Genomic DNA, 192,306 nt, shown 5'->3' with positions numbered 1-192,306 from the left:
GGTGCATTGTCACACGCCGGACGCCGCTCGTTCGAACAGCCGCCGCTGGCCCTGCGCCTGTAGGACGCTTGTCACCGAGACCAGCCCTTCGCCGATGGCTCTTCCCAAACCAACGGGAACCGCGTTCCCGATCTGCTTGTATCTCTGAGCCACACCCCCCGCAAACGCGTAGTCAGGCGGAAACTGCTGGATCGTGGCATACTCCTGGACACTTGAGGGCGGGTCTCGTCCGGGTGGCAGAGGGAAGTGCTCTTCTGGATCGGGCTGGTCGGCAAAGTCGGACTGGGCTTATCCCACGGCAGCCGCCTGTAGAAGCCTACCTTGCCGCCGTCTGCCTCCCACGCACCGCCCATCACTCTCTCGGTGAACTCACGGCCGTACTGGGGATGATCCCGGAACCATCGCCAGTTTTTGCCAGCAGGGACGAGGGCCATAATCCGCTGCCGGTCGGGCGTGTACGACAGAAACTCCGGCGACCCGACGTTGATGTCCCGAATCGCCTGCGCCCAGGTCTGCCAATTCCCTCTGTGAGTCGGCACTACCAAGTGTGAAAGTTCAGCAGTCGTGAACTCCCTGTCACGGCTGCGGACGACCAACACTCTCAGCCTGTTCTGCGGCACCCGTAGTCTGCAGCGTCAACCAGACCGAAGGTGATTTGATAGCCGAGGAACCCTGCTCCTCTTCCGGAGCGAGCGGTGGGTAGTCGGGCCTGCGCTCGCTCAGCGGCCGATGCTTGATTGGGGCAGAGAGGATCCCCCTTACGTTCTCCATCACAAAGAACCGCGGCTGCGCGGCGTCGACGACGGCAGCGAAGTTGGCGAAGAGGCTTCCCTTGGGTCACCTATGGAACCTCGCCGCCCGGCGGTGCTGAAGCTCTGGCACGGCGGCCCACCGGCCACGAGAGCTGCCTCGCCCCTCGCAAGGCCAGCTGCTTCCATGATCTCTTGAGGCGAATACGCAGTTATGTCTTCAAGAATCGGGAATGCTCGGCACGAGAAGTGCTGCCGGTTACCATCCAGCGTCCGCCTGGCCCATTTGTCGATTTCGACCGCGACGCGGGTCTGAAAGCCCGCCTGCTCCAACCCGAGATCGAGACCTCCGGCGCCGGTGAAGAGGGATATCGTGGGAAGCGGCTCAGATGAGTACATAAGCTAGCACGTATGTTCTGTCAGGATGTTGCAAGTCTCCCTTACTTCGGGGAATTGTTCAACGGGCCAACGATTGGGTCCAGCCCGGCGCGACCGATCCGTGCCAAACGCCCGTCGGAGTTGACGCGAACCATACTCCAAAGTTCGCGGAGGTATTCAGGAGGACGCCGTGGTGTCGTTGTGGGACTTGCGAATCGGCGACATGTTGGAGCTTGCGTCGGGGGTCTTCGCGTCGGTCGAGATGCCGACCGAGGACGGGGGAATGGATCCTCGTTCGATACGTGCACGGCGGTTCGAGGCTGGAGTTGGTCGGGCAGACCGACCTTGCGGCCGCCTTCGAAGTCACGGCTGTGCTTTCAGACACGCGCTCCTGACCCACCCCTCCCGTTCCCCATCGGCTGTTGCGGCTGCTATAGTTCGCGGCACACAAAACAACGGGAGCCACACCCCCATGCGTTACACCTACGAGCCCGAAGTCGAAGCCTTCCGCGAGGAGGTGCGCCAGTTCATCAAGGAGAATCTGCCGCCGGAAGAGGTACGGCTGGCGCGCGGTTATGAGGGCGGTTTCAAGACTTACCAGGAAGAGTACGACTACACGATGGGCTTCCAGAAGAAGCTCTCGGAGAAGGGCTGGCTGGCGATGGCCTGGCCAAAGGAGTACGGCGGCGGCGGGGCGAGCCACATGCGCCAGCTCGTCTACAACGAGGAGATGGCCTACAACCAGGCGCCGGCCGGCAACATGGGCATCGCCTGGGTCGGGCCGAGCCTGATGCTCTACGGCACCGATGAGCAGAAGACGAAGTTCATCCCCCGGATCACGGGCGCCGATGACTGGTGGTGCACGCTCTATTCGGAGCCGGGCGCCGGTTCCGACCTGGCGGCCCTCCAGACCCGGGCGACGCGCGACGGCGACGAGTACGTGGTCAACGGCCAGAAGATCTGGACCTCCGGCGGCCACCTTTCGGACTGGGGCTGGCTGGCCGCGCGGACGGACCCGGACGCGCCGAAGCACAAGGGCATCACGATGTTCATGGTCAACATGAAGTCGCCCGGGGTGACGGTGCGGCCGCTGATCAACATGAGCGACCGGCACGGCTTCAACGAGGTGTTCTTCGAAGATGTCCGCGTGCCGGCCAACCAGGTCGTCGGCGAGGTGAACCGGGGCTGGTATCACATGGCGGTGGCGCTCGACTTCGAACGGTCGGGCATCCAGTCGTACGCCGGCGGGCGCCGCAGCGTCGAACGGCTCACGCGGCTGGCGAAGGAACACCCGGAGCTGGTCGAACGGCGGCCATCGGTCCGTTACGAACTGGCGGACCGCGCGGTCGATATCGCGGTGGGTACGAACCTGGCGTACCGGGTGGCGACGATGCAGGCTCGGGGGCTGGTGCCGAACCACGAGGCGAGTGCTTCGAAGCTGTTCGGGAGCGAAATGGGCCAGCGGATCTCGCTCACGGGCATGCACCTGCTCGGGACGCTCGGGCAGCTCAAGGACGGGACGAAGCACCAGATCATCGACCAGGCGACGGCCTACACGAGCTCCGTCAGCGGGACGGTGGCGGCGGGCACGAGCGAGATCCAGCGGGGGATCATCGCCACGCGAGGCCTGGGCCTGCCGAGGGGGTAGGGGATAGGCGATAGGCGATAGGCGATAGGCGATAGGCGTTAGGCGAGAGGGTGTTCGCCTAACGCCCAACGCCTACTCTGGGGTAACCTTCGGGGATGAGTGACCGAATCTCCTGGTTCCCAATAGCCGACCGCGAGACCTGCGCGCCCGAGACGCGGGCGTTGTTCGACCTGCTCGAAGAGAAGCTGGGGTTCGTGCCAAACGTGTTCCGGGCGTTCGCCTGGCGCGAAGAGCGGATGACGAAGTGGCGGGCGCACTTCGATGACCTGATGACGCCTTCGGAGGGGCTGACGAAGGTCGACCGGGAGATGATCTCGGTGGTGGTTTCGATGCAGAACCAGTGCCTGTACTGCCTGACGAGCCATGGGTTCGCGCTGCGGGCGCTGCTGAAGGACCCGGTGAAGGGCGACCGGATCGTGCTGGACTACCGGCGGGCGGGGCTGAGCGAGAAGCAGATGGCCATGCTGGACTTCGCGGTGAAGCTGACGCTGGACCCGGTGACGGTCGCCGAAGAGGACATCGACGAGCTGCGGGCAGTGGGCTTCAGCGACGAGGACGCCTGGGACATCGTGGAGGTGACGGCCATGTTCAACTTCACGAACCGGCTGATGAGCGGGACGGGCGTCATGCCGAACGCGGAGTACCACGGGATGGCGCGGTAGGCATCTTCGGAGGCGGCGCGCGCCGGGGAGCGGGACCGCCAGGCTTAGAGGATGGACTCGAGGTAGGCGGCCACGCCGTCTTCATCGGCGGCGAGGGTTTGGGTGCGGGCGGCGGCCCGGGCTTCGGGGGTGCCATCGGCCATGGCGATCGATGCGCCGGCGACCTCGAACATGGGGATGTCGACCTCGCTGTCACCGATGGCGGCAGCCTCGGATGGATCGATCCCGAGGTGGGCGCAGAGAGCCCGGAGGCCGCTGCCCTTGTCGACGCCGGGGGCGGTGATCGTGATGAGGGCATCGCCGTTGAAGGCGACGGCAGGATAGAGGCTGACGCGGCCGGCCCAGGCCTGGAGCTCGGGCATGTGGTGGTCGCCGGGGGCGGCTTCGGCGAGGACGGAGAGCGCGTTCTGGAGGTGTTCGCCTTCGAAGCGCGTCACCGGCTTGAGCCACTCCGGGGCCATCGCCGCCCAGGGCGGGAGCTCGTTGGCGCGGCGGTAGGCACGCTCGGGAGTCGAGAGCGTGGCGGTCCAGCCCGCGCGGTCACAGAGGGCGGCGAGGAAGAGGGCGAAGTCGCCATCGAGCGGGCGCTGTTCGACGACGACGCCATCGGCCGTGCGGACATCGGCGCCAGCGGAGGCGATGGCGGCGACGGCGATGCCGACAGCCTGGAAGGGGCGGATGGCGGCCTGGTACCAGCGGGCGGTTGCGGGAGCGAGGACAATGCCGGCCTCGTGGGCCGCTTTGAGGGCGGCGGCGGTGCGGGTGGAGACGCTGCCCTGGGAGTTCAGGAGGGTGCCGTCGAGGTCGATCACGATGAGCTTGGGCCTCAACCCCAGGCTCCCTGGCCGGCCGGGGAGTTCCAGGTCTCGGTGATCTTGCCGCCCTCCACCTTGAAGATCTCGATGCCGGAGAGGGTTTGCTCTCTGCCATCCTGTTCGAAGGAGAACTGGTAGGCGCTGGCGTAGAGGTTGCCTTCAGCGAGGGCGGCGATGTACTCGAAGCGCGGGTTACGGACGCTCGCGAGGAAGCCGGCGATGCGGGCCGTGTTCTCGGCGAGAGACATCACGACTCGTTGGCCGTGCTCGTGGCGAATGCACGGGTCGGCGATGAAGCGGGCGGCGGCCTCGGGGTTGGCGGCGTGGTAGACCACGTCGGTGTACTCCTGGATGAAGGCGTGGAGGTCCATCGGCGGAATGGTAGCGGATGGCGCCGGAACGGGGTGCGGCGCTTGTGGCGCGCATCCCGCGTGAGGCCCCTGCGCAAGCGCACTTCCCGACGCTGCAAAGCGAGTTCACGCGACCCCGGAGTGCCGCTCCCACCAGTCCGCAAGTTCCACACGGTTCGTCGTCCGGGTCTTCTGGCGGGCGCTCTTCAGGTATCCCTTGACGGTTGATTCAGCCAGGCCAGTCGCGGCGGCTATCTCCCTGCTCGTCTTGCCCTGGACAAGCAAGAGAACGACGCCGCGCTCCCTCGGGCTGAGCTGATCCAGTCCCTGTTGCACTTCGCTCACCTCCGCGCTCTCCCCACCGAACGGCGGGTATGCTCGGTATACCACGCCGGGGTAAGTCGTGCCATGGCGAACCTTCGGGGGGAGGGCCCCGGCAGGAGACGCCGTGAAGCCGGTGCCGCAGGGTTCGAAACGGGCTAGACTCGCCGCCACATACACGGCTTTTGGAGACTGGCGATGAAGGTTGGCATTTCGTTTGGGGGGCAAGAGTGGGAGCGCGGGGCGGCGTTCGTGCAGGAGGCGGAGAAGCTCGGGGTAGATTCGGTCTGGACCGCGGAAACATGGGGATTCGATGCGGCCACGCCGATCGGCTACCTGGCGGCGAAGACGGAGAAGATCCGGCTCGGAACTGGCATCCTCCAACTCGGCTCGCGTTCTCCGGCGATGCTGGCGATGACGGCAATGACGCTGAACTCCATGTCGAAAGGCCGTTTCACCCTGGGCCTGGGAGCGAGCGGGCCGCAGGTGGTGGAGGGATGGCATGGGGTGCCGTTCGCGCGCACGCTGCCGCGCATCCGGGACGCGGTGAACATCGTTCGCATGGCTTCGCGGGGGGAACGGGTCGCCTACAAAGGCGAGTACTACGAGCTGCCACGGCCGGGCGGCGAAGGGAAGGCGCTGAAGACATCGGCGCCGCCGATGCAGTTCCCCATCTACCTGGCGACGCTCAGCCCGAAGTCGCTGGAGCTGACCGGGGAGATCGCCGACGGATGGATCGGGACTTCGTTCATGCCCGAACACGCTGACGTGTTCTTCGACCACATGCGTCGTGGCGCGGAAAAGGCGGGACGGACGCTGGCCGACCTGGACATCCAGGCTGCGGCGGGGGTGGTCGCCTTCGGCGACGACGTGGAGAAGCTGGTCGCGCCGCGGCGCCCGGGGCTGGCATTCACACTGGGCGCGATGGGTTCGCGCCAGCACAACTTCTACAACGCCGCCTACCGGCGTGCCGGTTACGCCGACGAGGCCGTGGCGGTCCAGAAGCTCTGGCTCGACGGCAAGCGCGAGGAGGCGGCGGCGCTGGTACCGGACGAGATGGTGCTCCAGACGAACCTCATCGGGACGGAGGCGATGGTGCGCGAACGGGTGCGCCAGCACCGGGCGGCGGGGGTAAACACGCTGCGCGTGCAGCCGGAGGGGGCGACGCTGGAACAGCGGTTGGAGAACCTCGGCCGGATCGTGAAGATCGTGAACGAGGAGTCGTAGGAAAGCGCTTGAGAAGCCCAGAGGAGAACGCATGACGACGGTACTGATCAATGGGAGGGCAGCGGCGTTGCCAGCCGGGGCGCCGGGTGAGGGGCCGTGGGCTCCGGTCGGGCAGCTTCCGCAACTTACCGGCTGGGAACTGAAACCGGAGGGGGCATGCCTGGGTGACCTTTGCGTGCCGCTGCCAGCTGGTGACAGATTCGTCAGGGATGGCTGGTTCAGCCTCGCCGCGCTCGCGGAATACCTCTCACAGCCGGTGGCGCACGATCCGGAAACCCAAACGTGGTGCATCGGTGAGGCTGTTCGAGACCGAACGAGCGCCTTGGACCCTGCAGAAGCGCCGGACTTCCGGCTGACTGACTACCTGGGCATGGAGCACCAGCTCACGGACTACCGGGGGAGGAAGGTCTTCCTTGTTTCGTGGGCGTCCTGGTGAGGATGCCGGCATGACCTGCCCGTGTGGCAGGCGCTCCAGACGGAACTCTCCGGCACGAACTTCCAGGTTGTCTCGGTCGCCTTCGAGAGCCGCGGCATCGAGGCGGCGCTGCCGTACATCGAGGCAGCGAAGCCGACGTACCCGTGCCTGATCGACCGCGAGCACGCGGTCGCCGCGCTGTACGGCATGCTGAACGTCCCGATGGCGGTGTGGATCGACGAGGATGGCCAGATCGTCCGGCCGCCGGAACCGGCAGGTTCGAGCGATGCATTCCGAAGGATGGACCGGGCGACGGGGCGGATGGCCGCTGAGGATGTAACGGAGCTCCGGGCGACGAAGGCGGCCTACCTGGATGGTCTGCGCGAATGGGCCCACATCGGCAGCCGCTCCTCGTGGGCACTCAGCCCGGAGGAGGTACGCCGCCGGACGGCCGGCCCGACGGCGGAGCAGGCCCTCGCTCGTGCGCACTTCCAGCTGGGCGAGTACCTGTGGGAGCACGGCGCTCCAATCCGGGCACGAGCGCACTTCGACGAGGCGATCGTCCTCCACCCCGAGAACTGGGCGTACCGCCGGCAGGCCTGGGACCTGGAGGAACAGGGAAAGTCGATGGGCCCCGAGTTCTGGAAAGCGGTCGAAGCGCTTGGGGAACGGCGCTATTACCCGGAAATCCAGACGCCGTAGGCATCGACCTTCGGGGCCTCAAATCTCACACCTCCAGGCGAGGGCGCTACGCCCCGGTCGCGCCCGTGAGGAAGTGCCTGGGGACATCGCGGAACATGAGGTCGATGGTCTCCTGGGGGACGCCCTGGGCGACCAGCGCCGGGGCCGCGACGGTGGTGCAGAAGAGGTACCGAGTCGGGCCTGAGGCTGATGGACGTTCGGCGCCCCTGACGACCGGGGCGGGGGCGTAGTCGTGACCGAGCATGAGCTTGTGCGCCCAGCCGCGGTCGATGAGGACTTTCAGGGTGGTGTTGCGTTGTTCCCAGTTGGGGCGGCCGGGAGCTCCCGGGTAGCGGTCCATCGAGAGGTAGGCGCCGGTGCGGAGGAGTTCCTCGAGGTAGTCAGCGTCGGTGCTATCGGCAGAGTGGCCGATGGCGATGCGGTCCATAGGCGCACCTTCTTCGAGGAAGACTTCGACCTGCCGGCGGCCGACCTCTTCGGGCGCCCACTGGTGGGTCGAGATTGGGCAGCCGGTCCTCCTGCAGGCACGCGCAGCCCCGCGAAGAATGCGCTCGGCTTCGGGCGTGACGCCGCCCATATCGCTGGCGACTTTTATGCAACCAGCCTTGATCGTGGTCTCGCCGATGCCCACTTCGATCTCGCGGACGAAGATGTCCGCGATCTCATCGATGTCGCGCATCCAGAAGGAGCGGGGGACATCGCGCCAGATACCGGTGGCGACGATGACGTTGACGCCGGAAGCGGCGGAGACATCGCGGATGAATTCGACATCGCGGCCGAGGTCCGGCGTTGTGAGGTCGATCAGCGAATCGATACCCCCGGCCTTCGCTTCGGAGAGCTCCTTGATCGATTGGAGACGGGTCGCCGTCATGTCGTAGCGCCAGGGGTAGTGGGCGATGTCTTCGCCCATGCCGACGAGGACATGTTCGTGGCTGAGAGTGGCGCCGAGATTGGCTGCGTCGATGGGTCCGAGGGCGGTTTCGATGGTTGGCATGGCTCTCCTCCGGGGGAGGAGCATTGTGGGACGAATCGCTGCCGGGCGTCGAGCGGGCAACGGCCGTCCTGGCCGAGCACGCAACTGAGCAGGCGCTAGTTGCAGAGACAAATACCGGGGATCGGCGCGGCGGGTAAGGCCGATTTCGGCCGGCCCTCAGGGGTTCCCCGAGGGTGGGGATGCAACGAAATTACGAACCTATTGGCAGAAAGGGCCCCTGCCGGAACGGGAAAGGCCAGGGAGCTGTATCGGGTAAGTTTGACCGTGAAAGTGAATCTACGAGAGAAGCTCATCGGAGGTTTCGCAGTCGTCGTCCTCCTCCTCGTCGCGGTGGCGGCCGTGAGCCTGATCCGGCTCAACGAGGCGATCAACCGGACGGACGACATGTACGCAAGGAACGTCGGGATCCAGCAGGTGCTCCTCTCCAACCGGTTCTTCATCTCGTTCGCGAGAGACCTGCGCACCGCCGTGATCACCCAGGACGCTGCGGCGCGGACCAAGGCGATTGACCAGGCGAGGAGCTGGAGGAGGGCACCAAGGCGTTCGCCGCCTACGGTGCCGTCCTCACGAGCGAGGCCGAGAAGCAGGCGTTCGCGGAACTCAAGCAGCGGGTCGACCAGACCACGGCCCTCGGGGCATCGACCTTTGGGGCCGGTGACGTGCAGGGCGGCTGGGCGCTGGAAGTTGGGCACATGCCGCTAGTCGTGGAACAGAACACGATGCTCGACAAGGCCGGGCAGCAGCAGTCGGACCTGGCGCTGGCCGCACGCGATGCCTCGGCGAGTGCGGGAGCAACAGCGCAGAAACTGGTCATCGCCCTTACGGTGGTTGCCGCGATCCTCGGGCTGGGCATCGCCCTGTTCATGGCGAACTCGATTTCTTCGGGCGTGAACGGTGTGGCGAAGCGGCTGAAGAACATCCAGGAGAAGGACTTCCCGAGCCTGGGCCGCGCACTGGCTGCTGTGGCGGGTGGCGACCTGACGGTTTCCGTGACGGCCTCGACCGAGCGTGTCGGCCGGTACGGTGGCGACGAAGTTGGAGAGGCGAGCCGGGCGATCGACGGGCTGATCGACGGCTTCGAAACGACCACGGGAAGCTACAACAAGATGCGGGCCGAACTCGCTGAACTAATCGGGAGCGTGAAGACGAACGCGAGCAGCATCCTCAACGCGAGCGACCAGCTGCGGGAAGCCTCGGACCAGATGGCTGGAGCGACCGGCCAGATCGCATCGGCGATCAACGAGGTCACGCGGTCGGCGGTCTCGCTTTCGGGGATCTCCCAGGAGTCCGCGCGAGAAGTCGAGCGGGTCTCCGCCGGGTCCCAGGGAGTGGCGACGGCAGCGCGCTCCAACGCCGATTCGGCGCTGGCCTCGAAGGCGGAAGCGACGGAGATGAACGAACGCATCCTCGCGGTCGCGGCGGCTTCGGAAGAGGTTGCGCGATCGGCGGAAGACAGCCGCGGGGCCGCGGTCGCGGGCCAGCAGGCAGTCGGGCAGGCCGTTGCCTCGATGGAAGCGATCGCCGGCGCGGTGGAACGGGCTTCGCGGACGGTTGACCTCCTCGGCGAGTACGGCCAGCAGATCGGCGACATCGTGAAGGTGATCGACGACATCGCGAGCCAGACCAACTTGCTCGCCCTCAATGCGGCGATTGAAGCTGCCCGGGCGGGCGAACAGGGCCGTGGCTTCGCTGTTGTCGCCGAGAACGTCCGATCTCTCGCTGAGCGATCTTCTGGTTCGACGAGGGAGATCGCGGACCTCATCGCTCGCGTGCAGCAGGGGACGCGCGAAGCGGTGGACGCGATGGCGAGCGGGGTGAAGGACGTCGGCGAAGGGCGGGAGATCACGTTTGAAGCCGGAAAGGCACTGGATTCGATCATCGTCTCGGTGCAGCAGTCGGCGGTGCAGATGCAGCGGATCGCGGGCGACGTCCAGGACCTTGCCTCGGGGGCGCAGCGCATCGTCGCGGCTTCGGAGGAGATGGCGGGCCTGGCGGAAGAATCGGCGCGGGGCGCCGGCGAGATGGCACAGGGGACATCACGCGTGACGGACGCGATCATCCAGGTCTCGGCGACATCGGAGGAGACATCGGCTTCGGCGGAGCAAGTCTCGGCTTCGACGGAGGAGCTTTCGGCGCAATCCGAGGAGTTCGCGGCCACGGCCGGGCAGATGCGCGACCTCGCGGAAGCGCTGAACCAGGCGGCGAGCCGATTCCGGACCGCCTGAGCGAAGCCGGACGCAGAACGAAGGCGCGCGGTTCCCCCGAGCCGCGCGCCTTTGTTGTCCCGGGAGTGGGACGGCGGCTCAGCCGGTCGAGATTGCCGCGACGCCTGCGAGCGCGAGCGCCGAGCCGGTGATTCGCATCGCGGTAAACCGTTCCTGGGTGAACAGGCGTGAAAGGACGAGGGTTTGGACTGAGTAGAGCGACGCGAGGACGGAGGCGACGGCAAGGTTCCCTCGGTTACTCGCCAGGGCGTATGCGCCGTTCGCGGTGACATCGATAAGGCCGACGGCGGCGAGCTTCGGCAGATCCCGGCCGGGCCAGACGAGTGACGAGGTAAGGAGCCCGGAGGCTCCAACGAAGACGGTCCCGCCGAAGCGCGCGGCCGCGATGACGACGATCGCGTCGCCGTCGGTTTGCGTCCCGCGGTCAACGAGGATGAAGAACACACCGAAGCCGATGGCGGCACCCAGGCCGAAGAGCACCGGCCGCAGATGGTGGCTGGAAGTGAAGCGGGCTCCTTCCGGGGGAGCGAGACGAGCACGGTCCCGGCGAGGGCGAGGGCGATGCCTGCATCCTGGAGGCCGGAGGGAGCATGACCAGTGGCGAAGGCGAAGGCGACGGGTACGACGGCGCCGCATGCCGAGAGCGGGGCGACGACGGCGGACTCGCCGGTCGCGAGGCCCTGGTAGAGGGCCATCCCTCCGAAGCTGGTGAAGACGCCGGCGGCGAGCCCCCAGGCGATGGCTTCGGCGCGGACTTCGGGGCGAACGATGGCGGCGACGAGGAGGGAGGGCGAGCAGGCTGGACGACTGGGAGACGAGGCCGACGGTGAAAGCGGGGTACTTCCGGGTGAACCGCCCGCCGAGGAAGTCGGACGTGCCCCATGAAAACGCGGCGCCGAGCCCGAGGAGGATGCCCATCGGGTTGTCAGGCTACGGGAGTGGCGAGGTAGGGTCAGGCGGGGCCGGGAGTCTCCCAGTGGCGGGGGAGGCCCATCCGGTCGTAGAGGTATCCCCAGGTGGATGGATGGTTCGTGCCCACTTTGACGAAGCGATCGACCCGATGCGGCGAGAGCGAGACTGCTCCGCGGGCGGCTTCACTCGTTTCGGCAGCGAAGATGCAACGGCTGGTTGCGCGTTCGGGATCCCAGTACGACCGGAGCCAGAGGGCGCAAGCAACTCCCTCGGCGTGGGGCGCGTTCGCGTGGAGCACATCCGCGCTGCTCGAGCCCTGTGGGAAGGTCCGTTCCGCGAGGAACAGCGACCAGCCATCCGGAGCGCTGTCTATCCCCGGTCCGCTGGAGGCACCAGGCACCTCCTCGACTTCGCGGACCTCGTCGTAGTCGAGGCGGCAGAGCCGCTGCTGGATGCCGAGTTCGAGCGCATCTGGCCCTCGGTAAACGCAGAAGCCAAAGCTGGACCTGCCGAACGAACGGACCCAGTCGTATCGAGGTTCGTTCCACGCCATGGCGAGGAAGTGGACCATCCCGAACTCCGGATCTTCAACCTCGGATGTCTCCTGGTACGTGCGCGAGACTACGAAGAGCGGCATTCGGACCTTCCTCCTTTCCTAGTCCTCGGCGGAGCTGGGATCGATGGGTTCGAGGACGGCTTCGAGATCCGCTTCACGAATCCGAATCGACTTCATCCCGGCCAGCCGGGAGGCGGGAAGCTTACCAGAGCGAATCCATGCGCGAATAGTCTGCACGTGGACACCCAGATACTCAGCGGCCTCGTCGGTGCTGAAGAGCCTGCCCGAGGCGGGGCGGGCTCCGCGAGACCCCGATGAAAGCTCAGAGATGTACTGCTCGACGTCCTGAGGGGTGACGCCTAGCTCTCCGAACACTCGAGCGGGCAGGTCCTTGCCCCAATGCATGAAGGTCAGGAGGGTTTCGCGTTGGCCGGGGGAAACTTCCGAACTCCGGAAGAGGTCCCACCCCAACTTCCCGAGGGCGATGGACTCCTCTGAGGCCAGAGGGTACTCCGGCCCTCCATCTCCGCGGGGGTGGGTACGGAGAAGGATGTCCTCGAGGACGTCGACATCGAGGGTAATGGGACCGAAGCGGAAGAAGCCGAACTGGCTGCACGCCTTGAGGAAAGCGACAAACGCGATGTCGGGAGTGAGAGCGGCGAAGTCGAGCGCTTCCGTGAGCTGACGCTCGATGCGTTTCGCTTCGACCCGCCAGGGCGCGCTGCCCTTGATGGCGGCGGCGGCGGCGTCTTCTGAGGCCATGCCCAGAGTGTGCGCCTATCATGAGGACAACGCAACACGCATGATTCCGCAGTTGATCCTCTTGACATCGGGGAATTTCACCGCGTAGAAAGGGCGCCAACCAGGGGTTTGCCACGTTTTCTGCGCAGCAAACCGAGAAAGGAAATCCCGGCATGACAACGGCAACAGCGATGGACCAGGACAAGGCGGCGGCGTTCGGCGGGCGGATGATGGAGATGATCTCGAGCGGGACGCTGATGATGATGACGAGCGTGGGCCACGAGGTTGGCCTTTTCGAGACGATGGCCGGCATGCGCCCGGCCACGAGCCAGGAGATCGCGACGGCCGCGGGCCTGAACGAGCGGTACGTGCGCGAGTGGCTGGGAGCGATGACGACGGGGCGCATCGTCGACTACGACCCGGTGGGCGCGCGGTTCTCGCTGCCGGCTGAGCACGCTGCGTCGCTCACGACAGCTGCTGGACCGGTGAACATGGGCCTGTGGGCGTGGTCATTCATCGGGTTTGGCGAGACCCTGGACAGCCTGGCCGAGTGCTTCCGGAGCGGCGGCGGCATCCCTTACTCGAAGTTCACGAAGTTCCCCATGGTAATGGCGGCAATCAGCGCGGCGAACTACGACGCGTCACTCATTTCCACCACGCTGCCCCTGGTGCCCGGACTGGTCGAGCGTCTGAAGGCCGGGATTGATGTGGCAGACGTCGGCTGTGGCAGCGGACATGCGATCAACCTGATGGCGAAGCAGTTCCCGAACAGCCGTTTCACCGGCTTCGACTTCTCGGAAGTGAGCGTCAACGCCGCCCGGGAAGAGGCCCAGGGGCTGCGGTTGAAGAACGCGCGGTTCGAGGTCAAGGATGTGGCGACGCTTTCCGGGCCGCCGGCCTACGACTTCATCACCGCGTTCGATGCGATCCACGACCAGGCGCACCCGCGGAAGGTGCTCAGGGGTATCGCCGATTCGCTTCGCCCTGGCGGGACCTTCCTCTGCGTGGATATCGCCGGTTCGAGCAACCTGCACGAGAACATGGACAACCCGATGGCGCCGATGATGTATTCGGCATCGACGATGCACTGCATGACTGTCTCGCTCGCCCTCGGCGGCGAAGGTCTCGGGAACATGTGGGGCGAGCAGAAGGCCCACGAGCTCTTCCGCGAGGCAGGCTTCACGAACATCGAGACGAAGCGGATCGACAGCGACCCGAGCAACAACTACTACATCTGCCGCAAGTAGCCACAGGGTATCGGACGAGGCAAAGAAAGGAACGAAAAACACCATGGCAACGACCTATATCGGGTACTGGCGGCCGGCGGCCGACTCTCCGGTGAACGAGGCACGGCGCAAGACCGGGGCCAATCCCCCGGAGCTGGACAAGAAGCGCCGCGAACTCCCAGCAAGCCTCCCGCCGACGTGCAAGATCCTGGACTCCTGGTTTGTCCTGGGACCGCCCCAGCGCGCTGGTGGTAGAGGCGGAGAGCATCGCCGACATCGGCCACATCACCACCTACTACGCCGGCTGGCTCGAGTTCGATTGGCACCCATGCATGGCGATGCCTCGAGACTAGCGGCAGCGGCGGCCAGCGGCAGCCCGCTCGAATTCGACCAGCACCCCCTGCGGGTCGTATCTCGGCGCCGGCAGCGGCGGGGCAGTTGCGAAGGCAGATGTTGGCGCCTTCGCGCTGCCTGGCCGCCTTGCACCCACGACTCAAGCATTCCTGGAACAGCGGAGGTAGAGCATGAGTGCACCAGCAAGTGACCGCGCGATGGCGCTCCAATCCCTGCAAGCAGCGGCTGTTGGCGGATTGGTCACCGGACTGTGCATCCGGCTGGGCGGGCGCCTCGGCCTGTACCAAGCGATGGCGCAACGGGGCCCGATGACCGCAGCCGACGTCGCGGCCGCGGCCGGGCTCAGCGAAGCGCTTCGTCCTGGAGTGGCTGCGCCAGCAGGCTTCCGCCGGTGTCCTTGTTTACAGCGAAGACGGCCGGTTCGAACTCGACGAGCCGGCGCGCGGAATGTTCCACGATACCAACAGCCCCTCCTTCGTCGCCGGGATCTGGGACGACCCACGAAGGTTCGTTGAAATGTTCGAGAGCGCCGAAAGACGCGTTCCGGACCGGCATCGGCAAGTCGTTCGGTGAGATCCAGCGCCACCCGGACCGAACAGGTGGCAATGCGTAGACCGCTTCAAGTGTGGGCAAGGAACGCGCTCGTCCAGCAGGCACTGCCGCAGCTCCCCGGCGTCGTGGAGAAACTCAGGGACGGTGGTGCTGCTTGCGATATCGGCTCCGGTGCGGGGCGGCGCCGCTGGCGATCGCTGCGGCGTTCCCGCGCAGCCGCGTGGTCGGCTACGACACCTGGGACGCCGTGCTGGAGCTGGCGGAGGAATCTCGCGCGGAGGCCGGGCTCACCAACGTGTCATTCGACAACCCGGAACGGACTCCGCTCCCGGAGACGCCGGAGTTCGACCTGGTGATCACCGCCGACATGCTCCATGACCTGCCGCGGCCAGACCTGATGGCCGCGTCGGTCAGGAAGCTGATCAAGCCGGGGGATGCTGGTTCATCATCGATCCGGACCCGCGCACCGACCTTCGACGAGGACCGCCGCCAGCCACAGGCGGCTAACCAGTATGGGTTCTCGTTGGCCCTCTGCCTGCAGTCGGGTACCGCGACCCCGGACGGGTGGGGACTCGGCCTGAGGGGCCTGCCGGAACCGGCGATGCGGGAGCTGGTGATGAATGCCGGGTTCAGCGAGTTCGAGCGGGTCCAGGGAATCAGCCACCCGATGAACGCCTACTACGTGGCGCGGCCGTGAAGCTGGCCGTGCCCCTAACGGGTAGGTACGACGGGGCTGGCGACATGGCTCCGTGGCCAAGAACGACCGGGTGACTATTCCTCTTCGTCGAGCTCGAGGGGGATCGTCTCGTTCAGGACCTGCTCGTCGTCGTCGTGGGCGCCGTTGGCGTTGGCGCTGACGTCGGTCACATCGCGTCCTCGACCGGGTCGGACATGGTGAAGGCTGCGATGCTGGCGACCTGGTCGCCTTCGTTGACTTTCATGACGGTGACGCCCTGGGTGTTGCGGCCGATGAGGCTGATCGAATCGACGCGGGTGCGGACGACGATGCCGTCGCGGGTAACAAGCATCAGGTCTGGCCGGGCTCGACCACGCGGCAGGCGGCGACGTTGCCGGTGCGGTCGGTGATGTTGAGCGTCTTCACGCCCTGGCCGCCGCGGCCCTGGACCGGGTATTCGCTGAGGCGCGTGCGCTTGCCGAAGCCTTTTTCGGAGATGATGAGGAGCTGTTCGCCATCGTCGAGGGTCTCGACGCCGACGACGTAGCCGCCTTTAGCGAGCTTCATGCCGCGGACGCCGCCGCTGGTTCGGCTGGCCTGGCGGAGGTCATCGATCTTGAACACGATTGCCTGACCTTCGCTGGAGACGAGGATGACCTGGGTGCTTTCGGCGGCCATGCGAGCGGCGATGAGCTGGTCGGTTGGTTCGAGGTCCATGGCGATCTTGCCGTTGCGGCGGACCTCTTCGAACTCCTTGAGGAGGGTCTTCTTGATTTCGCCTTCGCGGGTGGCGAGGAGGATGAAGTCGCGGCTGTAGTCCTTGACGACGAGGATGGCGGTGACGCGGTCGCCGTTCTCGATTTCGATGAGGTTGACGATGGGGAGGCCCTTGGCCTGCTTTTTCGTATCCGGAACGTCGTAGCCGCGGAGGTGGTAGACCTTGCCCTTGTCGGTGAAGAAGAGGAGGTTGTCGTGCGTGTCGCAGACGACGAGCTTCATGACGGCGTCTTCTTCGCGGGTGGGGGCGCCCTTGGCGCCACGGCCCCCGCGGCGCTGCTGGCGGAACTCTTCGAGGGGCATGCGCTTGATGTAGTTGCGGATGCTGAGGGTGATGACGCTGTCCTGGTGGGCGATCAGGTCTTCTTCGCGGAAGTCTTCGGGATCGGCTTCGACGATTTCGGTGCGGCGGGCGTCGCCGTACTTCTTCTTGAGGTCGATGATGTCGTCGCGGACGACGAAGTCGATCTTGCGAGGTTGGCGAGAAGGTCTTCGAGTTCGGCGATCTTCTTGATCAGCTCTTCGTACTCGCTGAGGAGGGCGTTCCGTTCGAGGGCGGCGAGGCGGCGGAGCTGCATATCGAGGATTGCGCGGGCCTGCAGCTCAGTGAAATCGAAGGGGTTGGCGCGTGCGAGTTCGCGGGCGGCGGCCGGGGCGTTCGCGGGGAGCCGTTCGGCGAGCACGGTGCCGGTACCCTGGAGGAGTTCGAGGGCGTTGTTGGCGGATTCTGAGGCGCGGATCGTGATGATCACGGCGTCGAGCAATTCGATGGCTTTGAGGAGGCCCTGGAGGATGTGTTCGCGTTCGCGGGCCTTCGCCAGCTGGTGTTCGGCGCGCCGGCGGATGACTTCGCGGCGGTGGTTGATGAAGAGTTCGAGGGCGCGTTTGAGGCCGAGCCGGCGGGGTGCGCCATCGACGATCGCCATCATGTTCATGGAGAAGCTGGAGCGCATCGCGGTGTGCTTGAAGAGCAGGTTCTTGACCTGGGCGACGGAGCCTTCCTTCTTCAGTTCGATGACGATGCGCATGCCGGTGCGGTCGGACTCATCGCGCAGGTCGGCGATGCCTTCGATCTTCTTGTCGCGCACGAGGTCGGCGATTTTTTCGACGAGGAGGGCCTTGTTCACCTGGTAGGGCAGTTCGGTGACGATGATGGCGGTTCGGCCGCGAGTCGATTCCTCGATGGTGGTGCGGGCGTGCATGACGACGCGGCCGTGGCCTTCGCCGTAGGCCATGCGGACCTGGGAGCTGTCCTTGCCGACGAGGGCGATGCCGTGAGTCGGGAAATCGGGGCCTTTGACGATCTGGAGGAGGTCGTCGAGGGTCGATTCCGGCTTATCTATAAGGAGGGCGATGGCGTCGGCGAGTTCGTTGAAGTTGTGGGGTGGGATGTTGGTGGCCATGCCGACGGCGATGCCGCTGGAGCCGTTGAGGAGCAGGTTGGGGACGCGGGCGGGGAGGACGCTCGGCTGCTCGTGGCGGCCGTCGTAGTTGGGTTCGAAGTCGACGGTGTCCTGGTCGATATCGGCGAGGAGTTCTTCGGCGATGGTGGAGAGGCGCGACTCGGTGTAGCGCATGGCGGCGGGGGGGTCGCCATCGACGGAGCCGAAGTTGCCCTGGCCATCGATGAGGGGGTAGCGGAGGGAGAATTCCTGGGCCATGCGGACGAGCGTGTCGTAGACGGCCTGGTCGCCATGGGGGTGGTACTTGCCCATGACCTCGCCGACGGTCGCGGCGGACTTCTTATAGGCGGTGGTGGCGCGCGAGCCGCCTTCGAACATGCCCCAGAGGATGCGGCGCTGGACGGGTTTGAGGCCGTCGCGCACATCGGGGAGGGCGCGCGAGACGATGACGCTCATGGCGTAATCGAGGTAGCTCGTGCGCATCTCGTTTTCTATCTGGACGGGGCGGACGTTCGAGGTGGGCTCGATGGTCAACGGGCTGCTCCGAATCTGGGGCGGGGGAAACCGCTAGTCAAAGTATACCGTTTTGGGGGGCTAAGGGCCAAAGACCGGTGTAAAAGGAAAGGCGGGCGATCGCAGCGGGCCACGCGGATGTGCTATACATGGCATAACCCCCCCGGAGCGGGAGGTTGTGGAGGCGAGCGATGCACCAAGATCTCAGCCCGCAGGAGCGGCGAGTAGTAGCTGCAGTGGCCGAGGGCAAGACGAACAAGCAGATCGCGCTGGAACTCGGGTTCGCTGAGCCAACCGTGAAGAACTACGTGGCGAACGCGATGCATAAGGCCGACGTTGACAACCGAACTTTGCTTGCGCTGTGGTGGCGGCAGCATGAGCAGGCCGCGAACGGGTAGGGCCGATCGATTGAAGGCGATGGGATAGATTCGAAGAGACGAAGTGCCTTTCTTACTACCGTTCATTATCTTGCCGGACGTGGGTAGAAAGGAGAATCGCAATGTTGACAACCAAGTGGAGGCTGGGCCTTGCAATTAGCCTTCTGCTCGCCCCGGCCGCGGCAATCATCCAGGGTGATCGAGCGACCGCTGTGGAGCAGAATGGTACCTATGTGGTCATCTCCCCAAGATCGTCAAGCGCCTGGATTACTAGCCCAGGTAGATTTCACGACGGCGTGAGTTGCTCTGACTGGGAGAAATATGACTCCCCGCAGTTCGATGACGGGACATGCATCAAGGCCGGCCTTATTAGCGGCGATTGGGCGATGGATATCAACGGGTCAGATAATAACTCGGTCTGGATCGACATAAATCCGGCCGGAATCGACGGACAAGGGGCTGGCGGATACTACCGGGTAATCGCCGGGCCTACAGGTACTTGGGATAGTAACTGTACAAACGGTGGGTTTCAGACATTCTACGTTCAGACGAAGACGTCTCAGGGACAGTGGGAACTGAACGCCGAGATCACTCTTGGGCACATCGATACGCTACAGTACTCTGAGACTTCTACTGTGATATCTGAGACAAATGGGCGAGATAACGCAGTAATTGGCTACGTAGCTCCCACAGAAGCCGGCTGCTGGGGAGAACATGTGCACATACAGGTGTACAACTACGAAGATTATGCCCGAGTGTTCGACTGGGATGGACCAAGTAATGCTGCAGACACATCCCTGAGTGGACCCTGCAGTCGCAGCGGAGGAAACTCCAGTGATTGCAATACAGATGTCGCCGCCAATGAAGGTGTGGGATACTTAGGTGGCACCAATACAAGCACGACGGAACTGAACAATCCGTATTTCCCCGACTTTTAGGCAGGTGATTGGGATGAAGATCTACTTGTGGCTCGCCACTATGGCCTGGATGATTCTCCTTTCTGCGAGCTGTGTAAACGAAACCTCTTCCAAAGGTTCTCCGGCCACGTTGAGCCCTGACGACAAGAAGGCCACCGCTGCTGCGACCGAGGCTCCGACTGTTCTGCCGGCTCTCACGAGTTGCCCAACATTGCGGGCAGTGTGCGACTTTTCCCTGGGTTTCGCTCAATCCTTGCAGGCCGGGGAATTGAGTCCTCGTCCGGGATGCCGTGCCGACCACTGTGACTTGTCCGGCCAACGGCACCGCACGGCCTCAGACGGGCGTGTGCTCACTCCATCCGCAGGAAACAATCACCGCTTACGCCGTCGGTGAGAAGTCCTCGCGCTATGAAGATCTCGCTGGCTTCCAGGAGTTCTTGTCAACGTTCGTCGCCTCCGGCACACAACGGACAGCGGCGGCCCGGGCGATTGGGTGCCCCGTGGTGGGTAGCGCCAACGGCGACTGCGGGTCCTTCGCCGCAGCGACGCTCGAGCTCATGGAAGGTGGCAAGCTCGTTGATGTTTTGATCATAGGCATTCTGTTCGACGCCACATCGGGCCCACATCTCGCAGCGGCCGGCCGTTGGACGCCAGCCGACAGCCCCGCGCCCCTTGGCGGCGGGACGGTCAACTTCAACTTCATGGGCGATGGTCATCCTTCTCGGTTCGAGTTTGTGCCCTGGACTCCGTGAACCGAATGGGCTTTCACGCCACTTTTGCGCGGCGTCAAGGGCCTTCGTGCATACCGACGAGGAAAGGGTTGGCCAGGGCCAACCCTTTCGTAGCGTGGAACCCGGCTTCGCGATGGATATCAACAACGGTTGGGTGTCCAGGTCCCAGTACTCGTTTGGCGACCTATCCGTCCAGCCAGGTGGAAGAGGGGAAGGCTTCACCTTTCTTTGCGAAAACTCGAACGATTGTGCGGTCAATACAACGGCGTGGTACGGTGCTTATATAGGAGGCGCGATGGGCTACCAGGCAACGTCCGGATACTTCAATGGAGCGGCTCACTGATGCGCCGCGGACGCCAGGTTGGCGCCGTTACCGCCATCGTTGCCGTGCTGGCAGTCTCCGTCGTCCTCGGCCTGCCCAGCGACGACCGGCAGGGCGGCAGCGCCCCAGCGCTGACCTCCCCGCAGGACGTGATGGCGGAATCCGGCGGCGTCGCCCTCGCCATATCAGGTGCGGAGTTCAGCGGGACGGCGACGTTCATCGAGCTGGCAGCACGCGTCGCAGGCGCAGCCCCGGACAGGGTGACTCGGGTTAGCATCCCGGCCATGGGGTTCGTGTCCGGGAACATGGCGCCGGCCGACCTCACCGCAAGCATCATGCTCATCGCCAATGGCCCCGCGACCATCCAGCGACTGCGTCCCGTGAGCGCTGTTGGCCCCGTCAAGATGGTCGTCTCCTTCGTCGATGTGGATGACGGCCGGGGGACACGCCGAATCTCGGGTGACTGGGTGCTCGAACTCAAGCCGCCCGCCGACCTGACCAAAGCGCTGCGTGTTGAGACGCTCTCGCCCGGCGCCGCGGCCGCCGCCCAGGGCATCACCGTCCGGCCGCTCAGGGCCACGCGCTCCACAACCGAAACGCTGGTGACCGTGGCCCTGGAAGGCCCTCCGGGGATCGAGCAACTCGCGCTCCCATCACTGGTCGGCGCCAGCGTCAATGGGGGCCCCGTGTTCGGCCCACGGATAGCCGGCGGCCCGGGCGAACCGTTGACATTCTCCTTCCCGCCGACCGATTTTGCTGCACCCCTTGAGATCCAGTTCACGGAGTTCATCGCCTCGCCCGCGGCTGGCGGCGGCGCCGCGCGCTGGGTCGAGATCCGCCTCGACTCTCTGCTCGCTCGCCAAGGGGTCACCGGAAAGGGCGGCGAGCAGGCTGCGGTAGACGCGAGCGATATGGTTAGGGCATCGGACGACGAGCCGTTGATCGTTACCGGCATTGGATTCCCGAGCCCATCGGTGAAACTGATCGCGTTCACCCTGGCCGGGTACTTCCCGGGTGCGGATGGCGCGACCCTCACCATCGCTGACGGTTCGAAGCTCCCGCCGTCCGGCTCCGGTTCCCAGACAGGCAGCTCTCCGACGGGCGACATCGGCCAGGGAGCGAGTTCCTTCGTGACTTTCCGGTTCACCGACTTCGCCCAACTGCTCGGCACCGTGCGGCTGACGTTCGCTGAGCCAGGGTCGATACTCCACGACCGATGGAAGGTCGGCTTCACTCCGTAAGGTCTGTTCGACAATCGCAGATCGGCAATCGACAATCGCGGGATGCCGCAATCCGAGATCGCTAGTTCACAATCGGGCTTCTCGCCGCCCATCGAGCCGATGCTCGCGAAGCTCACGCCAGAGATCCCCGATGGGCCGGGGTGGCTGTATGAGCCGAAGTGGGACGGGTTCCGCTGCATCGTCTTCTTCGATGGCGAGGGCGCGCCCTACCTGCAGTCGCGGGACCTGAAGCCGCTGGGACGATACTTCCCGGAGCTGGTCGAAGGGCTCCGGGCAGGTCTGCCGGGGCCAGCAGTGCTCGATGGCGAAGTCGTCATCATGGGTGCGAAGGGGCTGGAGTTCGAGACGCTGCAGTTGCGGCTGCACCCGGCTGAATCGCGGGTGAAGATGCTTTCGCAGCAGACGCCGGCGGCGTTCGTGGCCTTCGACATGCTTTCGGAGGGCGGCGATGACCTGATGAAGACGCCGTTCGGAGAGCGGCGGGCGCGTTTGGAGCGCGCCTTCGAACGGGCGAAGCCGCCGGCCTACCTGACGCCGTGCACCGATAGCGCAGAGACCGCGCGCGACTGGTTCGAACGGTTCGAGGGCGCCGGGTTCGATGGGGTGATCGCGAAGCGGACGAGCGATGCGTACCAGCCGGGCAAGCGTGTAATGGCGAAGATCAAGCACCTGCGGACGGCGGACTGCGTGGTCGGCGGGTTCCGCTGGAACAAGGGCGAAGAGGGCAAATCGGTCGGGTCGCTGCTGCTCGGGCTGTACGGCGAGGACGGAGTGTTCCACCACGTCGGGCACACGAGCAGCTTCAACGCGCAAGAGAAGCGGGACCTGGTGGCGTTTCTCGCGCCGTACCTGACGGACGACGAGGGCGAGAGCTTCGGGACGGGCCGGACGCCGGGCGCGCCGAGCCGCTGGACGAGCGGGAAGGACGTGAGCTGGATGCGTATCCGGCCGGAGCTGGTGTGCGAGGTGAGTTTCGACTACCTGCAGGGTCGGCGGTTCCGCCATGCGGCGACGTTCAAGCGGTGGCGGCACGACAAGCCGCCGGAGGATTGCCGGTTCGACCAGTTCGAGGCGGCGGTACCGTACGAGTTGATGCGGGTGTTCGAAGAGGATTGACCGCGGATGCGGGGATCGCGGATAGTGGCGGCAACAAACCGGGAGGGTGTCTGACAGATGAGTGCGACGACTGTTTCCACGGCATCCACGCGCCTCCCGCACGGCTTCCGCTAGCTTCGCTTTCCGCGTCCGCACCATCGGAACCAGCCGCCTGATCGAGGCGGCTTTCCTGTGTCCCTTTGCGGAAGGATGCGCTTTCCCGATGGAGTCCCGCTTGTCCCAACCTGAATCTGAGGCGCGGTTCGCCAGCCGCGAAACCGATGCCGCCGACATGCGCGCGATCCAGGAGTTCCTGGATGAGGCGCTGGTCAGTGAGGTCCTCAACGTCATCAAGAGCGGGAAGGAGGCGACGGTGTACCGGTGCCGGGCAGACCCGTCGCTGGGGGTGGAGTTCGCGGCGGCGAAGGTCTACCACTCCGCCAATCACCGCTCGTTCCAGCGCTCCGCGGTCTATGAAGAGGGCCGCCAGTTCGGTCCCGGCCAGGTGCAGCGTGCGATAAAGAACCGCTCGGAGTTCGGCCGGGAGGCGCAGCTCGCGTTCTGGGTCGAGCACGAGTTCGAGGTGCTGAGCGCGCTGCATTACGCGGGCGCCGATGTGCCTGCGCCGTTCGCCTGCACGGAGAAAGCGATCCTCATGGAGTTCGTGGGCGACGAGGACGGTGACTCTCCACAATTGCAGTACGCGAGGTTCGCGGACGGCGAGGCGGAGAAGGTGCTCGAACGCATCCTGTGGAACATCGAGCTGATGGTCCGGGAGAACGTGGTGCATGGCGACCTTTCGGCGTTCAACATGCTCTACCACGAAGGGCAGGTGCGGATCATCGACTTCCCGCAGGCGGTCGACCCGCGCAAGAACAGCAGCGCGAGGGACCTGCTCCAGCGGGACATCTCCAATGTGGTGGAGTTCTTCCAGCGGCGGCGGGCGGGGCTGGAGAGAGAGTCCGAACGGATGGCGAGGAATCTGTGGAACCTCTGGAAATACGGGGAGGTGTAGGCGATGCCGTTCCCCGAGGGCTGAAGATCACACCTGCGCTAGGAAGGTGAGGACGCGCTGGATCAGCAGGCCTGATGCCGCCGGGTCGTAGGCTTTGAGACTGGAATCGGTGAAGAGGTGCTGGTCGCCGGGGTAGAGGAAGAGCTCGGCGTTGGCGGCGGAGGCGACGAGCTCGCGCGCGGCATCGATGTCGCCGCCTTCCTCGACGAAGAATGGGTCAGCTTCCATGGCGTGGATTTGGACGGGGACGCCCGCGGGCCATTCGCCGAACTCCGCGACGGGGATGCAAGCGTGGAAGAAGAGTGCGCCTCGCGCACCGGGCCGCGTTTGGGCCAGTTTCTGGGCCGGCATGACGCCCATCGAAAAGCCTGCGTAGACGACGCTCGCCGGGAACGCCTCGGCGGCGCGGGTGCCGCGTTCGAGGATTTCGCCGAATCCGACCTCGCGAGCGAAAGCCATGCCATCTTCGATGGAGGGAAAGGTGCGGCCTTCAAAGAGGTCCGGAGTGTGGACGGTGTGTCCGGCCCGGCGGAGTTCGTCAGCGAACGCCGCGACGCCCGGCGTGAGGCCCTGGACGTGGTGGAAGAGGATGATTTCGGCCATGGGGGACTCCGGGGAGTTGAGGTGTGAGGTGTGAGGTGTGAGGTGTGAGGTGTGAGGTCGAGAGTGTGACGGTATGGGCCGAGACGACCAAGTGCAGTTGGCACACGTGTAGACTCGGATCTCAGTCCTTATGGTCGGATCTTCGCGATGATGTACATCCTCTTCTACGACTACGGCGAGAACGCGCTCGAACGGAGGGCGCCGTATCGCGACGAGCACCTGGGGCTGCTCCAGGAAAGCCTGAAGGATGGCTATCTGGTGATGGCCGGGGCGTACACTGACCCGCTCGACGGCGCAGCGGTTGTCTTTCGGACGCGGGAGGCGGCGGAGGCGTTCGTGACGGTGGACCCGTACGTCAGCAGTGGGCTGGTGACGGGTTGGCGGATCAGGGAGTGGAACGTGGTGGTGGGCGGCTGAGGGAACAGGCCGGGGTAGAGACGGGGCGCTCGTTGGAGCCTCGATCGCAAGCAGCCGGCTATCCTCCCTTACGGTTCGGAGGACGGCGCCTTGAGCCAAGACCGGGGCCTCACACCAGAGGTGGCCCCTGTTCGAACAATGTGTAGAGGATGGCTCCTGCGACCGCCGAATCGGTCGTCAACACGCGCGTGCTCCCGTGATGGGACCAGACATCGGCGGACTGGGCGGCGAGGCCCGCGTCTCGTAGGGCACGGGTTGCCCAGGCCTTGAGGTCGGCCAGCACCTTTTCCTCCGGGGGTTCGGCGCCGACCACGACGTGCACATGGTTGCTGCGGACGTTGAGGGCCAGGAGATCCCACTGGCGAAGGCCGCACGTCCGCCTGATCGAAGTGTCCACGGCCCGCCGTTTCGCCGCGTTGTCGAGCACGGACGGCGCGTTCTTCATGACGGCGCGACGGCGTCGAAGTAGACCGTCGTCTCGCTCGATGCGGGGTTCTCCGAAGTCGCGGTGCTCGCGATCAACCGAGCCTCGGGGATCGCCGTGGAGCCAGGTGCCGTACGTACGGAAGGTGAGGAAGTACACGGGCTCGACCACGCGCGAAAGTCTACAGGGTGTCTCACAGCCCTCGGCGCTTCGCTGGAGGGGAGGGGGGCCGGTCGCTTGCGCTCGCGGTTCCTGGCTCGGGTGGCTGGGGCTTCAGGGCGTTTCGCCTTTTCCTGGGCGGCGGTAGCGGCTGCCCTGGGCACCGTCGGCGCCGGCGCGTTTGGCGCGGGCTTTGCTGGGCTGGACGCGCATTGGTTCGCCTTCGGCCTTGGGGTAGTGCGGCGGATAGGGGGCGTCACCGAGGCCTTCGGCTTCGTGTTTCTCGATGAGCTGGAGAAGTGGCTCCAGTGAATGCGCCCTGGCGTCGATGTTCGCGCCGGGGTCGCCGATTTCGGCGTAGCGCTTCGGTACGGTCTCGATAGTGAAGTCGGCGAGCTCCACGCGCGGCACTTCGTCCCATTCGAGCGGGCAGCTGACCTGGGCGTTTGGCGTGGGGCGGACGGAGTAGGCGGAGGCGACGGTTCGGTCGCGGGCATTCTGGTTGTAATCGATGAACACACCGTGGCGCTCTTCCTTCCACCAGGCGGTGGTGGCGAGGGAGGGCACCCGCCGCTCAACCTCCCGGCCGAAGGCGAGAGCGCAGCGGCGGACCTCGGTGAACGTCCACTTCGGTTCGATGCGGATGTTGATGTGGATGCCGCGGCTGCCGCTGGTCTTCGGGTAGCCCGTGTATCCCAACTCTTCGAGCACATCTTTGCAGTGCATGGCGAGCGTCCGGACATCGTGGAAGGTCGCTTCTGGCGTGGGGTCGAGGTCGATACGCCACTCATCCGGGTGGTCGACATCGTCCGCACGGACGTGCCATGGATTCAGGTCGAGGCAGCCCAGATTGATGACCCAGGCGAGGTCGGCAACGTCGTCGATGACACACAGGTCAGCGGAGCGTCCGCTGGGGAAAGTCACGTGGGCGGTCTCGATGCCGGGTGGGAGGTTCGCAGGGGCGCGCTTCTGAAAGAACGGCGCTTCTCCGGCGCCGTTGACGAAGCGCTTGAGGACCATCGGCCGATTGCGGACGCCGACGAGGGCACCTTCGGCGACGGCGAGGAAGTAGTTCACGATATCGAGCTTGGTGTACCCGGCCGCAGGGAAGAACACCTTGCCGGGGTTGGTGACCTGGACTTCGCGTCCGAGAAGTTCCAGCACGACGGGTTTTTCCGGCATGCAGGAATTGTATACCGCGGGTGGGGGCACCGGACGGCGCGGTGGAGGGAACGGCCGGTGGGTGGCCCGATGTTCCGGAGCCTGGCCGAGGACCTGCTAGGCGACGCCGGCCGGGTAGGTGGTCTTCAGTTTCGCAGTGAGGTCGAAGTAGTCCTGGAACGTCTGGTTAAAGCGGTAGAAGGCGTCGCGCCTGTTGTAGTCCTTGCCGAGGGCGAACTCGGTATCGGAGCGGAGGTCGAGCGAGTTGAGCGTGTACTCGTGTGTGGCGAGGCCGTTCGCCCTGATGTCGTCGAGCATCGCGCGCCAGGCATCGGGCGACTGGACGAGGTAGAAGTCGAGCTCGTCCATGCGGGCGGCATCGACTTCCTTGACGTGGGCGAGTTCGAACGCTTCGAAATCGAGTTCGAAGTAGCGGTCGCCAACCTGGATGCCCATCTGGGTATCGCAGGTGCCAAGACGCTTGAAGCTATCGGACTTGTTTAGAAGGTCGGCGGCTTGCTTGAACCACTCGACAGAAGGGAAATCGGGCATGGTGGTCACTCCGGGGCAATTGGTGGTGATGCGCCGCAGTCTACCCGAAGTCACTAGCGGATTGCCACGAAAAGGGGTTTTACGAGAAGCAGGATGGTCCGGGAGTGAACGAGAGCGTCGCCTGGAGGCCTGCGTTGTCGATGGCGATGGCGCGGTAGTCGGTGCCGTTCTTTCCATTGTTGGCGATGGTCCCGCGCCAGGCGTTGCCGCCGGCATTGACCATGAAGACGGTTCGCGGCGTCCCATCGCTGTCGTTGTAGCGCACTTCGACTGAAACGACAGAACCATCGTCGCTGGCGGTGACGCTCCAGGAACTGGTGCCGGTCCCACACGTACCCGTGGCGCTGCTGATCACCGGCGCGGTGCCGGTGCGCTCGGTGGTCACCGTCACGGTGAAGGAATTGCTGCCCCAGACGACGAGGACGGTCCCGGAGTAGCTGCCCGGTTGGGCCGGGACCAGGGCGTTGTTCACCGAGACGGTGACCGAAGCCGAAGCGTTCGGCCCGATTGTGCCGGCGCCGGAGACCGTCAGCCAGGCGGCTCCGAAGCCCGTCTTCGTGGCCGAGAATGTCGCGGAGCAGGGCGTTTCGTTCACCACCTGGAAGGAACCCGTACCACCCGGGGCGACGGAGACCGAGGTGGCACCTGGAACGAGAAGCGGCACGCAGACGGTGGCCGTTGGCGTGACGGTAGGGACGGTTGTGGGTGTCGCCGATGGCGAGGGCGTGAAGGTCGGAGTGCCGGGACCCGGGGTGGGGGCCGGAGTGTTCGTCCGGGTCGGCGTGGCGGTGGGGACTGTGGTGCCCTGGCCGGCGACCGTGCCCGTGGGGGATGGCGTGGCAGAGGACGGCGTCTCCGTAGCGGACGGCGCGGGCGTGGGTGTGACCGGGCCGGCAGAAGGGCTCTCAGTGGGCTGTCCCGGGGTTTCGGACGGGACGAACAATGCCTGTTGTGACCCATGATCGTCCTTGAGCAGGGCGAGCGGGCTTTGCGGGATGACGAGAAGGGCGACGAGGACGGCGGCGCTCGCCGCAAGCGCCGAAACGAGGAGCTTCGTCCTTCCTCCGAGCCCGGCGTCTGCCGGCCAGCCGTCGGCGGGCCCTGCGGGGCGCAGGCGGTCGTTCGGGCGGGACGTCCCGCCACCGGCCCCGGCGGGGGCGAGCGAGCCGGGCCACTGCTGCATGAGGCCCTCAAGGATGTGGGCCTTCGCGCCGGCGGGCGCGCCGATCGCGCCGAATGCGGCGAACGCGGCGAGAGGAGCCAGCTTCTTTTTGCGTTCTTCGCAGCCGGGGCACAGCGCCACGTGCCGTTCGACGACCTTGCGAGTCTCGGGCGACATGCCCTGGATGTCCGCCTTCTTAAGGACGGAATCCAGCTCGCCACAGTATTGACGGCCGTCTTTGAACATCACGAAGGCTCCAATCGATTCTTCGACGGCCTTCTTCAGACGGTTGAGCATCACGTATCCGTTGTTCTTGGTGACACCCATGACGTCTGCGATCTCACCGCTATCGAGCCCCTGGCGCAGGTGCAGGTCGAGCAGTGAGAGTTGCTTGGGGTCCAACCCGGCGGAGGCTTCCCAGACAAGCGAAGCGACCGCGCTCGCCTGGGCGGCTTCTTCGGGGTCGGAGAAGCGGTCGGTATCGACGACGTCGAATCCGACTTCTTCGCCATCCTCGCCTTCGAAGGTGAGGGGCCGGGTGCGGGAGTTCTTCTCGATCCGGTTGAGGGCGGTGTTGCGCGCGATGGTGAAGATCCAGCTTTTGAAGCTGGTGCCCTTCTGGAGACCACCGAGCGCGTTCATCGCCTTGAGGAACGAGTCCTGGGCAACGTCCGCGGCTTCGTCGCGATTCCGCATCATGCGGGCGACGAAGTCATAGACCGGGTCGAAGTAGCGGGAGTAGAGCTCGGCGAAGGCATGCTGATCCCCACCTTGAGCGAGCTCAATGAGGCTGGAATCGGCGAGCTGTTCCATGCCACTCCTCTACCGCGAACGCGGCGCCAGGCGGGGAAACCCCGAGCCTGCCCGCAGGCCGTCGAGCCGCGGGCTTCGACGGTTAGACCGAACAGGTGGGGAAATCTTACACAGGGGACGATTCACACCCTCGTGCGGCCCCCCCCCCCCCCCCGGCCCGGGGACCGCCCGCCCCCCCCCCCCCCCGGGCCCCCCCCCCCGGCCCCGGCGGGAGCGCGCCCCCCCCCCCCGACCCGCCACACCAAGCGGGGGCGCTCGCGGCCGGTGCCGGCATCTGCCACGATGCGCCTGTGACGGGACCGGCAATACTCGAAATAGGCGACGTCCGGCTGACGGCACTGCCAGACGGCGCTGCGGACATCCCTACGTGGCCTTCGCCAGAACCGACGGCGGGTGCAGCCCCGATCGACTGGGCCGCGTATCACCGCGCGTTCCCAGAGGGGTTCCACGGGGAAGCACACCTCTGGCGAATCCATAACAACTGCTACTGCCTTGACACCGTCGGCTTGCGCATCCTTGTGGACTGCGGAGTGGGGGTGGGGCCGTACCCCCGGTACGGCAACCTTCGTGGCGAGTTACCGGTCGCCATGGGACTCGCGGGGATTGATGCGGGGAGCTTCGACATCGTGTTTCTCACGCACGCCCACCCGGACCACGCCGGCTGGACGTTCGACGAGGAGTTGCAGCGGCCGCGTTTCGGCAACGCGCGCTACCTCCTCCACCGGCGGGACTGGGAACACTTCGGCGGCAGGGAGACCGTACCGCCGTACTTCCGGCGGTTCATCCAGCCGCTCCAAGAGGCGGGCGTGCTGGAGCTCATCGACGGCGAGACGGAGTTCGCGCCAGGGATCACGGCCATGGAGACGCCGGGGCATACGCCGGGGCACATGAGCCTGCTGGTCCAATCGCGCGGACAGGGCCTGGTGATCGCCGGGGACGTGCTGAACAGCCCGATGTTCGTCACGGAGCCGGAACTTCCGTTTGGCTCCGATGCCGACATCGCGCGAGGGGTAGCGACCCGGGTCGCGCTGGTGGACCGCATCGAAGCCGAAGGCTGGCGGGTGGCAGCCGAGCACTTCCCGGCACCGGGTTGGGGCAAGGTGGTGCGGGTGGAAGGGCGCAGGTGGTTCCGGGCGCTGTAGGGCGGAGGGTCCGGCCATAGGAAACGTGCGCTGGCGCGCAGGCGCGGAGTGTCCATCGAGCCCGGGCGTGCCGCTACCGCTTGAGGCTGGGGATTGGGCCGGAGGCACGGCCGAGTTCCGCGGCGCCTTCGGCGGCGAGGGCAAACCAGTCGTTGGGGCGGCCGGGGAGGTCCATCCTGCGGAGGAGTTGTTTGGTCGCGGCGATGCCGGCGGGCGGGAGCTCGGCCAGTTCCTCGGAGAGGGCACGGGCGGTGGTGAGGACGAGGTCGTCGTGCACGACGTCGTGGGCGATGCCCAGGCGGAGCAGTTCATCGCCGACGATGCGGTGCCCGAGGAGCATGATCCGGCGGGCGAGAGCATCGCCGTAGCGCATGCTGAGCCAGGCGAGGTTCATCGGGGCCGGGCGACCCTGACGCACTTCGCCGACCTGGAGGAAGGCGCCTTCGCCGGCGACGATGAAGTCGGCGGAGAGGGCGAGGGCGGAGCCGGCGTTGATGGCGTATCCCTCGAGGGCGCAGACGACGGCCTTGTCGGTGGCATAGATGCGCTCGTGGACGCCGCGCCAGGTGGCCTGGAACGCGGGCAGCCAATCGGGGCGCGGGTCGGCGTTGAACTCCTTGAGGTCGAGGCCCGAGGAGAAAACGCCGGAAGCCCCGCGAAGGAGGATGACGCGGACCTCTCCATCGGCCGAACAGGTTTCGATTGCGTCCTGGAGTGCACGCGCGAGGGGCCCGGTGATGGCGTTCTTGCGTTCGGGGCGGTTGAGGATGATCTCGGCGACATGTCCGGAGCGTTCGACGAGTACCTGTTCAGTTGCCATCGGCGTAACCTCTCCAGTTGGCGGGAACGGCGGCCGCGGCGGAACGTTCGTCCCGGAGCGAGCCTGCCAGAAGAACCCGAGGGAGTGAACCCCCAATGCACCTGATCCTAACGGACGCGGCACCGATTCACTGGGCTTTCGGTGGTGCGGCGATCAGCGCGATCACGCTGGCGCTGCTGTACATCGGCAACCGGCGGCTCGGCGTTTCGACCGGCTTCGAGAATATCTGCTCGCTCGTCGTGCATACGTCGTACTTCACGCGCGAGAGCCTGGTCTCCTCGCACAGCTGGCGGTTGCCGCTGCTGACGGGGCTGTTGCTCGGCGGGGTGCTCTCGGCGCTGCTCGCGGGCGGGTGGGAAACCACGTGGGCGCTGGGCATGTTCGATGCCGAGTTCGGCTGGGGGAACGGCGGGAAACTCGCGTGGATGTTCGGGGGAGGATTGCTCATCGGCTTCGGCACGCGGCTGGCGGGCGGCTGCACGAGCGGTCACGGCATTTTCGGGATGTCGAACCTGGAGCTGCCGAGCGTCATTTCGACGGTGAGCTTCATGGCCGCCGGGGTGGTCACGACGAACCTCATCTACCGGGTGATCCTGTGAAGACCTCGCCGATCATGATGCTGTTCTACCTGGGGCTGGGGACGGTCTTCGGCCTGGTGCTTTCGCGGTCCGGGGCGGCGGACTACAACTACATCCAGGGCATGTTCCTGCTGGAAGAGTTCCAGCTCTACGGGATCATCGGGACGGCGGTGGCGGTGACTGCGCCGGGGTTGTACCTGCTGAAGCGGTACGGGAAGACGGTGACGGGAGCGCCGATCCAGTTCGAACGAAAGCCCGGCCACCGGGGGAACGTCTTCGGGGGTTTGTTGTTCGGAGCGGGCTGGTCGATCACGGGGATGTGCCCGGGGCCGATCCTGGTGAACATCGGCGAAGGGAAGCTCTACGCGATCGCGGCGCTCGCCGGGACGCTCGTGGGCGCCGGCGCGTTCGGTGTGCTGTACCCGAAGCTGCAGGGCATCCTCAGGCTGCCGCCTCTCCAGGTGGGCACGGGCGAAGGATAGGCGTCCCTGCGTAACGGCGGGAGAGACCAGATCGGCTACGATGGTACGAAAGCAACAGATCCGAGGGCGAAAGCGTGGCGAAGACGAAGCCAACCAGTAAGAAAGCGGCGGCTCCCGGGTTCAAAGGGGCGGGCGGGCCTCCGCCGATGAAGGGCGCACCGAAATCCGGCGGACCTGTGCCGCAGAAGATCTCGAAGCCGAAGGCAAAGTAGCTAGGCCTTCGCGGACTCTTTGAGTTCGCGCATTTCGCGGCGCATTTCGCGGTCACGGTTGAAGCGCTCGGTGCAATCGCGGGCAGTGGCCATGGCGCCAGTGGCCTTGCCATCGGCGCCGAGGACGATGGAAAAGCCGAGATCGACGTAGATCGTCTCGCCGGCCTTGTTGTTGGCGCGGGTGGTGAGGGCCTGGCCCTCGTATTTCGTCTTGCCGGCTTCGAGGGCGCGGTCGTAGCCGGTCCAATGGGCACTGCGAAACTGCTCGGGAACGATGATGTCGAGTCTCTGGCCGATTGCCTCGGCGGGGGCGAAACCGAAGACTCGCTGAGCCGCGGGGTTCCAGACCGTTATCAGGCCATCGATCCCGGCGAAGATGACAGCGTCGGGTGATTGTTCGAGCAGCACGGCCGCGGTAGTGGGGTCCATAGGTTTCGCCTCCTGCAGGAGGCAGTGTACGCAAAATCCATCTGGTCCATCCCATATGACCCTGCAGCCCGAAGTCGATAGAATGAGCGAATCGACACTATCGATCCTGCAGATCCGCGGCCGCACGCTGCCGCGCGAGGCTTCGTTTTCGCGAGGGAGGGGAAGCGCGGCCCGTGAGAGACGTCCATCACCTGCTCACCCCGGCTGACGGCCGGCCCTTCGGCTACAAGGGCGGAGACCTCGATGTGCCCCAGGCGGTGGAGGTCTTCAAGGCGGCGCTCCTGGATGTGGCGGACCTGGTGCCGGGGCGGATGGCGCTGCTCCAGCAGACGGCACTGGCGCTGCTATCGCGGCGGCACCAGCTCCTCATCTCGCGGGCCGGGACGGGCAAGTCGCTCTACGGCGACACGGTGTTCAGCCACTTCGAGGGGGTCACGTTCAAGGCGCAGTTCACCCAGGGGACGCGCGTAGAGACGATCCTCGGTGGGTTGGACCTGAAGCTTTTCCACGAAGGGAAGCTCTGGCACGACACCTCGCATTCGCTGGTGACGGCGGACTTCGCCTACCTCGACGAGTTCATGAATGCCAATGACCTGGTGCTGGAGGCACTGCTCGGGATCCTGAACGAGCGGCGGTTCACGCAAGGCGAGCAGCAGGAAACGGCGAAGCTGCACACGGCGCTGGCGATGACGAACCACCTCAAGTACTCGGCGATTTCGGAACCGATCCTGGACCGGTTCATGTTCAAGGCATCGATCGACCCGCACGGGGACACGCTGAACGATATCCGGATCGACCTGGCGTACGCGCGCCACCATGGCCATCCGGCGCCGCCAGAACACCCGATACCGCTGCACGTGCTGCGGGAGCTCTCGGATATCGTGCAGGGAGAGCATCCTTCACGGGGGATCGACTCATCGCACGACATCCTGTTCTTGAAGAACGAGCTCATCGAGACGTTCATGCGGCTGCACGATTCGCGAGTCCGTTCGCAGGCGTTGAGCGGCAGCGGGCATCACCCGGCCGATTCGTACGTGAGCCCGCGGACGAAAGCTGCCTGCCGGGACGTGCTGAACGCATCGGCGATGCTGCACCACCGGGGCCACGTCACGAAAGACGACCTCTACGCGCTGCGCTATGTGCTGACGACCATCCCCGGGAACGACCGCTCGATCCCGGATTCATCGCAGGACACGTTCACCGAGGCGATCCACACGACGCTGGCATCGTTCACTGAGAGCGACCTGGAGACCGTGAACGAGTTGACGACGATCGCGCAGACGTTCGGGTGGTTCGCCCACGGGACACCACTGGAATCGCAGCCGGCGCACGGCCGAATCGCCCGCCTGTTCCTCTCGCTCATCGGGAAGGGGAGCTGGCACGACGTGAGTTATGACACGTTCGTAGAGGCATTGCGGAGCCGTGAGATCACGAACGGGCGGGTGAATGAGCTTCGGGAGGAGATCCTCGAAGAGATCCTGGAGCACAGCGGCAGTGGTTGAGATAGCGGCGCCGGCGACACCCGGGACACTGAAGGCCGAACTGGAAGGGCTGTACCGGTCGTGGCGGATGCTGGATGTGCTCAACGAGACGATAGCGACGATGCCGCCGGAGTGGCTGCGGATCCTGGAGATCGCGCGGAACATCATGCTGCGGCGGCCGTTGCCGGGGTTGGAAGTGCCCGACGAGATCGCGCGGCTGGTGACGCCGGCCGAGCCGATCTTCACGACGCAGGTGCGAGTCGAACGGAAGAAGCGGGTGGTTTACCCCGTGACCGGAGACGTGGAAATCCAGCCGCTGCGGAACATGACGGACTTCGCGCAGGTGACTCTGCCGGACATGATGTTGCGGTCGATCGGGCAGGAACTGTTCGACTTCCGGCTGATTAGCGGCGGGATTAACGGGCTGTACAACATCGACACCGGGCCGGCCGAACAGGAGTACGACGACATCATCGAGGTGAGCGTGCCGACGGGCGGGATGTCGCGGAAGAAGCGGCAGAAGGTGTATGCGCTGCTCGATGTCTCGAATTCGATGCGCGACGCGAACAAGGAGACGTTCGCGAAAGCGCTGCTCCTGCTTGCGTATCTCCTCATCGCCATCGAAGAAGGAGCGGAGGTGTACCTGAGGACGTTCGGGAACACGGTCCACCAGCGGAGCGACTGCACGACGAAAGAGCGCTTCGGGGAGCTGGCAGGACGCATCTTAAGGGTGACTCCGGACGGTTCGACGGACATCAAGGTGGCACTGGATACGGCGGTGGGCGACATCCGGGCGCTGGACAGCTACAACACGCTGGCACACCTGGGCGAGGCGCCCCCGACGGAGATCCTGCTGATCTCGGACTGCGAATCGTACGAAGTGCCGTACCTGCCGAAGGGCATCCGGCTGCATACGGTGCACCTGAAGGGCGGACGGATGATGAAGGCGTACCGGGAGGGATTCGAGCGAATCCGGGCGGAAAGCAAGACGTTCACGGAGATCGACACGACGAACCTGGCATTACCGGATTCGACGCGCGACCGGTGGCTGTTGGAACAAGACGGGCGCTCGTTGGAGCGGGAACTGGCGCTGCGTGCCTTCGAACGGGGGACGAACCCCGAGGAAGAGCGACGACAGGGGCTGGTGCAGGCTTATTCGCGCATGAACGAGGCGAAGAGCCGCCGGACAAAGGGTGCGCAGAAGGTGAACTCGATGGCGGCGAAGCCAGTACTGGGACTGGCAGAGCTGTTCCGGCGGATCGGGGCGGCCATCAGAAGGGTCTTCTTACGGCCGCCATCGGAGTCATGGGATGACGCCGAAGACGAGGCGCCGGCGAGCCCGATGGGCCTGCGGTTCCGCGAGCGGCGATAGCCCGGGCGGCTACGCGGGCTTTCTGGCGCGGAGGGCATAGAGCTGGGGCAGGTTGGGCTGGCCTTCCGGTACGTAGAAGCGGCGGCCGGGGCCCTCGACGGAGTCCACCATCCTCGGGGTGCCGTTCGAGTACGGGTACTCGCGGAGAGTTTCGAGAACGAGACCGGCGTCGATCAGCGCCGTGACGACATCGCCGATACCCCAGAGAAATTCGCTCGAAGGGATCGGATTGACGAAGTCGGTGACTCCTTCTTCGTAGCCCCAGGGGACGAGGCCATCCCCGGAGAAGGCGACGTAGTCGCCGATCCCCTCGCCATCGGACTGGGGCTCGCCGTGGCTGAAGTAGGGCCAGTCGCGTTCGCCCTTTTCGTTGTACATGAGCCCAACGGGATGGAACTCGACGAGGCCGATCGCCCCTCCCGGGGCGAGGACACCGGCGACGCCCTCGGCCCAGCCGCGGATATCAGAAAGCCAGATGAGCGCACCGTAGCTGACGAAGACGCGATCGAATTGGTCGCCCCGGGCGATGGCTTCGTCGAACCAGTCGTACACGTCGCTGCGGACGAATTCGGCCGGGATACGGGAATCGGCGGAGAGCCTGCGGGCGTAGTCGATTGCTTCATCGCTGATATCAACGCCGGTGACGATGGCGCCGAGCGCGGCGAGGGAAAGGGAATCGGGCCCGGCATTGCACTGGAGGTGGACGACGCGCTTGCCGACGATATCGCCGAGCATCTCGAGGTCTTCGGGGAAGAGTGTCGAGCCGCCTTCGCGCAGGAACTTCGCCTGGTCGCCTTTGTGGCTGTTGTGGGCGGCGGTGGCGAGATTCCAGGAGAGGCGGTTCGTTTCGTGGATGTCCTTGCGCATCGATCCAGTGAAGCAGGCGGTGGGGCGGGAGCCAAGGCGAAGATCCGCGGGGGCCGGCCTACACGGCGGCGACCCGGCCTACGGGCGGCCCGCTGACCCTTCGGGACTGCGGAGGCCCACCCGTTCGAAGTTGTCGATGAGCAGTTCGGGGATGGGGCTGCGAGCAGAACCGCGGGAGTTGATGGCTCGCGACATTGTGACTGTGCGGACCCGGTAGCCGAGGCCGCCATAGAGTCCGCGGACGTACTCATGGTCCGAGTTGGAGAGCATTGCGGCGACGCCGCGGGCAGTGAGCGACTCGAAGGCATCGCGCAGGCGGAGCTGGTCGGCGCGGCCGAAATCGGCGCGTGTGTAGCCGGTGAAGTTCGCCGTTGCCGTGAGGGGGTGGTAGGGCGGGTCGAGGTAGACGAAGTCGCCGGGGCGGGCGGAGGTGCAGGTCTCGGCGAAATCTTCGGAGCGGAGTTCGGCGTGCTGGAGTGCCCGGGAGCAGGCCAGGAGGAGGTTCTCATCGAGGATGCGGGGGTTCTTGTAGCGGCCGTGAGGGACGTTGAAACCGCCGCTCGAGTTGACCCGGAAGAGACCGTTGTAGCACGTCTTGTTCAGGAAGATGAAGCGCGCGGCGCGTTCGAGTGGAGTGGCACCCGGGTTGGAACGGGCCTCGTAGTAGAAGTCACGGCGGGCGACGGGATCCCGCGCGTAGTAGGCCGACGAGAGGAGTGCGAGAGCCGAGGAGAGCGAGCCGGGCTGGTCGCGGAGGACAGTGAATGTCTCGATGAGTTCGTGATTCGCGTCGTTGAGGAGAGAGGAGAGGCCGGGGCGGGCTTCGGCGAAGGCGAAGAAGACGGCCGCGGCGCCAGCGAAAGGCTCGACGTAGCGAGAGAGACCGGGAGGCGCGGCGGCGAGGATCGCGGGGGCGAGTTTCGCCTTGCCGCCTGCCCACTTCAGGAACGGCCGTGCCATTGCACGAATTGTGGAGGACTGCATCCTCCTGCGCGAGAAGGTGGGGGCGGACTTCCCATGCTCGCACAGATGTTCTAAGCTCCGGCAGTGCCCGGTCCGTCAGCACCTGTCGTCGAGCCAACGTCTTCGCCTGCGCTGAACGCTGCGCGCAAGGTGCTGCGCGACGTGTTCGGGTACGGGGAGTTCCGGCCCGGGCAGGCCGAGGTGATCTCGGCGGTCCTGGCGAAGCGGGACACGCTGGCCGTGATGCCGACGGGTGGCGGCAAGAGCGTGTGCTACCAGGTGCCGGCGCTCCTGAGGACGGATGGCCTGACGCTGGTGGTTTCGCCATTGCTGGCGTTGATGAAGGACCAGGTGGACGCGATGCGGGCCATGGGAGTGCCCGCCGCCGCGATCAACTCGACGGTTGCCATCGAGGAGCAACGGGAGGTGCTGGCGGCGGCCGGGAGCGGGGAGCTTCGCCTGCTTTATGTGGCGCCAGAACGATTCGGAGCGGCGGGATTCATGGCGGCGCTGCGCAGCCTGCCAGTGGCGCTGCTGGCGATCGACGAGGCGCACTGCATCTCGCAGTGGGGCCACGACTTCCGCCCGAGCTACCGGGAGCTGGGCGCGGTTCGGGACCGGATCGGTTCGCCGCCGGTCGTGGCGCTGACAGCGACGGCGGACCCACGGGTGCGGGACGACATCGTGCAGCGGCTGGGCCTGCACGATCCGGCGATCCACGTCGCCGGGTTCGACCGGCCGAACCTGCGGTTCGAGGTGGTGAAGGTCTCTTCGTTGAAGGAGAAGTTCGAGGGTATTTCGGCCCAGCTCCGGGCGTTGAAGGACGAATCGGCAATCGTCTACTGCGGCACACGGAAGCGGGTGGAAGAAGTCACCGACTCGCTGCAGCGGGCGGGGATCCGGTGCGCGCGTTACCACGCAGGGATGCAGGACGAAGACCGCAAGCGCATCCAGGACGCATTCGCCCGGGACACGCTGCGCGTGATCGTGGCGACGAATGCGTTTGGTATGGGGATCGACAAGCCGGACGTGCGGGCAGTGATCCACCACGACATGCCGGATTCGCTGGAGTCGTATTACCAGGAGGCGGGCCGCGCGGGGCGCGACGGTGGGGCCGCAACCTGCACGCTTTACTACGCGACGCGCGACCGGGGGCTCCGGGAGTTCTTCATCGAAATGGCCCACCCGGAGGCCTCACGCGTGGTGGAGGTGTACCAGCAGCTGGTTTCGTTCGGCGGGAACCGGGTCCACGTGCGCGAGGTGATGCGGGAGAACGACGAGCCGGGCATCAATGCGGCGGTCCAGTCGCTGGTCGAATCGGGGCTCGTGGGGCGCGCGGGCTACTCGGTGTGGGCGACCCGGCTCGACGGCGAAGCGGACATCGACACAGCCGGGCTGGAAGCGCACCGGGAGCACTCGTTCCAGAAGCTCGACGCTATGGAAAACTACGCGCGTTCGCGGACATGCCTGCGAGCGCGGATACTCGAGTACTTCGGCGACGCGACCCACGAGCTGGCATGCGGGAACTGCGGGCCGTGCATCTCGGGCGGCGAAACCCACGAGGAAGCGACGACAGGCGCCGAAGACTCGCTCTTCCGGGACTTGCGGGAGACGCGAAAAGCGATCGCGGACCGGGATGGGGTGCCCCCATTCGTGGTCTTCAGCGACGCGACGCTGCGGGATATGGCGAAGAAGCGGCCGCGCAACCGCATGGAGATGCTCTCGGTGAGCGGCGTCGGGCAGGTGAAGTTCGAGCGCTATGGCGAGGCGTTTCTCTCGGTGATGCGGGCGGCCACGGCGCCACTGCCGGAACGGAAGACCCTGTACTCCAGGGCGACGAAGGCGGCCGACGGCTCGAAACTGACACCATCACTGCGGGAGACCCTGTCGCTTTACGAAGACGGCATCCGCGACGTGCGGACGATGGCGCGGGCGCGGGCACTTTCGCCTTCGACGATTGCGAACCACCTGGGGCAGCTGCTCATGTACGGAGCAATCCCGGACCTGGACGGGATGGTGGACGAGGAGAAGGTGGCGCTGGTGCGGACGGCAGCGAAGGGGCAGCCGATCACCTCGATTGGCGCGCTGAAGCAGCAACTGGGCGAACAGGTGACCTATGAGGACCTGCACCTGATCCGCGCGTGGCTGGCGCGGAAGTAGGGTTCAGGCGTCAGGCGTCAGGCGTCAGGAGAGGTAGCAGCTCTTCGAGCGAGTCGATTTCGTGGTGTGGGACGGGTGCCCCGGGCGGGGTGGGCCTGCCGCGACGGAGGACTGCGGTCATACCGAGGGCGAGGGCCGGGGCGATGTCGTTTTCGTAGGAGTCACCGACGTGGGCGGTTTCGTGGGGCTCGACGCCGAGTGCTCTGAGGGCGGTCCGGAACGGGATCGGGTGTGGCTTGCGCCATCCCAGTTCCCATGACGAGACGATGACATCGAAGACATCTGGCAGGCCGAGATGCTGCACCTGGGCAGCGAGGATGTGGGCAGGCTTCGGGTTGTTGGTGACTGCGCCGATCTTCAGGCCGGAGGCTTTGAGTGCTTCGAGCGCGGGGGCCGCATCGGAAAAGGCGAAGATGCCCATTACCGTGAACGGGACGGCGTTGATTTCGTCGAGGATGAGGCTGGCATCGCTCCGATCGCAGGAGTGCCCGTACGAGGCGAGGACACGTTCGAGGCACGGGTACCAGGACGGCTCACTGTGGTCTGTAGTCGGAGGATTGAGCGTCGCGCGGACGTCGGCGACCAGCCGGAGGACAAAGTCCGCCGGATCGAACGAGAAACCCAGGCGGTCGAAGTGCGGCTTAAGCGCGCCAGCCTGGATGGCGGTTATCGGATCCCAGTTGTGGTCCGACGGCAGCATGGTCCAGAGCGTGCCATCGAGGTCGAACAGCACAGCACGGATGGCCACGGCTAACGCTCAATCCAGCCCGAAGAGGGCGTCGAGGCCGAGGACGAGGCGGTCGAGCTTCATGACTTCGCGGGTGGCGGCGATGACGCCGGGCATGAAGGAATCGCGGCCGGTGGTGTCGTGGCGGATGGTGAGTGTCTGGCCGAGGCCACCGAAGAGGACTTCCTGGTGGGCGACGAGGCCGGGGAGACGGACGGAGTGGATGGCGACCCCCCCGTATTCCGCGCCGCGGGCACCGGGCAGCGGCTCCTTCTCAGACTCGGGGTGGATGAAGTCGCGGTCGCGGGCGGCGCGCATCAGCTCGGCGGTGGTCTTGGCGGTGCCGCTGGGTGAATCGACCTTCTTGTCGTGATGGAGCTCGATGATCTCGGCGTTATCGAAGAAGCGTGCCGCCTGGCGGGCGAAGTGCATCATGAGGACGGCGCCAATGGCGAAGTTCGCGGCGACGACGGCGCCGGTCTTGCGAGCGGCGGATTCGGATTCGAGCCATGCCATGAAGGCTGCGCTCAGCCCGGTGGTGCCGATGACCATGCGCACGCCGCGGGGGATGCAGGCTTCGGCGAGTGCGGGCGTCCAGGCCGCGTTGGTGAAATCGATGACGACATCTGGCTTGAGCTGGTCGCAGGCCGCGGCGGCGTCCTTGAAGAGCGGGATGCCCTGGAGGACGCCGGGCTCGGCGAGCCCGTCGACGTAGCCGATGGGTGACATGCCCGGCTCGGCGAGAACTGCCGCGGCAACCTCGCGACCCATGCGGCCGGAACCAGATACGAGGACGCGGGTATCAGTCATAGGCGTGGATTGTACGCGCTGCGCACGCTGCCCTGGATCGCGGGTGCGCACGAAGCCGACCGGAGACATGCCCGGGGTAGCGCGGACGGCAGCGGCGACCTCCCGGGCCATGCGGCCGGAGCCTGCGACGAGCACTCGAATCTCCGTCATGGTGTTACGAGTGTACGTTGCCGCGTTCAGCCTTCGATGGTTACGGTGCCGGCGGCACCATCGACGGTGACGATGGCGCCCTCGGGGATCCTGCGGGTGGCGTCGCGGGTGCCCACGACGGCCGGGATGCCGTATTCACGGGCCTCGATGGCGGCGTGGGAGAGAACTCCACCGGAATCCGTGACGACGGCGGAGACAACGGCAAAGTAGGGAGTCCAGGGCGGCGACGTCGTGATACAGACAAGAACGTCGCCATCCTGCAGGTCTTCTGCTTCCCCGAGAGACCGGACGACACGCGCCGGACCGCGAGCGAGTCCCTTGCTGGCGGCGATGCCGGTGACAACAGCCTGGCTCGGTGCGGCGACGCGGACGGCGCCAAAGATCCGCTTCAGCATGGGATCCAGGGCGCCGAGCATCTCCCATGGGACGGGGACGCCGAGCAAGAGGGGCGGATCGAGTGCGAGGTCTTCCTGCCATTGAGCGCGGCGGCCGGAGACGCGAGAGCGCATATCCTCGCCAGCGGCGGCGCGCTCGAGTTCGTCGGGATTAAGGAAGAAAACATCGTCCGGGACGGCGACAACGCCGAGGGCGACGAGCTTTCCGCCGAGGGCGAGCAGGGGACGGCGGAAGGAGCCAAGCAACTTGAGCTGCCAGCGCGCGCGGTGCTCGATGACGGGGACGTAGTCGCGGCTGAGGGCGAGGGCGGCTTCGAATTCGGGGATGTCTTCGGGGGCGAGCCTGGCGCGGACGGTCGCAACCGCATCCTCGGCGCTGGTGGAAGCGTCCCGTTCGGGGGAGTTGAGGGTGGCAGCGACGAGACGGAGGAGTGGGACGGGATCTTCGTTCCAGGCGGGGAGATGGATCTCGCTCCAGAGGGCGATTTCGTCGGTATGGTCGCTGAGGAAGCTCCTGAGGGCACCCGCCCATGGCTCGGCGGTGGAGGCGAGGGCAGCCTCGAAGCGGGACTCGGCGAGGAGCGCGGGGACCCCGGCGGAATCCCGGGCGGCATCGGCGAGCTGGCGGACGCCGCGGCCGAGCGAAGCCGTTTCCGAGTCACCGCCGTGGAGGATGGTGGCACTGAGGAGCGGACCTTCATCGCCGAGGCGGGATTCGAGGAGATTGGCCAGGCGCTCGGCATCGGGTGAGAGTTCTACGGCTGCGACGATGGTGTTGGCCATCGCCGGGACGGCCTGCGCCAACTGGTCGGCGAAGAGAGTGACGAGTTCGAGCGCGGTGAGGGCGGCGTAGTCCGGGGCGAGGATTGCCTCGTAGGCGCGTTCGACGGCAGGGAGGTAGAGCGTGCGCCAATTCTCGGCCGCCTGGCCGTGCGGCAGTGGCGGCGGGGCAGTCCGCGGGACTGAGAGCGGCGAGAAGTAGACGAACCCGTGGATGGTCCTGGGTTCGAGCCGGTTGGCCAGGCCGGAGAAGCGACCCCAGAAAGCGGCATTGAGGGGCGGCAGGGCACGGGGAGCGTGAAGCGGATCGCGGAACCAGAGCCGCTGAGCGTCGGCTGGATCATCGAATGCGAAGATGGACGAGTCGGACATGTGAGCACCCCCGAGGCGCGGGGATGCTCACACTTTTGTTAACAAACGACAAGTCCAACGGGAGACGCCGCAAACGAAACGGTCCTCGGCCAGCGTAGCGGCGGCTGTCAGTCGTTCCAGTCGTGCTTCTGGATCTGGCTGCGTTCGCGGCGGACCATCATCTGGGCGAAATCCTCGTTGGTCTTGTCGACGAGTTCCTGCATGCCATCGCTGCCGAGCTTCATCCTGGCGGTGCGCCAGCGCTTGAGCATCGCGCGGTCTTTGTCGGGCAAGCCGGCTTCATCGGCCATGCGGTTCACGAGGACGGTCAGGGCCTCGGCGATTTCGTCGTCGGTAAATCGGACGTCCATTACTTCTTCACCGTCTCGTACCAGCCCTTGCTCTTCACGCGGCGAAGGAACTTCGCATCGAGGTGGGCGTTGATGGCCTTGTTGAGGTCGTCGGTTAGTTTGGCGAGAGCGGGCGAGCCCTCGGGGCGGTCGCTGCGCCAGCGTCGAATGGCTTCCTTTCCATCGTCGGAAAGATCGGCATTGTCCACGGCCACGGCGCTGACGAGCATCATCAGCGACCAGGCCTCTGGCTCCTCCAGCATCACAATCATTTGTCACTCACCTGTAAAAATCGGGGCTCTCTTCTCTAAGAACGCTCGAACCCCTTCCGCGCGATCTTTGGTTGTCTGCAAGAGCAAGGTCAAATCGGTCTCGAAACGGAGGGCCTGATCGATGGGTTGAGGGAGGCCCCGCCAGATGGCTTCCTTGCCGAGGCGGGTTGCGATTGGGCCGCGGGAAGCGATGGTCGCGGCGACACGGCGGCCTTCGGCGAGAGACTGGCCGGCGGGCACCAACGAGCTCACCAGGCCCGCCGCGAGGAGCGCATCCGCGCTGAGTGCCTCCCGGCCAAGGAAGAGGGCCAGCGCGGTGCCTTCATCGGCGAGGGTGCACGCGCGGGCACTGGAAGCGAGTGGACCGCGCAGGGAAGCGCTTTCCGAACAGACGCGGATGTCTGCGGCGAGCGCTATCTCGGCGAGGCCACCCGCAAGGGCACCTTCGAAGGCGAAAACGACCGGGAGTTCGAAGAGCAGGAGGGACCGCAGGCACGCGGCCGAGAGAGCGGCGTCCGGCGGGGCGCCAGCGGCATCGATCAACACGGCGCGGGCGGTGGCGGCAGCGAGGATGGACTCGATCCGCGCGGGCAGCCACTCATCGAGTGGGCCTGGCGGGAGGAGAGAGAGTTCGGCGACTGCTGCGGTCATCTGGAGAGAAGCCTAGCGCTCCGGGCCTCGCCCGGGTACTCCCGGGGAAGCGACAAGCAACCTGTGGATTGCCTGTGGCGGCCCCGCACTCCACAATTCGCGGGTTATGGCGAACTTGAGCATCCCAGCCCCCGTCGAGACCGAGAAGGCCGCTTTCCTGCACGACCGCAGCAACCGCCCGGCAGCGCCGGCGAGGCCGCGTAGCGACCTGCTGAAGCACTGGGCCGGCACGATCACCGGCATCGCCCTGGCGATCGGGTTCACCGCGTTGTTGTTCTCCGTTCGGGACAGCTGGGAGAACCACCGCGAGTGGCTCGTGACAGTCATCCCCATCCTCGTGATTGGCGCGATCGCCGCCGGGCACCTGCTGGCACGAAAGCAAGGCGAGCCTCTTGCGGCAGGCATCGGGTTCCTGCTGCTGGCGGCGATTTTCGCCGCGGCCGACATCATGGTGGACCGCGAGGCGGAGCCCAGCGCGACCACCCAGGATGTGCTCTCAGTACTCGGAGGCGTCTGCCTTGGGCTGGCCGCACTCTCGCTCGTGGTTGCGCTCTTCTGGGTGGAACTGCGGAACCCGACGAAGGCACCAGAGCCCGAGTTGTAAATCGAAAAACCGCATCGCGCCGGAGGCCACTATGAGCGCACCCGCAGTCCCCGTGACCATGGACGACATCACGCCTGAGTGGCTCACGGCCGCGCTGAGGGCCGGGGGCAAGGCCGGCGACTGCACGGTAACGGCGATCGAGAAGGTAACGATCGGCCAGGGCGTCGGGATCCTGGGCGAACTGGCGCGGCTGACGCCGGCCTACAGCACCGGCGGATCGACTGCGCCAAAGACCCTGATCGCCAAGATCCCGACAGCCGACCCGGGAGGACGCGGCATCGCGGAGATGCTGGGGTTCTACGAAAAGGAAGTGCGGTTCTACGACGAAGTCGGCGACCGGATCGGGGTCCGGACGGCGCACAGTTACTTCACGGGCCGGGACCCCGAGAACGTCCGGTACGTGATCCTGATGGAGGACCTGGGCGGGCTCCAACTGGGGGACCAGGTGGCGGGGGCGAGCGCGGAGGAGTGCCTGGTGCTGATGCACCAGATGGCGAAGCTCCATGCGCGGTGGTGGGGCTCGCCGGACCTCGAGACGCTGGAGTGGCTGCCGTACGGCAACGCCCCGATGCTCAAGCTGTCGGCGCTTGCGTACGCACAGTCGCTCGAACCGGCAGTGGAGAAGTTCGGCGACCGGATGACCGGCGCCCAGATCGAGATGGCGGGGAAGTTCCTGCCGCGCATGAACCCCATCCAGGACAACTTCGCCGCGGCGCCGGTGACGCTCTGCCACGGCGACCTGCGCCTCGACAACGTGTTCTGGGGAAGCCCGGACAACTCGAGCCCGGTAACGCTGGTGGACTGGCAGATCGCGATCAAGGCGCGGGGTCCATACGACATCGGGTACTTCATGAGCCAGAGCGTTGACCCGGCGATCCGGGCGGCGAACGAAGAATCGCTGGTGCGGGAGTACCACCGCGCGCTCGCTGCGAACGGTGTGCAGGACTACACGTTTGACCGGTGCTGGGACGACTACCGGATAGCGACGATGTACTGCCTGGCGTACCCCCTGATCTCCGCCGGGAGCATCGACGTGGCGAACGAGCGCGGCGCGGCCCTGGTGTCGAAGATGCTGTACCGCTCGTTGAGCGCGATCACGGACCTGAAAGCGTACGAGGTCCTGGACCGGTTCGAGGCGGCGCCGTTGCCCGAACCGCCCGGGGCGTGACTACCCCCCGCCCCGGGCACTCTCCCAGGCCTGCCGACCGCCGCCGGGGCCTCGCAGGCGTGACCGTGGGGTAGACTCTGGGCGATGGACCTGGTGTTGCTCGATATCGATTCGCGCGGCGTGGCGACGATCACGTTGAACCGGCCGGAGCGGCTCAACGCGATCAACATGGAGATGCGCGACCTGTTGTGGCAGCACCTGGGCGCGTGCCGGGATATCCCCGAAGTGCAGGTGATCGTGTTCAAGGGCGAAGGGCGGTGTTTCAGCGCCGGGGCCGACATCTCGGAGTTTGGGACGGCCCCTTCGGTGATGGCCGCGCGGCAAGCCCGGCATGAACGGGATGTCTGGGATGCGCTGTTGCACCACCGGTGCACGACGGTTGCGGCGATGCACGGGTACTGCTTCGGAGCGGGCCTCGAACTCCCCCTTCTCTGTGACGTGCGAATCGCGGCCGACGGAGCGACGTTCGCGGTGCCGGAAGTATCGCTCGGGTACATCCCAAGTGCGGGGGCGACGCAGACACTGCCTCGACGGGTCCCGCCGGGAGTGGCCGCGGCGATGATCCTCACGGGCGAACCGATTGATGCGCCGGCGGGCCTGCGCTGGGGGCTCGTGGATTTGGTGGCCGCGCTCGGGGGCTCGATTCGGCGGTGGAGAACGTCGTCAAGCAGGCGTTGGCGGGCGGCAGCGCCGCGATCCAGGCGCGCAGGCAGCGGATGATCGCCGGGCCGGGCGGGGCAGCAGCCGCTTCGATGACACTGGGCCGGTGAGCTTCGACCGGGGCTCCGCGACAACCCGCCCGCCGGTAGCGCTGGGATGCTTCCTGGCCGCGGCCGTAGCGGTGGCAATCGCCGGTGTCCTCACGTTCGTCGTGGTCTTCCTGGATTCGGGCGCCAACACGGGTAGACTGACACTCGAGCCGGCCGAAGCGTACGACGTGGGTTACGTCGAATATCTGAGCGACGACAACATCTTCCTCGTGCGGCTACGGAACGGGGAGTTCGTGGCCCTGGCGGACATGGATGCGGCCAACCGGGACGCGCAATCGCGGCGGTGCCGGGTGGCGCTGGTGGCGATCAACGAGGCTGCCACGGCCATCTCCGCGGAAACGCTCAGGAGCCGCCTGAGCGCCGGCGCCGAAGGTTCGACCTCGGTGTTCCGCGAGGCGTGTTTCGGGGCGGTTTACGATCTCGCCGGGACACGACTGGACGCGGACGGGAGGAACCTCGACCGGCACCCGGTTGGAGTGAATTCTGCCGGGCGAGTGTTAGTGGACACGAGCAAGCGGGACTGCAGCGAACGGACGGGGACGGTTTCATCCGTCGCGGTTAGCTGCTCGCCGTAAGGCGCCGGCACCGTCCGCGGCCTGCGATGGCTACTGCGGCGGCCAGAGCGGACCGAGAAGCCGCTCGAGGGAAGGGGCGACCGCCCATTCGTCCGCGAGGGCACGATACCGGGCGTAGGCGTCACGCCGGCGGGAGGCGGCAGCCGTGGTGGCGACCGCGCGAATCATGAGGTTGCGGGCGGTGGCTTCGGGCGAGACAAACTCCAGCACGTCGGCCTGGTAGCCCAGGGACTCGAGGGCGGCGGCGCGGAGGGAATCGGTGATGACATCCGCCAGCCGATGCTGGAGGAGACCCTTCGCCAATGCGGGCTGCCAATGCGCGGAAGCGGGGAGGGCGCCGGCCTTGGCGCCCGCAGCGATCTGGTCGGAGAGTTCCTGGTGGCAGCAGGGAACGAGGACAATCGCTTTCGCGCCCAGCCGGACCCCGGCCGCGAGAGCTTCGTCGGTGGCCGTATCACAGGCGTGGAGACTGAGGAGGAGGTCGACGGGACCGGCAGGCGAGGCTGCGTACTGCTCGATGGAGGCGGCCTCGAAGGACGCGTTGGCGAACCCGACACGACTGGCGATGCCCTGGACGGTCGCGATCACCTCCGGGGAACTATCGACGCCGGTGAGGCGCACCGGGAGACGATTGAGCTCGGCCCAGAGACAAAGGGCGAGGCTAAGGTAGGCCTTGCCGCAACCTGCATCGACGACGTGGACTTCGCCGGGCCGATCCCAAACCGGGAGGTGGCGGAGAAGTTCAATGTAGTGCTGGACCTGGCGGTGCTTGGCCGCAGCTTCGCCGAGGAGTTGCCCGTTCTTGCCGTACAGGCCGGTTTCGATGAAGAGGTCGCGGACGCGCTCGTTGTTCGAGGAGAGGGGATGGCGGCGGACGCGGTCGTGGCCCGGGGGCTCGGCCGCCGCCGGCGTGGCCGGTGCGGGCAGCGAGGGGCGAGCACGCGTGACCAGCCAGCGGCCATCACGGGTGCGGCGGGCGTGCCAGTCGTATTCGCTGGTGAGGACGTCCAGGTTGCAGGGACCTGCTTCCAGGGCCTCTTCGAGACGGCCGGGCCACTGTTCCGGCGTGACGGTGGCGGTGGACTCACGCGCACCCTCGCGGGTGACGACCTTCACGGCGGGTCCGCGGGAGAGGCGAATCGGTTGGGCGACAAGCCTGTCCCAGGGCACGTACTTCGCGGCCTGGCGCGATGGGGTGACGACGCACTTGCGCCAGGAACCGTCGGCGGCGCCTTCGAAGAGGAGCTTCAGGACGGGATCGAGCTGGGACCGGAGGTTCTGCGAGGCTGCCACCGATCCATTGTTGGCGAGCGGGAGGCGGGGGTCTATCGGCCGGGAGAGCGGTAGTGCAGGGCTCCCCGTTTGCAAACGAAAGCCCGGCCGTTTCGGGGCCGGGCTTCGAGAGTGAATGCCGGAGCGACGTTACCAGCCGCGGGTGGCGAGGAGTTCCTTTTCGGGGAGGGAAGCGACGCTGATGCCGGGCATGGCCTTGCCGAGGCCGGTGCTGACGCGGGCGATGACCTCGGCGTCGTTGAAGTGGGTGGTTGCTTCGACGATCGCCCTGGCGACGAGCGGAGGGTTTTCGGACTTGAAGATGCCCGAGCCGACGAAAACGCCATCGGCGCCGAGACGCATCATGAGGGCGGCATCAGCCGGAGTAGCGACGCCGCCGGCCGCGAAGTTCACGACCGGAAGGCGGCCTTCGCGCTTGACCTGGAGGACGAGTTCGAGCGGGGCGCCGAGTTCTTTCGCCGTGGTGTAGATCTCGTCGTCGGCCATGTTGCGGATGCGGCGGATCTCGTCCTGGACGGTGCGCATGTGGCGGACCGCTTCGACGATATCGCCGGTGCCGGCTTCGCCCTTGGTGCGGATCATGGCGGCGCCTTCGCCGATGCGGCGGAGTGCTTCCCCGAGGTTGCGGCAACCGCAGACGAACGGGACTTTGTACTGGTGCTTGTCGATGTGGTGGGTTTCATCGGCAGGGGTGAGGACTTCCGACTCGTCGATGTAGTCGATGCCAAGGGACTGGAGGACATCGGCTTCGACGAAGTGGCCGATGCGGGCTTTCGCCATGACCGGGATGGTCACGGCATCGATGATGCCGAGGATCATCTCCGGGTCGCTCATGCGGGCGACTCCGCCGTCCTTGCGGATGTCGGAGGGGACGCGCTCGAGGGCCATGACGGCACAGGCGCCGGCCTCTTCGGCGATGCGGGCGTGTTCTGGTGTGACGACGTCCATGATGACGCCGCCTTTGAGCATTTGGGCAAGGCCGACCTTGACCGCCCAGGTACCGGTTTGAGACATGGGGGACGAACTCCTTGTCGCGCGCTTTGGGCGGCAGACTAATCGGTGAGTGGTTGGAGTTTATGTCCGGAACGCGCGAGGGAATAGGGCCACTTCGGCGGTTCGAAGGCGCATGGGCGAGGTGCCAGCTTCAGAAAGGGCGACGGCAGGCGTGTTTACCGGGGGAGCGGGATTCACGCGCCGTTCATCGGGCGGCCACACGACGTTTACACGGGGGAGCGACGCTCGAAGTGACCCCCAGAAGGAGGAACCGACCAGATGTTGACCGAGTACATCGCAAGCATCCTGCTCGCCGAACGGCGGGCGGAGATACTCCAGCTCCAGCTGGCGGCCGAAGCAGAGCGCCTGAACGGCCGCCAGGGATGGCTTTCGCGGCTCACGCGGAGGCCGGATTCGACTCAGGCGAGACGCGCGCGCAGCGCGGCATCGGCGGCGGGCCATTCGCTCTCGATGATGGAGTAGGTGGCGGTATCACGGACTGCGCCATCGGAGGCGGCGCGGTTGGCCCGGATGACGCCATCGAGCCTGCCTCCGATGCGCTCGATGGCTGCCCGGGAACGAACATTGCGGCGATCCGTGTTGAGGCGGACGACACGGACGCCCCAGGACGCAAAGGCGTGGCGGAGCATTAGCCACTTCGCCTCGGTGTTCACCGGGGTGCGCTGGACGGAAGCGGCGAGCCACGTCCAGCCGATCTCAACCCCATCGGGGACGCCTTCGCCCCGGTAGTGGGGACTGGAGGGCGGCCAGCCGAGGAACTCGAAGTTCGCGAAGCGAGTAGAACCCACCACCCGGCCGGTGGCGCGGTGGACCGTGGCGAAGGGCACAGCGGCGGAGCGCGCGGCGAGTTCAAGGGCGGCGGATACGTACTCGCAGGTCGCGTCCTCGCCCTCGGGCACGAAGGTCCACTGGTAGTTCGACCGGTCTTCGGAAGAGGCGGCAACGAGCGCATCGACGTGGGCCATCGAGAGCGGTTCGAGGCGGACGTGTTCGCCCTCGAGGGTGACGGGCTGGACGGGCTGGAGGGTGGCGAGTGCGGTCATGAGCCGCAGGGTAGACGTGCAAGTGGCCCTTTCGAGAGGGCCACTTCGGGCACGGACGACCGGACCACCTCGCCGGGAAGCACGCGGACAGGCCCCAGCGGCGACGAGGCCTAGAAGATGGGGTTGACGATGACGGCCTGTTCTCGGCTGGGTCCGACGGAGATCAGGTCGACGGGGCATTCGAGGAGTTCTTCCACGCGCTTGATGAAGGCACGGGCCTGGGGGGGAAGGTCATCGAAGGTGCGGACTTCGGTCGTCGGCGTCATCCAGCCGGGGAGCTCTTCGTAAATCGGCTTGATCCGTTCGAGGGTGGACTCGCGCGACGGGAACGAACTGATGATCTTCCCGTCGAGTTCGTAACCTGTGCAGATCTTGATGGTGGGCATGTTGTCCAGCACATCGAGGCGGGTGAGGGCGAGCGCGGAGAGGCCGTTGAAGCGGACGCTGTAGCGAGCCGCGACGGCATCGAGCCAGCCGATGCGCCGAGGGCGGCCAGTCGTGGTGCCGTATTCGCCGCGGCCGAACTCCTTGCCGTGGTCGCGCAGGGTGGCGGCGACATCGTCGAAGAGTTCGGTGGGGAAGGGGCCATTGCCGACGCGAGTGCAGTAGCTCTTGAAGACGCCGACGACGCGCTGGATATCGGTTGGGCCGATGCCGACGCCGATGGCTGCGCCGCCGCTGGAGCTGCTGGGGACGCTGGAGGTCACGTAGGGGTACGTCCCGTGGTCGAGGTCGAGGAGGGAGCCCTGGGCGCCTTCGAGGAGGACGTACTCGCCGCGCCGGTGAGCATCGAAGACGACGCCCTGGACATCGGCGATGTAGGGCGAGAGCCGCAGGCCGTAGTCGTGGTAGGCCTGGTAGCAGGAGTCGAAATCGATGGGCTCGCCGCCGTAGACGCCGGTGATGACGCGATTGGCGTAGTCGAGCGAGTTCTTCATCCGGGGGATGAGGTCTTCGGGACGAAGGAGGTCGGCGACGCGGATGCCGCGGCGTGCCACCTTATCGACGAAGCAGGGGCCGATGCCCTTACCGGTGGTACCGATGGCGGTGGCGCCGCGGGAAGCCTCATCGAGCTTGTCCAGTGCGATGTGCCAGGGCATGACGAGTTGGGCCCGGTCGCTGAGGACGAGCTTGCTGGTATCGATGCCCTTGGCCTGGAGGCCCTCGATTTCACCGAGGAGGACGCCGGGATCGACGGCCACACCGTTGCCAATGACGCAGGTTTTCTCCGGGTAGAAGATACCGGCGGGCACGAGGTTCAGTTTGAACTCGCCGCGCTCATTGACGATGGTGTGGCCGGCGTTGTTTCCGGCGCTGTAGCGGGCAACGACTTTGGCTTTGCGGGCGAGGAGATCGACGATGCGGCCTTTGCCTTCGTCGCCCCATTGCCCGCCGACGACGACGACGATAGGCATGGCAGACACACTCCGGGCCCCTTGCCGGGGCCCGTTGATTGAGTTTACGTATAACTGGCGCTGACTGCGAGCGTTTCGGCGAGCAATCCGCAGTTTTGCAGTTAGCGAGAACCCCTGAGGCGCGGGTCGAGTACGTCCCGCAGGGCATCGCCAAGCATGTTGAAGCTGTAGACGGCGAGGAAGATCGCCAGCCCGGGGAAGACCGCCAGGTGCGGGTGGCGGGTGAGTTGCTCGCGCGCCTCGTTGAGCATGCGGCCCCAGCTGGGAGTTGGGGGCTGGACGCCGTAGCCGAGGAAGGAGAGCGACGATTCCGTGAGGATGGCGCCGCCAACCTGGATGGAGGCGGAGACGAGGACGACGGCAAACACGTTGGGGAAGATGTGCTTGACCATGATCCGGAAGTCGGTTGCGCCAACGACACGGGCTGCTTCGACGTAGACGTTCTGCTTCGCCGAGATAGCGGACCCGCGGATGACGCGGGACGAACCGAGCGAGACCAGCACACCGAGGGCCACGGCTATCCGGAAGACGACTTCACCCGATGGGTTCAGGTGCAAGATGTCTGAGATGAACTGTGGTGGGAACTGGGTGAGCGTGGTTACCACGAGGATGATGAAGATGAGACCGGGGAGGGCGATTCCCACGTCGACGACGCGCTGGGCGATGATATCGAACCAGCCTCCGAAATAGCCGGAGGCGGTGCCGATGACTGAGGCGAGCGAGGCGCTGACGAAGACGACGAGGAAGCCGATGACCATCGAGGTGCGGGCACCGTAGATGATGCGGCTGTAGACATCGCGTCCGAACTGGTCGGTGCCGAACCAGTGTTCGGCCGAAGGGCCCTGGAGACGTTCCAGGATTGGCGGCGGACTGGGGTTCGGGTCGTGTGTCGCGAAGAGCGCCGGGGCGATCGCCATCAGGAGGAACATGATGACGATGAACCCGCCGAAGGCACCGAGTGGTTTCTTGGTGATGAATCGCCAGAGGCCGGCGCGAATGCGTTCATGGAACGGTTTTTCGCGGCGAAGGGCGTACTGTTCGAGGACGAGGGCGTCAGTGCTGCTGGCCATTAGCTGTACCTGATCCGTGGGTCGAGGACCGAGTAGATGAGGTCGACGCCGAGGTTGGCGAAGACGACTACAAGGGCAACGATGACGTTAATCGCCTGGATGACCGGGTAGTCCAGCTGGTTGACCGAGGCGACGTAGTAGCGGCCCATCCCGGGGATGGAGTAGACGGTCTCGATGATGACGGTGCCACCAACGAGGATGGGCAGCTGGAGGCCGACGACGGTGACCACCGGGATGAGTGCGTTCCGCATGACGTGGCGGGTGATGATCACGCGCTCGCGGAGGCCCTTCGACCAGGCGGTGCGGACGTAATCCTGGCGGAGCACTTCGAGCATGGTGGAGCGGGTGAAGCGCATCACGCCTCCGGAGAGGCCGGCGCCGAGGATGATTGCCGGCATGGCAAGCATCCTGATGTTGCCTATCGGGTCGGCCGTGAACGCGATGTAGTTCTTCGGTGGGACACCCCAGGTGAAGTACTTGCCGGCCATGGTGATGAGCATGAGCCCGACCCAGAAACCGGGGACGGCAAGCAGGGAGATGGCAAGACTCCGGCAGACGTAGTCGATGATGGTGTCCTGGCGAATGGCCGAGATGATGCCAATGGGGAGGGCGATTGTCAGTGAACAGATGATGGCGAGGATGCTCAATTCGAGCGTTACCGGCAGGCGATTCTGGAGTTCGCTGACGACTGTGCGGTTGCTGATGATGGACTTGCCGAAATCGAAGGTGGCGAGGTCTCCAAGCCACCTGACGTACTGGACGGCGATGTTTCCATCGAGGCTGTACTCCTTGAGGAGGGCCTCCTTGGTCTCGCGGTCGCCGGCGCCGAAGTCGCCCAGGATCTGGTCAATGACGTCACCCGGGACGGCGCGGACCATGACAAAGACGACGAAAGTCACGCCGAGGAGCGTCGGGATCATCAGGAGGAGGCGGCGCGCGATATAGCGTTGCATGAAAGGCTCCCGAGTTTCGTTTGGACGCAAACCCGGGGGCGCGGATGCGCCCCCGGGTTTGTTATGAGCGCCTGGGCTGGAGGCTTAGCCCTTCCAGCGGAATGGGACGGTCTCGGCGTAGCCGCCGTAGGCCTTCGTGACGAATTCGGTGGCGTTGCGGATGTTGGCCTGGCTGGCGGTCCAGCCGGTGCCGGCGCCGGCGACGTTCGGGATGTAGAACATCTTCTCGGCGTTGAGCTTCTGGGCCTGGACGAAGAGGGCCTTGCGCTTCTCTTCGTTGACTTCGGAAGCCGCATCCTGGGCGATCTTGAGCATGGCCGGGTCGTTGATCCGGCTGTGGTTGGTCGGGTTGTCGGTGAAGAAGCGGGTGAGGTACGAACCAGCTTCGGGGAAGGGGGTCTCATAGCCGAAGGCGATGCCCTTGAAGTTCCCGAGGAAGGTCTGGGTGATGTACTTGGAGCTGTAGTCCTGGACGTCGGTGGTGGACTTGACTCCGACCGCGGTCTGGTAGGCGATCATTGCTTCGGCGATGTCGTTGAAGAGCTTGCCGTAGCGGTTCGCGGTGTACTGGAAGGTGGTCTCGAGGCCGCTCGGGAAGCCGGCGGCGCTGAGGAGGGCCTTGGCCTCGGTCGGGTTGTACTTGAAGTACTTCCCGGCATCGCCCATCTCGGGGCCGGTCGGGTCGACCCACCAGGCGGTTTCGCCAGCTGGGATGAGGTTGTGCCACTTGGTCTCGACCTTGAGACCGGCGTCGCGGAGCTTCTTGACGTTGTAGCCGAGTTCCATCAGGGCATCGCGGTCGTAGGACATGGAAATGGCCTGGCGGACGCGCGGGTCCTTGGCGAAGCCAGAGGCGATCGCCTCGGGATCGAAGAAGGTGAAGCTGAGCGTTGGGCCAGTTCGGGCTTCGATGCGAGCGTTGGGCAACTGCTTGATGAGCGACGGGAGGTCGTCGGCATTGACGTCCGAAGAGTCGGTGTTACCGGCAAGGAACTGGGCGAGGCGGTTGGCGTATTCCGGGATGATCGAGGTCTCGACCTGATCAAAGAACGGGGCGCCGGCGGTGCCGCCGTTGTGCCAGGCGGGGTTGCGGTCGCGGAGCCACTTCACGGATGGTTCGTACTTGTTCCACACCCACGGGCCGCTGCCGATCATCATCTTGGCAGGATCGAACCCGCCGGAAGTCGCGAAGGCTTCCTTGGGCATGATGTAGAAGATGTTGGAGTCGGCGAGGACATCGAGGAACACGGCGGACGGCTTGGACATGGTGAAGACCATGGTGGAGGCGTCCGGGAATTCGACCTTATCGACGGGCATTGCGGCCGAAGGCTTGTTGGTCGAGGTCGCGGAGTTGGCGCGCTCCCAGCTGACCTTGAGGTCTTCGGTGGTCATCGCGCGGCCGTTGACCGGTGCGAGGTTGTGGAACTTAACGTTCGGCTTGAGCTTGACGGTCCACTTCATGCCGTCCGGGGATGCTTCCGCGGACTGGGCGGCATCGGGCGTGGGACGGACGGAGCCGTAGGCGATGCCGGGGCCGGCCTTGTACATATAGAGCCGGCTGTAGTGAGCGGCCGCAGCGCCCTTGGTGAGGAAGCTGATGTTGCCGTAGGGATCGAGGGTTGGCGGGTCGCCGGCGGCGTCGATCTTGTAGACGCCACCCTTTTTGGCGCCGGCGAGCGGGTCGACGGGAGTCGCAGTCGCCTGGGCGCCCGCGGTCGGGGTGGCGAGGCTATCGCCACCGTCATCGTCGTCGTCACCGCAACCCACGAGCGCGAGAGCGCTCGCACCGGCGCCAGTTGCGAGAGCGCCGCCGAGGAAGCGGCGGCGGCTCTTCCGCTCGCGCCAGTAGTTATCCCAATAATTATCAGCCATGAATTCCCCCTGCTTTCTTGTGTGCTACGGACTGTACGTCGCAGCACGGCGATAGGATTGGCCTATCTTCGCTATACGCAGGTATAGCCTTAAGCACATGTCTACCTGCCGTACGGGGCAGTGTCAACCGTTTCGGTGTGGTGAACGACCGGCGGAAGGGGGACGTTCACGACACGTCATCAACGGTCCGGCGCTGGCTGGTTGGCCAGCCAGGAGCCCGAGAAAGGCGGATGGAGCCTCGACACGGATTCGAACCGTGGACCTAGCGATTACGAATCGCTCGCTCTACCAACTGAGCTATCGAGGCCTGCGGAGATGCATGGTAGCGCCCGCGGTGCTCTCAGTGAACTGGGGCAGGGGAGGGGAAGCGGGGGCGCCATGGGGCCCGGGGCAGGAGATTCCCGCCCGGTGCCGCTCTCAGGCGGCGCGACGCTGTTCCTGGGTGCGCATGCGATCGCGGAGGTCGGTGGCGGAGCGAAGGGCTTCGCGGGCGGCCCGCTTGCGGCGCTGCTTGCTGAGCGACCTGCGGCCGATGCGGTTGCCGGCTTCGGCGACGAGGGCGAGAGCGAGCATGACGACGAGGGTGATCGACCAATCGGCGACACCCTTGTAGCCCGCGAAGGCGACGGCGCCCGCGAGTACGACGAAGAGGTTGCGGACGCCCCAGAGCCAGAACATTGCCATGTATTCGTTATCGGCAGTGGGTGGGGCGGAGGACAGCGGGCGACCGGGAGAAGAGGCGAGGAAGTTCACGGACGACAGCCGATGAAGGTTCAGGCCGAGGCGACGGCTGATCTCAAGCTTTCGTAGTGCGCGATCAGCGCGTGGACGGCAGGGACGAGTTCTTCCGGGACCTGAAGCGTGGAGTAACCACGTTCCCAGCCGGCCTTCAGCTCGGCGAGTTCGTCGGCGGCGTTTTGGCTGTCGTAATGACGTGCCAAGGCCGCGATCCGGTGTTCGTCCCAGCCATCGGGCATTCGTTGCTTGGTCATCACCGGTTTTTGCGCCGTCGCCTAATTGCCCGAATTGCTGGCGGGCGTGGCGGATATGCTGTCACTACAAAGTACGAATTTGGCGCGGAATCCACAACTACGATGATCTTGAGCCATCGCCCTGCCGCCGTTTGCCCCACAACAATTAGCGATCCGCTTTCGGCGGCGGTGCGTTCATGAACCCCCGTCATGACCTCCCAGACTTCATGCTCCGTGACGCCGTGATCGAGGACATGAGGCTCGCCGGTTTCCGGATTCAGATAGAAACGCAGATTCACGCGGGAGACCTGGCGGCAGCGTGGGCGCCGGCGATTTTGCCGAAGACGGCGCCACGGATGACGGAACTGGCGCCGGGGTAGTTGTAGTAGAAGATTTCGCCCATGGGCTCGCCGGCGGCGTAGAGGCCCTCCATCACCTGGCCGCGCGTATCGATGACGCGGGCGGAGGTATCGCAGCGGATGCCCCCGAAGGTGAAGGTGATGCCGCCGGTGACGGGGATTGCGAGGTAGGGTGGAGAATCGAGCGGGAGGGCCCAGTTGCTCTTCGGGGGAGTGATGCCGAGGGTGCGCTTGCCATCGAGACGGTCGAGGTCGTACTCGCCGGGCTGGATGGCTGCGTTGAAGTTGGCGACGGTATCCATGAGGTTCTCGGCGGGCAGTTCCATGCCGTCGGCGAGTTCTTTAAGGGTGTTCGCTTCGACCGGCGGGCCGACGGGGCGCCAGGCGCGGGCGAACTCCTCGCGCTGGTAGGCCTTCTGGTCGAAGAGGCACCATGCCTCGCCGCCTGCCTGTTCGACGATGAACTTGGAGAACTTCACGTAGGTGTGGTCGCGGAAGTCTTCGCCCTCATCGAGGAAGCGACGGCCCTGGCGGTCGACGAAGATGCCCATCTGGTAGTTGTAGAGGGCGGTGACGCCGCACTCGATTTTCGGGGAGCGGGCATCGAGGACGGCGGAGTGATAGTCGCCCCACTGGCCGGCCGGCTGGGCGCCGGCATCGATGGCCATGCGCAGGCCCTCGCCGGTGTTGTAGCGGCTGCCGCGCAAGATGAGCGAGTCCGCGAAGCGGCCGAGATAGCGGACGCGCATCTCGACGTTGGCCTGGAAGCCGCCGCAGGCGAGGACGACACCGCCGCTGGCGTAGATATCGGTGATGCCTTCGGGGCCGCGTGCGCGGACGCCGGCGACGGAGCCATCGGTGCGGACGATGAGGTCGATGGCGCCGGTAAGGTAGGCGACTGCTCCACCGAGACCTTCGAGGCGACGGTAGAGGAGGTCGACAAGGCCCTGGCCGCCGGAGCTGGGGCTGCGGCGGTAGCCGGCGGTGTGGGGGTAGCCCTTTTCCCATTCGAGGCCCATGCCGGTGAGCCATTCGGCGGTCTGGCGGGCGTTTTCGCAGAGGGTGCGGATGAGGTCCGGGTTGGCGCGGCCGCGAGAGATACGCATGAGGTCTTCGAACATGTCGTCGACCGAGTAATCGCGCGGGCCGAATTCATCGGCTTCGTGGGGGAAGCGCATCTGGGCATCGGCGAAGCGGGTGTTGCCGCCGCGGCCCTCGATGGGGGCCTTTTCGATGAGGATGGTTTCGGCGCCCGACTGGCGCGCGGAGATGGCTGTGGAGAGGCCGGCTATCCCGCCGCCAACGACGAGGACGCCGGTTTCGTAGGTAGCGGCGGCGCCGCCGGAACCAGATGGAATTGGCATGAGCGAATTAAGCAACGAGTGCTGAGCAACGAGCAATGACGTGTCGTTCGAGCGCGGAGGCTACTTCGGCTTGGGTTCCCAGAGGCCGCAGGTTGTCTCGGTGTCGTCGAGGAAGGGGCCGACGCACTCGCGGCCATCGCGGACGATGTGGCGGCAGATGTTGATGAGGCCCTGGCCGAGGCGGTGGCTGCCCATGGTCATCTGGAGGTAGGCGCACTTCGCGGCGAACCGGGTGGGCACGTATTCATCCTGGAGGTGCATGCAGGGAAGAAGTTCACCACAGAGCGACTCTTCGTGGAACCGGGAGCGAAATCCCCGCCGCTGCCGCGGGCCGGGGACGCAGGGTCCGCTCCCTGGCGGTCGCCGTTCCGGGTGGGTGGGGTCAGCCGCCGTAGCTGACGGCGAGTCCGGCGCGGGCGTCGGACTGGATGCCGTACTGGGGGATGGGGTAGCGGAGCCCGTTGGCGGCGAGCCGCGCCATCCCTGCGATGGCGCGCGGGAGGTACTTCGGGGGGATGGCCATGAGGAGTTCGTCATCGAGGACGCCGCCGTAGCGGCGTTCGGCGAAGCAGGGGATCGAAAGGCTCGGCTCTCCGGTAGCAAGGGCGCGGCCCCAGGAATCGGCGCAGGAAGACTCGCCGACGACGCTCCAATCGAACTTCTTGTAGCCGGACCACTGGAGGCCGTTGATGAGGATGATCATCTGGCCGGGGGTGGCGTAGATGAGGCAGATGTCGGGCGGGTTGAGGCGGCCGGAGGTGAGCGGCGAGACAGCCATGGCCTGGTACTTGCCGAAGGGGACGGTATCCATCGCGGCCTGGTGCTGTGCGGAGTCTTCGATAGTTTCGAACCAGACACCGGCCATGTTCTTACCGGAGAGCCAGCGGTCATCGCGTGGGCTGAGGCCGATGACGGTGCTGCACTGGGCGCCCACCAGGTCCGCGGCGGTGATGCCGACCGTCCAGCCGAGGCGAGCGGCCTGGGCCACGATCTGGTCGGTGGTGTGGATATCCTTTGGGCGGCGGAGCCTGGGGACGGCTGCCATTTCCTCGACGGTTGCGAACATCTTCATGCCGATGGGCGTGGTCTTGAGGCGGAGGAGGCCGTTGAGGTCGTCGACGAGTTTGGGCCAGTCGTAGGACTGGGGGTCTTCGAGCGCGATGTCGTCGCTGGAGATAACAGACACGTTGGGCCTCCGGGAGGGCGATGGCAGGATGGTACGCCTTTCGCAGGTGGCCGGGAGGAAGTGGTGGCGCCGGGCGGGGCAGGCGTGGGAGACTGCCGAACCACTTTCGCAATGGAGCCGCGCCATGCCAGAGATCACTCACCGCACCATCCAAACCAACGGGATCAACATGCACATCGCTGAAGCGGGAAGCGGCCCGCTGGTGGTGCTGTGCCACGGCTGGCCGGAATCGTGGTACTCGTGGAGACACCAGCTGGGGGCGCTGGCCGAGGCGGGGTATCACGCGGTGGCGCCGGACCAGCGGGGCTATGGGAAGACGGACAAACCAGCAGCTATCGACCAGTACACGCAGCTTCACCTGGTGGGCGATATCGTGGGGCTGCTGGACGCGCTGGGCGAAGAGACGGCGGTCATCGTCGGGCACGACTGGGGCGCGCCGGTGGCGTGGAACTCCGCGCTTCTGCGCCCGGACCGGTTCCCGGCCGTCGTCGGGATGAGCGTGCCCTATGGCCCTCGCGGCGACTTCAAGCCGACCGATGGGCTGAAGATGGTTTTCGGCGAGAACTTCTTCTACATCCTCTACTTCCAGGAACCGGGGGTTGCAGAGGCCGAACTGGAAGCAGACGTAACCGCCACGATCCGCAAGCTGTATTTCTCGGCCTCCGGGGACCTGGTCCGCACAGAAGAGATGGCAGCGCCGCGGCCGGCAGCGACGACGAAATTCATGGACGGTATGGTCGACCCGGAGGAACTACCGGCGTGGCTGAAGCAGCGGGACCTTGAGTACTTCGTGGGCGAGTTCGAGGCGGATGGATTCCGGGGCGGGCTGAACTGGTACCGGAACATTGACCGGAACTGGAACCTGATGGGGGCGTGGCGGAACGCGAAAGTGACGGTGCCCGCGCTGTTCATCACGGGGGAGAAGGACCCGGTGAGGGGGTTTGCGCCGGAAGCGACGATCCGGCAGAACGTGCCGAACCTGAAGGACCTTGTGCTGGTGCCGGGGGCGGGGCACTGGGTGCAGCAAGAGCGGCCGGACGAGGTGAACGCGGCACTGATCGGGTTCCTTAAGGGTCTGTGACGCCGTGAGTTGCTCCGAGATGCCGTTGGGGTTCGACGGCCGCGTAGGCTAGTGGCATGGCGCGCGCGGTTGTGCTGCTTGGGCCGGCCGGGAGCGGCAAATCGACCGTTGGTACGGAGCTGGGCCGCCTCGGCCTGGCGTGGCGAGACTGGGAACCGCGGCTCCTGGAAGCCTGGGGCGACCGGCAGCAGTTCCTCGCGAACAAGGAAGCAGCGCTTGCCGGACTCCACGCCGAAATACGGACATTCATCGATTCGGCGGAATCGGCGGCGGTCCTCGAGTCGACCGGGCTTTCGGACCGGGAGTTCCTCGACGAACTCCAGCGGGAGCAACCGGGCACCCTCTTTGTGAGGCTCGACGTCTCCGAGGTCGAGGCGCTCAGGCGCGCCGCGGGACGCCCGCAGGGCGGCCACCTCGCCGACGACCTCGAGGCGAACCGGGCAGTCTGGCGCGCCTTCGCGACACATGTGGCGCCAAACCGGCGGGTGGACCTGGTCATCGACACGGAGAGCGTCGGGCCGGCGGAAGCCGCGCTGACGATCCTTGGCCGACTTCGCGAACCTGTATGAGCCGCGGGGAGCCGCATCGACATCCAGCGGTGCGCGCTCGAAAATCCCCTCGTGGCTGACGCGCCCCTGATCACCTCGGAGGAATTCGACACCCTGGAAGCGGAGTGGGCCGCGCTCTGGGCGACGGTGGGCGACGCGACGCCGTTTCAGCACCCGGCCTGGTACCGGGTGTGGCTTCGCCACTTTGGGAGTGGGACTTCGCCGGTGTTCCTGTCGATCAGGCGGGGGGAGCACCTTGTCGGCGTTGCGGCGCTGGATATGGACCGGGAGGAAGCGCGACAGCTCGGAGACCACAATGTCCAGGACTATGCCGGTCCGCTGGCTCTCGGCGGCGAAGAGGCAGCGGTGGCGGCCGGGGTGCTGGAATGGCTTCGGGAGGACCTCACGCCGGGAGCGGTGTTCTGGGGGCTGGCGAAGGACTCGCCGATGCGCGACGCACTGGCGGAGGCGGCCGAGGCGGGAGGTTGGGAATCAAGTGAAAGCCACGAAGCCGTCTGCCCGGGAGTGGACCTGCCGGGGGACTTCGAAGCGTTTGTTGGGGGACTTTCGAAGCATGACCGGCACGAGCTGCGGCGGAAGATGCGGAATTTCGAAGCCGCGGGCGCTGTCGAGTTCACGAGCCTGGCGGAGGCGAGCGCGGTTGCCGGCGAGATGGACACGCTGTTCCGGCTGATGCGGGCGAGCCGCGGCGACAAGGACGAGTTCCTGACGCCGGTAATGGAGGCGTTCTTCCGGGACCTGGCCACGACCTTCGCGGAACTCGGGATGTTGCGGCTGGCGAAGCTGACGCTGGATGGTGTGACGGTGGCGATGACGCTCTCGTTCGAGCACGCCGGCACCACGTTCCTTTACAACAGCGGATACGACCCGGAGTTTTCGCGGCTGGCCGTAGGGCTGGTGAGCAAGGCCTCGGCAATACGCGAAAGCATCGAGCGGGGAGGGAAGCGATTCGACTTCCTGCGTGGGGACGAGGAGTACAAGCGGCGGCTGGGTGGAGTCGACCGGGAAGTTGTGACGATGCGCTTGCGCGCGGGGTGAGGCCGTCCCGGCCCCTTCTCCCGCGAGTCTGTTGGGGGGCGCGCGACCCTCATCCCCCGGCCCCTTCTGCCAGGCTTGGGTGAAGGGGAGTTGGGGCGCGATGGGAAGCTTTCCGGGGTTGGGGTGCGCACGCGGGCCATGGCTGGCCCGCCTCGGGAGTAATGGGGGGCGCGCGACCCTCATCCCCCGGCCCCTTCTCCCAGGCCTGGGAGAAGGGGAGTTGGGGGGCGATGGGGAAGCTTTCGGGGTTGGGGGCGCACGGGCCATGACTGGCCCGCCTCGGGAGTGATGGAGTTCGTTGGGCCAGGGCTGGCCCGCCTCGGGGAAGGGGTAACGTGGGGGTTGGGTGGCTGGTTACTGGCGCCAGACGCGGGATGGCTTGCCCTGCATCATCTCGCGGAGTGACCAGACTTCGACGCGCCAGGGTTCGAGGCGGAGTGCTCCGAACGCGGGGTCGGTGGGGCCGCCCTGCCAGAACAGGGCAGGGTCGTAGCCGATCGGCGGCGGAGCGTTCTTAACGAGGTCCCAGACGCGGGAGCGGGTCTCCTGGTCATCGGCCCAGCTGGCTTTGCACTCGGCATAGACCTGTTCGTGTTCCTGATCCCAGTAGCTGAGGGAGACGAAGGGGTTGCGCTTGATGTGCCTGGCCTTGAAGGAATCCCGGCCGGTGGCGATCCAGCCGGTGGCGCCGTCCCAGACCGGGTGGAGGATGCGGGAGCGTGGACGGCCCTTGCCATCGACGGTGGTGACGCTGCACCAGACGACGCGACCGGTGATGCGATGGAAATCGGGGGCCAGTTCTTGCCAGGAAACGTCCATGGTCTTTCCTCGGGGCGATGGGGTGCGCGGACTCTACCAAAGGCGCGTGCAACCTGCCGGGCGGGCGAGGGACTATCGCAAGAGGCCGCGGAGGCGTTCATCGAGTTCGCGGAGGGGGCGGCCTTTGCCGAAACGTTCGAGGGCGGCGCGACGCCCGCTCGTGTTGAGCTTCAGGACGCCGTCATCGTGTTTCTTGAGCAGGCTGCCGAGTGCCTTCGTCACCGCTTCGGGGCCCTCGGCCTTGATGCAGCCGGGCATGGGGTGGGTCCAGATGACGTAACGGCCGCGGGAGAGGGCCTCGGCGGCCATGAACGACTGGCCGTCGTGGCTGGTGAGGCGGACGACGACGGTTGTCTCTCGATAGAGGGCTTCCATGTCATCGACCCAGGCGCGGGCTTCGAGGTTCCGGGGCAGGGGAGCCGGCAGCGTTTCCGGCGGCGAGGGGATGAGGACGAAACGGGCGGCGGGAAACTCGAGGGGCAGGCGCAGCATGGTTTCGATGTCGAACACTTCGCGGTCGAAGGCATCGACGGGATAGTAAAGGAGGACGGAGAAGGTTTCCGGGAGCGGCGGCGCGGGAGCGGTTTCGATGGGGATGGGGAGGGGGACGTACTCGCTGACGACGCCGATGGTGCGCAATTCATCGACCAGCCAGGGGGCGTCGCACCAGTGGATGGGGCGTTCGGCGACGCGGAGCGAGATGTTGTGGCGGCGATGCTCATCGACGGCTATCTGGACATCGGTGCCGACCCAGTGGATGACGACCGGGCGGCGGCGCAGGCGGAGGAGGCGGTCCTGGGGGGATGCGCGGTCGATGCGGGAGCCGATGAGGTAGACGATATCGGCGCGGGCGGCGGCCTTCGCGACACGCGCCCAACCGGCAGCGCTGCGGCCGGGGTGGGGAAGGAACTCGGCTCGCCAGCCGAGACCGGCAAGGGCATCCGCGAGGAGAGCACCGAAGTAGGGGAGCCCGAGGATGAGGATGCGGCCGCGGCGCTCGTCCTCGGGAGTCACTCTGGGCCGGCCTGGGAGAGGCGGGCGCGAGGGGCGAGCATGGTGGCGCCGGGGGCGACATCGCGGTCGACGAGGGCGTGGGCGCCGATCGTTGCCGCTTCGCCGATGGTGACCCCGTGGAGGACCGTGGCGCCGATTCCGAGGTAGGCGCCGGCGCCGATGCGCACCGGGCCCTCCTGGCGCGGGCGCCGGTCTCGAAGCGGGCCCGGCCCGACATCCATGTGGGTGACGAGGTTGCAGCGCATGGAGAGTGTGGCGCCGGATTCGATGGTGACATCGCCGGCGAGGTCGATGAGGACATCGGTGCCGAGGTGGACGCGGTCGCCGATGGAGAGCCGCGAGAAGTCGCTGCCGGCGTTGACGATGTGGATGGGGCCGTGGATTGAAACGTCCTTGCCGACGGAGGCGCCGAACTCGCGGAGGATCTCGACGTGGGCGTTTGGGGTGAGGCGGAGTTCCATGGCGATCCCTTCGATGCCGTCGCGGAGGTAGCGTGCCCGGCGGCGGGAGCGCCCGACGAAGGCGAATGCGCGCCGCAGGGGGCGGGCGGCTGGAGCGATGGTTTTGCGGAAGGTAACAATTACCGGCACGGACACTCCCGGTTCACATCGGCTGTAAACTGTCAGTAAACAGTTGGAGAGGTTGGCGGGCAACAGCGCGCGCGCACCTTGCCTGCATAAGAAGGCACTCCTACGCTGCAAGCAATGGGGGCCTTCGAGCCCCACGAGTGAGGCACCATGAAACGAGCGATTCTTCTCGGGTTCGGCGCCATTGCCGTTGCCGCGGCGGCAGTGCCGGCCCTGGTCTCGGCGGCCGACTTCCCGCCTCCGCCACCGACGACGTACTACGGCAAGGTGCCGACAGGCATCGGCCCTGGCGATACGGTGATTGCGATTGTGCTCGACGGTTCTTCCGCGACGGTCTGTGGCGACGGCGTAACCGCCAACGACACGAGCGGGATTGTCTACGTCGTCGATGTCGTGGCAGACGCCCAGAAGGCAGGCTGCGGCAAGGCTGGCCGGACGGTCCAGTTCTACTTCGTCGGCCCGAAGCGACTTTCGACCGACACCGCAAACTGGAGCGGACCGGGGCCGGCGCAGAAGGACCTGACGGGGCTCGGTGCGGCCCTGACGCCGAAGAACCGGGCGCCTGCGGTGGCAAAGGACGGCCTCAACTAGGGGTCTGCCTCCCCGGCGCAGTTCGTTTAGCCACCGCGCGAACCGGGCGTGAGCCCACAGTTCAACTTCCTGACGAGCACCCACGGGTGCTCGTTTTGGCGTGCGGCGGCCGGGGCGAGGCGCACTGTGGCGACGTTCACGAAACCTTCACCATCGGGGGGTTGACTTCGCCGGCAAAGTGAACGACTATTCATTCAGTGAATGGTCATTCATTCACTCAGGAGGACAAGACCATGTACGAAGAACTGCTCAGGGCACGGCAGTCGGACCTCGCGCTGGCGACGCGCACGATCGAACGGCGGATCGAGTGGGAGCAGCTCCTGCGGATCGACCGGCTTGAGCGTGCGCTCAAGGTAGCCCGGGGTAGACTCCACCTCCAGCCGACGTTTTCGGTAGGGGCGAAGTAGAAGCATGGCCCGGGTATCCGACGCGCATCTTGAGGCTCGCCGCCAGAGCATCCTGGCGGCGGCCACAAAGGTCTTTTCGCAGAAGGGAATCGCTTCCGCGACGATGGCCGAGATCGCTTCGGTTGCGGGCTGTTCACCTGGAGCCATCTACCGCTATTTCGAGAACAAAGAGCAGCTCGCCCAGGGCTGCATGAACGAATCGGCCGAGGCGATCAAGCACGCCTGGGAGAACCCGGGCGCGCTGGAACTCTCCTTCGACGAACTCGCGGGCATCACGTTCGCCGCGATCAATACAGCGGAAGAAGCGATCGACACGCAGATGTTCCTTGAGCAGATGCTCATCGCGGTCCGCGATGGCGACCTCGCCGCGGCAGAGGAGTACCGGGAGCACCAGGAGCAGGTGCGAAGCGGCATTGCCTATCTCTTGCAACGACAGTATGGCGAGGACGTGGCCGGGTTCGACCCAGAGCAGCTAGGAGAGGCGCTCCTGGCGTTCTACTGGGGGGCGCGACTGCTGAAGCTGATGTACCCGGGATCGGACCCGATTGGGCAGTTCAACCAACTTCAGCAACTCATGAAGCGGGCGCTTGGCCCCACGCCTACGGGCTGAAGCCCGAGGTCCATCGACAGCGGCGGCCCTCGCGCAAGACAATCGGCGGCATGGAACTGTACGACGCCATGCGCACGGCCTTTGCCGCGCGCGAATTCACGCCTGACCCGGTAACGGACGAAGTCCTCACGCGGATCCTCGAGAACGCGCGGTTCGCGCCGAGCGGCGGAAACCGGCAGGGCGGCCACGTCATCGTGGTGCGGGAGCAGAGCACGAAGGACGCGCTCTCGGAGCTCGCGAGGCCGGCGGCACAGCGGTATGCCGCGCAGACGGCGGCGGGCGAGAACCCATGGAACACGTTTGTGCCGAGCCAGGTGACGGCCGAGACCATCGCGGCGACGGCGATCCCCCCGGGGTTAACCGAGCCGGTGCGGAGAGCGCCTGTGGTGCTCGTTGTTTGCGTGGACCTGCGCGTGGTCGCCTCGATCGACCAGCACCTGCCGCGGGTGGGGATCGCGAGCGGGGCCTCGATCTACCCACTTGCCTGGAACATCCTCCTGGCGGCGCGGAACGAGGGCCTCGGGGGCGTGCTGACGACCATGCCAATCGCCGAAGAGGCGCGCGTGAAGGCGCTGCTCCACCTGCCAGACTACATGGCGGTCTGTGCCGTCATACCGATCGGAAAGCCGGTGAAGCAGCTGCGAAAGCTGAAGCGCAGGCCCGTCTCCGCGTTCGCTCACCGGGAGCGATGGGATGGGGAAGCATTCGGCGGCTAACGCAGACCAGACTGTGCGAGCCGTACACTTGAGCGCACCACACGGCTGGAGATACCACGAATGTTGCTCACTACCACCACGACTGTTGAAGGGCGCCCGGTGCGCGAATATCTCGGGATTGTCACTGGCGAAAGCATCCTGGGCGCGAACATCGGCCGGGATATCGGGGCGGCGTTCCGGAATATCACGGGCGGGCGCGTTTCCGGGTATGAGAAAGAGCTGCGCAACGCCCGCGACATCGCGATGCAGGAGCTGACGAGCGCGGCCGAGGCGCTGGGAGCGGAAGCGGTGATCGCGATCGATATCGATTACGAGACGGTCGGCGGGCAGATGCTGATGGTGACTGCTTCCGGGACCGCGGTGAAGTTCGGGTAGGCGAGGCCTTCCCGGTAGTTAGCGCGTGCTGTTGCGTTCGCGCCACCAACCGGAGGCGAAGCCGGCGCCGTAGCTGGCATGCATGGTGGCCATCGCGGCGAAGGTGAGGACCGGGTTGGCGCCGTTCCTGGAGGCTGCGCGGGCGGCCATGACCGAGCCGCCGGCGAGGTAGACGCCGGCGAACAGCCAAAGGAGGCGGCGGGCGCGCTTCGAGAACCTGCCGAGCAGCCATAGCCCGGGGCCGCCGAGGACCATGCCGGTTGGAGCGAAGTGGCGGGGCTGAAGCGGGCGGCCGCGCTGGAAGAGAGTGCCCTTGGCGGCGCCGTACTCCCAGTACTGTTTCGCGAGGGCCTTGAAGGTGCGGCGGGGATAGTACGAGCTGCGGATGGCCGGGGTGAGCCAGATCTTGCCGCCGGCATCGATGAGCCGCTGGTTGTAGCTGTCTTCATCGGCGCCATCGACGGTTTCATCGAACTGGCCGACGACATCCCAGACCTTGCGGTGATAGCAGCCGAAGGGGACGGTATCGACTTCGCCTTCTTCTTCGGCGTAGCGGAACTTCGCGTTGCCGACGCCGAAAGGGGAGGACATCGCGGCGGCGATGGCGAGGCCGGCAACGCCTTCGCCGATGGTTTCGATGGGGCCGCCGACACATGCGGCGCCGGTGCGGCGGAGGGCATCGACGGATTCGCGGACGAAATCGGCGCGGACCTTGCTGTGTGCGCCGATGATGATCCAGCAATCGCCGCGGGAGGCAGCCATGCCCTCGTTCAGCCCGGCGACGGTGATACGGCGGGGATTATCGACGAGTTCGAGGCGGGCGAAGCGGGAGGGGTACTCGCGGACGAGTTCGCGGGTGCGGTCGGTGCTGCCGCCATCGGAGACGAGGACTTCGATGCCATCGGCGCCATAGTCCTGGGCTGCGAGCGAATCGAGGAGGGCGGTGATGTAGTGCTCTTCGTTGAGGCAGGGGATGACAATCGAGACCAGCGGGCGGGCGGGGAGCTCGAGTGGGGAAGCATCGAGGCGGCCGTGCGCGGCCGGAGGAGTCGTCATCGCTCCACCCTAGGCAGGGGCGGCTATGCGGTCAACGCGAGAGACGGATGGCGAGGGCCTCGATGCGCCCGGCGATGGTGACGGCGTTGTGCTGGCGTTCGACCCAGGCGCGGCTTTCGGCGCCGATGCGGGCAGCCTCCGCGGGGTCTTCGAGGAGGCGGGTGACGGCGGCAGCGATGGCCTCGCCAGTGAGCGCCTGCACGAACGGCGGGGGCTCCTCGTAGGCCTCCGGGTAGGTGAACCAGGCGACGACAGGGCGGGCGCAGGCGAGCGACTCGAGTTCGACCATGCCGACGGCGCCCTGGTAAACCTGGCCGACGATGACGCGGTGGCGGGCCATAAGGGAGGGGAGCTTGGCCCGCGGCTGGTGCATGAGGAGGAGGACGTTGGGGAGGGACTCGGCTTCGGCAGTCCCGGAGCCGCCGGCGACGGCGGTGACGCGGGCCTCCGGACGGGCGCCGGCGAGGATGCGGCAGGCGGCAAGGATGTTGGACACGCCCTTGTTTTCCGCGAGGGCGCAGGCGACGAGGACATCCTCGGCATCCGGCGGCAGCGGGCACGGGTGGAACTGTTCGATGTCGATCGGGTTGGGGAGGAACTCGGCATCGGGACGGATGCGCATGAGCGCTTCGCGAAGGTCCGGGGTTGAGTAGTAGACGTGGCGGGCACGCTTCAGGGCGAGGCGGATGAGCGGGGCCCAGACGCGGCGGTCGACATCGCGGACGTCGTCTCCGTGGCAGTGGAGGACATAGGGCACTCGGGCGAGGAGGCCGACGATGCCGAGGTAGGCATAGTGGATATGGACGGCGTCGTAGTTGCCCCGGCGGAGGCGCCAGGCGAGCCGCATCCAGTCGACGAATCGGAGCGGGGAGACGGCGAGCTTGCCGAGCGGCGGGAGGCCGGCGCCGTGGAGCTTCGGGTAGAGCAGATCAACGTGGTGGCCGCGCTTGCGGAGGGCGACTGCCAGCTCGCTGGCGACGGAGGCGATGTCGTTGACCTGGACGAACCGCATCAGGCGGCCGCGACCGCTGCGGGGATCGGTTCCCCATCGACTATCGCGCGCGCGACGGCCTCCACCCGGTCGACGACGGGGTCGAGGCCGTGGTGGCGCGCGACCCAATCGCGGCCGCGGGCGCCGAGCAGATCGCGCATCTCGGGCTGGTCGACGAGGTTCTTGATCGCGCTGGCGACCTCGACTCCATCGACGGCGGTGACATAGGGCGGGACTTCGCTGTAGGCGTGGAGTTCGTTGAACCAGGTGATGACGGGGCGGCCGCAGGCCATGGCTTCGAGTTCGGCCATACCGGCGCTGCCGAGGCGGACCTGGCCGACGGCGACGCCGTGCTGATTGATGAGGCCGGGGAGCTTCCAGCGCGGCTGGTGGGCGACGACGGTGACGTTGGGGAGCGCCTGGAAGGCGGCGGTGTACTCGCCGCCGCCGATGGCGGTGATGCGGATATCGGGGCGTTCTTCGGCGAGCTGGCGGCAGGCGGCGAGCAAGCGGCCGGCGCCCTTCACCTCAGTGAGGCCGCAGCAGATCAGCACGCCCGGCCGTTCGCGCGCGGGGACGATTGGGCGGAAGTGGGTTGTGTCTATCGGGTTCGGGAGGAACTCACCGTCGTCACGGACGCGGGCGACGTAGGACTCCAGGTCGGGCGTGGAGTAGAAGACGTGGCGGGCGTCGCGCAGGGCTTTGCGGATAATCGGCCGGGTGACAGGGGTGGCGCCGCGGAGGTCCGTCCCGTGGCAGTGGAGGATGTAGGGGAAGCCGCCGAGCGAACCGATGTTGCCAAGGTAGGCGTAATGGATGTGGACGAGTTCGAAGTTGCCGGCGCGGATCCGGCGGATGAGGTCCATCCAATCGAGGGCGCGGACGGGAGCGGTGATCGGCTTAACCTGGGGGTGGAGGGACGCACCAACGAGGCGCGGATGGAAGAGCGTCACCTCGTGGCCGCGCGCGCGCAGGCCGGCCCCGATTTCGGAGGCGACGGAGGCGATGTCGTTGATCTCAGCGATGCGCATGGGCGAAGCCGGCAGGACCCGGCTCACTTGCTGGTGCGCGCCGGGCTCAGCCACTCAAGAGTGTAAATCGCAACGAGTCCAAAGACGATCGTGACGGCGAGAGCGACGGCGATGCGGCCGAGGAGGGAGCCGGCAAGGCCGCCGGAGAAGCTGTAGGAGGCATCGACGTGGCTCTCGGCACTCTGGACGGCGACCTGCGCGTTCGCGAGCCGGATGTAGGACTCTTCCTTCACCTGGCGGAGGCCGCGGGCGGTATCGAGGAGCCGCAACTGCTCGGCATTGAGCTGGGATTCGGCAATCGTGGTGGCGCTTTTCGAGAAGGAGGCAGTGGCGGCGGCGAGGGCCGCGCGCTTCAGGGTGAGGGCGGCCTGCGCATCGGCGGCGGCGACCGGCTGCCCGAGGAGGGAGGAGGCGGCTGCGGCGAGTGCGGCGGGAGAGGCACCGGCGGCCGCGGCGAGGGTCGCATCGACCTGCGCGAGTTCGACCTGGAGGCGGGCGAGTGCCTCGTTCGAAGCGGTGGACGGGGTGGAGTTGCCGCGGGTTTCGAGGTAGGCATCAACGGCGATGCTGGCGGGGACGGAGGCCTTCAGGGCGCTGTATGCCTTGAGGTACTCGGCCTGGTTATCCTCCGCGACCTTCGCGCGGCGCTCGAGGAACTTCTGACGGTAGAGGCCTTCCTCGTTTACGTATTCGGACTGGAACACATCGACGAAGGCCTGGCGGTACTTCTCGGCACTGGCCTTATCCGGATCGGTGATGGAGACGGTGAGGATGCCGCGGGAGATGCCGTCGGCGACGCTGATGGGGCTGAGGCTGATGGCGAAGCGGCCAAAATCGAAGTCCTGGTCGCCGATGGCGTCTTTCACCTTCTGGCGGAAACGATCGTCGCTGGTCATTTCCTGGGCCTCGAAGATGCGGAGGCCGCGATCCCCCCCGGCGACGAGGTCATGGACGGTGGTATCGAGTGTGAGGGAGGCGACGGCATTGGAATCGCCCGTGGCGCGGCCCACGAAGAGGGCGGCGAGGATGCCGAGGATGGCGAAGGGGATGAACAACCAGGCCCGTCGCCGGACCAGGTTGAGATCGCGTTCCAGTCCGCTGGTTCCGGGAGGCATCGGGCCGTATGGTATGGGCGTGGCCGAGGGTGGTCAATGCTTGTGAAACACGTCACGAGAGGGAGCCGGTGATCGAGTTCGGCGTCATCGTCTTCGTACAGCTCGCGCTCCTGGTCGCTGTTGTCATCCTGAAGGGAACCGAAACTCCTCATCCCGTGCGTTGTCCTGGGGTTGCCGTTCGAGTACGCATCGACGCAGGCACTGGACACGCTGGGCGAGAGCGGGACGGGCGGGATCATCCGCACCCTCCTGAACCCGGGGAAGGCCGCGATGATCGCCACGATTGTAGTCGCGGCGGTCCGCGCGCGGCACAACCCGCGGGCGCTGTTCCCGGATTCCGCCATCGTGCTGCCGCTGACCGCATTGCTACTGGTGGTGGTCATCGGGGTCGCGTGGTCTGACTCGGGACTGACGAACGCGGTGATGATCATGCCGATGTACGTGGCATTCGTATTCGTCGCGCCTTCGTTAATCGAGGACCGGCAGGACCTGGAACGGATCGTGATCGCGTTCCTGGTGGCCGCTTCAGTCCTCTCGGTGGTGGCGATCGCCCAGCGCGTCATCGGGGTGTTCCAGTGGCGGGCGATCCTGATCCAGTCGGACGACTACAGCTACCGTTCGAACGCGTTCTTCGCGGACCCGAACAACCTGGCGCGATTCCTGGCGATCTCGATGGCGCTGGCGGCGGGGATGATCCTGGTGACGGGGCCGCGACGGCTGACGGTGCACCTGGCCGCGCCGATGCTGGCCGTTTCGACGCTTGCGATCGTGGTGACTGCTTCGCGGTCGGGGTGGCTGGGGATGTTGCTGGCTTCGTTCCTCGTCGTGGTGATGGCGCCGATCCGCCCGTACACGAAGTTGCGGTTGACGTCCGTGGCCTTCGGTGGGCTGGGATTCGTCCTGATCCTCCTATTCATGCAGGGCGGCACCAACGCGGAGCGAGTGAAGTCGCTCGGCGCGGGAGTGGAGCTCGTCGGCCAGCGCGAATTCCTGATCAAGGGCGGCTGGGAGATGTGGAAGGACAACCCACTCTTCGGGGTCGGCTCGGGAAACTACCAGCACACGCTGGTCACGAGCTACCTGTGGACACTCCCGTGGTGGGCACAGACGACCCTTTCGCATACATCGCTGATCAGCGTGCTGGCGGAGCTCGGGATCGTGGGCGTTTCGATCATCGGGCTGTTCGTGGCGCGGATCGTGGTGGCGTGCAAGTCGGCCTACCGGCTGTCGACGGGGCGCTATTCACGGCTGATGGCGGTGTGGTGCGCCGCCGCGATGATCGAGATCCTGTTCCAGAGCCAGTCCGAAGGGCGGCTGCTGGAGGAGCCATTCCTGTACCTGATCCTGGCGATCGTGGTCTCGCTCGAGCTTGGGGCGGGCACGCGCGGTGTGGACCCGGTAGTCGAGCCCGAGGCTGCCGTGGCCGCCCCTGGCGAGGACGCGCTCCCGCCGAACCGGGCGGCTTCGCCCGCCGTGCCGTGAGGTGTCCTTCGGCCGCGCACGCACCCGGGAAGCCGGGTAGGATCGGGCGGTGATAACGGTTCTGGCCGGAGGGGTTGGCGCATCCCGCTTCCTCCAGGGACTCCAGCAGGTCGTCGACCCCGCCGCGATCAGCGTGATTTCGAACACGGGCGACGACGTGGAGATGTTCGGGCTGCACATCTCGCCGGATACGGACATCGTCCTCTACGCGCTCGCCGGGGCGGTGAACCCGGAGACGGGATGGGGGCTCACGGGGGACACGTTCGCGGTTGTCGACCAGTTGCAGCGGTTCGGCTACGAGCGCTGGTTCAACCTCGGCGACCGGGACCTGGCGATGGCTATCCACCGGACACGGTTGTTGCGGACAGGTGTGCCGATGCACGAGGTGGTTGCCGGACTGGCGCGGGACTGGGGGCTGACCTGCACGGTGCTGCCGATGACGAACGAACCGGTGCAGACGATGATCACCGGCCCGGATGGAGAGCTCGCCTTCCAGGAGTACATGGTGAAGCTCCGGACGGAGCTGGATGTCCGCTCGATCCGGTTCGCGGGCATCGAAGCAGCGAAGCCGGGGCCGGGGGTTATCGAGTCGCTGGCGGACGCCGAGATGGTCATCCTCGCGCCGAGCAACCCGTTCGTCAGCATCGGCCCGATCCTGGGAGTCCCGGGGGTGCGCGCGGCCCTCGAGACGACGAAGGCGGTGCGCGTGGCAATCAGCCCGATCATCGCGGGGCAGGTGGTAAAGGGGCCGGCGGCGAAGATGATGACGACGCTGGGTTACGAGGTCTCGGCGCTCGGCGTGGCGAAGATCTATGACGGGCTGGTCGACCTGTTCGTGCTGGACCAGCAGGACCGGGACCTGGCGCCGAAAGTTGAGGCGTTGGGCATGCGGACGCTGGTGACGGACACGATGATGACGAGCATGGAGCGCAAAGCGGAGCTGGCGCGCGAGGTTGTGGCGGCGGCGCGAGGCGCCCGGTGAACCGGGTCCCGGTACTCATCCCGGTGAACCGGCTGAGCAAGGCGAAGGGCCGGCTGGCCGGGCTGCTTACGCCCGAGGAACGGAAGACGCTCGCGTTGATCACGCTGGAGTCGGTGTTGCACGCGGCCGGACCGGGCGCCATCGTCCTGACACCGGACGGCGAGGTGGCCCTGCGCGTGCGGGGGCGGGCGCGGGTGCTGGATGAAGACCCGCAGAGACAGGGGTTAAACGCACAGCTGGAGGCCGCGGTCGCGGCGCTGGTGGCGGACGGGACGGCACGGGAAGCGCTCCTGGTGCTCCACGCGGACCTGCCACTTGCAAGCGCGGAAGCGCTGGAGACGCTGGTCGACGAGGGATCGGCGAACACGGCGGTGCTCGTGGAAAGCCTGGACGGCGGGACCAACGCGATGCTCCTGCGGCCGCCGGGACGGTTCCCGCTGTCCTACGGGCCGGGGTCGTTCGCCCTGCACCGGGATGCGGCGAAGGCGGCGGGGATGGCGGTGGTGATGAACACCAACCGCGAGCTGCGGCTGGACCTGGACACGCCGAACGACCTGCGGGAGTTGCTGCGGGCGCCGCGAGGCCGCCAGGGCGCCGCGGGCGTTTATCTGCTTTCCATCGGGATCGAAGCCCGGCTCGAGCCGCTCGCATGAGACGGGCCGCGGGCCTGCTCCTCCTGGCAACGGCGATCGCCGGTCTTTCGGCGTGCGGCCAGGCGGAGGAGCCGGTGCCGGAGCGGCCTTCACCGACAGCCGGCGCCAGCGGCAGCCGCGCCGCCGGGGCGCGGACCGTGGTCGACATGACGGGGCGGAGCATCCAGGTGGGGGAGACGGTGCGGACGGTTGCGGCATTGAGCCCGGCGGCGGCGGACTTTGCCGTAGCCCTGGGACTGCAGGTTGTGGGGCGACCGACGGATACGCCCGAAGCCTCAGCGCCGGGAGCGAAGGCGACGGGGCCGACGATTTCGCCGGACTTCAACGCCATCGCAGCCCTGGCTCCGGACCTGGTGCTGGCAGACGCGGCCTTTCATGCCGGGCGGACACGCGACTTCGACCGGTTCACGTACCCGGTGTTCGTGCTGAAGGCGAACAGCTACACGGAGGTGCTGGCGGCCCTGACGGCGCTCGGAGGGGCGACCGGGAGGGATGAGGCGGCGGCGGCCGCCCGCGAGGCCCTATCCAGGCGCGTGGAGCGGGTTGTCGCGGCGGCCCGGGTGAAGGCGGCGGGGAAGCCGGCCCCGAAGGTCCTCATCGTGACTGGTGGCGGGCGCGACATCTTCGCGGGCGGTGCGGGGAGCTACCTGGGCGACCTGGTGCGGCTCCTCGGCGGAGTGAACGTACTCGCCGCGGCAGCGGAGGGCGGGCCGGTGGCCGGATTCGGCGTAGTCGATGTGGCGCAGGCGGCCGGGCTCAACCCGGAGGTGGTGCTGGCGCTTTCGTCGGGACAGGGAGGGCTGGCCAGCCAGGTGACTGCAGAACCCGGCCTGGGCGAACTCGGCAGCGGTGAAGGCGGGGCGGGTGTTCGAAGTGGACACGGTCCTGTACCTGCGTGCGCCGGGCCCGCGGGTGGCCGAAGCGCTGGAGGGGTTGCTGCCGCTCCTCTGGCCGGACTGACGGGCAGCCCGCGAAGTGCGGCGGTCTCGGACAGCCAGGATTGGGCGGACGGAGCGACGATGGCCGGACGGGGGCGCGCTCATGGGGCTGGGGGAAGGATGGCCGGGTTTCTCATGCCACATAAATTACTGGCCAGAACCTTGACGAAACGGGTAGAGTGGCTCCGCTAGCACACCGGGAACAAACCGGGCGGTCCGGTCGTCGTGGTTCCCAGGGGAGGATGTCAAGGTGCGGATAACGACTGATAACCGGCGGAAGCCGGGACGACTGGCGGCGTTGCTGATGGTGACGTTGCTGGCGGCGATGGTGGCCATCGGGTACCGGGTGCAGACGGCTGAGGCCATCGGCTGCACTTTCAAGTTCGCACGCGGACGGCGCCGAGGGCGCCGACTACACTTCGACGGAAGGGGACGGCGGGCTTTCCTGGATCGTGGTTCTCAAGACCTGATGCGCTGCGAGCGGCGGGGCTGACGAACGGGTTAACCCCGGCTCGGCGACCATGGGGACTCCTTCGACATCCATCCCGTGACGTTCCGTTTACGGCGCTGGAGACGAGGTCACTCCCATCGTCCCTTGAACCATGAGACTTGTCGCCGAGGGCTCCCAGACATTTCAGTCACGACCTTCGCTCCGGCGCGGCGACTGTCCGGGATCGCCGACGTTCCACGTCCTTGACGATCCTCGACGACGACGGGCCGCCGACGTACTCGTTTAGTCAAGTTCGAGTTTCGGTCGGCGAGGCCGCCGGGAGCGCTCAACGGTCACGGTCAACCGGTCGGGAGATATCCGGGCACCCTGTTCACCGGTCAGTACTCGACCAGCGGTGGAAGCGCCGCAGGCGGCGGCGACGACTACAGCGCCCCTACCACGCTCAGCTTCACCCGACGGACGCGAAACTGCGTGGACATTCATCGACCAGATCGCCAACGAACTGACCAAGAGCCATCCCGCTCGTTCAACGTGATCCTCAGCGATGCTTCGAACGGCGGTTCGGTCGGCCCCGCATCTACGGTTACGATCGCCGACAACGACGGGCCGGGGACGGTGCATTTCTCGTCCACGACGTACACGGCGAATGAAACCGGAGGAACGGCATCGTTCGCGGTCACGCGCATCAACGGGAGTGCCGGCACTCGCTCTGCGACGTGTTCGACGGTTGACCTTGCCTCGGCGACGCCGGGCCTGGACTACACGGCGACGCCCGTCACGAGCTCCCTGAACTGGGCGGACGGCGACACGTCGACGCAGTACTGCCAGGTTGCGATCCTCCCCGACGGCGTCCCCGAGGGGCTCGAGACGTTCGGGTTGAGTCTGACGGGGGATGTCTCATCGCCGACATCGGCTACCGTCACCATCATTGACGACGACGGGACCGGCACGCTCCAGTTCTCGGCGACGACCTACACAGGCGCGGAGAGCGGCGGCGCGATCACGGTGGTGGTGACGCGGACCGGCGGGACTTCGGGCACGGTGACCGTCGACATCTCGACGAGTTCTTCCGGCAGCACCGCCGGCGCCGACGTGGATTATGTAGCTGATTCGGGCCTGCTGACGTTCGTCAACGGGGACAGCAGCGAGACCTGGACGATCATGCCGATCGACGACGCGATCGTGGAGGGGACCGAACACTTCCACGTCGTCCTGAGCAACCCCTCGGGAGGGGCGGTGCTGGGCTCGCCGTCCACGGCGCAGGTCAACATCACGGACAACGAATCGCCGCTGCCTTCGATCACCGACATCACGCCGGCATCAGGCACGATCCTCGGCGGGACGGTGGTGACGATTTACGGGGTGAACTTCACGGGGGCGACTTCGGTGACGTTCGGCGGCTACGCCTGCACCTCGCTGATCGTGCTGACGGCGAACACGATTACGTGCGTGACCCCCGCTCACGTGGCCGGGACCGTGGACGTCGTGGTGACCACGCCTGCCGGTTCCAACAGCACCACGGGGACGGCGAACGACTACACCTATACGGGCGGACCGACGATCACCTCCCTGAGCCCGGACACGGGCCTGGCAAACGGGACCACGGTGGTGACCATCACCGGGACCGGCTTCACCGCCAGCGGCACGGTGGTACGCTTCGACGGCATCGTCGCGATCCATTCGTTCGTGGATTCGGAGATGCTGGTGGCGGTGGCGCCGGCGCACAGCGCGGGCGTCGTCGACGTGAGCGTGACGACACCGGGCGGGACGAGCCCCAACACGATCGCCGATGACTTCACCTACACGGGCGCTTCGGTCCCCGTGGTCACGCTGCTCTCGCCGGCGAGCGGGCCGATTGGGACGACCGTGACGATCGCCGGCTCGGGCCTGACCGGGGCGACGCTGGTGACGTTCGGCGGGGTCGCCGCGACGTTCACCGTAAATAGCGACGCACAGATCACGGCGAGCGTGCCTTCGGCCACGCCGATCGGGACGGTGGACGTGCGGGTGTCTACCCCATCGGGCACAAGCGCGAACACGGCGGCGGACAACTTCAACAACACTTCATCGGCGACGACGGTGACCTACACGCTGTTCTTCCGGTTCACGCTGATCGTGTGGACGGGGCAGAACAACATCGGGGCGCTGGCGGCGCTGAAAGGCCTGGAGAACCCGGACAACCCGAACACGAACAACGTCCTCGCCTTCATCGGCGCGATCTGGCGATTCGACGCGGCGACGCAGACGTTCAAGGCCTACTTCCCCGGCTCGGACGGGGTGCCCGGAGCGAACGACTTTACGACGCTGCAGAGCGGGGTCGGGTACTTCATCGCGCTCTTGAACCCGGGCACCGTGACCTGGACGACGCTGGGCGCACAGTAGCGAACTCCCCTTGCGCCGCCTGTCCCCTGGGTCCCGGGGCGGGCGGTGCGGCCGTTTCAGGCCGGGGAGACCGGACAGCGGCCACACATGCCGCGGCTGCAGTAGTCGGCATGCAGGAGCAGCCCGCCCTGCAGCCGCGCGGCGCTGGTGAACGGCCGGGACGAGCCAGCCGCCAGCCAGCCTTCGAGGCGTCTCAGGCGGCCGTACGTCCCGGGCGAGGCGAGCCGGACGAGGAGCGCTTCGCAGCCTGCCTCCGGCCATGAACCCGAGGCGAGGGCGACAGGCAGGACGGCGTTCACGAGACATTCCAGTGCGAGCGCCCGGCCCACGCCGGGAACCTGCAGCGACCGGGGAGTGGCCTCGACGCCCAGGGTCAGCGGGAATCCGGGGGCGGCGCCTTCGGGCCACAACTTCGCAAGCAGGGCGCCGGCCGCTTCCAGCCGGCGCGCGGGGGAGGCCATCGGCCGCAGCCCGGCCCGGATCAGCCCGAACTCCGGCGCGCCGCCCTCCAGGCAGACGGTGAAGGCGAGCGGGCGAGACTGGGCGCCGGCGACGGCTTCCAGCAGGTGCGCGAGCGGCACAGCGCGGGCGAGGGCGGCGAAGGCAGCGCGGTTGGCAGTCCCGCCGAAGGTCTCGAGGAGCAACCCGTAGAGCGCCTGACCGGGGCCGAAGGCCGCGACCGCCGGGGCAGTCCGCGCGGCCTTGATCCGCAGGCGCCGCAGGCCGAGCCGGTCCAGCGCGGCACCGGGGAGGTAACCCGAGCGGCAGGCGAGGGCGCAGGGCGGCGTGAATGGCGGTGGGAACCCCGGCGGCTGCGCGGGAAACACGAGGACGGGGATCAGGCGCCCGGACTGGTGGTGTGTCAGCGGCGCGGTGAGGTCGTTGGCGGCGACGGCATGGAGGACGACCCCGGCGTAGGCAGGGTCCTTTTCGTGGCCGTGCACCCGCCAGCCGCTGGCGCGCAGGTGGATCTCGACATCGCCGCGGAGGAGGTCTCCGCCGGCATCAAGGATGGCGCCCCGGAAATCCGGCCCCGGGCCCGGCCCCGGCACCCCGGGAAAGACCACGCGCAAGACCCGCCCGTCCTCGAGGCGCAGGGGGCCGGCCAGCCCGGCGGCCCAACGACCCGCGAGGGCAGCCTCGGAGGCCGGCGCCGGTGCGCCCGCGCGGGCAGCCGCCGTCATTCTTCATCGCCGCCGGAGGCGTCGTAGGGGCTCTTCCGTTCGGCCAGGAGCGAAAGCATCTTCGCGCTCGCGCCTCGGGGGAGGTAGCGGCCCGTCTCCCACTCCGAGACCGTTTGCTGGCGGACACCCAGCTCATCGGCCATGTCCGACTGGGTGAGGCCGAGTTCCGAGCGCAGGGCCGCGATCCGCTCCGCCGTCCATGCCTCTCGCCGCCTGCGCGCCATCGTGATGGCATTCTACACGGTAACGTGTAGTGCCGTCGCCGGCGGTGACTAAGCGGGGGCTGTACCGGGCGAAGGCCTCAGCGATGCTTTTCGAGCTTGCCACGGAGGCGGGCGAGGCGGTGTTCGAGAGCCTCGATCGAGAGTTCGCCGCCGTCCGGGCCGGGCCGGACCAGCCCGCGCCGGGCGAGGGTGAGGGCTTCATCGGTGAGGACGTAGGCACGCGGGTGGTCGCCGAGGCGGTGCTCAGCCAGCTTGGCCAGTTCGACGTAGGGGAGGACACGGCGGCCCCGGGGCTCATCGATGAGGGACTGCCAGTGAGCGGCGGCCGCTTCCCATTCGCCGGTGCGGGTGTGGCAGCGGGCAGCGCGCTCGAGCGACTCGAGGCGTTCGGCACGGCCAGGGACGGTCGAGAGAGCCGTCTCGTAGTGGCGGGCCGCAGCGGCGTGCTCTCCGGCATATTCGGCGGCGCGGGCCGCCTGGAGAGGATGACTTGCGCCGTCATCGCAGACCGCGGCGAGATGGGCGGCGAGGGCGACGAGCGAGAGGATGTCCCAGGCGTTGTGGCGGAGCACGGGGCGAATGTGGGTCGGGTCGCCGCTGCGCTGGAAGCGGAAGTACCGCTCCGGGACCTCTGCGGATGGACAGTCATCCTCACGTTCGAATCCGAGCAGTTCGCGTTCGACCATGGGCAGGCGGTGGGATTCGATGACGCCTTTGAAGAGCCGCCGGTTGGGATGGAGCAGGTCCAGGTGGGGGAGCGCGCGGAGGGTGGGCCGCTGGCGCGAGAGGATGTAGCGGGATTCGAGCGCGGGGACATCGAACGACTTGCCGTTGTAACTCACCAGGGCGCGCGCGCCGGCGAGCTCACGCGAGATGCCGCCGAGGAGGCCGTTTTCGTACTGGGGGCCGGGAAGGAGGAACTGGCGGAGGTGAAGCGCGGCACCTTCGAAGCGGGCGGCCCCGGCAAGGAAGACCATCGTCCCGGCCCCGCCGAGGCCGGTGGTCTCGGTATCGACATAGAGGAAGTCGCGGGGTTCTGTTTCGCCGAGGCGGGGGTCGCGGACCTGGCCGGCGAGCCGCGCGGGATCGATCGCGAGGGCACGGTGGAGAGGGATGCGACCATGACAGTGGCCCGCTTCGTAGACGCTTTCGACGACATAGCCAGGGCCGTCGCCGGATTCGAACCAGCGGCCACCAAGGGTTGAGAGGTCGAGAAGCTCGGTGACGCTCTCGCGGCGCAGCGCGGGCTCGGCGCGCAACGGCTGGTTGAGGGCGGCGCGGAGCCGGTCACGCGGGGCGGGGGCGCGGGCCGGAGAAGCGAACATTTGTGCGAACTGTAGGGGGAGAAGAGGAAAGAGGAAAGAGGAAAGAGGAAAGAGGAAAGAGGAACTTTGATCACCGGTGCGGCGTCTGGGCGTTGTGTGCCGATGGCTTGCCGTTGGGTTGAGCGTGGCGGTGGCGGTCGCGCTGGCGGGGTGTGGCCCGGGGCCGGAACCAGAGCCCGGGGACGGTCGCGGCTCCGCTGCGGTGATTCGCGAAGCGACACCACCACCGCCGTTGAGCACCGGGGAGAGCCCTGCGCCGGCGGGGGTGGGGGCCGCCCTCCGGGCAGACCTGGCCGCACGCCGAGGAGTCGACCCGGCGGCAATCTCCAGCGTCGAGTTCGCCGAACAGACCTGGCCGAATGGCTGCCTGGGGCTGCAGCAGGCGGGCGAAGTGTGCAGCCAGGCGATGGTGCCCGGCTGGCTGGCGACGCTGACGACCGCGGATGGGCGGCAGTTTCGCTACCGGGGCACGGGCGAGCGATTCGTCCCTGAGCCCTGACTCAGCGGGAACGGCCGCGAAGGGCCAGCCCCGTGAGGGTGAAGGTGAGCGCCGCGATGCCCGCGATCGCGGCTGCACCCTTCGCCAGTGCGGCGGGTTCCCATCCGGCAGTGATGAGCGAGCGCTGGCCTTCGATCAGGTAGGTAACCGGATTCGCCCGCGCGATCACTTCGAGCCAGGTGGCGAAGACTTCGATCGGCGCGAAAGTGGGCGCCAGGAAGAGCAGCGGGAAGAAGATGAGGAATCCCGCCTGGGCGGCCTGGGGGCTGCCAGTCTTGAGGGCGATGGCGACGCCGATGCCGGAGTAGGCGAGGGCGAAGGCAGCGGTCCCGACGAGGAGGACGAGCATCCCCACGGGGCCTGTTTCGAACCCGGAACCGACGGCGAGGGCCATGGCGATAATCAGGATGGAGAGGCCAAATGCCTTGACGGCATCGGCGAGCATGCGGCCGAGGACGATGGCGAAGCGGGGAGTCGAAGTGAGCATGAGCTTTTCGAAGTAGCCGGACTGGATGTCCTGGGTGAGTGCCAGGCCGGCGCCGCCGGCGATGCCGGCTGCGCCCTGGAGCAGGGCGACGGGCAGCTGGAAGCCCTTGTAGTCATCGACGCCGAAGGCTTCGCGCGCAACTCCGCCAACTGCGCCGACGGTGACGGCGTAGAAGAAGAGCGGGATGAAGGCGTTTCCGAGGTCGTTCGCGGGCTGTCGGCGCGCTTCGCGGAGGGCACGGGCCATCAGGAGCCAGGTGGTGGTGATGAAGCGGGTCACGCCGCACCTCCGGCGACGGCCGCCACTTCGACACGCTTGTCGACTTCGAGGTGGTGGCCGGTTGCGCGCAGGAAGACATCGTCGAGGGTGGCCTGGGCGAGCCGGAGTTCGCTGACGGTGAGCCCGGCATCGTTGAGGGCGAGGACGATGCCGGCGACGGCCGAGGCTCCGTTGCGGAGGTAGGCGACGACCTCCCTCCCGGCGAGTGCGGTGGAGTCGATCCCGGGGAGCTGGCGGATGCGAGAGTCGGCCCGTTGGGCGTCATCGTCGCTGGCGAACAAGACGGTGATGGCGTCGGTGCCGATAGATGACTTCAGTTCGGCGGGCGACCCCTTCGCGACGATCCTGCCGCGATCCATGATGGCGATGTCGTGGCAGAGGCGGTCGGCTTCCTCCAGGTACTGGGTGGTAAGGAAGAAGGTGACGCCGTCGCGGTTAAGCTCCTCGACGTAGCGCCAGACCTGGTCGCGCGTGACGGGGTCGAGGCCGGTGGTTGGTTCATCGAGAAAGATGATTCGGGGCTCATGGACGAGGGCGCAGGCGAGGTCCAGTCGCCGTTTCATGCCGCCGGAGTAGCCCTTCACGGGGCGGTCGGCGGCATCGGTGAGGCTGACGATTTCAAGAAGGTGGTCGACGCGGCGGCGGGTCTCGCCAGACGAGATGCCGAAGAGGCGGGACTGGAGGGAGAGTTGCTCGCGGCCGGTCTGGAGGTCATCCAGGCCGACTTCCTGGAGGGCGACGCCGACGAGCTTGCGGACGCGGTCGGGGTCGGCGAGGACATCGATGCCGCCGACGCGGGCGGTGCCGGCGGTCGGCCTCAGGAGGGTGGTGAGCATGCGGACGGTGGTGGTCTTCCCGGAGCCGTTCTGGCCGAGGAAGCCGAAGACCTGTCCCTCGGGGATGTCGAGGTCGATGCCATCGACGGCGCGGATATCGGGCGAGAAGTGCTTGACGAGACCGTTTGCGGCAACGGCGGACATGGACGCTCCAGGGCGCGAAGAGGCGCGGGGAAGAGAGTATGGGGGCATGGGCGGGCCTGGCGACAGGCAGCGGGGAGGTGCGGACGCGGGACTGCTGTCAGCATCGTGTCAGTAAAACCGCAATTTCGCGCGGTGGGCGAAGAGCCATTGCCCGGGAGTGGGGGATAGGCGGATGATGGGCGCAATTGGAAACTGATGTGGGAATGGCGGCGTGGCGGGGTGTGGCGGCACAGCGTCCCGCGCATTTCCGCAAGCCGATCACGTGGGCGGAATTGGCTGCCAAAGGGTGAGTTGCGCGGCCCAAGGTGAGCGATTTCACGGCAACGTTACAAGATCCGGGATAACCTTTAGAGCAGATGTGCGTTTTACGTACCATCATGAGTTGATCAACTTGCGTATCATCCCGCGCATGGCAACACCCGGGCAGGGGGACGTCATTGGCAAGAAGCCAGTTATCCGTCCATATGCACGGGCCAGAATGGCGGAACGCAACGTCTCGCAAGAGGCAGTTGAATGGGTGCTGGAAGCATTACTCGATCCGACGCCCAGCCAGTAAGAAGGGATCTCTAGCCGAGATTCTCGAAGGCGACTACCAAGGGCGCGTCTTGAAACTCTGGGTGAAGAGGGATTCCAACCCGCCGTTTATCAAGACAGTGGCCTGGAAAGACGAGTAAGGGGCGACCTGTGGCAAATCCAAGCGACAGTATTCAGTACGACTCCGAGGCCGACGTGCTCTACGTTCGGCTTGCGCCCGGCGGAGCCGTGGCTCGGACGGTGGAACTCGACGTTGCTCGCCTCATCGACTATTCAGCGGATGGCGCCGTCGTGGGGCTAGAGTTCTTGGATGCCAGCGACGGAATCGATCTCACTGACGTTACTTTTGCCCACCGCGCGGAGCAACTGATCGGGGAGTCTGGATTAGACCTTCCCGTGTTCGCCTGATCCGCGGTCGCGTTTAGCACGCCTTTCCTCTTGCCACTTGGGCTCTTCCGCATCTACTCCTGCCTGGGGACGCGAAGCAAGCGTCCGTCAGCATCGTGTCAGTAAAACCGCAATTTCGCGCGATGGGCGAAGCGCCATTGCCCGGGAGTGGGGGATGGGCGGATGATGGGCGCAATTGGAAACTGACGTGGGAATGGCGGCGTGGCGGACGTTCCTGACCGCCCATGCGCGGGTAACCGCCCTGCTCGAAGACGAGCTGCAACGCGAGCGGGAGCTCCCGCTGACGTGGTACGACGTGTTGCTCCACCTCCGGGAGGCTCCGGAGCGGCGATTGAGGATGACGGAGCTGGCTGCGGCAGTGCTCCTGAGCAAGAGCGGGCTGACACGGCTGGTGGACCGGATGTACGCGGCCGGGCTGGTGAACCGATCGCCGGACGGCGATGACCGGCGGGGGAGGTGGGTGATGCTGACACCGCAAGGGAAGAAGCGCCTGCGGGAAGCGGGGCCGGTACACGTCAGGGGCATCAACCGGCACTTCATCGATTACCTCACGCCTGAAGCGGCGCAGGGGATGACTGAAGCACTGGCGAGGATCGTGGAGGCAGCGGAGAGCGAGCGGTAGCGTCTGCGCGAGGGCCGGGCCGGGCTGCTCGCGTGCCCATCGCGGGCAGCTTCGTTGAGGACACCGGGCGCGCGCTCAGTCGCGGGCGTAACCGGCTTCGCGGAGGCGGCGCCAGACTTCGCCGCTGGCGGAGTAGCGCTCCATGAGGAAGGGATAGACCTGCCGGATGTTGAAGAGGACTTCCATGCAGAGCTGCGAGAGGTAGCGGTCGAGGACGGCCGGTTGTTCATCCGGTTCGACGAGGTCGAGGAGGAGGCCGGCTTCGTAGCCTCCGGCGGCCGCCGGCATGCCGGCGACGGGCATGGTCACGAGGCCCTTCTCTTCGAGGCCGGCGATGGCGGCGCGAAGGCGGCTTCGAAACCCGGGGATGACGCGGACGCCGTCTTCGGCCAGGTAGGCAGCCGCGTCGCCCGTCTCCTGCATGGCGGCAATGACGGCGGTGACGTGGTCGACGCGGAAGGTGTCGCTGCCGGCAGCCTTCGAAGGCGGAAGCCCGACCGAGAGCACGCCGAGGAGTGTTACTTCGAGCAGATCGAGGTCTTCCGGGTTGTACACCATCGGTTCGCTGATCCTCCCGGCCGGGCGTGCCCCAGCGCTTCTTCCAAGCTTGAGAGAGCGGCAGTGCTGTCGCAACCGGCGAAGGGCGGCGGGGTCTCCAGGCCGGAAGCGGCGAGAACCGGGATCGGCCACAATAGCCGCCAACCTGGCGAGGGAGGCCGCGACTTGGCCGACATTCGACATCACACGATCGAGACAAACGGGATCAGGATGCACGTGGCGGAGGCGGGAAGTGGGCCGGCGGTAGTGTTCTGCCACGGCTGGCCGGAGCTCTGGTATTCGTGGCGGCACCAGGTGCATGCGCTGGCGGACGCGGGATTCCGGGCGATCGCCCCGGATATGCGCGGGTACGGTGGGACCGATGCGCCTGCGGACCCGGCGGAGTACACGATGAAGACGCTCTGCGCCGACATGGCGGGACTGCTGGATGCGCTGGGGATCGAGCAGGCCGCCTTCGTCGGGCACGACTGGGGCGGCGCGGTCATCTGGCAAATGGGTTTGCGCTACCCGGAGCGGGTGACGGCGCTCGTGGGGCTGAACACGCCGTATGGGCCACCTTCGAACGCGCGCCCGACCGAGTCGCTCCGGGACTTCCACGGACAAACCGACCGGACGTTCTACATGCGCTACTTCCTCGCGCCCGGCGTCGCGGAAGCGGAGCTCGAAGCCGACGTGGCGACGACCTTCAAGAAGATCTTCCTCCCCTACACGCGGGCGGCGGACTTCACGACGTTCATGACGGTGGGCGGGGACGGGAGCGGCGTTGTTGCGAGGATCACGAACACGGACACGTTCCTCACCGATGAAGAGCTGGCGGAGTACGTGAAGGAGTACTCGCGGACGGGGTTCCGCGGCGGGTTGAACTGGTACCGGGCAGCGGACAGGAACGCGGATGAGGCGGGCGCACCAAAGGGGCCGCAGCTGAACATCAGGTCGATGATGGTGACCGCCGGGAAGGACACGATCCTGAAGCCGGAGATGGCGGCGGCGATGCCGATGCTCATCCCCGGGATCCGGATGGAGCACATCGAGGATTGCGCGCACTGGACACAACAGGAGCGGCCGGCAGAGGTCAACGCACTGTTGCTGGACTTCCTGGGGTAGGGCGCTCGTCCCGGCTCACCAGGTGGGTTTGCCGGGGGAGGGCTCGCCGAGGTCAACCTGCATGTAGGTGGTGTTGAGCCACTGGCCGAACTTGTAGCCGGCATTCTTCATCTCGCCCATCACTTCGAAGCCGTATTTCGCGTGGAGGCGGATGCTGGCGGTGTTGGTTGAGGTGATGGAGGCGATGACGAGGCGGACACCGAGCTCCCGCAGGAGGGCAAGGAGGGCGCCGAGGAGCAGGTCGCCGACACCCTGGCCGCGGAACCGTTCATCGATGTAGATGGTGTCTTCGCGGGTGAAGCGCCAGCCGGTCTTCTGGCTGACGAGGGTGACGTAGGCGAAGCCGACGACCTCTCCCAGGTGTTCGGCAACGAGGACGGGGTTCATCGCATCGTGGTGGGAGAACCATTCACGGCGCTGGTCCAGGGTCCATGGTTCGGTGTCCCAGGTGGCGGTGCCGTGGAGGACTTCGGGGCCATGGATGCGGTTGATGGCTTCGAGATCGGCCCCAGTTGCGGGCCGGACGCTGAGTTCGAGTTGGGCCATGGGCGCACTTTGACTGAGACCGGTTTCGGGCGTGTTACAGCGGCCGCGGAGGGAATCCTTCCGGGGAAGGAAGCGCGGCCGTAGCATTGGGCTTCGCATGCGAGAAAAAGTCATCATGGTGGCCGCCCTGGCGGCGGGGCTGGCGGCGGGCGCGGGCACCTACGCCCTGTTTCATTCGAAGTCGGTCGCCGGGGGACTGGCGGTGATCACCGCCTACCTCGTCTGGGGAGAACTGGGCGACCTCTTCCGGTCGGGCGCGGTGGAAGCGCCGCGTGCCGGGGGAGCGGTGGAACAGCCGCTGCTGGCGAACCCGAAGGTACGGCGGCGGTTGATCAGCCTGCTGGCGCTGGCTGGGGCGACAGTGCTCATCCTGCTCGAGTTCGTGACAGGCGACCTGGACGTGGAGGACGTGCGCGAATGGATCCGCGACCTCGGCGCGTGGGGGCCGATCCTGCTGATCACGGTGCTGGCGGTGGCGATGGTGATCGCGCCGATCCCGAACCCGCCGTTCATGATCGCGGCGGGGATCGCGTGGGGTACGGTGCTCGGGGTGGTGTACTCGGTGATCGGCCAGCTCATCGGTTCGATGATCATTTTCTGGGTTTCGCGGAAATTCGGGCGGCGGTTCATCCCGAGGCTGATCGGGCATGAGGGCGCGGACCGGGTAGACCGCCTGGCGCTGCAGATGGGGCCGCAGCTGGTTTTCTGGTGGCGGATGATGCCGATCTCGTTCGACTTCGCAGCGTATGCGGCGGGGCTGACGAAGATGGGGTTCAAGCAGTTCATCACGCTGGTAGCGCTCGGCTCGATCGTCCCGACGACGGTTGTCGTGGGTTTCGGGGACTCGTTCGGAAAGAGCCTGGGGGCGTTGCTGGTGACCGGTGGACTGATCGTGCTGGCGATGGGCGTGCTCGGTTTCATGTTCTACCGGCAGTTCAAAGACGAGATAGGGCCCCCGCGCGAGGCACTGCGGAAGCTGCTAGGCGGGGAAGAGTAGGGCCTCGGTCAAGTGCCGGGAGCCGGGCTTGCCACGGATGGTGCGAGGTTTCGGCCCGGCGGGCGGATCAATCGAGGGAAGCGAGCCAGGCGATGAGCAGGCTGTTGAATTCGCCGGGGCGCTCCTGGTGAAGCCAGTGGCCGGTGCCTTCCCAGCCGATTGCCTTCGACTTCGGGTGCTGGAACTGGGCGCGCTCCCAGGCGGCCATGCTTGCGGGGTCGTTCCTGCCGGCGCGGAAGGCGAGGGCCGGGGCGGCGACGCGGCGAAGGTACGTCTCCGAGCGGGGTTTTTCGCCGAACTGATCCGGGGGAAGGATGAGGCCCTCGAGCGCGGCTGCCATGACTTCTTGATCGAAGGCGGCGATGCGGCGGGCATGGAGCGGAGGGAGGTGGGCAGGGGTCGCGGGGCCGTAGAAGGCGGCACTGGCGAACTGGAGGGCCACGTCGTGGCCGCCGGGGCCGCGGAAGGCCTGGGTCATCTGGGGGAGGGTGACGGCGGTTTCACTTTCGAAGCCGTAGGCGGAATCGACCGGGACGACGGCCCGGACGACCTCCGGGTGTTCGACGGCGAGGGCGACGACAGTGGCTCCGCCCATGGAATGCCCGATGGCGACGACGGGGCCGCATCCAAGCTGGCCGATGAGGCCGGCAAGGTCGGCAGCGTACTGGCGGGGGGTGTAGCCGCCTGCGGGGACGGAAGAGCGGCCGTGGCCACGGAGGTCGGGCGTGATGCAGCGGTAACCGGCGGCCTTGAGTGCCGGGATCTGCCAGGCCCAGTCGGAGCCATCGCAGCTCCAGCCGTGGACCATGAGGACCGGGCTGCCTTCGCCCTCGTCGGTGTAGAACATCCGGGCGTCGTTCACCTGGGCGAAGGGCATGGCGGGGACTCCAGTGGTTGGTGAGGGGACTGTACGCCGGGGACGGCGGAATTTACAGGCGCGGGGTATACTCGCGGCCATGACACAACCTGGCATCGCCGACCTCATGGACCAGTGGAAACTGATGAGCGACCAGTTCTTGAAGAGCTGGGGCGAGAGCTACGAAGCCTATTCGGGCTCGGAGCAGGGACAGACGCTCGCCGGCGAGATGGAAAAGAACTACGTCGCGGCGCGGGCGACGATGGCGAAGGCGGCCCGCGACGCATATGGACCTATCGTCGAGGCGGTGGGAGCGGTCCCGCTGACGGAGTTCCAGCGACTGGCGGACCAGGTGCACACGGTCCTTTTGCGGCTGGACAAGATTGACGATGCGCTGGCGGCTTTGCTCGGTGCGCAGGCGCCAGCGCCGGTGCGGGCTCCCGCCGCCGCCGCGAAGAAGAAGGCTGTCAAGAAGAAGTAGGTGTTGCCCGGAGGCTGGCGCCGCGTCATCCCGGGTGTGCGCGAGATGGCGAGAGTCTGCCGGGGAAGTTGCGGGTCTGCGCGGCACGCGAGGCATGACTGCCTCGCCTCGGGGTTGTTGTTGCTCCGGGGTTGGTCGGCGTGATCCTTGAGCCATGGGAGAGGTCTGCCGGGGATGTTCCGGGCCTGCGCGGCACGCGAGGCATGACTGCCTCGCCTCGGGGGTTGTGGCTCCGGGGTTGGTTGGCGTGGATCGTTGAGCATTGGAAGGGTCTGCCGGGGAAGTTCCGGTCTGCGCGGCACGCGAGGCATGACTGCCTCGCCTCGGGTGGTTGCTTCGGCGTTGGTCGGCCTGATCCTTGAGCGACGGGAGAGGTTTGCCGGGGATGTTCCGGGTCTGCGCGGCACGCGAGGCATGACTGCCTCGCCTCGGGGGGTCGTTGCTTCGGGGTTGGTTGGCGTGATCCTTGAGCCATGGGAGAGGTCTGCCGGGGATGTTCCGGGTCTGCGCGGCACGCGAGGCATGACTGCCTCGCCTCGGGGGCTGTCGTTGCTTCGGGGTTAGTCGTCGTGGTCCTTGAGCCACTGGAGGAGCGCGGGCCAGACCTGTTGCTGGGCGCGGCGGCCGGCGATGACGGAGATGTGGCCGCCTTCGAGCTCGAGGAACTGCTTGTCGGTGCTGCCGACGGAGTCGATGAGGGCACGGGCGCTGCCGGGCGGGACGATGTCATCACGCGAGGCGCCGACGGCGAGGATCGGCATGGTGATGTCGCGGAGGTTCACGGTTTCGCCGAGGACGCGGAATTTGCCCTGGAAGAGCTCGTTGCCCTGGTAGAAGTGGCGGACCCAGCCGCGGAAGAACTGCTTGGGCAGGGGGAGCCATTCGCTGGCCCAGCGGTTCATGGCCTTGTAGCCAACGAGCCAGCCTGGGTTGGAGACGTTCTGGAGGAGGGACTGCGCCTGGGAGACGTCTCCCATGGGGTTCAGCATTTTGAAGCCGGAGCGGATGAACTCGGCAGGCATCATGTCGAAGGTTTCGAGGATGGCATCGACATCGAACTTGTCGTCATCGGTCATGCGGGGGAATTCGCCGATGGTGAAGTCGATCGGGCCGACCATGCCGAGGAAGTTCTTGACGGGCAGTCCCGGCTGGGCGGCGATAGCGGAGGTAGTCATGGGGACGCCCATGCAGTATCCGAAGGCGGTCACGCCTTCCGCGCCGGAGTGGCGCACGGCCTGGCGTATAAGCGACGGGATCATGTCGCCGATGACGTCGTCCATGCCCATGTCGCGGTCCTCGGGACCGAAGATGCCCCAGTCGCAGAGGTAGAAGGGGATGCCCTGCTCGTAAAGGAACTCAGCGAACGACTCGCCGGGGCGAAGGTCGAAAATGTAGGGGCGGCTGATGCCGAGGTAAGGGAAGAGGACGAGGGGTGTCTTGAAGCGGCCCCCGTCTTTGGGGGGGTAGTAATAGAGCTTTGCCTTGCCACGGAAGCCAACGACGGTGCGGCGGGAGAGGGCAACCGGCGCAGGAGCGCCGAAGGCATCGCGGAGGCCCTGGGCAAGCTTGAGGAGTTCCTGGTCGGATTCGAAAGCCGGCGCCTGGGTCATCAGCGGGATACCTCCGGGTTTGGCGGGGAGTGTAGCACCGGAAGCGGGCAGAGCGGGGGTTCGTTCAGGCGGCACGTTCCCAGACGGCGGGCCAACGGTCGCTGCCTTTGATCGCCTCGATTATCGCGCCGCGTTCGAGTTCGGCGGCGGTCGCGAGGGCGACATCCAGGTCGCGCCGAGCTTCGGAGGTCAGGCGAGCCTTGAGTGGCGCGAGGGCATCGCGCTCGATCAAGCCGCGGACGGTCTGGGGCCAAACGAAGAAGGCGAAACCTTCGGGCGCGCCGAAGCTGCCGCGATGCTTGCCCAGCCAGACGTACCGCTCCTGGATGTTCGCGACCGGCTCGACCATGTCGGCGAACTGGCGCTCCTGGTCGTTACTGCGCGTGTCGACGAGGAGCCGTTCGGGGAAGAGGGTGAAACCGATAGTGATGAGGTCGGCCGTATTGAGGAGCTTGTTGAGCGCCTCGATGTCGATGTCGATGCCGTTCTCGTTCCGCATGGCGGTGCTCCTTCCCTGGGAGATTGCAACGAGGGGGCAGGCCGCGCGGCCTGCCCCCTCGGAGTTGTCGTTACGCCGATCGGGCTGGCGCCCGAGAGGGTACGGGCCTCGATCCTAGTACATCGGAGGCGCGCCGGCGGGCATGCCCGCGGCGGCTTCCGGCTTCTCGGTGACGAGGCAGTTGGTGGTGAGGACCATGGCCGCGATGGAGACGGCGTTTTCGATGGCGGAGCGGGTGACCTTTGCCGGGTCGATGATGCCCTTGGCAACCATGTCGCCGAACTCACCCTTCTGCGCGTCGTAGCCCTGGCCCTTGCCGAGCTTCTTGACCTCTTCGACGATCACCGAGCCGTCCTTGCCGGCGTTGATGGCGATGCGGCGGAGAGGCTCTTCGAGGGCTCGGCGAAGGATGCGGACGCCGGTGGCCTCGTCGCCTTCGAGCTTGACCTTATCGAGCGCCGGGAGGGCGTTGATGAGGGCGACACCGCCGCCGGGGACGATGCCTTCTTCGACAGCGGCGCGGGTGGCGCTGAGGGCGTCTTCCACGCGGTGCTTCTTTTCCTTGAGCTCGACTTCGGTGGCGGCGCCGACCTTGATGACGGCGACGGAACCGGCGAGCTTGCCGAGGCGCTCCTGGGCCTTTTCACGGTCCCAGTCGCTCTTGGAGTCTTCGAGGATGGCGCGGATCTGGGAGATCCGGGCGTCGAGCTCCTTCTTCTTGCCCTTGCCTTCGATGATGGTCGTCTCTTCCTTGGTGGAAGCGACGCGGCGGGCGCGACCGAGGTCGCCGACTTCGACGCTATCGAGGGTGCGGCCGATCTCCTCGGAGATGACGGTGGCACCGGTGAGGGTGGCGAGGTCGCCGAGGTTGTCCTTCTGGCGGTCGCCGAAGCCCGGGGCCTTCACGGCGAGGATGTTGATGGTGCCGCGGAGCTTGTTGACGGCGAGGGTGGCGAGGGCTTCGCCTTCGAGGTCGCCGCAGATGATGACGACGTTCTTCGAAACCTGGAGGATCTTCTCGAGGACCGGGAGGATCTCCTGGACGGAGGAGAGCTTCTTGTCGGTGATGAGGATGAGCGGGTCCTCGACGACAGCTTCCATGCGGTCCGGGTTGGTAACGAAGTAGGGGCTGATGTAGCCGCGGTCGAAGGCCATACCGTCGACGTATTCGACTTCGGTCTGGATGCCCTTGGACTCTTCGACGGTGATGACGCCGTCCTTGCCGACCTTCTCCATGCACTCGCCGATGAGCTGGCCGATGGAGGGGTCGTTGTTGGCGGAGATGGTGGCGACCTGGGCCATCTGGTTACGCTCGGTGACCTTGATGCTGCCCTTCTTGATGGCTTCGACGAGGGCGGCGGCGCCGGCTTCGAGGCCACGCTTGAGGCCCATCGGGTTCGCGCCGGCGGCGACGTTCTTGAGGCCTTCCTGGACGATTGCCTGGCCGAGGACGGTGGCGGTGGTGGTGCCGTCGCCAGCGATGTCGTTGGTCTTGGAGGCGATCTCCTTGGCCAGCTGGGCGCCGATGTTCTCGAAGGGGTCCTCGAGTTCGATGTCCTTGGCGATGGTCACACCGTCGTTGGTGATGGTGGGGGCGCCGAACTTCTTATCGAGAACGACGTTGCGGCCCTTGGGGCCGAGGGTGATCTTCACGGCGTCGGCGAGGGCATCGATGCCCCGCTTGAGCGAGTGCCGTGCTTCTTCGTCGAAGAGCAACTGCTTTGCCATTGAGTACCTCTATGAGGGGATTTGCGGTGGTGCGAGGGAGATATTAGCACTCCCTGTCAATGAGTGCTAATCGGTTTTCGCGCCCGGGCGGGAGAGCGCGCGGCAGCGGGGCCGGGAGTGCGCTCGCGAACGGGCCGGAGTTGCCGAAAACCATGGAATGAGGGTTGGGATCGTGCCGGGCGCCGCCGGCCTCGTGGCAGCGGCCGCCATCGCCCTGGGTGGCGCGGGCGGCGGCCCGTTTCCGCGGGTGGCGATGTTCGCGGGAGGAGGGAGCGCTGCTGTGGCGATCGCGGGGGCGGCCGCCTGGCATGCGGTGGGGCCGAAGCGGGCGGCCGGTGGTTCGCCGGTGACGTTCGCCCGGGCGCTGCCCGACTGGCGAGACGGGCGGCGAGCGGCCCTCGAGGGGCTGGTGGCGGAGTTCGTGGGAAGGTCGGCGACAGAACACGCCGTGCGATGCGCCGCGCTTGCAGCGATGGTGGCCGAGCAGCTCGGCTTCCGGCCCGAGGAGACTGCTGATGCCACGCTGGCGGCGGTGCTCCACGTACTGCCGGCGGCCTTTCCCGAGCACGAAGACGGGGAAGGCGCGGGATGCGACTTCAGCGGCGGCGCGATTGCGACCGCACGAGCGCTCCTCGAACGGAGCGCCCCGGCGGACGTGGCACAGGGCGCCGCGGAGGTCCGAGAGCGTTGGGACGGGAAAGGGCGCCCGGCAAGTCTCTCGCGAGAGGAGATCTCGGCGCTGGGGCGGGTGACGGCGACGGTTTGTGCCTTCGACCACGCCTCTGCAGCCGGGCTGGCGGCGGGATTGGACGCAATCCGGGCAGGGAGCGGGGAAGCCTTCGACCCGGTGGTGGCGGCGGAGCTGATCCACCTGTTCCGGGAGCCATGGCAGCTCCAGGTGGCGGCCTGATGGAGCGCCACGACCCTGTTGCACCGTCGCTCGCAGACGAAATTGTGAAGGACGAAAGAAACCGGGGCGCAACTCCCGTGTTACCAATTCGACCCGATAAAGGCAGGCGGATGTCGCCAGGAAATCCCACGTACCTTCGCCTGCCACTGTCGCTGGTCAGCGGGCTACTCCTGTTGCCCGCGATCCTGGTCCCGCTGGTGCTGGGCCAAATGTTCCCCCAGGGACCCGGATGGTTCGCGGCGGAAGCGGGCGTGGCGGCGGCGCTGGGCTTCGCGGTCGTCGCCGTCGTCCATCGGCGCGTAGGGCTACCACTCGAACGGATCGCCTCGACGCTGCGGACGGCCTCGGACGGGGCATTCGAAGGCGCGGCGCCACAATCGTCGATCCGCGAGGTGGACGAGATCGCCTCGGCGTTCAACCAGATGTCGGGCGCCATCCAGGAATCCACAGACAGCCTCGTCCACCGGGCGTTCCACGACCCGCTCACGGGGCTGCCGAACCGGGCGCTCTTCCTTTCCGGGTTCACGCGCGCGCTCAACCTGCCGCAGCGCGACAACCGGGTGGCGGTGCTGTTCCTCGATGTCGACCGCTTCAAGTACCTGAACGACACGCTGGGGCACGGAGTGGGCGACCAGCTGCTCTCGGTGTTCAGCCAGCGGCTGGTGGGGGCGGCGGAGGGCCAGCTGGTCGCGCGCCTCGGCGGCGACGAATTCACGGTGTTGGTCCAATCGACGAACGCCCAGGCGACGGCTCTGCGGATCTCCGAGCGCATCCTCCACTCTTTGTTGCGGCCGTTCTCGCTTTCGGGACACGAGATGTTCGTCTCGTCCAGCATCGGCATCGCGGTCAGCACACAGGCCGACCGGACGAGCACCGACCTGTTGCGAAAGGCGGACATCGCGCTGTACCGGGCGAAGGCCGAAGGGCGCGCGCGGCACGTCCTGTTCACGCCGGAGCTGGACGCGATCCCCGCGGAGCAGTTCGACCTGGACAACGCGCTTCGCCGGTCGGTGGAGCGCCAGGAACTGTTGTTGCACTACCAGCCGATCGTGGACCTGCGCTCGGGGGATATCGTGGGGATGGAGGCGCTGCTGCGCTGGGACCACCCGCACCGCGGCATCCTCTCGCCGGCCACGTTCATTTCGATTGCCGAAGAGACCGGAGAGATCGTGCGGATCGGGCAGTGGGTGATCGAAGAGGCCTGCCGGAAGACGATCGAGTTCCAGCGGGCGCGACCGCACTTCCCGTTGACCGTCTGCGTGAACATCTCGGCGGCGGAGTTCCGCCAGCGAGACCTTCCGAGGCGGATAGCGAAAGTCCTGGAGACGACCGGGCTGCCGGCGAAGCAGCTCCACCTCGAGCTGACGGAGAGCGTCCTCATCCAGGACATCCCCTCGGCGCTGGAGATGCTGGGTGAATTGCGCGAGTTGGGCGTCGGCCTGGCGATCGACGACTTCGGGACGGGTTACTCGTCGCTGAGCTACCTGCAGCGCTTCCCGGTGCACACCTTGAAGGTCGACCAGTCGTTCATCGCGCGGCTGGGTGTGGATGCGACGAGCGGGCCGGTGCTCCGGGCGATCGTCGAGATGGGCAACGCGCTGCGGATGAACGTGGTGGCGGAAGGCATCGAGAACGCCTGGCAGTGGGACTTCCTGTACGGGATCGGGTGCAAGCAAGGCCAGGGGCACCTGTTCAAAGAGGCCGTGGACGGTGCGGAGTTCGCGCGGCTGGTGGCGGCGCACGGGCCGCTGGTGCAGCGGCGGAAGCCGATCCTGCCGCGGGCGATCTAGGAGTCCCGGGACGGGGGCGCTCAAGTTCCCGTTAACTTCCTGGCGTTCATGGCGTTATTGATTGGCAATGGCTATGCACGCTATAGTCGCCGGCATGTTTCGATGGAGGGACGCCCAATGAGTAGCTTCTGCCTCGGCGCCTTCATCCGCGCCATGCGCCAGGCCGTGCCAAACGCCCGCACCGCGCCCCCCGTCTGACGAGTATCGCAAGCCGATAACCAGCCGTGGGCCAGACCGAACGCCCACGGTTTCTTGTTTCCCTTCGAATACCAGGAACCCGCCGGCTCTCCCCGTTTCACAAGGAGTCCATGCATGACGGCGGAAACGCTCGATCCATCCCGGTTCCAGGGGGTGACCATCACGGTCGACCCCGCGGCACGCGCCCTCGAAGTCGACGACGTAAGCAAAGTGTTCCGGCAGGGGCCCGGCATCATCAGCCGGCTGCGCGGGAAGACCGCGGAACGGAAGCGCGTGGTGGCGGTCGACCATGTCTCGCTCACGGTGGACCGGGGCGAGATCTTCGGTGTGCTCGGGCCCAACGGCACGGGCAAGAGCACGCTCATCCGGCTGATGTCGACGTTGCTGATGCCGGACTCGGGTCGAGTCCGCATCTTCGGGCTCGATGTCGAGCGGGACGAGTTCAAGGTGAAGCGGCTGATCAACCGCGTCTCGGTGGAAGCGTCGTTCTTCAAGAAGCTGTCACCGATGGAGAACCTGATGTATGGGGCGCGGCTGTACTCGGTGGATGCGGACTTCGCGCGCTCGAAGGCGATCGAAATCCTGACGCGGCTCGGCGTCGAAGAGCGCTCGTTCAGTTCGCCGATGGAAGACATGTCGCGCGGGATGCAGCAGAAGGTGGCGATCGCGCGGGCGTTCCTGACGGCGCCGGTGCTGCTCCTGCTGGACGAACCCACAACCGGCCTGGACCCCCATTCGAAGCGGGAAGTGCAGGCAGCCGTACTCGAAATCCGGGACAAGCACGACGCGACCGTGATGCTCACCACCCACGACATGCAGGAAGCAGACGAACTCTGCGACCGGATAGCGATTGTGGACAAGGGGCGGATCGTCGCCCTGGACACCCCGCAGGCACTGAAAGAACAGGTCCGCCAGCCCGGCGAGGCCCTGCCGTCGCTGGAGGACGTATTCCTCCGGTTGACCGGGAAGAAGCTGGAAGACGCGGACAAGGAGGCAGAGACGAAATGAGCCTGGCATACCACGAACTGAAGGCGAGCTACGCGTTCGTCGAACGGAACATCAACCTCGTGAAGCGGTACTGGGGGTGGGAGGTGGTGTGGATGCTGTACACCATCGCGAACAGCCTCGCGGTGGTGCTCATCGCCAAGGGAACGAACAGCGCGATCGGGACGGAGGCACTGGCCGATGCGCAGATCGACGCGTTCATCCTCTTCCTGGCGATCGGCGCGCTGGTCTGGCACTACCTTGCAGTCGTGTTCCAGACGGTAAGCGAGATGATCAGCTGGGAGCGGTGGGAAGGGACGATCGAGTACACGTTCATGGCGCCGGTCCGGCGGGGTACACACATGGTGGGGACGGCGCTGTTTTCACTGGTGTACGGGCTGCTGCACACGGCTGTCGTGCTGGTGGTCATCGTCCTGGTTTTCGACCTGGACATGGGGAACGCGAACTATGTCTCGGCGACGGCGGTGCTCGTGGCGGGGAGCCTGAGCCTCGTCGGGATCGGGATCATGGGTGCGGTGCTCCCGCTGCTCTACCCGGAACGCGGGGCGGAGATGACGCATGTGATCCAGGCGGCACTGGTGCTTATTTCGGGCATCTACATCAAGGCGGGCGACATGCCGGAACCGCTGGCAACGATGTCCATCTTCAGCCCGGCTCGCTACGTCATCGAAGGGATCCGGAGCGCGTTGATCGACGGCAAGGGGTTCGGCGACCTCTGGCTGACGATCGTAGGGCTCATCGCCAGCGGGTTCGTGATGATCCCTGCGGGCGTCTGGGTGTTCAGCCTGGGTGAGCGTTATGCCAAGCGGACGGGGAGGTTGAAGCGGAGCGGGTGAACGCGCTGGCATTCGCCAGGCGAGACGGCGACGCGCACCTCGCGCCGCCCTATCCAGGCGCGTCGACCGCTGCGAGACACCCGCGAATGGAGCCGGCGGTGTTGGCCCAATCCTCCGCTTCGTCCTTCCCCTGCCCACTACCCCTCCGTCCACGCCTCCAGCAGTCCCCGGTAGTCGTTCTTCGGGCTGTTGAGGAGGGGCGAGACGGGGCGGTAGACCAGGAGGTCATCCGGCGGGGGGACGAGGAACTTCTTCAGGTGAGCCGGCTCATTTTCGGCAGGGTTCAGCCAGGCGTCAGCGGCGTCTTCGGAGAGGATGACCGGCATCCTGTCATGGATGGGCTGCATGACTTCGTTCGCGCGGGTGGTGACGATCGTGAAGGTGCGCTGCCGCACGCCTGGCTGGGGATACCAGGACTCATAGAGGCCGGCGAACCAGAGGAGCCCCATGTTGGGGCGGTGAAACCAGAGTGGCCGGCGGGCCTCTTTCGGCCCGGTCCACTCGAAGAACCCATCGGCGGGCACGATGCAGCGGCGCTCCCGGAAGGCATCGCGGAAGGCGGGCCTGGTATCGATCCCTTCGGCACGGGCGTTGATGAGCCCGGTGACTTTCTTGCCGACGGGTGTCCAGTGGTTGATGAGCCCCCACTTCGCGAGGACGAGCTCACGGTCTTCGAGGCGCTGCCGGACGATGGGGTGTTCATCGGTTGGGGCAATGTTGAAGCGGGGCTCGTATCCGGGATTGAGGGAACCGCGAGGGAGGCCCATCTCGTCTTCGAGGCCGGCGCGTTCGCCACGCGTGAGGGTGAAGCGGCCGCACATGGCTTCAGGGTAGCGCAGGGGCGAGCCCCGCGGCGCCTTTTCCTCCGGGCGGGCGCCGGGAGCGCCGGGGCTGTTGCCCCTGCTTCCCGGCCACCGGTGGACGGCGTGTACGCCTACTGGGAGTCGGTGTAGTTCGCGTCTCGCGAGGCCCGGAATGCCTCCCAGCCCTGTTCGCGGAGGACCTTGAGGTGGGGGTCCGGTTCCTCGGCGGTTGTGCCCAGGATGCCGGCGATGGTGGGGTCGGCGCGGTAGGCAAGGGCCTGGTGGAATCCGGCGAGTTCGTAGACGCGGTTCACCAGGAGCTTATTCGAGCGGACAGTCTTCTGGGGGAGGGCAGCCATCTTACGGGCCATGTCCTCGGCGGTGGACAGGAGTTCATCGGCCGGGACAACGCGGTTGACGATGCCGAGGCGGAGGGCATCCTGGGCGCTGATGCGTTCGCCCAGCATCAGGATCTCCTTGGCCTGCTTGATGCCGGTAAGGAACGGCGTGACCAGGATGGGCGGGCCGAAGCTGTGGCGAATCTGGAGTTCGCCGAAGACGGCATCCTCGCTGGCCACGGTCATGTCGCACATGCCGGCGAGTTCGTGGCCCTGGCCGACGGCGTAGCCGCGGACTGCGGCGATGACCGGCTTCTGCATCTCCCAGATCTTGAGGTTGATCTGCATGCCGGAGGGCGTCGGGTCTTTGTCCGGGGGCGGAGTCGACTGGATATCGCCGCCGGCGGAGAAAGCGCGGCCGTTGCTGGTGAGGATGACGGCCTTAACGTCGTCATCCTTTTCGGCCTCGCCCAGGGCCCACCAGAGGCGACGCTGGATGGACCAGTTGATGGCGTTCAAGACGACCGGGCGGTTCAGCGTGATGACGGCGAAGGTTTCGCGCTTTTCGTAGAGGACGTCATCGGGCGACGGCGGCGGGATCTCGATTTGCTGTGGTGATGTCATGGGAAGAGCCTACCCCCGGGGGGCGGGATTGAACCACAAAGCGCCTTCAGCGAAGACGCGGGTCTGGACTCGGGCCGCGCGTAAGGGCACCGCGCCTACGCAGACCGAGGGCCGCTGCTCCTCGTGGCCGTGTTTCCGTGGTGAGGTTGAACCTACACTGGCGAGGTGGGTGTCACGCGCGAACAATTCATCGAGGCGTTCCGCAGCAGCGGCCACGAACTGTGGCTGGTCGGGGGAGCGCTTCGCGACCGCTTGCTGGGGCTAGACTCGAAAGACCTGGACTACAGCACCGACGCCGACCCGGACGCGATCGAGGCGATAGCCGGGGCGCTCGGTGCGCCGGTGACCACCGTAGGGAAACGGTTCGGGACGATTGGCGCGCTCGTGGGCGGGGAGTGGAGCGAAATCACGGCGTTCCGCGGAGACACCTACCGGGACGGTTCCCGCTGGCCGGACGTGACCTTCGGTTCGAGCATCGAGGAGGACCTCGCGCGGCGGGACTTCACGATCAACGCGTTTGCGGAGGACGCGTTCACGGGACGAAAGCTCGACCTGTACGGCGGCGAAGCCGACCTGCGGGCGGGAATCATCCGGGCCGTGGGCGAACCGGAGCGGCGGTTCCGGGAGGACCCGCTTCGCATCCTGCGAGGCATCCGTTTCGCAAGCCAGCTGGGGTTCGCGATCGAGCCGGACACGTTGGCGGGGATGGAAGCGACCGCGGGGCTGATCGCGACGCTTTCCCAGGAACGGGTCACGACGGAGCTGGACAAGTTGCTGCGCGGGAAGGCGCCGCGAGACGGGCTCGAATCGCTGCGGGCGACCGGCGCGCTTGCGTTTGCGCTGCCGGAGCTCGTCCCGATGATCGGCTGTGAACAGAACCGCTTCCACCGGTTCGACGTCTGGGGTCACACAGTGGCGACGGTGGATGCGATCGCGACGACGCCGGAGACACTGCGGGTGCGGCGCTGGGCGGCGCTGCTGCACGACCTTGGGAAGCCAGCCGTGCGCCACGTGAAGGCGAATGGCGAGTGGGGCTTCTACCGGCACGAGACCGCCGGGGCGGAACTGGCGGGTACCTTGTTGGAGCGACTGAGGATGGCTCGCCAGGACCTCCATACGATCACGCTGCTGGTGCGCCGGCACATGGACCGGCCCGACCCGGGCGAATCCCGGTCGGTGCGGCGGTACATGGCAAAATCGCCGGGGCGCTGGCGCGACTTGCTCGCTCTGAAGCGCGCGGATAACGCGAGCCACACGTACGACGACGCGGAGTACCACGACCTGCTGGAATCTGCCTGTGAGCGGATCGAGAGCGAAGAGGCGGACCGGTTGAAGGCGGAGAGCCCGCTCACTGGAGACGACCTGGTTGCCATGTTCGACCGGGAGCCGGGGCCGTGGATCCGGGTGGTGAAGGAACGGCTTAGCGCGATGGTGCTCGACGGCGAACTGGCGCCCGGCGACAGACCGGCGGCGGAGCGGGTGGCGCGCAAGCTGATGGGCCGCTAAGGCCGGCCCGGCTCAGACACCGAGGACGCGCTCAAGAAGAAGTGCGGCGGCGCGCTTGGCGGGGCTCGCCGGTTCCACCTGGGGGCCGACGCAGCCGGGGCAGCCGGTCTCACACTCGCACACCTTCACCAGCGCCAGGCAGGCCTCGAGCAGCCGGTCGTGCACCTCGAAGAGCTTCTCGGCGAGACCGACCCCGCCGGGCACCATGTCGTACAGGTAGACGGTCGGGAGTTCGGTGCTTGGCGCGCGCACCTGGACGTTTGCGCCGATGTCGCGCGCATCGCAGAGGCAGAAGATGGCGGCGAGATTGCGGGCGAGTTCGCCGATGCCGGAGAGGCCGCTGGCGATCTGCTCGCGGTCGAGGCCGTTGGTTGCCTTTTCATCGAAGGTGAGCCAGTAGCTGGTGGTGTGGACGTTCGCCTCGGGGATGGCGATCTTGCCCCAGCCGACGTTCTCGTGGGTGTTGAGCTTGATCTTTTTGAAGATCGTGGCGAGGAAGGTGATGGCGACTTCGCCCATGTCGTGGCGACCGGCGGCAGCGCCCTCGCTGTGGAAGGAATCGAGCACTTTGAGTTCGACTGCCAGCTGGGCATCGGTGTAGTAGTCGACGGCGACCGGGGTGACGAAAGCCTTCTTGTCGTCCCAATCCAGGTATTCGACCTGGTACTGCTGGCCGCGATGGATGTAGATGGCATCTTCGTGGATGAGGAGGGGGGCGCTGGGGCGGTCGCACTCACCGATGACGCGGGGATGTGGCCCCTGTTCGATGATGACGAAGTTGTCGGTGCTGGCGGTGCGGAGGCTGACCTGTTCGGCCGGATACGCCTCGCTCATCCAGTGGTAGCGGTTGTTCGCCTTCTGGATGACGCCGTCCTCAGCCAGGATATCGAGCAGTTCATCGGTATTCGCGCCGAAGACCTCGCCGACCGTGAAGGGAAGCTCGAAGGCTGCGCACTTCACGTGGCTGGCCATGACGAAGAGGTTGTCGGGATCGATGAGGCCGCGTTCGACGGCGCCTTCGAAGACGAAATCCGGGTGGGTGGCGACGAACTGGTCGAGCGGGTTGGAGGAGGCGACGAGGACGGAGAGGGCTGCTTCGCGGCTGCGGCCGGCGCGGCCGAACTGTTGCCAGAGACTGGCGAGCGAGCCGGGGTAACCGGTGACGACACTCGCGCCGAGCCCGCCGATATCGATGCCGAGTTCGAGCGCGTTGGTTGCGACGACGCCGCGGACGGTGCCATCGCGGAGGCCTTTTTCGACTGCGCGGCGCTCGTTCGGGAGGTAGCCGCCGCGATAGCCGGTGACACGCTCCGGGTCGCCGGGCTTGTTCCGCAGGCTGTCGCGGAGGTAAGTCAGGAGCAGTTCGACGCGGGTGCGGCTGGGGGCGAAGACGATGGTCTGGATACCGGAGCGGATGAGCTCGGCGCTGATATCGCGGGCGGCTTTGAGCGAGGATTGGCGGATGCCGAGCTCCCGGTTCACGACCGGGGGGTTGTGGATGACGACGACACGTTCGCCGGAGGGCGCGCCGTTGTCGTCGATCAGTTCGACATCGTCGCCGACGAGAGCCGCGGCGAGCTCGCCGGGGTTGGCAATGGTGGCCGAACAGAGGATGAACGTGGGGTCGGCGCCGTAGAACTGGCAGATGCGGCGCAGGCGGCGGAGGACGTTCGCCAGGTGGCTGCCGAAGACGCCGCGGTAGCTGTGGACCTCATCGATGACGACGTACTGGAGACTCTCGAAGAGCTGCATCCACTTGGTGTGGTGGGGAAGGATGGCGGCGTGCAGCATGTCCGGGTTGGTGAGGACGATGTGGCCCGCCTGGCGGACGGCGCGGCGGGCATCGGCGGGGGTGTCGCCGTCGTAGGTGAAGGTGCGGATATCGGCCTGGAGGTCGGTGACGAGGCCGTGCAACTCATCGAGCTGGTCCTGGGCGAGGGCCTTCGTGGGGAAGAGGTAGAGGGCGCGGGTGGTTGGGTCCTTCAGGATCGCCGAGAGGACAGGCGCGTTGTAACAGAGCGTCTTGCCGCTGGCGGTGGGAGTGACGACGACGGTGTTCTTCCCGGCGAGGGCGTTGCCGATAGCGGCTGCCTGGTGGACGAAGGGCCGCTCGATTCCGCGCTTGCGAAGCACGGCCGTCAGCCGCTCATCAGCGCCTTCGGGCCACTCGCCGAAGCGAGCCGGGCGCTCATCGATGCGGCGGACGTGCGTCTCGGTTGGCTTTGCCCGGAGGGTTGCGACGACTTTCTCGGCGATGACAACCGGCGGGATTGGCCGAACTGCAGGGACGGGGTAGGCGGGGGGCGGCTTCACCATTGTCGATCCTGCCCTCACCACTCCCCGGAAGGGGAGGGGTATTCGCACAGATGTTCGCATGAGTATGGGGCGCGGCAACCCGCCGGGCAACAGGACAAGCAGGCGCGCACCGGGAGGCCGCGTCCGAGGCGAGTGCGGAAGCACGCGCTTGTGTTTCGACCACCCCGGACGGCCAGGAGGTCGGCTGGCGGCGGTGAGCCGTGCCGGGGGCGACGTGAGCGCGCCCTTCCGGACGCGCCTCGGATGTGCGCGCCTTGCGGCCCGAGGCTCGAGGTGGGCGGGCTGGTGTCGGCAGGAGGTCGGCTGGCGGTGAGCCGCCCGCCCTTCGGGCGCCGGCGCGCCTCTGGACGGAGCCTGGAGTGCCGACATGAGCGCGCCCTTCCGGTCGCGCCTCGGATGTGCGCGCCTTGCTACTTGGCCCGGAAGCTCACGCGGACACTGTGGCGGTGCCGACAGGAGCGCGCCCTTCCGGTCGCGCCTCGGATGTGGGGTTTTAAAGGTTGGGTAGCCACGGGTGCTCCGGGTGCAAGGTCGCGATGGAGTGTCGCAGCCATGCGCGCCGGTCGCTGTCCAGCAACGGCACCAGCGCCTCGAAGTCGGAGACATCGTGCGGGCGCGCCCAGAGCTTCGGGTGGCCGAAGTAGGCCGTGGCCTTGTAGAACGCGATGGCCTCCGGGGCGAGCGCGGGAAGCCCCCAGGAGGATTCGCGGACGCAGACGGCGACGGGGAGGGCGATGCGCGGATCGCGAGAGAAGACCCATTCCGCGCCCGCGCCCGGGTTGACGATGAATTCGAAATCGCGGCCGTCCTTCGCCTGGGTGTACGGCGGTGTCACCCACTGCCTGACCAGGGCGGCGTTCTCTGCGCCCGGTTCGCGAGCGTGGAGATGCGCCGGGAGGACAAGCGGCCTGCCGGTCCACGGCTCGATGGCCTGTGGCTCGTCCTCATCGTGGGCGATGAGGTTCCACTCGGCCAGGTGTTCGAGGAGTGCGCGCTGGTCTGATTCGAATACGGCGATGTCGAGATCAGCGTGTTCGCGCGTGACGCGGCCAAGCCAGGAGTCGACCGCCCAGCCGCCGCAAAGCGCCCAGGCGTGGGAGCAGGTGGACATGACGGCGGCGACGCGCGCCACCGGTTCGGGAACATTCAGAGACGAAGACAAGAACGGATTCTCCAACAGGATGCATGCAGACGTGTCACGGTGGTCGCCGTGAATTTGCGGGTTGATGCGCGCTGCGGGGGAGCCGGCCTCTTCGGCCCGTGATGGCTACCGATGTGGAGCCATCCGGTCAGGCGGAGCGGGAGAGACTCACCCGGAGGGCGCGGAGAGAAGAAAGGAAGGACATGAGCGGCCTCCGGTGGGGACGCATCGGGCGCGTCCCGGCGGGGCAACGGTACGGAGCAAGCGGCAGACCGTCAACGAAGGCGGGCCGGGCAAGGGACTACTCGCCGCGGCTGGTGTCGCCGTCCTGGAGGGCGTCGCGCGAGCCGAGTTGGGCACCCATGAGGCGCATCTCGCGGCCGAGGCGGGTGGTCTTCTCGGCGATGCCTGCCATGTAGGTGCGGGCGGGTGTGACCTTCACCCAGAGCCGCCGGCGGGGGACGTAGAAGGTCAGGGTGAGGCCGACCATCGCCATGCCCACGGCCAGCCAGATGAACGTATCGCCGGGGTCGCGGCGGACGCTAACGCCGGAAGCCTCGACCTGGCCGCGGAAGGTGTAGGTGTAGCCGCCGGCGGTCTTGACCGGGCGGTCCTTGCCCAGGATCACGTTGTCCCCAGAGATTCCAGCGATGTAGAGGTAGGGGGTGCCATCGGGAGTGGTTGGCATCTGGACGGTGGCGCCGGCGGGGGTGGTGGCCCCGGGCATGTCGAAGACCTGGATTGCCGGGATGGAGGTGGCCGAAGCGAGGGTGATGCGGTTCGAGCCGGCGACAACGGATTCGCCGGGCGCGATCCGCACCGGGTCCAGTTCGGGGCCGACGATGAGGAGGGACATGCGCCCATCGAGGACGCGCCAGGCGATTTCGTAGGCTGGACCGGTGGTCGCGCCGGGCGCCGAGGGGAAGACGAGGGTGGCGGTGGCGTAGTCATCGGCGCGGGAGTCGGTTTCGCCGGGATCGGTGCCCATCTGGGGGATCATGCCGCGGAAGAGTTCGCGGCCCTGGGCGTCAGTGACGACAAACGAGGGCACGGCGGTGGTTTCGCTGTTGAAGTCGAGGTTGGTATCGAGGACGACGCGGCCATCGGCATTGGTGATGCGGAAGTGGGCGATGTCGTTGAACCAGGCGGCCTGGTGGACCTTGTAGCCGAAGGCGTGGCAGGGGTCGTTCACGCTGGTCTTGCAGGCCTTCACTTCGTCGCCACGGCGGACCTCGATGAGGCTGTGGTAGTCGATGACGTTGTCCTCCGCATCGAGACCGCGGTAGGCATCGTTCACCTTGATGAAGAGCTGGTTGGGTCCGGGCCTATCGAAGACGGCCGCTTCGGGGGAGCCTTCCGCGAACACGAAGGTGCGGTCGAAGCCGGCCATGGTGGTGAGGAGTGCACCGACGAGGAGCATGAGCAGCGCGAGGTGGCTGAGGAAGGTGCCGTAATGACTCCAGCCGAAGCGGTCGGCGAAGAGGTAGGCCGTGCCGTCTCGCTCCTCGGCGCGAATTACCTTGTAGCGACGCTTGCGGAGCATGGCCTCGACCGCATCGGCGCCGCCCTCGTGGGTGAACGCGGCCCGGTGGTGGGCACGTTCGAAGTAACCCTCGGCGACGCGTACCTGTGGGCGCTGGACGCTGCGCCAGGTCGGCCGGAAACGGCTCACGGTGCAGACGGTGACGGCGACGATGATGAGCAGCCAGAGGCCGTTGAACCAGGCTGAATGGAAGACATCGAAGAGCTGCAGGCCATCCATCGGGCCAGTCAGCGGTCCGTAGGTGTCGCGCCTGAGCTCCATCCAGGCGGAACGGGCGGCGAGATTGCCGCGCATCGGCCCGGGGACCTGGGGGATGACAGTGCCGACGAGACCAGCCACGAGTGCGAGCCCAACGAGGAAGAGGGCGAACTTCACATTCGTCAGGAGTTGCCAGGCGGTGCGAAGCGGGTCCAGGCCTGAGGGGCTGAGTTCCGAGTTCCGCGTGCCGACTCCCGAGGGGGTGGCCGTCACGGGAGTCTCGCCTCGAGTTCGGCGAACTGGGTTTCGGTGAGGCGGCCGAAGTAGACCTGTTCGATGACCCCGCCGGGGGAGACGAGGAAACTGATAGGCATACCGCGGCCGACGCCATATGCGGCGGAAACTTCGCCAGACGTATCGAGGGCAACGGTATAGGTGACGCCAAACTCGTCGACGAATTCGGCGGCGGCGGCGCGCTGTTCCTGCTGGTTCACGCCGATGATGACGAGGCCGTCCTGGGAATGGTGTTCGTGGAAGGACTGGAGGTCGGGCGTCTCATCGCGGCAGGGGCCGCACCAGCTGGCCCAGAAGTTGAGGAGGACGAAGCTGCCGCGGTAGTCGACCAGGGTGACGGCCTCTTCGCCGAGGCGCGGGAGGCGGAAGTTGGGGGCGGCGCGGCCTTCGCGGGCGGCGGGCGACTTTGTGGTGGGGTTGAGCCCGTCTTCGAGTTCGATGATGCCGAAGCCGCTGCCCGCTCCCATAGCGGAGGAACTGCCGCCGGAATCGCGGAATTCGAAGTACCAGATGGCGGCGGCGACGGCGACGACGATTGCAGCGGCGAGGCCGAGGGTGGAGCCGGGCCCGGAGTACTCGCGCCGCCGCTGTGGGCGTTCATCGGGGTGGGAATCGATCATGGTGGAGCGCCGGATCGAGGGTACCAGAGGGCCGGGAAAGAGGAGGGGGGGGGGGGGGGGTCCCCGGACCCCCCCCTCCCCCCCCGCGGCCCCCGGTCGCGGGCCCCCCCCCGGCGGGGCCGTGGGGGGGGCTCCGGCGGCCCCCCCCCGGCGGTCCGCCCCCCCCTCCCTCCCCCCCCGGCGGGCCCCGCCCCCCCCCCCCCCCCCCCGGGGCCCCGGGGGCGGGCGGCGGCCCGGCCCCCGGGGGGGGCCGGGGCCGGGGGCGGGGGGGGGAGGCCGGGGCTCCCCGTGCCCCCCGGGGGGGGGGGGGGGCGGGCCCCCGGGGGGGGCCCCCCCCCCCCGCCCGCCCCCCGGAAGCTCTCCCCGGGGGGCTTTCCCCGGCGCCCCCCTCCCCCCCGTTCCCTCGCGCGGTGCGGGGGGGCCGCGGCGCGGCCCCCGGGCGGGCGGGCCGGGGGGGGGGCCGCGGCGGGGGGGAGCGGCCGGGGGCGCCCGGGGGCGGGCCCCGGCCCGGCCCCCGGGGGCCCGCTGGAGGGCGCCCGCCGGGCCGGGTGCGGCCGCCGCCGCCTGTTGTTTTCGGGCGGTTGGTTGCCGTCTTTTTGGGCCCGGGGGGCGGGGGCCGGGGGGGCGGGGGGGCCCTTTGGGGGGCCAGGGACGAGGGCCCCCCCCCCCACCCCGGCCAGCAACCCCCGGGGGGCCCCCCCCGGGCCGGCCCCCCCCCCCCCCCCCCCCCCCCCCCCCCCCCCCCCCCGCCCCCCCCCCCCCCCCCCCCCCCCCACCGCGGCCCCCCCCCCGCCCCCCCCCCCCCCCCCCCCCCCCCCCCCCGGGGGGGGGGCCCCCCCCCCCCCCCCCCCCCGGGGCCCCCCCCGCCCCCCCCCCCCGGGCGTCCCCCCCCGGGCCCGGCCCCCCCCCCCCCCCCCCCCCCCCCCCCCCCCCCCCCGGCGGCCACACCGCCCCCCCCCCGCCCCCCCCCCCCCCACCCCCCCCCCCCCCTTCCCTTCCGGGGCTGGCCCCCCCGCCTCCCCCCGCCCCCCCCGGCGGCTGGGGGCCGGCCCCCTTTTTTTTTCCCCGCCCCCCGGGACCCTTCGGTCGTACCGTCACCCGGCTGCGCGGACGGAAGCGCCCGCGCGGATATGATCGGGTCCATGATCCACCTCCGTCTCGTCGCCCCGGTTGAACGGTCGGACGCGACGATTGCGTACCTCGAAGGGACGCCTTCAGTGATCAACCTGGTGCGGTTGCCCGGCGCCGCGCAGAAGCCCAGCGGAGACCTGATCCTGTGTGATGTCGCCCGCGAGGATGCGACCCGGGTGTTGACGGAGCTGCGATCGTTGCGGCTTCACCACGAGGGCACGATCGCGGTCGAGTACGTGGACACGGCGATCTCGGATGCGGCGCGCGAGGCGGAGCGGGCGGCCCCGGGGGCAGTCGGGGATGCGGTCATCTGGGAGACGGTGCGGGCGCGGACTTTCGAGGAAGCCGACCTCTCATTCACGTTCGTGGCGTTCATGGCGCTGGCGACCCTGATCGCGGCGATGGGCATCCTGACAGACTCCATCGTATTGATCATCGGGGCGATGATCGTGGGGCCGGAGTTCGGGCCGCTGGCCGGGATCTCGGTGGCGGCGGTGGAGCGGCGCTGGACGCTGGTGCGGCGGTCGGCACAGGCGCTGGCCGTCGGGTTTCCGGTTGGGATCACTGCGGCGTTCGTGCTGACGCTGATCCTTGATGCCACGGGAGTCGCGCCGGAGGCTATCCCGAACTCGCGCCAGGCGACTTTGTTCATTTCGCACCCTGACTGGTATTCGTTGCTGGTGGCGCTGGCTGCGGGCGCGGCGGGGACGCTGAGTTTGACGACGATCAAGTCCGGGGCGCTGATCGGCGTGCTGGTCTCGGTGACGACGATCCCGGCGGCCGCGTGGCGGCCGCGTACGGCGACTGGGGTGAATGGCGGGGCGCGCAGCTGCAGCTTGTCGTGAACCTGGCGGCGATCCTGGCGGCGGGGATCCTGACGCTGATCGGACAGCGGTGGGCCTACGGGCGCCGGACGGCCCGGCGGGGCTGATGCGGGGGCGCTACACTGCCGATGTTCTATCCATGAGCGAGAGGGATGAGGGCGGCACGGCGACCAGCCCGCTTCTGACGACGAACGCACCCTCCTTAGCCCCGGACGGGGCGATGTACGGGGTCCGCGTCTTCGGCTGCCCGGTCTACTTCGGGATCGACATCCTGATTTGCGCGCTTGTACTGGCTTTCGCGCTCGTCCCTGCCTCAGGCGCGGGCGGCATGGACCCGGACGGCCTGGCTGTGTGGGCTGCGCTGTGGGCGGGCGGAACGCTCGTTGGCATTACGTTTCACGAACTCGCGCATGCCTTCTGGGTGGTGGTTTTCCGGCTTGGATTACGCCACATCTTCGTGGGTGTGCAGGGCGGCCACACGGCACTGCTTCGGCCGGATCCGCCGTGGTTCCAGAACTTCATCGTCAGCGTCTCGGGCCCGCTCGCGAACCTCGCGATTTGCGGTGCGTGCTGGTGGTGGGAGCCGCTCGCGCCCGACGCTGGGTGGCAGGCAAACACCATCCACCTCCTGTTCTGGCCGAATCTTTCGCTCGGCGTCTTCAATTTGCTGCCCTACTTCAATATGGACGGCGGACATGCGCTGCGAGCGCTTCTCCTGCCATTTTCGAAGGATCGCCGCAAGACTGCTGCGAACGCGCGCCTCGTTGGCGCGGTGCTGTTCGCAGCAGCCTTCGGCGTCTTTGGCGTGTTGGACCTGATCCACGGCGGCTGGACCGGATTCATCTTCATCGGGATAGGACTCTGGCGCGCGGTGACGGTATGGCAGAGCAGCGGCGGCAGTGAAGAGTTCGCCACGCTCTCGATGTATCCCGTTTCCGAGGCTATGGGACCGGGCATTCGCGTCCGGCCTGAGCACTCGGCGCGGGCGCTTCTCGAAGCTCACATCAAGAAGCGGTACGGCGAGCCTCCGACCGACTTCGTGCAGCGGCCTTACGTGGTGATGGACGACCGGGGCAAGGTCCACGGGGTACTTACGGAGGCGATGATCAGCGAGATTGCGGGCGAAGCCTGGGACTGGGCGCATCTGACGGTCGCACAGGTGATGACACCCGTCGACAAAGTCCCGGTGGTCACTCCGGAGACCTCAACCACAACCGCCCTGGTACTGGCAGCCCAGAGCGAATGCGATTGCGTGTTGGTCATCGAAGACGGTGAGCTGGTGGGCTGCGTGACCTATGCGCACCTGGACGAACTGGTGCGAAGCCACGCGGCCTAGCGGTCTAACTCGGCCCAGATCCGCTCCACGACCTGTTCGCGGCTCAACGCCGCATCCACCACCAGCCAGCGGGCCGGGTCGGCGGCGGCCTGGGCGAGGTAGCCTTCGCGGACCTTCCGGTGGAAATCGATGCCTTCCAAACCGGTGCGGATGGCCTCGGTCTCTCCCAGCTTTCGTTTCAGGCCCGCCTCGGGGGCGATATCCAGATAGACGACGAGGTCCGGTTCGAGGCCTCCGGTCGCGATCGTGTTGGCTGCGCGGACGGACGCATCGTCCAACCCGCGGGCATGCACCTGGTAGGCGAAGGTACTGGGGGCGAAGCGGTCGCAGATAACGGTTTCGCCGCGCGCGAGGGCGGGGCGGATGACTTCCTCCACGAGCTGGGCACGGGCAACGAGGAAGGCGAAGAGTTCGGCCCATGGCGTGAGCTTCTCGTGGAGCAGGCCGCGGACGAGTTCGCCGGCCCTGGTGCCGCCGGGTTCACGCGTATGGACGACCGCCACGCCCGCCGAACGGAGCCGTCCGGCAACGGCCGCTGAAGCGGTCGACTTGCCGGAACCTTCGCCGCCTTCGAAGACGATGAATCTCGCACCCATGCAAGCGACAGGTTAAACGTAGAGACGCAGCGGCGCTGCAGGCTCGACGGGGGCTATCCGGGGCGGCGCTACCGGCCGGGGAGGATCTTCACTCTGCGCTGCGGTTCCTTGCCGGAGCTGGTGCTATCGAGGTTGTAGCGCGTGGCGAGCTGGTGCTGGACGCGACGGACGTAGCTGTTGGCGGGCGGGAGTTCGACCGGGCGGCCTTCATCCAGGACTTTCGCGATGGCGTCCTCGGTTTCGCGGAAGACGTCGACCATCGGGTCGCGACGGGGTGCGCGAGCGCCGCCGATTTCGCCGCTATCGGGCCTGAACTGGTGGAGGACCTGTTCGAGGTGGAAGGCGCTGTTGCTCTTGATGACGTACATCGGGATGTTGCGCTCTTCGGCATCGCGCAGGGCGGCGGGCTTGGAGCGGTAGTAACTGCGCATCGTCAGCACGGCATCGGCCGCGGCGACATCGTCGACGATCTCGATGGGCAGGCCACTGCTGCGGATGGCGGCCTCCAGGCGGCTGCGGGGGATACCGAAGGGGTAGATATGGATGGCGCGGTGGTTTTCGGTGCGAGCGGGCGCCGGAGCCGGCGCTTCGCGTTCTTCGAACATTGGGGCATCGCGATGGTCGCGGATGTGGCCGCCGCTGCGGCGGCGGGGCGGCTCGCCCCACATGGTCCGCTCGGGGCGGGCGCCACCGGAGAGCAGGCCGGCTGATGCACGGGCTTCTTCGCGCTGGGGTTCATCGACGATCTCGACGCGGCCGGCCGGCGCTGAGCTGACGCGTTTCCGGGTTAGCGAGGTAGCCGCGAAGCATGGCATCGACGGTATCGGCGACGTTCTTGTGCAGCGCGACGCGCTTCCAGCTCTCGATCTCGATGACGACATCGAAAGTCGGCGGGGCCTTGCGCTCGAGGATGGACTTCTGGGTGCCCCGGCGGCGGGCTTCCTCATCGCCGAGGGTGACCGACTGGATCCCGCCGATGAGGTCGGCGAGGGTGGGGTTGAGCATGAGGTTTTCGAGCGAGGTGCCGTGAGCGGTGCCGACGAGCTGGACGCCGCGCTCGGCGATGGTGCGGGCGGCCTGGGCCTCGAGTTCGGTGCCGATTTCATCGATGACGATGACTTCGGGCATGTGGTTTTCGACGGCTTCGATCATGACGGCGTGCTGCGGCGAGTGGGGTGGCGACCTGCATGCGGCGGGAGCCGCCGATGGCGGGGTGTGGGACGTCGCCGTCGCCGCCGATTTCGTTGGAGGTATCGACGATGATGACGCGCTTGTTCGCGTCATCGGCGAGGACGCGGGCGACTTCGCGGAGCATGGTTGTCTTGCCGACGCCGGGCTTGCCCAGGAAGAGGATGCTCTTGCCCCCGAGGACGAGGTCTTCGATGACGCGGATGGTGCCGTAGACGGCGCGGCCGACGCGGCAGGTGAGGCCCACGATCTTGCCTCGCCGGTTGCGGATGCAGCTGATGCGGTGGAGGGTGCGCTCGATGCCGGCGCGGTTGTCATCGCCGAAGTCACCGATGTGCTCGATGACGAACTGGAGGTCCTCTTCCGTCACTTCTTCGTGGCTGAGCACGACTTCGCGGCCGGGGTAGCGCGCCTCGGGCAAACGGCCGAGATCCATAACGACCTCGAGCAGGTCGGTCCGGCGTTCGGGCGGGCGCAGAGCTTCGACGATGCGCGGTGGGAGAGCATCGAGCAGGAGGTCGAGGTCGTCGGTGACGATCTGTTCGTTCGGGAGGACGGCCGAGGCGGCGGGCGGTGTGGCTGAGGTTGCGAGCTGTGTCACGGCTTCTATTGCGGCAGCGCCATGGGTTCGACGGTAACCGCTACGACCTCCTTCAAGGTATTCATTAGTGCGAGCCTTCGCGCGCACATGAGGCGGACGCCCATGGCGGTGTAGCCACGGGCGATGGCCGCTGATTCGACGGGGAACTGGTGTTCGGCGACGACAAGCGTCCCGTGGCGGGGAGAGCGAAGCTCCACGAGGTCGAGGGCTGCCTGGACGACTGCGTCATCCGGGTCATCGATGAGGATGTGGTTTTCGCGTTCGCCGGCGCCGACCCATGCGGAGAAGCCGGCAGGCCCATCGAGCACGTAGCCGTGCGTGCATTCGAAGGAATCGAGGACGGCGCGCCAGTCCTGCTGGGTCGGGGCTTCGTGGCGGCGCACCATTTCCGGGACGGCCCGGCAGTAGAGCCGGAAGATGCCGTGACGGTCGGCCCGAGTAGCCTGGCGGAACGGGGTTTCCGAACGGACGGCGGTGGGTTGGACGGCGTACAGATGCTCGAGCCGGTAGGCGAAGAAGCCACCCTTGCGGAGCGCATCGGCGTGGGGCGAGCCTTCGGCGTAACGGAGGAAGACGGTGCGGCTTCCGCGCTGGGCGACCTGGGCGGCGACGCCTTCGCAGAGGGCGACGACGGTCTCGTCATCCTTGGGGCGGACGATTCGCAGGGAAACGACTTCCCATCCGGCGCCGCCCGAAAGCTCGCGGGCGACGCAGACACCGCGGTAGCCCAGCCCGCGGCGGACGCCGAGGACTGATGTGCGCGGCACGTGGGGCAGGTGGGTGAGACCGGTGGCGGCGAGGCCGCTGCTCACGAGGAGGTTTTCGCCTCCGCGCGTAGCGATGACCTCGGTGTTGAGGCGACCGAGCTGGGGCCAGAGGGTGGCCGCATCGATGGGGCTGAGCGGCTCGGCGCGGAGGTCGCTCATGGAGTCACCACCGCTGGCGCACCAATCGTGAGGAAGAGTTCGTGGAGGCGGGAATCGCCGGTGAGTTCCGGGTGGAACGAGGTGGCGAGGAGATTGCCCTGACGAGCGGCGACGATGGTGCCGTCTTCCAGGACACAGATGGCCCGCGCGGGCGGGAAGACGCGCTCGATGAGCGGGGCGCGGATAAAGACGGCGCGGAAAGGCGGACCGCTCAAGCCTTCCACGGTGAGGTCAGCTTCGAAGCTATCGACCTGACGGCCGAAGGCGTTCCGCCTGACCTGGATGTTCATGGTCTCGATGCCGGGACGATCGAGGTTGTCGACCTGGCCGGCGAGGAGGATGGCGCCGGCGCAGGTGCCCCAGACGGGGCGGCCGCTGGCGCAGAAATCGCGCAGCGGTTGCTGGAAGCCGTTGCTGAGGATCAGGCGGGCGATGGTGGTGCTTTCGCCGCCGGGGATGATCAGGGCATCGAGGGCATCGAGCTGTGCCGGCTTGCGGATTTCGCGCACGGTGTGGCCCATCCGCTCGAGCATCTCGCGGTGTTCACGGAAATCTCCCTGGAGGGCGAGCACGCCAACGGTCATGGGCCGCTGGCCGTTCGATGAAGTTGTCATTCTGAGGCTTGGCCCGGGCGCAGGGCGAAGGAAGTCCCCGAGGACTGCGGAGTGGAGCGAACCGTCTTGCAACGACCCGGTTGTAACAGTGGCGGGCCACCCTGTGCGATGTGATCCCAGTGTAGCGCATCGACCGGGGGCTGGAGTGGGCCAGTCGTTAACCTTCTGCGCCGCCGAAGGGGGCCAGTTCTGGCAATGTGCTACCATGTAGCACATGCGAAGGATCGGCATCCGCGAACTGCGCCAGAACGCGAGCCAGTACATCCGCCTGGTGAAGGCGGGCGAGACCATCGAAGTGACGGAGCGAGATGTGCCGGTGGCGCTGCTGACGCCGCTGCCGAAGGGTGGCGAGAAGAAGTCCCGGAGAGACGAACTCATCGAACAGGGACTGCTGGTGCCGGCCACGAAGGATTGGCGAGACTTCAACCCTCTCCCGCCTGTCCCCGGCGAGAAGCTGCCCTCGCAGATCCTTCAGGAGATGCGCGACGAGGAGCGATGGTAGCGACGTACTACGTAGACTCCTCCGCAATCGTGAAGCTAGCGGTTCCAGAAGCGGAGACCAAGGCACTTCGTTCCGCTCTCGGCGCCCAACGCAGTCAGCCGGCATCGAGCGAGATCGCGCTTGTTGAGGTCCGGAGAGCTGTGGCCCGGAGGGCGGGAGGCGCGACTGACGCGGTTGACGAATTGCTCGCCGGATTCGATCTCGTCCCGCTCGCGGGCCCCATCCTCGAAGCGGCGTCGCGTCTGGGTCCGCCGGAACTCCGCACCCTGGACGCCATCCACATCGCGTCCGCGCTCGTGCTTGGCTCGGCTTGCGACGGCATCATCACGTACGACGCGCGGATGGCCGAGGCGGCGCGGGCAGCCGGGATCGCCGTCTTCGCGCCGGGAGCGGAAGGCTAGATAACCGGCGCTGTCTTCACGCGGCCCGAGGTGATCACGAAAGGGTCGGCCGGGGATTGTCCGGCGTGACGGCGTCAGAGTTGCGAAATCACGGGGAGGAGCGCGGAGAGCAAGACACCCACCTGGAGGCCGCGAGTCATCGGGCCGGAGATGGCCGCTTCGCTGTGCACCAGGTAGTGGTTACGGCGGCCCTGGCGCTCTCGCGAGAGGTAGCCGGAGCCTTCGAGGTCGGCGATGATGCGCTTCACGGCGCGTTCGCTGATGCCAACTTTGACGGCAAGGTCGCGCAGACGGATGTCGGGCTCTTCGGTGACGCACAACAGGACGTTGGCGTGATTTGTCAGGAAGTTCCACTCTGCCATCTTGGCGACGAGACTACCTGTTTCAGGGCAGGACTGCCAGTGTTTTCGGCCGCGGCGGGTAAGGCGAGCTAACGTTCGACGTGGAAGTCGCCGAGGCTCGGGTCGACGGCGAGCGACTCACGTTCGATGCGTTCGACGACGGCCTCAGCGGGCCCGCGTTTGCAGGCGACGACAAACTGCTTGAGCAGGGTTTTCTCTCCCTGGACGATGGCCTCGCAGGCGCCATCGGGCAGCTGGCGGCAGCTGCCGACGAGCGAGAGCGAGCTTGCCACGTTGCGCAGCCAAAGCCGGAAGCCCACACCCTGGACCTTGCCGTGGATGACGATCCGATGACGTTCCGGGATGTAGACATCCAGCTTCGCCATGATGAAGGTATCGGCAGGCCTCAGCTCGGGGTGAAGTGGCGGTCCGGGTGACAGTGCCACCCGGACCTTGACGCGAGCCGGCGATCAGGCGAGCAGTTCGGCCGGAGTGAGGCCGAAGTTCTTGAGGACATCGGCCGCGTAGGTGATGTGGCCGGAGTTGACCGACGGGTCGCCGTGGACGAGGTGGAGGCAGGCCTCGGCCATGTGCTCGACGGGGGTGGCCATGTCCTTGTTCGATTCGTTGACGAGCTTGTGGTGGAGGACGCCGGGGGTGGCAACGAGGCCGGGTGAGATGACGTTCACGCCGATCTTGTCGTTGCTGGCTTCGGCGGCGAGGCCGGTGGTGAAGCGCTCGAGGGCGGCCTTGCACATGCCATAGACCGTGCCGCCGCGGCCAGGGGCGTTGACCTTCGGATGGAGCGCCGCATGTGAGGAGATGTTGAGGATCCAGCCCGACTTCCGCTCGCGCATCTTGGGGAGGACGAGCTGGGCGAGGTGGAAAGGCCCGAAGACCTGGACTTCGAACATCAGCTTCATCCTGCGCTCGGGGAAGTCATCGACGGGGATGAAGTAGGTGATGGCGGCGTTGTTCACGAGGATGTCGACCGGGCCGTAGGCGGCTTCGGTGGCCCTGATCAGTTCGACGCGCTCTTCTTCGTTGGAAAGGTCGCACTTGACGGCGAGGGCTTCGCCACCGGCATCGCGGATGCGCTTGACGACGCCGTTAATGCTACCGGGGAGCATGTGGTCGCCTTCATCCACGGTGCGGGCGGAAACGACGACTTTCGCGCCCTCCTGGGCGTAGCGATAGGCGATAGCTTCGCCGATGCCGCGCGAGGCGCCGGTAATGACTGCAACCTTTCCGGCGAGGACGCCGTTCTTATTCATAGATGCTGCCATGTGAGTTCTCCTGATGATGAAATACGCTCGCCAATCTTGGGAGCAGAGGCCCCGATTGTCACGAAGAGGAGCCGTGTTCGGGCCGCAAGCGCTAAGCTCGACGGCGGGCCGGGGAGCCGCGAGTGCCCGGCGGCGAAAGGACGGTTCGATGCTGCGCAGAGCCCTGGTGATAGCCTTCCTTTGCGCCGCCCTTGGCGGACTCACCGCCTGCGGCGGCGACGACGACGGTTCGCTCTCCGGATCGGACTTCGCCTCGGAGCCTCGTGACCCGGCGAAGAACGTGCCCGCAGACCAGATTGGCAAGGTCAACGTCATCCCGGCGGGTTCGGACTGGTACGTGGGCGAGAACAACTTCGTGTTCGGGCTGACGAACATCAAGGATGAACCGCAGGGCGGGGCGCGGGCCATCGCCACGTTCTACGACCTGCGGGACCCGGCCAACGCGAAGCCCGTGTTCACGGCTGAGGCAGTCCAGAGCGCGCCGGGCGTGGGGAAGCAAGTGCAGCATGCGCATTCGGGCGGCGAGATCCACCTTCACGGCGGCCAGGATGAGAACCGGGTTGGGTACTACGTGACTACGAACTTCACGTATGCGGGCCAGTGGGGCATCGCTGTGGAGGCCGAGTTGAAAGACGGGACAAAGGGCGTGGATAGCATCGGCTTCACGGTGTACGCGAAGCCGAATATGGCAGCCACCGGCCAACCCGCGCCGAAGAGCGACAACCTGACGAAGTACGACGTGAAGGAGATCGGGGAGATCGATTCGGGTTCGCCGCCGAACGACATGCACGAGGTGAAGATCAAGGATGCTATCGCGGCGGGCCGGCCGCTGGTGGTGGTGTTTTCGACACCCGCCTTCTGCACATCGCGGTTCTGCGGGCCGGTGAACGAAGAGGTCGAGGTATTGCGGGAGCGCTACAAGGACCGGGTGGACTTCGTCCACATCGAGATCTGGCGGGACTTCAACAAGCAGCTGATGAACCCGACGGTGAAGGAGTGGTTGCTCTGGCCGGACGGGTCGCTGCGGGAGCCGATTGTCTACCTGGTGGACAAAAAGGGCGTGATCTACGACCGGTGGGAAGGCCCGGTGGCGGCAAACATCATGGAGGAGAGCGTGAAAGCCGTGGCCGGTGGCGCGACGAGGTAAGGACCTGGCAGGTGAGGCGCCGCGCGTGGGCGTGTAGCATCCGCCGCATGCAATACGACTTCGACACCGTCCACGAGCGCCGGGGGACGGACAGTTCCAAGTGGGCCCGTTTCCCGGCGGACGTGATCCCGATGCCAGTGGCGGACATGGACTTCCTATCGCCCGAGCCGGTGCGGCGGGCGCTGAGGGAGCGGGTGGAGCAGGGCTTCTACGGGTATGGGCGGGCGAACGAGGAGTTCCTGGAGGTATTCACGGGGCGGCTGCGGCGGCGTTACGGCTGGGACGTCTCGAAGGACGCCCTGATGACGCTGCCGGGAGTGATCCCGGGGTTCAATATGGGCCTCCGGGCGGTGACAAAGCCGGGCGATAGCATGGTCGTCCAGTTGCCCTCGTACGGGCCGATCCTGAATTCGTGGAAGCACCATGGAATCGTCCGGCACGATGCGATGCTCGTGCGGGAGCCTTCCGGGCGCTATGAGATCGACTGGCCCAGCTTCGAGGCTGCCTTCGACGGGACGACACGGGCGTTTGTGCTTTGCAACCCGCACAACCCGGTGGGGAGGGTCTTTTCGCCGGAGGAATTGCGGCGGATGGCCGAGATCTGCCTTGCCCACGACGCGTGGATCATCTCGGACGAGATCCATTGCGACCTCGTCCTCGATGGGAACCGTCACACGCCTGTTGCGAGCCTCTCGCCCGAGATCGCAGCACGGACGATCACGCTGATGGCGCCGAGCAAGACGTTCAACCTCGCCGGCCTGAAGTCGGCGGTGGCAATCATCCCGGACGCGGACCTGCGGGCGAAGTTCGAGGCAGCAAAGGGCGGGCTGGTGGGCGCTGTGAATGTCCTCGGCTCTGCGGCGATGACTGCCGCCTACCGCGACTGCGACGGCTGGCTGGAGGCGCTGACGGGCTACCTGACGGAGAACCGGGACTACCTGACGGGATTCGTCGGCGAGCGGATGCCGGGCGTTACCGTGTATCCGGCCGAGGCGACGTACCTGGCCTGGCTGGATTGCAACGCGCTGGGGCTCCCGGGAAATGACGCGTTCGGCTGGTTCCTGGACCACGCCCGGGTGGGGCTGGGCGAGGGCTCGAACTTCGGGCCGCCAGGCGAGGGGTTCGTGCGGTTGAACTTCGGATGCCCCCGAACCCTGCTGCGAGAGGGCCTCGAGCGGATGGCCACGGCACTGGCGGCGAGATAGCACTGGCCGAGGGCCGGCTACTCAGGCTTCGCCGGGGTCGGGGCCAGGGGAGGGCGCCGGCGGCCGCTCCCGGTTGAGGGTCTCGGGCATCAGGACGAGCATGAGGCCGGCGCCGATCGCGCCGATCACGCCCATTGTCACCGATGCTGCGGCGAGGGAGGCGAGCCCGGTGGCGGCGGCGACGACGAGCGGTCCGCCGGCGGTCCCGAGGTCGCCGCAGACGCGCCACGCACCGAGGAACTGGGCGCGCCCGATCTCCGGGGAGAAGTCGGCGCCGAGAGTCATGACGATGCCGCTACCGAGGCCGTTGCCGAAACCGATGAGCAGGCCGACGACGACCAGGGAAGCGAACCCGGAGGAAAGGGGGATGAGGAACATGCCGGCCGCCATAATCGAGAGGCAGGGGAGGGCGACGGCCTTGCGGCCCCAACGGTCCATGACGCTCCCGGCGGGGTAGAAGAGGAGCATTTCCATTGCCATAGAGATGCCGAAGACCAGGCTGATGGTGCTGCTATCGAGACCGAGGTGGTCTCCCCAGAGGGGGAGGACGCCCTGGCGGGAGGCACGGAGCGCCCCGATGGCGGTGACGCCGACGCCGGCAGTCATGAAGACGCCGGCGTTCTCGCGGACGACTTTCGTGAACTGGACGTGTTCGTGCTCGGGAGCGGGGAGAGCACTTTCGCCGCGCATGAGGACGAGGAGCAACCCGGCGGCGAGCACGGCGCTGACGAGGTGGACGACGTAGGCGCCTTCGAGACCGGCGACGACGGCTGCGGCCGCCCCGAGGAACGGTCCGAAGAAGTTCCCTGCGCGGTTGATGCCGCCGAGGGTGCTCAACGCCCGCCCGCGCAGATGGACGGGCATGACATCGGTGACGTAGCTCAGGCGGGCGAGAAGCCAGACCGACCAGCCGCAGCCCATGAGGAAGGTGAACACGGCGAACGGCCAGATGCCGGGAGCGAAGGCGGACCCGGCGAGGGCGACGATGACGAGCCCGGTGCCCGCGATCATGGCGCGCTGTTCGCCGAAGCGGGCGACGAGCCAGCCGGCGGGGATATCGAAGGCGAGGACGCCGATCCCGCGAAGAGCGACGATGAAACCGGCGAGAGCGACGGATGCGCCTTCATCGCGCGCGGCGAGGGCGACGATGGGGATGACGGCGCCCTGGCCAACGGCGAAGAGGAAGGTCGGGACATAGACCGACAGGCCAAGAGAGCGCAGGGTGGCGCCGTTCGGTTCCGGGGAGGACATGGAAGAGCATCGTACGACGGGCGGGGACGGCGAGCGAAAGGCGGCCGAGACGCGTCTGTTAGGTTCGGCCGCTGTACGATTTGGCCATGCTCGTAGTTCAAAAATACGGCGGCACGTCGGTCGCCGATGCCGACCGGATCCGCCATGTGGCGGGGCGTGTCCTCAAGCGAATCAAGCAGGGCGACCAGGTCATCGTCGTTGTATCGGCGATGGGCAACTCGACCGACGACCTGATCGACCTCGCCCTGCAGGTGGCACCGGACCCGGATCCACGAGAGCTCGACATGCTGCTTTCCACGGGGGAACAGGTCTCGGTCGCGCTGGTGGCGATGGCGCTGAAGACGATGGGCCAGGAAGCGGTGGGCCTCACGGGGCAGCAGGCCGGAATCATCGCCCAGGGGCGGCACTACCAGGGGCGGATTTCGCGGGTCGAAGCGGACCGGGTGAGGGCAGAGCTCGATGCCGGGCGCGTCCCCGTCGTCGCCGGGTACTGGGGCGTGAACGAGGACCAGGAAATCCTGACGCTTGGCCGTGGCGCGAGCGATACAACCGCGGTAGCGCTGGCGGTCGCGCTCGGGGCGGACCGGTGCGAGAACTGCAAGGACGTGGAGGGCGTGTATACGGCCGACCCTCGCATTGTGCCGACCGCGCGGAAGCTGAAGGACATCACCTACGAAGAGATGCTGGAGCTCGCGACGCAGGGTTCGACGGTGATGCACAACCGCGCCGTGGAGCTTGCATCGGTGTACAACCTGCCCATCCTCGTAACCTCGAGCATGGTCGACGCCCCCGGGACGATGATTCGCCAGGAGTCTGAATTGGAAGAACGCAACCGCGTGCGCGGAATCGCACACGATACCGATGTCGCCAAGGTCACAGTGCGGCGAGTGCCAGACAAGCCGGGGATCGCGACGAACATTTTCGAGCCGCTGGCGGAAGCGGGCATCAGCGTCGACACGATCGTCCAGAACTCGAGCGAAGGGAACCTGACCGACCTGACGTTCACGCTGTCGCGCGGGGACCTGCGCAAAGCCGAGGCGCTGATGCCGGTGATCTGCGAGAAGGTTGGCGCGCCCGAATACACGACCGATGGCAACCTGGGCAAGGTCAGCATCGTCGGGGTAGGTATCCAGACAGCGCACGGCTATGCCGCGAAGATGTTCCGCGCGCTCTTTGACGCGGGCATCAACATCGAGCTGATTTCCACCAGCGAGATCCGGTTGACCTGCATCATCGATTCGGCGAGGGTGCCGGACGCGGTGCGGGCACTGCACGCCGCATTCGAGCTGGAAACAGCAGAGTAGCGCCGGCCGGTCGCAAGAGGGCGAACCAGGTCTTAGCCGGCGGTCGCGAAGGCGGGGACCGCGACGTTCACGCCGATTTCGAACGAGTCGTTGGCCTCGGCGGCCATCCAGCTCGGGACGACTGCCACGAACTCGGGAATGCCGGGGACCGAGAGGACGAGCCGGGCATGGGCCCCTTCGAAGCGGCGGCGGACGACGGTCGCCGGGACGCCAAGTCCCTTCACTCCGATCCACTCTGGCCGGATGAGGACCTCGCACCCGCCGCGAAGTGGCATCGACAATCGCACCGTACCGAGCGGCGTTTCCGCCGTGTCGCCATTCGCGACACCGGGGAAGAACTGCGCATCGGCGGCGTAGGTGGCGGACTCCTTCGAACTCGGGCGCATGTAGAGGTCCAGGGGCGTGGCCGTTTCGATCACGCGGCCGGCATCCATGACGGCGATGCGGTCGGCGGCGGCCATGGCGTCGGTGCGGTCGTGGGTGACGAGGACGGCAGTCATGCCCTCGGCGCGGAGGATGGTCACCAATTCTTCGCGCATCGCCAGGCGGAGAGCGGCATCGAGGTTCGAAAAGGGCTCATCGAGGAGGAGGATGCGGGGGTGAGGCGCGAGTGAGCGAAGGACGGCGACGCGCTGTTGCTGGCCGCCGGAGAGCTGGTGGGGGTAACGCCCGCCGAGGCCTTCGAGTTCGCCACGCCGGAGGAGTTCGGTGACGCGGGCAGCGGAACCGCGCGGCAAGCCGTAGGCGATGTTGGCGGCGACGGTGCGATTCGGGAAGAGCGCGTAATCCTGGAAGACCAGGCCAACGGAGCGCTTGTGAGCGGGGACGCTGACCGAGGTGCTCTCGACCACGCGGCCACCGATCCGGATCTCGCCGGCTGCGACGCGTTCAAAGCCGGCGATAGCGCGGAGGAGCGTGGTCTTCCCGCTGCCGCTGCGGCCGAGGATGGCGACGATTTCGCCGGCCGCGACCTGGAGGTGGGCGCCGTTGACCGCCTTCAGGCTGCCGAAGCGGACTTCGACACCGGCGCAATCGAGCGGCTCAGGATTCGAGAGCTCCAATATCACCCTTCCATGCCAGGAGGCCGACCGGGATAGCGGCTACCGCGATCAGCGCGAGCGCCGGCAGTGCCGCACCAGCGTAAAGCGCATCGGTGCTTCGGCTCCAGACGAGGCCCGGGAGCGTTTGATAGCCGGGCGGGCTGAGGATGAGCGTGGCGGGGAGTTCTTTCATGATCGTGAGAAAGACGAGGGCGAAGGCGGCGGCGAGACCGGGCCGCGCGAGCGGCGCGGTGACCGTAGCGATGGCCATCAACGGGCCTTTGCCGAGGGAGGCGGCGGCATCCTCCAGGTTGGCAGGCTGGCGGACGAGGGTGCCGCGCAGGGCAGAGAGCGCGTTCGGGACGAAGAGGATCACGTAGGCAAGCAGGAGCATCCAGACGGTCTGGTAGAGGCCGGTGGCGTAGCGGATGCCGAAGAAGACGAGCGCAAGGGCGACGACGAGACCGGGGAGGGCATGGGTGACGTAGGCGGCCTGTTCGGCCGCCCGGGCGAGGAGCCCGCCGTAACGGGCGGAGAGGATGGCGACGGGGAACGCGAGGGCGACGGTGATGGCCGCGCCGGCGAGGGCCATTTCGACCGAATGGCGAACTGCCGGGGCGAGCGCCGGGAAGTCGGCGTTGGCCCGCAAGCCGTTGATGAGCCAGTAGATGAGCACTCCGACCGGCAGGACGAGGGCGAGGCTGACGGCGATCGAGAGAAACGCGAGTGCGAGGACTCCCCAGCGGCCGAGGGGGACGAGGCGCACCGCCGCCTGCCGCCGTTTGCGCCCACGTGCTAGCCAGGAGCGCACGCCGAGTTCTGAGGTGAGGATGAGAAGCGTGACGAGCCCGAGAATGGCACCGAGGACGGCGGCGCCGGTGCGATCGAACGAGGACTGGTACTCGATGAAGATGTCGCGGGTGAAGGTGGAGTAGTTGAGCAAGGAGACGGCGCCGAAGTCGCTGAGGGTGTAGAGCACCGAGAGGAGAATGCCGGCGGCGAGGGCGGGGACGAGCCCGGGCAGGGTGATCGCGAAGAAGGTGCGCAGGGGCGATACGCCGAGTGAGCGCGAGGCCTCTTCTTCCGCGGTATCGGCGGAGGCGAGGGCGGCGCGTACGACCAGGTAGACGTAGGGATAACCGGCGCAGGTGAGCGTGAAGGCGGCGCCCCAGAAGCCGTAGACCTCGGGGAGACGGTCGACACCGAGGGGTTCGAGCCAGCCCTGGAGCATACCCTTCGGCCCGAGGAAGGCGACGACGGCGAGGGCCGTGATATACGAAGGGATGGCGAGGGGGACGGTGAGCAGGACGGACCAGACGCGGCGGGCGGGGATATCGGCGCGCGTCGTCAGCCAGGCGGCGGGGACGGCGACCGCGACACAGAGCAGGGCCACGACCGCTGCGAGCCAGAGGCTCCGCTGGAGGAGTTGGGGCACGGAAGTGTGGAACGCGCGCGACCAGGGCGACCATCCGTCCTCGGTGGATCGGAGGGCAAGGTAGAAGACCGGGATGAACGTGAGGGCCACGGCGAGGAGCCCCGGGAGCCAGAGGGCCGCCGGGGCTTTGCGAGCGGGCCGGAGCGCGGCCCAGTTCATGGTTACTTGAGGACGCCGGTGGAGCGCAGCAATGCAAGCGTCCCGGCGAGGTCGTCGAGGTCGCTCAGGTCGATAGCCGGGGGTTTGAGCTCGGCAAGGGGCTTAATCCGCGGGTCCGTTGCGATGCCGTTGGCGAGCGGGTATTCGAACGTCTCCTGGGCGAAGAACTCCTGGGCGTGCTTCTGGAGCAGATACTCGACGAACTTCTCGGCGCCGCTCTTGTTCGGGGCCGACTTCAGGACGGCGGCGCCGGCGACGTTGACGAGTGCGCCCGGGTCGCCGGCGGCGAGGTAGTGGTTCTTCGCGTTGATTTCGCCCTGGTCCTTGATGAGGCCCCAGAGGTAGTAGTGATTGACGACGCCGAGCGAGATTTCGCCGCTGGCAACGGCACTGACGATGGCGTTGTTGTTGGCGTAGGTCTTTGCATCATTCTTCGCCATGGCTTCGAGCCAGGCCTTCGCCGCGTCTTCGCCATCGACCTTGCGGACGGCGGTGATGAACGCCTGGAACGAAGCGTTCGCAGGCGCCCAGCCCACTTTCCCCTTCCACTTCGCGCTGGTCAGGTCTTTGTAGGAGGCCGGGAGGTCTGAGGCGCTGACAAGGCCGGGGTTGTAGACGACGACGCGGGAACGCCCGCTGATCCCGACCCAGGAGCCATCGCTCGCCCGGTACTGTTCGGGGACGAGGCCGGTGATCGAACCGGGGAGGGTGGCGAGGAGGCCAGCCTCGCGGACCGCACCGAGGGCCCCGCCATCCTGGGAGAAGAAGACGTCGGCCGGGGACTTGCCACCTTCTTCGAGGAGGAGGGCAGCGGCGGCATCGGTGCCGGCGTATTTCACGTTGACCTTGATCCCGGTCTCCTCGGTGAAGTCCTCGATGATTGGGGCGACGAGCGCCTCGCTGCGGCCCGAATAGACGGTGATGGAGCCGCCGTCATCGTCATCGCCGCCACATGCGGCGGCCATTACCGCGAGGGCCGCGGCAGCGGTGGTAAGGGAGAGGATTCGCAGGCGGTGCATGGGCACTCCGGTCATTCGTAGATGCATTGCCCTAGTATTAGGCATACCTAACTTTCAAACAATACGTGGGTAATATCCCATGCGAATGGCGTCGAAAATGTGACATTAGTTACGGCGCTCCCGAGGCAGCCGACTCGAGGCGGACGCGGGCCCACTCCGCCTCCGGGTCATCGGCGCCGAGGCGGGCGGCCGCGGAACGCCGGGAGCTGATACCCGCTTCGACGAGGGAGCGTTCATCGGACACCTGGCGGGAGCGGTCGATGGGCAGGATTGGACCCCACTGCATGACCGGGCGGAGGCCTTCGGCGTCGAGCCCGCCGAAGCGCGCGAGAAGGTCGAGCATCATGGTGGCGCGGCGCTCATAGACGGCGGTGCGGATGCGCTGCTTGCGGAGAACTTTCCGCGCGATGGGGTCCAATTCGGTATTGAGCGCGACACCCGAGAGTCCCTGCGGGTTGTGGCCGAAGGCCGTCCTCGGGGACTCGCCGAGGTCGTGCATCGCCCGGTAGACCAGGTCGATGTAGTCGCGGTGGAGGGCGACGCCGCCGCCCTGGAGCAGGTCGAGGAGGTAGGCACGGGCGCTTTCGGGGACTTCCCAGACGGCGCCGGGTTCGACGGCGATGTCCTGGGAGCCCTGCACGCCTTCGAGGACGGCGATGGGGTTTCCGGAGAGTTCGAGGATCTGGCTGAGCTGGCTGAAGGCACGGTTCAGCTCGCGGTTCGGCTCGATCAGCGATGGAACGTCGCTCGAACCCCAGTGCTGCTTCGGCTCGCGCACGTTCGGAAAGAGGATGAAAGGGATGAAGCCGTAGGGGTTCGGCTCGCTGGCGACGAGGTCGTTCTCGCGCCAGAGGTCGAAGGTGGCCGCCGTCCAGTGTTCGGTGACCAGGGAATCGGGCGAGCCGAAGCGGTACCGGGAGGCGACGGCGGTCAGGCGCGCGGGGTCATCGGGTTCGCGCCAGGCGAAGATGCCCTGCACGTCGGGAGCGGTGACGCGGACGTTGCCGGCCTCGGCATCCCACGTGACCTTGTAGCAGGCGTCGCCGAGGACGGCGCAATCGAGCTCGGTTTCGTAGTCGAGCTGGGCGAGGCCATTGAGTGCGGCGGCTTCGCGGAGAGCGCGTTCGGCACTGGCGGCGCGGGCGCGGCCTTCGGGCGTTTCGCCGCCTTCGACCTGGATGGAGGAGCCGTTGAGGAGGTAGCTGGTGACCTTATCGACGAAGGCTTTGGCGTAGTTGAAGGTGAGTCGGCGTTCGCCGCGGCGGGCTCGGCCGGGCCACTGGCGGCCCTCATAGAAGGCGAGATTCTCGCGGTAGCGGGAGAGGCGGTCATGGTCGAGATGCTGGAGCTGGAGCGGGAGGGGTGATTCGGGAAGCGCGAAAGCAGGGGGCACGGGTGGTCGCCTCGGGAGTGGGAGTGCGAACCACGGTTGGGGCGGGGTGGGAGAGGGCAAAGGGGCTGTTGGCAGCGGGGGGGCCGTTGGCCCGGGGAGTCGGGGGGCGCATAGGTCCCTCACCCCCGGCCCCTCTCCCAGGCTTGGGAGAGGGGAGTGGTGTGGTGGCAGGAGGCGGTGTGGTTGGGGTGCCCACGCGGGGGTGTGTGGCGAGGCGGCTATGCGTCGCGTGGTAGGCGGATGCGGTGGCGGGCGAGCGGGTGGTGGTGGCAGCCTGGCGTTCGGGGGGGGCGCCCGGCAGGCGTTGGCGAGGCAGTTTTGTCCCGCGTGGTAGGCGGATGCGGTGGCGGGCGAGCGGGTGGTGGTGGCAGCCTGGCGTTCCGGGTTGGGGTGCGCACGCGGGCCATGGCTGGCCCGCCTCAGGGAGGGGGTTTGGTTCAGGTGATGGCGCCACGGGCGGCGTAGGCGCTGATTTCGTCTTCGGAGAGGCCGAGGACTTCGCGGAGGACTTGCTCGGTGTGTTCGCCGAGGCAGGGGGCGGCGGTATAGGCCGGCGGGGTTTCGCTGAAGAGGGTGACAGGGCCGTCGTAGGGGGTTGGGCCCATCGCGGTGTGGTTGAGGACCTTGAAGAAGTCGCGGTGGGCGAGCTGGGCGTCGGTGTAGAGCTCGGACGGGCGGAGGACGGCGGCGGTGGGGACGCCGGAGCGCTTCAGGAGGGCGGTCAGGTCGTCGCGGTCGAAGCCGGCGCACCAGGCTTCGAGGGCGGCGTCGATCTCGCGGTCGTGGGCGAGGCGCGCTTCGAGCTGGTCGAACCTGGCATCGGCGAAGGCGGCGAGCGGGGCGACGGCAAGGAGGTGCTGCCACTGCTGCGCCGTTTCGCAGGCGATGGCGACGTAACGCTCAACCCCCTGGCAGCGATAGACGCCGTGGGGGCTGGCGTAGAGCGATTCGTGGCCGGCGGGAGGAGCGAGGCGACCGTTCACGGTGTAATCGAGGACGGCCGGTTCGATGAAGTGGATGGCGGCTTCTACCTGGGCGAGGTCGATGTGCTGGCCCTCGCCGGTCAGGTTGCGGTGGCGGATGGCGGCGGCGATGGCAGCGACGCCGTAGCGGGGCGCGACGAAATCGGTGTAGGCGCCCCAGGGGCCGTGGGGGATGCGGTCCGGCCAGCCGGTGATGCCGTAGATGCCGGCGAGGGCGGCGCCCTGGCCGCCGTAGCCGCCGTAGGAACGTTGCGGGCCGGTCTGTCCGCGGAGACAGGTGCTGAACATCACGAGTTCCGGGCGGTCCTTCGAGACCTCTTCGTAGCTGAGGCCGAGGCGGGCGATGGCGCCGGCCGTGAAGCTTTCCGTTACGACATCCGCCCAGGCGACGAGCTTCCGGGCGAGTTCGAGGCCGGCCTCACTCTGGAGGTTGAGGTTGATACCGAGCTTCGAACTGTTGAAGTTCGCCATGAACTGGGCGTGGTCGAGCCCGGGGACGTTGTCCTTGAACGGCGGGATGGTGCGGAGCAGGTCCGGGCGGCTGAACGACTCGATATGGACGACGGTCGCACCATGGTCGGCGAGCGCCTTCGAGACGATGGGGCCGACGCCGATCCAGGCGAAATCGGCGACTTTGAGCCCTTCGAATGCGCGGCGCCGGGCGACGTTCGGCGGAGGCGGCACCTGCGGCCGGGGGGCGAAGGAAGCGAGGATATCCTGGTGTTCGCCGAGACGCGGCGGGCGCTGGGGCGGCGCCATGGGCGTGCCGGAGAGGCGGACCGGGATACCGGGCTGGGTGCGGCCTTCGACGCTGACCCAGTAGTCGCGGGACTTCAGCTGGGGATCGGAGAGGAGGCCATCGATGCGCAGGATCGGCGCCAGGAGGAGGCCGGCATCGGTGCCCATCTGCATGAGTTCGTGTTGCGTGTGGAGCTTGAAACAGGCGCGGACAGCTTCGAGCGCGAGCTTCGCATCTTCGAGTGTGAGCGTCCCGGCCATGAGATCGGCGGCCCAGGTGGACCAGTTGCGCCCGCGCAGCTCGGCCGGGACGAGACCATCAGCTTCAGCCCACTGGAGGACGGAATGGAGCGGCGTCTTGCCGACGCGCCCGCCGACGAGCTGGACGGTGACGTATCCATCGGCGCACTCCCACTGGCGGGGGAGGGCGATGCCCGGCAGCGGCGAGGGGAGCGGGACGAGCCGGTTCGGCCCGCTGACGGGTGGGTCGTTTCCAGTATTGGGGGGATAGCCAGTGGCGCTCATCAGGGTCCAGACCATTGCGGCCTGCATGGAGACGTCGAGGTGCTGCCCGCGCCCGGAGCGTTCACGTTCGTTGAGGGCGACGAGGCAGTCGGCGGCAGCCTGGGCGCCACCGTGGAAGGATGCCTGCGGGTATCCGACGGGCACGGGTGGCCGATCAGCATCTCCCTGGAGGCCAACGAGGGCGCCGGCAGCTTCGATCGTCAGATCGGTAGCGGGACTGAGGGCATCCGGGCCGGCCTGGCCGTAGGGCGTGACGGAGGCATAGATGACGCGCGGGTTGACGGCGGCGAGTTGTACGTACCCGAGCCCGAGGCCAGCCATGTAACCGGGGTCGAAGCTCTCGATGACGAAGTCGGCCTGCTGGAGGAGGGGATCGAGTTTGCGGCGGTCCTCCGCGTCTTCGATGTCAATGACGACGCTCTTCTTGCCGTTAGCGACGGAGGCCCAATAGAGCGAGGTTTCGGGGCCGAGCGGCTTCGCTTCATCGAACGGGGGGAAGAAGCGCGCCGGCGCGCCGCCGGGCGGTTCGACCTTGATGACGGTGGCCCCGAGTTCGGCCAGCATCCTCCCCGCGAGTTCGGCGCGGGGTGTGGCGAAATCGACGGCGAGGAGACCCGCGAGAGGGCCGGCGGCTTCGGGCATCGCAGGAGTGGACTATACGGGCTCGCCTCAGTCGGTGCCGGGCGCGAAGCGGGTCTTCTCACGGTGTCGCTCCAATCCACCCGCGACCGGAAACGCGATGCCGGCGCTACTGACGCCTGGCGGTGTAGCTGACGACGTCGAGCGGACAGCCCATGATGTTGCTGAACCAGACCTCCAACGATTCATTCGAGATCGTCGTCTGTGAAGCGTTCAGAGTCCCGAAGTCCTCATAGACATACGGCGGGATCTCCCCGGCGTCCCAGGCAGGTGGCAGCGGGCCTCGTGTCAGGCGGTTCTCCACGAGGATTCCACTCAGCCAGTAGTTAACGAGTGTCTTCTGCAGATCGGAGTCGAACTGCTCTGCCACCTCCGGGGCCAGCCCGATGACAGCCTCTTCGTTGCTGCACGTCCCGCCGGACGGGAGTTTCACGGTGTGGGCCGCGATCCCCCATCGCTGCACTTGCCAGGTCCTCTTGGAGAAATCGACCAGGATCTCGATCGGGCGGTCTTCACTTGTCGTGCCGACGAAGAGGGCGGCCCCTTCGACACCCGCGGCATCGTAGAGGTGGACGCGCGGCGATTCGGGGTCTTCCGGGTCGGCCTGGACGAGGCGTGCCGGTGACTTGGTGAAGTCGAGCGCATAGGTGAGCCTGTCGGTCTGGTCGGCGAGGGCACTGATGGTGGCGGTGAGCTTGGTCCTGAGGATCCCCTCTTCCATGCGCTGGCGGGCGCCAGCGTAGCCGTCGGGCAGCGACTCCAGGACCCCGTCTTCCGGTTCGAACCCGTCCCGCGTCAGCTGGACGGTGACGTAGGTCGTGTCCTTCTTGTCGCCGGGACGAGGCTCGGCCGCTTCCTCGAGGGTGAAGACGTTGCGCGTACCGTCGGCCGCCTTTACCACGAGGCGGAGGCCATAGTCCTTGAAGTCCGGCGAGGCGCCAAGCTTGTACTCGCTGGCGATGGTCTTGAGGGTGGCGTTGGGGATGGCAAGACGGATCGCCTGCATGTGCGGTTGACCGCGGTAGGCGTAGGAGAGGGAAACCGGGCCGGCCTCGGGCTTGTGGGGCGCAAACGGGAGGTCGCCCAGGCTGCCCGTCCAGGGGCCTTTTCTGGGCTGGTTCAGGCTGAGCTGCCCGACAGCGGCCCACTCGCTGTCCTGGCGACGGTCGTAGCTGCTGTGGAAGAGTTCGTGGAGGTTGGGCTTCGTTTCACCGACGTACTGCATGTCCCAGGCAAGCAGGCGGCTGCCGGAAGACGGGTAGGCGTCGCGATCCTCGGGCTTGAGGGTGCCTTCAACGATTGCCAGCGCCTGGATTGGCGGGATCGCCGTGCTGGTGAGGACGCCGCAATCGCCGGCGGGGCAGTATCCCTGGGTGCCGGCGCTGATGGCACGCACATCTTTGAGCATGTACCAGTCGGTGTTGATGGCGGCGATCGTGAGAGTGATGTCGATGATCTTCGAGATCATCTCGGCCTTTTCCATCTTGAGTTCGAAGACCGATTCTTCTCCGTCGGTCAGCAGCGAGTGGAAGTCGGGGCTCTTACTTTCGGCCCAGGCGAGGGCGAGGGGGGCGGCGATCCCGGCCCCGATCTCGTCTCCGAAGACCTCGAACTCGGCCCAGGCCTGACCGTCGCCCTCTTCCGCATAGAGACCGCCGAGGTAGTCAACGAGGGTGTCGGTGCCGCCGGTGGCGTAGAGGCCGGCAGTGACCGCGAAGCCCGCTGGAGTGACCGTGCCCACCAGCAAGCCGACCGCGGCAGCCGCTACCTCCCATTTCTCAATCCAGTCGTCCACGCTCTCCTTCCAGGAGCGAAGCGTGTCGATCCACGAGGTGCTTTCTATCGCCCAGGTGGAATAGACCCGGAGGTAGCGGATGACGTTGACGCTGCCGGCGACGAAGGGTTTCGAAGCCTCGGTGATGGCGGTCTCCATCTCCGGGTGCGATTCGCTGCCGGCGCCTGTAATCACGGCATCGGTGAAGTAGAGCTCGCCGTAAGGACGGAGGACCCGCAGATCGAACGCCGGGAGCGCCTGCGTGCGGACGAGCCAGCGGGTGAAATCGACGCCCCATGGCGCCCATGCGTAGAGCGCGGATTCGAGGGCCTGCTCGACGGTCGTGCCGGTGGAGTCGAAGAGCATCTCATCGAGCGGGTAGCCTTCGCCGACCCAGCGTTTCCATGCGAGCACCCATTCGGCGCGGAGTTGCGCGAGCCTATCGATGCCCGCGACGTAGAGCTGGAAGCCGGTCAGCCCGGTGCCTGGGAGCGACGCCGTGAACGGGCCGCCCGCGAGCATCGCGCCAGAACCGAGCATCGCGATTCGGGCGCCGCCGAGGAGCCGGAGGGCGTTTTCGAGATCGATTGCGAAGTCGGATGGTGAGCGGGACTGGACCAGGAGCGAGGCGTACCCCTCGGGGTGGTCTGCGAGCACTGTTTCAGCCTGGGGGAGCCAGGCTTCGACCTCCCGCTGCCAGGCGGCGCGATCGGTCCAGTAGAGCGTTTCGAGGCGGACGGCCTCGTTCTTGGTGGCAGCGCCGGCGAACCCCGCCTTCGGCGTGGCGACCGCGACCACCCACGGCGCCGGGATGTCCCGGACTTCCAGGCGGCGGCCGGGCTTACCGTTCGGCAGGGAGACGACCGCGGACGGGATCTCGATCCATGCCCCGAACTGCGATTGGGCGACGACGGTCTCGCCCGCGGCACCGGCCGCCGGGAGGTCGACCTTGACGGCATCCTTGATGGTGATGCCGGCGACCGACTCGAACCGCCAGGCGATGCCGCCGCGATCCCAGGCCGGGCTCGCGTCCGCAACCTGGATGCGTTTGAGGTCGACCCCGGCGCCGAAGACGACCGGGCCGCCCGGGACATCCGCGACAGCGCCGGCCGGATGTTCGAGGCGAAGATGCGGCCGGGTCGCGCCCTCACCCGGGGCCTCGTCGAGGACGATGATGCTGCTCTCCTGGACGTTGCCGGGCTTGCCGTCATCGGCGGCCTTCTCGCCACCGCCACGGAGAACGATCATCGCGGCGAGACCAATGCCGAGTGTCGCGACGACGGCCGTCCCCGCGACGCCCAGCGCTCGGCGTCCCAGGGGCCGTTTGCGCCGGGGCGGAGCGTTCTGCGCAGGCGCGGAAACGGCGACCTGAGGGGGTGGCGGCGCGAACTCCAACGACGCCTTGCCCGAGGGCCTGGCCGCAAGCCTTGCAGAACTTCGCGCCGGCCCCGATTTGGGCGCCGCACGAGGCGCATACGACAGCCTGACCGCATGCGCGGCAGAACTTCGCATCGCTGCCCAGGAACGCGCCGCAACTCCCGCAGACGGTTTGCGTTTCCAAGCCTCAGAAACCTCCAGCAGCGGGCCGTATCGCCCACGATCATCCGCCGGAGGGGTGCAGTGGAGGATGACCGTGGGGCCATCAATCGCTGTTCGAAAGGCGGAATCTTCGCCTGCGCGAGTCGTGGGCGCGAAGACGCCGGCTGCGATGCAGCCGGCGTCCGCTGTGGGTGAACTGGGCGGGGACGGTTAGGAAGCGAGGCTGCGATGGTTGGCGGCGGCATAGTCGCGGCGGGCCTGGCGGCGCCGGGCGCCCTTCCCGGCCCGGATGAGAAGGCCGTCGACGCTGGCAGCCAGCGACCGGCGGCGTACGAGGCCGAGGCGCTGGGCCTCGGCGACGAGGTACATCGCCCGGTGCTCGCGTTCGAAGTAATCCAGACGTTCGCGGGCGAGGTAGGTGTATTCCATGGTGGTCGGCTCCTTTCGTTCCGTTACTGCTATTCGAAGTTAGCCGGTAGCAACGTTACCTGTCAATACCAATTGCTGGTTACGCTTATGGAACCACTTGTGGTATCGTGAAGCGGTGATGGACCCGGCCGACCGCGATCTTTTCCTGCAATTCCTGTGGACCCGTGACGAGACCGACGCTATCGACACTCCCGGCAAGCTGAAGGATTGGCTGACCGGCCTGGGCATGCTCGACGGGGACGAGGCGGTAACCGAAGACGATGTCCGGCTGGCACGGCATTCGCGGGCGGCGGCCCGTGCGATGTGCGTCGCCAACAGCGGCTACCCCCTGGACCCTCGCACCCATCTCGGCCATCGAAGAACTCAACGCGCGAGCCCCACTGAAGGTAACGGCCGGGCCGGCGGGCGGGCTCCAGGTCGAGCCCGGGGGGTCCGGTGTGCCGCGGGCCCTCGCCCGGTTCCTGGCCATCGCCTACCGGGCGACGGTGGAAGGCGAGTTCGGCCGCTTCAAGGCGTGCCAGGGGTGCGGCTGGGCTTACTACGACGAATCGAAGAACGGTTCGAAGAAGTGGTGCGCGATGGGCTTGTGCGGGACTCGGGCGAAGATGAAGGCGTATCGCGAACGGAAGAAAGCGGGCGCGTAGGGACCGCCCGGGCGGGTAGCCCTGGCGCCGAGACGAGAGAGCAGGGCAACAAGTGACGCGCTACTCGCCGCCCGGCCCGAGGTGGCGGAGGAAGAACCTTTCGAATTCTTCGCGTTCGTGAGCCGGGATGCCGACGTGACCGCCGGGGTTGATGTGCATGGTCTTTTCTTTGGCGCCGAAGGCGTCAAAGAGTGCGAGCCCGGCCTCGACGTTTACCAGCTCATCGTGGCGCTGGAAGACGAAGAGCAGCGGGATCGTGATGCTGGCTGCTTGCCGGGCGAATTCGTCCGCTCCCTGGCGCAGGCCGTTGAGGCCGAGGACGGCACACTGCACCCGCGGCTCGGCGGCGAGAAATGGCACACCTATGGACGTGCCCATGGAGACGCCCCAATAGCCGACCGGCCCCTCGCCCACTCCCGGGATTGCACGGACGGCGTCGAGGGTGGCCTGCCATTCCGGCACGGCCTGCAGGGTACGTTTCATCATCTGGCGGGCGGCCTCCGGATCGAAACCCTGCGTGCGCGACCCGATGCGCGCCTGGAGGTTCGTGCGGGCGGCGGCCGCCGCTTCCGGCGTCGTCCTTTCGCCGTGCGCCGGCGCATCGATGGCGACTACCGCCCAGCGCTGATGCCGGGCGTAGGACCGAGCTCGGGCCAGCAGGGTATCGACCCGCTTGTGCTGCGTGCCGCCATGGCCCATGAGGACCACGGGACGTGGGCCGGCCGCACCTTCAGGCGTCCAGACGATGCCCGGTACGCGTTCGCCGGCGACCTCCAGCGCGAACGCGCGCTCGGTGACTCCCATTTCCGTGACTTCGGAAGTGAACTGCATTTCATGCCCCTGATGGTTTGTTTGGGGCATTGTTGTCATGCGGGACACTCGGATCCACCGGGCGGTGCGAGTTTGGTGGCCGCGGGGGTTCCGGGTTGGGGTACGCACGCGGGCCATGGCTGGCCCGCCTCGGGGTGGGGGCAGCGGGCGGGTTTGGTGGCCGCGGGGGGTTCCGGGTTGGGGTGCGCACGCGGGCCATGACTGGCCCGCCTCGGGGTGGGGCGCGTTCGGGTTTGGTGGCCGCGGGGGGTTCGGGTTGGGGGCGCACGCGGGCCATGACTGGCCCGCCTCGGGGAGGAGGCAGCGGGCGGGTTTGGTGGCCGCGGGGGGTTCCGGTTGGGGTGCGCACGCGGGCCATGACTGGCCCGCCTCGGGGTGGGGGCAGCGGGCGAGTTTGGTGGCCGCGGGGCGTTCCGGGTTGGGGTGCGCGGGCGGGCCATGACTGGCCCGCCCGCATTGGGCGCCCTTTCAGTGCCGGAAGTGGCGGGTGCCGGTGAGGACCATGGTTACGCCGTACTGGTTGCAGCAGTCGATGCCATCCTGGTCGCGGAGGGAGCCGCCGGGATGGACGATGACCTTGATCCCGGCCTGGCAGGCCTTCTCGATGGAGTCGCCCCAGGCGAAGGGGAAGAAGGCATCGCTGGCCAGGACTGCGCCAGCGACTTCATCGCCAGCTTTTTCCATGGCGATCTCCACGCTCTTCACACGGTTTGGCTGGCCGCTGCCCATGCCGAGAAGGCGGCCGTCCCTGGCGACGGTGATGGCGTTGCTCTTCACATGCTTCACACAGCGCCAGGCGAACTTCAGGTCTTCGAGTTCCTGCGGCGTGGGCTGGCGTTCAGTGACGACCTTGAACTCGATCTCCTCCGGGGTGCGGTCGTCGGCGTCCTGGACGAGCCAGCCCCCGCCGACCTGGCGGTACGACTTGCCGCCGGGTGCGTGAGGCTGGGCTTCGAGGATGCGGAGGTCCTTCGACTTGCCTTTGAGGACGGTGAGCCCTTCGGGAGTGTAACCGGGGGCGACGACGATTTCGTAGAACATGCGCGTCTCGCCGTCGTTCGGGCTGCGGAACTCGCGCAGTTCGCGGGCGAGTGCTTCATCGACGACGCGGTTGAAGGCGACGATGCCGCCGTAGGCGCTGGTCGCGTCGGCGCGGACGGCGAGGCGGTAGGCTTCCAGCAGGTCACCGCGAGTGGCAACGCCGCAAGGGTTCGTGTGCTTGACGATGACGCAGCTCGGGCCGGTGAAGTCGTTCACGCAGTTCCAGGCGGCGTCGGCATCGAGGTAGTTGTTGTAGGACATCTCTTTGCCGTGGTGCTGGACGGCGGTAGCAATGCCGCCGCGGCCGTGCTCGCGGAGGGACTGGTCGGTGTAGAAGGCAGCCGACTGATGGGGGTTTTCGCCGTAGCGGAGCTCCTGGGCGAGCTTCATGGGCAGCGTCTGTGTCTCCGGCGTTTCACCCGGGTGGGCCTGTCCGTGGAGCCACTCGGAGACGGCGGAATCGTAGGCGGCGGTGTGGGCGAACGCCTTGTAGGCCAGGTGGAGGCGCGCCTCCTTCGAGACGCCGCCGTCGTCCTTGAGGTGGTTGAGGATTGGCCCGTAGTCGCCGGGGCTGACGACGACGATGACGTCATTGTGGTTCTTGGCGGCGGCGCGAAGCATCGTCGGGCCGCCGATATCGATGTTCTCGATGCCCTCTTCGAAGCTGACACCGCCGGGTTTGGTGACGGTGGCGACGAACGGGTAGAGGTTGCAGCAGACGAGGTCGATGCCGCCGATGTTGTGTGCGGCGAGGGCAGCCATGTGGGCGGGCAGGTCGCGCCGGGCGAGGATGCCTCCATGGACGACGGGGTGGAGGGTCTTGACGCGGCCGTCGAGCATTTCGGGGAAGCCGGTGATGTCCTCGACTTTGCGGACGGGGATACCGGCCTTTTCGAGGGCGGCAAAGGTGCCTCCGGTGGAGACGATCTCCCAGCCGAGGGCAACGAGGCCGCGGGCGAAGTCTTCGATTCCGGTCTTGTCGTAAACGCCGAGGAGTGCGCGCATGGGTCCACCTCCAGTGGGAGCGACGGGGGAGGAGCGAGGGGCAACGAATGCCATCGCACATCCCGGGGAAAGAGAAAGGCCCCGTGCGCAGGGTATGCGACGAGACCTTCGGCCCAGGCGAGCGACCATGCGATAGACCGGGTTCCCTCGCGGTGCTCCGCGAACTCGCCAGTTGCCCGGAGAGTGGATGGTAGCACCGATAAAGAGGAAAGAGGAAAGAGGAAAGAGGAAAGAGGAAGGGAAAGAGGAAAGAGAAAAGAGCGGGGAGAGGCAGGGAAGCCCTGCGCTCTCCGGCGCATCTCATCGGGGCCGGCTCAGGCGGCGATCTTGAAGCGGGCGACTGCCTGATCGAGGCCCTCGGCGACGACCTTCACCTGGCTCGCAGTCGCCGCCAGCTCTTGCGACTGGGCGGAGAGCTGTTCGGTGGAGGCGGAGACTTCTTCGGCAGAAGCCGAGGTCTCCTCGCTGGTCGCCGACACCTGGAGGATGGCTTCAGTCACGCGGCTGGTGCCGGTCGCCATGGAGCTGGCGGCCTCGGCCGATTCGCCCGCGGACCGGGAGATCTGGCCGGCGCTGTTGACGATCCGCGTGGCGGCGCCCGAGAGCTCCTGGACGTCTTTCGCGATCTGTTGCATCTGGACGGCGGACTCGCGGACCGAGGCGATGATGGAATCGAGAGCCCGGCCAGCTTCGGCGGTCACTTCGGTGCCCGCTTCGACATCGCGGACGCCGACGGCCATGACATCGACTGCTTCGCGGGTGGCGGATTGGACCTTGGCGATGAGGTCGGCGATTTCCTTTGTCGAGCCGCTGGACCGTTCGGCCAGCGAGCGGACGTTTTCGGCGACGACGGCGAAGCCGCGGCCCTGTTCGCCGGCACGGGCGGCTTCGATGGCGGCGTTGAGCGCGAGGAGGTTCGTCTGGGCGGCAATCTCGTCGATGGTCTTCACGATGTCGCCGATCTGTTGACCGAACTCTCCCAGCTGGCCGACGGTTTCAGCGGCGCGGACGACAGCCGCGGCGATCGCTTCCATAGAGGTCATGGCACGAGCGACGGCTTCCTGTCCGCTCTGGGCGGCGCTCCGGGACTGTTCGGCAGAGGCGGCGACCATCTCCGAGGAACTCGAAACATACTGGATGCTTTCCTGCATGCGGTTGGCTTCCAGGCTGCTTTCGCCGGCCGAATCCGCGTTGGCGCGGGCGGCGGAGGCGAGCTGGACGGAGCCAGCGGCAACCTGTTCGACTTCCCGGGCGGACTCCTGTGAGAGGCCGGAGAGGTTGACTGCGGAACGGGTGACGTCGGTGATGGCTTCGGCGATCTGGCTTGTGGCGGCCGCCATCTGATCCGACGACTCCTTCAACGAGTCCGATGAATCGAGGAGTGAGCCGGCGCCAGTGCGAACATCGCTGACGATGCGCGAGAGGCTCAAGCGGGCTTCGTTATAGGTGGCGATGGTAGCGGCGAGCTTGTCGAGCACGACATTGATGGTCGCGCCGGCGCGGCCGACTTCATCCTGGGATGGGCGAGGGATCCTTGGGGTGGTGGGCTGAACTTCGAATGTGAGATCGCCTGCCGCGAAGGCACTCATCCCCTGGGAAAGATCGGTGATGCAGTTCTGCTCGATGGACTGGAGGCGGTCGACGACTCCGGCGACGGCATTGCGGATAGCCTGGCTGATCACGAAGGCGAGTCCCAACCCGACGAGGGCGGCGACGACCCCGAGAATGGCCGAGTTGCGGATTGCGGAACTGGCCGAGGACGCGGAATCATCCTGTACCTGGGCGGCGAGGCCCTGGCTGAGCACGGTGGCTTCGTTGAGGAGGTCCACCACTGCCTGTGCCGTCTTGTCGCCCGAGGGCTTGCCGTTCGCGCCGTTCTCGTTGAGATCGATCCCTTCGGCAGTGCGTCCGGCGACGATGTAGGCGAAGACTTCCTTGCGGATTTCGAGGAGCACATCGGTCGCCGCAAGCGCTTCTTCGATGACCGAGCGAATCTCGGGGTCGGCCTGGGTCGCGGCGTAGTCTGCGAGCGTGGCCCGCGCCTGGGTCTGATGGACTTCGGCCTCGGCGACGACTTCGGCGGCTTCCCCGGGGTCTTCAGCGAGCAGCGCGTCCATCGTGCTGATGTTGCTCATCAGGAACGCCTGCTTCGCTTCATCGAGGGTCATCTGGCCCTTGAATTGAACGTTGTACAGGTCGCTGGTGGCGCCGGCGGCGGAGCTGGCCGAGCGGAGGGCGAAGATGGTGGCGATGGCCATCAGGGCGATGGCAAGAGAGAAGCTGCCCAGCAGCTTGACGCGGATAGGAAGATTGCTGAACCAGGTCATCGAGTCACGATCCCGACCCGTGCGGCACCCCTGAGTGTTGGGGAACGGGCTATGTAGAACGAGTATCGAGGCTCTATGCGGCGTCCATCATCGGGGTAACACCGGACGGAGACGTCCGATTTCCCTCAGTGCGGGCGCGTGGGTCGCTGGCTAGCCGGGAGCGGCGACCTTCGCGGCGAACCTGGAAGGCCCGCGGCCGTGTGGTAAGCTGACCCAATGGACGCGTTCATCGTTCAGGACCGGGGCCTCACCTACCGGATTGAGCAGGTTGAGGAGGGCGGCTATTTCGGACAGGTTGTCGAACTACCCACCTGTATCACCGAAGGACTCACACTCGACGAGACCATCACGAATCTCAGAGATGCGCTCGCGCTGTACATCGAAGTCGCCGACGAAGACGGCATCGAGGTCTCTGCGCCGCTGAGGCAGGGCGTGGCAGCGGCGAGCTGAGGTTGCCCGACCTACCCGCGCTCAAACCAACGGAAGTCATTTCCGCGCTTCGGCGCGCTGGCTTCACCGTGCGCCGACAGCGTGGAAGTCACGCGATCCTCGCAAATGCGGCAACCGGCCGAAGGACGGTCATCCCGATCCACAGCAGGGACTTGAGCATGCGCACGCTGCGGGAAGTCATCGTCCAGGCGGGGTTGACCGTCGAGGAGTTTCTGGCGCTTCTCCGTTAGTCCGGAGCGAGACGAACGAGCGCTAGCCCTGGCCGCCGCTGCAAAGGACTCCACCGACCGAGACGGCGTGAGTCGCGGTCAGGGTCTTGCCGTCAGCGAAGTACACGGTCGCGGAGAAGATGTAACAACCGGGCGCAGTGGACGTATACGAGGCGCCGGCCTGGTGGGTGAGCGCCTGGCCGGTAGGGAGCTTGATATCGGTGCGGAGGACGTTCCCGCCGCCGGACTGGGCGTAGACCGTAATTGCCTCGCCGACTGCCGCAGTGGACGGGCCGGAGAGGGCCGCGAACGGCCCGGAAGCGGTTGGGACGGCCGTTGGTGAAGGGACGTCCGTTGGGGTGGCGGTTGGCTGCGGCGCTGCCGTCGCCGGGGCAGGCTGGGTCGGAGCGACGGTGGCGGGCCGTGTGGGAGTCGCTGTCGCCGCGGCGGAGGGTGACGCATTCGGCGTGGTGGCAGCAGGCGAGGGCGCGACGGCAGTGCCACCGACGACGCTGGGACGGGTGGGCTGGCCGCTTGCCGATGTGCCGGCGACCTGGGCGACGGGCGACTGGGTGGCTATGCGGGTGGTTTCTGGCGCCGCGGCGATAGTGCCGCCGTCGCTGTCATTGCCGCCGGTGAAGAAGAGCGCGGCGGCGAGCAGCCCGAGGCCGCCAAATACGAGGGCGCCACCGAGGGCGGTGAGGACCATGCTCCCCTGGGCGGCAGGAGCCCGAAGGTAGGCGATCTCGCGGGCGAAACCGGTGACGGCCTCTTCGAACTGGCGGGGCTGTTCGATGTTGGCAGCGTGACCGGCTTCCGGCAGCCGGACGACGCGGGCGAGGTCCGGCGGGAAGCGCGAGAGGAAGGCATCGGCGTTCGGGGCGAAATCGGCATCGCGTTCGCCGACGATGAGCAGGAATGGCACGGAGAGGGTGGGGTGGCGTTCCCAGGCGTTCACATCGACGACGAGCGATTCGGCAGTGCCAGCGACACCAGCGGGGGCGAGACGGTCGAAGTCACGGGTGAGGAGTTCGCGGGAGAGCGGATCGAGGCGGCGGCTGTGTGCGGGATAGAGGCGCGTCTTCTTCATGAAGCCGGTGCCTTCGGCGCGGACGCGGGCGGCCATTTCGGACATGCTCGGGCGGGCGGCGTCGCGCCATTGGGGGTCGCCGGCCGCAGAGCTGGAATTGATCACGATGAGGCCCGCGACCCACTCCGGCGCCTCGAGCGCGAGGCGGAGGGCAAGGGCTCCTCCGAGGGAGTGACCGCAGAAGAGGGCGCGGCCGTAGCCGAGATGCTCGAGGAGCTGGAGGATGCGGCGGACGGCGCGCTCGGGACGGTAGAAGACGGGGTCTTCGGGCGCTTCGGAATCGCCGTGACCGAGGAGTTCGACGGAGACGACGGTAAAGTGCTCGCGCAGGCCGGCGAGGTTGACCTCGAACGATGCCTTGCTGGCGGTAAATCCATGGATCAGGACGAGCGGCGGGGCACCATCCGGGTGCGAGTACAGCTCGTACCCAATCCGCTCGCCGGGCGCTCCGAATAGCGGCATAGGGGCACAATAGAACTCTGGTACCCACCGGGGAAGCCCGTTGGACACCAGATGTTCACCAATTGTTCGCCCGAGAGGCAAAGTAGAAGCGCCCCCCGAACGGGGGGCGCTTCCGCCAGGGACGGCCGGGGGACCGCCGCCAGGCTCAGGAATTGGCGAGCCGGAAGCGGCTCGTGACTTCGTTCAGGGTGCGCGCGAAGTCGCGCATCTGGGTGGCGGTCGCGGCGAGTTCTTCCGATTGGGCGCTGAGCTCTTCGGTCGACGCGGAGACCTCTTCGGCGGCGGCCGAAGTTTCTTCGCTGGTGACGGAGACCTGGGAGATCACGTCGCTGACGCGGGTGGTGCCTGCGGCCATTTCGGCGGCGCCGGTGGCAGATTCGGAGGCGAGGCCGGCGATCTGCTCGGTCGCCTGGAGGATGCGGTCGGCGCCAGAAGCGAGTTCCTGGACATCGGCGGCGATGCGTTCCATCTGTTCGGCGGAATCCTGGACGGAGCCGATGATGGCTTCGAGCGAGGTCCCGGCGTGGGCGGTGATTTCGCGGCCGGCTTCGACATCCTTGACGCCCTGGGCCATGGCGGCGACGGCGTCCTGGGTGCCGGACTGGACGCGGGCGATCAGTTCGGCAATCTCGCGAGTGCTGGAGCTTGAGCGTTCGGCGAGGCCGCGGACGCTTTCGGCGACGACGGCGAAACCGCGGCCCTGTTCGCCGGCACGGGCGGCTTCGATGGCGGCGTTGAGTGCGAGGAGGTTCGTCTGGGCGGCGATCTCGTCGATGGTGTTCACGATGTCGCCGATCTGCTGGCCGAGTTCGCCGAGCTGGTCGATGCGCTGGGATGCGCGGCCAACGGCGATGGCGATGGACTCCATGGAGGCGACGGCCTGGGCGACGGCCTGCTGGCCTTCGAGGGCGGACCCACGGCTCTCCTGGGCGCTGCGGGCGACGGCGCGGGAAGCCTCGGAAGCCTTGGCGATGCGTTCGCCCATGCGGGCGGCTTCGTTCTTGCTGGCAAGGGCGGAATCCGCACTGCTCCCGGCGCTGGCAGCGAGCTGCTCGGAGCCGCTGGCGAGGCGGGAGACTTCGATGGTCGAATCCTGGGCGAGGCTGTTGAGGGAGACCGTCGAGGTGGTTACTTCGTTGATTGCGGAAGCGATCTGGCCGGTCGCGCTGGCCATCTGGCCGGATGACTCCTCGAGTTGCTGCGAGGCGGAAAGGATGGAGGTGGCGTTGGTCTTCACGGTGCCGACGAGTTCGTTGAGGTTCGTGACCATGCTCTGGAGGGCGTTACCGAGCGCGTCACTGGAGCCGCGGGGATGGACTTCGGCACCGAGGTTGCCGGAAGCGACTTCAGCCGCGGCGCCAACCATCTCCTTGAGGTAGACGGTCATCTCGTGGAAGGCGCGCCCGAGGTCGCCCATTTCATCGCTCGAACTGGCGTTGACCGACACGTTGAGGTCGCCCTTCGAGAGGCTGATGGCGGCGGCGGCGGCGTGGCTTGCCGAGCCGGAGATCGAACGCGCGAGCCAGATGCCGATTCCGAGGCCCGCGACGGCGGCGACGGCGGAGATTCCGAGCAGGAGGTTGCGACTGGAGTCAGCGGAAGCACGGGCGGCGTCGCGGGAGTTGGCAGCAAGGTCAACATTGAACTGAGCAGTCTCGGTGAGAACTTCGTCTATCGCGGCGATGTCGGCGGTCATAGCGGTTGCGGCGGTTGCGGCCTGGACGAGATCCCCTTTTTCAAGGAGCTCCAGCACCCCGCTGCGCGCGGTGATGACCTTTTCGACCATCGCCTCGACGCCGGCCCACTGCTCTTCGTCGGCGGCGCTGGCGAAGGTCTCGTGGTAGGCGGCCATCGCGTCCTCAGCCTTCTTCATCGCTTCTCGAGACTCGGCGACAAGCGCACTGCGCTGGGCCGGGTCGGCGGCGAGGAAGGCACGCTTCTCGTCGCGGGCACTGGCCAACATGTGGACCCTGGTTTCGATTGCAAATTGCACGCCGAGCACGTTCTCCCGGTACATGGCCGCCGAACGGTCGGCCGCCTTGTTGAGCTGGATGATGCCCACGGCGGCGACGACAGCCATGAGGGCGAGCACAATGACGAACCCGCCAAGGATCTTGTGAATCAACCGGATCTTCATGAAACCTTCCCCGATGCAGAGACTTACCGCGGCAACGCCGAGAGTATCGCCTGCATTCGCTTTCCGGGTCGTCGGGAGTTACCCGCAGGAGCGGAGCCTGCAACACCGATGTATCTGGGAGAGCGGGACTGAAGAAAGGTCGGGACCCTTCCGACACTCATGGCGAATGGAACTCGTTTCGATAACCCACAGGGAAGGCAGGTGGGCCGCATGCCAGATGCCTGCGCTTGGCGAGGGCCGCCCTTTACCACCGAGATCGATGTCGGGCAGAACGTGTGGAAGGATGTGTCGCCACTGCACGAATTCAGCCTCTGTTCGGAGCATTACGACCGCGTCGTTAGTCTCGTTGACCGAGCGGTCAGCCCATTTCGCGAGGGCGAAACGACCCTCGCCTGCGAGGCGGCGATTCCTGGCCGGGCCATTGCGAGACCTGTCAGTCCCGCCTTCAACAACTCGCAACGTCCCTTGAACTCAGGCCGCTGCGAGTTCAAGTCGTCGCCAGACGACGCAACCGGCGCGTTGGGCCGATCCGGCGATTGCGATTGTGCCGCCCCTGCTTCGCCTGGTGGCTGGGCATCTTCCGGGACTCGTCGTTTGTCAATGGAGTCGGCTACAGGTTTGAGGAAGGGGAGGCGGGCAGCTGGAATGCGCGCCCGCACGGGGACGTGGCGTACTACTCGATTGGCAGTCGAAACGAGTCGATTGTTCGGGCGACCGCCGCAGCCACGGGTCATCGGGCCAGGAGAGTCCTCCCCCACACCATGCTTCAAGAGGGCGAGGTTTGCATCGTGGGGGCCGGTCAGTCCGACAGGGCGACTCGCTTCATGGCGGCTGTGCCCGCCGGACGGCACCGGTACGCCATCCTGTGCCGTCCGGACCAGATCATGCTGGAGCCTGCCGGGGCCGTGACCCCATCCCCTGTCCAAGTTGGCGGCAGCCGCCCAGGGCCAGCGCCGCACGATCCTCCCCCCGCCCCCCGCTGACCTGGCCCCAGCTTTTACGGACATCCCCCCCCCCCCAAACCCGGAGAGCATCCCACGAGGCTCTCTGCAAGTCCTCGGGGGACGAAGGGGGGAGGAAGAGGAGGAGCCCTCCCGCGGGCCCCGGGAAGCGGCTCGCGTGGTCGCGCCCGGGTGGGTACTCGGTCCCATCCCCCCCAGGCGCCCCCCTCCGCCGCCCACCCCCCGCCCACAGGCAGACCGACCGGCCGGAGATGCCGAAGTGGGTCCCTCAGGTAGCATTTGCGCGATGGATATTGACTACCTGATCCTTGCCGAACACGCCGAAGTGACCGGGAGCAAGCTCTACCTGATGGGCGGGGGCTGGGACACGATGAACGTCCCCGATGTGCCGGCGAACGTGCGGCTGACGGCGGTGGCCGGGATCCGGGTGGAGTGGGACGAGACGAACGTTTCCCTGCCGGTAGTGGTGCGGGTGGATGACGACGACGCGCAGGAGGTGTTCCGGCTGGACGGCCAGATGAACGTGGGGCGGCCGCCGCAGCTGCTCGCGGGAACGAGCCAGCTTTCGCAGATGACGTTCGTGCTGCAATTGCAGTTGAAGGCGCTCGGGGGATACCGGGTCTCGCTGGCTGTGGGGCCGGAAGATCGCCAGGTCCGGAGGTCTGTGCCGTTCCGGCTGGTGAAGGCGCCGGCGCCGCCTACTCGGTAACTTCGAAGGCCCAGGCGACGAGCTCCCGGGTGCGGGCGGTGATGTTGTTCGGGTCCTGGACGGAGATCGCGGCCTGGTGGACGCCGACCGTGATGCCTTCGGTGGGGGCATAGCACATGGTGCCGCCGGTGGGCGTGGTGTTCGAAGAGACGATCCAGACGAGTTTGGCGGTGACCTCGACGCCATCGACGGCCATGCGGAACCAGCGGCCGGTCTCGGGCAGGCCGGCGAACGAGACTTCGGCGCAGATGCCATTGGGGCGCTGCGGGTTCTTCGTCTGGGTCGCGAGTTGCTTCACCGACTCGGCGTAGCCTGGCGAGAGCTTGACGACGTTCTCGCCGAATTCGGGTGCGGGGCCGAACTTCGCCTGGAGGGCATCGGCCGGGATGGTAGCCGTTGGGGAACCCGCGGATGGCGTCTCTGCGGCTTCATCGGGGCCGTCGCCGCAGGCGGCGAAGGCGAGGACGGCAAGAGGCAGGGCGGAGAGAAAGGCGAGCCGGAAGTTCATGGTCAACACGGAGGGTAGCACCGCCCCGGCGCCAAGGGCCAAGCGCCATCCGCACCTTGGCTTTACCGTGCCGGCGGGCCCACGGTGGGCGGCACCCAGACGCATGAGGTGGACCAGTGGAAGAGAACGAATTCGAGACGGCCGTCGAAGAGACGCCAGGACCGGACGTCGAAACGGAGGAAGTGGAGCAGCTGCGCCAGGAGCTGGAGGCGAGCCGGGAGAATGAACGGGCAGCAGTGGAACGGCTGCGCGCGGCCCTGCTGGTGGGCGAACCGGCGCTCGCACCGGAAATGCTGGCCGGGGAAACGCTGGCGGAAGTGGAGGCGAACTACCGGCGGGCGCTGGCGGTGCTGACGAAGCTCCGGGAGCAGGTGGCGAAGGAGACGGCGGGCCGCATCCCCGCGGGCGCTCCGGGCCGGAGCCGGTACACGCCGCGGACGCCGTTCGACAAGATCAGGGCGGGGCTGGGGGAGCGGTAAGGGGGTCGGGAGAGGAAGAAAAGGTTGGTCGGGGTGACAGGATTTGAACCTGTGGCCTCTACGTCCCGAACGTAGCGCTCTGCCAGGCTGAGCTACACCCCGCGCCGAAGAGGCATGGTATCAGCCTCGGGCGATTCGTGGTAACGGGAGTTGTGTAAGAGATCGCGGCGCCGGCGGTCTTACCGGTAGAACACACCGGAGAACCGCCATGATGACGCACGCAACCGCCTTCGAACTCAGCCGCCAGCGCCTCGAACTCGCCCAGCAGCGGGCGACGCTGATGGGGATGCTGGGCAGCCTGCCGAAGCCACAGGCGACCTTCCCGTTCCGCCGCCAGCGGGCGATGCCGCTTGCGGGGCCGGTTGACGTGCGGCACTACCTCCCGGAACCGGAGCGGCGCCAGAGCCACCTGCCGGAGTTGGTGACGAGCCAGCGCCGCGCTTCGTAACGGGGATGCCTGGACTGACCGCCGGGGCTCATGCTTCTTGCGGCGAGGTCCGGAGGCGGGCCCAGAGGCCGATGTGGTCCGACGGCCAGCGCCCGGCGATTGGCGCATCGAGACAGGTCGCGGCCTCGATGACTTCGACACCCTCGCCGACGAGGATGTAGTCGATGACCCGGTGCCGGTCCCAGGCAGGGGCGGTGCCGACCAGTTCGACGCCTTCGTGAGCAGAGCGGAAGGGGCCCGCGAAGGACTGGAGCGCGGGGCTGCCGGGTACATCGTTCAAGTCACCGGCGAGCAATGCCGGGACGCGGGCATTTTCCAGCCAGCGGACGAGGGCCTGCGCCTGGCGCTGGCGTGCATCGCCGGACGACGAGTGGTGGTCCAGGTGGGCGTTGCCAACGACAAGAGGGCAACCTTCGACCCGGACGCCGGCACGCAGGGCGACGCGTCCTTCGGCACCGAGGCCGAGGGCACGGTGCTCCACGAGCGGGTGGCGGCTGAGGATGGCGACACCTTCGAAGAGGCCGCGCCAGCCGCGCTTGCGGGCCTGGACGGCGTGGTAGCGGTGGCCGGTCGCCCGGGAAAGGCGCCAGCCGAGCCAGCGGGCCTGGAGGCACCAGGTGGCCGCTTCCTGGAGGCAGATGATGTCTGGATGGATTTCGGCGAGGCCGTGGACCACGAGCGGTTCGCGCCGCAACCACGAGTCGTGGACGCCGCGAAGGTTCAGGCTGACGACAGTGAACTCGGTCACGGGGCGATTCTAATGGTCGTAGATCGGGGGGCTGAGGCAGAGCCGCTTGAAGGCGACATACATGCCCCCGCGGGCGTAGGACTGGAGGCGCCGGCGACCGGCGGGCATGGCATAGCTTTCGCCTGAGACACAGAAATCGACCAGCGGCTGGACGACGGTATCCCATGAGAGTTCCGTCGCCATGGTGGCCATGTTCGCCTTGCAGGTAGCGACGAAGTCGCGGTCATCGAGCAACCGGGTGATGCCGTCGACAACGGCATCGATGTCTCTCTCGGGGACGGTCAGCCCCATCGGTGCATCGTGGACGCGATTGGCGAGCACGTCGCCCTGCGTGCAGAGGAGGGGGACGCGGGCGCGGAAGAGGTCGACGTAGCGTGTACGGAAGGCGAAGCGGCTCTCGATGTTTTCGTAGCCGAGGCAGACGCTTGCATCGGCCTCGGCGAGGTAGTTGTCGATCTCCTCGTAGGGGACCCAGCCGTTGAGGATGAAGACGTTGCGGTCCTTGAGGCCGAGTTCTTCCGAGAGTTCGTAGGCGAGCTTGTTCACGCCCGAGGTGGGCCCGAAGACCATGTCGGGATGGGATACGCCCATGAAGACGAGTTTCACTTCGGGCCGGGTACGGCCGAGGCGGGCCATCGCGTGGAGGAGGGTCTCAACGTCGTTCCATTCTGTGATCCCGCCGTTCCAGAGGAGCACCCTGTCGCCTTCTTCGATGCCGGGGACGACACCACGAAGGACGCGGCGGCCAGGCGAGAGGGGCCTCGACGGGACACCGTAGGGGACAACATCGATGACGCGACGCAGCGAAGGGTCCCGTTCGTAGACATCCGGCGGGACGAGCGCGAGGGCCATCATCATGCCGATCCACATGTCGCGCTGGCGTTCATCGGCACAGAAGATGAAGTCGGCGAGGGTGAGCTGGAAGTTGATGTAGGAGCGGTTGCTGGCCATCCAGGTGCGGCGCCACTTCGGGAGAATGTCGCGCCTGGAGAGTTCCATCCACTCGACGTAGAAGGGGGTGAAGGCATCGAGCGCGAAGCGGGTCTTCCCGAGAACGCGAGCGAGCTGGGGCGGGAAGTTCCGGGCGATGGTGACATCGTGGGCGGCGGCGAGGAAAGCGGCTTCGGCGTTCGAGGACCAGGCTTGCATGCGGACGTTCGGGGCGGGCGGGGCTATTGGCTCGCGGTCGCCGGGGATGCCGAGGGTGATCTCGGCGGCGGGAAGGGCGCGGCCGAGGGCGCCGGCGAGCTGGTAGGCGCGAACACCGGGGCTGGCCATGCGCGGGCCGACGGCGGAACGGGAGAGGACGAGGAGTCTGGTCACGCAGAGATCGAGACCGGGCCACGGGCCGGTTCGGGGATGGAAATGCCAGCCTTCAGGGCCGCTTCGACCCAGGCGCCGATCGCCTCATCCAGGTTTGCGAGGGCCTCGGCCGCAGACTCACCGGCGGTGAGGCAGCCAGGGAGTTCCGGGACCTCACCGAGGTAGCCTTCAGCTTCATCGCCGCTGATGACACGGTGGTACGGCAGGCGAACCCTGCGCTGGACTTCCCGTTCGATCTCAGAAGGCGTCATGCGTCGTCCTCTCCAGTAAGGTCGAGCACCCTGCGGACGTAGGCAGCGAGGATACGCGGCCTGCGAAAGGGAATCGAGATGAGGTCTTTGCCGTCGCGTTTGAAGACGTGATGGCTTCCTCGAATGGTAGCAAGTTCCCAACCGTAAAGGCCCAGCAGCCTTTCAATCTCCTCGAAACGCACGTCTTTCGGGCGGGTGGCGAGCCGCCGGCGGTACTCCCGTCTATCCACCTTCCCCGGCCTTTGCGGCGCGCGCCGCGCGGCGGGCGATCATTTGCTGGCGCTGCCGCCGTTCACGCTTGCGGTCGTGGAAGTTGAAGACCGCGCGACGGCCGATGTAGCTGCCTATGCGCTGGCTGAGGCCGGGGATGCGCTCCCACTTGGGCGAAAGGGTGGTGCCGGTTTCGCTGCAGAAGCGGATGAGCGGCTTCATCGTCACGTCCCACTGGAGCGAGGCGCGGGAGGCGGCCAGGTTCGCCCGGCAGAGGGCAAGGAAGTCACGGTCGTCGATCAGCTTCTCGATGGCGAGGGCTAGGGCAGGCGGGTCTTCTTCAGGGACGACGATGCCCCACGTGTTCTGTGCGACTTCTTCCGCGAGGACATCGCCGTGGGTGCAGATGAACGGCAGTTCGGCCCAGATAAGGTCGACGAAGCGGGTGCGGTGGCTGTAACGGGTTTCGAGGTTATCGAAGTAGCAGCAGACTGAGATGTCGGCTTCCTGGACGTAGCGCTTGGCAAGCTCGTGGGAGACCCAGCCTTCTTCGAAGAAAACGGTGTGGTTGAGCTGGCCGTTGCGCTCGGCGATGGCTTTCGCATCCTGAAAGCGGACGCCCTTGCCGAGTTCCTTGATGCCGGGGTAGGAGGCGCCGAGGAAGAGGAGCTTGATGTCGTCGCGGCCGAGGATGCGGAGCGCTTCGAGGAGGGTGGCGGGGTCGTACCACTGGATGATGCCGCCGTTCCAGATGATCACCCTGTCGGTCTCGGCGAAGCCCGGGCGGACGCCGCGGAGCACCCGTTGGCCGGTGCCGGGGAGTTCGGGCCGGATGCCGTGCGGGGCGGAATCGATGTAGCGGCGAAGGGTGGGGTCGGCGTCGTAGACGCGCGGCGAGATGAGCCCGAGCGAGATCATCATGCCGACGTAGCTATCCCTCTGGCGCTCGTTACAGGTGAGGAGGAAGTCGGCGAAAGTGAGTTGCATGGCGAGGACGGTTCGGGTGCGCTCGACCCAGGCGCGGCGCTGGGCGCCCTCGTAGTGCTGCATGCCAACCTCCATCCACTCCATGGCGTACTGGGAGAAGAGGTCGACGACGAAGCGCTTGAACGGGAAGAACCCGGCGACGTGGGGAGGGAGCATCGAGCTGATGATGATGTCGTGGGCGGCGACGAGCTGGAGGATGTTGCGGGCGTTCCAGCGGGTGACGGTGTAGGCGCCATCTTCGGGCTGTTCGAAATCAAGGTTCGTACCGGCGAGGGTCACCTTTGCGTCGGGCACATGGCGGGCCAGCACGCTTGCCTGGGCCGTGGCACGGATGCCGGGGGCGGACATGTGGGAGCCCAGGTATCCGCGGCAGATGATGAGGATGCGGGTGCCCATGGCGGGGCATGGTAGAGGGGCGCGGGAGAAGGGAGAAGCGAACGCTACGTCCGGTGGGTGACTTCCTGGGCGACCGTGGCGAGGAGTTCTCCCTGATCGTCCCAGATGCGGCAGTGAATGAGCGCGCGGTTGGCGGTCGCGACATCGCTCCAGATTTCGTGGGTATGCCAGCCGTTCCAGGCGAGCGGGCGGTGGAACCAAACCTGGTGGTCCAGGCTGGCCTGGGCGCCGATCGGCAGGCCGAGGTGGAGCGAGAGCAGGATCGATATCGGTCCCTCGGTATTCCCCGCGAAGATTGCTGCCCTGAGGGCAGGATCGCTGCTGAATCCTTCGACGGGCCGCAGTTGCGCCTGCACGGAGGGCCGCCCTGGATCTCCGGCCCGCGACTGGTGGGAGAACCTGGTTTCCACGGGACTCCCAGGGAGGAACGGTCTCCGCCCGGGGATGCCCGCTACCTCCCACATCTCCGGAAACGCCTCCGGGTTGTGAGCCGGGGGAGGAACCGCGTGCTGGTAGGCGAAGCCCTCCCGGCGGGACGAGTAGCCCAGGGTGAGCTGGGCGAGGGTGCCGCTCTCCTGGCTCACTCTCACACTTCGCGTCACGAAGTTCCGCGTATCGCGCAGCGGTGTGACATCGAAGGATACGGGAGCATCGGGGTCCCCCAGCCGCAGGAACTCGGCCTTGAGGGTGTGCAAATCCGTTGGGTCCTGGTCCGGGGAGAGGCCAAGGATGGCGCCGATGATCATCTCCCAGCCGGCGACCCGGTCTCCGGGCAGGTCGACGGACGCACCGCGGGCAGGCAGGGTGAACCGGCCACCGGATGCGGGCAGGATGGCGAACTGGCGCGCGAAAGCCGCGCAGCGTTCCTCTGCTTCTTCAGGCGGGATGCTCATCCGACTCTCCTCCCTCAAGCGCCAGGAAAGGGATCGCGGCAGCGGAAAACGTAGCAGGGATGTCAAGAGCCGGTGGCACGCCCGGCGAGAGGGAAAGCCCTCTGAGCAGTTGAGAGGTAAGGTCCCGTCGGCGGCCTCCTGCCGCGGAGGAGCAGGACCTGGCAGGCAACGGCAGGCCGCAATCATCTCTCGGCGGCTGGTATCACGGGATGTGCAAGAGCTTGTCGGGGTTGCGGACTGCGTAAACCGTCTCGACCCGGCCGTCGACGACTTCGAGGAAGAGGACGCTGTGGACCCCGCTGTTCCGGCGCTTCAAGAGGACACCCGGAGAGCCATTCACGTCGACCAACTCGATCGAGGCGGGCGGGTCCTTCCGCGTGACGCCGAGGGTGAACCGCGCTACACGGTCCGCACCGAAGATCGGGTTGATGGCCGAGCTCGTTTTCCCGCCTCCATCCGAGTAGGCGACGACATCGGCGGAGAGGATTTCGAGCAGCCCTGCCATGTTCCCCTCGTTCGCCGCGGCGAGAAACCGGATGGTTAGATCGCGCCGCTGAAGGTAGCCGGCTGGGTGACGATGCTGGCGTTCGGCGAGCCGCTGGCGGGCGCGGTGGAAGACCTGGCGGCAGGCCGCTTCGGACTTCATCACGATGGGCGCGATCTCGGCGTAGTCGTAGTCAAACACTTCGCGGAGGAGAAAGACCGCGCGTTCGACCGGACCAAGCTCTTCGAGCATGACGAGAAAGGCGTAGCTGACGGAATCGGCCGAGGCGACGGCTTCTTCGGGCGAGGGAGCCTCGCCGGCGCGACGGATGAGCGGTTCGGGCAGCCACTGCCCGATGTACTGTTCCCGCTGGACCCGCGCCGATTTCAGAACGTCGAGACAGATGCGGGTGACGACGGTGACGAGGTAGGCGCGCGAATTGGCGATGGCGGCCTCGGCCGAGCGGTAGCGGAGGTAGGACTCCTGGACCGCATCTTCGGCCTCGCCGATCGTGCCGAGCATGCGATAGGCGACGCCGAAGAGCAGGGTTCGGTGAGCTTCGAAGGTAGTGTCGGCGGCGCTGATCGCGGCGGTCACGCAGACATCCTACGAGACCGCGGCAACGGCCCGGACGGGCGTCCCGGTGAACGAGGCTGAGATCGCCCCCGCGGCCCGGCGGGCGCTGCCAAGGACGGCATCGGCGAGCCATCCGTCCTGCCCGACCCAATCGCCAGCAACGAAGAGGCCGGCGGCACCCGGGACGGCGGGCGCGGGCCTCCCCGCGATACCGCCGTTCGCTGCGAGGGGAAGGGCAGAGTGGACAACCATGTTCGGAAGGAACTGGCGGTGTTCTTCGAACTTGCGCCAGCCCGGCTGGACGAGATCGAGGAATGCTTCGAGTTCGGCCAGATCGCGCGACGGGTCGGGCGAGGCGCCGGCAGGGAGGTACTTCGCGACGGAAGCGAGTACGCGGCCTTCGGGGGCGAGCTTCGCCCACAGCGAGTGCACCGAGAAGTAGAAGGGCGTATCGATGCCAAGGCCGAACTTCCGGCGCGGATTGGGCAACCTGGTTAGACCGATATCGAGGCAGGCGGCGCGAGCGGGCACGGCCTGTTCGGCAAGCGCGGCGAGCGACCGGTGCTGGCCGGCGAGGTCGCGCGCGGCTTCAGGTGGGACGGCGAGGACTACGGCATCGGCGGCAACGGTCTCGCCTCCGGCGAGGCGGAGGCCGGTCGCGCGCTCCGCGGCATAGGTGACTCCTTCCACACGGCAACCGCGGAGCACTTCCGCGCCGGCGGCCAGCGCGCACGCTTCGATGCCGTCGACGAGGGACTGCCAGCCCCCATCGACGTAGAGCACAGGGCCGGAGCTACCGTTCAGCTGGCGCGCGGCATCGCCGACCAGGGTGACGTCCGGCGCATCGGCGTAGGTGGAGAGACGGATGAGCGCGGCGACGTAGTCACGGGCGGCCGGCTCCGCGAAGCCGGCATCGAGCCACTGGCGGACGGTGCGGTGGTCGGAGGGATCGACACGGCGCAGCGCGAGGAGCTGGCGGCCGGCTTCGAGGCGGGCACGGACGCCGAAGAGGCGGGTCGTCAGCATCGATTTCGCGGAGGTGGGGAGGGTGTATGCCCGGCCGTTACGGACAGCCACGCCGGACAAGTCGGGCGACCTGCCGGTGTAACTTACGTCGAGTTCGGCAAGGACCTGGGCGGCGGCGCCCCCGAGATAAAGCGCGTGTGGGCCACGGTTGTGGAAGTACCCGTGATGTTCGGAGGTTGCCGCACGGCCACCGAGCTCGTGACTGCGTTCGAAGAGCGTCACGCGGTTCCCTGAACGTGCGAGGAGCGCCGCGGTGGCGAGGCCAGCAAGGCCGCCTCCGGCGATTGCGATGTGCCTGGGGGAGTCGTTGGTCACGTGAGGTACCCTCTCTGCTTCGACCCGGTGGGGGATTCAGAGAGAAGACGAACGAGGAGCCGGAGTTGTGACAGCTACTCGGCGACTGCGGCCTTGCGAAGAAACTCCTCGTTGTACCAGACAGCGGCGAGGATCCGTTCCCAGGACCAGCCGGCCTGGAGGAGGCGTTCGGTGAGCATCAACTGTGTGCTGGTTTCGTTCGCGACGGTCGCCATGAGGTCGGAGAGGAGGCCACCGGCCTCTGCGCCGAGGATGTCGTCCAGCTGAACTTCGCGCTTCTGGGCGATGGCACGGTAGGCGAGGGCGCCTATGGCCATCCGCCGCGTCACCGAATCAGTCGGGAGGGCGTAAGGGTCGTTGGTGCGCGTGCCGTTGCTCTCGTGCATGGCAACCTGCATGGTGTCCCCGGCAAGGGGGCATGTCTCTCGGGGAAATCCCGCAAGAAATTGTGGCGCGCGAAGGTTAACCGATCGCGGCGAATGCCGCTCGGACTTCGAAAGCGGGAGCGGGGGCGTTACATTTGAGGCATGAGCCAGGCCCCCACGCTCCCGGAGACGGTGTTGGATGAAGAGACGCTGCTGCGGCTGCTGCCGCCCTATCGCGTCATCCTCCACAACGACGACGAGAACTCGATGGACCATGTGGTTTTGAGTCTGATGCGCTGCGTGCCATCGCTGGGGTTCGAAGAGGCGGCTGAGATCATGTTCACGGCCCATCACCATGGCCAGGCAAGCGTCATCGAATGCCCGAAGGAGGCCGCCGAGCACTACCGCGACGGCCTGGAATCTTGCGGCCTGACGGCGACTATCGAGCCGGCGTGACGGGAGGGACGGCGGCGCCTGGGCCTCGCCGTGTTGTCTTTCGCCTTCCGTTGTTCGGCGTACCCTTTGAACGACGATGGCAGACGATCAGGTCCCGAACTGTCACTACTGCGACAACCCGGCGGAAGCCGAGTGCCCAACTTGCGGGCGGCTGTATTGCAGCGAACACGGCGAGGATGTGTGCCTGCGCTGCATGGCGCCGGAATCCGCCGCACCGAGCGCGGCGGTCTACCGTGGTTCCGTACTGGCCCTGGTGATCGCGACGCTGGTGGTGGTCTTCCTCCTGGTGCGTCCGCCGGAGACGAAGAGCAGGACGAACCTCCTGCGAGACCTGCCGACCAGCACGGCGGCGGTCGCTTCGACCGCGACGCCGACGCGGACAGGCGCCACAACCGAGGCGACGCCGCGGCAGGGGGACGCAGGTGCCGACGACGCCGACGCCCACCGCCCCGGTTTCCACCGCATCGGCAGTGGCGAGCCCAACCGCGGCGGGGAAGACGTACACCATGAAGTCAGGAGACACGCTCTCGGTGGTGGCGGCCTCGTACGGAGTCTCGGTGGCGGATATCGTGGCGGCGAACCCGGGGCTGAACCCGGATACCATCGCCGTCGGCACTGAGATCCGCATCCCATGAACTGGCAAGACGACCCCGTACTGGCACGAGAGCGCTACCACGCGGGAGTCCGAGGGCGGTTGCTGCGCTCAACGCTGACCTGGGGCCCGCCGTTCGTCCTCTGCCTCGGGGCGCTACTGTTCTTCGGGTTCGACCGAGCAGTGCAGGGTGGGGACCACGGCGGCACCTGGTTCCTGGTTATCGTGCTCGCGATCCTGACGACGCTCTTCGGCTTCCAGGCGATCGGGTCGTTCCGTGATTACGTTGGAGAACCAGTCGTGGCGCGGGGGCGGGTGACCCGGCGGTGGGCGCGGAGCGATTCGTTCGTCCTCAAGACGCACTACATCCGGCTGGAGAAGCAGATCCTGCGGGGCGACCAAGTCATCCTCGACGGCATCAAGGAAGACGACTACGTCGAGGCGACCTACTACCCGAAGAGCGCAGTCCTGGTATGGGTGGAGAAGACCGACGCGCCGAAGGGCGATGCGGGTGGAGACGCCTCGACGGGGTGACAACCGCGTCGCGGCATTCTGGCGATTAGCCTCTACAATTCGGCGCGATGTCCGAACCGGGATCCCGAGCCTACCGTTCGATTCGCGATTGGGCGGGCGATGAGCGCCCGCGCGAGCGGCTGCTCGAACACGGCGCCGAAACCCTGAGCGATGCGGAGTTGCTCGCGATCATCCTGCGCTCGGGGCTGGCGGGAGAGAACGTTGTCGACATGGCCCGCGGGCTGATCGATAACTTCGGGGGCATGGATGGCCTGCTGAGGGCCGGCCCGAAGGCGCTGCAGCGGGCGAAGGGGCTGGGGCCTGCGAAGGCAGCGCAGGTTGCAGCCGCGATAGAACTCGGAAAGCGGGCGCAGGCCTTGAGCCCCGCCGAACGCCCCGACCTGCGAACGCCCGAACGGGTGTATGCGCTCCTCGGCCCGAGGCTCATGGGCGCGCGCAAAGAGGAGTTGTACTGCCTGGCGCTGGATACCCGCGGCCGCCTGCTCGGAGGGCTAAACGCGGTGGTGAGCGGCTCGGCGAACATGGTGGGCCTGCGCCCGGCGGAGGTCTTCCGCGAGGCGATCATCCTGGATGCGCCGTCGGTGGTCCTCGCGCACAACCACCCTTCGGGCGACCCGCGGCCAAGCCCGCAGGACATCTCCACAACGAAGGCGTTCATCGCCGCGGGGAAGATCCTCGACCTCGATGTCGAGGACCACGTCGTCATCGGGACGAACAGCTGGGTGAGTATGAAACGCGAGCGGATGGCGTTCAGCTAGGTTCGACCAGGCGGCGTGGCAGGGCCGTGTCTTCTGTGGAGGAGGAGCGGCCCTCGGGCAGGCCCGCAGACCGGTGAAGGCGATCAGGTCCGGCCACGCCAAACGCTGACGTACTGCCACGACGCACTGCTTGCTTCGCTCGCCGGGAGGGATGGTGACCTCACGACGTTTGGAGGTAGTGAGAAATGGCAGTCATTCCGCGCGCGGGCACGTCGCCGTCGCCTGCGTCCCTGCTCGCAGCGAGGACGTTGTTGCGGGCGGCCATTGGCCTTCTCGGGCTGGGGCTGACCGGACTTGGGAAGCGGGCGGCGATCGACCGCCAGAGCGGAAAGGTCCGTGCCTTATGAGCGAGGAAGTGCCGGTCGGCCGGCTCGTATCGATCATCGTGAGCGTGCTGGCGGCGGCGTTGTTGTTATCGCTGGCCGGTCTCGTTGTGCTCGGGGCGCTGGAGGGAAATGCGGAGGTGGCGACGACCCTGACACATGTCATCGAAACGTTGCTCGGGGTGTTCGTGGGTATAGCGGCGGGCAGGCTGGCAAGCGACGAATGACGGTGGTCAGTCGAGGGCGAGGGCGATGCGGAGGGCCTCGTCGACTTCAGCCATCGCGGCAGGATCAAGGGTGCCCCAACGCTCAACCAAACGGGACTTCGCCATGACGCGAACATGTTCCGCCCTCGCGACAGACTCGCTGCGAAGCCCGCCGCTTCCCGCTGGGACCGCGACATGGGTCGGCAGCGGCCGGGGTAACACGGTCCGAGTGAAAGGAACGGCGATCACGTGTTCGCGGGAGGCATTTAGCGAGTTCCGGGAGACGATTACGACGGGGCGGACTCCACCCTGCTCCGAACCCTCAACCGGGTCGTGCCGCGCGAGGTAGACGTCTCCCCGGTTCACCTGGTCCGGCCCCGATCCAGGTCACCCAGCAATTCCCAGGACTCACGGTCCGATGACTCAAACTCCATGGCCAACTCGTTGTCCGAATCGGCGAATACGGGATCGGTGGCCGCGGCGAGAATCTGGGCATCGATCCCGGCGCGGCGAAGCCGCCGAAGCTCCTGGACGATTGCCTGGTTGATCAGCTCTGTGCGGCTTGTCGCCGCACCGGCAGCGACCTGGGAATCCAAAACAGCAACGAGATCCCCTGGAACGCTGATCGTAATCCGACGAAGCGGGCCTGAAGAAAGGTGCGGGGCGATGCTCATGCTGATGTCTCCAGCGACATCATATCAGACATCAAAGGAGACATCAGCGTCGTAACGGCTACTCCCGGGCGAGTTCCCCCAGCGTCTCCAGCGTGCGCTCCATGGCTCCGGTGTCGCCGGGCGGCAGGATGGGCATGGCGAGGAGTTCGCTGGCGCCGAATTCCGGCAGCGAGCGGAGACGGTCCTTCACTTTCGATGCAGAGCCGTGGATGACGAGGGCATCGACCATGCGGTCGCTGAGTTCCCCGTCTTTCGCTTCGGGGAAGCCAGCGTCCTGGAGCATCTGGGAGTAAAACGGGACGCGCGGGTAGAAGCCGATCTGCCGGCGAGCTCCTTCGCGGACGGCTGCCTCATCTTCGGAGACGACGACGGGGACATGGGCGACCAGTGGCGGGGCAGGGCGTCCCGCCCTGGCCGCGCCTTCCTTGAGCGCCGGGATGGCAACGTCGCGGAGGTAAGGCAGCGGGCAGTTCCAGGAGATCGCGCCATCGGCGAGTTCGCCCACGAGGCGGAAGCCGTTGATGCGCAGGGCCGAGGCCATGACCGTGACCCGGGTGGGGCCGGCGATCTGGGCACGGGCCGTGAGTCGTTTGCCTTCGAAGTTGACGGCGCCCGTTTCGAGGATGCCCCGGAGGATGGTCAGGTATTCGCGCAGGTGCTGGAGTGGGCGCTCGAACGGGATGCCCCAGGTGCCTTCGATCGCGGGTTTGTGGCTGGGGCCAACGCCGAGGCGCATCCGGCCGGGGGCGAGCGAATCGACCGCGAGCGCGCCCTGGGCCATGGCGAGCGGATGGCGGGGAAGGTCGGCACAATCGAGGTGCCGAACTTGATGGTCCTGGTGTGCTGGGCGGCCGCGCCGAAGATAGCGAACGGGTCTGGGGCGACACCGCCGACCGTGAGCCACGAGCACTGGATGCCGGCCTTTTCGGCGGCGATGATGGCGTCGACGGTCTTCTGGGCGGTGGAGGCGGTGGAGTGGACCCCGATGAGCAGGCCTTTCACCGCTTCAATCCCGGGGTGGGCTTGCGGTACATGCCTTCGCGCCAGTCGAGCGCGCCCTTGAGGCCGGTGCCGGCCTCGTTGCTCTCGCGCATCTTGTCCTGCCACGCGTAGCTGAAGCTGGTCATCTGGGCCATCGCATCCATATCGGTGGAACTGCGGACCGAGCTGTAGATGCCCATGTTCTCGTAGAAACGGTTCATATTGAGCTTGAGGATTGCGAGGTGATCGGCGGTGGCGTTCGCGAGGCGGTCGGCGAGGCCTATGGCGTGGGACTCCAGGTCTTCTTTCGGCCAGGCATAGTTGATCATGCCAATGCGTTCGGCTTCGGCGCCGCTGATGGAGTCGCCGGTGTAGTAGAGCTCCTTCGCCTTTCGCATGCCGATGACGAGGGGCCAGATGACACCAGTGCGGCTGGTGCCGAGCCCGCGGAGGCCAGGGTGGCCGAACTGGGCATCTTCGGCGGCAACCACAAGGTCTGCCATCATGGCGAGTTCGCAGCCCCCGGCGAGTGCGTAACCATGGACCTGGGCGATCGTGACCTTTGCCATGTTCCAGAAGTACATGTGGATGTCGGTGATCTGTTGCATGCCGGTGCGAGTGCCCATGAGGAGGCGCCGGCGCTGGTCATCGACGCCGCGGTAACGCCGGACAACGGCATCGGCGCCGCCGCGGGCAGGCGCGAGGTCGTACCCGGCACTGAAGGTGCGCCCGGCGCCGCGCACGATGATGACGCGGGCGGACTCATCGGCCTCGAGGTCGTGGAGGGCATCGCTGAACTCGAAGAGGAGTTCCTGCGAGAGGGAGTTCATCTTCTCCGGGCGGTTCAGGGTGACGCGCGCGACGCGGCCGTCAGTGCCGACTCGATCGATTTCTATGTGTTCGAAGGTGCTCATGGGCGGGATTATAGGGAGAGGGGGAAGGGAGTAGTTGCCAGCATTTCGGACTGACCGGCCAAGGGGGCAACGGTGTTCACCGACCTGGCACTCGCGGAGCAGGCGGAGCGGCCGATAGTCAGGGCGTGAACATTCCGCCTGTTTCGACGAGTCTGCCCGAAAGCATCCAGAGTCCCGGTGACGCGCTGGCGTTCATCGCCGTCAAGAAGGGGATGGATGCGCAAAAGGCGGCCGCAGTGGCGCTGCTTTCGCTGCTGGACCCCAACATCGGGACCCGCCTGAACGCTTCGGCATAGGCCAGCCCGATCGTCGAGCGGCTCCAGCACCAGTGCGCGCAGGCACAGAAGACGGCACCATGCTGGACTGATGGAGAACACCGAGCCAATCGCCACTGGCTACGTCGCGCCGATCCACGGGCGCGGGGCGATGGGATTCCTCCTGGTCGGGTTGCTCGGTCTGCTGGTGATGGTGGCGGGCCTGCTCGCGCCGGACATGGCGCTCTTCATCGCGGGTGTGGCGACTGGGGCGCTTGCCGGGGCGGGATTCGCGCAGTACTGGCGCATGGCTTCGAAGTGGCCGCTTCTCCATGTCTATCCCAACCGGCTCGAATTTGTGCGCGGCCCGCAACGAGGCTCGGTGGCGTTCGAGGATGTTGTTGGTGTGCGGGCTCTGGAGTGGGGGAAGAGCCTCTTCCCGTACCAGAAGGCGATGCGCGTACTGGTATTGCAAACGGGGGTCTCCGAGTGGCAGATCGGCCAGGAGGTGGCGGAGCATGCGGCGGTCCAGGAGGCGGTGGGCCGGGCATTGGAGGCGTTCGTCGCGGAAGCGAGGCGCTGAAGGGGAGTCAGGCGAGCACTGCACCCTCGTTTCAAGGGTGTTTGTCAGCGGCCGGGCCGCCTGTCACGATGCCGGACATGGTAGTCGCCGTGCTCGTCCTCGGCCGTAGCGTCGTCTTCGGCCACGCGCTGGAGAGCGGCGACCAGGCCTGGCCGTACCACCTGCGAGACGAGTTGGAGCGCGAGCTGGGAGAGGAAGTGACGCTCGAAGTGCGGCGGCTCAACCCGGACGGGCGGGACCCCACCGAGTATCTCCGCAGGATGTTCGAGGAGGTTCGGCCGGATGGGTGAATATCCTGCCGAGCCCGTACGACTTTGCAACCGCCCGCGTGGAGAACCGGATCAACGAGCTGTTCGGCGTGCGCATCGGGAGAATGGCGCGATGGGTCGAGAAGCGGACCACCAGGCCATCGACGGCCGGCAGGGCGGGACTGATAAACCGCTGGTCGCGCAGGATCGCGCACAGGTTCATCGGTGCGCGGCCCGACCTGACACGAGAGCAGGTGGAGCGCACGTTCGAGGCGGTCTACCGGTTCCTGGCACAGCAGGAGGACGTCACAGTCGTGGTGCGCGCGTCGCCACGGCCTTCATCCCTGGTCCGTCAGCAGAACCCGAAGTACGTCCGCATCCTCGATGAGTTCAACGCGGAGTGGAAGCGGAAAAGCCTCGAGCGGCATTTCTTCTGGTCGCCCGCGGCGGAACAATCGGACGATGATTACCTGCGCGATGGCGTTCACACGACCGTGAGCGGGCAGCGGACACGGGCGCTCGTGCTGTTGCCGACGATGCTCGAGGCCATCCGGGAGCACCAGCGCACCAGAGAGCAGGGTTCGCCCGCGATCAGGACCTCTTGATCTCGCGCGCGGGGTTTCCGGCGACGGTGACGCCCTCCGGAACATCGTGGATCACCACCGAACCCGCGCCGACGACCGCGCCAGCGCCAATGTGACGCCCCGGCAAGACGACGGCGCCGGCGCCGATGAATGCGCTATCGCCGATGTGGACGCCGCCAGGGAGGATGACGCCGGGACTGACCTGGACGGCGGTGCCCAGCTGGCAATCGTGGTCGACCGAGCAGAGCGCATTCAGGAAGGTCAGATCACCAATGACCGCCTCGGGCGCGACCACGACGCCGGCGCCGAGGAAGACGCCCGGCCCGACACTGGCCCGGGGACTGACGACGGCCGCGGGGTGGATGGCCGAAGCGAGGCGGCCACCGCCGATGACGATCGCGGCGGCCAGCTCCGCGCGCTGGGTGGGGTTACCCATTGCCGGCATGAATTCGACGCCCGCGGCGAGCTTCGAGCGCCAGGAATCGAGGCCGCCGAGGAGCGGCACGCCCGCCGGGAGCGGTGGGTTGTCGTCATCGAAAGCCCCGGCGACAGTACGACCGGCGGCGATGAGGGCATCGATGACGTCCCGGCCCTGTCCACCGGGCCCGAGGATGACGTAAACGGGACTGGTCACTCCTTGGGGAAGGCCCAGGCGACCTCGCGGGGGGCGCCCCCAACGGTGACGGCGGTAGCGCCGACTTCGTATTCGGGCTCGCGCTTGCGGCTTGCCTTGCGTTCGGCGAGGTAGCTTTCGAGGGCCGAACGGGCGCCGGCGCCGACAAAGTGCACCTTGCCGCAACAGCAGTGCTCGTGCCCGGGCGAGCCATCGGCGGCGGGGAGAGCCGTCGGGACACACGGACAACCGCAGGTGTAGGTGACGCCATCGCCGTCATCGGTCGAGATCACGCGAAAATCGGGCGTTGCCATTAGGATTCCTCCACGAAGTGCCCACAGCTTAGTGGGAGCAAGGCGGAGGCGCAGCGATGGGCGTGCCGGGGTATGGGCTGCGGCCGGCGCGGAGAGAGGAATCCGAGGCGCTGTACGCGATCCACCGGGCGGCAATGGAGCGGTACGTGGCCGAGACATGGGGCGCCTGGGACGAGGTTTTCCAGCGTCGGTTCTGGGCGGAGTCGTCGCCACCGGGACGGCAGGCCATCCTGGTGGACGGCGAGCTCGCAGGCTTCCTGGACCTCGCGGAGCGGCCCGGGAGCATCTGGGTCGGGAACATCGAGATCCATCCCCGTTTCCAGGGTCTCGGCACCGGTTCGGCTATCCTGCGCGAAGTCCAACGCGATGCCTCGACCCGCGGGCTCGGAGCGACGCTCCAGGTACTGAAGGTGAACCCGGCGCGACGGCTTTACGAACGGCTCGGCTTTCGGGAGACGGGCCAGACCGATACGCACTACCAGATGGCATGGGAGGCCCCAATGCAGCAGACCGCTGAACGAACAGTCCTGGCGTTCCTCGATGGCGAGGACAGCCCGACGATCTCGAACCCGATCCACTCGACCGAGGTGGCCGGGCAATACGGCTTCCGGGCGGCGCTCGTCGGCGGCGTGACCGTCTACGGGTGGTTTACTCCGCCGCTGCTAGAAGTCTTCGGCGAACGCTGGCTCTCCGATGGCTGGGCCGATGTGCGTTTCCGGCGTCCCGTCTTCCCGGGCGACCTGATGACCGCGCGCGTGGCATGCGACGGTGGCGAGGCGGAGCTGAAGATGCTGAACCCCGAGGGCGCCGCGGCGATTGACGGGACGGCGGGGCTGGGCCGGGCGGCGTGGTTCACCGAACTCACGGAGACCAGGCGCCGCGCAGCCGAGCCGCGCCCCGAAACAGTCGAGATCCTCACCCTGGAGACGGCCCCGGAGATGACGGAACTGCGCCCCATGCCCGTCCCATTCTCGGTCGAGGATGCAGGCGCCTATGCCAGGCAAAAGCAGTTGGACGAGTCGTCCCGGTTCGCCGGGGCATCCTATCTCGTCCATCCAGGATGGATAGCAGCGCGGATGACCCCGCTGGTGAAGCACTCGTACACCTACGGCCCCGCTATCCACGTGCGCACCCAGGTGCAGCACCTCGCGCCCGCGAGGGCGGGCCAGACGTTCACAGTGGCAGGCACGTTCCTGCGGGCGTACGAGCAGAACGGCCACCACATGGCCGAAGTGGATGGCTCGCTCCTGGCGGAAGACGGGACGGAGTGCGCGCGGCTTCGGCACACCACGATCTTCCGGATCCGGCCCCCGAAGTAAGTGCCGGGAGCCCATCCGGACCGTGTTAGAGAGAGAGGTTCAGAGGGCAGGGATGAGCACTTTCAGCCCGGGGAAGCGCGCGAAACCGCGGTCGAAGGTAACGAAGGTGGCATCGTGTTCGATGGCGAAAGCCGCGAGGTAGGCCTCGGTAAGGTCCCCACCGGAGATGCCGGCAGAGTCGGCAATTCGCTGGAAGATGCGCCAGTGGGCCGGCCCTTCTCTCAGCGGCTCGAAGGCGGGCATCGACCGGATCGCGTCACAGACGGCGAACGCTGCCGCGGAGTCATCGCATTGCCGGTCAGGCGCGGATTCGTCACGATCCTCACGAAGCCAAAAAGCACGATGGAAGGGATTGCCAGGGCCACGCGCCCGTTGCCGGCGGCCTCCAGCCAGTTCAAGGAGGCTTCATGGTGCTGCGAAGCACGGTTCTCCGCGTTGAGGAGGATGTTCGTATCAGGGACGAGCATCGGGCCCTTCGAGGAACTCAACCATCTTCCCCATGCTCCATGACCAGTCGAATCCAGGGATAGGTTCGCCCTCGCGGGTCGGCATCCTCCAGGTCCGGTGGGCGGCTTTCGTCTCCCGCTCCAGGCATTCGTGCCTGAGCGCCCTCTGGATGTACTCCGTGAGGGTGATGCCCACGCGGATGGCGGCGATCTTCGCCTCCTTCAGGAGCTCGTCGTCGATGTTGAGCGTCGTGCGCATACAGGCAGATTAACATATCGATGCCTCGCGACGCGGGCCTCCGCGGTGGCGAATGGCGGACTCTGGTCCATCCGACCGTTAGGATCGCGGTACTTCGCTCAAGGGGTCCACACGATGTCTCATCTTTTCGATATCTCCGGCAAGGTTGCCGTCGTCACGGGGGGCTCGCGCGGGATCGGCCTGATGATCGCGCGGGGGTTCGTGGAGGCGGGCGCGAAGACGTACATCTCCTCGCGCAAGGCCGATGTCTGCAATGCCGTCGCTGAGGAGCTCTCCGGGTCCGGCCAGTGCATCTCGATCCCGGCCGACCTCGGAAGCGAAGCGGGTTGCCGCTACCTGGCCGATGAGGTCGCCAAGCGCGAGGAGCAGGTACACATCCTGGTGAACAACGCCGGCGCTACCTGGGGTGCGCCAATCGCCGAGTTCCCGGATGACGCGTTCGACAAGGTGATGAACTTAAACGTGAAGGGCATCTTCCACCTGACGCGCTTCCTCCTCCCCCAGCTGCAAAAGGCAGCGACCGAGGCCGATCCGGCGCGGGTGATCAATATCGGTTCGGTCGATGGTCTCCAGGCGCCGGCAATGGAGACCTATGCTTACTCCTCGAGCAAGGCAGCAGTGCACCAGTTGACGCGCCACCTCGCGCACAACCTGGCCAGTCGCAACATCATCGTGAACGCCATCGCCCCCGGCCCGTTTGAAAGCAAGATGATGCACGAGACGCTCCAGCGCTTCGGCGACAACATCCGGGCGACGAACCCGCGGAAACGCATCGGAGAGCCGGACGACATGGCAGGGACGGCAATCTCCCTCTCGTCGAAGGCGAGCGCCTACATCACCGGCGTCGTCATCCCGGTTGACGGGGGCCTCTCGACGCGGCACCAGTAGGCCTTCAGCGACGCCGGGCGGGTGCCGAAGTTCGAAGTTAATGGGTGCTTCCGGTATCCCGCGATTCTCTCCGCGCACAGCTGTGCTCGCAAGCCTCGCCGCGGCCATGGTGCTGTTCTCCACCTCCTCCGGCCAGCGGGCCGCAGCCGCCGGCCCGGTGACGCGTACGTGGGTGGGCACCGGCGCCAACAACAGCTGGACACTGGACGCCAACTGGAATCCTGGCGCGCCCCAGCCGGGCGACATCCTGGTGTTTCCGACCTTCGCACTGCGGAAGGCGAACAGCAACAACTACCCGGCGGGCACATCGTTCAAGGAGATCCGGTTCACCGGCAACGCCTATGCGCTAAGCGGCAACCGGGTCGTCGTCGCGGAGAGGGTTTCCAACGACAGCGCCGGCGGGACCAACACCCTCTCGCTCGTGCTCGATGGCACGGCGGCGCTTGAGAACAAGGCGGGCACCCTGAACCTGATGGCGGCGAACTCCCACAGCGGTACGACCCACGTTCAAGGGGGCACGGTGTACGCAGGGAACAGTTTCGCCTTCGGCGAAATCGGCGCCGACGTGGAGGCCATCGGCGGCGTAGTGTCCCTCGGGCCCGGCGTCTCCATCGCCAACCACCTGGTGATCGGCGCAGCGGGGGAAGCGCGGCTTCACGCGAGCGCCGACGCCCAGTGGGTGGGTACGATTGAGCTCGCGCTGAACACGAAGATCGACGTCGCGGAGGGCGCGACGCTGGGCCTCCCCAACACAATCTCCGGAGCGGGCCACGTCGCGAAGACAGGGCCCGGGACCGTGGTCTTGGGCGGCGCGAACACGCACACCAACTTCACCGACGTTTACGAGGGAACGCTCGCCGTGACGAATGCGGGCGCGCTCGGAGCGACGGCCAAGGGCACCTACGTCGATCCCGGGGCGACCCTGCAGATGGCAGGCGTGGCGATCCCGGCTGAGGAGGACGTGGGCATCGAAGGCAATGGGAGCGCCGGGAACGGGGCATTGCGGGTGAACGGCGGTACGGCAACGGTCGCCGGCCTCCTCATTGGAGACGACGGCGCGACGATCCGCGTGGACGCCGGCACATTGAATCTGCCCCAGGGCCTCCACCCGGATGGCACCGCCGATGTGCGGAAGACGGGAGCCGGGACGCTCCTGGTCGGCGGACAAAGCACCTTCAACGCCGCCCTGGCGATCGAGGGCGGGGAAGTCTCGCTTCGCGGCGACTTCGACGGCACGGCAGTCATTGACGGCGGCAAACTGACCGGGGACGGCAGCCCGTGGGCCATCCAGGGATCCGCGGGGATACTCCAACCCGGCGTCGACGGCGACGGGACCATGGATGTCCGCGAAGACCTTTTCCTGGGCGGCGCCATGGAACTGCGGCTGACCGTGGAAGACGACGTGATGTCGTCCGGGCTTCGCGTGGCGGGCACTGTCGAACTCGTCGATCCGAAACTCGTCCTTTCCGGCGCGGGATCGATCGCTACGGGGCAGGCGTTCACGCTCATCCAGAACGACGGCCCGATCCCAATCCAGGGCACCTTCGCTTCGCTCTCCGAGGGCGCCAGCGTCATCCGGGGAGGCAAGTCGTTCTCGGTCTCCTACGAAGGCGGCGACGAGCCGGGCAATGACGCCGTGCTGATCCGGTCGGGCGAGCCGATCAGCACCTCGGTCGGCTTCCTGGCGATCCCGAACAGCTACCCGAAGGGCGCGGAGTTCGCCGTCACCTTCTTCGCAAACAACCTTGGGCCGGGCGATGCCGAGGATGTGGAACTGAGGATCCCGGTCATCGGAGGATTCGTCGTCGCCGGATTCGAAGCGCCGGCCGGCTGGCAGTGCCTGGTGCCTGCCGACGGGACCGCCGGCGTCATCTCCTGCACGCGAGACACCTGGGCGCCCACCGGGCCAATCGCAGGTGCGGTCTTCAAAGTCACCTATGAAGTGACGGGAAGCCCGGGCGCGCAGTACCTGATCGACATCACGCTGACGCACGGCGGCGACGAATTGCTCGACGACGACAACACGAAGCGGCACGTGCTGACGGTGTCACAGGTTCCACGCCCGTTCGTGCTGCGGGGGGCCGTGGTGGCCCGCGATGGGCTGAACTAGCCTTCCGCGGCCTCGGCCGAATCGGCGGCGAGGCCGATGAGGAAGCGCCGGTAGGGCATGCCGCCCCCGGGGCCAACGGGCGTCGAAAGTGTGACGGCGTTGTTCGCGCTGAACGGGTCGCCAGTCTCGGCCGAGATACCTGCTGTCCCGCTGATTGGGCCAACGGCTCCGGAATCCACCTTAAAGGTGAGGGTGAAGGTCGCGGTGCTGCCGGTTGCGAACGAGGGCCCCATGCACCGGACGCTTACGGATGGCTTCGAACAGGCCCAGCCAGGCGGGCCACTGACCGATACAAACGTTGTGCCCACCGGCGTCCCCATGGAGAGGAGAAGGCCCGACGCCGCATCCGGGCCGTTGTTGGTGACGGTCGCGGCGTAGACGAGCTGGCCACCGGCGGCGACCGGCGAAGGCTGGGCGTCCATAGCAAGGACGAGGTCTGCGGAGACATGGCGGAGGACGGTGAGGGTGACGTCATTCCCATCGCCGCCCTTGTAACTGATTTGGAACACGAGCCCCCCGAGGTTGAACGTCTCGCCTTCTGGCAGTTCGAGGAACGTGCCCTGGACCGCTCCTGCTTCGTTGTTGATGATGCGGAAGACCTGTCCGAGCGCCGGGTTGAAGCCGAGCTCGACATCGAGGAGTGTGGCGGCCGGGTTCAGCGTGAGCCCTCCCGTGGCGAGCTGGCCGTATTCCGTCCCGACAGCCGGGCCATCCAGGTCAACCTTGAAGTAGCCGCCGGAATACATCGTGCCGCCGGCCACCGAAAGCACCCCGGGCGAGGCGCCCGAACCCGGCCAGATTGAACCGCCGTGGACCTCAACCGAGGAGACCATGCCAGTCCCACGCAGCAGCCCAAAGTGGCCAACATCGGCGAAGAGCTGAGCGTCGGTGTTCCATGTGAGGTTGCCCGCTTCGATACTGCCGGGCCCGGCGAAGAAGTCGCCCTCGACCTGGAGTTTGCCGCCACCGACCAGCGTGAAGCCCGCACCGGGAGTGCCCTGCGTGAGGAGGTCGACGATGAGTGTGCCGGCGAAGACGCCGATCGTGGTGGCATCCATGAGCCGGAGTTGGCCGAGAGCGCTCGTCCCGCCGAGCGATTGAAGCGCGCCGTCTCCATCGAGTCCGGCGCCAGCCACTTCGATGACTTCGGCCCCGAGGTCGACCCCGGGCGTCAGCTGGAGCGTGGCGCCATCGAGGACCTGGGTGAGGCCAACTGCTGAGCCAAGCGCCGTGTCGCTGCCGGCGGCGAGGACTCCACCAGTGACGACGACGTCACCGGTGAAGGCACTGTTCCCTGAGAGGATGAGCTTTCCCGTGCCAACCGTGACGCCCCGGCGCCACCGATATTCAGCGAGATCGCGTTGACTCCCCCGGGGAAGGTGCGCGAGGACGGACGTGAGATGGAGCGAGTTCCCGGCGATAGCGTAGCCGGAGCCATCGAACTGGATGGTCGTGAAGGCGGTGTTCGGGGCGAGGTCGTTGGTGTTGGTCTTCCGCGAGGCCGACGCGGGAAAGACGATGTCATCACCGGCGAGGGGGACACCGGTATCCCAGTTGGCGGCATCGGACCAGTTGTTCGAGCCACCCAGACCTGTCCAGGTCGTGGCGGCCGCATGGGCGATTCGGCCGTGCCCGGCCATGGCGGCAATCACCAGCGAAAAAAGCGACCAACCCGACCACCGCTCGCGCGCGCATCGTCCGCACCTCCCCACTTCCGTGGAACGCCATCCTACACAACCGCGGAAGGCACCCACGGAATCTTTATCCTGCCGATTCCTCCGAAGGACGCACGGAGCCGAACTGGCGCAAGAGGAGGATGTCGTAGAGGGCCTTCAGCCCTCCACCAGCGATGAGCGGCCAGCCAATCGTCGAAGCGCCGAGCATGGCGCCGGCGAGGAGTGGCGAAGCGGCGCTGGCCAGGCTCCGGGGGACGTTCGTCACGCTCGCGGCGGCCGCGCGTGCCTCGGGCGGGACGACCGCCATCACATAGGACTGGCGGGCGGGGACATCCATCTGTGAAAGCGCCATGCGAACTAGGAGGAAACCGATTGCCAGCGGCGCGGTCGGCATGAAGGCCGCGGCGATGAGGGCCGCGTTCGCGGGGAGGTGGGTGTAGACCATCGTCCGGACCAGTCCGATACGCCGGGCGAGGACGGGAGACACCAGCTGGGACCCGGCGCTCAACAACCCGGCGACAAAGAAGACCGTGCCGGCAGCTTCGACCGAGAGGTCGAACCGCTGGAAGAGCCAGAGTGCCAGGAGCGACTGGACGACGAAGCCGCCGCCGAACGAGTCGATGCTGAAGAGGGCTGCGAGGCGGAGGACGATGCCGCGAGACTCGCCGAGGCCCTGGACGGCCTGGGGCGGGCGCGGCGCGACCTTCAAGGGCAGGTACATGGCGAGGACGGCAAGCGAAGTAAGTGCGTAGAGCACGAAGACGGAGCGCTGGACATCTCCGAGCTCGGCCCCGAGGGCATCCGCGACCGGGCCCGGCAAGGCGGCGGTGAGGGCCCCGAGGGCCCCCGGCGAAGCTGCCGCCGAGGGTGTAGCGGGCGAAGAGCGAGGTCCGTTCGCGGGCGGAGACGCGCTCAGTGAGCAACGACTGCTCGACCGGGAGGAAGAGGCTGACATCGCCTGCGGAGGGGTTGAGCGTGCCGGCGAAGCCGACTGCCATGAGCGGCCAGAAGGCGGTAAAGGCAGAGAATCCCAGGCCCGTCATGGCCATCAGCCCGCTCCCCAGGATCAAGGTAGTCCGGGGGTTGATGCGGCCGCCACGGAGGCCGATCCAGAGCGTCAGTGCCGCGGAGCCGACCATGGTGGCCGTGACGATTGCGCCGATCTGGAGGGCGGAGAAGCCGAGACCGACGAGGTAGCTGGCGAGAGTGACGCTGACAAGCCCATCGGCGAAGCCGCGAATCGTCCGGGCGGCAACGAGGCGGCGAGCTTCGGAAGAGGCCGAGCGTGGGAACAGCATCGTGCAGGAGTGTACGCCAAGCGGCGCGGGCACCCGGAAGTCCCGCTGCGCACGGGCGATGGGACACCGATATCTACTGTAGGACGTAACGGCATGGAACGCCTTTCGGGCCCGGTTTTCGAGCATCCAGCGGTCGAGCGTGCGAGCCAGATTGCCCGCCTGATCGGCTTCGGATGCTGGCTGATCGGCCTGGTGATCTTCGCTGCCGCGTGCCTGTCCGGGGAGCCCGTGCTCTTTGCGGCCTTCGGCGCCTTTTACGTCTCCCTCGCGGGGATCGTCGGCGTGACGGCAACGGTGCCACGGAAGCGCCAGGCGGCACTCGACCGCGAATGGGGCCGCCGATTCCAGGAGCTGGCCATCCGGGACGAACTCACCGGCCTTCACAATCGACGTTACTTCAACTCAGAGCTCGAATCGCTGTTCCGGCGTTGCCAGTCCGATGGGGCGCCGCTCAGCATCGCGCTCGTCGACCTCAACGACTTCAAGAGCATCAACGACACGTTCGGGCATGCCGCCGGGGATGTGGCGCTGCGAGTCGCGGGCCGGGCGATCCTGGCGGCGGCGCCTGCGGATGCGACCGTGGCGCGGACCGGCGGAGACGAGTTCGCCATCCTCATGCCCGGCAAGTCACGAGACGAAGGCGAAGTGATCGCGAACGCGGTCCGGAAAGCCCTTGAGTCCGCGCGATTCATGGCGGACCTCACGCAGCAGCATGGGCAAATCCGGGCGACGGTCGGCATCGCCACGCTGGACGCTCACGCCGAGCCTTCTGCCTTGCTTCACCAGGCCGATGTCGCGCTGTACTCGCGGAAGCGTGCGGCGAAGGCAGCGTAGCCGGTTAGCGGCGCCGGGCGAGGACGAACTGGAAGAGGTAGGCCTTCTCGATGTGGCCGCCGTCGGCGGCGGTCGTCAGTCTTTGAACTGGTCCATCACGTCCAATCGAGCCCGAATCTTGCCGTCTGAGCGATCAATGAGATTGTGCGTCTCCAGAAACTCCATGTCGCGCGTGAGCGTCTTGTCGGATACGCCCAGGAACGCCTGTGAGTAGGGGTGGGTGCGGCGGCGGATCGCTGCGAAATCGATGACATCGCGGCCCAGCATTGTGAGGAACTTGGTGAGCCGAGTTCCTGCCGGCGTGCCTGACTTCCCAGTGGCATCGAGCTGTTCGCGGGCGTAGTCCCTGAAGGCAATGAGCGTTGCCTCGGCGAGGACCTCATCGAACGAAGCCCGAAGCTCATCCACCAGGCCCTCGGCGGCGAACGAGACAAACGACGTCAGGCCGCCGGCACCGAACCTGACGTCGTCCAAACGTTCGACATAGCTTGCCCTGTTGCGATAGTAGAAGTTGGCGAGTGAGTAGAATCCAAGCGCGTTCACTTTCGCCTGGTAGAGCAGAAAGCTCTCCAACGAACGCGCGGTGCGACCGTTGCCATCGCCGAATGGGTGGACGCTGATGAAGTAGAAGTGAGCCGCTATGGCGCGGGCGATCGGCGGCCAGTTGGACGCCGGCGGAGTGTTTAGCCATCGGACGAACAACCCCATGAGCCTGCGCACGTCTGAGGCCGACCGAGGCGGCACATAATCACCTGCCGTGACTGCGTGGCTCCGGTACTTACCCGGCTCGTTGTTCGGGTAGTCAATTCCCAGCGTGGTGAGCTCATGAATCCGGCAGATCATTGCCTCATCGAGGGGCCGATCCGGCTCGGCGCGGAGAGTCGCTGAGACGAATTCCAAGACCGACGCTGCGTTTCGCGCCTCCTGCTCCTCCCTGGCTCGCGCCATCGGTAAGACGCGTCCAGCGCTCGCAGAACCCAATATCTGGCCGACCTCTTCTTCTGAAAGCGTCGACCCTTCAATGCCGGTCGTTCCGTGTACTGCCCGAATGATGTTCAGGCGATTCAACCGCGCACGAACCGCCGGGGGCAGCGGGAGTCCGTGAATCGCCCTGGCGAGGGCCGTGGCCTCGATGAGGGCCCGATTCAGCACGGCATCCTGAAGATCGAGATCCAGGTCGAACGTTACTTCCCACTCCGGCATGTCTCCCACCTTGTCCGTCACAATGTCTCAATAAATCGTCAAGTACAAACTCACGTTCTGGGCATGTCTGGATTTTACGTCCGACTATGTGTCCGCCACAATGTCCGTTCGAACTACCGGCGCCGGGCCAGGATGAGCTGGAAGAGGTAGGCCTTCTCGATGTGGCCGCCATACTTGTTGTCAATCAGTTCGCGGATGCAGCGATAGAGGCCGTCGGCATTCTCCGGTTCGAGCGCGATGTGGCCTGAATAGGTCTGGAGCACGTCGAGGTAGGTCTCGGTGGTATAAGGGATTTCGACGACGTAGTCGCGAATGACGGGCGCCTCGAACGCGGGGTGGCTCTCGAGCCCGTAGCTCTTGGGTACAATGTCCGCCGCCGGTTCCAACCGGATTCCGGGTTCGGTGCCGGGCATCCAGCGTTCGTAACACTCCTGGGAATCGACGAAGAACTGGCCCGTTCCACCAGCTACGTGGTGCGTATCCCACACCCCCAGGAAGCCGCCGGGGCGGAGCGCCAGGGCGCATTTCTCCACGCGGACCGCCGGGTCGAGCCAGCTGAAAGCGGTCGCGCAGCAGACGAGGTCAAAAGAGGCGGCTTCGAGCGGGTAGTCCTCGAAGCGGCTGACTTCGACGCGGACATTCGGGAAGCCAGCCAGGTTACGACGAGCAACGGCGGCGAGGTTGGCCCCCATTTCCACCGCGGTGACTGCGTAGCCGCGTGCGGCGAGCGGCACGATGCCGTCTCCCGGCGGGTGCTATTTCGAGGACCCGCGAGCCGTTGGTAGGGCCCGCCAGCGCATGGAGGTCAGCGAACAGGGCGGCGGATAGCGCGGACGGGCGCGGTCGTAGAGTTCGGCGACAGTCTCGAAGGTCTCATTCAGCTGCATGCCGGGAATTGAAACGCGCGGCGGTCTGGGGAGTTACTCGACCGGGTCTTTTTCGCTTCGGCTACGAGCCGGTAGCCCACGTTCCGGACGGTCTCGATGAAGGCGTGGCCGTGGATCTCGATCTTCGCGCGGATGCGGCGGATGTGGACATCGACGGTGCGCGCGCCCCCGAAGTAGTCGTAGCCCCAGACCCGGTTGAGGAGCTGTTCGCGGGTGAAGACGCGGCCGGCGTTCATGGCGAGGAAGCGGAGCAGCTCGTACTCCTTGAACGTCATGACGAGCGCTTCGTTGCCGACGGCAACCCGGTAGTTGGAGAGGTCCAGGGTGAGCGCGCCACACCGGACGAAGTTCTCGCTATCAACCCCGTGTTTGCGCCAGAGAGCCCGTTCGATTCGGCGGCCGAGTTCTTCGGGCGCCGCGGGGAGGACAACGAAGTCATCGACGGGGAGATCGGCGCTGATGCGATCCATCTGCTCGGGGGCGAGGATGACAATGAGGATCACGCCGTTCTCGGCGTAGTTGGCACTCAGGATATTGAAGGCGGCAGCGGGGATATCGCGCAGGTCCAGCACTACGACGTCGGCGGTGGGGCCGAGCTCGTCGTTGGCGAGGCGTTCGGGGGCGATTGCAGGCGCGGAGAAGCCAGCGCTCAAGCTCCGGGCCAAGCCGGGCGACGTCCGGGTGGCGGGTAACCAGGAACACGGTTCGCAACGTGCTACCCCTACCCGAGCCAGTATAGCCGTGTGCTATTCCAGGATCTCCGGCGCGGGCATGAAATCCATGTGAAATCTGTCACGAAACGGGCTCGAAGCAATCCCCGGGGCGGGCGCGCTTGCGGCTAGCGACCGCCGGCTGGCGCTCCAGCCTCGGCTGACCTGCTCTCGATCGCGCGGACGCGGGCGCGGCGGTCTTCGACAACGGCTTCGGTCCGGCCGAAGAGCTGGAGGAGGACAACACTCACCACGACGCCGCAACCGAGGAGGACGAGCGTCTCCTGGATGCCGATGTGGTCGGCGAGGATGCCAATCGGGAGGGCCATGAGTCCAAAGAGGCTCCAACTGAGCATCGAAATGGATTGGACGCGCCCCTGGTAGGGGCCATCGGTGCTGGACATGGTGAGCGAGTTGTTCACGCCCTGGAAGCCGCTGGCGAGACCGCCGACGGCCGCCATGGCGAGGAGGCCGAACCAGAAGTTCGGTGCGAGGCCGAGGCCGATAAGGGAGCCGCCAAAGGCGAGGGCGAGGAGCGGCTGGGCGGCCCACATGCGCTTGTTTTCGGCGTATGCGGCCACGAAGAGGGTGGCGATGACTGCGCCGATGGCGCCGAACGACTGGAGAATGCCGAGTCCGCCGCCGCCAACGTGGAAGACCTCCTTCGCCACCGAGGGCAAGAACGACTGGTAGGGGAAGCCAAGCCATGATGACGGCGAACGAAGTGAGGATGAGGAGGGCGATCGACGGCCGGCTCTTCACGTAGCGCACGCCATCGGCGAGGATCGGCCATCAGGGAGACCTTGTTCTCGCGAGGTTTCAGGTAGCCGGGCGGCAGGCGGGAGCATGGTGATCGTCGCGAGGATGAAGCCGAGTGTGGTGACGAAATAGACGCCGGCCACGCCGACGAAGGCGATCCCGATGAAGGCGCCGGCGGGCGAAGGGCCAATGACCGGGTGCTGTTCATGCTCAACTGTTGGAGGACGACGGCGTTGCCTATCGCGTTCCTATCGACGAGGTCGCCGATGAAGGCCTGGCGGGCCGGCCCAATGAAGGCGAAGCCGGCGCCCTGGACCACCCGGCGACGATGCGCATCCAGAACTCGATCCGGTCGAGTTCGATCATGACGGCGATCCATACCGAGTTCGTCGCGATGATCAACTGGCAAATGAGGAGCATGTTGCGCTTCGGGAGGCGGTCGGCGAGGACGCAGCCCCAGAGGCCGAGGAAGAGCTGCGGGACGCCGAAGGCGATCATGACGCCGCCGAGGGCGGTGTTCCTCCCAGTCAGGTCATAGGCGAGGTAGCCGCGAGCGATGACCTGCATCTGCATGCCCAGGAAGGAGAAGAGGGTTCCGAGCCAGAGGAGCCGGTACTGCCGGTTTTCAAGCGCATAGAAGGTGCGGGTGAACCAACCGACCGTATCTTTACCCTCACGTCAAGGTGACGTCTGATTAGCCTAGCACACACTATCTTCCCGGGGCTCAGAGCCGGGCGAGCGGCACGGTCGTCGAGGCCAGGAGGGTAGCATCTCGCGTTAACAGACTCCCGCGTTTTGACCTAAACGCGGGCCCAGTTGTTCGTGGTGAAGATGTCCTCTTCCAGCGGGCTGCGCTCGCCCAGAGCGAGGCGGTGGCCCGCGACTGCGCCAATCATGGCGGCGTTGTCGGTGCAAAATTTCGGGGGCGGGATGCGCACCGGCACCGGGCAGCGGCGCTGGAGTTCTTCGCGGAGCCGGAGATTCGCGGCCACTCCACCGGCGACGAGCACGTTCCTGCGCCGAGTTCGCGCGCGAGCCGCGATGTCTTCCCGGCCAGAACGTCGACGACCGCCTCCTGGAACTCCCAGGCGAGGTCTTCGACGCGGTGCTGTTCTTCGCGTACGGCGTGGAGGGCGGCGGTCTTGAGTCCGCTGAAGCTGAAATCAAAGGTGCCGTGCATCCAGGCGCGAGGCAGATGGAGCTTCGTGGGGCGGCCTTCGAGTGCGGCGCGCGCAACCGGGGCCCCGGGAAGGCAGGCCGAGCAGCCGGCCGACCTTGTCGAACGCCTCGCCGGCTGCGTCATCGCGCGTCCCGCCGAGGCGTTCGTATTGGCCGTGGGAGCGCATGAACACCAGGTCGGTGTGCCCACCGGAGACCACCAGGCAGAGGGCCGGGAACTGGGGTTCGGGACCTTCGACGAGCCAGTTGGCATAGATGTGGCCCTCAAGGTGGTTGATGCCGATGAAGGGCAGGTCGCGGCCGAAGGCAATGGCCTTGGCGGCGTTGTAGCCCACGAGAAGGGAACCGGCGAGGCCCGGTCCCTTCGTCCCGGCTACGGCGTCGATTCCGTCGAGGGTGAGGGCGGCGGCGGCGAGGGCCTCCGTGATGACGGGGACGAGGTTGCGCAGGTGCTGGCGGCTGGCGACTTCCGGGACAACGCCGCCGTACTTCGCGTGGAGATCGACCTGGGAGGCGACGACGGAGGAGCGGGGCACGCGGCCGTCTTCGATGACGGCGGCGGCAGTTTCGTCGCAGGAGGATTCGATGGCGAGGACCTTCATCGGAATTCAGCGTAGCGGGGAGGCACGGGAGTGGCGAGACGAGCGGCATGGGGCCGGAGATGCAAAACGCCGCCGGGGGTCTCCGGCGGCGCTTTGCGAAAGTGCCCTGCGGCAGAAGGGCAGTCTCAGGCGGGCCTTCCCGACCAGGTCGGGTCCTTCTGGTCGAAGTAGAACTGATTACCGGTCTGGTGCGTGGTGACGAACGGCACCACCTCGGCCCGCTTCACGTAGTTCCAGGCCATGCTGGAGTTGACAGCCACCAGGGAGTAGTGAACGCCGGCGCCGTAGGCCTTCAATAGCTCGCGCTCGACTTCCTTGGCCGTTTCCTGACGCTTGGCGATGTCGAACTCGGCCATGCTCTGCGCCGTGAGCGTATCGACTTTGTCGATCTTCACGCCGAACTGTTGGAACTGTGGCTGTGAGGAGTTCCACTGGAGGTAGTTGAGGAGCGTCGGCTCCGGGTCGGAGATTTCCGTGATCCAGCCGTACCAGATGTTGTTCTTCCCGTTGCCGTACTCCTGCTTGACGAGCTTTCCGGTGATGGTGGAATAGGGCTCGATCTTCGCCGTGAAGGTGTTGCCGAGGACCTTCTTCAGCTGGTTGGTGATCAGCGCCGGAACCGCCGGAGTAGAGGCCCTCCCAGATGTCCGGGATGTCGACGATGATCTCGCCGAGGCCGGGGCCGCCGTTGGCGTCCCACATCTTTTTCGCTTCCGCCTCTTCCTTCGCCCGGTCTTCGAGGTAGCCTGGGAAGGTGATGAGTTCCTTCTCGGTGATGCCGAAAGCCGACTGTGTCGGAGGGATGTTTCCGGCCAGGGCGGCCTTGCCCTGGAGAAGCGAGTTCACGAGCGATCGCCGGTCGAAGGCGCGGAAGATGGCGCCGATCAAGTTCGGGTTGTTCCACGGTGCGGCACCACCGTAGTAGGTGCCCGCCTGCGGGTTGCCCGAGAACACCTTAGTCTCGGTGATCTTGCCCTGAAGTTCCTTATTCAGCGCTTCGATCACGGCATTCTGGGTCGGCGCAAAGATGTCGATCTGCTTCTGACGGAAGGCCGCCTCCTGGGCGGACTGGTCGGTGAAGAGCGGCAGCCAGTTGATGCCATCCAGGTTGACCTGCTCGTGGAACTTATCGTGCCGGACCCAGCTCGACTTGCCCTCTGCCGACCAATCTTTCAACACGAAGGCCCCGGTACCGATGACCAGATCGGCCTTCATGTTCGCGTAGTCCTTCTCGAATGCCTTGATGGCTTCGGGCGCCTGGACCTTGGAGTAGGAACCCGCGAGCGTCGTGAGGAAGAACGGGTCGGGCTTGGAGAAGGTCACCTTGGCTGTGAACTTGTCGACAGCCTCGACCTTATCGACGTTCTGGTACGCCGCCTTCCGGTAGAAGTTCGGGTCGTCCACGCCGTCAGAGGTCTTGCCGTTCTTGTTGCGCAGGATGAACTGGACGACATCGTCGGCGACGGCCTGGCGACCGTTTACGGGTGGCTTGTTATGCCAGTAGACGTTTTGCCGGATTTTGAACGTGGTCGTGTTCTTGTCGGGCTGCTCCCAGGTCTCGGCGATTCCGCCTTCGAGCTTGGAGTTGGTGAAGCTCTGCCACTGCGTGACACCGAGGTTGGTGTAGCCCATGAGCCACGCCACCGGTGAGAACCGGCTCCGGTCGACGTCGAACGTGTCGTAGGTGTTGTTCGCGCTGATGAAGTGGGCGGTGCCGCCCTTCTGCTTCGCTGCTGTCGTCGGCGAAGCGCCCGCGCTGGGCGAGGCGGCCGTGGTGCCGCCGCTCGGTGGCGAAGTGGGCTCCGCGTCGTCGTCGTCGTCATCATCGCCGCAGCCAACGAGGCCGAGTGCGCCGAGACCGATGCCGGCCGCGGCGGAACTCCCCAGGAGACGCCGGCGGCTGATGCGAGACTTGCGAAGCCAGTAGTTATCCAGGTCGGACATGAAATAGGTTCCCCCCTCGAAGGTCGTCCGTGGCGATGTCTATACCTGTGATAGACCGGACTGGCGCGCAGTATAAGCCCGGTATCGCAAATGGGAAGGTAGAGAATAACGTTCAGAAATGAATGCCGTTCGGTCTTCGAACGAGAGGGGATCCCGAATCTGTAGCGCGCCAGAGGGCGGCACTCACCGGGCACCTGGCTGACACGAATTGGTCAGCAAGCGGTAAAGCTCTGCCTCCGGGCTCCTGCTTCCGCGGGCGAGGGCAGCGAGTTGGACGGCGGCTACAGGGTTTCGTCGCACTCGCGGGCGACGATGTCATCGAGGGTCTCGCGGCGGGAGATGAGGCTGGCGCGGCCGTCCTGCCAGTACACCTGGGCGGCCCGGCCGAGGGAGACGTAGTTCGAAGACATAGCCGCGCCGTAGGCGCCGGCATCGTGGAGGACGACAAGGTCGCCCGGTTCCGGACGGGGGAGGTCACGCGGTTCGAGGAGCTCATGCTCATCCCGGGTGAAGACGTCGCCGCTTTCGCAGAGCGGCCCGGCGACCACGAACGGCTCCAGCGGCCGTGAGGCGCCCTTCCCGACGATCGAGATGGCGTGGTAGGAGCCGTACATCGCGGGGCGGATCAGGTCGTTGAAGCCGGCGTCGGTCATGATGAATTCGTGTCCGGGGCCCTTCTGGTTAGTGCGCGTGGCTTTCACATCCTTCACGCGGCCGACGAGTAAGGCCATACCGGCGACGGGGTAGCGGCCGGGTTCGATTTCGACACGGACCTGGCGGCCGGCGGACTCGGAGAGGGCGCGCTGGGCCTCGACGAGGATGACCTGGTAGTTCGCAAGATCGTAGTGGCGCGCGCCGGGCCGGTAGGCATGGGGGATACCGCCGCCGAGGTTCACGGCGTCAGCTTCGGGATAGGATGCCATCAGCTCTTCGAAGACCTCGGCGAGGTGGCGCATGTTGCGGTCGAATTCTTCGATCTGGGGCCCGGTGCCAACGTGGGCGTGGAGAGCAACGACGGGAAAGCCCGCATCCTTCGCCATGGCGCCCGCGACGGCGTGGTCTTCGTACCAGATGCCGTGCTTGGAAGATGGGCCGCCGGTATCGCAGGCCTGGACATGGCCATGGCCGAAGCCGGGGTTGATGCGCAAGGCGACCGGCCCGCGATAGCCCGCTTCGGCGAGCTCCCGGATCATGCCGGGGGACCCGACGTTCGGGAGGACGCCGTTTTCGATAACCGCGGCAAGCGCGTTATCACGGAAGACATCGGCCGTGAACATGACAACCGGCGGCTCATTGCCCATCGCGAACCCGGCGCGCTTCGCCCGAAGCACCTCGTTGCCGGAAACAGCGTCGATCCACATCCCGTTTTCGTTCGCGACTTCGAGGACTTTGCGGGCGGAGTTTGCCTTCACAGCGAAGCGGCACTGAAGGCCGCGCGGCTGTGTCAGCGAGGCCAGCTCGCCGAACTTCTGGCGAAGGATGTTGCCGTCGTAAAGGTAGAACGGAGTGCCGGCCTTTTCGGCGATCTCCATGAGTGGGTACTGCGTCAGGTCCATGCGTTCAGCTTAATTCACCGCCGGGATTGGACCACGAGGCGCCGATGCCGGAGGAGCGTGACCCCCGCGCGCGGGGTGACCTACGCCGGGACGTAGAGGCGGCGCGACCGCACGCGGTTCTTCCGGCCGTAGGTGTGGAGGAGCTGGCGGAAGGCCGTGAGCCTGGCACGCGCCCAGGCGGCGTAGTGCTCGCTCGCCTCCGGGTCGAGATTGAGTGTCCCGGTCGTGGCCGAAGCAAGTTCGAGAGCGGCATAGGCGCTTGCGCCGGTGACGAGGATGTCGACCAGGTGCTCCGGCAGGGTCGAATCTTCCTCATCGAGGGTGTGTGCGGCGGTGTAATGGACCCTGGCCCCGGAGCCGTCCGGCGCTGTATCCAGGTGAAGCGCCAGGGTCGAGCCCCAGACGGAGAAGCCTGCGTAGGCGGGCGGGAATTCTCCCACGGGGTATTCGACGGCCTCGACTTCGAGCATTCCCTCGAACTCACCGATGGCGATGTCGCGACTGCCAGCGGTGGTGGCGATGGTCGCGGCCTGTTCCCGCGGGATGGCCAGGCTCAGTTCGCCCAGGGCATGCGCGATGTGCCGTTCGAGCTGGTCGTCGGGCCAGCGTTGGGAAGCCGTATCGGAAAGGTCCTGCCGCACGCGGTCGCGCACATCACTCAATGTCACCATACGGCCGAAGTTAGCGACGGCGGGAGCAAACACGAACCGTGGATTGTCACTGGCGGGGTACACTCGGGGCTCTACCTCATGAACCCGAACTGGAGCGCGCGACTATGCACCCCTGGCACGACATCCCGGTTGACCCGGCCGTACTGGAGACGCATCTGCCCGTCGTGGTGGAAATCCCGGCGGGGAGCAAGAACAAGTACGAGCTCGACAAGCCGACGGGCATCTTGAAGTTGGACCGCGTGCTGTATAGCTCGGTGCACTATCCCGCCAACTACGGGTTCATCCCGCGGAGCTACTGCGACGACGGCGACCCGCTGGATGTGCTCGTGCTCGGACAGGAACCGGTGCACCCGCTCACGCTCATCTTCGTGAGGCCGATCGGCGTGATGCACATGCGCGACCAGGGGAAGGCGGACGACAAGATCCTCGCGGTGCACGCAAATGACCCGGCGGTGAACCACATCCTGGAACTCGAGGACGCACCTCCCCACGCGATGACGGAGATCCACCGCTTCTTCCTGGACTACAAGGTGCTGGAGGAGAAGGAGGTCGTGGTCGACCCGTTCGAAGGGCGAACGCGCGCGTTGGCCGTCATCCGGCAGGCCCTGGTCGACTACGAAACGTTGCGGGCGAAGGGGTAGGCGCGACCGGGCGACGGGCGCAAAGAACGATCACGGTGCCGGGATCATGGGATTCCCGGATGGGCGGCGCACGGCCGCCGGGCGACTCTGGAACGGTGACGGCACCAGAACTCGCAGCCAGGCCCCCGGTTCCCCGGGGGCCTTCGCCGGTGCGTGGCGCCGTGCCTCAGTGGCGGTGCTTCACTCCTACGATGGTGGCTCCAGCGCAGAGTCCCATGGCGGCCCCCAGCAGGAAGACGAGGTTGGCAGTGCCGGATACCGGGCCAACCGCTCCGCCGCCTGTGCGCGGGACGATTGGAGTCGGCGCCGCCGGCCCGGGCGTCCGTTCGCCGAAGACGGTGCCGCTCGGGCGGGGCGTGTTCGTCGGAAGGACGGTGGGAGTGGCCGTGGGCACGATCCGGGCGACTGGCGTCGGAGTCGGCTCGATTGTCGGCACCTGGGGCGGGCGAGGCGGCGTGTTCTCCCGGGTCTCGTTCACGAACACGACCTCCGTACCGGCAGTGAGCGCCGGGGTGACGCCGTCGACGGTGGCCGGCGTGACCGGCAAGTAGCCGGGGGCGCCGGGGAGGGCCAGGTCTTCGGCGATGACGTAGTCGGTGCAGAGTGGCAGGCCCGCGAAGGTTGCCGCGCCTTCAGAACCCGTCCTGGCCGTGACATCGACCGCGCAGGCTGCCGAGGTCACGCGGACGGTCCAGCCGTCGTCGTCCTCCAGGTTCCTGGTGGAGACGCCATCGAGGACGTTGTAAGTCTCCTTGCGGACGAAGATGCTTCCCCTCGGCTGGTTGTAGTAGCGGACCAGGCGTGTCTGCCCGCCGATGATAACGACGGCGCTCGCCGGGTTCGTCCCAATGGCGGCGCCATCGAGGGTGACGCGCGTAATGCCGTAGCCCGGCCTCGCGCTCTCGGCGACAACGACGACGGTGCCCGCATCGATGCCAGAGGCGTAGTCAGCCACCTGCCCGGAGGCGTTGGTCAGGCGGACCTGGTTCGCCGCGGGGATGCCGTTGCCTGAAGTGGTGAACTCCCAGGCTTCGAGCGGACCTTCGCCGGCATCTCCGGAGTCGCCATCGCCGTTGATGTCGAGGTGCTTCTCGATGATGAGGCCGCCGGTACCGAGGCTGCCGCAAGGCACGTTCTGAAACGTCCACGTCTGGACTTCCCCGGGCGTATCGATGACGGCATCGGCTGGGGGACTGACCACCGTGTAGTAGGTGTTCTCAGTAGCGCAACTCGATGCATCGCGGGCGAGCAGTTCGGCCACGGCGACGGGCGTCGCGCCGAGCGCAATCGGCCCGGAGACGAATGGGGCACCATGCGATGCCTGCACGGGGTTGGGGTAGGCCACGCCACCGGGTGCGGCGAAGTTGCCGCTGACGGTGAAGTCCCACGCCTGGCCGGCGGCGCCGCTGACACCATCGAACTTCTCGATCCGGACCGTCCCGTACGGTTCGTTGCAGAAACGGAACTCGGAGGGCGGCGCGGCGACCATCGCGGCGGGGGCAGTGCACTCCCGCCAGCCCGGCTGCGGGGTCTCGCCGACGGTCCCGGCCCACAGGTAGGGGACCGTGCAGGTCACGCTCCAGGTCGAGGGGCCCGTCTTCACGGGCAGCTCGCAGGACGTGCCTTCGGCGGGTGCGAGTGTGAACGCGGGCACGTCGCCCGCCGCCGGGACGTAACCGCCCAAATTCGCGAAGGTCTTGATGATGGTGATATCACGCCGGGTTACAGCGGCCTTATTGAGGAAGGTGACGGTCACATCGGCGGGCCCGGCGGGGACCAATGCTGTCGTAGCACCTTCGACCTGCGCGCCGCCGTTGAGCGAGTACCGGGGGTAGCCGGCGGCATCGGCCCAGCCGGACGGCCGGCCGGGCGTTTCGACGACATCGAACGCCTGGTCGTTTGGGACCTCGATGGCGGTGCAGCTTTCAGCGCCGGTTGTGCCCTCGGTGTCCGGGGCAGGTTCGGCAGCGGCGTTCGAACCGGAGACGGCCGTTGAAGCGGAGGGCCGAAGCTCGAAGCCGTAAGCGAAAGGACCGGCGGCAACACCATCGCCGTTGCCGACCACGACCTTGCAGACCTTCACGGTGCGGACGGTCCTCGGTGCGTTATACGCGCAGATGTGGAAGAGGCCGGTGCGGTTTCCCTTCGTGGCCCAGTACTCGGCGGGGATGTGGAGGATCGCGCTGCGGTCCATGGTGGAACCATCGAACGGCTGCTGGTTGCACTTGTCGTTGCCGCTGTCGCCGTCCCCGTCGGGTACGAACCAACCGAAGAAGTCCTGGCCGGCGGGCATGCCCGTCTCCTTCACCCACAACTCGGTGAGCGGGAGCGACGGGCTGTTCTTCCCGAGTTCGTCGAAGGTGGCAATCGCGTTCGACCCGGCCTGCGCATCGGCGAGAGACGGGTACACGGTATATGTCCAGGCGCCCTGGCCAACTCCCTGGTTCTGCCACGGGGCGCTGGCGTTCGGCGGGTCCTTGGGCAGGTATTTGTGGACCTGGATGGTTCCGGCGGCGACGTGAGCATCGGCGGAGCCGGTATCGCGAACGAGCGCGGCGCCGCTGAAGACGGCAACCACGGCAGCAACAAATGCCACGACGAACGCCGCGTGGCGAAGCGACTTCCAGGGCTTGAATGACAGTGCCAACGAGATACTCCGTTCTTGTGGTCCGGAATGCCGGGGTAGGCCCCTGTATGGAGTGACGGCTGAAGTGGCCCTAGCACTCATGCCCAAACGGGCCGAACAGGCGGATCCAAGGGACATCCCTGATTCGCCGCCGTTGCCACGCCCTGCTACCGTCGGCGCGGGAGTGGAGGGGGCCCGGTGGCTTCCGCCGTCTTCAAAACGGTTGCGCGGCCGCACGAGCGGTCGCGGGTGGGTTCGACTCCCATGCACTCCCGCCAGCAGGCAAGGTGTCAGGTGGGCGGCAGCCCGGGCCGGGCGGGCGTGTTTTCCGGCCCGAACGCACATCGCCGGCGGTGGCCGAAGCGGCGAGGATGACTTCCTGGACGTTCTACCGGGGCGGAACCAGGAGGCCCGCATGTTCGAACTCAATGAGGTACTGGTGCCGGTCGATTTCTCCATTGCTTCGCGCGAGACATTTGCGCGGGCGCTCGCGATGGTCGATGGCGAGAGCCCGGCCGTGATCTTGCTGCACGTCATCGACCCGGTGCTTGTCGAGGCGATCAGTTCGGTGACCGGGGAGCCGGCGGCCGCGGTTGTGGGCAGGCTGCGCGCCCGGGCCGAGGACGAGATGGCAGCGATGGCCGATTCCGCCGCAAGCGTCGAGATCGTCCGGATGGTGACCGAAGGCACACCGTTTTACGAAATCGCACGCCACGCCGATGAGCTCGCCGTCGACGCTGTAGTCATCGCGAAGACCGGCCAACGCGACGCCCGCGAAGGGCTCTTCTTCGGCTCAACGGCGGAAAAGGTGGTCCGTGCCTGCCGGGAGCCGGTCATCGTGCTGACCCACGACGCCTGATCGCCATGGTCGGACCGGGCGCGCTTCGCGAACGGATCCTCGAACCGATGCGTGCGCGGCCGCGGCCGACCTGCTAGACCTCCTGGAGGCTCCAGCCGACGCTGTTCAGCATGACGCCCATCACCATGATGGCGAGCGCCAGGGCGAGGGCAAGGACACTGGTGATCATGGAGGCGATACGGGCGCGGCGGACTTCGTCCGGGGAGATGCGTTCGCCGTTGGCCTGGGCTTCGAGGCGCTCGAGCTGGCGCGGGCCAAGCCAGAACATGTGGGCCGCGAGAGCCGCCACCATGACCGTGAAGAGCGTCATCTTAATGATGAACACGACGCCGAAGCGGAGGGCGGTGAAGCTCACAGATTCGTCGACTGCGTAGTAGTCGCGCCAATCGATGATGAGATAGGTGCCGGCGCAGACGAGCAGGACGATCCCGGCGCCGCCGACATAGCCAAAGCGGCGGGTAATCGTCCGCATGGCCTTCACGCGTACGCGCAGGTCATCAATATTCCGGGAGGCGGGGATCCATGCATAGGCCATGAAGAACTGGGGACCGACCAGCAGGGCGACGCCCAGGATGTGTACCCAGATGAAGAAGATGTGCCAGAAGTTATCCAAGCGGTGCCCCCGAAGCCGGATAGCCGGTGCGATCAATTAGACAGCATGGGGTTCGAGCGCCCAAGACACCCGGTCGATTGAGGGTTTCGATTGGGCGAATACACGGGCCCGGCCCGTGGATGGCGGACTCAGTCGGCGAAGCGCACCACCGGGCTCGTCCGGCCCCAGAGTTCTTCGAGCCGGTAGTAGGAGCGCTGGTCGGGCGAAAAGACGTGCACAATGAGGTCGCCGAAGTCGAGCAGCATCCAGCCGTTATCGCCGCTGCCCTCGCGATGGCGCAGTTCAACGCCATCGGGGAGGAACTCCTTTTCAAGGTAGTCCTGGAGGGCACTAAACTGGAGAGGCGATTGCGCGCTGGCGATCACGAAGAAGTCGGTGAACGAAGCCGTCCGGGAGATATCGATCAACGCGATATCGAGCGCCTTGTGGTCGGAGAGGACATCGACAGCCCGTTGGGCGAGTAACTCGGATTCCAGAACGCGCGCTCCTTCGACTCGCGAATCTACGAGACGGACAGAATGGTAGCACAAACGAGCCCTCGCCCCCGTGTCGTGGTCGGTATGTCCGGCGGAGTCGATAGCTCCGTCGCGGCAGCGCTGTTGCATGAGCAGGGGTACGAAGTCATCGGCGTGACGATGCGCCTCTGGACTGAAGAGCGTCCGGAAGAGTTCAGCGGCCACCAGCAGTGCTGCAGCGTGGAAGACATCGACGATGCCCGGAGGGTGGCGGGGCAACTCGGCATCCGCCACTACGTGATGAACTTCGAACAGGAGTTCCGCGAGCATGTCGTCGACCCATTCGTGGCCGAGTACGTGGCCGGGCGGACGCCGAACCCCTGCGTCCGCTGCAACGAGCACATCAAGTACCGCGCGTTGCTCGACCGGCTGCCTGCGCTGGATGCGCAGTACGTGGCGACCGGGCACTACGCACGGGTGATTCACGACGGCCCGGGCGGGCAGCACCGGCTGCTGCGCGGCGTGGATGCGAGCAAGGACCAGTCATACGTGCTTTACATGCTCGGGCAAGAGCAGCTCGGAAGACTCCTGTTGCCCGTGGGCGAGCTGACCAAGGACGAGGTACGGGCTCATGCTCGGCGCCTCGGACTCGACACAGCGGCGAAGCCGGATAGCGTGGAGATCTGCTTCGTTCCGGGGAACGACTACCGGGCGTTCGTCGAAGAGCGCGCCACGCTGGCGCCGGGCGAGATGCGCGACGAGACCGGCGCGGCCATCGCGGAGCACCGCGGGGTGGCCGCCTACACCCTCGGTCAACGCAAGGGGCTCGGCATCGCCACCGGCGAACCGCGCTATGTCACGGGCATCGATGCCGCGCGCAACATCGTCACCATCGGGCCGGAAGACGACCTCTTCGCGGACACTGCGGAGGTGCTGGAAGTGGCCTGGATGGCGGGCGACGCACCGGGCGCGGGTACGAAGCTGGAAGCCAAGGCGCGCTACAAGGCGGAGCCGGCGGCAGCGATGCTCATCGAGGCCGGCGAAGGGCGGGCCGTCCTTCGCTTCGATAGACGCCAGCGGGCGTTGACACCCGGGCAGGCGATTGCCTTTTACTCGGGCGAAGAAGTCCTGGGCGGAGGGACGATCGAGCGGGCGTGGCGAACAGAGGGGGAGTGAAGTGGTTGAAAATCCACCACTGAGTGGTGGATTTTCAACCAGAAGGATCCATCGGGACGGCCCCCCAACGCCAGAGTCCGTCGATCGGCATTGCCCAGATCCGGTCGCCGAATGGAAGCGTTTGCTCGCCCGTGTAGAGCAGCACTCCACGGACGAAGCGGTCCGGGTAGTTGTCGCGGATGAACTCGAGGCCGCGGAAGTCGCGCCGGTCGGGCGAAGCTGTCGCCTTCACTTCGATGGCCACCACCCGGCCGTCGGTCGATTCGATCACGATGTCGACCTCTGTCCCGGTGTGAGTACGCAGGTAGTACAGCTGGGCGAGCGTATCCGCCCACTCGAGCTGCTTCCGCAATTCCATCATCACGAAACTTTCCAGCAGCGGACCGAAGAGCGACCGCTCCATGCGCAGCCGGCCGGCAGTCACGTTCTGGAGGTCGGCGAGCAGGCCGCTATCGAGCAGTGTGAGCTTCTCGGTCTTCGCGGTGCGCGCCGTCAGCTGACGCGACCAACCCGGTACGGCCTGCACAACGTAAGAAGCACTGAGCAGATTCAGGTAGCGCCGGAGGCTCGTGGCCGGCAGGTCCAGGCTGCGCGCCAGCGAAGCCACGTTTGCGATACCCATCGCCTGGGCCGCGACCCGTTCCAGGAGCCGCGGCAACTCCGCGAGGGCATCGATATCGGAAAGGTCACGCACGTGGCGCTGGAGGACGGTTGTCGAGTAACTGCGGAACCAGGCGTGGCTCCGGCGCAGGTTGGCGCGGCCGACCACTTCCGGGAACCCCCCTTCGAGCACCCGCAGGATGAGGTCCTGCTGGGTGAGCAGCGACGGCCCGAGCACCGGCGGCGCCGGACCGAATGCGACATCGATGAAGCCTTCGCGCATGCCCGAAAGTTCGCCCTGCGAGAGGGGCCAGAGCGTCAGCACTTCCATCCGTCCCGCGAGCGTATCGGAGAGATTTGGCAGCAGGAGGACGTTCGCCGACCCGGTCAGGATGAAGCTGCCGGGCCGGCGGTCGCGATCCACGTGGTACTTGATCGCCCGGAAGATCTCGGGCACAAGCTGGACCTCGTCGAGGATGGCGGGCCGGCGGAGCGCGCCGATGAACCCCTGGGGATCGGCGCGGGCTGCTGCCGCCGTCACGACGTCGTCGAAGGTCAGGTAGTCGCCCTGGACCACGGATTGGACCAGGGTGGACTTACCCGTCTGGCGGGCGCCGCTGACCAGGACAACCGGCGTATCGGTCAGTGCATCGCGCAGTGCCGTGCTGAGCGTTCGCTGGTACATGGCTCCATTCTAGACCACTCAGTGGTGGATTTTCCACCACTGAGTGGTGGATTTTCCACCACTTCTCGGCTTGCACACCAGCCCCGGCGGAGAGCGGCGGCGATGCCGCGTATACTCCCGCGCCACCACCCTTTCGAGGCGCCACCGTGACCGACTTCCCCATCGACCAAACTGCAATGCTCGGCGGACTCCGCTTCCACTACCGCGAATGGCCAAACCCGGGCGCCCAGGCGCTCGTCCTCCTGCACGGGTTCACGGGCCACGCACGGTCGTGGGAGTCGTTCGCGCTGGCGATGCAAACGAAGTACCACGTCTACGCACTGGACCAGCGCGGGCACGGTGATTCGGCCTGGGCCGAGGACTACTCGGCGACCGCGATGGTGGAAGACGCCCAGCGCCTGGTCACCGCCCTGGGGCTGAAACGGTTCGTACTGCTCGGACTCTCCATGGGCGGGCGCAACGCCTACCAGTTCGCCGCGACGTACCCGGAGGAGGTCGAGCGGCTGGTGATCGTCGACATCGGCCCGGCGATCGCGGCAACGGGCGCGACCCGGATCACGAGCGGCGTGCGCGCGAACGACGTGTTTGCATCGGTGGAGGAAGCGGTCGCCGCGGGCCGGGCCGGGAACCCGCGCGCCGACGAAGCCGAGCTCCAGCACCGGACCCGGAACAACCTGATGCTGCAGGAAGATGGCACCTGGACGTTTCGCTACGACAAGGCATTGCGCACGAACAACCTGCCTCGTCCCGCCGCCGGCGACGCCTGGGCGATGCTCCCGAAGATCAAAGCGCCGACGCTCCTCATCCGCGGCGAACTGAGCGACGTGCTGGCGCCGGAAGTGGCCGACCGCATGCTCAAGGAGATCCCGGACTGCAAGTTCGCGCTCGTCGCCGGATCGGGCCATTCGATCCCGCTGGAGAGCCCGAAGGGCTTCCTCGAAGCCGTGCGGACGTTCCTTTAGGGGGCCTGGTCATCCGTCGATGCCCGCTTCGCATGGCTCTTCAGCCATTCTTTTGTCGAGGAAGCCCGCCGGGTCGGCGCAGAACGCCCGCCAGAGCGTGAAGTGCTCCGTGTCTTCCAGCCGGGTGGCCTGGAAGCCGGCGTTGGTGAGTTGGAGGAGCCGCGCGTTTGGGTAGGCCATCAGCATCGGCGAGTGCGTTGCCATGATGACCTGGCAGACACCCGAGCGGTCCATACGCCGAAGGATCTTGAGGAATTCGATCTGCCGCGTGGGCGACAGCGCCGACTCGGGCTCGTCAAGGATGAAGATGCCCTGGCTATCGCAGCGTTCTTCGAAGAAGCGCAGGAAGCCCTCGCCGTGGGAGTGGGAAAGGAAGTCGGGCGGCGGGCCTCCATAGAGGAGCGCCATCTCGTCGAGATAGCGGGCGACGGAGAAGAAACTCTCGGCCCGGAAGAACCACCCCCGGGTGATCTTCGGAAGCCAGCTTGCGCGCAGCGCCCCGGCGAGGCTGCCGCCCATCACCTCCAGCGCATGCGAGTGGTCAACCGGTGCGTAGCCCTTGCCGCCTCCGGCGTCGTCATAGCCGGCGAACGAGGCGATACCCTCGAGGATGGTCGACTTGCCGGTGCCGTTTTCGCCGACGATGACGGTGATTGCCGAGTCGAAGGTGAGGTCGAGCCCATCGCGCAATAGCGGCAGGTTGAACGGGTACCGATCCCGGCGAGGGATACGCTCTTCATCGAGCCAGACGCGACGGAGGTATGGCGCGGGGAGCCGAATCGGGCGCTGCTTGCGGGCCATCACGTACCGCCATGGGTGGGCTGCCCGGCAGCATACCGGGTGGGCAAACCAACGTACGGCGCGCCTGTCACACCTTCCCGGCGACGAGCACCGGCGCCCATTCGGCGCGGGCGGCGGCATCCAGTCCAAGCCATTCGGCGAGGACCTCTTCGTTGTGCTCGCCTTGCCAGGGCGCGGGACGACGCAGACCGCTTTCGGCTGCCGAAAAGCGATAGGGTGATTGCACGATCGGGCGGGTGCCGCCCGCGCGATCGTCGATCTCGATGATCGCGCCGCGATGGCGCGCTGTCGGCTGTTCACGGATGTCTTCGCTGCGGCGGACGTCGCCCCACGCGATGTTCAGGCGGTCGAGCTGGGCCGTGAGCGTGGTTCGGTCCGGGAGCGAGAGGATGTATCGCTGGACGGCCGCATGGCGGTGGTCGCTCTTGGCGGCCACGCTGGCCCCGGCCTGCGAAGGGTCGGCGATGCCGAAGGCACGGCTGAACTGCTGCCAGATGAGGCGGAAATCGGCAGAGATGAGGATCGGCCCTCCCGGCGCGTCCCAGACCTCGCTCGCGAGCACGCGCGTCGCCCACGAGTTTTCGAGGGCGTAGTGGAGGAAGTCGTCAGTTGCCAGGGTGGCATCGAACATCGCCATGTCGATGTGCTGGCCGAGGCCGGTGCGTTCGCGCATCCAGAGCGCGGAGAGCACGGCCACCATCCCGTGGAGCGCCGCCTGCGTATCCGACGCGGAGAAGGCGAGATCGACCAGTTGGCCGCTCTTGGTATTGCGCGCCTGGCGGTCGATAAGACCGGCTTCCGCGTGGATGACCGGGGCGAAGGCGGCGCGCTGGGCCTCGGGGCCTTCCTGGCCGAAGCCGGAGATCGAGAGCATCACGAGGCGAGGGTTGGCCTCGCTCAAAGCGGCGTAACCGACACCCAGGCGGCCAGCCACGCCCGGCCGGAAGTTCTCGATGACGATATCGGACTTTCCCGCCAGCGCCTTGACTAGCTCGGCCGCTCGCGGCTTCGTGAGGTCGATGGAGACATTGCGTTTCCCGGCATTCTGCTGGTGGTAGTAGCCGGGATTGCCGCCGATGTCGGCTCCCCAGAGGCGGGTGGTGTCGCCGTCCGGGGGTTCGAGCTTCACGACGTCGGCGCCGAGGTCGGCGAACATGCGCCCTGCGAAGGGCCCGGCGAGGACGCGGGACATGTCGAGGACGCGCAGCCCTTCGAGTGGGTAGCTCACCGGCGCAATCCTACGCAGCGGTTCCAGCCGGGGCCACGGGCGGTTCAGTCGAGGCGGAAGACGAAGCCTTCAACGAGGATGGCGAAGGGCTGTCGGCCCTCGCCGCCGTCGTCGCTCGCTGGTTCGGCGGCGTTCAGACGGGCGAGCATCTGCTTCGCGCGGTCTTCGTCCTCGTGCATCTCCTTGCGCCAGGTCGAGTTGTCGGTATCGGCGATCTCCATGCGCAGGTCGGAGATGTAGCGTTCGAGGATCTGCTTCAGCAGGACGAAGTCTTTGGACGAGAGCACCAGGTCCATCAAAGGTACCTCCGGGGGAGTG

At 66.8% G+C, this 192,306-nt stretch carries 197 protein-coding genes, 3 tRNA genes, 6 pseudogenes and 1 riboswitch; of the genes and pseudogenes, 86 read left to right on the top strand and 120 right to left on the bottom strand.

The window, feature by feature from the left end; all coding sequences use genetic code 11:
• Window positions 1-9: 9 nt before the first annotated feature.
• The gene (locus IPG14_RS16755) at window positions 10-192 is read right to left on the bottom strand and encodes a DNA cytosine methyltransferase (protein ID WP_343392590.1); all 183 of its coding nucleotides are present in this window, start codon (window positions 190-192) and stop codon (window positions 10-12) included.
• A gap of 384 nt (window positions 193-576) precedes the next feature.
• Window positions 577-1,148 (bottom strand): annotated as a pseudogene (locus IPG14_RS16750) (DNA cytosine methyltransferase).
• Window positions 1,149-1,599: 451 nt separating this feature from the next.
• Between IPG14_RS16750 and IPG14_RS16745 the strand changes: the two are divergent.
• Both IPG14_RS16745 and IPG14_RS16740 read left to right on the top strand, forming a co-directional pair.
• On the top strand, window positions 1,600-2,775 hold the full coding sequence (locus IPG14_RS16745; protein WP_343392583.1) for an acyl-CoA dehydrogenase family protein: 1,176 nt from the start codon (window positions 1,600-1,602) through the stop codon (window positions 2,773-2,775).
• A gap of 95 nt (window positions 2,776-2,870) precedes the next feature.
• The gene (locus tag IPG14_RS16740; protein WP_343390134.1) at window positions 2,871-3,437 is read left to right on the top strand and encodes a peroxidase-related enzyme; all 567 of its coding nucleotides are present in this window, start codon (window positions 2,871-2,873) and stop codon (window positions 3,435-3,437) included.
• Window positions 3,438-3,481: 44 nt separating this feature from the next.
• Here the strand turns inward: IPG14_RS16740 and IPG14_RS16735 are convergent, their stop codons facing one another.
• The 3 genes from IPG14_RS16735 to IPG14_RS16725 form a co-directional block, all read right to left on the bottom strand.
• The gene (locus IPG14_RS16735; RefSeq protein ID WP_343392582.1) at window positions 3,482-4,267 is read right to left on the bottom strand and encodes an HAD family hydrolase; all 786 of its coding nucleotides are present in this window, start codon (window positions 4,265-4,267) and stop codon (window positions 3,482-3,484) included.
• Window positions 4,264-4,623: a nuclear transport factor 2 family protein gene (locus IPG14_RS16730; RefSeq protein ID WP_343390132.1), complete on the bottom strand. Its 360-nt coding sequence runs from the start codon at window positions 4,621-4,623 to the stop codon at window positions 4,264-4,266. The genes IPG14_RS16735 and IPG14_RS16730 overlap by 4 nt, the downstream gene beginning before the upstream one ends.
• 105 nt (window positions 4,624-4,728) lie before the next feature.
• Entirely contained in the window at window positions 4,729-4,947 is a 219-nt protein-coding gene (locus IPG14_RS16725) for a helix-turn-helix transcriptional regulator (RefSeq protein WP_343392581.1), read from the bottom strand.
• Between the two features lie 174 nt (window positions 4,948-5,121).
• Between IPG14_RS16725 and IPG14_RS16720 the strand changes: the two genes are divergently transcribed.
• A complete protein-coding gene (locus tag IPG14_RS16720) occupies window positions 5,122-6,150 on the top strand; it encodes an LLM class F420-dependent oxidoreductase (RefSeq protein ID WP_343392580.1) in 1,029 nt (342 codons plus the stop codon).
• A gap of 31 nt (window positions 6,151-6,181) precedes the next feature.
• Window positions 6,182-7,267: a ResA-like WAxxUGC motif-containing protein gene (locus tag IPG14_RS16715; protein ID WP_343392579.1), complete on the top strand. Its 1,086-nt coding sequence runs from the start codon at window positions 6,182-6,184 to the stop codon at window positions 7,265-7,267.
• Window positions 7,268-7,313: 46 nt separating this feature from the next.
• Here the strand turns inward: IPG14_RS16715 and IPG14_RS16710 are convergent, their stop codons facing one another.
• On the bottom strand, window positions 7,314-8,261 hold the full coding sequence (locus IPG14_RS16710) for a phosphotriesterase-related protein (protein WP_343392578.1): 948 nt from the start codon (window positions 8,259-8,261) through the stop codon (window positions 7,314-7,316).
• A gap of 692 nt (window positions 8,262-8,953) precedes the next feature.
• Here IPG14_RS16710 and IPG14_RS16705 point away from each other — a divergent pair.
• Complete coding sequence (locus tag IPG14_RS16705; protein ID WP_343392577.1) at window positions 8,954-10,486, top strand: methyl-accepting chemotaxis protein; 1,533 nt, start codon at window positions 8,954-8,956, stop codon at window positions 10,484-10,486.
• Between the two features lie 78 nt (window positions 10,487-10,564).
• Here IPG14_RS16705 and IPG14_RS16700 read toward each other — a convergent pair whose 3' ends face one another.
• The gene (locus IPG14_RS16700) at window positions 10,565-10,966 is read right to left on the bottom strand and encodes a DMT family transporter (RefSeq protein WP_343392576.1); all 402 of its coding nucleotides are present in this window, start codon (window positions 10,964-10,966) and stop codon (window positions 10,565-10,567) included.
• Between the two features lie 110 nt (window positions 10,967-11,076).
• Here IPG14_RS16700 and IPG14_RS16695 point away from each other — a divergent pair, with 110 nt between their 5' ends.
• Window positions 11,077-11,316, top strand: coding sequence for a BatC protein (locus IPG14_RS16695; protein ID WP_343392575.1), 240 nt, complete (start codon window positions 11,077-11,079; stop codon window positions 11,314-11,316).
• A gap of 122 nt (window positions 11,317-11,438) precedes the next feature.
• On the opposite strand, the gene IPG14_RS16690 is transcribed toward IPG14_RS16695, so the two are convergent.
• A complete protein-coding gene (locus IPG14_RS16690; RefSeq protein ID WP_343390126.1) occupies window positions 11,439-12,035 on the bottom strand; it encodes a hypothetical protein in 597 nt (198 codons plus the stop codon).
• An 18-nt stretch (window positions 12,036-12,053) separates the two neighbouring features.
• The gene (locus IPG14_RS16685) at window positions 12,054-12,716 is read right to left on the bottom strand and encodes a helix-turn-helix domain-containing protein (protein ID WP_343392574.1); all 663 of its coding nucleotides are present in this window, start codon (window positions 12,714-12,716) and stop codon (window positions 12,054-12,056) included.
• A 152-nt stretch (window positions 12,717-12,868) separates the two neighbouring features.
• On the opposite strand from IPG14_RS16685, the gene IPG14_RS16680 reads away from it, so the two are divergent.
• The 3 genes from IPG14_RS16680 to IPG14_RS16670 all read left to right on the top strand — a co-directional run bounded on the left by IPG14_RS16680 (window position 12,869) and on the right by IPG14_RS16670 (window position 15,524).
• Window positions 12,869-13,942: a class I SAM-dependent methyltransferase gene (locus IPG14_RS16680; RefSeq protein ID WP_343392573.1), complete on the top strand. Its 1,074-nt coding sequence runs from the start codon at window positions 12,869-12,871 to the stop codon at window positions 13,940-13,942.
• A gap of 200 nt (window positions 13,943-14,142) precedes the next feature.
• The gene (locus tag IPG14_RS16675) at window positions 14,143-14,274 is read left to right on the top strand and encodes a hypothetical protein (protein ID WP_343392572.1); all 132 of its coding nucleotides are present in this window, start codon (window positions 14,143-14,145) and stop codon (window positions 14,272-14,274) included.
• Window positions 14,275-14,981: 707 nt separating this feature from the next.
• Window positions 14,982-15,524 (top strand): class I SAM-dependent methyltransferase, encoded by a 543-nt coding sequence (locus IPG14_RS16670; protein ID WP_343392571.1) that lies wholly within the window; start codon window positions 14,982-14,984, stop codon window positions 15,522-15,524.
• Between the two features lie 166 nt (window positions 15,525-15,690).
• Here IPG14_RS16670 and gyrA read toward each other — a convergent pair.
• A pseudogene (gyrA, locus tag IPG14_RS16665) lies at window positions 15,691-18,166 on the bottom strand (DNA gyrase subunit A).
• Between the two features lie 221 nt (window positions 18,167-18,387).
• Between gyrA and IPG14_RS16660 the strand changes: the two are divergent.
• The 6 genes from IPG14_RS16660 (at window position 18,388) to IPG14_RS16635 (ending at window position 23,894) form a co-directional block, all read left to right on the top strand.
• Window positions 18,388-18,594 (top strand): LuxR C-terminal-related transcriptional regulator, encoded by a 207-nt coding sequence (locus tag IPG14_RS16660; RefSeq protein ID WP_343386932.1) that lies wholly within the window; start codon window positions 18,388-18,390, stop codon window positions 18,592-18,594.
• 101 nt (window positions 18,595-18,695) lie between these two features.
• On the top strand, window positions 18,696-19,511 hold the full coding sequence (locus IPG14_RS16655; protein WP_343392570.1) for a hypothetical protein: 816 nt from the start codon (window positions 18,696-18,698) through the stop codon (window positions 19,509-19,511).
• A gap of 269 nt (window positions 19,512-19,780) precedes the next feature.
• Entirely contained in the window at window positions 19,781-20,242 is a 462-nt protein-coding gene (locus tag IPG14_RS16650) for a hypothetical protein (protein WP_343392569.1), read from the top strand.
• A 321-nt stretch (window positions 20,243-20,563) separates the two neighbouring features.
• A complete protein-coding gene (locus IPG14_RS16645; RefSeq protein ID WP_343392568.1) occupies window positions 20,564-21,784 on the top strand; it encodes a hypothetical protein in 1,221 nt (406 codons plus the stop codon).
• A 42-nt stretch (window positions 21,785-21,826) separates the two neighbouring features.
• Entirely contained in the window at window positions 21,827-22,900 is a 1,074-nt protein-coding gene (locus tag IPG14_RS16640) for an ATP-dependent DNA ligase (RefSeq protein WP_343392567.1), read from the top strand.
• A gap of 214 nt (window positions 22,901-23,114) precedes the next feature.
• Window positions 23,115-23,894, top strand: coding sequence for an RIO1 family regulatory kinase/ATPase (locus tag IPG14_RS16635; protein ID WP_343392566.1), 780 nt, complete (start codon window positions 23,115-23,117; stop codon window positions 23,892-23,894).
• A gap of 27 nt (window positions 23,895-23,921) precedes the next feature.
• On the opposite strand, the gene IPG14_RS16630 is transcribed toward IPG14_RS16635, so the two are convergent.
• Entirely contained in the window at window positions 23,922-24,716 is a 795-nt protein-coding gene (locus tag IPG14_RS16630) for a dienelactone hydrolase family protein (RefSeq protein ID WP_343392565.1), read from the bottom strand.
• On the opposite strand from IPG14_RS16630, the gene IPG14_RS16625 reads away from it, so the two are divergent.
• Entirely contained in the window at window positions 24,645-24,914 is a 270-nt protein-coding gene (locus tag IPG14_RS16625) for a YciI family protein (RefSeq protein ID WP_343392564.1), read from the top strand. The genes IPG14_RS16630 and IPG14_RS16625 overlap by 72 nt on opposite strands.
• Window positions 24,915-25,023: 109 nt before the next feature.
• On the opposite strand, the gene IPG14_RS16620 is transcribed toward IPG14_RS16625, so the two are convergent.
• From IPG14_RS16620 to IPG14_RS16605, 4 genes are all read right to left on the bottom strand, one after another.
• Window positions 25,024-25,509 (bottom strand): hypothetical protein, encoded by a 486-nt coding sequence (locus tag IPG14_RS16620; RefSeq protein ID WP_343392563.1) that lies wholly within the window; start codon window positions 25,507-25,509, stop codon window positions 25,024-25,026.
• Window positions 25,510-25,611: 102 nt separating this feature from the next.
• Complete coding sequence (locus tag IPG14_RS16615) at window positions 25,612-26,679, bottom strand: DNA polymerase domain-containing protein (protein ID WP_343392562.1); 1,068 nt, start codon at window positions 26,677-26,679, stop codon at window positions 25,612-25,614.
• Window positions 26,680-26,775: 96 nt separating this feature from the next.
• Complete coding sequence (locus IPG14_RS16610; protein WP_343386943.1) at window positions 26,776-27,210, bottom strand: hypothetical protein; 435 nt, start codon at window positions 27,208-27,210, stop codon at window positions 26,776-26,778.
• 79 nt (window positions 27,211-27,289) lie between these two features.
• The gene (locus tag IPG14_RS16605; protein WP_343392561.1) at window positions 27,290-29,185 is read right to left on the bottom strand and encodes a sigma-70 family RNA polymerase sigma factor; all 1,896 of its coding nucleotides are present in this window, start codon (window positions 29,183-29,185) and stop codon (window positions 27,290-27,292) included.
• Window positions 29,186-29,475: 290 nt separating this feature from the next.
• Here IPG14_RS16605 and IPG14_RS16600 point away from each other — a divergent pair, with 290 nt between their 5' ends.
• Window positions 29,476-30,327, top strand: a complete 852-nt coding sequence (locus IPG14_RS16600; protein WP_343386945.1) for an MBL fold metallo-hydrolase — start codon at window positions 29,476-29,478, stop codon at window positions 30,325-30,327.
• A 73-nt stretch (window positions 30,328-30,400) separates the two neighbouring features.
• Here IPG14_RS16600 and IPG14_RS16595 read toward each other — a convergent pair whose 3' ends face one another.
• A complete protein-coding gene (locus IPG14_RS16595) occupies window positions 30,401-31,147 on the bottom strand; it encodes an enoyl-CoA hydratase/isomerase family protein (protein ID WP_343392560.1) in 747 nt (248 codons plus the stop codon).
• A 95-nt stretch (window positions 31,148-31,242) separates the two neighbouring features.
• On the opposite strand from IPG14_RS16595, the gene IPG14_RS16590 reads away from it, so the two are divergent.
• On the top strand, window positions 31,243-31,746 hold the full coding sequence (locus IPG14_RS16590; RefSeq protein ID WP_343386947.1) for a YeeE/YedE thiosulfate transporter family protein: 504 nt from the start codon (window positions 31,243-31,245) through the stop codon (window positions 31,744-31,746).
• Window positions 31,743-32,207 carry a DUF6691 family protein gene (locus IPG14_RS16585; RefSeq protein WP_343386948.1) on the top strand — a complete coding sequence of 155 codons (465 nt, stop codon included), beginning with the start codon at window positions 31,743-31,745 and terminating at the stop codon, window positions 32,205-32,207. Before IPG14_RS16590 ends, IPG14_RS16585 begins: the two co-directional genes overlap by 4 nt.
• 212 nt (window positions 32,208-32,419) lie before the next feature.
• Here the strand turns inward: IPG14_RS16585 and IPG14_RS16580 are convergent, their stop codons facing one another.
• Window positions 32,420-32,848: a PAS domain S-box protein gene (locus tag IPG14_RS16580; protein ID WP_343392559.1), complete on the bottom strand. Its 429-nt coding sequence runs from the start codon at window positions 32,846-32,848 to the stop codon at window positions 32,420-32,422.
• Window positions 32,849-33,021: 173 nt separating this feature from the next.
• Between IPG14_RS16580 and IPG14_RS16575 the strand changes: the two genes are divergently transcribed.
• Together IPG14_RS16575 and IPG14_RS16570 are read left to right on the top strand one after the other, a co-directional pair.
• Window positions 33,022-34,350: an AAA family ATPase gene (locus IPG14_RS16575; protein ID WP_343386950.1), complete on the top strand. Its 1,329-nt coding sequence runs from the start codon at window positions 33,022-33,024 to the stop codon at window positions 34,348-34,350.
• Window positions 34,343-35,701, top strand: a complete 1,359-nt coding sequence (locus IPG14_RS16570) for a vWA domain-containing protein (RefSeq protein ID WP_343392558.1) — start codon at window positions 34,343-34,345, stop codon at window positions 35,699-35,701. Before IPG14_RS16575 ends, IPG14_RS16570 begins: the two co-directional genes overlap by 8 nt.
• Window positions 35,702-35,710: 9 nt before the next feature.
• Here the strand turns inward: IPG14_RS16570 and IPG14_RS16565 are convergent, their stop codons facing one another.
• Window positions 35,711-36,568 (bottom strand): class I SAM-dependent methyltransferase, encoded by an 858-nt coding sequence (locus IPG14_RS16565; protein ID WP_343389339.1) that lies wholly within the window; start codon window positions 36,566-36,568, stop codon window positions 35,711-35,713.
• 78 nt (window positions 36,569-36,646) lie between these two features.
• Window positions 36,647-37,528, bottom strand: a complete 882-nt coding sequence (locus tag IPG14_RS16560) for a Dam family site-specific DNA-(adenine-N6)-methyltransferase (RefSeq protein WP_343392557.1) — start codon at window positions 37,526-37,528, stop codon at window positions 36,647-36,649.
• A gap of 87 nt (window positions 37,529-37,615) precedes the next feature.
• Here IPG14_RS16560 and IPG14_RS16555 point away from each other — a divergent pair, with 87 nt between their 5' ends.
• Window positions 37,616-39,691 (top strand): RecQ family ATP-dependent DNA helicase, encoded by a 2,076-nt coding sequence (locus IPG14_RS16555; RefSeq protein ID WP_343392556.1) that lies wholly within the window; start codon window positions 37,616-37,618, stop codon window positions 39,689-39,691.
• Window positions 39,692-39,701: 10 nt separating this feature from the next.
• On the opposite strand, the gene IPG14_RS16550 is transcribed toward IPG14_RS16555, so the two are convergent.
• The 6 genes from IPG14_RS16550 to IPG14_RS16525 all read right to left on the bottom strand — a co-directional run bounded on the left by IPG14_RS16550 (window position 39,702) and on the right by IPG14_RS16525 (window position 44,177).
• A complete protein-coding gene (locus tag IPG14_RS16550; protein WP_343392555.1) occupies window positions 39,702-40,439 on the bottom strand; it encodes an HAD family hydrolase in 738 nt (245 codons plus the stop codon).
• A 9-nt stretch (window positions 40,440-40,448) separates the two neighbouring features.
• Complete coding sequence (gene dapB / locus IPG14_RS16545; RefSeq protein ID WP_343392554.1) at window positions 40,449-41,378, bottom strand: 4-hydroxy-tetrahydrodipicolinate reductase; 930 nt, start codon at window positions 41,376-41,378, stop codon at window positions 40,449-40,451.
• Between the two features lie 26 nt (window positions 41,379-41,404).
• The gene (locus IPG14_RS16540) at window positions 41,405-42,925 is read right to left on the bottom strand and encodes a PEP-utilizing enzyme (RefSeq protein ID WP_343392553.1); all 1,521 of its coding nucleotides are present in this window, start codon (window positions 42,923-42,925) and stop codon (window positions 41,405-41,407) included.
• Between the two features lie 107 nt (window positions 42,926-43,032).
• Entirely contained in the window at window positions 43,033-43,275 is a 243-nt protein-coding gene (locus tag IPG14_RS16535) for a hypothetical protein (RefSeq protein WP_343386958.1), read from the bottom strand.
• The gene (locus tag IPG14_RS16530) at window positions 43,275-43,526 is read right to left on the bottom strand and encodes a hypothetical protein (protein WP_343386959.1); all 252 of its coding nucleotides are present in this window, start codon (window positions 43,524-43,526) and stop codon (window positions 43,275-43,277) included. Before IPG14_RS16530 ends, IPG14_RS16535 begins: the two co-directional genes overlap by 1 nt.
• A gap of 3 nt (window positions 43,527-43,529) precedes the next feature.
• A complete protein-coding gene (locus tag IPG14_RS16525; RefSeq protein ID WP_343392552.1) occupies window positions 43,530-44,177 on the bottom strand; it encodes an enoyl-CoA hydratase-related protein in 648 nt (215 codons plus the stop codon).
• 106 nt (window positions 44,178-44,283) lie between these two features.
• On the opposite strand from IPG14_RS16525, the gene IPG14_RS16520 reads away from it, so the two are divergent.
• From IPG14_RS16520 to IPG14_RS16505, 4 genes are all read left to right on the top strand, one after another.
• Complete coding sequence (locus tag IPG14_RS16520; RefSeq protein ID WP_343386961.1) at window positions 44,284-44,781, top strand: hypothetical protein; 498 nt, start codon at window positions 44,284-44,286, stop codon at window positions 44,779-44,781.
• Between the two features lie 31 nt (window positions 44,782-44,812).
• Complete coding sequence (locus IPG14_RS16515) at window positions 44,813-45,949, top strand: phosphotransferase (RefSeq protein WP_343386962.1); 1,137 nt, start codon at window positions 44,813-44,815, stop codon at window positions 45,947-45,949.
• 84 nt (window positions 45,950-46,033) lie between these two features.
• Complete coding sequence (locus IPG14_RS16510; RefSeq protein WP_343392551.1) at window positions 46,034-46,669, top strand: enoyl-CoA hydratase/isomerase family protein; 636 nt, start codon at window positions 46,034-46,036, stop codon at window positions 46,667-46,669.
• Between the two features lie 46 nt (window positions 46,670-46,715).
• On the top strand, window positions 46,716-47,294 hold the full coding sequence (locus IPG14_RS16505) for a hypothetical protein (protein ID WP_343392550.1): 579 nt from the start codon (window positions 46,716-46,718) through the stop codon (window positions 47,292-47,294).
• A gap of 30 nt (window positions 47,295-47,324) precedes the next feature.
• On the opposite strand, the gene IPG14_RS16500 is transcribed toward IPG14_RS16505, so the two are convergent.
• On the bottom strand, window positions 47,325-48,587 hold the full coding sequence (locus IPG14_RS16500) for an SAM-dependent methyltransferase (RefSeq protein ID WP_343392549.1): 1,263 nt from the start codon (window positions 48,585-48,587) through the stop codon (window positions 47,325-47,327).
• A 129-nt stretch (window positions 48,588-48,716) separates the two neighbouring features.
• Window positions 48,717-49,601: a pyridoxal 5'-phosphate synthase lyase subunit PdxS gene (gene pdxS / locus IPG14_RS16495; protein WP_343392548.1), complete on the bottom strand. Its 885-nt coding sequence runs from the start codon at window positions 49,599-49,601 to the stop codon at window positions 48,717-48,719.
• Window positions 49,602-49,859: 258 nt separating this feature from the next.
• On the opposite strand from pdxS, the gene IPG14_RS16490 reads away from it, so the two are divergent.
• A complete protein-coding gene (locus IPG14_RS16490; protein WP_343386967.1) occupies window positions 49,860-50,063 on the top strand; it encodes a hypothetical protein in 204 nt (67 codons plus the stop codon).
• Here the strand turns inward: IPG14_RS16490 and IPG14_RS16485 are convergent.
• The 11 genes from IPG14_RS16485 to IPG14_RS16435 all read right to left on the bottom strand — a co-directional run bounded on the left by IPG14_RS16485 (window position 50,000) and on the right by IPG14_RS16435 (window position 59,825).
• Complete coding sequence (locus IPG14_RS16485; RefSeq protein ID WP_343392547.1) at window positions 50,000-50,644, bottom strand: GNAT family protein; 645 nt, start codon at window positions 50,642-50,644, stop codon at window positions 50,000-50,002. The genes IPG14_RS16490 and IPG14_RS16485 overlap by 64 nt on opposite strands.
• Window positions 50,645-50,754: 110 nt before the next feature.
• Window positions 50,755-52,059 carry an adenylosuccinate synthase gene (locus IPG14_RS16480; RefSeq protein ID WP_343389327.1) on the bottom strand — a complete coding sequence of 435 codons (1,305 nt, stop codon included), beginning with the start codon at window positions 52,057-52,059 and terminating at the stop codon, window positions 50,755-50,757.
• Window positions 52,060-52,160: 101 nt separating this feature from the next.
• On the bottom strand, window positions 52,161-53,129 hold the full coding sequence (locus tag IPG14_RS16475; RefSeq protein ID WP_343392546.1) for an ABC transporter permease: 969 nt from the start codon (window positions 53,127-53,129) through the stop codon (window positions 52,161-52,163).
• Complete coding sequence (locus IPG14_RS16470) at window positions 53,129-54,082, bottom strand: ABC transporter permease (RefSeq protein ID WP_343392545.1); 954 nt, start codon at window positions 54,080-54,082, stop codon at window positions 53,129-53,131. Before IPG14_RS16470 ends, IPG14_RS16475 begins: the two co-directional genes overlap by 1 nt.
• An 84-nt stretch (window positions 54,083-54,166) precedes the next feature.
• On the bottom strand, window positions 54,167-55,954 hold the full coding sequence (locus IPG14_RS16465) for an ABC transporter substrate-binding protein (protein WP_343392544.1): 1,788 nt from the start codon (window positions 55,952-55,954) through the stop codon (window positions 54,167-54,169).
• Between the two features lie 231 nt (window positions 55,955-56,185).
• A tRNA-Thr gene (locus IPG14_RS16460) sits at window positions 56,186-56,261 on the bottom strand.
• A 110-nt stretch (window positions 56,262-56,371) separates the two neighbouring features.
• Window positions 56,372-56,638 carry a hypothetical protein gene (locus IPG14_RS16455; protein ID WP_343386973.1) on the bottom strand — a complete coding sequence of 89 codons (267 nt, stop codon included), beginning with the start codon at window positions 56,636-56,638 and terminating at the stop codon, window positions 56,372-56,374.
• 89 nt (window positions 56,639-56,727) lie between these two features.
• Entirely contained in the window at window positions 56,728-56,946 is a 219-nt protein-coding gene (locus IPG14_RS16450; protein ID WP_343386974.1) for a hypothetical protein, read from the bottom strand.
• Between the two features lie 274 nt (window positions 56,947-57,220).
• Window positions 57,221-58,648, bottom strand: coding sequence for an FAD-dependent tricarballylate dehydrogenase TcuA (gene tcuA, locus IPG14_RS16445; protein WP_343386975.1), 1,428 nt, complete (start codon window positions 58,646-58,648; stop codon window positions 57,221-57,223).
• Between the two features lie 60 nt (window positions 58,649-58,708).
• Window positions 58,709-58,909, bottom strand: coding sequence for a hypothetical protein (locus IPG14_RS16440; protein WP_343386976.1), 201 nt, complete (start codon window positions 58,907-58,909; stop codon window positions 58,709-58,711).
• 121 nt (window positions 58,910-59,030) lie between these two features.
• Entirely contained in the window at window positions 59,031-59,825 is a 795-nt protein-coding gene (locus tag IPG14_RS16435; RefSeq protein ID WP_343387155.1) for a DUF169 domain-containing protein, read from the bottom strand.
• A 133-nt stretch (window positions 59,826-59,958) separates the two neighbouring features.
• Between IPG14_RS16435 and IPG14_RS16430 the strand changes: the two genes are divergently transcribed.
• The 3 genes from IPG14_RS16430 to IPG14_RS16420 are packed head-to-tail and all read left to right on the top strand — an operon-like array spanning window position 59,959 to window position 62,522.
• Complete coding sequence (locus IPG14_RS16430; RefSeq protein ID WP_343392543.1) at window positions 59,959-60,915, top strand: alpha/beta hydrolase; 957 nt, start codon at window positions 59,959-59,961, stop codon at window positions 60,913-60,915.
• 56 nt (window positions 60,916-60,971) lie between these two features.
• Window positions 60,972-61,484, top strand: a complete 513-nt coding sequence (locus tag IPG14_RS16425; RefSeq protein WP_343392542.1) for a hypothetical protein — start codon at window positions 60,972-60,974, stop codon at window positions 61,482-61,484.
• Between the two features lie 51 nt (window positions 61,485-61,535).
• Complete coding sequence (locus IPG14_RS16420; protein ID WP_343392541.1) at window positions 61,536-62,522, top strand: GNAT family N-acetyltransferase; 987 nt, start codon at window positions 61,536-61,538, stop codon at window positions 62,520-62,522.
• Window positions 62,523-62,876: 354 nt separating this feature from the next.
• Here IPG14_RS16420 and IPG14_RS16415 read toward each other — a convergent pair whose 3' ends face one another.
• The 3 genes from IPG14_RS16415 to IPG14_RS16405 form a co-directional block, all read right to left on the bottom strand.
• Entirely contained in the window at window positions 62,877-63,341 is a 465-nt protein-coding gene (locus IPG14_RS16415; protein ID WP_343389319.1) for a pyridoxamine 5'-phosphate oxidase family protein, read from the bottom strand.
• Between the two features lie 72 nt (window positions 63,342-63,413).
• Window positions 63,414-64,355, bottom strand: coding sequence for a hypothetical protein (locus IPG14_RS16410; RefSeq protein ID WP_343392540.1), 942 nt, complete (start codon window positions 64,353-64,355; stop codon window positions 63,414-63,416).
• Entirely contained in the window at window positions 64,352-64,945 is a 594-nt protein-coding gene (locus tag IPG14_RS16405; protein WP_343392539.1) for a hypothetical protein, read from the bottom strand. The genes IPG14_RS16410 and IPG14_RS16405 overlap by 4 nt, the downstream gene beginning before the upstream one ends.
• 147 nt (window positions 64,946-65,092) lie before the next feature.
• Here IPG14_RS16405 and IPG14_RS16400 point away from each other — a divergent pair, with 147 nt between their 5' ends.
• From IPG14_RS16400 to IPG14_RS16380, 5 genes are all read left to right on the top strand, one after another.
• The gene (locus IPG14_RS16400) at window positions 65,093-65,533 is read left to right on the top strand and encodes a hypothetical protein (protein WP_343386983.1); all 441 of its coding nucleotides are present in this window, start codon (window positions 65,093-65,095) and stop codon (window positions 65,531-65,533) included.
• Between the two features lie 233 nt (window positions 65,534-65,766).
• Entirely contained in the window at window positions 65,767-65,940 is a 174-nt protein-coding gene (locus IPG14_RS16395; RefSeq protein WP_343386984.1) for a hypothetical protein, read from the top strand.
• A 4-nt stretch (window positions 65,941-65,944) separates the two neighbouring features.
• The gene (locus tag IPG14_RS16390; protein WP_343392538.1) at window positions 65,945-66,550 is read left to right on the top strand and encodes a TetR/AcrR family transcriptional regulator; all 606 of its coding nucleotides are present in this window, start codon (window positions 65,945-65,947) and stop codon (window positions 66,548-66,550) included.
• A 50-nt stretch (window positions 66,551-66,600) separates the two neighbouring features.
• Complete coding sequence (locus tag IPG14_RS16385) at window positions 66,601-67,266, top strand: nitroreductase family protein (protein WP_343392537.1); 666 nt, start codon at window positions 66,601-66,603, stop codon at window positions 67,264-67,266.
• A 60-nt stretch (window positions 67,267-67,326) separates the two neighbouring features.
• Window positions 67,327-67,641 carry a YbjQ family protein gene (locus IPG14_RS16380; RefSeq protein WP_343386987.1) on the top strand — a complete coding sequence of 105 codons (315 nt, stop codon included), beginning with the start codon at window positions 67,327-67,329 and terminating at the stop codon, window positions 67,639-67,641.
• Window positions 67,642-67,659: 18 nt separating this feature from the next.
• On the opposite strand, the gene IPG14_RS16375 is transcribed toward IPG14_RS16380, so the two are convergent.
• Genes IPG14_RS16375 through IPG14_RS16360 form a run of 4 tightly spaced genes read right to left on the bottom strand, consistent with a single transcriptional unit; the run spans window position 67,660 to window position 71,834 of the window.
• On the bottom strand, window positions 67,660-68,697 hold the full coding sequence (locus IPG14_RS16375) for a glycosyltransferase family 2 protein (RefSeq protein ID WP_343392536.1): 1,038 nt from the start codon (window positions 68,695-68,697) through the stop codon (window positions 67,660-67,662).
• Between the two features lie 31 nt (window positions 68,698-68,728).
• A complete protein-coding gene (locus IPG14_RS16370; protein ID WP_343386989.1) occupies window positions 68,729-69,709 on the bottom strand; it encodes a glycosyltransferase family 4 protein in 981 nt (326 codons plus the stop codon).
• On the bottom strand, window positions 69,709-70,773 hold the full coding sequence (locus IPG14_RS16365) for a glycosyltransferase family 4 protein (protein WP_343392535.1): 1,065 nt from the start codon (window positions 70,771-70,773) through the stop codon (window positions 69,709-69,711). Before IPG14_RS16365 ends, IPG14_RS16370 begins: the two co-directional genes overlap by 1 nt.
• On the bottom strand, window positions 70,743-71,834 hold the full coding sequence (locus tag IPG14_RS16360) for a hypothetical protein (protein WP_343392534.1): 1,092 nt from the start codon (window positions 71,832-71,834) through the stop codon (window positions 70,743-70,745). The genes IPG14_RS16365 and IPG14_RS16360 overlap by 31 nt, the downstream gene beginning before the upstream one ends.
• Before the next feature lie 171 nt (window positions 71,835-72,005).
• Here IPG14_RS16360 and IPG14_RS16355 point away from each other — a divergent pair, with 171 nt between their 5' ends.
• The 6 genes from IPG14_RS16355 to IPG14_RS16330 all read left to right on the top strand — a co-directional run bounded on the left by IPG14_RS16355 (window position 72,006) and on the right by IPG14_RS16330 (window position 78,722).
• Window positions 72,006-73,316, top strand: coding sequence for an O-antigen ligase family protein (locus IPG14_RS16355; protein WP_343392533.1), 1,311 nt, complete (start codon window positions 72,006-72,008; stop codon window positions 73,314-73,316).
• 49 nt (window positions 73,317-73,365) lie between these two features.
• On the top strand, window positions 73,366-74,298 hold the full coding sequence (gene cofD, locus IPG14_RS16350) for a 2-phospho-L-lactate transferase (RefSeq protein WP_343392532.1): 933 nt from the start codon (window positions 73,366-73,368) through the stop codon (window positions 74,296-74,298).
• A complete protein-coding gene (gene cofC / locus IPG14_RS16345; protein WP_343392531.1) occupies window positions 74,295-74,951 on the top strand; it encodes a 2-phospho-L-lactate guanylyltransferase in 657 nt (218 codons plus the stop codon). Before cofD ends, cofC begins: the two co-directional genes overlap by 4 nt.
• On the top strand, window positions 74,948-76,081 hold the full coding sequence (locus IPG14_RS16340; RefSeq protein ID WP_343392530.1) for an ABC transporter substrate-binding protein: 1,134 nt from the start codon (window positions 74,948-74,950) through the stop codon (window positions 76,079-76,081). Before cofC ends, IPG14_RS16340 begins: the two co-directional genes overlap by 4 nt.
• A gap of 58 nt (window positions 76,082-76,139) precedes the next feature.
• On the top strand, window positions 76,140-76,382 hold the full coding sequence (locus IPG14_RS16335; protein ID WP_343392529.1) for a hypothetical protein: 243 nt from the start codon (window positions 76,140-76,142) through the stop codon (window positions 76,380-76,382).
• A 489-nt stretch (window positions 76,383-76,871) separates the two neighbouring features.
• Window positions 76,872-78,722 (top strand): IPT/TIG domain-containing protein, encoded by a 1,851-nt coding sequence (locus IPG14_RS16330; RefSeq protein ID WP_343392528.1) that lies wholly within the window; start codon window positions 76,872-76,874, stop codon window positions 78,720-78,722.
• A 56-nt stretch (window positions 78,723-78,778) separates the two neighbouring features.
• Here IPG14_RS16330 and IPG14_RS16325 read toward each other — a convergent pair whose 3' ends face one another.
• The 3 genes from IPG14_RS16325 to IPG14_RS16315 form a co-directional block, all read right to left on the bottom strand.
• Window positions 78,779-79,906 (bottom strand): DUF2851 family protein, encoded by a 1,128-nt coding sequence (locus IPG14_RS16325; protein WP_343392527.1) that lies wholly within the window; start codon window positions 79,904-79,906, stop codon window positions 78,779-78,781.
• Window positions 79,903-80,130, bottom strand: coding sequence for a helix-turn-helix domain-containing protein (locus IPG14_RS16320; RefSeq protein WP_343386999.1), 228 nt, complete (start codon window positions 80,128-80,130; stop codon window positions 79,903-79,905). The genes IPG14_RS16325 and IPG14_RS16320 overlap by 4 nt, the downstream gene beginning before the upstream one ends.
• 77 nt (window positions 80,131-80,207) lie before the next feature.
• Window positions 80,208-81,455: a ribonuclease H-like domain-containing protein gene (locus IPG14_RS16315; RefSeq protein ID WP_343392526.1), complete on the bottom strand. Its 1,248-nt coding sequence runs from the start codon at window positions 81,453-81,455 to the stop codon at window positions 80,208-80,210.
• A gap of 124 nt (window positions 81,456-81,579) precedes the next feature.
• Here IPG14_RS16315 and IPG14_RS16310 point away from each other — a divergent pair, with 124 nt between their 5' ends.
• Window positions 81,580-81,954 (top strand): hypothetical protein, encoded by a 375-nt coding sequence (locus IPG14_RS16310; RefSeq protein WP_343392525.1) that lies wholly within the window; start codon window positions 81,580-81,582, stop codon window positions 81,952-81,954.
• A 1-nt stretch (window position 81,955) separates the two neighbouring features.
• Here the strand turns inward: IPG14_RS16310 and IPG14_RS16305 are convergent, their stop codons facing one another.
• Both IPG14_RS16305 and IPG14_RS16300 read right to left on the bottom strand, forming a co-directional pair.
• A complete protein-coding gene (locus tag IPG14_RS16305) occupies window positions 81,956-82,720 on the bottom strand; it encodes an ABC transporter permease (protein WP_343389301.1) in 765 nt (254 codons plus the stop codon).
• Window positions 82,717-83,700: an ATP-binding cassette domain-containing protein gene (locus tag IPG14_RS16300; protein WP_343392524.1), complete on the bottom strand. Its 984-nt coding sequence runs from the start codon at window positions 83,698-83,700 to the stop codon at window positions 82,717-82,719. The genes IPG14_RS16305 and IPG14_RS16300 overlap by 4 nt, the downstream gene beginning before the upstream one ends.
• 382 nt (window positions 83,701-84,082) lie before the next feature.
• On the opposite strand from IPG14_RS16300, the gene IPG14_RS16295 reads away from it, so the two are divergent.
• The 3 genes from IPG14_RS16295 (at window position 84,083) to IPG14_RS16285 (ending at window position 85,264) form a co-directional block, all read left to right on the top strand.
• Window positions 84,083-84,256, top strand: coding sequence for a hypothetical protein (locus IPG14_RS16295; RefSeq protein WP_343387004.1), 174 nt, complete (start codon window positions 84,083-84,085; stop codon window positions 84,254-84,256).
• A gap of 128 nt (window positions 84,257-84,384) precedes the next feature.
• A complete protein-coding gene (locus IPG14_RS16290; protein ID WP_343387005.1) occupies window positions 84,385-84,642 on the top strand; it encodes a DUF2283 domain-containing protein in 258 nt (85 codons plus the stop codon).
• Window positions 84,643-84,817: 175 nt separating this feature from the next.
• The gene (locus IPG14_RS16285; protein ID WP_343392523.1) at window positions 84,818-85,264 is read left to right on the top strand and encodes a MarR family transcriptional regulator; all 447 of its coding nucleotides are present in this window, start codon (window positions 84,818-84,820) and stop codon (window positions 85,262-85,264) included.
• A gap of 75 nt (window positions 85,265-85,339) precedes the next feature.
• Here IPG14_RS16285 and IPG14_RS16280 read toward each other — a convergent pair whose 3' ends face one another.
• Window positions 85,340-85,822: a hypothetical protein gene (locus IPG14_RS16280; RefSeq protein WP_343392522.1), complete on the bottom strand. Its 483-nt coding sequence runs from the start codon at window positions 85,820-85,822 to the stop codon at window positions 85,340-85,342.
• A gap of 165 nt (window positions 85,823-85,987) precedes the next feature.
• Here IPG14_RS16280 and IPG14_RS16275 point away from each other — a divergent pair, with 165 nt between their 5' ends.
• The gene (locus IPG14_RS16275; protein ID WP_343387009.1) at window positions 85,988-86,926 is read left to right on the top strand and encodes an alpha/beta hydrolase; all 939 of its coding nucleotides are present in this window, start codon (window positions 85,988-85,990) and stop codon (window positions 86,924-86,926) included.
• Window positions 86,927-86,941: 15 nt separating this feature from the next.
• On the opposite strand, the gene IPG14_RS16270 is transcribed toward IPG14_RS16275, so the two are convergent.
• Complete coding sequence (locus tag IPG14_RS16270) at window positions 86,942-87,472, bottom strand: N-acetyltransferase family protein (RefSeq protein WP_343392521.1); 531 nt, start codon at window positions 87,470-87,472, stop codon at window positions 86,942-86,944.
• 97 nt (window positions 87,473-87,569) lie between these two features.
• On the opposite strand from IPG14_RS16270, the gene IPG14_RS16265 reads away from it, so the two are divergent.
• Entirely contained in the window at window positions 87,570-88,469 is a 900-nt protein-coding gene (locus IPG14_RS16265; RefSeq protein ID WP_343392520.1) for a TVP38/TMEM64 family protein, read from the top strand.
• A gap of 67 nt (window positions 88,470-88,536) precedes the next feature.
• On the opposite strand, the gene IPG14_RS16260 is transcribed toward IPG14_RS16265, so the two are convergent.
• The gene (locus IPG14_RS16260; RefSeq protein WP_343392519.1) at window positions 88,537-89,346 is read right to left on the bottom strand and encodes an alpha/beta hydrolase; all 810 of its coding nucleotides are present in this window, start codon (window positions 89,344-89,346) and stop codon (window positions 88,537-88,539) included.
• 79 nt (window positions 89,347-89,425) lie between these two features.
• Between IPG14_RS16260 and IPG14_RS16255 the strand changes: the two genes are divergently transcribed.
• Window positions 89,426-89,806: a hypothetical protein gene (locus IPG14_RS16255; RefSeq protein ID WP_343392518.1), complete on the top strand. Its 381-nt coding sequence runs from the start codon at window positions 89,426-89,428 to the stop codon at window positions 89,804-89,806.
• Window positions 89,807-90,366: 560 nt separating this feature from the next.
• On the opposite strand, the gene IPG14_RS16250 is transcribed toward IPG14_RS16255, so the two are convergent.
• The 3 genes from IPG14_RS16250 to groL form a co-directional block, all read right to left on the bottom strand.
• On the bottom strand, window positions 90,367-91,416 hold the full coding sequence (locus tag IPG14_RS16250) for a hypothetical protein (protein WP_343387014.1): 1,050 nt from the start codon (window positions 91,414-91,416) through the stop codon (window positions 90,367-90,369).
• A gap of 64 nt (window positions 91,417-91,480) precedes the next feature.
• Complete coding sequence (locus tag IPG14_RS16245; protein WP_343392517.1) at window positions 91,481-91,915, bottom strand: hypothetical protein; 435 nt, start codon at window positions 91,913-91,915, stop codon at window positions 91,481-91,483.
• Window positions 91,916-92,029: 114 nt separating this feature from the next.
• Window positions 92,030-93,643: a chaperonin GroEL gene (gene groL / locus IPG14_RS16240; RefSeq protein WP_343387016.1), complete on the bottom strand. Its 1,614-nt coding sequence runs from the start codon at window positions 93,641-93,643 to the stop codon at window positions 92,030-92,032.
• Window positions 93,644-93,800: 157 nt separating this feature from the next.
• Here groL and IPG14_RS16235 point away from each other — a divergent pair, with 157 nt between their 5' ends.
• The 4 genes from IPG14_RS16235 to IPG14_RS16220 all read left to right on the top strand — a co-directional run bounded on the left by IPG14_RS16235 (window position 93,801) and on the right by IPG14_RS16220 (window position 98,382).
• Window positions 93,801-94,553, top strand: a complete 753-nt coding sequence (locus IPG14_RS16235; protein ID WP_343392516.1) for an HD domain-containing phosphohydrolase — start codon at window positions 93,801-93,803, stop codon at window positions 94,551-94,553.
• Between the two features lie 110 nt (window positions 94,554-94,663).
• The gene (locus IPG14_RS16230) at window positions 94,664-96,343 is read left to right on the top strand and encodes an EAL domain-containing protein (RefSeq protein ID WP_343392515.1); all 1,680 of its coding nucleotides are present in this window, start codon (window positions 94,664-94,666) and stop codon (window positions 96,341-96,343) included.
• Window positions 96,344-96,655: 312 nt separating this feature from the next.
• Entirely contained in the window at window positions 96,656-97,549 is an 894-nt protein-coding gene (locus IPG14_RS16225) for an ABC transporter ATP-binding protein (RefSeq protein WP_343392514.1), read from the top strand.
• A complete protein-coding gene (locus IPG14_RS16220) occupies window positions 97,546-98,382 on the top strand; it encodes an ABC transporter permease (RefSeq protein WP_343387020.1) in 837 nt (278 codons plus the stop codon). Before IPG14_RS16225 ends, IPG14_RS16220 begins: the two co-directional genes overlap by 4 nt.
• A 137-nt stretch (window positions 98,383-98,519) precedes the next feature.
• Here the strand turns inward: IPG14_RS16220 and IPG14_RS16215 are convergent, their stop codons facing one another.
• Window positions 98,520-99,203 (bottom strand): SOS response-associated peptidase, encoded by a 684-nt coding sequence (locus tag IPG14_RS16215; RefSeq protein ID WP_343392513.1) that lies wholly within the window; start codon window positions 99,201-99,203, stop codon window positions 98,520-98,522.
• 113 nt (window positions 99,204-99,316) lie between these two features.
• Window positions 99,317-100,147, bottom strand: a complete 831-nt coding sequence (locus IPG14_RS16210; protein WP_343389288.1) for an enoyl-CoA hydratase/isomerase family protein — start codon at window positions 100,145-100,147, stop codon at window positions 99,317-99,319.
• 165 nt (window positions 100,148-100,312) lie between these two features.
• Between IPG14_RS16210 and IPG14_RS16205 the strand changes: the two genes are divergently transcribed.
• The gene (locus tag IPG14_RS16205) at window positions 100,313-101,653 is read left to right on the top strand and encodes an HD domain-containing protein (RefSeq protein ID WP_343392512.1); all 1,341 of its coding nucleotides are present in this window, start codon (window positions 100,313-100,315) and stop codon (window positions 101,651-101,653) included.
• Between the two features lie 12 nt (window positions 101,654-101,665).
• Here IPG14_RS16205 and IPG14_RS16200 read toward each other — a convergent pair whose 3' ends face one another.
• From IPG14_RS16200 to IPG14_RS16185, 4 genes are all read right to left on the bottom strand, one after another.
• Complete coding sequence (locus IPG14_RS16200; protein WP_343392511.1) at window positions 101,666-103,969, bottom strand: DEAD/DEAH box helicase; 2,304 nt, start codon at window positions 103,967-103,969, stop codon at window positions 101,666-101,668.
• A 493-nt stretch (window positions 103,970-104,462) separates the two neighbouring features.
• Window positions 104,463-105,131, bottom strand: a complete 669-nt coding sequence (locus IPG14_RS16195; RefSeq protein ID WP_343392510.1) for a hypothetical protein — start codon at window positions 105,129-105,131, stop codon at window positions 104,463-104,465.
• A 280-nt stretch (window positions 105,132-105,411) separates the two neighbouring features.
• Window positions 105,412-107,124, bottom strand: a complete 1,713-nt coding sequence (locus IPG14_RS16190) for a cytochrome c biogenesis protein ResB (RefSeq protein ID WP_343392509.1) — start codon at window positions 107,122-107,124, stop codon at window positions 105,412-105,414.
• Complete coding sequence (locus tag IPG14_RS16185) at window positions 107,121-107,765, bottom strand: TlpA disulfide reductase family protein (protein ID WP_343392508.1); 645 nt, start codon at window positions 107,763-107,765, stop codon at window positions 107,121-107,123. Before IPG14_RS16185 ends, IPG14_RS16190 begins: the two co-directional genes overlap by 4 nt.
• 1,217 nt (window positions 107,766-108,982) lie before the next feature.
• Here IPG14_RS16185 and IPG14_RS16180 point away from each other — a divergent pair.
• Both IPG14_RS16180 and IPG14_RS16175 read left to right on the top strand, forming a co-directional pair.
• On the top strand, window positions 108,983-109,741 hold the full coding sequence (locus tag IPG14_RS16180) for a DUF389 domain-containing protein (protein WP_343392507.1): 759 nt from the start codon (window positions 108,983-108,985) through the stop codon (window positions 109,739-109,741).
• A gap of 118 nt (window positions 109,742-109,859) precedes the next feature.
• Window positions 109,860-111,056, top strand: coding sequence for a site-2 protease family protein (locus tag IPG14_RS16175; protein WP_343392506.1), 1,197 nt, complete (start codon window positions 109,860-109,862; stop codon window positions 111,054-111,056).
• Here the strand turns inward: IPG14_RS16175 and tmk are convergent.
• The 4 genes and pseudogenes from tmk to pdxT form a co-directional block, all read right to left on the bottom strand.
• Complete coding sequence (tmk, locus tag IPG14_RS16170) at window positions 111,053-111,652, bottom strand: dTMP kinase (RefSeq protein ID WP_343392505.1); 600 nt, start codon at window positions 111,650-111,652, stop codon at window positions 111,053-111,055. The genes IPG14_RS16175 and tmk overlap by 4 nt on opposite strands.
• Window positions 111,653-111,720: 68 nt before the next feature.
• Window positions 111,721-113,354: pseudogene (locus IPG14_RS16165) on the bottom strand (R3H domain-containing nucleic acid-binding protein).
• Window positions 113,355-113,446: 92 nt separating this feature from the next.
• Window positions 113,447-114,367: a hypothetical protein gene (locus IPG14_RS16160; RefSeq protein ID WP_343387032.1), complete on the bottom strand. Its 921-nt coding sequence runs from the start codon at window positions 114,365-114,367 to the stop codon at window positions 113,447-113,449.
• Window positions 114,364-114,951, bottom strand: coding sequence for a pyridoxal 5'-phosphate synthase glutaminase subunit PdxT (gene pdxT, locus IPG14_RS16155; RefSeq protein ID WP_343389361.1), 588 nt, complete (start codon window positions 114,949-114,951; stop codon window positions 114,364-114,366). The genes IPG14_RS16160 and pdxT overlap by 4 nt, the downstream gene beginning before the upstream one ends.
• Before the next feature lie 244 nt (window positions 114,952-115,195).
• Here pdxT and IPG14_RS16150 point away from each other — a divergent pair, with 244 nt between their 5' ends.
• Window positions 115,196-115,483, top strand: a complete 288-nt coding sequence (locus tag IPG14_RS16150; protein WP_343387034.1) for a type II toxin-antitoxin system prevent-host-death family antitoxin — start codon at window positions 115,196-115,198, stop codon at window positions 115,481-115,483.
• Window positions 115,477-115,884 (top strand): type II toxin-antitoxin system VapC family toxin, encoded by a 408-nt coding sequence (locus IPG14_RS16145; RefSeq protein WP_343387035.1) that lies wholly within the window; start codon window positions 115,477-115,479, stop codon window positions 115,882-115,884. The genes IPG14_RS16150 and IPG14_RS16145 overlap by 7 nt, the downstream gene beginning before the upstream one ends.
• A 74-nt stretch (window positions 115,885-115,958) precedes the next feature.
• On the opposite strand, the gene IPG14_RS16140 is transcribed toward IPG14_RS16145, so the two are convergent.
• The 3 genes from IPG14_RS16140 to IPG14_RS16130 all read right to left on the bottom strand — a co-directional run bounded on the left by IPG14_RS16140 (window position 115,959) and on the right by IPG14_RS16130 (window position 117,511).
• Window positions 115,959-116,246: a winged helix-turn-helix transcriptional regulator gene (locus IPG14_RS16140; RefSeq protein WP_343387036.1), complete on the bottom strand. Its 288-nt coding sequence runs from the start codon at window positions 116,244-116,246 to the stop codon at window positions 115,959-115,961.
• Between the two features lie 68 nt (window positions 116,247-116,314).
• Complete coding sequence (locus IPG14_RS16135) at window positions 116,315-116,671, bottom strand: acylphosphatase (RefSeq protein ID WP_343392504.1); 357 nt, start codon at window positions 116,669-116,671, stop codon at window positions 116,315-116,317.
• Between the two features lie 24 nt (window positions 116,672-116,695).
• The gene (locus IPG14_RS16130; protein ID WP_343389277.1) at window positions 116,696-117,511 is read right to left on the bottom strand and encodes an SDR family NAD(P)-dependent oxidoreductase; all 816 of its coding nucleotides are present in this window, start codon (window positions 117,509-117,511) and stop codon (window positions 116,696-116,698) included.
• A gap of 148 nt (window positions 117,512-117,659) precedes the next feature.
• Here IPG14_RS16130 and IPG14_RS16125 point away from each other — a divergent pair, with 148 nt between their 5' ends.
• Together IPG14_RS16125 and IPG14_RS16120 are read left to right on the top strand one after the other, a co-directional pair.
• Window positions 117,660-118,658, top strand: a complete 999-nt coding sequence (locus IPG14_RS16125) for a hypothetical protein (RefSeq protein ID WP_343392503.1) — start codon at window positions 117,660-117,662, stop codon at window positions 118,656-118,658.
• A 47-nt stretch (window positions 118,659-118,705) separates the two neighbouring features.
• Window positions 118,706-119,863, top strand: a complete 1,158-nt coding sequence (locus IPG14_RS16120; protein ID WP_343392502.1) for a MalY/PatB family protein — start codon at window positions 118,706-118,708, stop codon at window positions 119,861-119,863.
• 21 nt (window positions 119,864-119,884) lie between these two features.
• On the opposite strand, the gene IPG14_RS16115 is transcribed toward IPG14_RS16120, so the two are convergent.
• Window positions 119,885-121,114, bottom strand: coding sequence for an MFS transporter (locus IPG14_RS16115; protein WP_343387041.1), 1,230 nt, complete (start codon window positions 121,112-121,114; stop codon window positions 119,885-119,887).
• An 86-nt stretch (window positions 121,115-121,200) separates the two neighbouring features.
• Here IPG14_RS16115 and IPG14_RS16110 point away from each other — a divergent pair, with 86 nt between their 5' ends.
• Window positions 121,201-122,418 carry an aspartate kinase gene (locus IPG14_RS16110; protein WP_343389274.1) on the top strand — a complete coding sequence of 406 codons (1,218 nt, stop codon included), beginning with the start codon at window positions 121,201-121,203 and terminating at the stop codon, window positions 122,416-122,418.
• Window positions 122,419-122,450: 32 nt separating this feature from the next.
• Here the strand turns inward: IPG14_RS16110 and IPG14_RS16105 are convergent, their stop codons facing one another.
• The 8 genes from IPG14_RS16105 to IPG14_RS16070 all read right to left on the bottom strand — a co-directional run bounded on the left by IPG14_RS16105 (window position 122,451) and on the right by IPG14_RS16070 (window position 134,446).
• Window positions 122,451-123,479, bottom strand: a complete 1,029-nt coding sequence (locus IPG14_RS16105) for an ABC transporter ATP-binding protein (RefSeq protein ID WP_343392501.1) — start codon at window positions 123,477-123,479, stop codon at window positions 122,451-122,453.
• Window positions 123,460-125,052 carry an iron ABC transporter permease gene (locus tag IPG14_RS16100; RefSeq protein ID WP_343392500.1) on the bottom strand — a complete coding sequence of 531 codons (1,593 nt, stop codon included), beginning with the start codon at window positions 125,050-125,052 and terminating at the stop codon, window positions 123,460-123,462. The genes IPG14_RS16105 and IPG14_RS16100 overlap by 20 nt, the downstream gene beginning before the upstream one ends.
• A 2-nt stretch (window positions 125,053-125,054) precedes the next feature.
• A complete protein-coding gene (locus tag IPG14_RS16095) occupies window positions 125,055-126,071 on the bottom strand; it encodes an iron ABC transporter substrate-binding protein (protein ID WP_343392499.1) in 1,017 nt (338 codons plus the stop codon).
• 109 nt (window positions 126,072-126,180) lie between these two features.
• Window positions 126,181-127,464 (bottom strand): phage portal protein, encoded by a 1,284-nt coding sequence (locus IPG14_RS16090; RefSeq protein WP_343392498.1) that lies wholly within the window; start codon window positions 127,462-127,464, stop codon window positions 126,181-126,183.
• A gap of 437 nt (window positions 127,465-127,901) precedes the next feature.
• The gene (locus tag IPG14_RS16085; protein ID WP_343392497.1) at window positions 127,902-130,352 is read right to left on the bottom strand and encodes a CoA transferase; all 2,451 of its coding nucleotides are present in this window, start codon (window positions 130,350-130,352) and stop codon (window positions 127,902-127,904) included.
• A 106-nt stretch (window positions 130,353-130,458) separates the two neighbouring features.
• On the bottom strand, window positions 130,459-133,518 hold the full coding sequence (locus tag IPG14_RS16080; RefSeq protein ID WP_343392496.1) for a hypothetical protein: 3,060 nt from the start codon (window positions 133,516-133,518) through the stop codon (window positions 130,459-130,461).
• A 354-nt stretch (window positions 133,519-133,872) separates the two neighbouring features.
• Window positions 133,873-134,091, bottom strand: coding sequence for a hypothetical protein (locus IPG14_RS16075; RefSeq protein ID WP_343392495.1), 219 nt, complete (start codon window positions 134,089-134,091; stop codon window positions 133,873-133,875).
• A gap of 85 nt (window positions 134,092-134,176) precedes the next feature.
• Window positions 134,177-134,446: a hypothetical protein gene (locus IPG14_RS16070; RefSeq protein WP_343392494.1), complete on the bottom strand. Its 270-nt coding sequence runs from the start codon at window positions 134,444-134,446 to the stop codon at window positions 134,177-134,179.
• A gap of 82 nt (window positions 134,447-134,528) precedes the next feature.
• Between IPG14_RS16070 and IPG14_RS16065 the strand changes: the two genes are divergently transcribed.
• Window positions 134,529-134,735 (top strand): CGNR zinc finger domain-containing protein, encoded by a 207-nt coding sequence (locus IPG14_RS16065; RefSeq protein ID WP_343392493.1) that lies wholly within the window; start codon window positions 134,529-134,531, stop codon window positions 134,733-134,735.
• Between the two features lie 60 nt (window positions 134,736-134,795).
• On the opposite strand, the gene IPG14_RS16060 is transcribed toward IPG14_RS16065, so the two are convergent.
• From IPG14_RS16060 to IPG14_RS16050, 3 genes are all read right to left on the bottom strand, one after another.
• A complete protein-coding gene (locus tag IPG14_RS16060; protein ID WP_343392492.1) occupies window positions 134,796-135,566 on the bottom strand; it encodes an alpha/beta hydrolase in 771 nt (256 codons plus the stop codon).
• A 468-nt stretch (window positions 135,567-136,034) separates the two neighbouring features.
• Window positions 136,035-137,612, bottom strand: a complete 1,578-nt coding sequence (gene purH / locus IPG14_RS16055) for a bifunctional phosphoribosylaminoimidazolecarboxamide formyltransferase/IMP cyclohydrolase (RefSeq protein WP_343392491.1) — start codon at window positions 137,610-137,612, stop codon at window positions 136,035-136,037.
• Between the two features lie 104 nt (window positions 137,613-137,716).
• Window positions 137,717-137,798, bottom strand: a riboswitch (ZMP/ZTP riboswitch).
• Between the two features lie 128 nt (window positions 137,799-137,926).
• Window positions 137,927-139,939: a methyl-accepting chemotaxis protein gene (locus IPG14_RS16050; protein ID WP_343392490.1), complete on the bottom strand. Its 2,013-nt coding sequence runs from the start codon at window positions 139,937-139,939 to the stop codon at window positions 137,927-137,929.
• A 216-nt stretch (window positions 139,940-140,155) separates the two neighbouring features.
• On the opposite strand from IPG14_RS16050, the gene IPG14_RS16045 reads away from it, so the two are divergent.
• Both IPG14_RS16045 and IPG14_RS16040 read left to right on the top strand, forming a co-directional pair.
• Window positions 140,156-140,389, top strand: coding sequence for a type II toxin-antitoxin system HicB family antitoxin (locus tag IPG14_RS16045; RefSeq protein WP_343389261.1), 234 nt, complete (start codon window positions 140,156-140,158; stop codon window positions 140,387-140,389).
• Window positions 140,390-140,391: 2 nt separating this feature from the next.
• Window positions 140,392-140,619 carry a type II toxin-antitoxin system HicA family toxin gene (locus IPG14_RS16040; RefSeq protein WP_343387055.1) on the top strand — a complete coding sequence of 76 codons (228 nt, stop codon included), beginning with the start codon at window positions 140,392-140,394 and terminating at the stop codon, window positions 140,617-140,619.
• 22 nt (window positions 140,620-140,641) lie between these two features.
• On the opposite strand, the gene IPG14_RS16035 is transcribed toward IPG14_RS16040, so the two are convergent.
• On the bottom strand, window positions 140,642-142,150 hold the full coding sequence (locus tag IPG14_RS16035) for an alpha/beta hydrolase (protein WP_343392489.1): 1,509 nt from the start codon (window positions 142,148-142,150) through the stop codon (window positions 140,642-140,644).
• 145 nt (window positions 142,151-142,295) lie between these two features.
• The gene (locus tag IPG14_RS16030; protein ID WP_343392488.1) at window positions 142,296-144,287 is read right to left on the bottom strand and encodes a methyl-accepting chemotaxis protein; all 1,992 of its coding nucleotides are present in this window, start codon (window positions 144,285-144,287) and stop codon (window positions 142,296-142,298) included.
• A gap of 1,248 nt (window positions 144,288-145,535) precedes the next feature.
• On the opposite strand from IPG14_RS16030, the gene IPG14_RS16025 reads away from it, so the two are divergent.
• Window positions 145,536-145,958, top strand: a complete 423-nt coding sequence (locus IPG14_RS16025; RefSeq protein ID WP_343387058.1) for a hypothetical protein — start codon at window positions 145,536-145,538, stop codon at window positions 145,956-145,958.
• Here IPG14_RS16025 and IPG14_RS16020 read toward each other — a convergent pair.
• Window positions 145,948-146,466, bottom strand: a complete 519-nt coding sequence (locus IPG14_RS16020; RefSeq protein ID WP_343392487.1) for a hypothetical protein — start codon at window positions 146,464-146,466, stop codon at window positions 145,948-145,950. The genes IPG14_RS16025 and IPG14_RS16020 overlap by 11 nt on opposite strands.
• A 116-nt stretch (window positions 146,467-146,582) precedes the next feature.
• Here IPG14_RS16020 and IPG14_RS16015 point away from each other — a divergent pair, with 116 nt between their 5' ends.
• Window positions 146,583-146,945: a hypothetical protein gene (locus IPG14_RS16015; RefSeq protein WP_343387060.1), complete on the top strand. Its 363-nt coding sequence runs from the start codon at window positions 146,583-146,585 to the stop codon at window positions 146,943-146,945.
• Between the two features lie 25 nt (window positions 146,946-146,970).
• Here IPG14_RS16015 and IPG14_RS16010 read toward each other — a convergent pair.
• Window positions 146,971-147,047, bottom strand: a tRNA-Pro gene (locus IPG14_RS16010).
• A 109-nt stretch (window positions 147,048-147,156) separates the two neighbouring features.
• Here IPG14_RS16010 and IPG14_RS16005 point away from each other — a divergent pair.
• Window positions 147,157-147,393, top strand: a complete 237-nt coding sequence (locus tag IPG14_RS16005) for a hypothetical protein (RefSeq protein WP_343392486.1) — start codon at window positions 147,157-147,159, stop codon at window positions 147,391-147,393.
• A 28-nt stretch (window positions 147,394-147,421) separates the two neighbouring features.
• On the opposite strand, the gene IPG14_RS16000 is transcribed toward IPG14_RS16005, so the two are convergent.
• The 9 genes from IPG14_RS16000 to IPG14_RS15960 all read right to left on the bottom strand — a co-directional run bounded on the left by IPG14_RS16000 (window position 147,422) and on the right by IPG14_RS15960 (window position 155,000).
• Window positions 147,422-148,141, bottom strand: coding sequence for an endonuclease/exonuclease/phosphatase family protein (locus IPG14_RS16000; RefSeq protein WP_343392485.1), 720 nt, complete (start codon window positions 148,139-148,141; stop codon window positions 147,422-147,424).
• A gap of 9 nt (window positions 148,142-148,150) precedes the next feature.
• On the bottom strand, window positions 148,151-149,464 hold the full coding sequence (locus tag IPG14_RS15995) for a glycosyltransferase family 4 protein (RefSeq protein ID WP_343392484.1): 1,314 nt from the start codon (window positions 149,462-149,464) through the stop codon (window positions 148,151-148,153).
• Window positions 149,461-149,715, bottom strand: a complete 255-nt coding sequence (locus IPG14_RS15990; RefSeq protein WP_343392483.1) for a type II toxin-antitoxin system HicB family antitoxin — start codon at window positions 149,713-149,715, stop codon at window positions 149,461-149,463. The genes IPG14_RS15995 and IPG14_RS15990 overlap by 4 nt, the downstream gene beginning before the upstream one ends.
• Window positions 149,712-149,945 carry a type II toxin-antitoxin system HicA family toxin gene (locus IPG14_RS15985; protein WP_343387065.1) on the bottom strand — a complete coding sequence of 78 codons (234 nt, stop codon included), beginning with the start codon at window positions 149,943-149,945 and terminating at the stop codon, window positions 149,712-149,714. The genes IPG14_RS15990 and IPG14_RS15985 overlap by 4 nt, the downstream gene beginning before the upstream one ends.
• Window positions 149,938-151,308 carry a glycosyltransferase gene (locus IPG14_RS15980; RefSeq protein ID WP_343392482.1) on the bottom strand — a complete coding sequence of 457 codons (1,371 nt, stop codon included), beginning with the start codon at window positions 151,306-151,308 and terminating at the stop codon, window positions 149,938-149,940. The genes IPG14_RS15985 and IPG14_RS15980 overlap by 8 nt, the downstream gene beginning before the upstream one ends.
• Window positions 151,309-151,352: 44 nt before the next feature.
• On the bottom strand, window positions 151,353-152,201 hold the full coding sequence (locus IPG14_RS15975; RefSeq protein ID WP_343392481.1) for an acyl-CoA thioesterase domain-containing protein: 849 nt from the start codon (window positions 152,199-152,201) through the stop codon (window positions 151,353-151,355).
• A gap of 202 nt (window positions 152,202-152,403) precedes the next feature.
• The gene (locus IPG14_RS15970) at window positions 152,404-153,282 is read right to left on the bottom strand and encodes an RNA polymerase sigma-70 factor (protein WP_343387068.1); all 879 of its coding nucleotides are present in this window, start codon (window positions 153,280-153,282) and stop codon (window positions 152,404-152,406) included.
• A 9-nt stretch (window positions 153,283-153,291) separates the two neighbouring features.
• Entirely contained in the window at window positions 153,292-154,602 is a 1,311-nt protein-coding gene (locus tag IPG14_RS15965; protein WP_343392480.1) for an FAD-dependent oxidoreductase, read from the bottom strand.
• 74 nt (window positions 154,603-154,676) lie between these two features.
• Window positions 154,677-155,000 carry a hypothetical protein gene (locus tag IPG14_RS15960; RefSeq protein WP_343387070.1) on the bottom strand — a complete coding sequence of 108 codons (324 nt, stop codon included), beginning with the start codon at window positions 154,998-155,000 and terminating at the stop codon, window positions 154,677-154,679.
• 129 nt (window positions 155,001-155,129) lie between these two features.
• Between IPG14_RS15960 and IPG14_RS15955 the strand changes: the two genes are divergently transcribed.
• The 6 genes from IPG14_RS15955 to IPG14_RS15930 all read left to right on the top strand — a co-directional run bounded on the left by IPG14_RS15955 (window position 155,130) and on the right by IPG14_RS15930 (window position 157,857).
• Window positions 155,130-155,423 carry an ATP-dependent Clp protease adaptor ClpS gene (locus IPG14_RS15955; protein ID WP_343387071.1) on the top strand — a complete coding sequence of 98 codons (294 nt, stop codon included), beginning with the start codon at window positions 155,130-155,132 and terminating at the stop codon, window positions 155,421-155,423.
• A gap of 76 nt (window positions 155,424-155,499) precedes the next feature.
• A complete protein-coding gene (locus IPG14_RS15950) occupies window positions 155,500-156,042 on the top strand; it encodes a hypothetical protein (protein WP_343392479.1) in 543 nt (180 codons plus the stop codon).
• A 12-nt stretch (window positions 156,043-156,054) separates the two neighbouring features.
• Entirely contained in the window at window positions 156,055-156,549 is a 495-nt protein-coding gene (locus IPG14_RS15945) for a hypothetical protein (RefSeq protein ID WP_343392478.1), read from the top strand.
• 47 nt (window positions 156,550-156,596) lie between these two features.
• Window positions 156,597-157,307: a DNA repair protein RadC gene (gene radC / locus IPG14_RS15940; RefSeq protein WP_343392477.1), complete on the top strand. Its 711-nt coding sequence runs from the start codon at window positions 156,597-156,599 to the stop codon at window positions 157,305-157,307.
• Window positions 157,308-157,492: 185 nt separating this feature from the next.
• Window positions 157,493-157,654 carry a hypothetical protein gene (locus tag IPG14_RS15935; RefSeq protein WP_343387075.1) on the top strand — a complete coding sequence of 54 codons (162 nt, stop codon included), beginning with the start codon at window positions 157,493-157,495 and terminating at the stop codon, window positions 157,652-157,654.
• Complete coding sequence (locus IPG14_RS15930; RefSeq protein ID WP_343387076.1) at window positions 157,651-157,857, top strand: hypothetical protein; 207 nt, start codon at window positions 157,651-157,653, stop codon at window positions 157,855-157,857. Before IPG14_RS15935 ends, IPG14_RS15930 begins: the two co-directional genes overlap by 4 nt.
• 6 nt (window positions 157,858-157,863) lie before the next feature.
• Here IPG14_RS15930 and IPG14_RS15925 read toward each other — a convergent pair whose 3' ends face one another.
• From IPG14_RS15925 to IPG14_RS15910, 4 genes and pseudogenes are all read right to left on the bottom strand, one after another.
• Complete coding sequence (locus tag IPG14_RS15925; protein ID WP_343392476.1) at window positions 157,864-158,202, bottom strand: type II toxin-antitoxin system PemK/MazF family toxin; 339 nt, start codon at window positions 158,200-158,202, stop codon at window positions 157,864-157,866.
• Complete coding sequence (locus tag IPG14_RS15920; protein WP_343387078.1) at window positions 158,199-158,510, bottom strand: ribbon-helix-helix domain-containing protein; 312 nt, start codon at window positions 158,508-158,510, stop codon at window positions 158,199-158,201. Before IPG14_RS15920 ends, IPG14_RS15925 begins: the two co-directional genes overlap by 4 nt.
• Window positions 158,511-158,568: 58 nt before the next feature.
• Window positions 158,569-159,512, bottom strand: a pseudogene (locus IPG14_RS15915) (LLM class flavin-dependent oxidoreductase).
• Window positions 159,509-160,405, bottom strand: coding sequence for an enoyl-CoA hydratase-related protein (locus IPG14_RS15910; RefSeq protein WP_343387080.1), 897 nt, complete (start codon window positions 160,403-160,405; stop codon window positions 159,509-159,511). Before IPG14_RS15910 ends, IPG14_RS15915 begins: the two are co-directional and overlap by 4 nt.
• A 125-nt stretch (window positions 160,406-160,530) precedes the next feature.
• Between IPG14_RS15910 and IPG14_RS15905 the strand changes: the two genes are divergently transcribed.
• The 4 genes from IPG14_RS15905 (at window position 160,531) to IPG14_RS15890 (ending at window position 162,095) form a co-directional block, all read left to right on the top strand.
• Window positions 160,531-160,701, top strand: a complete 171-nt coding sequence (locus IPG14_RS15905) for a hypothetical protein (RefSeq protein ID WP_343387081.1) — start codon at window positions 160,531-160,533, stop codon at window positions 160,699-160,701.
• 70 nt (window positions 160,702-160,771) lie between these two features.
• The gene (locus IPG14_RS15900; protein WP_343392475.1) at window positions 160,772-161,242 is read left to right on the top strand and encodes a hypothetical protein; all 471 of its coding nucleotides are present in this window, start codon (window positions 160,772-160,774) and stop codon (window positions 161,240-161,242) included.
• A gap of 77 nt (window positions 161,243-161,319) precedes the next feature.
• Entirely contained in the window at window positions 161,320-161,532 is a 213-nt protein-coding gene (locus IPG14_RS15895) for a hypothetical protein (protein WP_343392474.1), read from the top strand.
• Window positions 161,529-162,095, top strand: coding sequence for a hypothetical protein (locus IPG14_RS15890; RefSeq protein WP_343392473.1), 567 nt, complete (start codon window positions 161,529-161,531; stop codon window positions 162,093-162,095). The genes IPG14_RS15895 and IPG14_RS15890 overlap by 4 nt, the downstream gene beginning before the upstream one ends.
• On the opposite strand, the gene IPG14_RS15885 is transcribed toward IPG14_RS15890, so the two are convergent.
• Together IPG14_RS15885 and IPG14_RS15880 are read right to left on the bottom strand one after the other, a co-directional pair.
• A complete protein-coding gene (locus tag IPG14_RS15885; RefSeq protein WP_343387084.1) occupies window positions 162,082-162,708 on the bottom strand; it encodes an acetyltransferase in 627 nt (208 codons plus the stop codon). The genes IPG14_RS15890 and IPG14_RS15885 overlap by 14 nt on opposite strands.
• Entirely contained in the window at window positions 162,705-163,001 is a 297-nt protein-coding gene (locus IPG14_RS15880) for a hypothetical protein (RefSeq protein ID WP_343387085.1), read from the bottom strand. Before IPG14_RS15880 ends, IPG14_RS15885 begins: the two co-directional genes overlap by 4 nt.
• Before the next feature lie 56 nt (window positions 163,002-163,057).
• Between IPG14_RS15880 and IPG14_RS15875 the strand changes: the two genes are divergently transcribed.
• Window positions 163,058-164,320 carry a GNAT family N-acetyltransferase gene (locus IPG14_RS15875; RefSeq protein ID WP_343389244.1) on the top strand — a complete coding sequence of 421 codons (1,263 nt, stop codon included), beginning with the start codon at window positions 163,058-163,060 and terminating at the stop codon, window positions 164,318-164,320.
• A 39-nt stretch (window positions 164,321-164,359) separates the two neighbouring features.
• On the opposite strand, the gene IPG14_RS15870 is transcribed toward IPG14_RS15875, so the two are convergent.
• Both IPG14_RS15870 and IPG14_RS15865 read right to left on the bottom strand, forming a co-directional pair.
• Window positions 164,360-164,563 carry a PIN domain-containing protein gene (locus tag IPG14_RS15870; RefSeq protein ID WP_343392472.1) on the bottom strand — a complete coding sequence of 68 codons (204 nt, stop codon included), beginning with the start codon at window positions 164,561-164,563 and terminating at the stop codon, window positions 164,360-164,362.
• A gap of 210 nt (window positions 164,564-164,773) precedes the next feature.
• Window positions 164,774-165,025: a DUF2191 domain-containing protein gene (locus IPG14_RS15865; RefSeq protein ID WP_343392471.1), complete on the bottom strand. Its 252-nt coding sequence runs from the start codon at window positions 165,023-165,025 to the stop codon at window positions 164,774-164,776.
• 114 nt (window positions 165,026-165,139) lie between these two features.
• Here IPG14_RS15865 and IPG14_RS15860 point away from each other — a divergent pair, with 114 nt between their 5' ends.
• Window positions 165,140-165,913: an SDR family NAD(P)-dependent oxidoreductase gene (locus tag IPG14_RS15860; protein WP_343392470.1), complete on the top strand. Its 774-nt coding sequence runs from the start codon at window positions 165,140-165,142 to the stop codon at window positions 165,911-165,913.
• Window positions 165,914-165,995: 82 nt separating this feature from the next.
• Window positions 165,996-168,023 carry an autotransporter-associated beta strand repeat-containing protein gene (locus IPG14_RS15855; protein WP_343392469.1) on the top strand — a complete coding sequence of 676 codons (2,028 nt, stop codon included), beginning with the start codon at window positions 165,996-165,998 and terminating at the stop codon, window positions 168,021-168,023.
• Here the strand turns inward: IPG14_RS15855 and IPG14_RS15850 are convergent.
• Together IPG14_RS15850 and IPG14_RS15845 are read right to left on the bottom strand one after the other, a co-directional pair.
• On the bottom strand, window positions 168,020-169,663 hold the full coding sequence (locus tag IPG14_RS15850) for a hypothetical protein (RefSeq protein ID WP_343392468.1): 1,644 nt from the start codon (window positions 169,661-169,663) through the stop codon (window positions 168,020-168,022). The two genes, IPG14_RS15855 and IPG14_RS15850, sit on opposite strands and share 4 nt — an antisense overlap.
• A 121-nt stretch (window positions 169,664-169,784) precedes the next feature.
• Window positions 169,785-170,519, bottom strand: a complete 735-nt coding sequence (locus tag IPG14_RS15845; RefSeq protein WP_343392467.1) for an MFS transporter — start codon at window positions 170,517-170,519, stop codon at window positions 169,785-169,787.
• A 95-nt stretch (window positions 170,520-170,614) separates the two neighbouring features.
• On the opposite strand from IPG14_RS15845, the gene IPG14_RS15840 reads away from it, so the two are divergent.
• Entirely contained in the window at window positions 170,615-170,896 is a 282-nt protein-coding gene (locus tag IPG14_RS15840; protein ID WP_343392466.1) for a hypothetical protein, read from the top strand.
• 194 nt (window positions 170,897-171,090) lie between these two features.
• Window positions 171,091-171,831 (top strand): GGDEF domain-containing protein, encoded by a 741-nt coding sequence (locus IPG14_RS15835; RefSeq protein ID WP_343392465.1) that lies wholly within the window; start codon window positions 171,091-171,093, stop codon window positions 171,829-171,831.
• Window positions 171,832-171,906: 75 nt separating this feature from the next.
• Here the strand turns inward: IPG14_RS15835 and IPG14_RS15830 are convergent, their stop codons facing one another.
• From IPG14_RS15830 to IPG14_RS15790, 9 genes and pseudogenes are all read right to left on the bottom strand, one after another.
• Window positions 171,907-173,055, bottom strand: a complete 1,149-nt coding sequence (locus IPG14_RS15830) for a Fic family protein (protein WP_343387093.1) — start codon at window positions 173,053-173,055, stop codon at window positions 171,907-171,909.
• A 92-nt stretch (window positions 173,056-173,147) separates the two neighbouring features.
• Window positions 173,148-173,768, bottom strand: a complete 621-nt coding sequence (locus IPG14_RS15825) for a class I SAM-dependent methyltransferase (RefSeq protein WP_343392464.1) — start codon at window positions 173,766-173,768, stop codon at window positions 173,148-173,150.
• Window positions 173,769-173,911: 143 nt separating this feature from the next.
• Window positions 173,912-174,574 carry a response regulator transcription factor gene (locus IPG14_RS15820; RefSeq protein ID WP_343392463.1) on the bottom strand — a complete coding sequence of 221 codons (663 nt, stop codon included), beginning with the start codon at window positions 174,572-174,574 and terminating at the stop codon, window positions 173,912-173,914.
• Between the two features lie 185 nt (window positions 174,575-174,759).
• Window positions 174,760-175,311 (bottom strand): MFS transporter, encoded by a 552-nt coding sequence (locus IPG14_RS15815; RefSeq protein WP_343392462.1) that lies wholly within the window; start codon window positions 175,309-175,311, stop codon window positions 174,760-174,762.
• Between the two features lie 316 nt (window positions 175,312-175,627).
• A pseudogene (locus IPG14_RS15810) lies at window positions 175,628-176,020 on the bottom strand (MFS transporter); the annotation flags it as partial.
• A 170-nt stretch (window positions 176,021-176,190) separates the two neighbouring features.
• Window positions 176,191-177,171 (bottom strand): annotated as a pseudogene (tsaD, locus tag IPG14_RS15805) (tRNA (adenosine(37)-N6)-threonylcarbamoyltransferase complex transferase subunit TsaD).
• Window positions 177,172-177,348: 177 nt separating this feature from the next.
• Window positions 177,349-179,115, bottom strand: coding sequence for an ABC transporter substrate-binding protein (locus tag IPG14_RS15800; RefSeq protein ID WP_343392461.1), 1,767 nt, complete (start codon window positions 179,113-179,115; stop codon window positions 177,349-177,351).
• Between the two features lie 281 nt (window positions 179,116-179,396).
• Window positions 179,397-180,671, bottom strand: coding sequence for a diaminopimelate decarboxylase (gene lysA, locus IPG14_RS15795; RefSeq protein WP_343392460.1), 1,275 nt, complete (start codon window positions 180,669-180,671; stop codon window positions 179,397-179,399).
• 80 nt (window positions 180,672-180,751) lie between these two features.
• Window positions 180,752-181,342, bottom strand: coding sequence for a hypothetical protein (locus IPG14_RS15790; RefSeq protein ID WP_343392459.1), 591 nt, complete (start codon window positions 181,340-181,342; stop codon window positions 180,752-180,754).
• Between the two features lie 104 nt (window positions 181,343-181,446).
• Here IPG14_RS15790 and IPG14_RS15785 point away from each other — a divergent pair, with 104 nt between their 5' ends.
• Complete coding sequence (locus tag IPG14_RS15785; RefSeq protein ID WP_343387101.1) at window positions 181,447-181,983, top strand: inorganic diphosphatase; 537 nt, start codon at window positions 181,447-181,449, stop codon at window positions 181,981-181,983.
• Window positions 181,984-182,149: 166 nt separating this feature from the next.
• Here the strand turns inward: IPG14_RS15785 and IPG14_RS15780 are convergent, their stop codons facing one another.
• Complete coding sequence (locus IPG14_RS15780; RefSeq protein WP_343392458.1) at window positions 182,150-184,630, bottom strand: hypothetical protein; 2,481 nt, start codon at window positions 184,628-184,630, stop codon at window positions 182,150-182,152.
• 159 nt (window positions 184,631-184,789) lie between these two features.
• Here IPG14_RS15780 and IPG14_RS15775 point away from each other — a divergent pair.
• Together IPG14_RS15775 and IPG14_RS15770 are read left to right on the top strand one after the other, a co-directional pair.
• Window positions 184,790-184,887: transfer RNA gene (locus IPG14_RS15775), tRNA-Sec, on the top strand.
• Window positions 184,888-185,024: 137 nt separating this feature from the next.
• Window positions 185,025-185,468 carry a universal stress protein gene (locus IPG14_RS15770; RefSeq protein WP_343387103.1) on the top strand — a complete coding sequence of 148 codons (444 nt, stop codon included), beginning with the start codon at window positions 185,025-185,027 and terminating at the stop codon, window positions 185,466-185,468.
• Between the two features lie 73 nt (window positions 185,469-185,541).
• Here the strand turns inward: IPG14_RS15770 and IPG14_RS15765 are convergent, their stop codons facing one another.
• Together IPG14_RS15765 and rsfS are read right to left on the bottom strand one after the other, a co-directional pair.
• Window positions 185,542-186,081, bottom strand: coding sequence for a hypothetical protein (locus IPG14_RS15765; protein ID WP_343387104.1), 540 nt, complete (start codon window positions 186,079-186,081; stop codon window positions 185,542-185,544).
• A gap of 128 nt (window positions 186,082-186,209) precedes the next feature.
• Window positions 186,210-186,611, bottom strand: coding sequence for a ribosome silencing factor (gene rsfS, locus IPG14_RS15760; protein ID WP_343392457.1), 402 nt, complete (start codon window positions 186,609-186,611; stop codon window positions 186,210-186,212).
• Here rsfS and mnmA point away from each other — a divergent pair.
• Window positions 186,600-187,712, top strand: a complete 1,113-nt coding sequence (mnmA, locus tag IPG14_RS15755; RefSeq protein ID WP_343392456.1) for a tRNA 2-thiouridine(34) synthase MnmA — start codon at window positions 186,600-186,602, stop codon at window positions 187,710-187,712. The genes rsfS and mnmA overlap by 12 nt on opposite strands.
• Before the next feature lie 34 nt (window positions 187,713-187,746).
• Here the strand turns inward: mnmA and IPG14_RS15750 are convergent, their stop codons facing one another.
• Window positions 187,747-188,997 (bottom strand): ATP-binding protein, encoded by a 1,251-nt coding sequence (locus tag IPG14_RS15750; protein ID WP_343392455.1) that lies wholly within the window; start codon window positions 188,995-188,997, stop codon window positions 187,747-187,749.
• Between the two features lie 146 nt (window positions 188,998-189,143).
• On the opposite strand from IPG14_RS15750, the gene IPG14_RS15745 reads away from it, so the two are divergent.
• Window positions 189,144-189,959, top strand: a complete 816-nt coding sequence (locus IPG14_RS15745) for an alpha/beta hydrolase (protein WP_343387108.1) — start codon at window positions 189,144-189,146, stop codon at window positions 189,957-189,959.
• A gap of 9 nt (window positions 189,960-189,968) precedes the next feature.
• Here the strand turns inward: IPG14_RS15745 and IPG14_RS15740 are convergent, their stop codons facing one another.
• The 3 genes from IPG14_RS15740 to IPG14_RS15730 form a co-directional block, all read right to left on the bottom strand.
• On the bottom strand, window positions 189,969-190,760 hold the full coding sequence (locus IPG14_RS15740; RefSeq protein ID WP_343392454.1) for an AAA family ATPase: 792 nt from the start codon (window positions 190,758-190,760) through the stop codon (window positions 189,969-189,971).
• A 67-nt stretch (window positions 190,761-190,827) separates the two neighbouring features.
• A complete protein-coding gene (locus tag IPG14_RS15735; protein WP_343392453.1) occupies window positions 190,828-191,988 on the bottom strand; it encodes a CaiB/BaiF CoA-transferase family protein in 1,161 nt (386 codons plus the stop codon).
• A gap of 44 nt (window positions 191,989-192,032) precedes the next feature.
• Window positions 192,033-192,284, bottom strand: a complete 252-nt coding sequence (locus tag IPG14_RS15730; RefSeq protein WP_343392452.1) for a hypothetical protein — start codon at window positions 192,282-192,284, stop codon at window positions 192,033-192,035.
• Window positions 192,285-192,306: the final 22 nt, after the last annotated feature.

This window comes from Candidatus Amarobacter glycogenicus (assembly GCF_016704105.1).
Classification (GTDB): domain Bacteria; phylum Chloroflexota; class Dehalococcoidia; order Tepidiformales; family Tepidiformaceae; genus Amarobacter; species Amarobacter glycogenicus.
The sequence above is the reverse complement of the archived record's forward strand: the minus strand, read 5'-3'. Positions and strand labels throughout refer to the sequence as shown.

Bases quoted from the DNA above. Each gene is read 5' to 3' on its own strand.
- IPG14_RS16745 (WP_343392583.1), top strand. From the start codon at position 1,600: ATGCGTTACACCTACGAGCCCGAAGTCGAAGCCTTCCGCGAGGAGGTG.
- IPG14_RS16740 (WP_343390134.1), top strand. From the start codon at position 2,871: ATGAGTGACCGAATCTCCTGGTTCCCAATAGCCGACCGCGAGACCTGC.
- IPG14_RS16730 (WP_343390132.1), bottom strand. From the start codon at position 4,623: ATGGACCTCCACGCCTTCATCCAGGAGTACACCGACGTGGTCTACCAC.
- IPG14_RS16720 (WP_343392580.1), top strand. From the start codon at position 5,122: ATGAAGGTTGGCATTTCGTTTGGGGGGCAAGAGTGGGAGCGCGGGGCG.
- IPG14_RS16710 (WP_343392578.1), bottom strand. From the start codon at position 8,261: ATGCCAACCATCGAAACCGCCCTCGGACCCATCGACGCAGCCAATCTC.
- IPG14_RS16705 (WP_343392577.1), top strand. From the start codon at position 8,954: ATGCCGCTAGTCGTGGAACAGAACACGATGCTCGACAAGGCCGGGCAG.
- IPG14_RS16695 (WP_343392575.1), top strand. From the start codon at position 11,077: ATGACCAGTGGCGAAGGCGAAGGCGACGGGTACGACGGCGCCGCATGC.
- IPG14_RS16690 (WP_343390126.1), bottom strand. From the start codon at position 12,035: ATGCCGCTCTTCGTAGTCTCGCGCACGTACCAGGAGACATCCGAGGTT.
- IPG14_RS16685 (WP_343392574.1), bottom strand. From the start codon at position 12,716: ATGGCCTCAGAAGACGCCGCCGCCGCCGCCATCAAGGGCAGCGCGCCC.
- IPG14_RS16680 (WP_343392573.1), top strand. From the start codon at position 12,869: ATGACAACGGCAACAGCGATGGACCAGGACAAGGCGGCGGCGTTCGGC.
- IPG14_RS16660 (WP_343386932.1), top strand. From the start codon at position 18,388: ATGCACCAAGATCTCAGCCCGCAGGAGCGGCGAGTAGTAGCTGCAGTG.
- IPG14_RS16655 (WP_343392570.1), top strand. From the start codon at position 18,696: ATGTTGACAACCAAGTGGAGGCTGGGCCTTGCAATTAGCCTTCTGCTC.
- IPG14_RS16645 (WP_343392568.1), top strand. From the start codon at position 20,564: ATGCGCCGCGGACGCCAGGTTGGCGCCGTTACCGCCATCGTTGCCGTG.
- IPG14_RS16640 (WP_343392567.1), top strand. From the start codon at position 21,827: ATGCCGCAATCCGAGATCGCTAGTTCACAATCGGGCTTCTCGCCGCCC.
- IPG14_RS16625 (WP_343392564.1), top strand. From the start codon at position 24,645: ATGATGTACATCCTCTTCTACGACTACGGCGAGAACGCGCTCGAACGG.
- IPG14_RS16615 (WP_343392562.1), bottom strand. From the start codon at position 26,679: ATGCCGGAAAAACCCGTCGTGCTGGAACTTCTCGGACGCGAAGTCCAG.
- IPG14_RS16610 (WP_343386943.1), bottom strand. From the start codon at position 27,210: ATGCCCGATTTCCCTTCTGTCGAGTGGTTCAAGCAAGCCGCCGACCTT.
- IPG14_RS16605 (WP_343392561.1), bottom strand. From the start codon at position 29,185: ATGGAACAGCTCGCCGATTCCAGCCTCATTGAGCTCGCTCAAGGTGGG.
- IPG14_RS16595 (WP_343392560.1), bottom strand. From the start codon at position 31,147: ATGGCAACTGAACAGGTACTCGTCGAACGCTCCGGACATGTCGCCGAG.
- IPG14_RS16590 (WP_343386947.1), top strand. From the start codon at position 31,243: ATGCACCTGATCCTAACGGACGCGGCACCGATTCACTGGGCTTTCGGT.
- IPG14_RS16580 (WP_343392559.1), bottom strand. From the start codon at position 32,848: ATGGACCCCACTACCGCGGCCGTGCTGCTCGAACAATCACCCGACGCT.
- IPG14_RS16565 (WP_343389339.1), bottom strand. From the start codon at position 36,568: ATGCGCAAGGACATCCACGAAACGAACCGCCTCTCCTGGAATCTCGCC.
- IPG14_RS16560 (WP_343392557.1), bottom strand. From the start codon at position 37,528: ATGGCACGGCCGTTCCTGAAGTGGGCAGGCGGCAAGGCGAAACTCGCC.
- dapB (WP_343392554.1), bottom strand. From the start codon at position 41,378: ATGACGGAGATTCGAGTGCTCGTCGCAGGCTCCGGCCGCATGGCCCGG.
- IPG14_RS16540 (WP_343392553.1), bottom strand. From the start codon at position 42,925: ATGTCCGACTCGTCCATCTTCGCATTCGATGATCCAGCCGACGCTCAG.
- IPG14_RS16535 (WP_343386958.1), bottom strand. From the start codon at position 43,275: ATGGACGTCCGATTTACCGACGACGAAATCGCCGAGGCCCTGACCGTC.
- IPG14_RS16530 (WP_343386959.1), bottom strand. From the start codon at position 43,526: ATGATTGTGATGCTGGAGGAGCCAGAGGCCTGGTCGCTGATGATGCTC.
- IPG14_RS16525 (WP_343392552.1), bottom strand. From the start codon at position 44,177: ATGACCGCAGCAGTCGCCGAACTCTCTCTCCTCCCGCCAGGCCCACTC.
- IPG14_RS16520 (WP_343386961.1), top strand. From the start codon at position 44,284: ATGGCGAACTTGAGCATCCCAGCCCCCGTCGAGACCGAGAAGGCCGCT.
- IPG14_RS16515 (WP_343386962.1), top strand. From the start codon at position 44,813: ATGAGCGCACCCGCAGTCCCCGTGACCATGGACGACATCACGCCTGAG.
- IPG14_RS16510 (WP_343392551.1), top strand. From the start codon at position 46,034: ATGGACCTGGTGTTGCTCGATATCGATTCGCGCGGCGTGGCGACGATC.
- pdxS (WP_343392548.1), bottom strand. From the start codon at position 49,601: ATGTCTCAAACCGGTACCTGGGCGGTCAAGGTCGGCCTTGCCCAAATG.
- IPG14_RS16490 (WP_343386967.1), top strand. From the start codon at position 49,860: ATGTTGACCGAGTACATCGCAAGCATCCTGCTCGCCGAACGGCGGGCG.
- IPG14_RS16485 (WP_343392547.1), bottom strand. From the start codon at position 50,644: ATGACCGCACTCGCCACCCTCCAGCCCGTCCAGCCCGTCACCCTCGAG.
- IPG14_RS16480 (WP_343389327.1), bottom strand. From the start codon at position 52,059: ATGCCTATCGTCGTCGTCGTCGGCGGGCAATGGGGCGACGAAGGCAAA.
- IPG14_RS16475 (WP_343392546.1), bottom strand. From the start codon at position 53,129: ATGGCCAGCAGCACTGACGCCCTCGTCCTCGAACAGTACGCCCTTCGC.
- IPG14_RS16470 (WP_343392545.1), bottom strand. From the start codon at position 54,082: ATGCAACGCTATATCGCGCGCCGCCTCCTCCTGATGATCCCGACGCTC.
- IPG14_RS16465 (WP_343392544.1), bottom strand. From the start codon at position 55,954: ATGGCTGATAATTATTGGGATAACTACTGGCGCGAGCGGAAGAGCCGC.
- IPG14_RS16455 (WP_343386973.1), bottom strand. From the start codon at position 56,638: ATGGCAATGTTCTGGCTCTGGGGCGTCCGCAACCTCTTCGTCGTACTC.
- IPG14_RS16450 (WP_343386974.1), bottom strand. From the start codon at position 56,946: ATGACCAAGCAACGAATGCCCGATGGCTGGGACGAACACCGGATCGCG.
- tcuA (WP_343386975.1), bottom strand. From the start codon at position 58,648: ATGCCAATTCCATCTGGTTCCGGCGGCGCCGCCGCTACCTACGAAACC.
- IPG14_RS16440 (WP_343386976.1), bottom strand. From the start codon at position 58,909: ATGCACCTCCAGGATGAATACGTGCCCACCCGGTTCGCCGCGAAGTGC.
- IPG14_RS16430 (WP_343392543.1), top strand. From the start codon at position 59,959: ATGCCAGAGATCACTCACCGCACCATCCAAACCAACGGGATCAACATG.
- IPG14_RS16425 (WP_343392542.1), top strand. From the start codon at position 60,972: ATGGCGCGCGCGGTTGTGCTGCTTGGGCCGGCCGGGAGCGGCAAATCG.
- IPG14_RS16415 (WP_343389319.1), bottom strand. From the start codon at position 63,341: ATGGACGTTTCCTGGCAAGAACTGGCCCCCGATTTCCATCGCATCACC.
- IPG14_RS16400 (WP_343386983.1), top strand. From the start codon at position 65,093: ATGAAACGAGCGATTCTTCTCGGGTTCGGCGCCATTGCCGTTGCCGCG.
- IPG14_RS16395 (WP_343386984.1), top strand. From the start codon at position 65,767: ATGTACGAAGAACTGCTCAGGGCACGGCAGTCGGACCTCGCGCTGGCG.
- IPG14_RS16390 (WP_343392538.1), top strand. From the start codon at position 65,945: ATGGCCCGGGTATCCGACGCGCATCTTGAGGCTCGCCGCCAGAGCATC.
- IPG14_RS16385 (WP_343392537.1), top strand. From the start codon at position 66,601: ATGGAACTGTACGACGCCATGCGCACGGCCTTTGCCGCGCGCGAATTC.
- IPG14_RS16380 (WP_343386987.1), top strand. From the start codon at position 67,327: ATGTTGCTCACTACCACCACGACTGTTGAAGGGCGCCCGGTGCGCGAA.
- IPG14_RS16375 (WP_343392536.1), bottom strand. From the start codon at position 68,697: ATGACGACTCCTCCGGCCGCGCACGGCCGCCTCGATGCTTCCCCACTC.
- IPG14_RS16370 (WP_343386989.1), bottom strand. From the start codon at position 69,709: ATGCGGTTCGTCCAGGTCAACGACATCGCCTCCGTCGCCAGCGAGCTG.
- IPG14_RS16360 (WP_343392534.1), bottom strand. From the start codon at position 71,834: ATGCCTCCCGGAACCAGCGGACTGGAACGCGATCTCAACCTGGTCCGG.
- IPG14_RS16340 (WP_343392530.1), top strand. From the start codon at position 74,948: ATGAGACGGGCCGCGGGCCTGCTCCTCCTGGCAACGGCGATCGCCGGT.
- IPG14_RS16325 (WP_343392527.1), bottom strand. From the start codon at position 79,906: ATGACGGCGGCTGCCCGCGCGGGCGCACCGGCGCCGGCCTCCGAGGCT.
- IPG14_RS16320 (WP_343386999.1), bottom strand. From the start codon at position 80,130: ATGGCGCGCAGGCGGCGAGAGGCATGGACGGCGGAGCGGATCGCGGCC.
- IPG14_RS16315 (WP_343392526.1), bottom strand. From the start codon at position 81,455: ATGTTCGCTTCTCCGGCCCGCGCCCCCGCCCCGCGTGACCGGCTCCGC.
- IPG14_RS16300 (WP_343392524.1), bottom strand. From the start codon at position 83,700: ATGTCCGCCGTTGCCGCAAACGGTCTCGTCAAGCACTTCTCGCCCGAT.
- IPG14_RS16280 (WP_343392522.1), bottom strand. From the start codon at position 85,822: ATGGTGTACAACCCGGAAGACCTCGATCTGCTCGAAGTAACACTCCTC.
- IPG14_RS16270 (WP_343392521.1), bottom strand. From the start codon at position 87,472: ATGGCCCAACTCGAACTCAGCGTCCGGCCCGCAACTGGGGCCGATCTC.
- IPG14_RS16265 (WP_343392520.1), top strand. From the start codon at position 87,570: ATGCGAGAAAAAGTCATCATGGTGGCCGCCCTGGCGGCGGGGCTGGCG.
- IPG14_RS16260 (WP_343392519.1), bottom strand. From the start codon at position 89,346: ATGCCCTTCGCCCAGGTGAACGACGCCCGGATGTTCTACACCGACGAG.
- IPG14_RS16255 (WP_343392518.1), top strand. From the start codon at position 89,426: ATGACACAACCTGGCATCGCCGACCTCATGGACCAGTGGAAACTGATG.
- IPG14_RS16250 (WP_343387014.1), bottom strand. From the start codon at position 91,416: ATGACCCAGGCGCCGGCTTTCGAATCCGACCAGGAACTCCTCAAGCTT.
- IPG14_RS16245 (WP_343392517.1), bottom strand. From the start codon at position 91,915: ATGCGGAACGAGAACGGCATCGACATCGACATCGAGGCGCTCAACAAG.
- groL (WP_343387016.1), bottom strand. From the start codon at position 93,643: ATGGCAAAGCAGTTGCTCTTCGACGAAGAAGCACGGCACTCGCTCAAG.
- IPG14_RS16235 (WP_343392516.1), top strand. From the start codon at position 93,801: ATGAGGGTTGGGATCGTGCCGGGCGCCGCCGGCCTCGTGGCAGCGGCC.
- IPG14_RS16230 (WP_343392515.1), top strand. From the start codon at position 94,664: ATGTCGCCAGGAAATCCCACGTACCTTCGCCTGCCACTGTCGCTGGTC.
- IPG14_RS16225 (WP_343392514.1), top strand. From the start codon at position 96,656: ATGACGGCGGAAACGCTCGATCCATCCCGGTTCCAGGGGGTGACCATC.
- IPG14_RS16220 (WP_343387020.1), top strand. From the start codon at position 97,546: ATGAGCCTGGCATACCACGAACTGAAGGCGAGCTACGCGTTCGTCGAA.
- IPG14_RS16215 (WP_343392513.1), bottom strand. From the start codon at position 99,203: ATGTGCGGCCGCTTCACCCTCACGCGTGGCGAACGCGCCGGCCTCGAA.
- IPG14_RS16210 (WP_343389288.1), bottom strand. From the start codon at position 100,147: ATGACATCACCACAGCAAATCGAGATCCCGCCGCCGTCGCCCGATGAC.
- IPG14_RS16200 (WP_343392511.1), bottom strand. From the start codon at position 103,969: ATGGTGAAGCCGCCCCCCGCCTACCCCGTCCCTGCAGTTCGGCCAATC.
- IPG14_RS16185 (WP_343392508.1), bottom strand. From the start codon at position 107,765: ATGATCGATTCCCACCCCGATGAACGCCCACAGCGGCGGCGCGAGTAC.
- IPG14_RS16175 (WP_343392506.1), top strand. From the start codon at position 109,860: ATGAGCGAGAGGGATGAGGGCGGCACGGCGACCAGCCCGCTTCTGACG.
- tmk (WP_343392505.1), bottom strand. From the start codon at position 111,652: ATGGGTGCGAGATTCATCGTCTTCGAAGGCGGCGAAGGTTCCGGCAAG.
- IPG14_RS16160 (WP_343387032.1), bottom strand. From the start codon at position 114,367: ATGAGCGACCTCCGCGCCGAGCCGCTCAGCCCCATCGATGCGGCCACC.
- pdxT (WP_343389361.1), bottom strand. From the start codon at position 114,951: ATGACCGTTGGCGTGCTCGCCCTCCAGGGAGATTTCCGTGAACACCGC.
- IPG14_RS16150 (WP_343387034.1), top strand. From the start codon at position 115,196: ATGCGAAGGATCGGCATCCGCGAACTGCGCCAGAACGCGAGCCAGTAC.
- IPG14_RS16145 (WP_343387035.1), top strand. From the start codon at position 115,477: ATGGTAGCGACGTACTACGTAGACTCCTCCGCAATCGTGAAGCTAGCG.
- IPG14_RS16140 (WP_343387036.1), bottom strand. From the start codon at position 116,246: ATGGCAGAGTGGAACTTCCTGACAAATCACGCCAACGTCCTGTTGTGC.
- IPG14_RS16130 (WP_343389277.1), bottom strand. From the start codon at position 117,511: ATGGCAGCATCTATGAATAAGAACGGCGTCCTCGCCGGAAAGGTTGCA.
- IPG14_RS16125 (WP_343392503.1), top strand. From the start codon at position 117,660: ATGCTGCGCAGAGCCCTGGTGATAGCCTTCCTTTGCGCCGCCCTTGGC.
- IPG14_RS16120 (WP_343392502.1), top strand. From the start codon at position 118,706: ATGCAATACGACTTCGACACCGTCCACGAGCGCCGGGGGACGGACAGT.
- IPG14_RS16115 (WP_343387041.1), bottom strand. From the start codon at position 121,114: ATGTCCTCCCCGGAACCGAACGGCGCCACCCTGCGCTCTCTTGGCCTG.
- IPG14_RS16110 (WP_343389274.1), top strand. From the start codon at position 121,201: ATGCTCGTAGTTCAAAAATACGGCGGCACGTCGGTCGCCGATGCCGAC.
- IPG14_RS16100 (WP_343392500.1), bottom strand. From the start codon at position 125,052: ATGAACTGGGCCGCGCTCCGGCCCGCTCGCAAAGCCCCGGCGGCCCTC.
- IPG14_RS16095 (WP_343392499.1), bottom strand. From the start codon at position 126,071: ATGCACCGCCTGCGAATCCTCTCCCTTACCACCGCTGCCGCGGCCCTC.
- IPG14_RS16085 (WP_343392497.1), bottom strand. From the start codon at position 130,352: ATGCCCGAAGCCGCCGGCCCTCTCGCGGGTCTCCTCGCCGTCGATTTC.
- IPG14_RS16075 (WP_343392495.1), bottom strand. From the start codon at position 134,091: ATGGAATACACCTACCTCGCCCGCGAACGTCTGGATTACTTCGAACGC.
- IPG14_RS16070 (WP_343392494.1), bottom strand. From the start codon at position 134,446: ATGGCCGAGATGGGTGCGAGGGTCCAGGGGGTAGCCGCTGTTGGCGAC.
- IPG14_RS16060 (WP_343392492.1), bottom strand. From the start codon at position 135,566: ATGCAGTTCACTTCCGAAGTCACGGAAATGGGAGTCACCGAGCGCGCG.
- purH (WP_343392491.1), bottom strand. From the start codon at position 137,612: ATGCGCGCACTCCTCGGCGTTTACGACAAGACCGGAATCGAAGACTTC.
- IPG14_RS16050 (WP_343392490.1), bottom strand. From the start codon at position 139,939: ATGACCTGGTTCAGCAATCTTCCTATCCGCGTCAAGCTGCTGGGCAGC.
- IPG14_RS16045 (WP_343389261.1), top strand. From the start codon at position 140,156: ATGGACGCGTTCATCGTTCAGGACCGGGGCCTCACCTACCGGATTGAG.
- IPG14_RS16035 (WP_343392489.1), bottom strand. From the start codon at position 142,150: ATGCCGCTATTCGGAGCGCCCGGCGAGCGGATTGGGTACGAGCTGTAC.
- IPG14_RS16030 (WP_343392488.1), bottom strand. From the start codon at position 144,287: ATGAAGATCCGGTTGATTCACAAGATCCTTGGCGGGTTCGTCATTGTG.
- IPG14_RS16025 (WP_343387058.1), top strand. From the start codon at position 145,536: ATGGATATTGACTACCTGATCCTTGCCGAACACGCCGAAGTGACCGGG.
- IPG14_RS16020 (WP_343392487.1), bottom strand. From the start codon at position 146,466: ATGAACTTCCGGCTCGCCTTTCTCTCCGCCCTGCCTCTTGCCGTCCTC.
- IPG14_RS16005 (WP_343392486.1), top strand. From the start codon at position 147,157: ATGACGCACGCAACCGCCTTCGAACTCAGCCGCCAGCGCCTCGAACTC.
- IPG14_RS15990 (WP_343392483.1), bottom strand. From the start codon at position 149,715: ATGACGCCTTCTGAGATCGAACGGGAAGTCCAGCGCAGGGTTCGCCTG.
- IPG14_RS15980 (WP_343392482.1), bottom strand. From the start codon at position 151,308: ATGGGCACCCGCATCCTCATCATCTGCCGCGGATACCTGGGCTCCCAC.
- IPG14_RS15975 (WP_343392481.1), bottom strand. From the start codon at position 152,201: ATGAGCATCCCGCCTGAAGAAGCAGAGGAACGCTGCGCGGCTTTCGCG.
- IPG14_RS15960 (WP_343387070.1), bottom strand. From the start codon at position 155,000: ATGCAGGTTGCCATGCACGAGAGCAACGGCACGCGCACCAACGACCCT.
- IPG14_RS15955 (WP_343387071.1), top strand. From the start codon at position 155,130: ATGAGCCAGGCCCCCACGCTCCCGGAGACGGTGTTGGATGAAGAGACG.
- IPG14_RS15950 (WP_343392479.1), top strand. From the start codon at position 155,500: ATGGCAGACGATCAGGTCCCGAACTGTCACTACTGCGACAACCCGGCG.
- IPG14_RS15945 (WP_343392478.1), top strand. From the start codon at position 156,055: ATGAACTGGCAAGACGACCCCGTACTGGCACGAGAGCGCTACCACGCG.
- radC (WP_343392477.1), top strand. From the start codon at position 156,597: ATGTCCGAACCGGGATCCCGAGCCTACCGTTCGATTCGCGATTGGGCG.
- IPG14_RS15935 (WP_343387075.1), top strand. From the start codon at position 157,493: ATGGCAGTCATTCCGCGCGCGGGCACGTCGCCGTCGCCTGCGTCCCTG.
- IPG14_RS15930 (WP_343387076.1), top strand. From the start codon at position 157,651: ATGAGCGAGGAAGTGCCGGTCGGCCGGCTCGTATCGATCATCGTGAGC.
- IPG14_RS15920 (WP_343387078.1), bottom strand. From the start codon at position 158,510: ATGAGCATCGCCCCGCACCTTTCTTCAGGCCCGCTTCGTCGGATTACG.
- IPG14_RS15910 (WP_343387080.1), bottom strand. From the start codon at position 160,405: ATGAGCACCTTCGAACACATAGAAATCGATCGAGTCGGCACTGACGGC.
- IPG14_RS15900 (WP_343392475.1), top strand. From the start codon at position 160,772: ATGGAGAACACCGAGCCAATCGCCACTGGCTACGTCGCGCCGATCCAC.
- IPG14_RS15895 (WP_343392474.1), top strand. From the start codon at position 161,320: ATGGTAGTCGCCGTGCTCGTCCTCGGCCGTAGCGTCGTCTTCGGCCAC.
- IPG14_RS15880 (WP_343387085.1), bottom strand. From the start codon at position 163,001: ATGGCAACGCCCGATTTTCGCGTGATCTCGACCGATGACGGCGATGGC.
- IPG14_RS15875 (WP_343389244.1), top strand. From the start codon at position 163,058: ATGGGCGTGCCGGGGTATGGGCTGCGGCCGGCGCGGAGAGAGGAATCC.
- IPG14_RS15870 (WP_343392472.1), bottom strand. From the start codon at position 164,563: ATGCCCGCCTTCGAGCCGCTGAGAGAAGGGCCGGCCCACTGGCGCATC.
- IPG14_RS15865 (WP_343392471.1), bottom strand. From the start codon at position 165,025: ATGCGCACGACGCTCAACATCGACGACGAGCTCCTGAAGGAGGCGAAG.
- IPG14_RS15860 (WP_343392470.1), top strand. From the start codon at position 165,140: ATGTCTCATCTTTTCGATATCTCCGGCAAGGTTGCCGTCGTCACGGGG.
- IPG14_RS15850 (WP_343392468.1), bottom strand. From the start codon at position 169,663: ATGGCCGGGCACGGCCGAATCGCCCATGCGGCCGCCACGACCTGGACA.
- IPG14_RS15835 (WP_343392465.1), top strand. From the start codon at position 171,091: ATGGAACGCCTTTCGGGCCCGGTTTTCGAGCATCCAGCGGTCGAGCGT.
- IPG14_RS15800 (WP_343392461.1), bottom strand. From the start codon at position 179,115: ATGTCCGACCTGGATAACTACTGGCTTCGCAAGTCTCGCATCAGCCGC.
- lysA (WP_343392460.1), bottom strand. From the start codon at position 180,671: ATGGACCTGACGCAGTACCCACTCATGGAGATCGCCGAAAAGGCCGGC.
- IPG14_RS15790 (WP_343392459.1), bottom strand. From the start codon at position 181,342: ATGGTGACATTGAGTGATGTGCGCGACCGCGTGCGGCAGGACCTTTCC.
- IPG14_RS15785 (WP_343387101.1), top strand. From the start codon at position 181,447: ATGCACCCCTGGCACGACATCCCGGTTGACCCGGCCGTACTGGAGACG.
- IPG14_RS15770 (WP_343387103.1), top strand. From the start codon at position 185,025: ATGTTCGAACTCAATGAGGTACTGGTGCCGGTCGATTTCTCCATTGCT.
- mnmA (WP_343392456.1), top strand. From the start codon at position 186,600: ATGGTAGCACAAACGAGCCCTCGCCCCCGTGTCGTGGTCGGTATGTCC.
- IPG14_RS15750 (WP_343392455.1), bottom strand. From the start codon at position 188,997: ATGTACCAGCGAACGCTCAGCACGGCACTGCGCGATGCACTGACCGAT.
- IPG14_RS15740 (WP_343392454.1), bottom strand. From the start codon at position 190,760: ATGGCCCGCAAGCAGCGCCCGATTCGGCTCCCCGCGCCATACCTCCGT.
- IPG14_RS15730 (WP_343392452.1), bottom strand. From the start codon at position 192,284: ATGGACCTGGTGCTCTCGTCCAAAGACTTCGTCCTGCTGAAGCAGATC.